The organism is Adlercreutzia muris (assembly GCF_041223505.1).
Lineage (GTDB): Bacteria > Actinomycetota > Coriobacteriia > Coriobacteriales > Eggerthellaceae > Adlercreutzia > Adlercreutzia muris.
The window spans coordinates 288,358-496,223 of record NZ_JBCLQK010000001.1 but is presented as its reverse complement, the minus strand read 5'-3'; the positions used below and the strand labels follow the sequence as shown (position 1 = coordinate 496,223).

Below are 207,866 nucleotides of genomic sequence, written 5' to 3'. Positions count from 1 at the left end.
TCGCCGAAAGTACTGCGGCGCGAGGCCGCGGGAGGACAGGTCGTTCCGCTCGCAGGGGGCGCTTTCCCATCGCCCCCGGGCCCGGCCCCGTTCGCCGGCGCTGACGCCCCGGCGAACGGGGCCGATGCCGTCTTCGGCACCCCGCGGGGTGCCTTTTGCTTTCTGGGCCTCGTCTCCGCGCGGCCCGCTCCTCAGAGGGGCGGCATCGACGGGGTCTCCGGCCATGGGGAGATGCCGTCATCATAGACGCCCGCCCGGGCGTCTTTTGTTTTTTAGGGCTGTCTTTCTCGTCGCCATCGGCCGTGAAATGGGGTCGGCCTCTCTCGACTGCAAGAGGCGCGCGCGTATAATACCCACAGAGCCTTGTCTCATTGCGAACGAGGCTGTTGGTATCGAGAGAGGTGGTGTTCCCGTGAGTTCAGAGAGCCCTGAAGATAAGAAGCGCATTGAAGATGCGGCGAAACAGCCGGCGGTTCTAGAGGCGTTGGTTGACGCGCTTTCCGACGGAAGTCGTCGCGGCCGTCAGCAGGCGGCGCGCATTATCGCCGGCGTGGCGCGGGAGGATCCCGAGTTGCTCGTTGGCCATGGGGCTGCATTGGTGGATGTCCTTGAGCGTCCAGAGGCGCAAACGCGTTGGGAGTGCCTTGAGGCTCTCACGCGGATCATTCCCCTTGACGCTCGCGCTTGCGAGAAGGCTATTCCCGGTGCGGAGACGGCGCTCTTCGATGAGGGCAGCGGCCCGTTGCGCTTGGCCGCCATGCGCTTTCTGTGCGCCCTCGGCGCGACGACCGAGAAGCGCTCGGAGAAAGTATGGTCCCTCATTGATGAGGGCATTCAGTGCTGGCACGGCGATCTGGAATTCCAGGACATGTTGCTGGCTGTCATCGATTTCTCTCAGGGAAAGTTGGCGCCCGAGGTGAAGAAGGCTCTGGGCGATCGCATGCGCTTCGATGCGACCAACGGTCGCGGCATGTTGAAGAAGCGGGCGAGCCAGATCGTCGAGAACGTATCGTAGGAATCGCGCCCGCATGGAGAGCGGGCGCGATTCTCTCTTTCCCAACGTATGACCGAGCATAGATTGCAGGAGGAGTGCACTATGGGCTTTGCATCTACTTTGAAGGTGGGCGATGTCGCCTACACCTATTATCCCGTGTCGACCATCGAAGGTGCGGATCGGCTGCCGTTCTCGCTGACGGTGCTGTTGGAGAATGTGCTGCGCTGTGGCCGCACGCCCGACGAGGCCGCGGCCATGGCAGCCCGGGTGACCGAGGCCGGCCTTGCGGGCCATACGGGCGAGGAAGTGGAGTTCTCGCCGGCGCGCGTGCTGTTCCAGGACTTTACGGGCGTGCCGGTGTTCGTTGACTTCGCCGTGATGCGCGAGGCCTGCGCTGAGCTGGGGGGCGATCCGAAGAAGATCAACCCTCAGGTGCCGTGCGATCTGGTCATCGACCACTCGGTCATCGCCGATGAGGCCGGCTGCCCCGGATGCATGGACGAGAACATGAAGTTGGAGTTCGCGCGAAACAGCGAGCGCTACGACTTCTTGAAGTGGGCCCAGGAGTCCTTCGAGAACGTGCGCATCGTGCCGCCGGGGCAGGGTATCTGCCACCAGCTGAACATCGAGAAGTTCGCAAGTGTGGTCATGGAGTCGCCTTCGGGACTTACGGGCGCCGACGGCACGCCGGTAGTGTACTTCGATACCCTGGTGGGCACCGACTCTCATACGCCTACGGCCAATGGCATCGGTGTGCTCGGCTGGGGCGTGGGCGGTATCGAGGCCGAGGCCGCGGCCCTCGGCCAGCCCATTACGACCCTGGTGCCCCGCGTGATCGGCGTGAAGCTGACCGGCGAGCTGGCGGCGGGCGTGTCGGCCATGGACGTGTCGCTGACGTTCGCGAGCATGCTGCGCGAGCGCGGCGTGGTGGGCTGCTTCGTGGAGTGCTTCGGCCCCGGCGTGAGCGTACTTTCTGCCACCCAGCGCGCCTGCATCTCGAACATGACCCCGGAGTACGGCAGCACCTGCACCCTGTTCCCCGTGGACGAGAAAACGCTCGACTACCTGCGCCTGACCGGCCGCAGTGAGGATCAGGTGGCCCTTGTGGAGGCTTACGCCAAGGCCCAGGGCTACTGGAACGATCCGAATGCCGGACCGCGTGTGTACAGCGATGTGATCGAGTTGGATCTGGGCAGCGTGCAGCCCTCCATTGCCGGACCGTCACGACCCCACGACCGCATTGCCCTGGCCCAGGCTGGCGAGCGCTTCCGCGCCATCTGCGCCGAGCGCGGCCTGGACGATGTGACGGCGCACGTGGAAATTGGCGGCGTCGACCACGAACTGACCCACGGGGCCATTGCCATCGCTGCAGTGACGAGCTGCACGACGGCTACCGACCAGGCTATGATGATCGCCACGGGGCTCATGGCCCGCAATGCCGCCGAGCACGGGCTTGCGCCCGCACCCTGGGTGAAGACCATTTTGGCTCCGGGCAGCCGCGCCACCGAGCTGCTGCTGGAGCGCGCGGGGCTGACCGAGCCCCTGCGTCAGCTGGGCTTTTTCACTTGCGGCTTTGGTTGTATGAGCTGCATCGGCAACTCCGGCCCGCTCATGGAACAGATGCACGCCATCGCCGACGATATCGAGTTGGCAAGCGTGCTGTCGGGCAACCGCAACTTCGAGGGCCGCATCTCGCCGGATGTGTCGCAGAACTATCTCATGCAGCCGGCCAACGTGATTGCCTACGCCATTGCCGGCACCATGGATATTGATCTGGAGAAGGATGCTCTTGGCGTGGATAGCGCCGGGAATCCGGTGTACTTCGCCGATATCGTGCCCGACGAGGCCGAAGTGGCCGCGCTGGTGAGCCAGTACGTGACCGCCGACTTGTACGAGCAGGGTGCTGCCGGCATGTTCGAGGGCGATGCCGCCTGGCAGGCCTTGGGCGCCGAGCCGAGCGACACCTTCGCCTGGGACGAGGCATCTACCTACGTGCGCCGGCCCCCGTACTTCGACGGCATGGGCCGAGCAGTGGAGGGCCAGGCCCCCATCGAGGGTGCCCGGGTGCTCGGGAACTTCGGCGACTTCATCACCACCGATCACATCTCCCCGGCTGGCGCCATTGCGCCCGATATGCCGGCGGCGGAATACCTCGAGGCCCATGGTGTGGCACCGGCCGACTTCAACACCTACGGCAGCCGTCGCGGCAACCACGAGGTGATGATGCGCGGCACGTTCGCCAATGTGAAGCTGACGAACAAGTTGGCCGACGGCCGCAAGGGCGGCTGGACCTGCGACTTCACCACGGGTGAGATCGCACCTTTGTACTATGCGGCCGAGCATTACCGCGCGGCAGGCGCCCCGGCAGCGGTGCTGGCGGGCAAGATGTACGGCTCGGGCTCGTCCCGCGACTGGGCGGCCAAGGGCCCCATGCTGCTGGGCGTGCGCGTGGCCATCGCCGAGAGCTTCGAGCGCATCCATCGGTCGAATCTCATCGGCATGGGCATCCTGCCGCTGCAGTTCACCGAGGGCCAGAATGCCGATGAGCTGGGGCTCGACGGTTCCGAGACCATCACCGTGGCCCCCATCGACTTCTCGGCGGGTCTGCCGGCCCCGGCGGTGGTGCAGGTGACGGCCGAGCGCGCCGACGGCAGCGCGGTGACCTTCGACGCCACGGTGCGCATCGACACCCCCACCGAGGGCCGCTACTACGAGAACGGCGGCATCCTCCAGTACGTCCTGCGGGAACTGATCGACTAGCCATGTGGCAGCAGACAGAGGGCGCTTCCCCCTCTGTCTTGATGCGTTGAACCTCGACAGTGGGATCGGGGACGAAAGCTTTCGATCCCATTTGTTTGGGATGAGGCGGCGAAAAGGTGCGTGGGGAAGGGTGCACGCGGGCGCGGGGAGGCGACGAAGTGGTGCTCGCGGGTATGGGAAAGCGACGAAGGGTGCGTTGCGGCGCGGTCTGTTTGCCCCGAAATGTCGATCCGCCCGCGCGGATCGACATTTCGGGGCGTATTTTTCTCTCAAAAGGCTCAAGAAGCGCTTTTTCTGGCGCGAAATACCGATCTGCTCGAGCACACCGACACTTTGCGCCAGAAAATGCGATAAGGGCTTTGGAGGCTGCCCTGCCATCATATGTTGGGATGGACGCCCTGCGAGCTATTGACTATGAGCTATGGACTATGAGCTATGGACTATGAGCTGTGAGTCCCTATGGGAGGGTCGTTCCATTCGCGCTACCCGTTCCTCGTAACTCTCCCGTCGCGGGCGCGCTGCCCCTGCGGAGAACGTGCGGAATAGCTGGCGTAGGCGGGGGATTTGCGATACGATTACGGGCACGTGATTTTTTGACCCTAGGAGAACCGACGTAACTATGGAAGACTTCCGCAACGAATATTGCATGCACACCGTCACCTGCGGGCAGCTGCGTGCGACCGACGTGAACCAAGAGGTGACGCTGGCCGGTTGGGCGTGGCACACGCGCGACCACGGTGGGCTCATCTTCATCGACCTGCGCGACCGCGAGGGCTACACGCAGGTGGTCGTCGATCCGGATTGCGTGAGCGCGGAGGACTTCCATGCAGCCGAGCACTTGGGGCGCGAGTACGTGCTGAAGGTGACCGGCCGCGTGCGCGAGCGGGCACCGGAGGCTGTGAACCCGAACATGATTACCGGCGAGATCGAAGTGCTGGCCAGCGCCGTGGAGGTGCTGAACACTTCGGTGACACCGCCGTTTTCCATCGAAGACGGCATCGAGACCGACGAGATCACCCGCATGAAGTGGCGCTACCTGGACATTCGCCGTCCGGAGATGCTCGCCAACCTGAAGCTGCGCCACACGGTGACCCAGGCCATGCGCCGAGCCCTCGACGAGCGCGGATTCCTGGAGATTGAGACGCCGATCCTGGCGAACTCCACCCCCGAGGGCGCTCGCGACTACATTGTGCCGAGCCGTCCGAACCCGGGCAAGTTCTACGCCCTGCCCCAGAGCCCCCAGCAGTTCAAGCAGATGCTCATGTGCGCCGGCGTAGAGCGCTACTACCAGATTGCCCGCTGCTTCCGCGACGAGGACCTGCGTGCCGACCGCCAGCCGGAGTTCACCCAGGTGGACATCGAGATGTCGTTCGTGGAGGGCGACGATGTGTGCGACATGATGGAAGCGGTCATGGCCGAGACGCTTGCCGCCGTCGGCGTGACCGATGTGGCCTTCCCCCTGCAGAAGATGCAGTACGCCGACGCCATGCGCGACTACGGCTGCGATCGCCCCGATGTGCGCTTCGGCATGCTCCTGCACGACATTACCGACATCGTGAAGGACACCGGTTTCAAGGTGTTCTCGTCGGTGGCCGCCTCGGGCGGCGTGGTGAAGGCCATCAACGCCAAGGGCGCGGGTGACTGGAGCCGCGGCGAGGTGGAGAAGATGGCCTCCATCGCCGAGGCCAACGGCGCCAAGGGCATGGCCTGGGTGGCGTTCACCACCGACGGCCAGGAGAAGAGCCCCATCAAGAAGTTCTTCACCGACGAAGAGTGGGCGGCCCTGAAGGCCGAGATGGAAGTGGAGCCCGGCGACCTTCTGCTGTTCGCGGCCGACGCGCCCGAGATCGCCAACGCCGTGCTCTCCGCCCTGCGCCTGCATATGGCCGATGCGCTGAACGTGCCCCGCGAGGGTCACGCGCTTCTGTGGGTGGTGAACTTCCCCATGTTCCGCTACGACGAGGACGAGAAGAAGTACGCCGCTGAGCACCACCCCTTCACCCATGTGCTGAAGGAGGATCTGGACAAGATCGAGAGCGACCCGCTCGCCTGCGGCAGCTATTCCTACGACCTGGTGATGGACGGCTTCGAGGTGGGCGGTGGCACCATCCGCATCCACAACGCTGAGGAGCAGCGTCGCATCCTGCGCGTCGTGGGGCTTTCCGACGAGGAGATCGACGAGAAGTTCGGCCACCTCATCCGTGCACTCGAGCTGGGCGCCCCGCCCCATGGCGGCATCGCGCTGGGTCTGGACCGTCTGGTGATGCTCTTGGCCCGCAAGGACTCCATCCGCGACGTCATCGCCTTCCCGAAGACCTCCTCGGCGAGCGACCCCATGACCGGCGCGCCCTCTGCGGTGACGGGCCGCCAGTTGAAGGATGTGAACCTGCGCATTCTGTAGCATGCCGTGAGATACGCGACGAGCTGTGCGAGGGGCTGTGCCTGAGGGCGCAGCCCCTTTGACGTGGCGGGGCGCGCATCTGTCGGGCCGAGAGACCTTTGCGAGTAACCCCCCACCCCTCGGGCAGCGGGAAGGAGGGGCCGCTCGCCGTTGGGCCTCCGGCAACGGGAGGGGTCGCTCGCCGTTGAGGGCCTCGGGCAGCGGGCGGGGAAAGACCGCTCGCCGTTGAGGGCCTCAGGCGGCGGGAGGAGGGAAAGACCGCTCGCCGTTGGGTCCTCTTACATGATGGTGCGGGAAAGCGGCTTGCTAAAGGTTTCGACGGGGTACCCGGTGAGAACGTTGCGGGCGGCCAGAAGATGCTCGGCGAAGGAGAGCTTGCCCGCCCCGTAGAGCCGGGCCGCCAGGCGCACGGCGGCTCCGTCCTCCATGGACACGTCGTCGGCCAGAAGCGCCATGACCGTGCCGATGAGCGAGCGCGGCACGTGGTAGTCGTTCTCGAGCGCCGCCACGCAGGCGACGATGGTCTCCGGGTAGGCCCGTGCCGCGCCGCCGGCGATAATGCGGCGCGCCTTGGCGGCGCGGCGCGGATCGTTGTCGAGCAAATAGTGCAGCAGGACGGTTTTGTCCACGATGACGATATCGCGGGAACGTCCCCGAGGCGTGCTTTTCGGCCGCTCGGCGTCGGATGCGCCCTGCTCCTTCAGCCATGCGGCGCGCTCGTCGCTCGACTGGGTCGGATTGCCGTAATGACGCAGCTTGCCGAAGGCGCTCGTGGCTCCCTCGCTCTTGCTGAGATGCGGCGTGAAGGGGAGCCGCCTTCCGTTGACGCTCTCGGCTATGAAGAGCCGCACGGCCTCGGAGAGCGAGAGGCCCAGAGCCTCGAAGAGCTGTTCGGCCTCTGCCTTCATGGCGTCCTCGACGCGTACCTGCAGGGTGGCGTGCTTGCCCATAGAGCACCTCCGAAAAATTTTTTTGCCTCGCGAAGCAGATCGAAGGCGGATGAAAATGCGCCTTATTGCGAGCGCTTCCGCGACATCTTCCCAGCAAAACGAGGGAAGATGTAGTGCAATTGTAACACACTCGGAAGGCCCCTGGATTCCTGCGCCGGAAGGCGGGAGCGTCAGAAGCGGCGAAATAGGGGGTTGCCAATAGCCGTTGAGCGCGTTATAACGTCCCCAACAGGTCAAAGGTGACTTTCCCGATGCGCAAACCCTGCGCGCTTCCCATAGATTCCAATCCGTTTCAGCAAGGCGTCCCACCGATGCCTTGGTCTCGTGCACCCCGGTTCTCGAGAAGGGGACAGGCAGGAGCGAAGCGGGGGAATACATGCTTCGAGCTATGAGAAAGAGGAGGAGTTCATGGGCTCTAAATTCGTCATTGCCGACCCGGGCCTGTGCATCGGCTGCCAGACGTGCATGGCCGGCTGTCTGCTGAAGCACAGTGCGCCGGGGGACGTTGCGAAGCCCCGTCTGAACCTGATTACCACCCTGACCATCTCCGCGCCCATCGTGTGCCACCACTGCGCCGATGCGCCGTGCGTGGCCTCGTGCCCGGAAGGGGCGCTGTACTTCGACGAGGGTCGCGTGGCGGTGAAGCAGGAGCGCTGCATCGGCTGCCGCAGCTGCGTGCTGGCCTGTCCTTACGGCGCCGTGGACGTGGTCTCCCAAGAGGGCGCGGCGAAGCTGGGCGGCCTGACGGTGGAGTCGGCGCCCAAGGCTTTCCTGGTGAAGTGCGATTTGTGCTATGACCGCGAGGGCGGCCCGGCGTGCGTGGAGGCCTGTCCCACCGGCGGCCTTATGGTCGTCGACGAGGAGGAGCTTGCTGCTCGTCAGCGGGCCCGGCGCATGAAGGCCGCTGTAGCCTCGGGTGCGTTTGCCAGCGTGCCGCTGAATATGGATCTCAACTAGAACGGGGGAGTGAAACTATGGAAAAGCACATGGCCGTATGTCCCTACTGCGGCGCCGGATGCAAGCTCAACCTGCTGGTCGATGACGGAATGGTCATCGGCGCCGAGGGCATCGACGGTGTGACCAACGAGGGCGAGCTGTGCCTGAAGGGCCTGTCGGGCTTCGATTTCATCAACGATACGAAGATCCTGACGCCGCGCATCCTGCACCCGATGATCCGCCGCGAGAAGGGCGGCGAGCTGGAGCGCGTCACCTGGGACGAGGCACTTGACTTCACGGCGCAGCGGCTGACCGAGATCAAGGAGAAGTACGGCCCGGATGCCATCATGCTGACCGGCTCCTCCCGCGGCCCGGGCAACGAGGCCAACTTCGTCATGCAGAAGTTTACCCGCGCCTGCATCGGCACGAACAACATCGACAACTGCGCGCGCACCTGCCACGGCCCCAGCGTGATCGGGCTTATGGACACCGTGGGATCCGGTGCCATGTCGGTGTCCATTCCCAACCTGGAGAACGCCGACCTCATCATGCTGTTCGGCTACAATCCCTCGGCCTCCCATCCCATTGTGGCTCGCCGCATCGTGAAGGCCAAGGAGAAGGGCGCCAAGATCATCGTAGTGGATCCGCGCTCCATCGAGACCGCCCGCATCGCCGATCTGTACATCCAGATCAAGAACGGCTGCAACCTCGCCTTCATGAACGCGTTCGCCAACGTCATCGTGTCTGAGAATATGCACGACAAGGCCTTCATCGATGCCCACACCAACGGCTTCGACGCGTGGTGGGAGACCATTAAGAACTACACGCCGGAATCGGTGGCCGAGGTGTGCGGCTGCGATCCCGACGACATCCGCAAGGCGGCGCGCATGTACGCCACGGCCCCCAACTCCGTCATCGGCTGGGGCATGGGCGTGACCCAGCAGCGCCAGGGCGTGAAGGTGGTGCACACCATCGCCGCCATCGCCTGCGTCGCCAACCAGATCGGTCGCGACAACGCCGGTCTGGCGCCGGTGCGCGGTCAGAACAACGTGCAGGGCTCCTGCGACATGGGCATGTGGCCGAGTCTTCTGCCGGGTTACCAGAAGGTGGAGAACCCCGAGATGCGCGCTAAGTTCGAGAAGGCCTGGGGCCTGCCGGCCGGCGCGCTTCCCGCCGAGCCCGGCTTCAAGCTGACCGACCTGCCCCACGGGGTGAAGGAGGGCAAGATCCGCGCCTTCTACAACTTCGGCGAGGATCCGCTGCAGACCGAGCCCGATTCCGCCGATATGAAGGAGACCCTGGAGAACCTGGATCTGCTCATCTCCCAGGACATCTTCATGACCCAGACGACGGCTTTGGCCGATGTGGTGTTTCCCGGCACGTCCTGGGGCGAGCACGACGGCGTGTTCTCCGCCTCGGATCGCACGTTCCAGCGCTTCACGGCCGCAGTGCCGCCCAAGGGCGAGTGCAAGCACGACTGGCAGATCTTCCAGGAGCTTTCGACGCGCATGGGCTACCCGATGCACTACGAGGATACCGAGGAGATTTGGAACGAGGTGCGCGAGCTGTGCCCCAACTTCTACGGCGCCACCTACGAGAAGATGGCCGGCACCGGTCATGCCCAGTGGCCCGTGCCCACGCTGGAGTGCCCCGGCACCCCGACGCTGTACAAGAACGGCCAGTTCAACACGGCCGATAAGAAGGCCATCCTCATGGCGCACGACTTCGTGGAGCCCACTGAGCTTCCCGATGACGCCTATCCGCTCGTGCTGTGCACCGTGCGCGAGGTGGGCCACTACTCCTGCCGCTCGATGACGGGCAACTGCAAGGTGCTCTCGATGCTGGCCGACGAGCCGGGCTATGTGCACATCAACCCTGCCGACGCCGAGGCGCGCAATATCCGCGACGAGGACCTGGTGTGGGTCAGCTCGCGCCGTGGTAAGGTGATTACCCGCGCGTGTTTGGACGAGCGCATCAACAAGGGCGCGGTGTACATGACCTACCAGTGGTGGATCGGCAAGTGCAACGATCTGACCATGCACGTGACCGATCCTCTGTCCGGCACGCCCGAGGACAAGTACTCCGCCTGCGAGGTGCACTCCATCGACGACCAGGTGTGGGCCGAGCGCCACATGCAGGCGCTCTACAGCGCCCTGAAGGATCGCCTGGCCGCCGAGGCTGCGCCCCAGAACGTGGCGCCGGCCGCCGAGGCGTCTGCGGAGTAGCCCGCGGCCGTCCGCTCTTTTTCACCCGAAAGGACTCTGATGAACACCTTCATCGCCATAGAGCCGGATAGGTGCATAGGATGCGGCACATGTCTCGCCGCCTGCAGTCATGGTCACCGTGTGGCCGGGCTGCAGGCGGAGCCCCGCCTCGCCCTGACATTCGCCCCGCAGGTGACCGCGGCGGTCACCTGCCATCAGTGCGAGGGGGCTCCCTGCTTGGCCGTGTGTCCCGTCGATGCCATCGCGCGCACCGACGAGGCCGTCGTTGTGAACGAGCAGGCGTGCATCGGCTGCAAGCTGTGCGCGATCGTGTGCCCCTTCGGCGCCATCCATCCGGCAGGCACGTCCACGGCAGGCGTTGCCGGCATTGCCTTTGAGACGCCGAGCCAGCCCCGGGGCACCTCCCCGCTGCTGGCTTGGAGCATCGGCGTCTACACCTGTGCCGTGAAGTGCGACTTGTGCTCCACGTACGACCCCGAAGGGGGTCCCCATTGCGTGAGGGCCTGTCCGACCAACGCGCTCTTTGTGCGAGATGCCACAACGCTCGGTGACGCTCGCAAGGACAAAATGAAAGCAGCCGCTACGGCCAATCAGATCATGATGGGCCGCTCGACCAACCTGAAGGAGGCCTAAATGCTGGAACTTATCTTTGTGTCCCTTGGGCTCTCCTGCGTCGCCGGCGCGCTGTCCCTGGTGGCGGGGAAGACCCCTGCCGCCTCTAAGACCATCGCCTGCGTGGGCGGCATGGCCTCGGCGGCCTGCGCCTTCATCGGCGGCGCCGGGGCCCTGCTGGGGCCGGCGGTGCACGCCAGCTGGGCGGGGCCCATGGCGTTTGCGAGCTTCACGCTGCTGCTGAATCCCCTGGCGGGACTGCTCATCGCGGTCATCTCGGCCCTGGCCTTCGTGGCATGGCTCTACGGTCTGTCCTATTTCGACGAGTATTACGAGAAGGGCATGGGGATCATCGGCTTTTTCATGAACCTGTTCATTGCTTCCATGAACCTGGTCATTCTGGCCGACAACGCATTTTGGTTCCTTGTGTTCTTCGAATTGATGTCGCTTACCTCCTACGTGCTGGTTGTCATCGACCAGACGGAGAAGTCGCTGCGCGGGGGCTTTCTGTACTTGATCATGGCCCATATCGGCTTTCTCATGATCGCCATCTCGTTCTTCGTGATGGCGTCGGCCGCCGGGTCCCTCGAGTTCGAGGCCTTCCGCACGAGCGCCTTTGCCCCCGGTGTGGCCACGGTGGCCTTCGTGCTGGCTTTCTTCGGCTTTGGCGCCAAGGCGGGCATGGTGCCCTTCCATTCGTGGCTGCCCCAAGCCCATCCGGCGGCGCCTTCCAATGTGAGCGCGCTCATGTCTGGCGGCATGATCAAGATCGGCATCTTCGGCATATGCAAGGTGTGCTTCGATTTGCTGGGCGCGACCGGGGGCGAGATCGGTTGGGGCGTGCTCGTCATTATCATCGGCGCGGTATCGAGCGTGCTGGGAGTGGTGTACGCCCTGGGCGAGCACGATTTGAAGAGCCTGCTGGCCTATCACTCCGTGGAGAACATCGGCATTATCCTGCTCGGTGTGGGCACGGGCATCTACGGCTGGGCCGCGCATCTTCCGTGGCTTGCGGCCATCGGGCTTCTGGCCGGGCTCTACCACCTGGTGAACCACGCCATGTTCAAGGGGCTTTTGTTCCTGGGGGCCGGCAGCGTGCTGCATGCGACGGGCACGCGCAACATGGAGGTCCTCGGCGGTCTGGCGCGCCTGATGCCCGTGACCGCCCTGTGCTTTCTTGTGGGATCGCTGGCCATCTCGGCCATCCCCCCGCTCAATGGGTTCGTGTCCGAGTGGTTCACGTACCAAGGGCTCATCGGCGCGGCCATGGACGGCGACATCTTCATGCGCATCCTGTTCGCCTTTGCCGTGGTGGCTCTGGCCATTACCGGTGCTCTGGCCGTCACCTGCTTCGTGAAGGCCTTCGGCGTCACGTTCTTGGCCCGGCCGCGCTCTGAGGCGGCCGAGCAGGCCCGCGAGGTGCCCGCTCCCATGAAGGGGGCCATGGTGCTGCTCACCGTTGCCTGCGTCTTCCTCGGCCTGGGAGCGGCTCTGGTGACGCCGGTGGTGGACTCCATTGCCGCCGCCATGCTGTCGGTGCCCCCGGTGCCGGCCGTGGAGGGTGCGACGCTCGTGTCGCTGGATACGGCATCGGTGGTCTCGCCGCTGGTGCTGGCGGTGCTCATGGCTCTTGTCATCGCCGCGTGCGCCCTGGTGCGCAACAGTGCGAACCGCGCCGCCGGCATGAAGGACGATCCGCAGACCTGGGCCTGCGGCTACCAGGCGGACCTGACCATGGAGACGCTGGCCTCCACGGTGGGCGCCAACGTGAAGAACTTCATGGGGCCGCTGTTCGCCATCCGCTTCACCGTGAACCGTGCCGGTGCCGCCGTGGCTCGTCTGTTCAGTCGTGCCCTGGGGCTCGAAAAGACGGCTCCGTCCGCCTCCAAGGCCCCCGAGCCGGTGCTGTCCCGCTTCGACCGCGATCGCACGGTGGGCATCGCCGCGGCCCCGCACCGCGCCCCGGCGCTCTCGCACTCGGTGCTGTCCATCGTCAGCGATCTCGGCGCCTGGTTCAGCCGCATGGAGAGCGGCGATTTCCGCACCTATATCGTGTACATCGTCGGCGCCCTGGTGTTCTTCCTGGCGCTCATCATTCTGGTCCGATAGGAGGATGCCATGTCTGTCATTGTTGCGATACTCCAGGCTGTCCTCTTGGTGGCCGCCGCTCCGCTCGTGAGCGGCATCACGCGCAAGATTCGCGCCAAGATGCACTCCCGCACGGGTACCGACATCTTCCAGGACTACCGCGATCTGGCCAAGCTCTGGCACCGGTGCGAGGTGCGCGAGGGCGGCAGCGGGCTTGTGTCCCGGGCCATGCCGCCGGTGTTCCTCGGCAGCTTCGTGCTCATTGCCGCGGGCCTGCCCCTGTTCATGCAGGCCTGCCCGGTGCCCATCCTGGGCGATATCATCACCATCCTGTACCTGATGGCCCTGCCGCGCTTCATGTTCGCCCTGGCCTCCATCGACTCTGCCGGCTCCTACACGGCCATCGGCGGTGTACGGGAGCTGCTGGTGGGCGTGCTCGTGGAGCCCGCGCTCGTGCTGGTGCTGTTCGTCATGGCCGTGGCCGCCGGCTCCACCAACACCGGGCTGATGGCTGCGGCCACAGGCTCGCTCCAGGCCCAGCCGCTCGTGGCCGTCGTAGTGGCCGGCGTGGCGTTCGCCATGGCCTGCTACATCGAGATGGGCAAGCTGCCCTTCGACTTGGCCGAGGCCGAGCAGGAGATTCAGGAAGGCCCCCTGGCCGCCTACTCCGGGCCGTCTTTGGCCATGCTGAAGCTGGGCGTGTCCGTGAAGCAGCTGGTGGTGGCGAGCTTGCTCGTGGCGCTGTTTCTGCCCTTCGGGGCCGCGGTGGACGCCTCGCCTGCGGCGGTGCTCGCGGGAATGCTGGCCTATGGCGCGAAAGTACTCGTCGTCATGGTTGCGGCCTCGATCATCGAGAACGCCGTTATGCGCGTGCGCTACAAGCTGCTCGGTCGTTATACCTGGTTCGTCACGGGGATCGCCCTTCTGTCCCTGGTGTTCCTCGTCATTGGAATTTAGGTGGTGATGAATATGTTCGGATACCCGTTAGTCAATGTGCTGGGGGCCTGCCTCATCATCACCTCGATGCTGGTGGTGCTCGCCCGCACGGGGCGCGCGGCGGCCTGGCTGTACTCGCTCCAGTCGCTCGTGCTCGTGGCCGTGCTCGCGTCGCTCGGCGCGGTGACCGGCTCGGTGGAGCTGTTCACCTGGTCGGCTACGGCCTTCGCCACCAAGGTGGTGCTCGTGCCCGCCATCCTGCTGTTCACCCTGAAGAAGATCGGCGATGACGCGCGGACGGATCTGCCGCCGAAGCTCAACCCCATGAAGTCGGTGGCCCTGGTGGCCGTGGAGGTGTTCGTGTGCTTCGTGGCCGTCTCCGGGATCGATTTGCCGACGGCTGCGGAGGTGCGCCCTACGCTGGCGGTGTCGCTGGCCCACTTCTTCATCGGGCTCACCTGCATCGTCATCCAGCGCTCCATCTTCAAGCAGATCTTCGGATACTGCCTGATGGAAAACGGCTCCCACGTGACTTTGGCGCTCTTGGCGCCCCAGGCCCCGGAGCTGGTGGAGATCGGGGTGGCCACCGACGCCATTTTCGCGGTGATCATTCTGGCCGTGCTCGTGTGGCGCATGGCGCGCTACGCCCGCACCCTTGATGCCGACGACCTCTGCGAGCTGAAGGGATAAGCCATGGATTACTCTATTCTGCTAATCTGCCTGCTGGGCTGCCCGGTGGTTGCGGCCGCTGCCATGGCCCTGCTGCCCGCGAAGGCCGCGCCCCGCGGCCTGTTCGAGGCCATTCACGTCCTGTCCCTGGCCGTCGTGGCCGTTTCAGGGCTTTGGCTCGTGGCCTCGGTGTTCGCCGGCAGCGACCTCTTCGCCTTGGGCGGCTGGTTCCATCTGGACGGGCTGGGGGCGCTGTTCTTGGGCCTCATTGCCGTTATCGCGCCGGCCACGGGCCTGTACTCGCTGCCCTATGTGGCCCACGATGTGGCCGATGGGAAGCTCGGGCCCTCCCAGGTGAAACAGTACTACGTGTTCTTCAGTCTGTTCGTGTTCTCGATGATTCTGGCCGTCACCTCCAACAACATCATCATGATGTGGGTGTCGGTGGAGGCCACTACCTTGTCCACGGTGTTCCTCGTGGGGGTGTACCGCACCAAGCTCGCCCTGGAGGCAGCGTGGAAGTACATCATCGTCTGCACGGCCGGTGTGGCCTTCGGCCTGTTCGGCACGCTGCTCGTGTACGCGAACGCCGCCGACGTGATGGCCGACGCGCATCAGGCGGTGTTCTGGACGTCCATCCTGCCCATGGCTCCCGCGCTCGACCACTCGCTCACGATGATCGCCTTCGTGTTCGCCGCCATCGGCTTCGGCACCAAGGCGGGCCTGTTTCCCATGCACACCTGGCTGCCCGACGCCCATTCCGAGGCGCCGAGCCCCGTGTCGGCCCTGCTGTCCGGCGTGCTGCTGAAGTGCGCGCTGCTCATCGTGCTGCGGTTCTACATTCTAGCCGCGGCCAACGTGGGGGCGGGCTTCCCCCAGCTGGTCATGGTGATTCTGGGCGTGCTCTCGGTGGGCTACGCGGCCTTCGAGGTGTACCGGCAGCGCGATATCAAGCGTAAGCTGGCCTACAGCTCGTGCGAGAACGTGGGCCTCATCGCCGTGTGCTTCGGTATCGGCGGTCCTCTGGGCATTATCGCGGGCCTGGTGCACTGCATCGCCCACGGCCTGACCAAGGCGCTCATGTTCTGCGTGGCCGGCAACGTGATGATGAAGTACCACACCCGCGATCTGGAGAAGATCAAGGGCATTCTGGCCGTGGCCCCCGTGACCGGCGTGCTGTTCGTGGCCGGCTGCCTCGCCTTGGCCGGGTTCCCGCCCTTCGCCATGTTCGTGAGCGAGATGGCCATGATCTTGGCCGGCATTGCCGCCGATGCCCTCTGGCTTGTGGCGCTTGTGCTGGTGGCTCTGGTGGTGGTCATCATGGCGCTTGTGACCATGATCACCGGATCGGCCTTGGGGCGTGCGCCCGAGGGGATGGCCCGCAAGGACGTGCCGGCCCTGGCCCTGGTGCCCGAATGCGTGCTATTGGCTTTGGTGGTGCTGCTCGGCGTGGCCCTGCCCGGCCCTCTGTTCAGCTCCATCGAGCGCGCCGGGGCCATCGTCATGAGTTACGAGGACGAGTGCCCGGCGAGCGAGAATCTGTTTGAGGGGGCTCTGGCGGCCCTGGCTGGAGACGAGGTTGAAGAGGAGGTGTCCGAGTAATGGTCAAGAAGAAGGCGCCCTTGCGGGTGGGGGAAACCCACGTGCAGGCCGTGCGCGACACGTTCCCCGGAGCGGTGCTCGATGCCGCGTGGCAGGCCGAAGACCAGGTGACCGTCACGGTGCCCAAGGACATGCTGCCCGATGTGGTGGAGTTTCTGTACTACGGTCGCGGCGGCTGGCTGCCGAACATGGTGGCCAACGACGAGCGGCCCATCAACGGCAACTACGCCCTGTACTATCTGCTGTCCATGGAGGAGAGCGACCCGGGCTTCGTGACGGTGCGGGCCGAGGTGGACCCCCAGTCCATGGAGTACCCGAGCGTGACTCCGCGGGTGCCCGCCTGCGTGTGGAGCGAGCGCGAGGCCTTCGACCTGTTCGGCCTGCGCGCCCAGGGGCTGCCCGACGAGCGGCGGCTGGTGCTGCCCGACGACTGGCCGGCCGACCTGTATCCGCTGCGCAAGGATTCCATGGACTACCGCAAGCGGCCGGCTCCCGTCACCGACGTGGAGAACTACTCGTTCCTCTACGAGGGTCGGGCCGAGGAGGTCACCGAGGTGCCCATGGGCCCGCTGCACATCACCTCCGACGAGCCGGGGCACTTCCGCCTGTTCGTGGAGGGCGAGGAGATCATCGACGCCGACTACCGCCTGTTCTACGTCCACCGCGGCATGGAGAAGGTGGCCGAGAGCCGCCTGAACTACGATGCGGTCACGTTTTTGGCCGACCGCATCTGCGGTATCTGCGGCAATGCCCACTCCGTGGCCTATGCCGAGGCCGTGGAGCACGCCCAGGGCATCGAGGTGCCCGTGCGCGCCCAGTACATCCGCGCCATCCTGCTGGAAGTGGAGCGTTTGCACTCCCATCTGCTGAATCTGGGGCTCGTGTGCCACTATTGCGGTTTCGACACCGGCTTCCAGCATTTCTTCCGCGTGCGCGAGAAGACCATGGACTTGGCGGTGCTGCTGACCGGCGCCCGCAAGACCTACGGCCTGAACCTCATCGGCGGGGTGCGCCGCGACATTCTGGACGCGCAGAAGGTGGCCACCATCAAGTACGTGCGCGAGATTCGCAACGAGGTGGAGGCGCTGGTAGACATGCTCGTGTCCACGGCGAACTTCGAGTCGCGCACCGCCGGGGTGGGCCGGCTCGACCCGGCGGTGGCCCGCGACTACAGCCCCGTGGGCCCCTGCGTGCGCGGCAGCGGCATTGCCCGCGACGTGCGCTTCGATCACCCCTTCGATGGCTACAAGTACTTGAGCGGCATGAAGGCCCGCAGCCACGACGGCTGCGATGTGCAGAGCCGGACCTTGGTGCGCGTGGAGGAGTTCATGGACTCGCTGACCATGATCGAGCAGCTGCTGGACGGAGCTCCGGCGGGCCCGGTGCTCACCGAGGACTGGCGGTACACGCCGCACAAGTTCGCCCTGGGCTACACCGAGGCGCCGCGCGGCGAGGACATGCACTGGGCCCAAGTGGGCGACAACCAGAAGTGCTACCGGTGGAGGGCCAAGGCGGCCACGTACTCCAACTGGCCCATCTTGCGCTACATGTTCCGCGGCAACACCGTGGCCGATGCGGCCATCATCGTGGGCTCCATGGACCCGTGCTATTCCTGCACCGATCGCGTGACGGTGGTTGATGTGAAGAAGAAGACGGAGACGGTGCTCACCAAAGACCAGCTGGAGGGCTACTGCCGTCGCCGCACTCACTCGCCGCTCTCGGGAACGGGGGTGTAGGCGATGTTGAAGCTGTTCAAGGAAATCCGCAAGGCCGGCGACGCCACGACAGGCTACCCCTTCGAGCCGCTGGACATGCCCGCGGGATTCCGCGGCAAGCCGGAGCACAACGAGAAGCTGTGCATTGCCTGCGGAGCCTGCGCCATTGCCTGCCCGGCCAATGCCATCACCATGGACTTGAACGATGATCAGTCCTATGTGACCTGGGATATCAGCTACGGCCGCTGTATCTTTTGCGGGCGCTGCCAGGAGGTGTGCCCCTTGTTCGCCATCGAGTTGACGACCGACTTCGAGCTGGCGGTGCTGAACAAGGCCGATCTGTCCGAGTCCTGCGCCTACGAGGTGGCGCGCTGCGCGGTGTGCGGCAAGCCCTACGCCGCCGCCAAGGAGGTCGACTATGCGCGCCGGGTTCTGAAGAGCGTGGGAGGTCCCGCCGCTGCCGATGTGGGGAAGCTGGACGAGTGCCTGGCCTGCCGTCGCCGCGAGGATGCCCGTGCCTTCCAGGCCCAGGCTCGCACCGAAGGAGGTGCCCGATGATCGAGAACGATTTTCCCGCGTCTCTCCAGTGGAGGCCGGACCCGGTGGCCCTGGACGCGTCGGTGGCTAAGGCCAAGGAGAAGCTGCTCCAGTCCATCAAGCGGTCGGTGTACGTGTACCGCGTGGACTGCGGCGGCTGCAACGGCTGCGAGATCGAGATCTTCGCCACCATCACCGCCGCCTTCGATGCCGAGCGCTTCGGCATCAAGGTGGTGCCCTCGCCGCGTCACGCCGATGTGCTGCTGTACACTGGCGCCATGACCCGGGCCATGCGCGAGCCGGCGCTGCGCGCCTATCAGGCGGCGCCCGATCCGAAGATCGTCATCTCCTACGGGGCCTGCGGCTGCACCGGCGGCATCTTCCACGACAACTACTGCGTGTGGGGAGGCACCGACCCCATTCTTCCCGTGGACGTGTACATTCCGGGCTGCCCGCCCTCGCCGCCGGCCACTATCTACGGTTTTGCCTGCGCCTTGGGGCTGCTCGACCAGAAGCTGCATGAAAGCCGCCATGTGGCCCCGGCTGGCGAGCAGGCGCCCGTGGCCTTCCCGGCGATACCCTACAAGGTGCGCACCGCCTTCGAGCGCGAGGCGCGGCGCATGAGCGGCTACTACTACGGCAAGCAGATCGTGGACGAGTTCATGATGGCGCTCGCCAAGGACAAAACCGACGCTCTGGCCGCCGCCGACAGACTCGTCGAGCGCGAGACCGATACGCGAAAGAAGGCCGTGTTCATGGATTTGAAGGCGCTTCTGCTGAGTAAGGTCGTGCAGGAATGAGCGTGACGGTGCGCCAACGGCCGTCTGCGCCGGGTGCGGGGAGGGCGCCCGGTGCGGACGGGGGAACGGGAGCAGAGCGCGGACGGGCCGTGCGCCCGGCGGCGGCCCACACCACCGATGGGCGCACGGCCCGGGACGTGGTGTTCTACCGGCTGGGGAAGAAGTTCGTGGATCATGAGCGCTCTATTCCCGAGGACGTGCGTTCGGTGCTCTACTACACCCTGGCCATCGGGCACCATACCGGGGTCATCGACTGCCTCGAGCCGCGTCTGGCCACGTCCAGGGTCGTCTTCTCAGACGTGCTGGCGGCCCTCGGTGCCGGCGAGGCGGCCGACAAGCTGAGGGGCATCGAGCGCTTCGGCGAGATCGAGCTGAAGAAGGAGCACGTTCCCCTGCTGAAACCGGCGGTGCTGGCGGCCCTGGAAGGCTGCGGTACGGTACCCGAGCCGGGGACGGCTGCCGCGGGCCTGGTGGTTGCCGCGGATGTGCCGTCGTGGCTGGAGGAGTTTCTGTTCCTGCTGGACGAGGTGCAGTGCGAGCCGGCCGTGTACGCCATGGGAAGGAGGGTGTCGTGAGCGCGAGCGCCGAGGACATCCTGGCCGCGAGCGAGGCCGGGGCGCGGGGCGGCAACGTCGTCTTCTGCGCGGGCAGCGTCCTGCGTGGCGACGACGCCGCCGGCCCGCTTCTGGCCAAGCGCCTGGAGGACGACCCCGTGGCCGGCTGGCTGGCGGTAGACGGGGGCCAGACGCCCGAGAACGATTTGGGCTATCTGCGCCGCCTTGCCCCGCAGCGTCTGCTCCTGGTGGACGCGGCGGCCATGGGGCTTGAGCCGGGGGCCGTCCGGCGCCTGCGTGCCGAGGACGTGGCGGTGCAGTCGCTCATCACCACCCACACGCTGCCCATCACCTACCTGCTGGGAGAGCTGGAGCAGATGTGCGGGGAGGTGACCTTCCTCGGCATCCAGCCTGGGGGTACCGAGTTCTTCGATCCCGTGCACCCGCGCGTGCTGGCGGCCGTGGAGTCGGTGTACGCCGCCCTTGTCGAGGGCGGCAATTTCGAGCAATACCCGTTTGTAACGTTATGATAGGGGAGGAATATCCATGTCAATCGTAAAAGAGGATCTGCTGTCCATCAGCCCCGATGCGCTGGCGCCGGCCGCCACCGAGGCCAAGGCCGAGGCCGTCGGCGTGACCAAGGCCTCCATGGGCGGTGCTAAGTGCTTCGTGTCCGCCATGCTGGCCGGCGCCTTCATCGGCTTTGGCGGCATGTACTTCTGCACGTTTCTGGGCGATACCACCATGGCCTTCGGGGTGCAGCGCCTGGTAGGCGGCTTGTGCTTCTGCCTGGGCCTGTGCCTGGTGCTCTGCTGCGGGGCCGAGCTGTTCACGGGCAATGTGCTCATGGCCTGCGCCAAGGCGTCGAAGAAGATCAGCTTTGCCGGCCTGCTGCGCAACTGGGGTATCGTGTGGCTCGGCAACCTGGCCGGCTCCCTGGTGGCGCTGGCTATTATCTATATGTCGAATTTGCAGGCCATGAACGGAGGTGCCGTGGGCGAGGCCTTCGTCTCGGTGGCTGCCGGCAAGGTGGCCCTTGAGCCGGTGACCTTGTTCTTCAAGGCGGTGCTCTGCAACATTCTCGTGTGCCTGGCCGTGTGGATCGGCTTCTCCTCGAAGACCACGGCAGACAAGGTGCTCGGCATCCTGTTGCCCATCTCCGCTTTTGTGGCCTGCGGCTTCGAGCACTGCGTGGCGAACATGTTCTTCTTGCCCATGGGACTGCTGCTGAACACGGTGGCCGGTATCGGGGCCGCAGGGGCCATCACCGCGGGGGGCGTGGCCTACAACCTGGTTCTCGCTACCCTCGGCAATATCGTTGGCGGCCTGGTGGTGGGCCTGGCCTACTGGTTCATCTACCATAAGAAGCAGGCTTAAAGAGGCTGCGACGCACGCTGCCGGGAACGGGTGAAGGGAAGAGGATCGTGAGAGTGGTCGACCGATATCGAGAGGGCGAGGCCGTGGAGGTCTGCGACGGTGCGCTGCTGCGTCCCGACGGATCCTTCGAGCCGGTGTGCCGGCCGGTGCTCGCCGAGCACGCTATGGAGGTGCTCGTGAACACCGTGCCCACCTTGCGGATGGTGTGCACCCCCGATCATCTGGTCGATCTCGTGGTGGGGCGGCTATTCACCGAGGGCATTGTGGGGGGTGTCGACGAGATCGAGGAAGTGTATCTCTGCGAGCAGGGGACCCGCGCCTCGGTGCTGCTCGGCTGCAACCGGGCCGACTTCTCCCGCCGCGGAGTGGAGACGGTTCCCTCTTGCTGCACCGGCAACCGCACCTACAACCGCTATTTCACAAGCGACGCGCCCCCGGCCAAGGTGACGCCCATTCCCTGGGAGGCTGAATGGGTGCTCGCCGCGGCCCGGGCCTTCGCCGAGGATACGCCCCTGCATCGGCGCACGACCGGTACCCACAGCTGCTATCTGGTGCTGGGGGGTACTGTGGTGGCCTGCTGCGAGGACTTGGGGCGCCATAACGCCTTCGACAAGGTGGTGGGCCTGGCCTTGCGGCAGGGGATCGATCTGCGCGACGCCCTCATCTTCTCTAGCGGGCGATTGCCCGTGGACATGGTCATGAAGGCCATTCACGCCGGGGTTCCGCTGCTGGCCACCAAGGCGGTTCCCACCGACGAGACCATTCGCCTGGCCCGGGAGTTCGATCTGACCCTCATCTGCCAGGCCCGGCCCGACGGGGCCATCGTGTACAACGATCCGACGCGGCGCTGAGAAGTCGCCGCGGTCGCTGCGACGACGTGCTTTCCGTGCGCTGCGCGGGCGAGGGGAGACGGGAGATGGCAATGACACGGCAGAGCGCGGGGGAGGGCGCGCTGCTCGTGATTTCCCTCGCCGCGCTGGGGGTCGTCGTCGGCGCGCTTACGGTGGCGCTCGATTTTGCTGTGGACGGGGCCGCCGCCGTTTTCGGAACCTGCGGATGGCTCGGGTGGCTGCTTCCTGTGGCAGGGTTTGCCACCTTTGGCGCCTATCGGGCGCTGCGGCTCGATTTCTCGTGGAGCACGGCTCAGGTCATGGAGGCAGTGCGCGACGGGCGCCCCGTCCCCGCGCCGCTTGCCCCGGCCATTATCGTTGGCACGTCCCTGACGGTTCTTTGCGGCGGCTCGGTGGGCAAGGAGGCGGCCGCTCTTCAAATGGGCGCGGCCGCAAGCGAACCCTTCCGGAGGTTTCTTCCCGGGCGCCTTTCCCGCTTGCTGCCGTCGGCGGCCCTGGCGGCGGCGCTGGGGGCCATGCTGGACGCTCCGCTGGCTGGGGCGGTCTTCAGCTTCGAGGCGCTGCGAAGGCGCCCCCAGTCTGTTGCGGATGTCTTCGCGCCGGTTGTAACGGCGCTGGTGGCCTGGGGCGTGACGGAGGCGGCAGGGGTTCGGTTCCTGGTCGCAGCCCCTCTTGCCCTGGATGCTGCGGCGCTCGGGTTGGCGGGAGGGGCGGCCCTGGCGGGAGGGCTCGCCGCCGGCCTGCTCGCCCTGCTGTTCTGCAGGGCCCTGCTGGCCTTGCGCAAGGGACTGGCGCGACTGGGCGCCCCGGTGTTCGCCTTGGCGGTGGGAGGGGTGGCCACGGCGCTCGTTTTGGGCTATGCGGAGCTGTTTCACTATGAGGGCTTGCGTGCCTTCTGCGGCACGGGAACGGCCCAGATATCCGTGGCCCTTTCCGGGGGCGATCTGCCGTGGTGGGCCTTCGCCATGAAGGCCGCCCTTACTTTGCTCACGTTGGCCGGCGGCTTCAAGGGCGGCGAGATCATGCCGGTTCTCGCCATAGGGGCTTGTTTGGGAGTCGCCCTGGCCGATGGGGCGGCGGCTCTCGGTGCGACGGAGGTTGCGCGGGGCATGCTCGCTGTGGCCGTTATGGCCGCGTTCTTTGCCGGCTGCACCAACTGCCCGCTTACGGCCGGCATGTTCGTTCTCGAGCTGCTCGGCCCTTGGGCACTGGCGGTTTCCGCACCCGCCGTGACTGCCGCCTTTCTCGTTGCCCGCTCCACGAGCCTTTACCCGACGAGCCTCCCGCATTGGTCGACGACGCCTACTTTCCCGCCAGCACCTTCAGGCGGGCGACGGCCTCGTCGGTGAGGCGCAGGCCATTGCGAAGGTAGGCGGAAAAGCTGCCGTAGCGGCGGTAGTTGGCGCTCATGCGCTCTTCGGGCGCTCCGTATTTCCCGATGACGCCGGCCACGAGGGGGAGGGCTCGCCGTCTTCCGTCACACCAGATCGCCGCGAATCTCGAAGAGGGTGCGGGCGAGGCGGGCGAAGGCCTGCTCGCCCTCGGCGGAGTCCGGCGCGTTCGTCATGACGACCATGAGGTAGTCGCGGTTGTTGATGGTGATAATACCCGAGTCGCAGACCGCGTCGTCTTCCTCGCCGTTGATCCAGCCGGCCTTGTTGCGCACGGTGATGTTGCTGCCGATGGAGGCCACGGCGGTCCCGCCCTCCTCGTCCGGCGAGCCGGCCTCGCCTGTCTCGAGGTCGGGCTCTTCCGCTACCGCCACGGCGAGGTCGCCTGCAGTGTCGCTTGCGCCGGTGGCGGAGATGAGTGCCTCGCTGAGATCCGCCACGCTCTCCTCGGCATCGGCCTCTGCCGCACCATCGCCCTCGGCGTCGGTTTCCGCTTCCGATTCCCCGGCATCCTCATCCACGCCCTCCTCGGTGCCGGAACCTTCCTCGGGCAGGTAGTCGGTGTGCCCCTCGCTCGTGGTGCCCGAGGCGCCGTTGCGCAGGAACGAGACCTCGGTCCTGGCGAAGGTGTCCGAGAGCCACTGGGCGGCCGAAGTGTCGGCGGTGGTGAGATAGTCGTAGATCTTCAGCCACATGAGGGCCGACTGCCGGGTGGTGTAATGGGGGAAGTACGTGTCGTTGACCAGGGCGGTGCTCACTCCGGCCTCCGAGAGCCACTCCTCCATGCCGTCGGTGCCGTAGGTGCGGCGCAGCTTGCCGTAGGAGGAGTTATCCGACCACACGATGGTGTTCTCCACCTGCGCCAGGCGCGTCGAGCTCGTGCGGTTGATGTCGTTGGGGAACTCCTTGTTCACGACATAGGCGCAGTACGGTCCCTTGAAGGAGCTCGCCCCGTAGATGGAGGCGTCCAGGTTGCCGGCGATGCCGCGTCCCGTGCCGAGGTCCATGATCAGGTAACCGGCCTCGTAGCCGTTGTCACTGTAGTAGGCGAGCGCGTGATCGAGGCTCGCGAGCGAGCGGTCGGACAGCTCCGGCGCGGCCGTTTCCCCGTCGGCGCTTAGGGCGAAGGCGAAGGGGGTCGCCTGGTCGGGGAGGGCCGTGATCTCCTCGCGGGTGGGGGTGTGGGCGGGAAGCTTTGCCAGATCGGGCTCTACGGGCCGCGCGAGGCTGACCTGGGTGGCTACGTTCTGACTGATTGCGGCGCCGGTGCCCTGCACGGCGTTGAGGCCCTGAACCCCGACGTGCTTCGCGCCGTCCCGGGGCGTATCGGGGGCAAAGGGGCCAACATGGGCGATGGCCATGACGAAGATGACGGCCACGGCGACGACGAGGGCCGCAGCGCCGATGCGGCGCACGTCGAGGCCACCGGCGAAGACGCCGGCCGGGACGCTCCCATGGCTGCCGATGGTGCGGGCCTTAGGCGTGAAGGGCGATGCGGCGCCGGCGAAGATGGCCTTCGCGAGGCCGGAATGGCGTGTACGGCTCCCGTGGGGAGATGCGGCCGCACCGTCTCGGTGCGAGCCGCGGGCGGTCGGCGCGCCATGGCCCCGCGAGGCGCCCCGGCTCCGGTTCGGTGCCCCTGCGGGCCGCTGTCGGGTCGAAGATGCGCCGGCGCGAGCGGAGCTCCTCTGGGGCGCCCGTCGGTTGGTGCAATCGTCGCGCAGAGGGTTATGGCGGGTGCGTCGCGCATCGGCTGCCGAGCGGGGCCGGCCCTCGAGCCGTCCCGTGGAAAGCGAGAGGCCGCCTTGGGGGCGTCGCGGCTCGTCGTCGTAGCGGCTGTAGTCGGATCGGGACATACGTTCCTTCGCAGGTGTGGCGTTTAAGCGTTGTTTCTCAGCAGGCCCATAGTAGCACTTCACGGTTTCTCGGGGGCGACTTCTTACAAATTCCTTAACGCGAACGGCAAAAAATGACGAGAGAACGCCCGGGATCCCGCGCCGGGAAGGGGCAGGCCCCCGCCCGAGCCGTGTCGTTCCCTGTGGAAGTTTGGTTGCGCGGCGCTGCGGGCGCGCTCGGTTTTGCCCGTTTCGCCTATACTGGTGGCCTACGAGTTCGAGTGCCTCGAATGGGTATGGGCGGCGACAAGTTCCGAACCTGGTCAGGTCCGGGAGGAAGCAGCCATAAGGGACCGCTGACGAGCGCCCATACCTATTCGGGGCACTTTTTCATGGCATGACGCGCCGCTCGCGGCGTCCTGATGAAAGGTTTAGAGACTTCATGGGCATTATCGACTTCTTCGTCAACTTGCTGAAAGACCCGCGCGGCTTCATTGCCGGCTGGATCGTGGCCTTGGGTCCGGTATGGGTGTACACGCCGCTGTTCCTTATCGTGTTCGTGGAGACGGGCCTGGTGTTCTTCCCGTTTCTGCCCGGTGACTCGCTTCTGTTCGCCGCTGGCGTGTTCTCCGCCGATGGAGGCGGCCTGAACCTGTGGGCCACGCTCATCGTGTTCTATCTGGCGGCCGTTTTGGGCAATACCTCGAACTATTGGATCGCCCGCCTGTTCGGCAGCCGCATCATCGATTCGGGGAAGGTGAAGGCCCTTACTCCCGAGCGCATGGCCAAGCTCGATCACTTCTTCGAGCGCTATGGCGGCCTGACCATCGTCATCACGCGCTTCATGCCGTTCTTCCGCACCTTCGCCCCCTTCATTGCGGGCACGGGTCACATGAACTTCGCCAAGTTCACGTTCTTCAACGTCATCGGCGGCGTGACCTGGGTGAGTCTGTTCGTTCTGGTGGGCTACTTCTTCGGGGGCGTGCCCTTCGTGCAAGAGCACTTCGAGGTAATCGTGCTGGGTATCGTGGCCGTGTCGGTGGCGCCGGCGTTCATCGGCGTCATCAAGGCGGCGATGAACGGGCGTAAGGGGAAAGGCGGGGAATAGGCCATGGCCGAGGCACTGTATCGCAAGTACCGACCGCAGATCTTCGAGGATGTGGTCGGCCAGGAGCACATCGAGCGCACCATCAAGAATGCCATCGCCCAGGACAAGGTGAGCCACGCCTACCTGTTCACGGGCCCGCGCGGCACCGGCAAGACCACGACGGCCCGCCTTTTGGCCAAGGCGCTGCTGTGCGAGCACGGGCCTACGGCTGAGCCCGACGGCACCTGCGAGGACTGCGCGATGATCGCCGCCGGCGAGCACCCCGACGTCTACGAGCTGGACGCCGCGAGCCGCACCGGCGTGGAGAACGTGCGCGAGGAGATCATCGGGCGCGTGCAGTTCGCTCCCACCCGGGGCCGCTCGAAGGTGTACATCATCGACGAGGTGCACATGCTTTCCCAAGCGGCCTTCAACGCACTGCTGAAGACGCTGGAGGAGCCGCCGAGCCATGTGGTGTTCATTCTGGCCACCACCGACCCGCAGAAGGTGCCCGAGACCATTCACTCGCGCTGCCAGCGCTTCGATTTCCGGCGCATTTCCACCGAGGCCATGGTGTCGCGCCTCGGCGCTATCTGCACGGCCGAGGACGTGGAGTTCGAAGGGGAGGCGCTCGAGCTCATCGCCCACCGGGCCGAGGGCGGCATGCGCAACGCCCTAACCTCCCTGGAGCAGTTGATCGCCTTCGGCGACGGGGCCGTGACCATGGAGGTGGCCGAGCGCATGCTCGGGTCGGTGGATCACACGGATCTGGCCGAGATTGTGAAGGCCGTGGGCGCCCGGGATGCGGCGGCCTGCTTCCAGTGGGTGGCCGAATATATGGAAACCGGTGCCGACCTGGCCCAGTTCGTGGGCGACCTGGCGGCCCATGTGCGCAACATGTACGTGATGGCCGTGGCCGGCGACAGCGTGGTGCTGGAAGTGAGCGAGAGCACGCGGCGGGAGCTGGCCGAGGAGCTGCCGCTGTTCGGCGTCGATCGCCTGGCACGCCTGCTGGCGGTGCTGGGGGATGTGTCGGCGGAGCTGAAGACCTCCACGAACCCGCGGTTGTCCTTCGAGATCGCCCTGACCCGCATGGTGCGGCCCGAGGCAGATATGACCCTGGCGGCCCTGGCGGAGCGGGTGGAATCCCTCGAGCGCCAGCTGGCCGGTGCGGCCGTGGTGACGGCGGCTCCCGCAATCGGCGGGGCTCCGGCGCCGGTCGCGGTCGGGGCGGCTGCCCCCGAGCCTGCGGTGACGGTCCCGGCTGTGCCCTCGGCTGTCGCGGCGCCGTCGGGTGCGGCCGCCCCGGCAGTCTCGGTGCCGAGCGCCCCTGTTGCGCCGGCGGTGTCCGAGGGCGCAGCGGACGCATCGGCGGTTCCGATGGGGGTCGCGACGGCTCCCCAGGCCGCTGCGCCGGCTTCCGCCCCGACGATGGCCCCGGCTGCCGCCGCCGCGGTTGCGCCCAGCGAGAGCGCCCCGGCCGCGCGTGCTGCGGCGAATCCCGCTCAGGCGGCCCCGGTGCCCGCAGCGGCCGCGAGCCCGGCGGTGGCTTCGGCTCCGGCTGCGGGCGGCAGCCTGTCCCCCGAGATGGCGGCGACGTTGGCCAATGCGGCAGCGCTCCAGCGCCTGTGGGCCGGGGTGCTCGCGTCCCTTAAGAAGTCGAAGGCCGCTTACGGCGTCCTGTTCATGAACACCAAGGCCATATTCGACGGCTCGTCTCTCATCGTGGAGTTTCCGGCAGAGAACGATTTCGCGTTCCGCGCCGTGCAGAAGCCCGAAGTGCAGCAGGAGCTGGGGGCGGCCCTGCGCCATGAGGCCCGCTGCGACGTGCCCTTCGCCCTGCGCAAGGCCGGCGGCACCGCAGCTGCGGCGGCTGTATCGGCTCCTGCGGCCGGCGGTATCGCGACGCCGAATCCCGTGGCCGCTGCGGCGGCGCGGGCAGCGGCGAGCATCCCGGCGGCCGCGCCGGCTCCTGCGGCCGCTCCGGTGATTGCCGGCCCGGCCGCCGGTCCGAGCGGCGCTTCGGCCCCCGCCCCGGCCGAGACCGCCGGAGCGGCGCCGTCTCCGGCTGCCTCGGCTCCGAGCCCCGCGCCGGCGCCCGCTCTTGATGACGATCAGCCTCCCTACGACGACTACGTGCCCTACGACGACGGGGACGTCCCTCCGAGCGAGGTGCCGCCCTGGGAGACCGCCCCGGCTCGTCCTGCGGCCTCGTCGCCCCAGCCTGGCCCGGATGCCGCGGCGGCGCCACAGCCGGCGGCGCCCCAGGCTGCGCCGGCCATGGTGCCCTCGACGCAGCTGCCGCCGGAGCCCGATACGGTGTCGGGTCCCTCGCCGAACCCCTCCTCCGAGCCCGACGACACCGATCTGAACGCCTCGCTGGCCTTCGGATTCGGTGACGGCGTGACTTTCGAGCCCGTGTCCTAGGGCCCGATGGCCTACAATAGTTCCGCTCATTTCCGAGAACCAAGGAGTGCACCCCATGGATATGAAGAAGATGATGAAGCAGGCCCAGAAAATGCAGCGCGACGCCGCCCTCGCCCAGGAGGAGATCGCCGCCATGACCTTCGAGGCCTCTGCCGGCGGCGGCATGGTGAAGGCCATGGCCACGGGCGATATGACGGTCACCGACATCGTCATCGACCCGGCGGCGGTGGATCCGGAGGACGTGGAGATGCTCCAGGACATGGTGGTGGCCGCGGTGAACGAGGCCCTGCGCTCCGCCTCCGAGGCGGCCAATAGCCGCATGAACGCCATCATGGGCGGCATGAAGATTCCCGGCCTGATGTAATCGGCGCGATCCGAGGCGATATTCGTGCAGGCGGCACCTTCCATACAGAAGCTCCTCGACGAGCTGGAGCGGCTTCCCGGCGTGGGCCCGAAGTCGGCCCAGCGCATGGCCTACTGGATCCTGAACACCGATGCGTCCGAGGCCCTGCGCCTGGCCGATGCCATCCGCGAGGTGAAGGCCGGCGTGCATTTCTGCACACGTTGCTTCAACTACGCCGAGGGCGATCTGTGCGAGATCTGCGCGAGTGCGAAGCGCGACGGCTCGGTCATCTGCGTAGTGAGCGAGCCGCGCGATATTCCGCCCATCGAGCGCACCGCCGTGTTCAGCGGGGTCTACCATGTGCTCGGCGGGGTCCTGGCCCCCATGGAGGGCGTCGGTCCCGACCAGCTGCGCATCGCCGATCTCATGGCCCGTCTGGGCCGCGAGGAGGTGGACGAGGTGCTGCTTGCCATGAACCCCAACATCGAGGGCGAGACCACCGCCGCCTATTTGGCCCGGCTTATCAAGCCTTTGGGCGTGAAGGTGACCCGGCCCGCCAGCGGCTTGCCGGTGGGCGGCGATTTGGAATTCGCCGACGAGGTGACCCTCGGCCGCGCTCTGGAGGGGCGCCTGCCCCTGTAGGTCGCGCCTTTTCCACCGGACGGAAAAAGAGACCCGCTGCGGGCGATTCCGCAGCGGGTCTCTCGCGTTTTTCGCGCAAGGATGCTATTTGATGCAGCAGGTGGGAACCTCGTGCTTCACGCGATCGTGCTCCTCGGAGCGCTTGGCATCGTTGAAGCGATCCAGCGTGCCCACCAGATAGCCGGTGATGCGGCGGATGCGGTCGAACTTCACCGGGGCGAGCCCGTAGTGGATGCCCACATCCTCGCCGTCCACGTCCAAGGTGAGGGACTCCAGCTGGCCGTGGGGGTACTTCTCGTGGGCGCGCTTGATGTAGGCCTGAATCTCCGCGTCGGACACGGGGGCGTCGTCGGCCTGGGCGTAGTTCACGGACACCTTCACGCCGTCGATCATCTTGTTCTCCATGGGTGCTCCTTGCTGTCGGCGGAACGAGCGGTTGGCCGCTGCGATCCCAAATGTTCACCATATGTAGTTAGCGATTGAGAATACTACCACAATATCTGGGAGATACAACGGTTGTTCCCGAGAAGTTGAAAAGTTTCCGCGTATACGGGGGAGAAGTTCAATGCCCAGTGGGAGCTGGACGACAACAGCGCGGCGGCTCATGAGTTCTCGATTCGCAAGAAGATCGTGCTGGTGATCTTTGTGATGGCCTTCGTCATCATGATCATCGGCGTCATGAACCTCGGCTGGTGGTTCCCGCAGATGGCAGCTGAGTTCGTGACCTTGTCCATTCTCGTGATGCTCATCGGCGGCACGGGCAAGGACGGCGTGGGCGAGGCGAAGATGGTGGACGCCTTCGGCTCCGGCGCATCGAGCCTGGTGCCCGTGGCCCTCATCATCGGCCTGGCCCGCGGCGTGAACCATGTGCTGACCGAGGGCATGATCAGCGACACCATGCTGAATGCCGCGTCGAACATGGTCACCGGCATGAGCGGCCCGATGTTCGTGATCTGCCTGCTGCTTATCTTCTTCGTGCTCGGATTTGTGGTGCCCTCCTCTAGTGGCCTGGCCGTGCTGTCGATGCCCATCTTCGCGCCGCTGGCCGACACCGTGGGCATTCCGCGCTGGATCATCGTAGCCGCCTATCAGTTCGGTCAGTACGCCATGCTCTACATCGCGCCGACTGGCCTGGTGATGGCGACCTTGCAGATGCTGGACATGAAGATGTCCCACTGGTTCAAGTTCGTGTGGCCCATGATGGTGTTCACCCTCGTGTTCGGAGCCATCCTGCTGAGCGTCTGCTCCGTGGTGTTCGCCGTGTAGTGTCCCAGCCGCCATCGAGCGCCCGTTGCGGCTCTCTGCCATGAGGCCCTCCCCGCTATGCCGGAGAGGGCCTCGCCTTTTGAGGAAGGGGCCATCTGTCCTCTCGAAAAAACCGAAACTGCCCCTGTGGCTTGTGCCTTTCCGCTTCGTACCATGCGCGATGGAAGGAAACCCTTCCACCCTTTTGGAGAGAGGAGAGGAAATGACCGACGACCGATTCGCGCAGCGAGAGCCGGCTATGGACCGCCGTGCGTTTGTGGCTGCCTCGACGGCGGCTGCGGTGGGCCTGTCCCTGGCCGGATGTGCGCCCTCGGTGGAGAAGATGGCCGAAACTGGCGATGCGCCATCTGAGCCGCAGGAGCAGGCGGGGTGTGGACGACGATCTCCTGCATGCAGTCGTGCGGCGGCCGCTGCCTGAACAAGGCGCTCGTGGAAGACGGCGTCATCTTGCGTCAGAAGACCGATGACACCCACGAGGACAGCCAGGAGTTCCCCCAGCAGCGCGGTTGCCTGCGCGGGCGTGCTATCGGGGAGATGGCGTTCGGGGCCGACCGCATCAAGTATCCCCTGAAGCGCAAGGGCTGGCAGCCGGGGGGGCAAGGACTTCCATCCCGAGTTGCGTGGCCGCGACGAATGGGAGCGCATTAGCTGGGATGAGGCTATTCGGTATGTCGCCGACGAGACTAAGCGCATTTACTCGACCTACGGTCCGCGCTCCGTGCTCGTGCCCAGTGCCTTTGGCAGCGCGCTGCACGGCTATCTCGGGGGTTATGTGGGCATGTGGGATACGAACTCCCAGGGCTCGGCTCGCCTCGGGCCCTCGAAGCTCGGCCTCACCGACAACGCGAAGCGCGGTCAGTGCAACGATCGCTACGACATGGCGACCAATGCCGAGACCATCGTGTTGTACGGTTGCAACCCCGCATGGTCGGCCATGGGATCTCCCACGTGGCATTTCCTGGCCGCCAAAGAGCGCGGCGCCCAGTTTGTTTTCGTGGGGCCCACTTACAATGCCAGTGCCAGCATGCTGGAAGCGCGCTGGGTTCGCACGCGTCCCGGCACCGATACCGCCTTGCTGCTTGCCGTGGCCTACGAGATGATGCGACAGGACGAGGCTGGCGAGGGCCTTATCGATTGGGATTTCCTGCATACCTACTGCATCGGTTTCGATGAGGAGAGTCCCTCTCGGGACGGCGAGCACTTCCTCGGCTACGTGCGCGGCGACTACGATGGTGTTCCCAAGACGCCCGAGTGGGCGAGCGAGATATGCGGCACCCCCGCCGAGGACATCACGTGGTTTGCTCGCGAGCTCGGCTGCGACAAGGCTGTCTTCATCGCAAGCTCCTTCGCGGCCTACCGTTGCAACGGCGCCGAGGACCTGCCCCAGCTGATGATGACCGTCGGCGCTATGGGCGGCCACTTCGGGAAGCCCGGGCATGCTTGCGGCGTCTACTATGCTGACAGCGCCTCAGACGGTCCGGTGAACCTCATTCTCACCGGCGGCTCGGGCGAGGCCGAGGCTGCCGAGGCGCTGGGCGTGGATGGTCCCGACTTCGGTTTCGAGGCCCCCGACGACCTCATCGGCTCCTCGGAGTTGTGGCGGGCGGTGGCCACCGGCTCCTACCGTTTTATCGGCAACCCGTGCGGCATCGACGTCGTGCCCGGCGAGGAGCGCACCATCGACATCCGCATGATCGAGAACGGAAACTGGTCGCCCATGCGCTCTCTGCTCGACACCAACCAAGCCGTGGAGGCGCTGCGCGGCGACCGGGTGGAGTTTGTTGTGAACCGCAGCTTCGTTCCGCGCCTCGATGCCCAGTACGCCGATATTATCTTGCCGCTATGCAGCGACTTGGAGCGCGACGGTGGCACGCTCATGGGCACGGGCGATGGGGGTCGTGAGGTCGTGTTCTGCTATTCGCAGGTCTGCGAGCCGATCTACGAGTCGAAATCGAGCGATGAGATAGACAACCTGATTCTCGAGGCTATGGGTTACGACCACCGCGGGCTGCATCCCCTGTCGGAGCGGCAGAAGACCTTCAACGAGATTGCCGGCACCACGGTGGCCGATGGCTCTGCGGACAACCAGGTAACCCTGGTATCCATCACCCAGGAGGATATCGACGCCTGGGGGGTGGAGGGCACCCCGCAGGAGGGCCTTATCTCGTGGAGCGAGTTCCGAGAGAAAGGCGTCTACCAGATTCCGCGGTCCTCGGCCGATGACGGCTACGGCTATATCGCCTACGAGGATTTTGTCGCCGACCCCCAAAAGAACCCGCGCGAAAGCGAGAGCGGCAAGTTCGAGATCTGCTGCCAGTGGAAGGCCGATGCCCTGAACGCCATGGGGTACTCCGAGGATACGTACAAGCCCTATCCCACCTACCATGTGCCCGTCGAGGGCTTCGAGCAGACTTTCGACGATTGGGGAGCCAAGAAGAAGGGTGATTACCCCTTCCAGTGCTACAACCCCCACTATATGCGCTTCGCCAACGGGGTGTTCGGAAACACCATGATGTTGGCAAGCATTCTCGAGCACCCGGTCTTTATGAACAACGAGGATGCGACGGCTTTGGGTATCGAAGACGGAGACACGGTGCTCGTTTCCAGTCGATACGGCTCGGTGCTGCGCCATGCCAGCCTCTCGCCGCTGACGATGCCCGGCTGCGTGGGGCTGCCCAACGGCGCCTGGGCTCAGTTCGACGAGAACGGCGTGGATGCTGCCGGTGCGGTGAACTCCCTTACGGGGTCGGTGTGCGTCGGCATGGGCACGGCGGGCTACAACACGCTCAACGTGAAGGTCGAGCCATATGCCGGAGCCGCTTTGAGGGCAGATGCGGCTGCCCAAGTGGTTCTTGCCGCGAACGAGTAAGAAGGGGATTGCCATGAGAAAAGGTTTTTATTTCGACGAGAGCGCCTGCGTTGGCTGCCGTACGTGCCAGGCGGCTTGCATCGAGGCTCACGATGTCCCGTTGGGGGTGTCGTTTCGCCGGGTGTTCAGCCTGACGGGTGGCGCCTACCCCGAAGCGTCTATGTTTCACGTGAGCTTGGGGTGCAACCACTGCGAGTCGCCGGCCTGCGTTGAGGTGTGCCCTGCCGGCGCCATGGTCGTGGACGAGGCGGATGGTACCATCCAGCACGACGACGAGGCGTGCATCGGCTGCCAGTCTTGCGTGAAGGCATGTCCCTACGGGACGCCGCAGTTCCGCGACGATTTGAAGATCGTGCAGAAATGCGATGGCTGCCTCGGCTTTCGCGAGCAGGGGGAAGACCCTGTCTGCGTGGCCGCTTGCACCATGCGCGCGCTGAGGTTTGGAGATATCGAGGAGCTGCGCGCCCAGTATGGCGGGGAATGCGTGTCCGAGCTGCCGTGCATGCCTTCCGCTAGCGAGACGACCCCCTCGCTGATTATGCGGGCGAAGGCCGTTGCCCTTGAGAACGAGGGCTCGGCGTTTACCGTATAGGCACCCCTCCTCGGTCCGTGCGGCGGACGAGGCGTCTTGTCCTCGGCTGCCGCACGGCCGATTCCCGTTTCGTCAAAGGAGTGATGATGGAAATCGCTCATGCCGACATGATCGAGGCCGAAGCGCTTGCCGAGCAGGCGGCCGCGCGCCACTACCTCTACCAGTTGCTTGCCCGCGCGTTCGCCGAAGAGCCCGATGACGCCTTGCGGGAAGCGCTGTCGTCGCCGCTGACGGCGCAGGCTTGGCGATGCCTGGTGGAAGCGGGGGCTGTGGAGAAATGCGGCGAGCTCGATTCTGATCTGCGGCGCTCCGATCTGGCGGCGGCCCTGTCTCGCCCCGAATACACAAGGCTGTTCCTCGGCCCTGGCGTCTTGCCGGTGCCTCCTTGGGAATCGGCGCACACGGCCGGCTCGCGGGGGCTGTTCTCCCGTGACACCTTGTCGGTGCGAAAGTTCTACGCATCCTTCGGATACCGCGTTCAGGGTTATCCGCGGGTCTCCGAAGATTTTCTTGCTACGGAGCTGTATTTCGTGGCAGCTCTGTGCCGGGAAGAGCTCCATGCTCTGAGCGAGGGGGACGACGCCGCTGTTACCCGTGCGAGAGGGGCTCGGCAGAGGTTTCTGCGCGAGCACGTGGGGCGGTGGATCGGTACGTTCTCCGTTCGCCTGTCGGCACAGGAGCCGTCTTCGGCTTATGCGGTGCTCGCCCAGGTGGCGAGCACCCTGGTGCAGGGAGATGGCTCGCGAGCGGAAAACGCCTTACAATAGACCCGAGAAGAGGGGGCGGGCATGATTTCCATTGAGCGAAGTTCGGCAACACCGGCCTACGTCCAGTTGTACGAGGGCTTGCGCGAAGACATTGTGCGCGGCATTTACGAGCCCGACGCAAAGTTGCCTTCGGTGCGCTATGTGGCGGAAGAGCTGGGCGTTTCGCGCAACACCGTGGATAAGGCCTACCAGCAGCTCTACGCCGAGGGCTATGTCGTGTCCCGGAACCGCTCGGGTTATTACGTCGATCCGGCTATGCCGACGGAAGGATGCGGGACCGATTGGTCCGGGCGTTCGGAGGGCATTTTGGCAGAGATGCTCAAGGCCCCCGCAGATCCCCCGGTTCCCTATGACTTCTTTTACGGAAGCCTTCCAACGGAGCTGTTTCCCGCTGAAGCGCTGCGCAAGGCGGTGGGGGAGGCGCTGTGCTCCCTGGAGGGTTCCAACGACTATTCCGACGAGTTCGGGTTGCTCTCGTTGCGCGAATCTCTGAGTGGCTATCTTGGCCGCGCCCGCAGCGTGCGGTGCTCGGCCGGGCAGATTGCCATCCAATCGGGAACGCGGGACGGCATTGAGCGGCTCATGCACCTGTTCGATCCTGAGCGCCATATTGTCGCTATCGAGCAGCCGGGTTTTGCCGGTGTGGCGCAGGTGCTTGCAAACAACCGGTTCTCGATAGCCCCGCTTGATGTGTCGTCAAGCGAGGCGTTCTTCGGCGATTTGGAGCGCAGCGGCGCAAAGATCGTATTCGTGACCCCTTCCCATCAGTTTCCCACGGGGCGTATCATGTCCTACGCGGATCGGATGCGGCTTATTGAATGGGCCCATGCCCAGGGGGCTTTTATCCTCGAAGACGATTACGATAGCGAATACCGATACCAGGAGCGTCCCATACCTTCGCTTCAATCCTTGGACCGCTACGGATGCGTCATCTACACGGGCACATTTTCCAAGGCCTTCTCGCCGGCTATGCGGGTGAGTTATCTCGTACTGCCTCCTGAGCTTGTAGGGCCTTACCGCGATCGAATGAGGTCGTACTGGTGTCCTGTCTCATGGGTCACGCAGAAAGCCCTGGGCGTTATGCTCGGGAATGGCTTCTATGAAAAGCACGTGCGGCGGCAGGTGAAGTACCATCGCACGTCCCAACGACTTCTCATAGGGGCGCTCCATGAGGCCTTCGGCGATAAGGTTGCCATCGACGGAGAAGGAGCGGGACTGCATCTATGGCTCCATGTGGACGATGCTCGTCCGACTGAGGAGCTGATAGCCTTGGGACTTGAGGAGGGCGTGCGGGTGTATCCTTCACATCCTTATTGGGTTGACGCGAAGAAAGCGCAGCCAGGAACGTTGCTCATGGGCTACTCTGCCATTTCCCATCGCCTCATTGCCCCCGGCATCCGCGCCTTGGCTCGTGCTTGGCGCTGAAGGCGCCCGCCCTCGAGCAGAGCACGTCTTTGGGCTTCTTCATCCAGAGGAGCGCCTTGCGAACCATGGCGCCGAGAAAAGACAAAGGGTTCTGTCCCCTCCAAAAACAGAACCCTCATCTATGCGAAGCTTGGACGCTTCCTCGTAAGTCGCTGACCATTATAGCAGCATCATAGAAAAAGCAAAACAAAAACTTTAGCCGTTACTTTTGATGCCTGCGGCCCTTCATGAGCTTGGCGCCGAAGGCGCAGACGTCGGTGGCGCCGATGGCAATGAGCAGCATGGAGAAGCCGGCCTTCAGGATCTGCTGGGCCGTGGCGCCCGTGCCGGAGAAGGCCTGGCCGCCGTTCATGCGGTAGCCATCGAAGAGCTCGCTTACCTCGGCAGGCGTGTAGAAGGCGAGCATGCAGAGGCCGAACACGATGACGATGCAGCCGACGACGATGCCGCCGATAAGGAATGCGCGCTCGGGATCGAGGCTTGCGGCCTGCTTTTTGAGGGCTGCGGCTTGGACGGCAGCGTGGGGGTCGTAGGTACCGGCATGGCCCGGTTCCGGTTGGTGCGGTGCGGGGGCCGGTTGCTGGGGCGCATGGGGGGCGCCGTAGGCAGCCTGGTAGGCTGCCTGGTGGCTAGCGACGGCTCCGGTTGCACCGGGAATAGCGGCGGGCTGGTCGGGATAGGACTGGGCGAGGTTCTCGCGTTCCATGGCCCGGCCTTCCACGGTATGGCCTGCGTCAGCATCGAACACGGGGGTGGCGGGCGCTGCGGGGGCCGCTCCCTCCAGGGGCACGGGCTCGTTGGTAACGGCTGGCTCGTCGGGGTTCAGCTCCTGGGACTGCAAGACCTCGCCGAGCATCTCGCTGCTATCGCCCGCCGCGGCCATCTCAACACCGTCGATGGTGCCGGGGCCCTCATCGGCCACTGCAATCGTCTCGGTGACGACCTCGTCGGCCGTGACGGTGCTATCGGATCCTTCGATGGGGTAGGTGGGGGCAAGGGAGTCACGCTCGAGCTCGCGGCCCTCGGCGGCGTAGCCGGCAGAGGTGCCAGGCGTCGGATGGGTGTTCTCAGCCATGGAAAGCTCCTCTCAGGGATGGGGACAATGGAACTTATGCCAGCATAAGGAGCGCGCCGCCCCGAAAACGGAGCGGCACGCTAATCGTATGGCGACCGTAGGATTTCCGCCACCGTTTCGCAAAACGCTCTGGCGAAGACGGGCACGGTGGTTGTCCGGCCTTACGCTGTCGGATCGTCTTTGATGAAGGTGGACACGGCGATGCCGACCACGCCGCACAAAAGGCCGCCGACCACCCAGGCCATCCAGAAGTAGGCCGTGTGCCACTGGGGCACGAGCAGCAGCGCCATGCCCACTATGGTGGCAATGATCATGATAATGCCGCACAGACCACTCGTGAGCTGGCTCTTGCGATGGCGCCGTTCCAGGCGCGCCCGGGCGCGGGCAATTTCCGCATCCGAGGCGTTCGGTATGCCCAGCAGCTCGCAGATCTGCTCGTCGGTGTACAAGCCGCGCAGCTGGGCTGCGTCCGATTCGCGGAGGTACTTCCACGTGTCGCTTTCGGCCATGGCTTGCTCGCGGGCCTCGTTGTAGTTGGCGACGTACACGCGGGACAGCAGGATGGAGGAGCGCACGATGATCCACGCGCCCGCGGCGAGGAGGGCCACCATCGCGGCGGAGGCGATGCCCTCGGCAAGGGCGCCGTGGCCGTCGGAGAAGCTCGCGGCGACAACACCGATGAACAGGAGGAGAAGCCCCGCCACGAGGCCAATGGAGAAGGTGCGCTGGGCCTCGCGGCGATCGTCGGCGGTGTAGAAGTCCTGGACGTAGGGGTGGCTGCGCTGAAACTCGCTGTGCCGGAAGAAGGCGGGGAGGATAAACGCGAGCCAGATGCCGATGCCTGCGAACAGGGGGATGAGCCCCAGCGCTTCCAGGCTCGGGGCAAAGCACTCGGTGACGGTGCCGACCAGGATGAGCAGCGAGATGCCGATCAGCAACGCGCCCACGCCCGCGGCGATGCGGTTGGCGAAGGCGCGCATGTGCTCGTCGTAGCCGCATACGTCCTGAGGCGGGCCGCCCGCGCTCTGTCGCATGGCGTCGGCGCGGGCTTGGGCGGCCGCACTCGGCACGGTGCAGGTCAGGTCGCCTGTCACCAGGTCGTCTAAGGTGCAGTCGAATATCTGGCACAGCTTCAGCAGCTTGTCCATCTCGGGGTAGGCGCGCTCGGCCTCCCACTTGGTGACGGACTGGCGGCTCACGCCCACCATCATGGCCAGCTGCTCTTGGGCCATGGCGTGGGTGGCACGCAGGTGCTGCAGGTTATCGCGGAAACTCATAGCGGGTCCTCTCGGGGTGAATATGCGATCGGTCAGGCGGTGTCGACGCATTCCACTCTACGGTAGCCGGCCGGCTGAATCCACCAACTTGCGGCATCATTTTCAAGCGCCTTGCGGTTGCCAACCCCAGGTCAGAACGATGATCGAGCGGTGACGGGAGAGGGAGGGGCCCGTTCGCGGACGTCTGAGCGCCCCCTGGAGAACGCGATGGTCAGGCAATAGCTTCCACGTCAGCATCAATGATTTCGGGATAGTACCGAGATGCGTGCGTCATCTTCGCTATTGCCATGATCGCGTTCGGAAGGGGGTCAGCGCGAAGTCGGCTGCGAACGGGCCCCTCCCCCTCCCGGTGCGGACGGCTACCAGCTCAAGAGCTCGTAGCCGTCCTCGGTGACGACGATCTGCACTTCCCACTGGGCCGTAAGCGACCTATCGGCTGTGCGCACGGTCCAGCCATTGGGGTCGGTCATGTCGATCTCCTGGGCGCCGGCGTTGATCATGGGCTCGATGGTGAACATCATGCCCGGCACCATGATGGGGCCTTCTCCCGGCTCCGTGACGAAGCTGACGAAGGGATCCTCGTGGAATTCCAGGCCGATGCCGTGGCCGCCGAACTCGCGCACCACCGTGTAGCCGTGGGCCTTCGCGTACTCGTTCACCGCGGCGCCCACATCGCCCAAATGCCCCCAGGGCTTCACGGCTTTCAATCCTTCCTCCACGGCTTCCTTGGTCACGCGCACCAGGTCGGCGGCTTCGGGCGATACCTCGCCGATGCAGAACATGCGGGAGGAATCGGAGAAGTAGCCGTCCAGGATGGTGGAGCAGTCCACGTTCACGATGTCGCCCTCGGTGAGCACCTCGTCGGCGCTCGGAATGCCGTGGCACACCACCTCGTTGGCGGAGGTGCACACGCTTTTCGGGAAGCCCTCGTAGTTGAGTGGCGCGGGGATGGCGCCGTGCTCGACGGTGTAGTCGTGCACCCACGTATCGATCTGCTCGGTGGTCACGCCGGGCCCGATGCGCTCGGCCACGTAATCGAGTACGCCCACGTTCACAGCAGCCGAGCGCTTCACGCCCTCGATGTCGGCGGCGGTCTTCAGCAGATCGCGGCTCGGCACGTCCTCTCCGGCCTCGAAGAGCCCTTCCAGGCGCTCGTCGAAATCGAGGTGGCACTTCTTGTACTTCTTGCCGCTGCCGCACCAGCATTCGTCGTTGCGGCCGGGGCTCGTCAGTCCATCGTACATAGGTGATGCTCCTTGAAATAGGCTTGCTCGGTGAAAAGTTCGCCGCCTATGGTACTACAAGTTGGCGGCTAGGATCGTCCTCTTGTGGGGGCGTCCAACGGGGCGGCCGGCTTCTTGGCGGGTTCTCCCTTCCGCGAGGTGCGGGCGGCGTGGTACCCTGATAACGTGCGCTCGGCTGGTTGGCCGGGCGTCTCTTATCGAGGATTGCACGGACGAAAGCGAGGTGAAGGTCATGGCGGCGGTGAGTCCCGGTGTGTACAAGAAGGTGCTGCAGGTGCGATCGGCCTACGCCTTCGACATCGCCTGCCTGCTCATGCGCTTCTTCGGCGCCATGCTGAACATCGGCGTGGTGACCATGCTCACCTTGTCGGGGTACTCGTTTTTCACGGCAGGGCTGGCCTCGTCGCTGATCGCGCTGTCCATCTTCGTGGTAACGCCGCGGGTGTCCAAGCGCATCGACGAGCGCGGGCAGTCAGCCGTGGTGCCCAAGGCGGCCGCTGTGTCGCTGCTCGGCCTGGTCATTCTGGTGGGGAACACGGCAGTGCACGGACCGGTGTGGCCGCTGTTCGTGGGTGCGCTGCTCGTGGGATTCTACCCGAGCCCCCAGGCCATGGCCCGTGCGCGGTGGACCTATCTGATTCGGTCGGGGAAGCTGGGCGAGGCGGCTCCCGATCTGCGCACCATGTTCTCCTACGAGAGCGTGCTGGACGACATGGCGTTCATCTTCAGCCCGTCTATTTCCATCGCACTGGCGGCGGCCATCGTGCCGACGGCGGGCATGATAGCCGGCGGCGTGGCTTTTGCCGTGGGGGTGGTGCTTCTGTGTGCGTCGAAGTCCACCGAGCCGGTGCCCGGCTGGTCGGACAACCTGGCCGAGGGCGCGCAGGCTGCTGCCGCCGAGGTGGAGGGCGAGCCGGCGACGGTGGGCGCGGGGGCGGCTCGCTCGGTGCCCAAGAAGAGCCTCATGCGCACGTCGCCGGCGGTGCGGGTGCTGTTTATCATCTATGCCTTCGCCGGGGCCTTCTTGGGTCTGTTCGACACGGCGACGGTGTCGCTGGCTGAAGATTTGCACAGCCCCGATTTTGCCGGGGCCGTGCTCATGGCCTCTGGTGCGGTGTCCATGGTTGTGGGGTTCTTGTTCGGCATGGTGCGCTTGCGGGCGCCCCTGGCCAAGCAGCTGGTGGTGGCCGCCTGCGCTTTGGGGCTGTCTTTCGGCACCATGTTCTTCATCAATTCGGCACCCTCGCTTATGGTGGTGGCGCTGATCGGGGCGGCCACCTATTCGCCGCTGCTGATCGTGGCCAACGGCGTGTGCGAGCGAGCCGTGCCCGACGCCCGTCTGACCGAGGCCATCACCTGGCTGAATGCCGGCTACACCTGCGGCGCGGCCTTCGGGCCCACTACGGCCGGGGCCATTATCGATCTGTTCGGCACCATGGCCTCCTTCAAGGTGGGTGCCGTGCTGTGCCTGGGGATGCCCTTAACCGCGCTTCTGTGCTACCGCATCGTGAAGCGCAACATTCGACCTGCCTATACGGTTATGGAGAGGCGCGAGCTGTCGTAAGGGGAGGCCGAGCGGGCGGCCGACGGGCGGTTGAGCGGGCGGCCTGAAACCCGCCCCTGCAAGTGCTTGGCATCCGGCATGGCCACGGAACTCGGCAGGCTCCGTAGGGCCGCGGGCTTCAGCCCGCCCGCGATCCCCGCTCTCTGATAAAAAGATGACGATTCCGCTACTGATTGGGCGTCAGTAAGTTCGGGCTGTCACAATGGGGGCGCGACGATGCCAGCCATTTGGCGCGACGACGCGGACGGACGCATTCTCGCGCGAAACGAGCTGACCGCCGCCCTGGTGAGGCGGGCGCTGCCCGCAGAAGAGAAAGGATCGTCATGGATCAAATGAACTACACGGCTCCTCAGCCGCAGCCGACGCAGCCGGCGTACGCCCAGGGCTGTATCGGGGCCGCCTGGGCCGACATCAAGGCGACGCCGGGCTACATCGGCAAGCTGCTGGTGCTCGGCCTCATCATGTGCGTGCCCATTCTGAACTTCGTAGTGCTGGGCTATCTGCTGCACTGGTCTCGGGAGGTGCCCTTCGGCGGCAAGACCCCCATGCCGGCCAAGTACGTGACCGGCAAGAACTTCGAGTTTGGCTTCTACGCCTTCGTTATCGGTCTGGTCGTAGGGCTCATCGTCGGCGTGGCCGGCATGATTCTCGGCGTAGTGCCGGTGCTGGGGTGGATCGCCTATATGGCGCTGGCGCTGGCCGGCAGTGTGGCCATCTCCCTCATGGAGATGCGCATGATCATGGGCTACACCCTCGGCGACGGCTTCAACGTGAAGGACATCTGGCAGGTGGCGCGCCGCAATGTGGGGCAGCTGCTGCTGGTGACCTTGGTGCCGGGTATTGTCGCCACCGCCATTGTCAGCGTGGTGGGCGGCATCGTCATCACCCTGGCGCTGTTGCTCGGCCTGGGCGGCGCGATGCCCTCCATCATGGCCTCGTCCTACGCCAGCTCGGTCTCGGCGGCCGACGTGTTCTCCATTGTGGGGCTCATTGCCGGCCCGACGCTCTTCGCGGTGCTGCTCGTCTATGTTGCGGGTATGATCGTGGAGACGGCGGCCAACGCCATCACCGTGCGCGGTCTCGGCCATTGGGTGGCCCGCTACGCGCCGGAGTGGACCGCTCTCGCCATGCCGGCGGCCCCGGTGCAGCCCACCCCCGGTTACCCCCAGAATCCCGGCACGCCCCTTCAGTAGGGAAGGGCGCGCTCTTCCCTCGGGGATGAACGAGAACGGACCCGCCATTGAGCGGGTCCGTTCTCGTTCGGTGCCGGAATAAGTGGAGTTTGGCGGGAGGGTCTCCCGCTTGATGCGCCGATCTACTCGCTATTCGACGTGGATTTCCAGGGCCTTGATGCCGATGGGGGACCAGCTCGTGGCGAAGGACTCCTCGAGGGGGCCCTGCACATCGGCGCTGCGTCCGACGAGGCCCTGGCCGTTGTCGTCGAGACCGGCCACGGCCACGGCCACATAGGAGAGGCGGTAGGCGGTGCCGTTGATGCTCAGCTCGAGAGGACGGGCGAGCTCCAGGACGAGCTGTACGCGGCCGTCGGCATCGGCGCTGAGGCTGCCGTTGCTGTGGCCGTTGCCCTGGGCCAGAGCGTTCGAGGAGCCAAGGGCTCGCAGGGTGCCGGACAGCGACACGCTGTCGCCGTAGTACACCTCGCCGAGCTTGTCGGGGGCGGTATTGGCCCGCGCGTCCACTGAGGCAGGGCTGTTGCCGGCCGTGGGATCGTCCTCGTCCTTATCCTCGTCGTCCTTGTTCTCGCTGTCGGCGGGCTGCTCCGTGTCATAGTCGATCTGGCCCGCATTGTGGACGCTCACGTGCCAGCCCTCGTTGTTGGACCAGGACACGTTCAGCGTGACCACGGATGTGCGCTGCTCGTTGACCGTCTTCCCGTCAACCTGGGTTTGCGCCTGCTTCGAGAGGGTTACGGTGAGCGGGCCGCCGTCGGTGGTGAGATCGGTGGAGGTCTTCACCACGGAGGCGCCGGCCATGGCCTCGCTGTAGGTGGCGTCGTGGGCGGCCAGGATGGCGTTCAGGTTGTCCATGATGTCGCCGGCTGCGGCGGGGGTGAGGGGCGTGGCCGTCTGCTCGCCGCAGGTGGCTTCCCCGGGGATCCAGGTCTCGCTCGTCTCGGAGTACTCGAAGGGCAGGGTGACGGGCATGGTGATCTCCACGCCCTTGTTCTTGTAGGTGGCCGTGGCGGTGGCGGTACACTGCACGACGGTCTGGCCGCTCACGCCGAGGTTGACCGGCTCGCCGATGGCGATGTCGCTGAACTTCGGGCCGATGAGGGAATCTTGGGAGACGTAGGCGAAGCGGGAGATGTCCGGCATCTCCAGGGCCAGCTCGTTGAAGGCCGCCTCGACGCGGTTGTCGGCCAGGGCGACGCGCTGGGTCTGCGTCGGCGCTTCCTGGGCGAAGAAGCCGGAAGTGAAGAGGTAGGCCACGGCGCCGGTGGCAACGAGGGCGATGATGGCCAAGGTGATGACCACGGCCAGGGCACCACCGCCTCGTTTGCCCCCCTGGGCCTTCGCCGCATCCACGGTGCCGTAGGCCACGGCGGGGGATGCCAGGGGCAGGGGCGGTTCGGGCGCGATCGGGGCCGCGGGAGCAGGGCCGCTCGCCGTGGCCGCGGAAGCCTCGCCGGCGCTGGGAGCGCTCTGGCTGGGGGCCGGGGCCGCGGCCGCGACGCCACCATCGGCGGCCGCTGCGGCGACGGTGGAAGCTGCGGGGGCGTTCCCGGGGCGGTCGTCGCCCGGGACTGCCGCGGCATCGCGGCTCATGTCAGCTGAGGTGGCCTCAGGGGCCGATACGGTATCGGTTGCGGCCGCGGCGCCGGCACCCTCGGGTGTGGCTTCCGCAGCGCTCTGGATGAAAGCGGCGGCGGCTTCGCGTGCGGCCTTCTGCGAATCGTGGTCAGTCATGAATCCTCCTGGATGACGGGCCGCAACCCCTCGCGGCCTTATTGACGCATTGTACCCGACGGAGGGGGCGAAAGGCTAGGTCTTGCCGCTTATTCCGCGCCGTTGCGCAGATTATGGGCGATAACGGCGCCGATAATCATGATGAGGCCGTTGAAGAGCAGCGAGGTGGGCATGCCGGCTCCGGTGGCCGAGCAGAGGCCGAGCCCCAGAAGCGTGGCCGCAATGCCGGCCAGGGCCACGGTGAAGAGCGAGGGCGCACGGCGTGGGTTGCGGGAGGTCGCACGACCGAGCAGGCCGGCGGCGAGCGTGATGGCGTTGGCCGCCATGAGGGAGAGTCCCAGCGCCACGGAACCGAGGGGAAGGACGATCCCGTCGGCGCCCCCATCGGCGACGGCCTGGTAGAGCACGACGGCGCCGATGACGAGGCCGAACAGACCGCAGAGGATGAGCAGGTAGGAGAACATGCGGAGATACCAGACGGCGGTATCCTTCGGCTCTGTGGTCACCGGCGGGCTCCCTTCTTTCGGGGTGGAGGGCGGTCCCGAGCTGTCTGTCCATCGGATCGGCCGAGTGTCAAATCGGTGGCATCTTGCGGGCATGTTGTGGGCTTAGGGCCTGAATTCGGGGGTCATGATACCATAGCGCCATGGATTCCACGCTTCTTCAACAAACCCCCTTGCAGCCCGACCCCGGCATTGGGAGCGGTCGGGCGCGCACGCCTTTGGGCCTGAAGGTGTTCGGCGTGCTGCTGATCGTGGGCGGCCTGGTGTCGGCCCCTTCGACGCTCGTGGTGCTCTTCGCCACGGGCAAGGCCTTCGTGGATGGCTCGGGCTGGGAGTACTCGGTGCTAACCGTGGTGCTGTGGGCCGCTTTGGTGATTGCCTTGGCCTTCACCGTAGTGGCAGCCGTGGTGCTGGGAGTGCGCCTGCTGCGCGGGCGCCGGCGCCGGGCGCGGCTCATCGCCGAGGCCATGGCCATCGCCCTAGTCGTGGCGTTCGCCTGCGACCTTATGCTGTACGGCGTGAACGAGAGCCTGTGGTTTATCGGGGTCATGGCGCTCATCTTGGTGGCGGCCCATGTGTTCGTGGATCCCTCCCTGTCCGACGAGCGCGAGCTGCAGCGGCGGCTGCGCCTCATGGAAACGCGGGAGGAAATGGAGGAGGGCACCCTCGGCCTGGATAAGTCAGGGGCCGGCTTCATCGAGCTGGACTTCTTCAACCTGTTCTGGATCTTCGTCATCGCCAGTGTGGCCGGGGTGGTGATCGAGTCCATTTACCACGTGCTCGTGGTGGACTTCGGCCACTACGAGGATCGCGCCGGGCTTCTGTGGGGCCCCTTCTCGCCCATCTACGGCTTCGGGGCGCTGCTTATGACGCTTGCGCTCAATCGGTTCCACAACGCTCCCGTTCCCGTAGTGTTTCTGGTGAGCGCCCTTATCGGAGGGGCCTTCGAGTACTTCGTCAGCTGGTTCATGGAATATGCCTTCGGCGCGGTGGCCTGGGATTACACCGGCACCTTCCTCAATATCAACGGGCGCACCAACTTCATGTTCATGTGCATGTGGGGCGCACTCGGGGTGGTGTGGGTGAAGTTGGCCCTGCCGGCTCTGCTGCATACGGTGAATCTCATTCCCTGGCGCTGGCGCTACTCCATCACGGCGGTGTGCGCCGCGCTCATGATCTTCAACGGGGTGATGACCCTGGTGGCACTCGACTGCTGGTATTCCCGCCTGGCGGGTGCGGCGCCCGATAACGCGCTCGAGCAGTTCTGCGCCGAGCATTTCGACAACCAATGGATGGAGCACCGCTTCGAGTCGATGAGCATCGATCCGGGTGCGGCCCACCGGTCCTCCTAGGAGCGCACGACCATGGTAGACGACCCGTACAAGGTGCTGGGGGTTGCGCGCGACGCCTCGGCCGACGAGATAAAGAAGGCCTACCGCAAGAAGGCCCGCGAGAACCATCCCGACCTGAACCCCGATGATCCGCAGGCAGAGGAGCGCCTGAAGAAGATCAACGAGGCCTACGACCGCATCACGAACCCTGAGAAGTATGCGCGGGAAGACGCCCGGCGCCGCTATAGCGCGCCCTACAACCCCGGCTATGGCTGGGGTGGCCCGGGAGGCGCGGGCGGCAACCCCTTCGCCGGCGGCGCGGGCGGCAACCCCTTCGCCGGCGGTGCGGGCAGCGGTCCGGGCGGCTACCAGTACCAGTGGGTGGAAGTGGATTGGGACGATATCTTCAACAGCTGGGCGCGGGCGAGCTCTATCCCGCGGCCCGAGGTGTCGGCCACCGATTCGGCCGAGCTGCGCCAGGCGGTGCTGTTCATCGACGCGGCCAACTACAAGGCGGCCCTCTCCGTGCTGGCGGCCCTGCCCCTGACCGAGCGCACCGGGCGGTGGTACTACCTGGCGGCTTTGGCGAACTACGGGGCCGGCAACGCTGTGGCCGCCGTGGACCAGATTCGCGCCGCCCGCAAGGCCGAGCCCACCAACGGCGACTACCGCCAAGCCGAGGCTGTCATCGGCGCACGGGCCCGGGCCTACCAGCAGGAGAGCGAGCGGCGAGGCTTCTCGGCCGGATGCGATCCCTCCACGTTGTGCTGCTGCGCCGTATGCGGTCCCACCCTCTGCCAGCCGTTTCTGTGCTGCCTGTAGGGCGTGTTCTCGGGCTGTTTTCCCTGTGTTAAGATGAGCGATTGACTGAAATATGCGCCGCCTTCGCGGCGCTTCCCGTGTGAGGAGGTTTTCGTGCCCCAAGCGACAGATTGGGCCGACGTCCGCGTGGTGGGCATTCCGCGGGCGCTTCTGTTCTACCGGTTCGGCGTGCTGTGGACGACGTTCTTCGAGGGCATCGGCCGCACCGTCGTAGTGAGCGACGCCACCGACAAGGCCATCGCTGACGAGGGCGAGCGCCTGTCGGTGGACGAGTGCTGCTTGGCGTCGAAGGTGTTCATCGGGCATGTGGCGAGCCTTGTCGGCCGCTGCGACGCCGTGTTCGTGCCGAGCTACCCCACGGGCGACCATCGCGCCGGCTTCTGCACGAAGTTCCAGTCGGCGACCGATATGGTGAAGAGCACCTTTCGCGATCAGCACCTGTGCGTTGTCTCCTGCGAGGTGCGCGACGCCCGCAAGATGAAGGACGTGCGCCGTCCCTTCGAGGAGATGGCCGCGCGCATGGGGGTGCCGCCCCGCGACGGGCGCCGGGCATTCAAGGCGGCCTGGGATGCCCAGGAGGCCCACGACAAGGCCCTCTCCGATGCGCAGGTGCGTCTCATGCGCTCCCTGGACGAGCACCGTGCGGCTGCGCGCGGGGCCGCCGGGGGCGCGGGCGCGGCTTCGGCCGACGCGGCCCCTCTGGGCATCCTCGTGGTGGCCCATCCCTACATCACCCACGACCCCTACCTGTCGGGCGCGGTGGTGGACGCACTTTCCGACCTGGGCGCCACGGTGGTCTACGCCGACGCGGTGGACCACGACAAGGCCTACAAGAAAAGCTTCGAGTTCTCCGATACCATGCCGTGGCTCATCAATCGCGAGCTTATCGGTTCCATTCTTCTGGCCCAAGACCGCGTCGACGGCATCGTGCTCATCAGCGCGTTCCCCTGCGGCCCCGATTCCATGACCGATGATGCCATCATGCGCTGCATCCAGGGCACGCCCATTCTGAACCTTATGATTGACGCGCAGTCCGGCACGGCCGGCGTGGAGACCCGCGTGGAAAGCTTCGTCGACATCCTGCGCTTCCAGCAGAAGGGAGGCTACACCCATGAGTAAGCCTCAGGCCCTCATCGAGCAGGTGCGCTCCTCGGTGGCCGTGGAGTTGGAGCGGCGCCATGCCCCGACGCTTCTGGCCGACCGCAAGGCCGCCAAAGCCGCCAAGCACAAGGCGAAGCACCACAAGTACACCAAGGCGGCGTTCTTCCGCTACTGCTACTACGACCCTGCGTTCAAATTCTTCTGCGAGCAAGTGCTCGACGTGGACTACCTGCCCCTGCCCGAGGCTACGCGCGCCGCCAGCGAGGTGGGCGTGCAGAACTCGAGCGATTACGTGTGCACGCCCTTCAAGCATATTTTGGGCGACTTCGCCGAGGCGCTCGATTTGGGTGCCGACATCCTCATCCAGTTCGGCGGCCCGTGCCGGCTGGGCTACTACGGCGAGCTGCAGGAGTCCATCTTGCGGGACATGGGCTACGAGTTCATTATGATGAACTTCGCCCGCGGCATCGAGCTGGGGTATATCGGCTGGGCCAAGGAAGTGCTGAAGACGGTGAACCCGAACATCGACGTTCCCCATGGCGTGGTGAAGTTGAAGGCCGTGGCGAAGATGATCGCGCATCTGGATTCCCTGCGCGACTTCTACCTGGCCAACGCCGGCTTCGAGGTGCAGCGCGGGGCCTTCGACGCCGCCTGGGTGTCGGCGATGGACGCCATGCGCACTTGCGCAGACGAACGCGACATCAACGAGGCGTACCGTGGGGCCATGGCGGCCTTCCGCGCCATTCCCCTCGCCAAGCCCGCCGATCCCATCCGCATCGGCATCGTCGGCGAGATGTTCACGGCCATCGACGAGCGCAGCAACCTGGGGCTCGACCACAAGCTCGTCGCCATGGGCGTGGAAGTGCACCGCATGCTGAACTTCACAAACCGCTACCTTCGCTACAACGAGCCGAACCTACGGGTGGGGGCGAAGGACTATCTGACCTACGACATGGGCCCCACCTCCACGCTCACCGTGGCGGCGGCGAAGAAGTACGCCGCCGGGGGCTTCGACGGGATCATCCACGCGAAGTCGGCGGGCTGCACCCCCGAGATCGACTGCATCCCGGTGCTGCAGAAGGTGAGCGAGGACTTCGCCGTGCCCATTCTGTACCTCACCTACGACTCCCAGACCTCCGATACCGGTCTGGACACGCGCCTCGAGGCGTTCTACGACATGCTCGCCATGAAGAAGGAGAAGAGAAAATGACCAAGGCTTACCTGGGTATCGACATCGGATCCATTTCCACCAAGGGCGTCGTCATCGACGAGGATCGCCGCATCATCGCCCGGTCCTACCTGTGGACCGAGGGCAATCCCACCGAGGCGTCGAAGAACGTGGTGCGCGAGCTGGAAAGCCAGCTGGCCGAGGGCGACGAGCCCGTGGAGATCGTGGGCGCCGGTACGACCGGATCGGCCCGCCGTTTGGTGGGCGCTATGCTAGGGGCGAGCGTCATCAAGAACGAGATCACGGCCCATGCCGTGGGCACGACGTTTCTGCATCCGGACGTGCGCACCATTCTGGAGATCGGCGGCCAGGACTCGAAGATCATCTGCGTATCGGATGGCATTGCCGTGGACTACGCCATGAACACCCTGTGCGCCGCGGGCACCGGCTCGTTTCTGTCGAGCCAGGCCCATCGCCTGGGCGTGGAGGTGGAGGAGTTCGGCGAGGTGGCCTTGACCTCGAAGAAGCCGGCGAACATCGCCGCCCGCTGCACCGTGTTCGCCGAGAGCGACCTGGTGCACAAGATCCAGGTGGGCTATGCCCGGGAGGACATCATCGCGGGTCTGTGCAACGCCGTGGCCAGCAACTACCTGAACAACGTGGGCAAGGGGAAGAAGATCGCCGCGCCCGTGGTGTTCCAGGGCGGCGTCTCGAAGAACGCCGGCGTGGTGCACGCCTTCGAGGAGCAGCTGGGCATGCCCGTGGCGGTGGACCCGGACGGACACCTCATGGGCGCCTTCGGCGTGGCGCTGCTGGCAGCCGATGCCGGCCCCATCGAGGGCGCCGAGTCGGGGCCCTTCACCGGCGGCGCCTTCGACTTCGAGGCCATGCTGGACTTCGACTTCAAGACGCGCGAGGTGGAGTGCAGCAAGTGCGCCAACCACTGCGAGATCATCTGCGTCTACCGCGACAAGGACGTCATCGACAGCTGGGGCAACCGCTGCGACAAGGGGGCAGTGAAAACGACCGCCTAAAACCCTACGGTCATATGCAGGGCGTAGAACACGGTGCGCACAAGAAAAACGCCGCTTAAAGCCAGCACGGCGGCGATGATGCGCAGGGCCAGCACGCCGCGGGGCGCGAGGCTGCGCCCCAGCGAGGCTCCGGCCGCCGTCACGGCCAGCGCTCCCAGCACCGCGTAGGCCACGATGATCAGCCCGTAGTGGGGTACGAGCGACAAGGCGGAAACCTCGTTGTTCGCGATGGAGGCCAAATCGGCGTTCTGCATTCCCATGGAGGCGACGCCCAACCCCAGGGCCACCGCCGCGCTCGCCATCAGCGCCCGCGCAAGGCCGCGGCGACGCACTTTCGCCAGGGCCAGGAACAGCAGGGCCAGCACCGGACCGGCCAGGCACGCGGCCAGGATGAGGTTCGCGGGCGTGTAGGGCGTGTCCCAGGTGGGCACCGTGCGCGCCGAGTAGGCCAGCGACGTGCAGGCGATCAGCGCCACGCCGGCCGCGCAGGCCACGGCGAGCCAGGGCCGCGCCAGGGAATCGGGGAAGTTCACCTTGAAGGCGCTCATCCAGTAGGCGCCCACCAAGAACAGGAAGATCACCGCCGCCAGCACCTCGTTCGACAGCGGGGACGTGCCCACGCCCGAGAACACGTGCAGGGCGTTGGCCGGCGTGCCCAGATGGGTGGCCGAGGCGATGAATCCGACGAGGGTGGTGGCGAAGGGCAGGGCGATCATGCGGTCGATGTGCACCGCCTCGTCGTGATCGCGGCAGGTCAGGCGCACGAGAGCCAAAACGATGAAGGCCGCCACTCCCGCGGGAGCTAAGGTGGTGAACAGGGCCAAGGAGAAGGAATCGAAGCCGCTCATAGCCCCAGCTCCTCTCGGTTGGCGATGCGGCCATCGCCCGCTTCGGCCCGTCGCGCGGCCGGAGAGGCCAGCACGAACAAGTTCGGGGTCGTGGCCTCTTTCGGGGGCAGCGGCATGACCGATCGCGTGCAGCGATCGAAATCGTCGGGATGGCGCTCGGCCAGCTCGCCGGTGGTGCCGAAGTCCAGCGCCCGCAAGGGGCAGGCTTCGATGCAGATGGGGCTGCGCCCCGCGGCTACGCGTCCGTGGCAGCCGTCGCACTTGCTCGACCGCTTCAGCTCCTGGTCGATGGCAGGGGCATGGTACGGGCAGGCCATGGTGCAGTAGCCGCAGCCGATGCACCGGCTCATGTCGGGCCACACAAGTCCCATGTCGTCGCGGTGCATGGCCCCGGTGGGGCACACCTTGGTGCAGGCCGCGCTCGTGCAGTGGTTGCAGGAAAGCGAGATATGATAGCCGTAGGCATCGGTGGACACGGTGCCGTCCGCGTCCACCTTCCACGACCCGCCCTCGTAGTCGATCACGCGGCGGAAGGCCTGGTCGGGGCCGTGGTCGTGGAAATCCTTGCATGCCAGGGCGCAGGTACGGCACCCGGTACAGCGCGTGTTGTCGAAGTAGAATCCGCGGGGCATGGAAGGCGCTTCCCTTCTTGAGGGGTCTTAAAAACGGGGGAAGCGGGGCCCGCGGGCGCGGACCCCGCTCGGGAGGGGGCTTAGGCGTTGGCCACTTCCTTGGGGTTAGCGATGGCGCCGGTGGTGTCGCCGGGCTTCTTCGCCGCCGGGCAGGCCAGGATGGCCACCGAGGGTGTGGTGGCGTCGGGCGCCGCCAGAGGAGCGATGCCATCGACGGCCTCGGGATGAGCGCCGCGCAGCTCTTCGATGTCGCCGAACTCCAGGGCCCGCAGGGGACAGGCCTCCACGCAGATGGGCTGCTTGCCCTCGGTCAGGCGCGCGGCGCAGCCGTCGCACTTGCGGCTTTTCATCAGCTCGGTGTCCACCACGGGCACCTCGTAGGGGCAGCTGTTCACGCAAGTGGCGCAACCGATGCACTTCTCGTCGTCGTGCAGCACCAGCCCGGTGTCGGGGTCCTTCTCCAGGGCGCTCTGGGGGCAGTTCGCCACGCAGGCCGGCGCGGCGCAGTGGTTGCAGGCCGCCGACACGTGGTAGGCGAAGGCCGTCGGGGTGAAGGTGCCGTCGCCGTTATCGGCCCAATCGCCGCCTTCGTAGTCGTATACGCGGCGGAAGGCGTAGGTGGCCGGCAGGTCGTTGTAGTCCTTGCACGCCATCTCGCAGGTGCGGCAGCCGGTGCAGCGCGTGCTATCGAAGTAGAATCCGTACTGAGTCATGTCGCTTCCTCCTTTACGCCTTGGTCACTTGCACGATGAGGGAATGAACGCCGTTCCCCTTGGCAAGCGGCGAGGGGTGATACGGAGTGATGGTGTTGATGCAGGCGCCCTTGTCCACGCGGTCGCCGTCCATGTCGGCCTCGTGCCAGGAGCCCTGGGGGATGCCGATGGTGCCGGGGATGATGCGCGGGGTGACCAGAGCCTCGATCTCCAGTTCGCCCACGGCGCTCTTCACGCGGCACGTATCGCCGTTCTCGATGGAGCGGGCCTCGGCGTCCAGCGGGTTGATCCACATCTGCTGGCGGGCCACCTGCTTCAGCTCTTCCACGCCGCCGTAGGAGGAATGGGTGCGGCTCTTGTGGTGGAAGCCCGAGCAATACAGGGGGAATTCCTCGCTCACGCTGCCGTAGCCGTTGAAGCCGGGATCGAACACGGGGATGGGGGAGACGCTGTCGCCCTCGGCCAGTTCCAGGCCGGCGATCATCTGATCCAGGCGCTCGGAGTAGATCTCGATCTTGCCCGAGGGGGTCTCCAGCGGGTTGGCCGCCGGGTCGGCCACGAAGTCGGCGAAGCCGATGGCCGCGGGGGCCTCCATCTTGAAGTGATGCTGCTCGAGGATCTCCTCCCAGGTGGGCATCCCCTCAATGGCGTCGGCGGATTGGCGGTACAGCTCCTCGATCCACTGCTCCTGGGTCTTGCCCTCGGTGAAGGCGTCCTTCAGGCCCAGCTTGTCGGCGATGCCCGTCATGAACTCGTACTCCGGCAGCGCCTCGCCCGGGGCGTCCTGGGCCTTCTCGCCCACGAGCACGCCCAGGTAGTATTCGGCGTAGCCGTTGTTCGCCATGTGGAACTGCTCGGCGCGCATGGCGTCGGGCAGCAGGATGTCGGCGTACTTGGCGGAGTCGGCCATCACCGTGTCGACGACCACGAGGAACTCCAGCTTGCTCTCGTCTTGCAGGATGTCGTGGACGAGGTTGATGTCGGAATGCTGGTTGGTGATGCAGTTGCCACCGTAGTTCCACATGAACTTGATGCCGCCGGACAGGGCGTCCGCGCCGCGCACGCCGTCCTTGGCGGCGGTCATGGTCGCGCCGTGATCCACGGCATTCAGCCACTGATAGCAGTTGATGGAGGCCTCAACGGGATTCTTGCCCTTGGGAATGGAGCCCACCAGGCCGCCGGCCTCGGCCTCGCGCATGCCGGTGTTGGTGCCCGGCTTGCCGATCATGCCCGTCAGGATGGGCAGCATGCAGATGGCGCGCGAGGCGCTCTCGCCGTTGCTGTGGCGCTGCGGGCCCCAGCCCTGGGCGACGAACAGCGCCTTGGCGTTCGCGATCTCGCCGGCCAGCTCGCGGATGCGGGCAGCGGGGATCTGGGTGATGGGGGCGGCCCACTCCGGGGTCTTCTCCACCATATCGTAGCCGGTGCCCATGATGTAGTCCTGATAGGACTTGTGCTGGCCCTGGGCAGATGCGGGCATGGTGGCCTCGTCGAAGCCGACGCAGTAGGTGTCGAGGAACTCCTTGTTCACCTGGTTGTTCACGATCAGCTCATGGGCGATGGCGGATACGAGGGCCGCATCGGTGCCGGTGCGGATGGGCAGCCATTCGTCGGGATGGCCCGACACGGTCTCGTTCATGCGGTAGTCCACGTGGTAGATCTTGCCGCCCTTCTCGCGCACCTGGGCGAAGTCCCAGGCGATATTCGCGCCGCCCATGCGGGTTTCCGCGGGGCTGTTGCCGAACATGATGATGAGGTCGGCGTTCTGCGCCTCGGAGATGGACGACGCGGACACGTTGTCGTAGGGGGAGCAGGTGTCGCCGTACAGGAAGGGCATGCCGGCGCACATCATGTTGGTGGAGTAGTCGTTGTAGCTGCCCAGGTAGCCGCCCATGAGGTTCGCCAGACGGGGGAACAGACGCGAGGTGCTGCTGCTCACGCCGCTGGCGTAGTTCACGTAGACGGCCTCGTTGCCGTAGGTGTCGATGACGCTCTTCAGCTTATCGGCGATGGTCTGGTAGGCCTCGTCCCAGCTGATCTGCTCGAACTTGCCCTCGCCGCGCTTGCCCACGCGCTTCATGGGGTACTGCAGGCGGTCGGGGCTGTTGATCCAGCGGCGCAGCGAGCGGCCGCGCAGGCAGGCGCGGGCCTGCAGGCCGTTGGGATCGCCCACGTTGTCGGTCTCGGCGTACACGATCTTGCCGTCGCGCACGTGCCACTGCAGGGCGCAGGCGCCGCCGCAGTTCACCACGCACTGGCTCCAGGCGATGGTGTCGGGGGTCGTCTCGGCGGTCTCGCCGGTGGCGGCCAGGTCGTCCTCGGCCGCGGGCGCGCAGCCGTACAGGGCACCGGCGGTGGATGCGACGGCCAAGCCGGCCAGCGATCCGGTCACGAACGTGCGGCGCGACACGGTGGCTTTGGATTCGGTCATAGGTCCCTCCTCTTTCTCGGGTTTCGTTCCTCTCGCCGCTTTCAAAAGTACCCGAAAGGGTGGGGCGGCAAATCACACTCGTCGTGTGATTTAAGAAAGAAACCCCAGGTCGCGTTCGATGGGCGTAGATCGCATTCCCCTGCTGCGGTCTGCGCGGGCGCGCCCCTATGCTACCATGGGCCGCGGTCGCGACGAGAGGAAGATGGGGCCCATGGCGCACAGGGAGGGCACAGGGCACGCATCCAGTTGGGGGTACGCGTGCTTTCTCACGGTGAACGCCACCTCGGTGTGGGGCGGCATCTTCCCGTTTCTGCCCCTGGAGTTCCAAACCATCGAAGTGACGCTGATCTTCTTTCTGGCCCAGGCCGTGGCCCTGGGCGGCGCATTCGTCGCCAGCATGTGGGGGTCGTATTACTTTCCCCATGGGGCGCGGCGCATGTTGGTGTCGCTGTCGGCCATTCTGCTGTTTTTGGGATCGGCATGCCTGATCGCCGCCATGTACGTGGCGCCAGCGGCTCTGGTGCTGGTGGCGGCCGGCGGGGTGCTTTTGGGCATCGGGTGCGCGGGCATGTTTATGCTGTGGCAGCGCTACTTCGCCTCGTTGCCGCCGCGGGCGGGCAACTTCCGCCTTATTGTGGGCACCGCCATCGCGCCCTTCATCTACTTCGCGCTGTATCTGGTGCCCATCGCGCTGACGGCGTTTCTGGTGCCGCTGGTGTTCGTGCCCCTGTGCGGCCTGTGTGTGGCGCTGTCGGTGCGCGAGATGTGCTTCGACCAGCCCATGTTCGAGGACGTGCCGCGCCAGCATCCCCGGGTGTACCGCCAGGCGGTGGCCGACTATTGGCGCAGCGCCCTGTGCGTGGGCTCGCTCGCCTTCGCCAGCGGGGTTATCCGTGGGGTGGCGCTGCTGCACGAGGAGATCAGCGCCGTGGTGAACGGGGCCTCCATGGTCGGGGCCCTTCTGTCGGCGGCGGTGCTGCTGGTGCTGTGGTACCGCATCAGCTTCCGCTTCGGGCTGACCTCGGTGTTTCGCGTGGTGTATCCGGTGATGATCACGGGGTTTCTGCTGCTGCCGTTTCAGGGGCCGGTGTATCTGAACCTATTCGCCGCCTTTACCTATATGGTGTTCTCGCTGGTGCAGATGCTCATGATGATGCAGTGCGCCCAGATCTCCCGGGACCGCGGCATCAACCCGGTGTTCATCTACGGCTTTTTCGGCGGCGTGGCCTACATCATGCAGAGCGGCGGGTTCCTGCTGGGCTGGTCGAGCGGGCTGGTGGCCCCGGCCGGGTCGCAGTGGCTGTTCCTCATCTCCATGGTGTCCAGCTACGTGCTGGGGCTCACCCTGCTGGTGGCCACGGGCACGCTGTTGAGGGCCGTGGCGGCGCGGGGCACAGTGACGGCCAACCCCATCGAGTTCACGGCGCTGGCGCCCCAGGTGCGCGCGGCGGCGGGGGATGTGGTGGCCGCGGAGGTGCCGCCCAAGCGGCGCCGCAACCGACCGTCGGCATCGGAGGACGCCGGGGCCATTCGCGACCGCATCTCGAAGCAGTGCCTGCTTCTGCAGCAGTCCCACGGTCTTTCTCTGCGCGAGACCGAGGTGATGGAGCTGATTGCCCGCGGCAATTCCATGGCCGCCATCGCCGAGCGCCTCATTATCAGCGAGAACACCGTGCGCACCCACGCCAAGCACATTTACACGAAGCTGGACATCCACAAGCGCCAAGAACTGCTGGACATGCTGCACCAGCTGGACGCGTAGGGGACAGGACAACGGGATCGAATTGTGGGGAATTCGGCCGTTGGCCGATTGAGGCTATTACATTTGTCGCCCAAAACCTGTAGCCTCGGAACATTCGCTTTTTGACCGCGAGAGTTCTGAGAAAGAGGTAGACGCGTATGGCATTGGGTGTTGGAAGAAAAGAAATGATTATGGTGAGCGTGCTGCTGGTGGGCGTGCTGCTGGCGGTGCTGAACCAGACGCTGCTGTCGCCGGCGCTGCCGGCCATTATGGCCGACTTGCAGGTGGATGCCACCACGGTGCAGTGGCTGACGAGCGGCTATTCCCTCGTCGAGGCGGTGATCATCCCGCTGTCGGCGTACTTGATCGGGCGCTTCTCTACGCGCCAGCTGTTCATCTCGGCCTTCGTCATCTTCACGGTGGGCAGTCTGGCCGCCACCCTCGCGCCGAACTTCTGGGTGCTTCTGCTCGGCCGCGTGCTGCAGGCGGCTTGCACGGGCATGTCGATGCCCATGGTGTTCACGGTGATCCTGCTCGTGTTCCCCCGCGAGAAGCGCGGCACGGCCATGGGCGTCATCGGTCTCATCATCGGTTTCGCGCCGGCCGTGGGCCCGTCGGTGGCCGGCCTGCTGGTGGACTCGGTGGGCTGGCGAGCGCTGTTTGCCATCGTGACCGTGCTGTCGGTGATCGTGGTGGTGCTGGCCGTGGTCGTGCTGAAGAACTACGGCGACTTCGCCCGCGCCCCCTTCGACAAACTGTCGGTGGCCCTGTCCACGGTGGGTCTCGTGTGCCTGCTCTACGGCCTTTCCACCTTCGCATCCACGGATAACATGGCGCTGACCGCGGGCCTGATCGTGGCGGGTCTGGCGCTGTGCGTGCTGTACGTGGTGCGGCAGATGAAGCTGCCCGAGCCCATGCTGCAGGTGAGCATCCTGAAGGCGCGCAAGTACGCCATCGCGGTGATCATCATCGTGATCGTGCAGGCCGCGCTCATGGGCACCGGTGTGATCACGCCCCTCTACATCCAGGGCGTGCTCGGGTTCTCGGCCACGATGTCCGGCGTGGCCATGCTGCCGGGCGCGCTTATCGGCGCGCTCATGGGCCTCGTGTCGGGCCGGCTGTTCGATCGCTACGGCGTGCGCCGCGTGGTCATCCCCGGCGTGATCGTGGCCGTGCTGGGCGCCTCGGGTCTGGCGCGCCTCGGCATCGACAGCAGCTTCATCAACTTGACGCTTACGTATACCGTGCTAGTGGTGGGCCTCCAGTTCACCATGACGCCGCTGAATACCTGGGGCGTGAACTCGCTGGAGAACAGCGTGATCCAGCACGCCCAGGGCGTGTCGAACACCTTGAATCAGGTGGCGGCCTCCCTCGGCACGGCCGTGCTCGTGTCCATCTCGGCCCTGGCACCGGCGGTGGCGCCCGAGGCTGCGCCGCTCGAGCAGGCCTACCTGGGCGATCATATGGCCTACATGACCACCTTCATCCTGATGGGCGTGGCCGCGCTGGTCATCCTGTTCTTCGTGCGCGATGGCCGCAAGGGGGCCGCGGCGGCGGTGACGGCGGCCCAGGGCGGCCCCGAGCCCGTGGACTACGCGGCCGGCTTCGACGGCGTGACCGTGGATGCCTCCCGCGACGAGGCCATCGACCCCGAGCGCATCTACGTGGCCTCTGATGTGATGAACCGCCAGCCGGTCTGCGCGCTGGACACCGCCACCATGGAGGAGGTCATTCGCCTCATGGACGAGAATCAGACGAGCGGTCTGCCCGTGGTGAACGGGGAAGGGGCGCTCGTGGGCTTCGTGTCCGATGGCGATGTGGCCAGCTACCTGGGCAAGACCGAGATCTCGCTTTTGGACTCCACGCTGCTGAACGGCTACCGCTACGTGGACGACGAGAACGCCGTCACGCGCCTGCGCGAGCTTCTGGCTTTGAATGTCATGGCCGTGGCCACCCGCCGCGTCGTCGCCGTGGAGGCCGACACTCCCATCGACGAGGTGTGTACCCTGTTCGCCGCCAAGCGCATCAAGAAGGTGCCCGTGGTGAAGGACGGCAAGCTCGTCGGCGCCTTGTCCCGCCGCAACATCATGCGCTCCCTCGCAGAGGCCATCGACCTGTTGGAGAAGTAAGGCGACCCGCGCCCGTCGCAGGGCGACTGCGCATCCCTCGCTATTTCCCGCAGCTCACCCCTTCAAACGACCCGCCCTTGGCGGGTCGTTTTTCGTGTCCTCGGCTATGTACGAAAAAGATGATGGACGAAGGGTTTGTACAGCAGCTTGCTGCAAAAACTCCATGGAGCCACATAAGGGACGGATTGTGCTGAGGACGGACCGCGCCGGAACGGATTCCGTAGGGGCGGATTCCGTAGGGGCGGGCTTCAGCCCGCCCGCGACCTGCGGCGTGTCCCATCGGGCGGGCTGAAGCCCGCCCCTACGAGGATCGTCCGGTTTGCTGCCGCCCCTTACCCCCCAGCTCCCGCCATCCCATTTTCTGAACAAAACTTGATAGGTATTGACTTAGGTTTCCTTCTGCGTACAATGTGCTATTAGCACTCATAAAGGCAGACTGCCAACGTCTCTGTCGCCGCAGGTCAACGACTATATTTCAGCCCGATTGCACCGCGAGACGCCACCGGCGCGCGACGTACACTAAGGCGTCGGTCTGTCGATCCTAGGAAAGAAGGACTCACCTATGAGAAAGTTCAAGACTGAGAGCAAGAAGCTGCTCGACCTCATGATCAACTCCATCTACACCAATCGCGAGATCTTCCTGCGCGAGCTGATCTCCAATGCCTCGGATGCCGTGGACAAGCTGTACTTCCGCAGCCTCACCGACCCGGACGTGGCCGTGGGCCGCGATGATCTGGCCATTACCGTGGCCTTCGATGCCGAGGCGCGCACCGTGACCGTGTCCGACAACGGCATCGGCATGACCAAGGACGAGATGGACAAGAACCTGGGCACCATCGCCCATTCCGACTCCTACGAGTTCAAGGCCGCCCGCGCCGAGGAGGCCGCCGAGGCCGCAACCGAGGGCGAAGGCGAGCCCAAGGGCCTGAACGACCTCACCGACGTGGACATCATCGGCCAGTTCGGCGTGGGCTTCTACTCCGCCTTCATGGTGGGCAAGAAGGTGCGCGTCATCTCCCGCGCCGTGGGTTCCGACGAGGCCTGGGCCTGGGAGTCCGATGGCGTGGAGGGCTACGACATGGTCATCGCCGAGCGCCCCGAGCATGGCACCGACGTCATCGTGTACCTGAAGGACGACACCGACGAGGAGTCCTTCGGCACCTTCGCCACCGAACATGGCCTGACGCAGTTGATCAAGCGCTACAGCAACTATGTGCGCTACCCCATCAAGATGGAGGTCACCCGCACCCGCAAGGTGGAGGTGCCCGAGGCCGCCGAGAGCGACGCCGAGGCGCCCGCCGCGCCCCAGTGGGAGACCTACACCGAGATCGAGACCATCAACTCCATGATCCCCATCTGGAAGCGCCGCAAGTCGGAGGTCAGCCAGGAAGAGTACAACGAGTTCTACAAGACCGACTTCCACGACTTCGAGGATCCGGCCCGCACCATTTCGGTGCACGCTGAGGGCTCGCTCAACTACGACGCCCTGCTGTTCGTGCCGAGCCGCGCGCCGTGGGACATGTACTCGAAGGACTATCAGCGCGGCCTGGCCCTGTATTCGGCCAACGTGCTCATCATGGACAAGTGCGAGGAACTGCTGCCCGACTACTTCGGCTTCGTGCGCGGCGTGGTGGACTCCTCCGATCTCACGCTGAACATCTCCCGCGAAACGCTGCAGCACAACGGCCAGCTGCGTGCCATCGCCCGCCGCCTCGAGAAGAAGATCAAGGCCGACCTGGCGCAGATGCGCGATGACGACCGCGAGGCCTACGAGCAGTTCTTCGAGCAGTTCGGCCGCACCCTGAAGTTCGGCATCTACCAGAGCTACGGCATGGCGAAGGACGCCCTGGCCGACCTGCTGCTGTTCTATTCCGCCAAGCAGCAGAAGATGATCACCCTGGACGAGTACCTGGCCGACGCGCCGGCCGGGGCTGATGCCATCTTCTACGCCGCGGGCGATTCCCGCGAGCGCTTGGCAAGCATGCCGCTCGTGACCACGGTGCTTGCCAAGGGCTACGACGTGCTGCTGTGCGATGCCGACGTGGACGAGTTCTGCATGATGGCCATGGGCACCTACGGCGAGCACGCCGTGGATGGCGACGACGAGAACAAGCAGCCCTACTTCATCAAGAACGTAGGTGCCGAGGATTTGGGGCTTACCACCGAGGAGGAGAAGAAGGAGGCCGAAGAGGCCACCGAGAGCAACGCCGAGCTGTTCGCGGCCATGGGCGAGGCCCTGCAGGGCAAGGTGGAGCGCGTCGTGGTGTCAACCCGGCTCACCGATGCCCCGGCTGTGGTCACCAGCGAGGGCGGGGTGTCGCTGGCCATGGTGCAGGTGCTCAAGAGCCAGCCCGGTGCCGACGACCTGCCCGATTTGCACCTGGTGCTGGAAGTGAACGCCAAGCACCCGGTGTTCGCCACCCTGCAGGCGGCCCACGAGGCCGGCGACGACGGCAAGGTGCGCACCTACGCGGGTCTGCTGTTCGACCAGGCCCTGCTCGTGGAGGGCATCATGCCCGAAAACCCGCTCGCCTTCGCCCAGGCAGTCGCCGAGCTGATGAAGTAGGCGTGGCCGACAGACGCCGACGAGTACGGGGAATTCTCTCGAAGGGGCCGCGACGCGGCCCCTTTTCGTTAGGCGGGCCACTCCTCTTTTGCGCCTCGGCCCCTGCTCCTCGGCCTCCGCCTCCCTTTTTGCGCTTCCGCCTCCGCCGCCCTTTTTTGTGCTTCCGGTCCTTTCCCTGCGCTTCGCCTCCCCTGCGGTGTCTTTCTTCGCTGCCCCGCGTCGGTGCGGCTCCTTTGCGTCTGAAAGAGCTGATTCTGTGCAGTAAACTCCGCGAAATAGATGTCAGGCGGCTCATGCGGCGCGATGATTTCAACGGCTATTCAAGAAACGCCTGTTCAGAAGGGGCAGGGTTGGATATGGCTGCGCAGAAACATGCCTGCGGCTCAACTCAGGAGTCTATCTCGCGGCGTTTGCTGCACAAATTCCTTGTGAAGAGAAACACGGCAAGCGAGATGCCCATGAGCAGAAGCCCCGCGGCATCGAAGGCGATGAACAGGTTGATGCTGCTGGCGAGCAAATCGTGACCGGCGGGTAGGGTGGCGCGGATAGCGGACTCGCCGATAAGCCCGACGACTTGCTGGGCCAGTACCACGCCTGCGAGTGTAGTATGCCGTTGTGGCTTCCAAATGACCAGCGGGTAGGTGCAGTTCCACATGAGGAAGGCCACGCCGATGCCCTGGGCGGCTACGCGTCCCGGCGCGCCGGCCAGCTCGTAGGCGCCCAGGTAGGCCTCGGGTGTCAGGGCGAATCCCAGGGCGCACTGCACGTTCACGGCGAACACGAAGGCAAAGCACGCGCGCACGGCCCATGTGGCGACGACCATGGAGGTTGGGGGTTTCCGTCGGGGCGGCTTGTCCGCGCTGTCTCGGGTGGCTGTATCGCCTTGCGCGGAGGTAGCGGAGCGAGAGGGGCGGGGCTCGTTCACGGGCTACCTCCCCAGCTGGCTCAAATGACGGAAGGCGTAGAAGGCCACAGCGCTCGATGCCGCCACGTTCAGGGAATCCACGCCGTGGGCCATGGGGATGCGCACGGTATGGTCGCAACGGTCGATAGTGGCCGGGGCGAGCCCCTCGCCCTCGGTGCCGAACAAGAGCGCCAGCTTCGCGGGCGCGCCCGTAGCCGCTTCTCGCTCGGTCAGCAGCCCCGCAAGCTCATCGGGGGTGATCGAATCATCGGACAGGGCCATGGCAGCGCAGGTGAAGCCCAGTTCGTGCAGCTGATCGATCCCCTCGGCGCTCCAGGTGCCCTCGCCGGGGCGGTTGGGCACATCCAGCTCGCCGATGCGCGTCCACGGCACCTGGAACACCGTGCCCATGGACACGCGCACGGCCCGGCGGTACAGCGGATCGTAACAGGCGGGGCTCGCGAGCACGGCATCGACCCCCATGGCCGCGGCGCTGCGGAAGATGGCCCCCACGTTGGTGTGGTTCGTCACATCCTCCAGCACCGCCACCAAGCGCCCTTCGCCCACGGCCTCGGCCACGGTGGGCAGCGTCGGGCGACGGAAGGCGCCCAAGGCTCCGCGGGTCAGCTCGAAGCCCGTGAGGCGCGCGAGTTCCTCGCGGGGCGCTATGAACACCGGCAGGCTATCGGGGTCGTCGAGCAGGTGCGCGAGGGATGTCCCGGCCGCGCTTTGCGAGGCAAGCGCGCTAGTGGCCGGGCGGGCGGGTGCATACGCTGTTGCGCGGCGGCGTTCTTCCATCTGCGCGATGAGCGGGGCCATGGCGGGGAGCCACTTCTCCTCCATAAGCAGCGAGATAGGTTCCATGCTACCAGCAAAGGCCCGCTCGATCACCTTCTCCGATTCGGCGATGAACACCGCCCGCTCCGGTTCCAGCTTGCAGCGCAGCTGCGCCTCGGTCAGCCGCGCGAAGACATCGAGCCGCGCATCGTCGAGGGTGTCTACGTATATGAGGGGCATCCCGGCTCCTTCCGGAAAACAAAAGTGCCCGTCCATTATAGACGGGCACGGGAAAGCTTGCCTTTGGCGAAAGGTTAGGCGAGAGCGGCCTTCAGGGCGCTCATCTGGTTGGAGCCCAGACCCTGCAGACGGCGCTCGGCCGGAATACCCAGCTCCTCCATGAGCTTCTCGGTCTTCACCTTGCCGAAGCCGGGCAGGGCGTTCACGAAGGCCTTCACCTTCATGCGGCCGATGACCGGGTCGTCGATCTGGTCGAGAACCTCGGCGGGGGTGGTGAGACCCATCGAGAGCTTGTTGGTGATCTCGGAGCGCTTGGCGCGGACGATGCGGGCCTTCTCGAGGGCGGCGGCGCGCTGCTCAGGGGTCATGGTAGGTGCGGGCATATCACTTCTCTTTCTTCTCGTGTCCCGGTAGGATTACCAGGCCATTCACTCGAGGAACGCTGACATTGCAGGGGCAACATCAGCGTTCCTCGCTTTTAGCAGAGACGATAATAAAGGAAAAGGCCCGCTTGTGCACCCCTTTTCTCGGTAAAGCCGTCGTTTCTTCCTATTTTGCGCCCTTTTGCGGCCCCGAAATGGGGATTTGGTGACGAATCGGCTTCGATTTACACCGTAAGGCCACAATTTTCAGGAAGAACGACCCGTTGGGCAGCGTGCTTCGTTGCCGCGCTGCGCCACAGCGTCGCGTTATAATGGCGCGAGAACCTCTCCGGAAAGGATACCCCATGACCGAGAAACGCGTTGCCGAGGTGGAAGCTGTGCCGCACCCCGCCTTTGATGAGTTCGTCGCCACCATTGAGGCGCTGCGGGCGCCCGACGGCTGCCCGTGGGATCGGGAGCAGACCCACAGGAGCATTGCCGGCAACATGGTGGAGGAGGCCTACGAGGCCGTGGACGCCATCGAGGCCGACGACGGCTCGCACATGCTGGAGGAGCTTGGCGACGTGCTTCTGCAAGTGGTGCTGCAATCGCAGATCGCCGCCGATGCGGGGGAGTTCACCATTGATGATGTGTGCCGGGTGGTGAACGAGAAGATCGTGCGGCGCCACCCCCACGTCTTCGGCGAGATGGAGGCCGGCGACGCCAATGAGGTGCTGGATGTGTGGGATCAGATCAAGATGGCCGAGAGGGAGGCCGCCGATGCTGCCGGGGCAGCGCCTGCGAGCTTGCTCGACGGCGTGCCGAAAAGCTTCCCGGCCCTGAAGCAGGCCCAGAAGATCTCGCGCAAGGCGGCCTCGGCCGGCTTCGAGTGGGAAACGGTTGACGATGTGTGGGCCAAGGTGGACGAGGAGGTAGCGGAGCTGAAGGCCGCCTACACTGCCGCTCCTAAGTCTGCCAACGGCAAAGTAGACGGTGGCGCCGATCCGCAGGCCCTGGCCGCCGTGGAGCTGGAGATGGGCGATGTGCTGTTCAGCCTCGTGAACGTGGCCCGCAAGATGGGCGTGCAGGCCGAGGAGGCCCTGCGGGCCACGTGCGGCAAGTTCCGCGCTCGTTGGGCCTTTATGGAGGGAGCCGCCGCCGGCCAGGGCCGCCGCGTGGAGGATCTTTCCATGGAGGAAATGGAAGGTCTCTGGCAGATGTCCAAGGCCCTGGAGGGCTAGGCTTCGTACACCTTGCGGCCGCCCACGTAGGTGGCTTGCACCCGGGACTTTTGGATGTCCTCGGGGGCCAGGGCGAAGGGGTTGGGGTCCAGCACCACCATATCGGCGAACAGGCCGGGGGCCAGCAGGCCCACCTCGTCGGCCCGTTGAGCCGCCAGGGCGCTGCCGGCCGTGTAGGCCCGCAGTGCCTCCGCGAGCGTGATGCGCTCAGCGGGCAGCCAGCCGCCCTCAGGCTCGCGGCTGTCGGCGTCGCGGCGGGTGACAGCGGTGTACACCGCGGCGATGGGGTCGATGTCGGTAACAGGGGAGTCGGTGCCGAAGGCCAGCACGGCTCCGGCGTCCAGCAGGCTGCGGAAAGGCCACATGTAGGGTACGCGCGCAGGTCCCAAATCGCGCTCGGGGCCGCCCGGATCCAGGGTGATGTGGCGGGGCTGCACGCTGGCCACGATGCCGGCCGCGGCCAGTCGGGCAATGTCTGCGGGTTGGAAGTTCTCCAAATGCTCGATGCTGTGGCGGGGCGGCACCCCATCGCTTCCGTCGTCGGCCACAGGGTGTCGCTCGAAGATGTCGATGCAGCGGTGGATGGCCTCGTCGCCGATGGCGTGGATGCGCACGGGCGCCCCCTCGGCTGCCGCCGGCGCCACCAGACCCTCCATGATCGCGGCATCCACGGTGGGGCGCCCGCAATCGCCCTCGAAGCGGGCGTTGCTGTAGGGGTCGTGCACCCAGGCAGTGTGCTGGCTGGACACCCCGTCGAAGAACTGCTTGAAGCCCCGAGCCGACAGCAAGGGACCGGTGTGGGTTTCCCGCAGGGCCGCCAGACGCCCGCGGTCTTCCAGCAGGGTGGGGAACATGGACACGCGCAGGGTGAGCTCGCCGGCCTCTTCCAGGGCGGCGAAGAGGTCGTCGCGCACGAAGTCGAGCCCGGGCATGGCCATGAGCGACACATCGCACACCCCGGTAATGCCGTGCTCATTGCAGTAGGCCTCGAAGGAGCGGTAGGCATCCAGCAGCTCCTCCTGCGTGAACTCCGCCACGATGCGGGGCATGAGCGCCATGGCCGCCGCCTCGCGCACGATGCCCGTGAGCCGTCCCTCGCCATCGCGGTCGTAGGAACCGCCTGCCGGCGGCTCACTCTGTTCGGATATGCCCAGCCGCTCCAAGGCGCAGCTGTTCAGCCACAGGGTGTGGGCATCGCCCGAGTACATGGCCACGGGCCGGTCCGGATAGACGGCGTCCAGGGAGGCGCGGCTCGGCATGACGGGCGGGCTCCACAGGTAATCGCGCCAGCCCTGGGTGAGCAGCCACGAGCCGGCGGGGCGCCGGGCCGCCAGGGGTGCCAACCGGGCCACGGCATCGGCCTCGCTGTCGCCTACGAAGCGCTCGGCCAAAGGGGAGAGGTACAGGGCGGAATGGAAGACGTGCATGTGCGCATCGTGGAAACCGGCCATGATCAGCGCGTCGCCCCAATCTTCCACGGGCGTTTCCTCGCCGCGCAGCCCCGCCGGCAGCGCTTCGGGATCGCCCACCCAGCAGATGCGGTCGCCGCGCACGGCTACGGCCTTGCGGGCGGGGGCTTCTTCGCTGCCTGTGAACACGGCGCTACTCACGTATATGCAGTCGGCCGCCGTCGCGGGGTTCTCGATGGCCGCGTCGACGGGTTGGCACGGAATGTCCATGGTTCACGCTCCTGTTCTCGCGCTGGCTTACGGCACGAAGTATACGCCCTCGCGCGAAATTGTTCACGTGCACTACGACTTTTTTCGTTGTGGGCTGGGAAAAGAAAAAGACCGCAGCAAGACAGGAAGGGCGAGATAATGCATTCTCACAAAATGCCTCCCTGTCAATAAACATGACCATATTTCTATTATATCTATGGAAGATCGGTCTTGACCTGGAGAAATGTTAATCAGCCTGTGCCGCTCACCTGGCATATCTTCCAAACGCCCCATTGCCGGATGGAAATATGCTCCATTCGTAGAATTTGATTGAATAAGTAAGTGATTGGGATTTTTTTATTGCATGTGAACAAAAATGGTGTTACTTTGAACCCGTCGATAAATCCGACTGCGGCCGAGAAGACTAGGGGAGCTGCGGGGGATCGTCGATGCGCAAGGTTGTCATCCGATCTATCTGCTTCGGGTTGCTTTGCTTGACCTGGGGCAGGGGAGTGTTCTAAGGGGCGTTTATTCGAGGTGTAGGGATTCATCGGGGGCTGTAAACACGAGTTATACCCTCATCTAATCCTACTTTACCTCTTCCCTTTGGCGACGTTTCTGAGACATTGGATGCGCCGTCGCGCTGACCGCGATGGGCTGAGGCTCAAGGCCGTCAGCTTCTCAACTATGATGGTGCGCAGCAACGCGCCGGATTGGAGAGTCACATGCAAGGAGTAAACGTCAAGAGCGAGATCGGCAACCTCAAGAAGGTCATCTTGCACCGTCCCGGCGACGAGCTGCTCAACCTCACTCCGAACACGCTGGAGGAGTTGCTGTTCGACGATATCCCGTTCTTGGAAGTTGCTCAGGCCGAGCACGACGCGTTCGCCGACATCCTGCGCGGCGAGGGCACCGAGGTCGTGTACCTCGAGGACCTTATGACCGAGGTTATCGACGCGAACCCCGAGCTGCGCGAGCAGTTCCTCGACCAGTGGATCTTCGAGGCCGGCATTCGCACCGATATCTACAAGAACATCATCAAGGATTACATCAACGCCGAGTACGCCGGCACCAAGGACATGGTCATGAAGACCATGGCGGGCATCAACCTTCAGGAGCTGCCCGGTTCTGACACCCACCTCTTGGTGGACATGGTGTCCGACCGCTGCAAGCTCGTGTGCGCTCCCATGCCGAACCTGTACTTCACCCGCGACCCGTTCGCGATGATCGGCAACGGCGTGTCCATCAACCGCATGTACGCCCACACCCGCAACCGCGAGACCATCTACGGCGACTACATCTTCCGCTATCACCCGGACTTCGCCGGCACCCCTACCTACTACGATCGCAACGACACCTTCCACATCGAGGGCGGCGACATCCTGAACATCAACGAGCACGTGCTGGCCATCGGCATCTCCCAGCGCACCGAGCCCGATGCCATCGACGCCATCGCCCACAACGTGTTCAACGATGAGACCTCCTCCATCGACACCATTCTGGCGTTCAACATTCCGAACAACCGCGCCATGATGCATCTGGACACGGTGTTCACCCAGATCGACTACGACAAGTTCACCATCCACCCCGGCATCATGGGACCTTTGACCGTCTTCGAGATCACCCCCGACGGCAAGGGCGGCACCAAGATCCGCGAGCGCGATGAGGAACTGGAGAAGGTGCTCTCCGAGTACGTCGGCCAGCCCGTGCAGCTGATCCCCTGCGGCGGCGGCGACCGCATCGCCGCGGAGCGCGAGCAGTGGAACGACGGCTCCAACACCCTGTGCGTCCGCCCCGGCACCGTGGTCGTGTACCAGCGCAACAACGTCACCAACGACGTGCTGTACAAGAACGGCATCAACTGCCTGGAGATGCCCTCTGCCGAGCTCTCCCGCGGCCGCGGCGGCCCGCGCTGCATGTCCATGCCGGCCTGGCGCGAGGCCCTGTAGGCTTAGCGCACAGCCGCGCACCCCGCCCCGGCGCCAGCGTCCGGTGCACCCGCGCCCTCGGGCGCATCCTGTAACGGCTTTTCCGGCCCAGTCTAGCCAGCCAGCGCTGGGCCGAAAAAGACGCGTGGGTTCCCCTGGTTCCCAGGGGGCCCGCGCGATATAACTTTCACTCTTTTCTCGGGAAAGGAAACAACATGCCTATCAATCTCAGCGGTCGCCCGTTCCTGCGCCTCCTGGACTTCTCCACCGAGGAGATCGACTACCTGCTGAAGCTCTCCAAGAACTTCAAGGACCTCAAGCGCACCGGCACCCCGCACCGCTACCTGGAGGGCAAGAACATCGTTCTCCTGTTCCAGAAGACCTCCACGCGCACCCGCTGCGCCTTCGAGGTGGGCGCCATGGACCTCGGCATGGGCGTGACCTACCTGGATCCCGGCTCCTCCCAGATGGGCAAGAAGGAGTCCATCGAGGACACCGCCCGCGTGCTCGGCCGCTTCTACGACGGCATCGAGTTCCGCGGCTTCGCCCAGACCGACGTTGAGGATCTGGCCGCCAACGCCGGCGTGCCGGTGTGGAACGGCCTGACCACCGAGTGGCATCCCACCCAGATGCTCGCCGACATCCTGACCGTGCAGGAGAACTTCAACTACGACATCAAGGGCAAGACCCTGGTGTTCATGGGCGACGCCGCCAACAACGTGGCCCGCTCGCTGATGGTCGTGTGCTCCAAGCTGGGCATGAACTTCGTGGCCTGCGGCCCGAAGGAGAACATGCCCGACGCCGAGCTCGTCGAGACCTGCACCGCCATCGCCGCTGAGAACGGCTGCACCGTGAAGTGCACCGACGACGTGGCCGAGGCTTGCACCGGTGCTCATGTCATCTACACCGACGTGTGGGTGTCCATGGGCGAGCCCGACGAGGTGTGGGCCGAGCGCATCAAGCACCTCGAGAAGTTCCGCGTGACCAAGGAGGTCATGGCCATGGCTGACCCCGAGGCCATCTTCCTGCACTGCCTGCCGGCCTTCCACGACACCAACACCACCATCGGTGCCGACATCGCCGAGCGCTTCGGCGTCACCGAGATGGAAGTGGAGGACGAGGTGTTCGAGTCCAAGGCCTCCAAGGTCTTCGACGAGGCCGAGAACCGCATGCACACCATCAAGGCGGTCATGTACGCCACCCTCTGCGGCTAAATCGCTTAAGCGGGGAACGGGCCTGTGCGGTCCGTTCCCTTCCTTACTGTTTGCCAACGGACGTCATACGGGACGATGCCCGAAGTGGTGTCACCGTAGAATCGAATCCGTTGCATGTTCCATGTATCTTGTAACCGCTGTCTCGCCTCACTTACATGCAACCTATGGCTGGCACGCGGTTCATCGAAACGATTGAGGTGAAGTAAATGGCTTACGAAAAGGGCAACGGCAAGACCGTCGTCATCGCCCTGGGCGGCAACGCCCTCGGCAACACGCCCCAGGAGCAGCTGGAGCTGGTGCAGAACACCGCCAAGCACATCGTCGACATGATCGAGGAGGGCACCAACGTCGTCGTGTCCCACGGCAACGGCCCCCAGGTCGGCATGATCAACAACGCGTTCGCCTACGCCGCGGCCCACGACGACAAGACCCCGGACATGCCCTTCCCCGAGGCCGGCGCCATGAGCCAGGGCTATATCGGCTACCAGCTGTCCCAGGCCATCCTGAACGACGTGAAGTCCCGCGGGATCCCCCGCTCCACGGCCTGCATCGTGACCCAGACCGTGGTGGACGCCGACGACCCGGCGTTCCAGAACCCCACCAAGCCCGTGGGCGCGTTCATGGACGAGGAGACCGCCAAGGCCAAGGCCGAGGCCATGGGCATCACCGTGAAGGAGGACGCCGGCCGCGGCTGGCGCCAGGTGGTGGCCTCCCCCATCCCCAGGCGCATCGTCGAGTTCGACGCCGTGAAGGACCTCGTGGACGGCGGCTACATCGTCGTGTCCACCGGCGGCGGCGGGGTGCCGGTGTTCGAGACCGAGGGCGGCTACGTGGGCACCCCGGCCGTCATCGACAAGGACCGCTCCAGCGCGCTCATGGCCTCCGAGCTGGGCGCCGACATGCTGGTGATCCTCACCGCCGTGGAGAAGGTGTGCGTCAACTTCAACACCCCCGAGCAGGAGCAGATCTCCGAGATGACCGTGAGCCAGGCCCGCGAGTACATCGAGCAGGGCCAGTTCGCCCCCGGGAGCATGCTGCCGAAGGTGGAGGCCTGCATCGAGTACGTGGAGAAGTTCCCCGAGGGCAAGGCGCTCATCACCTCGCTGGAGTGCGCGGCCGCCGGCCTGCGCGGCGAGACCGGCACCGTCATCGTCGCCGACTAAAGCTGTACGGAGACGGCGTCTCCCCGCGTTTCGCCGTCTCCTCCCATAGGGTCGCTCCCTCGGCGCGACCCACCATAAGAGCGAAAGAGAGCGCGTTTTCCGCGAGGGTGGAAAACGCGCTCTCTCGCTTTATTCGTATGCACAACGAGTCAACAAAAAAATATCTCCCAAACTGGGAAGTTTTTTGTTGCAGGTGAACAAAAATGGTGCTATATTAACGGCATCGGCAAAGACAGTCCGATCACTTTTCTGGCTTTGCCGATTCATCCTATTCCTCATCGTCGCGAGCATGGTTAAGGCATGCTCAAGAAAGGAATGAACCATGGCAAAGATCGTCAGCTCTTGGAACGACTGGGACCCGCTGAAGCGCGTCATCGTCGGCCGCTGCGACAACTCCGTCATCCCGCCGGAGGAGCCCGCCACCTCCGAGAAGGTGCCCGTTGACTCCGAGATGCGCGGCATGTGGGGCCTGCGCCCGCTCGAGACCGTCGAGCGCGGCAACGAGTGCCTCGAGAACCTCGTGAAGATCCTCGAGGACCGCGGCGTCGTCGTCGACCGCCCGACCCCGCTGCAGTGGAACCAGGCCATCGGCACCCCGGACTTCCGCAACGACTCCATGATGACCTGCATGCCCCCGCGCGACATCCTGCTGACCATCGGCAACGAGATCATGGCCGCCGCCAACTCCTTCCGCTGCCGCTACTTCGAGTACCTGGCCTACTGGCCCCTCATGGAGATGTACTTCGAGCAGGACCCCGACTTCAAGTGGACCCAGGCCCCCCGCCCGCGCCTGACCGACAAGTCCTACAAGCACAACTACTACGACGAGAAGATCACCCTGGAGGAGCGCCTCGAGCGCACCGCCGCCAAGGACTTCGTGACCACCGAGGTTGAGCCCATGTGGGACGCCGCCGACGTGATGCGCATGGGCAAGGACCTGTTCATCCAGCACGGCCTGACCACCAACCGCGCCGCCATGGACTGGTTCCAGCGCTACTACCCCGAGTTCCGCGTGCACGCCGTGAACTTCCCGGGCGACCCCTACCCGATCCACATCGACGCGACCTTCGTGCCGCTGCGCCCGGGCCTGATCATCAACAACCCGCACCGCCCGCTGCCCGAGCCGCAGCGCGCCATCTTCGAGGCCAACGACTGGCAGATCGTCGAGGCCGCCGACCCGGCCCACACCGAGCCGCCGGCGCTGTGCTACTCCTCCGTGTGGCTGTCCATGAACTGCCTGGTCCTCGACCCGAAGACCGTCATCGTGGAGGCCTCCGAGGTGCACCAGCAGGAGCAGATGGACAAGCTGGGCATGAACGTCATCCCCTGCGACCTGCGCGACGCCTACCCGTTCGGCGGCGGCCTGCACTGCTCCACCGCCGACGTCTACCGCGAGGGCGAGTGCCTCGACTACTTCCCGAACCGCGTCGAGGATCCCACCCTCGTGCGCCCCGAGATGTGGAAGTAAGCACGACCTTTGCCAACTCTCAGCCGCTGAGGGCAGCGGCCTGAGAGAAGCCTTCCGATCGGGACAGCTGAGGGCAGCTGCCTGACGGAGACCTAGAAAGAAAGGGGAACAGGTTTCAACGCACCGTGCGCGGCCTGTTCCCCTTTTTTCGTACCTCGTTAAGGGCAATCGGGGCACGAAAAGGTGGTGCCGATCATGCGTCGGCGCCACGACCTACATTCTCATTCACCTCAGAGGGAAAGAAAAAGGAGGGAAGTATGGCTCAGGATAAAATCGCTCCTCAAGGCGAGGGCAACGGCTTCCAGATGAACTATGCCAAGGGCCTCATCTTCATGCTCATCTCGGCGACGGGCATGGGCTTGGTGCCGCTGTTCTCGCGTTGGGCCACGCGCGTCAACATGTTCGACGGAACCGAGGGTCTTGCTGCCGGTGACTCCATCGGCGCCCTTATGGCCTGCGGCCGCATGGGCATGGGCGTGCTGTTCTTCGTTATCTTGCTGTTTGCCACCAAGAAGGTGCAGACGTTCAAGGAACTGAAGCTCACCCCCGCCATCGCGCTCGGTGGTCTGATGATCGGCATGTCGCTGGCCTGCTACGTGACGTCCACGCTGCTGACCACCGTGGCCAATGCCGTTATGTTCATCTACACCGGTCCGGTGATCTGCGTGCTGTGCGCCCGTATCTTCCGCAAGGAGCCCATGAGCGGCCTGCAGTGGATCTGCCTGCTGATCGTGTTCATCGGCATGCTGTTCGGCGAGGGCCTGCTCGGCTTCGGCGTGGGCGGCCAGGCATTCGGCCTCGACTTCAACCTCGAGACCTCCACGCCCGAGTTCCCGCAGAAGGGCGTGGGCGACGCCTTCGGTCTTCTGTCCGGTCTGTTCTACGGCCTGTCCATGTTCTTCAACGGCTACCGCAAGGATGCCGACACCACCGCCCGCGGCGTGTGGAACTTCATCTTCGCCGTGCTGGGCGCGGGCATTATCACCATCATCCTGAACTCGCTGGGCAGCCAGCCCGGCATGGAGAACTGGGCGCTGTCCGTCCACTTCACCACCTTCAACTGGATTGGTGCGGTGCTCCTGTGGATCATCTGCGGCCCCATCGCCCTGGGCACCCTGCTCGTGGCTGGCCGCAACCTGCCGGCTATGGACTACGGCACCATCGCCTACTGGGAGGTGCCCGTGGCCATCTTCATCGGCATCGTGATCTTCGCGGAGCCGATGACCATCAACAGCTGGCTTGGCGTGCTGCTCATCTGCGGCGGCGGCGCCTTCCCCACGGTGAAGGCCATGCTCGCTCGCAAGGGCACCGGCTCGGTCGACCAGAAGACGCTCGAGAGCGTTCAGGCCGAGAACCAGGCCGAAGTGGAGACCCAGGATCTGCCGTAAGGCTGGGGTTTTCGCTGATCTGCCCGCAAGCCCGCGGATGAACCAAAGCGATTCACGGCTTTTCAAAACGTGTAAAGGTGCTGGCTGGCACTATAGAGACTCCTAACAGGAGGAGTGCAAGCGAGCACAAGGAAATGGAGGTCCGCATATCTGTGAGAGCAGAGGTGCGGACCTCTCTGTCTGAAAGGGGATGGTTCTCGTGAGAACCACGCAAAGCAAAAAGGGGTTTGGGAAGGATCTGGGTGATTTCCATGGCATCTAGTGACACAGTGACTGCGATCCACAGCGAGGAAGACGAGCACGCGACGCTGCGCCGTGTGGCGGTATCTTCCTTCCTCGGCAACTTCATCGAGTGGTTCGACTATGCGAGCTACTCGTACTTCGCGACAGTTATCGCGCTGGTGCTGATGCCGCCGGGCGACCCGACGGTGGCCCTGCTGGAGACCTTCGGCGTGTTTGCGCTGTCGTTCCTCATGCGTCCGGTGGGCGCGTTCTTCTGGGGCCACATGGGCGATAAGAAGGGTCGTAAGTGGGCCCTGGCCACCTCCATTCTCATGATGTCGGCCGCCACCTTCGTCATCGGCCTTTTGCCAACCTACGAGGCGGTGGGCATTCTGGCCCCCGTGCTGCTGCTTGCCCTGCGCATGGTGCAGTCCTTCTCCGCTTCCGGCGAGTACGCCGGCGCCGCTACGTTTCTGGCCGAGTACGCCCCGGCCAACCACCGCGGCCTGTACTGCTCGCTCGTGCCCGCCTCTACGGCTGTGGGCCTGCTCGTAGGCTCCACCTTGGCCACGCTCATGTTCGTGAACTTCGGCCATGATTCGGCCTTCGTGACCGAGTGGGGCTGGCGTATCCCGTTCCTTCTGGCCGGTCCGCTCGGCATCATCACGCACTACATCCGCACCCGCGTGTCCGACTCGCCGGTGTATCAGGAGATGCAGGACAAGCTGGAGGCCAAGGGCGAGTCCGACGACCAGCCCATCAAGCTGCTGCTGACCAAGTACCTGCGGCCGCTTATCATCTCGTTCGGCGCCTGCATGCTGAACGCCGTGGGCTTCTACGCTGTGCTCACCTACCTGCCGAACTACCTGCAGGACACCGTGGGCTACGATGCCGGTGCCTCGTCGCTCATCACCACCATCTGCCTGGTGGCCTACGTGGCGTTCATCTTCTTTTCCGGCAAGATCTCCGACCACTTCGGCCGCAAGAAGATGCTCATCATCGCGTCGGTGGGCTTCGTGATCTTCACGGTGCCGGCATTCTATCTACTGAACACGATGAACTTCGCGATCATCCTGATCGCCGAGCTGTTCATGTGCCTTTTGCTCACTATCAACGACGGTACGCTCTCGAGCTATCTGTCCGAGACGTTCCCCACCGAGGTGCGCTATTCCGGCTTCGCGCTGAGCTTCAACTTCGCCAACGCCATCTTCGGCGGCTCGGCATCGTTTATCTCCATCGCGTTGATTCAGGCGACGGGCAATCCCATCGCGCCGGCGTGGTACATGGTGGTCATCTCCGTGGTGGCGCTTGTTGCCATGTGCATGACCCACGACAACTCCAAGAAGAAGCTGACGGACATCGAGTAAGAGGCGCTGCGCGACAGGGGAAGTTGCGCGGAACGCCGCGTCGTCGGCTTCGTGCGCCCGGGCGGTTGGGGAGGGCCGCTCGGGCGCATTTTCTTTGGGCGTTCGCCCGGGCAGTGCGGCGAGGGGGTGCTCTCGGGTTTCAGGATGGGGGTTGTCGGCTGCGGGCCCGAACGGGATTGTCCGGGAATTCCCTCGTCCCAAAGGCGGCCGGGGTGGACATGGTGCCAACAGGGTCCCCTCTTCTTGTTCGGCTGCACAACCAACTCCGATATGGGAGTTTGCTTCAGGTTTTGCGAAAAATAAGCTCTATCAGGGCTTACAATCGTAGTGCATTTCTGTTAAAGTCGCACAAACGCCAATCACTTGAAAAGAGACTGCCATGACCAAACCATTGGCCAAACCCAAGTCCCTGAAGGCCCAAATCACCCGCACGTCGCTGGTGCTGGCTGCAGCGGCTCTGCTGCGCGAGCGCGGCCCGGAGGCGGTGACCTACCGCAAGGTCGCCGAATGGGCCGGTGCCGCCTCGTCTTCGGTAGGCTACTACTTCGATTCTGTGACCGACCTCTTGTACGAGGCGGGCTGCTACAACATCGAGCTGTGGATCGCCCGGGCCGAGAAGGTGGCCCAGGTGGCTGACGGCCTGGAAGGCGAGGAATGCCGCCGTCGGGTGGTCGACCTGCTGCTGGAGGCGTGCCTGCCCGACGACAGTGTGTCCATGCCGGCTCACTACGCCCAGTTGATCGCCGCTTCCGAGGCTCCGGTGGTCACCGAGGCCTACCGTAAGGGGCGCGAGGCCCTGGATGCCGCCGTGAACCGCATCCTCGTTGACGCCGGTGTGGGGCTCACCCCTTCGGTTGTCGTGGCGCTCGTGGACGGGGGAGCGGTGAAGGCCATTTCCGAGGGCTATGAGGTGCGCGAGATCGTGCGCACGCTGCTGGAGTCGGCCATCAACGGTCGCTAGGGGCGTTGTTCTCGCCGGGGGCGTCGGGCGAGGGCTCCTGCTCGCGCCGCTGCCGCTCGCTCCGTCGCCATCAAGGGAGCATCCATGGGCTTGGGCATCTGCGGCAGCGATGCGAGGCGGTGCCCAAGATCCGTATCAGCAAATGGGCTCGGCTCATGATGTTTTTCTGAGTTATAAGGTAAAATTTCGGTAAAAGGCTTTTGTGCAACTGCAAAAAATGGTATAAAGGATGCGCCCCCCAACAACGGGGCGCATTTTGCTGCTAGATGAGAGATAGGAGCACATTTATGGCAAAGATCGTCAGCTCTTGGAACGACTGGGACCCGCTGAAGCGCGTCATCGTCGGCCGCTGCGACAACTCCGTCATCCCGCCGGAGGAGCCCGCCACCTCCGAGAAGGTGCCCGTTGACTCCGAGATGCGCGGCATGTGGGGCCTGCGCCCGCTCGAGACCGTCGAGCGCGGCAACGAGTGCCTCGAGAACCTCGTGAAGATCCTCGAGGACCGCGGCGTCGTCGTCGACCGCCCGACCCCGCTGCAGTGGAACCAGGCCATCGGCACCCCGGACTTCCGCAACGACTCCATGATGACCTGCATGCCCCCGCGCGACATCCTGCTGACCATCGGCAACGAGATCATGGCCGCCGCCAACTCCTTCCGCTGCCGCTACTTCGAGTACCTGGCCTACTGGCCCCTCATGGAGATGTACTTCGAGCAGGACCCCGACTTCAAGTGGACCCAGGCCCCCCGCCCGCGCCTGACCGACAAGTCCTACAAGCACAACTACTACGACGAGAAGATCACCCTGGAGGAGCGCCTCGAGCGCACCGCCGCCAAGGACTTCGTGACCACCGAGGTTGAGCCCATGTGGGACGCCGCCGACGTGATGCGCATGGGCAAGGACCTGTTCATCCAGCACGGCCTGACCACCAACCGCGCCGCCATGGACTGGTTCCAGCGCTACTACCCCGAGTTCCGCGTGCACGCCGTGAACTTCCCGGGCGACCCCTACCCGATCCACATCGACGCGACCTTCGTGCCGCTGCGCCCGGGCCTGATCATCAACAACCCGCACCGCCCGCTGCCCGAGCCGCAGCGCGCCATCTTCGAGGCCAACGACTGGCAGATCGTCGAGGCCGCCGACCCGGCCCACACCGAGCCGCCGGCGCTGTGCTACTCCTCCGTGTGGCTGTCCATGAACTGCCTGGTCCTCGACCCGAAGACCGTCATCGTGGAGGCCTCCGAGGTGCACCAGCAGGAGCAGATGGACAAGCTGGGCATGAACGTCATCCCCTGCGACCTGCGCGACGCCTACCCGTTCGGCGGCGGCCTGCACTGCTCCACCGCCGACGTCTACCGCGAGGGCGAGTGCCTCGACTACTTCCCGAACCGCGTCGAGGATCCCACCCTCGTGCGCCCCGAGATGTGGAAGTAAGCTTCGCATCACCTCTGCGCGAGAGCGTTTTCAAGGAACCCGCTTCGGCGGGTTCCTTTTTGTTGGGAGTCTTTTCAAAAAATTGTGCACTTGCGTAATTGGATTTTCTCGTCTGCACAAAAGTCCTGATGTGGTAAGGTGTAAAGCTAAGTCAGGGCATTATTGAAAGGAGAAGCCATGACCGCTTTCTGTTTGACACCCGAAGGGGCGGGTGATTCCCATGAGTAACGCAACCCCCGTGAAGAGCACCACCTACGCCGAGGCTACCGAGGCGGAGAAGCATGCCGTTCTGCGCAAGGTGACGGGGTCTTCCTTCCTCGGTAACTTCATCGAGTGGTTCGACTACGCGAGCTATTCCTACCTTGCCACTGTTATCGCGCTGGTGTTCTTCCCCGACGACGACCACACGGTAGCCGTCATGATGACCTTCGGCGTGTTCGCCCTCTCGTTCCTCGTGCGCCCCATCGGCGCAATCTTTTGGGGCAACATGGGCGACAAGAAGGGCCGCAAGTGGGCATTGTCGGTGTCCATCTTGCTCATGAGCGGCGCTACGTTCCTCATCGGCTGCCTGCCGGGCTATGCCGTGCTGGGCGTGGGCGCGCCTTTGCTGTTGTTGCTGCTGCGCATGGTGCAGTCGTTCTCGGCGGCTGGCGAGTACGCCGGTGCGGCCACGTTTATCGCGGAGTACGCCCCGCACAATCATCGAGGCTTCTATTGCTCCATGGTGCCGGCCTCCACGGCCACGGGTCTGCTGGTCGGGTCGCTTCTGGCCACGTTCATGTTCTCGGTGTGGGGCGCCGATTCTGCCTTCGTGGTGGACTGGGGCTGGCGCATTCCGTTCTGGCTGGCACTGCCGCTGGGCTATATTACTCACTACATCCGCACGCATCTGGAGGATTCTCCGGTGTACGCCCAGATGCAGGATCGCATGAAGGAAATGGGCGAGAAGGTGGAGCACCCCATCCGTACCCTGTTCAAGAAGCACTTCAAGGTGCTGATCATCTCCTTCGGCGCCTGCGTACTGAACGCCGTGGGCTTCTACGCCGTGCTCACCTATCTGCCGAACTATCTGGAGACGACGCTGAACTACCCGGCGAGCGAGGCTTCTATCATTACCACCATCGTGCTGATCGTCTACATTGCCTTCATCTTCCTGTCCGGGCGCATTTCCGACAAGTTCGGGCGCAAGAAGATGCTCGTCGGCGCCTGCGTGGGCTTCATCGTGCTCACAGTGCCGGCCTTCATGTTGCTCGGCACGATGAATTTCGGTGTGATTCTTGTAGTGGAGCTGGTGATGTGCCTGGTGCTGACCATCAACGACGGCACACTGGCCAGCTACCTGACCGAGACGTTCCCGACCGACGTGCGCTATTCCGGTTTCGCGCTCAGCTTCAACCTGGCCAACGCCATCTTCGGCGGCTCGGCCTCGTTCATCTCGTTCTGGTTGATCGATGTGACGGGCAATGCCATCGCTCCGGCCTGGTACATGGTGGCCATCGCGGTTATCGCGCTTGTCGCCATGCTCATGACCCACGATCATTCCGGCAAGAAGCTCGACGACGTGAAGTAGGCTTTTCGGCGCCGTTGGCGGGAAAGCCTGCGGTACCGTGGTTATGCGAGATTGGCTGGCTGGCAAGGGACCCCGCATTGCGGGGTCCCTTTGTGTGCGGGATGACCGACGGGCCGCGGGGATGGCTAGCGCGCCGCAGGGGAAGGCTGCGAGGCCTGCGGGGACGGGCTGAAGCGTGCCAGCCGAGGGACAGGGAGTCGGGGATGGGCCGGATGTGTCCCGGTAGCCCCGGTGGCTTGGATGGGGATCGCCGGGTTTTCGCAGGGCGCCCGGGAACGATGGGGAAAGTGGCGCCCTATCCCCTGAGGGCGCCGTCCTGCTCGAGGCGGCGCTGTGGTGGCTCCGTGACGGTCCTCGGGTAGCGCGGGGTGCGGGTGAGGCGCCAGGCCCAGAAGAGGGCGACGAGCGCCGTAGCTCCGGCGAAGAACGGATCGACGGGGCAGAAACCGAGCGTGCCCAGGGCGATGGCGCACAACATGATGGCTCCCAGCACTGTGCCATCGAAAAGGGTAAAGCGAGCAGCACGGTTGCCAGCATCGCCCTGCGGGCTGGTGATGCCGCCGTCGTACGCAAGCCCCGCATCATCGGAGCCATCCTGCGCTGTGACAGTGGGGATGGGGTCGGAAAGCTGGGCGGCGACACGGTTCCGCAGTATGCCGCTGCCATCGGCTGCGCAAAGCAACCCTGCCGCTTCGGTGTCGTTTTGCGCTGCGGCATCGCTGCCGCCGTCACCGGCTTGCAGCCAGGGGGCATTGGGCCAACCGCTGCCCGCAGCTGCGCCCTCGCGCTGCTCGCGTTCGCTCTCGCGTTCAGCTTGGCGGCGCTGGCGCAGACGGCCGAGACTGTAGGCCGAGGCCATCAGCACCATGAGGGCGAACAGGATATGCAGAGGGCACGCCCCCAGGATGCCGCCGGTCTGGGGCAGCTGGCCGATGTGGTTCGCCAGGGTGGTGCGATGGCCGCTGACAGCGCTGCCCTTGCCGCTCGCGCCCCCGCCGTCGGCCGTTCCGGCCCCCAGCGTGCCGTCGGCCGTGTCGTCGCGCACGGTGATGGTCAGGCGCAGGGTGGTGGTGTTGCCAGCGGCGTCGGTGAAGGTCTGCTCGGCAATCCAGGTGCCGGGCCGGCTGCGGTCGATGGCCTCTGCGGGATTGCCCGCGCTGTTGAAGAGGCGTACGGGGCTGCGGCTGATGGTGCGGTCGGTGAGACCCGTGCCCACCACGTAGCGCTCGTCAATAAGCTGGGCCATCATGTCGGGTGTGACGGGTTTCGACGAAGTGGGCAGCGCCAGCTCGTCGTGGATCATCGCGTGGGTGAGGCCCGATGAGGAGTCGGTGACCACCTCGGTGGGCGTGAGCGGCTCAGGCGCCGTGGCGCCAGTGCCGTCGGGCTTCGGGGTGATCGTGGGGAAGGCGGGCGCCGTGGGGCCGGGGTTCGGGCCGGGATTGGGGTCGGTATCGCCCGGGCCCGGCATGTCGGGCTTATCGGGGTCGGGCTTGACGGGGTTGTCGGGATCTCCCGTACCAGGATTGCCAGGATTGTCGGGGCCATCGGGACCCGGATCGCCGGGGCCATCGGGTCCGTCGGGATTGTCGGGGCCATCCGGGCCGTCGGGGCCCGGGTCGATACTGGGGTCTCTCACTTCGAAGGGGGCGCTCACGTTGCCGGCGGCGTCTTCTGCCACGTAGAAGCCGGGCTGCACGGCGGGAAGCGTCTCCCGGGCATTGCCCTTTCCGTCGGCGAGCGTGAAGGCCCATTCGGTTCCCTCGGTCGCCGGAGATGCCGCAGTGTTGTCGCCCTCGGCTCCGAATGCAGTAGCGCCGGCGCTTGCGGGTGTCACGTTCTCGGCAGTCAGGGGCCGGCCGTCGGCCTTCACCTGGCGTACCTTCCACACGCCCGAGGTGGCCTTGTCCGAGCCGGCCGCGGCCTCGTCGCTGGCGGTCAGCGTGTTCGCGTCCGCGTCCCAGGAAAGCGTCGGTGCCTGGGTGTCGATGCGGATGGTATCGGTGCCCTTGCTGGACACGGCGCCCGACGCGCTGGACGCTTGCAGGGTGATCGGCAGCCCGTCGGTGTCGTCGGCGCGCACCCACGCCTCGCGGTCGCCCAGCTCGCCGAGGGCGGTTCCGTCGGCTGCCGCTACGGTGAAGCGGTCGAAGTCGCCGGCGTAGAACGTCACGCGTACGGGCGAGGTGGCGCTGTTGTTCCACCCGTTCTCGTTTGCCCGGGGCAGGCGCGTGTAGTGGAAGTCCTTGCCTGCGCCGGAGGCGGGATCATCGGGGTCCACGTCGTCGGGCGCCGGCTTCAGGGGCTGCTCGGCCAAAAGCTCCACGGTCTTGAACTGGCTGCCCTGGAACGAGTCCTCCACCAGCTCGTGGCTGACGGTGACGGCTTGGCCGCCGGCTTGGTTCACGCGGGCGTAGTAGGTGACGTTGACCGCCTGGTTGCCGGTGAGGGTGATGGGCACGCCGTTGGCACCGGAAAGCGTGTTGGGGCCCGCCGCCGTGGCCACGGTGGAGCCGTTCACCTGAAGGGGGTGGGTGCTGTCGGCGAAGGGCTCGATGCCCCGGGTGGGGTTAGCTTCGGTGTCGGCCAGCTTCAGGTGCATGCCGAACTGCTCGCTGTAACCGCCAGCCGATGCCGCCGTGTTGCGATTGCAGATGGTGCAGCGCGCCTGGACCACCTCGTCGCGCTCGAGCACGTCGTCCTCGCCGACGAGGATGTCGTAGGCGTCGGTGGCGTCGTTGTAGCGGTACAGCGTGATGTCCGAGATCTCGGGATCGAGGTTGGGCAGCGTCATGGAGTCGAAGGTGGCCTCGAGCTGTAAGTTGGCGGGAGCCGATGGCTGAGGCGCGCCAGCGCTGGTGGTCCACTCGATGATTCCAACAAAATAAAGATAGGCGCTTGTTCCGAGATTTGTCCTCACGCTGGGGACATCGAGCGTGGAGCTCCCCACCTTCAATGTGGCCCGATCGGTGCGCGCATTGTAGGCGAACGACATTTGCTGTTTCCCCAGGGGCGCACTTGGCGGATTTTTAGGTGCATCTTTCTCCATGCCGTTGACTATTTCGCATAAGTATATGGTGGTGGCAGTTGAACTGGTGGACGAGCGCCATTCGGTCTTGTAGTTCCATGCGTAGCCCGATGAGGAGCTTAGCTCGGGTCCCCGGATGAATCCAGGGGCGAATTTCATCATGATTCTATCAATATTTTGATAAGAGAATCCGATGGGCAATCGTCCGCTGAAGCGAATCTCCCAGTTATGAAGAAGCGAAATCTTGTCGGTTGATACGAAACCCGCGGCACTTCCCCAGGCGCCGTAGTTGGTGTAGTGGCTATCATCGAGGGTCGAGGCCATGCGCATGGTGGATCCTTGGATAAGCGCCGGCTCGCCGAAGAGGTTGGTGGCTTTCAGGACCTTCGAGTAGTCTGTGGTGCCTGTGAGGGCCTCGGCGGTGCGCGGCGCGACGCCCTCGGTTGCGGGCAGGGCCGGCAGCAGGGCCACCGCGAGCAGGGCGGCCAGGGTGGCAGCCAGGGCGCGGTGGCCGAGGCGTGCGACGGCGGCGGTTGCGGGCCTGCGGCCCTGCGCTAGTGGTGTGCCGCTCCGCGTGGCGGCTGCTTCCCTTCTCTTTCCCCAGGTCATGATCGCCTCCTTGTGCAGGTTCCGCGCTTCCCCCGAGGGGGCGGAACGGGTGAATAGACAAAAATCCTGAGGGTTAATCAACCTGTTGGGGAAAATGGCTCAAAAAGTTCGGTATTTTTCATCGCTGGCGACTTCTTCGCGGCATGGGATCGGGGGAGTGCTCTGCCGTGACGCATGCTTTCTTGCGGTATCGGTGTCGTGCTGCTTCCAGCAAGAGGGCCCGCAAGAGACTTGGGAACCAAATCCCTCGTTTGCGCCAGGGTATTCGCTTCTGGTGTCAGAAACAAGGGGTTTGGTTCCCCTGAAAACGCCGGTTTGGTATCGTTGGCGGCAAAAGCCCAGGTCGCGTTTGGCTCAAAACGCTCCTTTGGTATACGAAGGGGAACCAAACTCGCCATTTGAGCCCCTTTTGCCGGCTGCGCTGTCGCAAAAGGGCGGTTTGGTTCTCGGATTGCATCGGATGCTCGGCGATGCGCTATAATGCGCGGCGAGTTGGGCGGGGCGACTCCGTTTCGGCGGGAGCCCGTGATGGATGTGGCGAAGATGGAGTGGCGAAGGGGGGCGACAGTGCGCGAGGCGGGGCGACGACGGGATGTGGCGACACTGGTGCGCGCGGCCCAGGCTGGCGATCGGCGCGCGTTCCACGAGTTGTACCTGCGCACGGCCCAGATGCAGTATTTCGCCATCGTGGGCCGGGTGGGGCGGGAAGCGGCGCCGGACATCCTGCAGGAGCTGTACCTGGTGGCGTGGAGCAACCTGGATGCCATCGAGCCCGCCGCCTTCGTGGGCTATCTGAATGCCACGGCACGGAACTTGTGCAAGCGCCATTTCAAACGGCAGGGCACCAGTAAGATGCCGCTGCCCACCGAAGACGAGATGCTGGAAGCGGCTGGCGCCGAGCGTGCGGTGGTGGCGCCGGCGGCGGCCGACCCGGCCCAGCGGGCCGACGAGCGCGACGAGGCGGCGCGATTGGCGCGGGCCCTGCGCGAGGAGCTAACCGACCAGGAGCGCGATGCGGTGCTGATGCGCTACTACCAGGACATGAAGCTGGACGAGATCGCGGCCTCGCTCGCAGTGTCGCGGGCCACGGTGAAGCGCATCTTGAGCCGGGCGCTGGCTACGCTGCGGCGCAAGATGGGTCTGCTGCCGCTGGCGCCGGCGTTCTCGGCGCTGCTGGAGCAGGCGGTGGAGGTCGATCGGGCTCCCGACGGATGGCTGCGCTGCGCGCGCGTGCCGTCGCGACGGGGCCGGGATGGGGCGACGAAGCTGGTGGGTGTCGCGGCCGTGCTGCTGGCTGTGGGCGCCGTGCTGTTCGCCGCAGGGGCGCCGCGTCCCGAAGTGATCTTCGAGCAGCCTGCTCCCTTGGCCCAGCCCGCCGTTGCCGACACCCAAGGTCCCGTGCTGGTGGAGAGCGACGTTCGCGATGGCGTGACCGTCTTGCGACTTGCCGACGAATCTGCCGTGGTCGAAGTGTACTGCCTCGCCGCTGACGGCCAGCGCTTCGAAGCTGCTCCGGAGCGGGCGGCCTCCGAGAGCGCTCCCTCTGCCGCCGAAACCCTCTGGCATCTGGAGCTCCCCACCGGCACCTACGAGCTGCACGCTCGCGATGCGGTCGGCAACCAATCGGTGGGAACCCTTGCTGCTGCCGTAACCCCCGACGCGTTCTAGCCTGGTTCCCGCCTTGCGCAAAGCGGGGGGGGGTGCTCTTCTGGCGCTCATGGGCGTCGGCGAAGACGAGCGGGCGGTGTCGCGAGACCTGCTCTCTGCCGAGGTGCGCCATGTCTTCTGGCAGTATGTTCGAGCGGGCTTCGGCGGGTTCCGAAGAGGCCCCCGCAGTTTGCCTGCGGGGGCCTCTTCGCTGGGGAGGAGGGATGGTCGGTTGGGGTGCGGGACTACTGGGCGGCCTCTGCCGGGGCCTTCACGCCGGGGAGGTTGTTGGACTTGGCCATGGACAGCCAGCCCTCGGGCACTTCGGCCTGGGCGTGGCACTGGGTGCAGTACATGACCGAGGCGCGATGGGCCTTATGGCAGGTGGTGCATTCAAGCTCCTCGTGATGGGCCCAGTGGGGGTTGTAGGTGCCCATGTCGGCCGTAAGCTCGTAGAGGTCGTCGCGGGTGAGGTGGTGGCAGCTCTCGTTCAGGCACAGCTCATCGATCTGGTGGAGGATTTCGAGCCGTTCGCGTAAGAGATGTTCGGGCTCTGAGGTGCAACAGAGCGTCGTGGTCGCCAGGGCGCGAAGGGCGCTACGGGAGAACCCCTGCAAGGTGCAAGAAACCCCGCTGCCGAAATGAGGGCTGCAGCGGGGTTCTTACCTCAGAGGGCCTGCGGGTAGGGCGACCGCAGGATGTGCGGGGGCGGTTAACGCCCGGATGTTAGCGGATGATGACGGGCCAGTCGCTCATGGTGGGCCTCCTTGGATCCGGTGCTTTCGATGGCTTAACTATAGGGCCCCTCGGCTCTATTATCAATATCTAAATTTCTAATAATAATTTGGATAGAAAATAGTAGTAGTTAAGACAGAAATTGATAGCAGTAGAAGCAGAATCTAATATTTACTTTGTCAATAATTGTTCATAGCATCAGTGAGCTTTGATAATATGGGCCATGACGCGAGCAAGGGGCTGCGGCTATCCCGAGGGGGTTTCCATGGTTCGAGGATCGAAAGACAGAGAAGCGAGGGGTGGGGCGGCTGCGGAGAACGCCGCCGAGCGCCCGCAGTTGGCCGTCGATGACGTGGTGGCATTCATGAGCCATCCGGTGTTCTACGAGTTGCGCACGGCGGTGGATGTGGGCATTCTGCTGTTCGACGATCTGGACCGCTTCGAGTTGCCCGCCGGATACTCCAAAGAGGATATGTGGCGCATCCTCTTCTCTATCCGCAAGCAGGCGGCGGTCTACATTCCCGAAGATCCCGAGCGCGAGGTGGACATGTGGATGGTCACCACGAGCTCTCTCTCGTTCAATTCCGAGATGCTGGAGGTGCGCTCGAAGGTGGACTCGTCCCTCGAGCGCTCCCTGCGCGAGATGCAGGGCTCTCCCTTCGTCACCCGGTTCATTGAGCGCACCCTGGTGAGTGGCCTGCTCGCCGAGGGCATCGTGGCCGACGAGGATCGCGTGCACGAACTGTTCACCGGCGCCGCTCCGGCCAACTCGGTCGATCAGCTCATCGCCAACTACTTCTGGCTCTCCAACGAATGCGACAATTTGGCTCGCCGCGAGGTGACCCACGGGCTCATTGAGAATCTCTACTACGGGCTGATCGAGGGGGTCGATGTGGAAGAGCTGCCCGAGCGCGTGCTGGCGCCCTTGGATCCGCAACTGCCCCCGCCGCAGTCCCAGGTGCTCATGGACCTCGTCTGCACTCGGGCCCGGGAGGTGGGCGACGACATGCGCTTCGGCCCCGTACTGCGCATCATCAACATCACCTGGTTCTTCCGCTACTTCAACGTGCTGCCGCAGCTGAACGTGCTCGTGGGCCTGCTGCTGCGGAACATCCTGGCCCTGAAGTGGGGCCTGCCAGTGCTCAGCTGGCTGCCCGAGGGCTTCGACCCGAGCCTGCCCGATGCGCCGGTGGACGCCCGTCGCCATCAGGCGGTGTTCGAGCACTGGTCCACTGATTACGGCTTCGGTTTCGACTTCACCCCCTACTTTGAGCTGAACCTGCGCCTGTACCTGCGGGAGCTGGAGCGCCTGGCGGTGTCCATCACCTACTTGGAGCAGCTCAACGAGCAGATCGAGCGCATCTTCGAGTCCCACATCAACCCACGGCAGAAGTCCATTCTGGCGGCGCTGTGCCGCGAGCCGGGGGCCATTTTGCGCATCGCGCCGCACCAGCGCACTTTCCGCATCGCCTACGGCACGGCCCGGGCCGACTTCCTCGGTCTGGAGCGGGAGGGCTATCTGGTGCGCGAGCAGGAGGGCCGGGCCTTCGTCTTCCGGGCGCACCCCGACCTGCAGGGCAAGATCGTCCAGCTGGGGGCCGCGGTGGTCGACTCGGCGGAGGCGACGCTGGGGAGTGGGGCCGTTGTAGTATCCTGAGGGGACAGCACAGAAGAGCCGTTGCGGGCACCGTGCAGAGGGAAAGGAAGCGCCATGATTAACGAGAAGATGTACGGGCTCGGCGACGAGCCGAGCGCCATTCGCGAGCTGTTCGCCTACGGGCTTGCCCGCAAGGCCGAGATCGGGGCGGAGAACGTGTTCGACTTCTCCATCGGCAACCCCTCGGTGCCGGCGCCTGCCCTGGTGCGGGATACGCTGCTGGAGCTTTTGGAGGGCGATCCGGTGGCGCTGCACGCCTACTCGCCGGCCGCGGGCCTGCCCGAGGTGCGTGCGGCGGTGGCCGCCTCCATTGCCGAGCGCTACGGCGTGCCGGCCACGGCGGCCCATGTGTACCTGACGGCCGGCGCGGCGGCGGCTTTGGCCGCCTCCATTGCGGCGGTGACCGAACCGGGTGATGAGGTGGTGGTCATCGCGCCGTACTTCCCCGAGTATCGCACGTGGATCGAGGCGGCGGGCTGCGTCATTGTGGAAGTGCCGGCGGCCCAGCCGAGCTTCCAGCCGGACATCGAGGCGCTGGCCGCGGCCATCGGGCCGCGCACGAGCGCCGTCATCATCAACACGCCGAACAATCCTGTGGGCGCCGTGTACACGCGGGAGAGCCTGGAGGCCCTGGCTGATCTGTTGCGGGAGAAAGAGGCGGAGCTGGACCGGCCCCTGTACCTCATTAGCGACGAGCCCTACCGCGAGATTGCCTACGGGGCCTGCGTGCCCTGGGTGCCGTCGGTGTACGAGCGCACCATCGTGTGCTACTCCTATTCCAAATCGCTGTCGCTGCCGGGCGAGCGCATCGGGTGGGTGTACGTGTCCGATTCCGCCCCCGACGGCGATGAGGTGGCCGTGGCCGTGGCCGGCGCCGGCCGGGCCCTGGGCTATGTGTGTGCTCCGGTCATGCTCCAGCGCGTGGCCGCCCGCTGCGTGAACGAGCCCTCGGATGTGGCAGCCTACGCCGAGAACCGGCGCCTGCTGACCGAGGGACTTGCCGCTCTGGGCTACGAGTACGTGGAGCCCGACGGGGCCTTCTACCTGTGGGTGCGGGCGCTGGAGGAGGATGCGGCCGCTTTCTCGGAGCGGGCGAAGCAGTTCGAGCTGCTCATCGTGCCCTCGGACAGCTTCGGCGTGGGCGGCTGGGTGCGCCTGTCCTACTGCATCGCCCGCGACGTCATCGAGCGCTCGATGCCGGCGTTCGCCGCCTTGAAGGCGAGCTACGAGGGGTAGGGGTTGCTGCGCCCCGGAGGCGGGGCGTCGAAAACAACGGCCGCGGCTGCCGTAAGGAATGGGGCGGCCGCCGAAAATGGCGGGCGCGGCTTTCGCAAGGGGACCGCGCTCGGCGGTTCTGGAGGGCTAGCGGAGCCGTCGGGAGAGCCAGAGCAGGACGGGGCTGGCGATGGCCAGCGCTATGAAGGTGGCTATGCGGCCGAAGCTGGGATCTTTGTATCCGATGATGAATATGCCGAGGCAGAAGGCGGCCATGACGGCGCAGAGGATGCCGAGCCAGCGCAGGTAGAGGGCCGCGCCCGTCGGGTTGCTGGATTGCTTATTCGATTGAGTGCTCATGGGCCTTCGCTTTCGATGGACGGGCTGGGCGCGGCATGTTCGACGCGTCGTTCGCATCATAGGGCTGAAGCGGACTCGGTGCAACGGGCAATGCCCCTAAGAGCCCCAGGTGGTGAGATATTCCAGAATCTCCTGGCGCGAGTGCAGGCCGCACTTGCTGTAGATGCGCTTGATGTGGCTGTGAGCGGTGGCGGGGGTGATGTAGAGCGCTTCGGCCACCTTCTTCTGGGTGTGCCCCAGGGCGTACAGGGTGAGCACATCCACCTCCCGGTCGGACAGGAGGAACTGCTCACCCATGGCGCGGACGCGCTTGCGCAGCGATGCGCTGATGATGCCGTCGGCATCGGAGGCGGCTGCCGAAGGAAGCGAGGCGCAGGAGGCGGTGCCCGGATCCGCCGCGGGCGCGGGGGCATCCGGGCTGGCGGCGCGGGGGTGCTCGGGCGAGCATCCGTCGGTGCAGCGGATACAGCGCTGGGCCTGGGCCGCCGTTACCGCTTCGAGGGCTGCCTTCTGCACGGCGGCCACGGCCTCGGCTACCCGGGCCGCCTCGTGCTCGGCTGCATTGCGCGTGACGGCACCGAGGGCCTCTTCGGCCGCCGCAAGGGCTTCCTGGGTGCGATCGACATTCTGCTGCGCCCGTTGCAGGTCGGCCTCTGCCCGAGCCTCGCGCTCCTCGGCCTGGGTGGCGGCCTCGCGGTGCTCGGCCAACAAGAACTGCACGAGCACCACCTGTGCCGACAACAGGATGAGGGCGCCTAAAAGCGCGGTAATGAGCAGATCGTTGCCGGTGAGGGGATAGGTGAAGTGCAGCGCCATGCGGGCGACCGATCGCGAGCCGAAGCAGATGATCCATCCGCCCATGGCGTAGTAGTAGGGATCGCGATCGCCGAAGCTGGTGAACGCGATGATGACGTACCAGCAGTAGGCGCAGATTATCACGTTCAAGGTGTTCACCAGCACCGCGCCTATTTCCCATTGGAAGGGAAAGGCGCCGAACAGGATTAGGGAGCCGGCAGCGAGGCTTTCCATGACGAGGAAGATGCCCACGGTCATGACGCGCTCGCGTCGGCGCACGACGAGGATAGCGAGCAGGGCGCACAGGATGATGGCGCAGGCAGCGTAGGCTAGGCGCGTGGCCGGGGTGAAGGGGATGGGCAAGCCGTCGGGGTAGCCGCGCAAAAAGCCGTCCACGAAGCTGAGGAGCCCCATGCCGGCGGTGCAGGCCACGAGAAACCGCGTGTCCTGGATGTGGCTGCGGGCGAAGGTGAAGAAGGTGCGGGCCCGGCGGTGCAGCCGCTCGACGGCCAGTCCATCACGTAGGGCGGCCGGCCCCAATAGGGCGAGCTGGGCTAGGATGAGCGCTGCCCCGATGATGTTCTGGCCGCGCACCGGCAGAAACGACAAGGGATAGACCAGCGCCTCGCTGATGATGAAGGCGCTGAAGACGAACAGCGCCGCAGTGACCTCGTCGGTGCCGCGCAGGCAGCGCAGCCAGTAGAACATGCACAGGGACAGCGCGACGGTGCTGAGCACGCTGAGGACGAAGGCGGTGGAGGCAAGGGCGGCATCGGTGTCGTCCAAGACCGAAAGGGCCATGGAGGCCGCCGCAGCTCCCACGGTGCTGGCGATGAAGGCCCACTGGACCGTGGTGTCGTTGAGCACCCGGTGGGATCGGATGGCCACGAGCAAGGTGAGACCGAACAGAAGGCAGGTGACGAGCATGGCACCGTCGGTGAAGATGCCGTCGTCGGTGGAGGCATAGCTGCCGTAGCAGGCCACGATGAGCGCCGTGCGGGCGCACACCATGCCGGCGAGCATGGGCCAGAACGTCTTGAATCGGCTGATAAGGCAGGCGAGCATCGCGCCCACGATTCCCTCCTTCTCTTTCTGAAAATGATGACCTGTTGACTCCATGATAGTACTTGCGCGGCGGTTTCTGCCGCTGCTTCCATCTTGTTACGTATTTGCAAAATGACATCGCCTGAAAGAGGGGAATCTGCGCGAAAAGGTCATGGTAGGCTGGAATAAACCCCGGGGAGGGCCGAGGTGAGTGACCGTGGGCCTTCCGTTGCGTTGTCGAGAAGGAGGTCGCCCTATGAGCGAGCGAGATGTCTACCATGAGCCGCCGACCCGCGTGCTGCTGCGCACGGCCGACGCCTATCAGACCGAGTCGATGGACGAGGTGGCCGGCTACTCCGAGCAGCTGCTGTCCATTGTGGCCGATTATCGCAACGGCGGTCGGCCCGAGGGGTTCAACGCCCAGGCCATGGTGGGCAAATCGAAGCGCGGAGAGGTGGCGTTTCGTCTGTTCGCCCGCGTGAGTCCGGTCACGCGCGTCATTGAGGCGGCGGGGTTCAAGACGCGAGGCTGTCTGGCCATGACCGGCTGTGCCAGCGTGACGTGCACGATGATCGAGGGGCGCACCCTCCAGGAGGCGCTGGCGCTGACGACCGACGAGGTACGGGCCGCAGTGGGCGGTGTGCCCGCGGGTAAGGCGAACACGCTGGCATTTTCCGTGGAAGCGGTGCGGGCCTTGGTGGGCGACTTTCTCGTGCGGGAGGGGGCCGGCCTTGAGGAGCTGGACGCTATGGTGCCCTGCGACCTCTACGGGGTGGATTGCCTGATGTGCGAGCATTGCTCCCTGCGCGATACCCGCAACGATATGCTGATGAAGTTGCTGGAGGATTAAGGACTCGAAGGGGGGCAACCCTACCGGGTAAGGTCGCCCCACGTTTCGGAAACGGGATGGCCTTGTCCGGCAGGGCGTCCCAGCGGGAGGTGAGCGCTGTGCGCGAGGAAGACGAGATTCGTGCGGCGGTGATTGCTCTGGCCGAGGCCCAGGCCGCCGGCGAGGACGTGTCCGCCGAATTGCCCCATGGCGAAGTGCCGCTCGGCGAGGATGCGAGCGCATCGCCTTTCAAGGAAGGGGTCTCCGAGGACGAGCGGCGCGATGAGGCCATAGCCCTGGTGCTGGAGGCTGTGCGCGAGGCATCGCGGAAAAGCTGCCTGAGCCGGCCCTGCGAGTGGGCAGCGGCTGGCCTCGTGCCCCCGGCCATGACGGCCGAGGACGTGGAGATGGCCGTCTACGAGGCGCTCATGGAGCACGGCGAGCCGGTGCCCGAGGGTGCCGGGGCGGCAGGGGAGGGGTCGGCCCAGGCGGTCCGGCCTGTGAACCGGCATGTGCACTCCGCCTTCTCCTCCTCCAACGGCCGCTGCGTCGGTGCTTCCCCCTTCAAGCACAAGGACGATCCCGCGAAGGAGGAGATGCCGGCCGAAACGGAGTCACTGGCCGACTCCCCAACAACGGAAGAGTGTAGGAGGGGTGTCGGGCGTTCCGACCGAGCGAGTTCCGCAGCGACTGGAACAGCCCAATGGGCTGTTCCGCCAAGCGAGGACTGTCTGAGCGAATCGGAATGTCCGGCAGCTCCGACCGAGGTGAGCTGCCCGAGCGAGTCAGAGCCCCCGGCTCCATCGGCCGAGGAAGCGCCGCAATCGGAAAACTCGACCGAGGGGGTCTCCCCGGACGCAGCTGCGCAAACCCCCCAGTCTCCCTACGACTGCGCCCATATTCGCTTGCTCATGGGCGCTTCCAGCTACTACCTCTACGACGCCTCCGCCATGACCGATGCTTACGCCCGCTGGGCCTTCCTCGCCGCCGAGGACGATCCGGTAACCACGTTCATCGAGTGCGTGCGCGAGGAGTCGGCGGTGTATCCGCGCCCCATGGCTCGAACGAGTCTGGCCAACGAGCCCTTCTCTATGGGCGCTGAAGCCGTAGAGGCCGCCTTTGCCGAGGCTCGCGCCCAGGGCCGTGCCGATGACATCGAGCGCGCCTGCGCCTCCAATGGCGATGTGTATTTCTACTCTACCCGCTTTCTCAGCTCCCGCCGGGCCGAAGCCCTTGCCGAGTGGGACGCCGTCGAGCGCCTTCGCAACGTCTAAGAAGCCGCAGCCTCCCTCCAAGCGTTCGGCGTAGCACCAAACACCCCTTTTCCGACAGACGCGGACAGCCCCCACCGGCGGCCCCCCGCGGGGCTCTGCGAGCAGCCCCCGGCAGCCCCCGCCAGGCAGCCTCCCTGGCGGCCCCCGCGAGCGGCTCCCCTGGCAGCTCCCACTGGCGGTCCCCCGCGGGGTAGCCAGCCTCCCCCCCCGGCAGCCCCCGCCGACGGCCCCCGCGCAGCCCTGTTGCACCAAACGGCTCGTTTCTGACATCTTCAAGAAATTTTTGTCGGAGAAGGGGTATTTGGTGCTTTTTTGCGTGTCTTAAACAGGGTCTTTGGTGCAGGCATCGACAAAACCCCCGTTCAGAACAGTCCACTGCTGAAACAATATGCTTCGAGAAGCACCAAACAGGGCCTATGGGACAGAAAATGCTGCCGGCATGTCGAAAATGGGATGTTTGGTGTCTTAACCTGCCTTTTGACCCGGAGGTGTGGGCTGCCGCAATGCCAGGTGCGGACGAAAGCGCGGCTGCCGCAATGCCGGGTTCGGGCGGAAGCGTGGCCGCCTCAATGCCGAACGTCAGCGAAAGCGCGATCGTCGCAAGGCAGAACGCCGGCGAGGAAGGGGCGGGGCTGCTCCAATGCCGAGTGCCTGCAAGGATAGGGGTCCTGCAATGCCGAACGCCCCCGCGGAGTGCGGGGGCGTTCTCACGAAGGGGGAGCTCTTCGGAGCTCACGGGGGGGGGTCCAGGCGGTCGACGAGTTCGCAGCCGCGGTGGGTGGTTCTAGGCGTCGGGGAGCAGCCCCAGGGCGGCCAGGTCCTCCTTCACGTCGGGCATGTCATAGTAGTCGAGGCATTCAACGGTGGGGCATCCCAGTTTGGGATCCCAGCCAAAGCACTCGTAGAGCATGGTGAGGCCGGTCTGGATGTCCTCCTTGTCCATCTTGTCGGTGCCTTCGGTGAACACTTCGATGTCCGGATCCTTGGTGAAGGGCCACTCGGTATACACGTCGTGGATGGCGCGGAAGTCGTTGGTGCCCATGTTTCCGGCGGCATCGGTCATGCCGCGGGCGGTGTTGGCGCGCTGCAGCGTCATGATCTTCGCGCCCATCTTGTACAGATCTTCAGTGGTGTAGTCCTCGCCGGTGACGGCGGTCATGAACTTCGCCTCCAGGTCAAGGTCGCCACGGTAGTCGCGGGCGGCGGTGGGGGACATGGCCATGGGCCACACCCAGTTGCACAGCGTGAGCGAGTCGTGCAGCACGTCGGTGACAATGGACCACCAGGCGAAGTTCGCCTTGTACTCGTTCATGGGGGTGTAGTTCTTATCGGGGTCCACCGCGCTCTCGTCGCCGAAAAGCTCGGCGCCGATGGCCTTCTTCAGCTCGATGGGAAGGCCGCAGCCCTGCAGGTTCACGGCGGAGTGGATCATGTCGTCGCGGTTGAACATGACGTTGTAGAGCATGCCCACCTGACCGAAGCACTCTTGGGAATGATGTACCGGCCAGCCACGGGGGCTGATCATGCAGGAGGCGGCGGTGTCGTTCCAGCCCATATCGTTCCAGCGTTCGGTCCACACGTAGGTGCCGTGGCCGATGTAGGCTAACTCGGAGTCGTTTTGGGCGATCTTCGCCAGCAGCTGGGGCATGAGGGTGGGGTCGTTGTTGTCGAACTTCTCCCAGGGGATTTCCGCATACTCCTCGGGGGGCAGCACGCGCTCGAATACGCCCGCGGCATAGCAGTGGGCGATGTCGCGATAGAGCTGCGCGTAGTTGCACCACAGGCCCAGATCATCCACGACCGAGCCCATGACCTGGTTCCAGACCAGACTCTCCTCGGTGTTGTCCTCCACTGGAGTGTGATCGCCCAGGATCTTGATCATATACTTGAAGGGGAAGTTGGGTACACAGGTGTTGCCGGTGGTCTCGTGGCCGCCATTCGCAGCGCTGGTCGGCACGCGCAGGTCGGAGTAACAGTGGATGGGGCAGCTATGGCAGCCGTTCATCTTGATGGTGTACTTCTCGGCCTCCGGGCCGTCGTCTTTAGTGGACTTCATGCAGCGGTAGCCCACGGTGTTGATCTCGCCAGGCTTCGGCTCGCCGGTATCGATGGGGCCGCCCTCGGCCAGCGCCCAGGTGAGGCCCTTCTGGGCCGTCCAGCGGCTGCCCTTGTCGAAGTACTCGGCCCATTCCTGCTGGGTGGAGGGTACCACGTGGTTGTTGTTGGAGCCGACGATCTCGCGCAGCATGTAGTCGGACAGGTCGGCCACGGCCTGCGGATCGGCCACGTATACCGGCTGAGTTCCGCGCACGACGAGGGCCTTCAGCTTCTTGGAGCCAAGCACGGCGGCGGTGCCGGCGCCGGCGGAGTGGTTGCGGGAGTTGATGATGCAGGCGTAGGGCAGAAGGTTTTCGCCAGCCGGGCCGATGGTGGCCACGCAGAAATCGGTGCCCTCCTTGCGGGAGAGCGCCTCGGTGGTGGCACGGGTGCCCAGGCCCCAGTACTTATCGGCGGCCTTGATTTCCACGTCGTCGTCATCGATCTTCAGATAGACCGGCTCATCGGAGGCGCCCTCGATGACGATAGCGTCCCAGCCGGCCTTCTTGATGGCGGCACCGATCATGCCACCGGTGTGGGCATCGACGACCTGATGATCTTTCGTGAAAGTGGAAAGCGAGGCGATGGTGGTGCGGCCGGCCAAAGGCACGCCGGTGGCCGTGAGGGGGCCGACGGCGAACACGACCTTATTCTCGGGTGCCAGCGGGTTGGTTCCCGGGGCAACCTCGTCGTACATAATCTTATTGGCGATGCCCATGCCGCCCAGATACGCCTTGTAGGGGTCGGTCGGGGTTACCGAGATGGTTCCGTCGGTCAGGTTGACGCGGAGGATCTTGCCGGTCCAGCCATAGGACGTGCCGGGATCCAATTTTGAATCAGCCATGATGAAGCTCCAAATCTCTTCGTGTACTCATGTTGCGTGGGTCCATCGGCGCGATCTGGAGTAATCGTCACTGACCAGTATAAATATGAGCGGGCAGGTCCTCTTCCCCTCAATGAGGGGATAGTTTTCAACGGGCGGGCAACGTGAGGGCGATGGGGATTCAAAGGAAAGGCGAGCAGGGGACAATTCCCCCCAAAGAGGGCACACAAACTCTTCATCCATGACTATGATTCCCCTCGTTGCGTGGCGTCGCGATCTTGGGTTCTCTCTAAGACTTGCTTTCGTTCCAAGGGGGAGTTCAAATGTCAGACACCCAGAAAACTGAAACTGTGGCCACCGAGCAGCCTCCCGCTGCGGCCGCTCCTGTTGCTGCCGGCGCCGAGGCTGCCCCGGCCGACAAGAAGCCGCCCTTCTTCACGCGGCGTACCGTGCTGGCCATGACCGGCTGCGGCGTTGCCGGTCTTGTGGTCGGCGGCGTGCTGGCCTCCTGGGGCGTGACGACCCAGTCTATCGCCTCGGGTCGCATCGAGCTGCGCACCACGCCCGCGAAGATGATCGTCACCGACCGCGCCCGCTGCTCTGGCTGCCAGCGCTGCGAGATGATGTGCACGCTGAAGAACGATGGCGTAGCTCAGCAGTCCATCGCCCGCGTGCGCGTGTGGGACAACTACAACTTCGGTGCCGGCGTGGATACCAACGACGGTATCTTCGGCTCCTGCCAGTTCACCGTGCAATCCTGCAAGCAGTGCGCCGATCCCCAGTGTGCCAAGTACTGCCCCGTGCACGCCATTTCCGCCGATGCGGAAACGGGGGCGCGCGTGGTGGACGAGGCCGCCTGCATCGGCTGCGGCATGTGCTCGGCCGCCTGCCCGTGGGGGATGCCCCAGGTGAATGCCCAAACCGGCACCTCTACCAAGTGCGTCTCCTGCGGCCGCTGCGCCGAGCAGTGCCCCAACGGCGCCATCAAGTTCATCGATTGGGAAGATATCGCGCAGAAGGCCATCGATGGGGGCGTTGTTTCCACGACGACCCTCGTGGAAGCCTAGGGCGACCCCGGTTCGCGGAACCTGTGGGTCCCTCCGCTTGTCATAAGAGAGGATAGAGCAATGTCAGCAAAGGTCATAACCAGGCGGGGCTTTGTAGCCGCCGGTGTCGCGGGGGCCGCTCTGGCGGCGTCGGGCGCGACGCTCGCGGGCTGCGCCGCGGGGCCGACCACTGAGAAGGCCTACGCGGCCGACGTGGTGAACACCCAGTGCACCGTCTGCCCCAATCAGTGCGGCTATGCCGCCTACGTGGTCGATGGGAACATCGACAAAGTGGTGGGGAACGCTGCCGATCCCCACGCCGTCGGTACCCTGTGCGCCCGCGGTTTCGGCATGGCGACGGCAGCCGCCTCGGCCGATCGGGTGGAAAGCCCCCTGCGGCGCACCGAGGACGGTCGCTACGAGGCGGTCTCGTGGGACGAGGCCCTCGGCCAGATCGGCCGCACCCTCGCCGATATACGGCAGGATGCCGGCGGGTCGGCCTTGGCGGCCATCACCGACGGCACCTCCACGGCCCAGTGGTACGTCCGCCGACTCATGAGCGCTCTGGGCAGCCCGAACGTCTACGAGAACGCCACCACCGCGTCGGTATCGGTGGCCTCGGGCCTGGCCCAGGCCACGGGCTTCACTGCCTACGAGGTCGATTACGCCCGGGCTCAAATGGTGGTCATCCTGGGAGCGAGCACCGTCGAGGTGCCGAGCCCCGGGGCCGTGGCGGCTTTGGGGGAGGCTCGGGCTGCAGGGGCCCAGGTCGTCATGGTGGACTCCCGCTTGGCCGCTTCGGGCAGCCTGGCCACCGAGTGGCTGCCGGTGCGTCCCGGCACGGAGCTGGCCCTGGTGCTGGCTGTGGCTCGGGGGCTGCTGGAGCGCGGCCTGGGCGCCGAGGCGCCTCTGGCCGATCTGAACCAGTGGCGAGCGGTGCTGTCCGACTACACCCCGGCCTGGGCAGCGGAGATATGCGGTCTGGGCGCCGATGTCATCGAGACGCTGACTGCCGATCTGGCCCAGGCGGCGCCGGCGGCCTGCATTGACCTGTCGTGGATGGCGCTGTTCGGCGGCTCCTACGGCAACACCGGCGAGCTGGCCCGGGCCGCGGCCCTCGTGAACACGCTGCTCGGCTGCTGGAACGTGCCCGGCGGGGCCTACCTGGCCGCTCCCGTGGCGGCCTGGGCCGACCTTTCCGTCTCGCCGCTGCCCGTGGAGGCCGTGGACGTCACGGCTGAGGTCTATGCTCTGGCTTGGGACGGCGCGGCGCCCCAGGCTCTGCGCCTCGCCCACGAGGGTTCCATCCGAGGGCTGCTGCTTGTGGATGCCAACGTGGCGGCCGAGTACCCCGATCCCGATTACGTGCGCGAGGCTCTGGAGCGCTGCACTTTGTCGGTGGCCGTGACGCCCGAGATGACCGAAACGGCCCGCTGCTGCCAGTTCGTGCTGCCCGAGAAGCTGTGGTCCGAGAGCGACCAGCTGCCCACAGTGACTGGTGCCGTGCACCCGGTGCTGAACCTGTCGTCGGCGGTGATCGAGCCAGTGGTGCCCGAGGCCCGTTCCGTGGCCGAGATCGTGAGCGGCCTGGCCCAGGGAGCCGATGTGGCCGATGCCTTCAACTTCTCCGTGGCCGACGCGGCTGCCGAGATGTGCGAGGCTTGCGGGTGCACCTACGCCGGTGCCGCCGCCGTGGGCACGAGTTCGCTGGCCTCCTTGACGGCTGAGAACCTGGTGTGGCCCACGGCTTCGGGGAAGGTGGAGTGCGCCAGCGCCGCCTGCGAGGCGGCCGGCTACAGCGCCACCCCCACCTGGGTGGAGCCGACCGTGGCCCCCGACGCCCTGGGGTTCGGCTACTACCGCCTCACCACGGGCAACCAGGCGCCTCAGACAACGACCAAGACCGCCAATGGCGCGCCCTTGGCCGCCATCGCCGAACAATACGGGCTCGACGGGTTGTGGATGAACGCCGCCGCGGCCGAGGCGGCCGGCATCGCCGAGGGCGATAAGGTGGTTATCGAGAACGAGTACGCTTCCGCGCCGGTGCGGGTGCACGTGACCGAGCTCATCGAGCCGACGGCCCTGTACCTGGCGAGCCACTACGGCGTGGAGGACGACGAGCAACAGCAAGCCGATGGCTTGGGCATCCGCCAGGCGCGCTTCGTGCCGTTCGCCCTTGAGAGGGGCTACGGCGCGCCGCTTCTGCAGGAGACCATGGTCACCGTGCGGAAGGCAGGTGCATGATGACACGCTATGGAATGCTCATCGACACGACTAAGTGCGTCGGCTGCTACGCCTGCCGCACAGCCTGTCAGAGACAGAATAACCTGGATCCCGACGAGGACTTCATCCGCTATGAGCGGGCCGAGACCGGCACCTATCCCCGCGTGCGCGTGGAGACAGTGCCGCTCCAGTGCATGCACTGCGACGACGCCCCCTGCGCCAGCGTGTGCCCCACGGGCGCGGCCCATGTGGGTGCCGACGGCATCGTGGCCGTGGACCAGGGTCGCTGCATCGGCTGTCTGTACTGCATGAGCGCCTGCCCCTATCAGGTGCGCGTGCGCAACAGCCGCACCGGTGCCGTGGACAAGTGCCGCTTCTGCGCGGCCCACACCGAGAAGGGGAGCGCCTCCTGCACCTGCGTGGACGCCTGCCCCACCCACGCGCGCGTCTTCGGTGATTTGGACGATCCCGACTCCGCAGTGTCCCGTGCCATCGTCGAGAAGGGCGCCAAGCCCATCGCCGGCGACCTGACCCGCGCCAAAGTCTATTACGTGAGGTGATTGAGATGACCTACGAACCTATTTGGGGATCCATCATCGCGTGGTATCTCTTCCTCGCCGGCTTGGGCGGCGGAGCCTTCGTGACGGCGGTGTTCATTCGCTTCCGCCACCCTGCATGCGCCCGGCTCGTGCGCATCGGCCGCATCATCGCCCCGACCGTGGTGATTGTCGGCCTGTGCCTGCTCATGTTCGATGCGGCCGCCGGCTTCGCCCATCCGCTTCGATTCGCGCTGCTACTCACCAACTTCGGCTCGGTGATGACCTGGGGCGTAGTGTTCCTGGCTGCCTTCGTCATCGTGGCCCTCATCGTGCTCGCGCTGGATCTGCTGAAGCGGGCCGTGCCCGAGTGGCTCGACATTGCCGGTATGGTGCTCGGCCTGTGCGTGGCCGTCTACACCGGCTGCCTGCTCGGCGTGTGCCAGGGCTTCCCCCTGTGGAACACGGCGCTGCTGCCCATCCTGTTCCTCGTGTCCGCGGTGTCCACGGGCATGGCGGCCGTGCTGCTGGCCGGCGTGTTCGCGGCGCCCGATGAGTTCAACGCCGTGGTGGTGCTGAAGAAGTTCCACTTCTGGCTGCCCGTGGTGGAGCTCGTGCTCGTGGCGGCGCTCCTGTTCGTGACAGCGGCGAACCCGAGCTCGGCGGGCTGGGAGAGCGTCATGACGCTGATCGCGGGCCGCTGGGCCGTGTGCTTCTGGCTGCTGTTCGTAGTGGTGGGCCTCGTGCTGCCCACGGTGCTGGAGTGCTGGATGCTGTGGATCGCCTCCCATGAGTTGGAAACGTCCCGCACGGGCCAGATGGTGAGCGCCCTGTCCGACGCCGGCGTGCTTATCGGCGGCTTCGTCCTGCGCCTCATGATCGTGAGCGCCGCGCTGCCCATCACCATCGTGCAGCCTTGGATGTTGTAGGGTTCCGTCCGTCCTGGCGGCCGGTCGGATCTGCCGACGCTGCGAGCCCCCGGATGCGTTTCATCTCAGGCCTCGTTTCGCCCACGGCGCGACCGAAGGTCGCTTGGCGCGAAGGTGGCCCGATATGGAACGCCCGGGGGCTCTCGCTGACTTTCTTAGGCGAATCTATGAGCGGAGGGGGAATGGCACGGCAGGGCGGGGGCCGCGCCCTTGCCGTTCGGCTTTAGCCGAGGTACTGGTCGAGCCACTCTTCCAAGCAGAGGCCGCTGGCGGTAATGGCGCCGGCGGCCTCTTTGCCGACGTAGCGGTAGTGCCACGGCTCGTAGCCGATGCCGGTGACGTCGCTCTTGTCGGTGGGGTAGCGCAGGATGAAGCCGTACTCGGCGCAGTGGTCGATGAGCCAGCGCTGGGTGTCGGTGGCCTCCTGGGCCTCGTCCAGCTCCTGGTAGGAGGCATCCACGAGATCGACGGCGAAGGCGGCCTCGTGCTCGCTCGCGCCGGGGCGGGCGACCCAGAAGGAAGCGGCCTCCTCGGCATCGGCCCCGGCCAGGCCCTCCTCTTGCTCGGCCCGCTGCGCCCGGGCAGCGAACAGCCGCTCCTGGTAGTCGTGGCTGCGGTAGGCCGAGCACACCTCGGGGCGCACGCCGGCCGCAGCCGCGCCATCGAGGAGGGCCATGAGGTCGTCGAGGACGCGCCGGTCGATGGCGAGCCCGTCGGTGCCGGGGATATCGCAGCGCTCGGGCGGCTCGAAGCCCTCGGGCAGGGGGTGCGTGCCGTTGACGAGGCGCAGGTTCCAGGGTAGTTCCTCCAGGGTAAGGCCGCCGTCGGCGGTTCCGCTGCCGGCCGGCGCGCTGACGACCTCGGTGCCGTGGGCGAGCAGGCCGGGGGAGGGATGCGACTCCGAAGAGGGATGGCTGCCGTGGGCGAGGCCTCCGCCGACTACGAGCACGGCAGCGGCGCTACCGGCCAGGATGGCGAACTCGCGGCGGCTCAGTCGATCGGGCAGCATTCCCACCGCGGCCTCCTTCCCTGTTCCGATGTGCCGATGATTGCAACGGGCTCATCATAGCGTGTGTACAGGGCAGCGCGACGCGACGGCGGCGGAAAGGCGCAAGTCTTACGGGAATGTAAGCGAGAAGGCTGTGGGCCTTAAGGGAATGTAAGCGATCGGATGACGCCGCGGCGATCCTACCGGGGCCTCTCGCGGGTCAGTTCCAGGCCCTCCTTGCCGGTGATCTTCTCCACATCGATGGCGATGACGGCGGTGCGATGCAGGGTGCTGGCGATTCCCTCGTCCACCGTAGCGGGCAGATCCGGGGCGTACTTCTCGCCGAGGGCCACCAGTCCCAGCAGCTGCTCGTCCTCGCTCTCCACGATGCGGGCGCTCCCGAAGGCCATGGCGGAGCGGAAGCGGTCGGTGAGCTTCTCGGGCACCGGTTCGCTTTGGGCCACCACGGTCAGGCACACGCGCGGGTTGGCGGCCAGGGCGTCCAGCTTGTGGCCCACGGCGGCGCCGTGGGCGTAGATGCGGCCCTGGGGCGCCCCCTCGGCCGGGGCGGACAGGTAGGCGAAGCTCAGGGGCACGGCGTAGGGTTGCCCGTCGGTGCCGGCTGTGCCGAGTACGCCGCAGGGGGCATCGCGCAGGATGGCGGCGCACTCTTCGGTGGGAAGCTGCTGCTTGCTGCGGCGCATTGCGGGGATCATGGCGGTCTCCTCTCGTTGACGGTCAGCGCTATGGTACCACGGCATGGCCCGTTGGTCGGTTGCGGGATCGGGCCGCTTGGAGAGGGACGGGCCTGTCACCGTAGATTGCGAGGGCCGGATGCCGTAGTGCGCTACTCGTCGATCACCATCGTGGGGTTTGCGCGGGTGATGATCTGCTTGGCGAAGATGTCGGCGTCCAGGTAGCGCTGCACCATGTCGGCCAGCTGGTCGACGGCTGCCTCAAGGTCGTCGGCGCGGGCCGGGTCCACCGACTCGATGACGAGGAAGGCCTTCGCCGACTCATCGGTCAGCGCCGTACGCTCGCCGTCGCGCCAGTTCCAGCAGCGGCAGATGGCGCCGGCGTCGTCGCGGTAGCACAGCTCGCCTTCCAGCGTGGGGGCGTCCTCGTCCTCGCCGAGCGGACGGAACGCGTCGCCTCCCTCGGTGATGCCCAGTCGGATGTCGCCGACCATGGCGTCGATGTCCTCGCCGCCCACGGGCAGCGCGTGGGCGAGCGACACGGCGTTGTAGATGTCCACCGACGGCGTGATGGAGCCGACGGGATTGCCCTTCAGCACGCGCTTGAGCAGGTTCTCGATGGAACAGCGGGCGCCCTTCTTCGTCTTGAACTGCTGGTAGGCGTCGCGCCATACGGCCACCACCGCGTTCTGGGAGATGGTGTTGCTCTCCAGGTGCTGGTCGGCCTTCCCGTTGGCTTCGGCGAGCGCACGGGCGATGGCGGCGGCGTCCTCGGGGGCCACCTCGCCGGTCGGCTTCATGCCGTGGGCCACGACGATGCCGATACGGGCCTCGGGGAACAGGTTCCAGAAGGATTCCTCAGTCACGAACGATTTCATGATGCTCCTCTTGTTGTGGAAAGGGCGGGTGCGCCCGTGCGGTGCGCGAGTGGGACTGCAGCGCCTCGGTGTGCCCGGAACGCGCGTCGAGCCATCTCGCGACTCGGGTTGCGCCGCCCTTCCGCCGGCCAATAAAAAAGCACCCCCGGAGCGCGCATCTTCAAAGGCCTAACGATGCGCACGCGGCGAGTGCTCGCGCCTACCCGGCGGCAGGCTATGTCGCCCAGCACTATACCGCAAGTCGGCGGGCGGGGGAAGGGTATAATGGTGTCAATGGAACCGACGATGACAATTTCGCCCGAGAAGGGCCGCTACGATTTCGGCGTGGTGAGTCTGGCTACGCGCAAATCGATGCAGGGAAACAAGCGACGGGACACAAAGCCCGAGATCAAGGTGCGCCAGATGCTGCGCGCCATGGGCTTCACCGGCTACCGCTGCGATTGGAAGAAGGCTCCGGGCCGTCCCGACGTGGCCTTTGTGGGCCGTAAGAAGGCCATTTTCGTTATGGGGTGCTTCTGGCACCGTTGCCCGGCGTGCAACCTGTCGGTGCCCAAGAAGAACATCGAGTACTGGGAAGAGAAGTTTGCCCGCAACCGGGAGCGCGACGAGCGCAACCTGGCCGCCCTGGCGGAGCAGGGCTGGGACGTGCTCGTGTTGTGGGAGCACCAGCTGAAGAAGAAGGAGCTGCCGGCCACCCAGCGGCTCCTCTATGAGTTCGTGCGCCGCGAGGGCGATCTGCCCTACGACGAGGCCTTCCCCGAGGAAGCGGAAGGCACTGCGGCTGCCCGTTAGGCGATAACCTCGCCGGTGATGGAGAATGTGACCACCGAGAAGGGGATGTCCTTGCCGGCGCGGGCGTGGGCCTCGGCGGCGGCGCGCTCGAGACCGCCGCAACAGGGCACCTCCATGCGGGCGATGGTGACCGAGGTGATGTCGTTGGCGGCGATAATGGCGGCCAGCTTGTCGGCGTAGGAACCCTCGTCCAGCTTCGGACAGCCGATGACGGTGACATTGCCGGCCATGAAGCGCTCGTGGAAGCTCGCGCAGGCAAAGGCGGTACAGTCGGCGGCAATGAGCAGGCCGCGGCCCTGGTAGTAGGGAGCCTGCACGGGCACAAGCTTGATCTGAGCTGGCCACTGGGCCAGGCGGCTCGGCAGGGCATCGGCGGCCAGGGCGGTTGCGGTCGCATCGGGCGCAACCAGGGTACGGGCGGCGCTGCCAGGACAGCCGCTGGGGGCCAGGGTGCGGGCGGCGCTGCCGGGGCATCCCGCACGCGGCGTGCGGACGACGGCGGCGTCGAGGATGTCCTCGGCTGAGGTCTCGGCGGATGCGCGGGCCGCGAGGTGGGCCTCCACGGCCGCCTCGTCGTAAGGCGTCGCCTCGCGCTCCACGAACGTGATGGCCTCGGTGGGGCAGGCCGGCAGGCAGTCGCCGAGGCCATCGCAGTAGTCGTCACGCAAAAGGCGCGCCTTGCCATCGACCATGCCGATGGCGCCCTCGTGGCACGCATCAACGCATAGGCGGCAGCCGATGCACTTCTCCTCGTCGATCTGGATAATCTTTCGCAGCATGGTTCACCTTTCGCTTTACGGGTTCGTCGGGGAAGCATCATAGCGACCCGAGGATAAAGCGCAAGGCCCTCCACACAGATGGCGCGAACTTGTGAAGTGCCGCGCCGTGCCGGGGCTACTCGGCCAGCAGCTCCCCCACGGCTTCCACCTTGCGCGTGAGGGTGCCGGTATGCCCAGGGCGAATATCGGCCTTCAGGATGACCTCAGTGCGGATGCCCTGGTCGGCCAGGACGAAGGTGGCATCGCGCACTATGGCCATTACATCGTCCCAGGGCCCCTCGATCTCGGTGAACATGGAGGTCATGCGGTGCGGCAGGCCCGAATCGCGGATGATGCGGACGGCTTCGGCCACGTAGGGGGCCAGCTCATCGCCCACCCCGAAGGGCGCGATGGCAACGGCGACAAGGGTGTTCATGAAAGTCCTTTCGGCGGGATGTCTCGTTCGGGTATCAGGCTTCCTCGAAGGCGAAGGGCGCATCGGCGACTTCTTCGGGCGTAAGCGCGGCCAGCGCGTCGAGGAAGGCCACCTGGAAGCTGCCGGGGCCGCTGCAGCGCTCGGCCGCTTGGGCGCCGGCGCGGTTGTAGGCGGCCGTGGCGGCCAGTGCCGCAGTGAGGGGGTCGGCCACGCAGGCGTAGACGGCCGCCACGCCGCCGAGGGAGCAGCCCGATCCGGTGACGGAGCACATAAGCGGGCTTCCGCCCTCGGCCCGCACGACGACGGCGCCGTCGGTGACGAGGTCGGTGGGACCCGATACGGCCACGGCGCCGCCAGAGAAGCGGGCGATGGCCACGGCGGCGGCGCGGGCGGCCTCCACCGAGTCGGTGGCATCCACGCCGCGCGGGCCGCGTCCGTTGTCGGCGGCCGCATCGAGGCCCCACAGCTCGGCCACGGCGATGATCTCCGAGGCGTTGCCGCGCACGATGGCCGCAGGCCACGCCTTCACGGCGCGGATCAGCTCGGTGCGCAGGCTGCCGATGCCGACGCCCACCGGGTCGAGCACCCAGGGCTTGGCCGCCTCGGCGCAGGCGCGGGCCGTGCGCGGGACGGTTTCCTCGTACACGGGCAGAAGCGTGCCCAGGTTGATGTAGACGGCGCCTCCGAGGGCCGCCACGCATTCGCCCTCGTCGGGCAGGTACACCATGGCCGCCGAGCCTCCGACGGCCAGCTGGGCGTTGGCGACGAAGTTCTGGGTGACAGTGTTGGTGATAGAGGGCGCGAGCGGGTTGGCCGCGCGCACCTCGCGCACGGCGGCGGCCATGAGGCCGCGCTGCTCGGCTTCGGCGATCCGGGTCATGGAACCGATCCTTTCCGGAAGCAAAAAAAGCGCCCGTATGCGGAGCGCCTTGTGCTGGTGGGCATGCTCCCTACGACAGTGTTAGCTGACAGGTTCGAAGGGTTGGGCGGCACCGCCCTCTCAACGGAAGGCCCCCGGCGTGCCGTGGACATCTTCCGTACCCCTGCATGGGTGCTAGCATAGCCGATAGCCCCCGTGCTATGATGGCGCCATGGACGAACGGATGGAAAATGCGCCCGCAAAGGCGCAGGGTAGGGCGCCTCTTCCCGGGGGAGCTTTCGACGATGCCGCCGCGGGCGCGGGCCCCACGGTGATGATGGCGATGAGCGGCGGGGTGGACTCGTCGGTGGCCGCCCTGCTTCTCAGCGAGGCCGGCTATGGGGTGACGGGCGCAACCATGAAGCTCTTCGGCGCCGATGTGGTAGCGCCCGACTGCGACTCGTCGTGCTGCTCGGCCGATGATGTGGAAGATGCCCGGGCCGTGTGCCGGCGCCTCGGCGTGCCCCACTACACGTTCAATTTCGGCGAGCTGTTCGGCGAGGCGGTCATCGACCGGTTCTGCGGCGCCTACCTTGGGGGCACTACGCCCAATCCCTGCATCGATTGCAACCGCTTCCTGAAGTTCGATGCTCTCCAGCGCCGCCGCCGCGAGCTGGGGCTTGGCTTTGTGGCCACGGGCCACTACGCTCGCCGCGCTTGGGATGCGCGAACCGGCCGCTGGCGGCTTCTGCGGGCGCGGGATGCGGCGAAGGATCAGAGCTACGTGCTGTACCACCTTACCCAGGACGCGCTCGCCCATATGCTCTTTCCCCTGGGCGAGCTGACCAAGCCCGAGGTGCGCGAGCTCGCCCGCGCCCACGGTTTCGCAACGGCCGAGAAGCCCGAGAGCCAGGATATTTGCTTCGTGCCCGACGGCGACTACGCCGCCTTCATAGGGCGGCGGTGCGGGTGCGGCGCAGCTTTCGAGCCGGGGGAGATCGTGAACCGGGAGGGTAAGGTGCTTGGCGAGCACAAGGGGCTTATCCATTACACCGTAGGCCAGCGCAAGGGCATCGGCGTGGCTGCCCCCGAGCCGCTCTACGTGTTCGCGAAAGACGCGGCGGCCAATCAGCTCGTCGTGGGCACAGCCGCCGAGGTGCAGGTGCGGGAGGTGACGGCCCACGATGTGAACCTCATCGCCGTCGAGCGCATCGAGGCGCCGTGCGCGGTGACTGCGAAGACACACTACCGCCAGCGCCCCATGGCGGCGACGGTGGAGCAGACGGGCGACGATGAGCTGCGCGTGGTGTTCGACGAGCCCCAGCGGGCCGCTGCGCCCGGCCAGGCCGTGGTGCTCTACCACGGCGACGTGGTGGTGGGCGGCGGTACCATCTGCTAGCCGATGACGGTGGCGATGAGGCGCTCGAGCCGGTGGATGTCGAGGGGCTTGGCCAAATGGGCGTCCATGCCGCTTTCCAGGGAGCGTTTCCGATCTTCCGAAAACGCATTCGCACTCACGGCGATAATGGGCACGGTGGAGCGCAGTGGGTCGGGCAGCGCGCGGATGGCCCGGGCGGCCGCGTAGCCGTCCATCACGGGCATCTGGATGTCCATGAGCACCAAATCGAAGGCGGACGGGTCGGCTCTGCTCAGCCGCTCGACAGCCACCTGCCCGTTTTCCGCTACTTCCACCGTGTAGCCGGCGTCCTCCAGAAGGCAGCAGGCAATCTCGCTGTTCAGCTCGTTGTCCTCTACGAGTAGGATGCGCCGCACCTCGCCGGTGCGCTCGCGGCGGCCGAAGGCCTCTCTCGCATCCTCGGCGTGGGTCACGCGCAGCGTGAGCGTGACGGTGAACACCGAGCCTGCGCCCGGCGTGCTTTCCGCGGAGAGATCGCCCTGCATGAGATCGAGGATGCTCCGCACGATGGTCAGGCCGAGGCCGGTACCCTGCACGCCCGAGGCCGTCGTGTTGTTCTCGCGTTCGAAAGGCAGGCACATGCGGTCGGTGAAGGCCGCGTCCATGCCGATGCCCTCGTCGGCCACGGTGAGGTGGAAAGTGGAGAACCCGCCGGCGCTGCCCGGCTCCTCGCTGGCGACGATGCGCACGGTGGTACGGGGCGGCGAGTACTTCACGGCGTTGTCGACCAGTTGGGAAAGCAGGTGCGTGAGGCGCACGACGTCGGCCTCAACGCGATCGTGCACGATGCCGGACACGTCGGCTTCCAGGGCGATGCCGCGGCGCTCCGCGGTCTCGGCGAAATCGCGCCGCACCTGCTCGACGGCGGAGGAGAGCGAGCACTCGGCCATTACCAGCTGCACATGGCCTGCCTCCATGCGGCTGATCTCCAGGGTTTCGTTCACCACATCGAGCAGCTGGTGCGAAGCGTCTAGCACGCGATCGGTATAGGCGCGCACGCGCTCGGCTTCGTTCAGGTGCGCGCGGATGAGCTCGGCGTAGCCCACTACGGCGTTCAGCGGCGTGCGGATGTCGTGGCTCATGTTCGAGAGGAAGGCGTTCTTCGCCACATTGGCCGCTTCGGCTTGGGACAGCGCCCCGCGCAGCATGCTGCGATGCTCTGCCTCGCGCACGTGGGCCTCGGCGAGCTCGGCGCTTACGGAGGCGAGCTCTTTGCGATGCCGCTCGTGCTTCTCGGTGCCGTCGTTGATGAACACGTAGAAAAGGGGGCCGGCCTTGGTTTCCACATAGTGGCCGTAATCCTCGATCCAGCGCACGGCTCCGTCGGAGCGCACGATGCGGTACTCTACGTAGTCCATATCGAACTGGTCGGCCGCGATCTGGCGGGCGATGGAGTCCTCAACCCGGACGATGTCGTCGGGGTGGACCATGCCGGGGAAGGTGAAGCCGGTGAGCCTTTTGAAGGCGGACAAGTCATCGCAGCCGAAGATACGGCAGCAGGCCTCGTTAGCGTAGATAAGGCCTTCGTCGGCATCGGCCCGGTAGACGAAAAAGCCGCCGGGCATGTGGGAGAGCACGCCCTCGATGCCCAGCGCGGCGAGGGCGGAGGCGGTATCGTCCGGCTCTGGGGCCATGGAAAGTTCCTTTACGACGAAACGGGTGTTGGCCCTATTCTACTACGGCCCCTGTTGCACGGTGGTTAAATTCCGCTATCTGCGAAATGTTCGTCCGTCGGCCCTCGAGCGACCGATGTGGAGAAAAGGGCAGGGGCCGCCCGGGAGGAGGGCGGCCCCTGGAAGGGGAGGGTGCGGGATCGTTTTACTTGCTGGCCACCGCGCGGCCGACGACGTAGCCCTGGGTGTGGCAGCGGCCCAGGGACAGGCCGGGCACCGTCATGGGGTAGTCGGGGCTTCCGAAGAAGTTGCCGGCGCAGTTGCCGATGGCGTAGAGGCCCTCGATGGGCTCGCCCTCGTCGTTGAGGGCCTGCATATCGGCGTTCACATTCACGCCGTGGATGATGGTGGACAGGCCGATGTGGCGATGGATGCCATAGAACGGCGGCTGCTTGATGGCCTTCAGGAACTGGGCGGGCTTGCCCATGTCCTCATCGATGCCGCCTTCGGCCAGCTCGTTGTAGCGCTCGACGGTCGCGACGAAGGTCGGCACGTCGGTCAGTCCCAGCTTCTCGCCGAGCTCTTCCAGGGTATCGGCGGAGAAGGTGTTGATGAGGCTCTCGTAGACGCCGGTCTTCTCGCCCTCGACCTCGGGCATGTAGCTGGCCATGGCCTCCGGCGGCAGGGCCACGCCCGGCCAGCCCTCGGTGTCGGCCATATAGTTGCTGTCGAAGATCTGGGAGTACCAGCCCTGGTCGGCCTCGCTGCGCAGGAAGTTGCCCATGACGGCCATCTCGCAGGCTGCCTCGTTGCAGAAGCGCGTGCCATCGTTCTTTACGGCGAGGAAGGGCATGTCAGCCATGGAGCCCGGGCCTGCATCGAAGTCGTGCTGCACCTTGGAGCCGCAGGCATCCTCCATCTTCGCCCCGGCCCAGACCATCATCTTCTGGCCGTCGCCGGTCTTGTTCTGCTCCTTGCGGTAGATATTGGCCATGGCCGGCTCGTAGTAGGCCATCATCTCGTCGTCGTTCTCGTAGTCGCCCGTAGCCACGATGACGCCCTTGGCGGCGTTGAACTGGATGTAGCCGTCAGAGCCCTCGGCGATGACGCCGGTGACGGCGCCGGATTCATTCTGCACGAGCTGGGCGGCCGGGGTGGAGTAGAAGATCTCGACGCCCTGCTGCTCGGCCCAATCGGCGATGTCGCGCATGCCGTCGCCGGTGTTGTAGGGCTTCGGCCCGAAGTCGAAGGCGAAGTAGGACACGTCGTAGCCGTTGACGTTCTTGATGGCGCCGGTCCACTTCGCGGTGGAGTCCACCATCTGCGCGCCGGCCTTCTCGCCGATGCCCCACAGCCACTTCAGGGCCTCGCCGGAGTTGTAGGCCCACAGGCGCACCTGCTCGCGATCGGACAGGTGGCAGCAGTCGGCGTTGACGAGGGAGACCACGGCCTCCACGCCGCCGGGAGCCGTTTCCTCGACGATGATGGAATCGCACGTGTTGCCCTGGGAGACCGCCGTGGCCTCCTTCTGCAGCAGGGCCACCTTGGCCCCCGCCTCGAAGGCGGAGATGGCGGCGGGCACGCCGGCGGCGCCGGCTCCGATGACGACGACGTCGTAGTCCTTCGTCTCGGCGATGTCGGTAATGGGCTCGGGCTTCACGAAGAACGCCGGGGTTCCGTCGGCGGCGGCAGCGCTCTCGGAGCCGGTGCCAGTGGCCGCGGTGGGCTGCTGGGGCGAGCAGGCACCCAGCATGCTGGCACCCGCCACGCCGGCGGCCGCCACGCCGCCGAACTTGAACAGGTCGCGACGAGAAATGGTGGTCATAGTTTCCCTCCTAGTGAATAGACCGGTTGCGCCCCATCGCATTGCGGGCGCTGCTCGTACCCTAGCGCCTCGGGGCCGTCCTGCCCATCGTCCGTTGCGGGATTCGGGGGTGTAAAAAACGTAACCCCTTTCTGATCAGATATATAACCCCCTGGTATAACCCCTTATTTTTCCAATTATGAGCAGAAGTATCCGCAATGAGGGAATAGCGCGGGATCCTATCTTCTATAATCGTGGAGTGGTCGGGGACTCCCCGATGGCGGAGGGAGGTTCTACAGTGAGGGTGGATTTGCAGTGAGGGCTGAGCGCGGGTCGGCGGCGAGAGAGGACGCCGCGGTGGAAATCGAACGGGACGGAGAGGAAGCCGGCCGCCACAACGGTCGGCGCGTGCCGTGGTCGGCGCTGTGCGTGCCGGTGGCCTTTTTGGGGCTGGGGGTGTATCGCGCTTGGATCGAGATCGTCTTCGTGGGCTCGTTCGTCGGCTTTCCGGCCTCGAGCGTGCCGGTGCGCGACCTGTTCGACTGGACGATGGTGGCCACGGCCCTGGGCTGCACGCTGTTGGCGCGCCATATCGGCCCCTTCTTCAACAAGCGAAGCGTGTTCGCGCTGTGCGCGGCGGCCCTGATCGCCTCCACGGTGCTGATGTTCGCCTCCTGCTGGCACGCGGAGGCGGCCTCGGCTTTGGGAGTGCCCTCGGCGCTGCTCGGCGGCTTCGGCATTGCCCTCGCCATTCTCGTTTGGAGCGAGCTGTACAGCTGCCTGAATCCCCTGCGCGTCGCCCTGTACTACTCCGCCTCCATTGTGGCGGGTGCCTTGGTGCTGTATGTGTACCGCGGCTTTATGCTGCCGTGGCTGTTCGCCATGACGGCGCTCCTGCCGGCGGCGTCGTTGCTGATGGCGCGTCGGGCCTTTGCGAGCCTGCCTGCGGCCGAGCTGCCCTCCACATCGTGGAGCCGCTTCTCGGTGCCGTGGAAGGCGGTGCTGTTCATGGCGGCCTATGCCTTCGGTTACGGCCTGCTGGAGGGCGGTATGTACCAAGGTCCCTTCGGTCCCCATTCTGCGCCCGGGGCCGTGATGGTGGCGCTGCTCGTCTACCTCGGCGTCGCCATGCGCGGCGGCCGCTTCGACTTCAGCCTCATATACCGGGTCGCTCTGCCGCTCGTGGTGGTGGCCCTCACCATCGTGCCGCTGTTCGGCTATGTGCAGGGCCAGGCCGCGAACTTCTGCATGAGCGGCGCCTATACGGCCCAGTCGATCATCATCATGCTCATCATGGCGAACATCTGCTACCGCTTCGGCGTGTCGGCTATCTGGCTGTTCGGCATCGAGCGCGGGGTGCGCCAGGTGGTCATGTGGCTCGGGCGCATGACGGCGGATGCGGTGGAGAGTCAGGAGATACTGGGCGCGATGGGGGATATGGCCGTGGCGTTGCTGGCCCTGGTGGCCGTGGTGGCGGCAACGACTATCCTCCTCTCGGAGCGTGATCTCACGAGCCGCTGGGGCGCGAATTTCCTCTCGGGGGGCACCGATTCGGCGGCCTTGGCCCGCAAGCAGGAGCTGGCCGACCGTTGCGCCGAGATAGCGCGGCGCTATAAGCTCTCGGCCCGGGAAGAGGAGGTACTGCTCCTCTTGGCGCAGCATAAGACCGTGGGCATCATCGAGCGAGAGCTCGTTATCGCCAACGGCACCGCGAAGGCCCACGTGCGCCATATCTACCAGAAGCTCGACATCCACACGCGCCAGGAGCTGTTCGACCTGCTGGATATGGAGCCGCGGGATTGAGAAGGCCGCTCGGCGGCTCTCGGATACGTTGCGGGCGCTGCCTACAGGCCCGCCAGGCCGATCTGGTAGCCCTCCACGAACAGGCTCAGCTTCTCGATGTAGCGTTGGGCCAAATCAGACAGCTGGCGTTCGTTGTGCACGATGTAGCCCACGCGCATGAGCTCCTTGGTGGCCAAAGGAACGCTGGCAATGCCCGTGTGCATCTCGCTCGACAGCATGCCGGTGGAGATGGTGTAGCCATCATGGTGGGCCAGCAGGTTCGATAGCGTGCCCCGGTCGCTCACGGCGATGCGCTTGCCGTGGGGAAGCTCGGCGAAGGGCTCCTCGGCATAGAAGAACGAGTTGGCGTTGCCCTGCTCGAAGGCGTAGCGCGGCCAGGCTGCCAAGTCGTCCAGGGTGACCTCGGTTCGCTCGGCCAGGGGATGGCTCGCGCTCACGAAGATATGGGGCTGGGCGGAGAACAGCAGGTTGAACGAGAGGTTCGCATCGTCTAGGGCGTGGCCGATGACGCTCTCGTTGAACGACGACAGATAGAGCACGCCCAAATCGCTGCGGAAATCGCGCACATCCTCGATGACCTCGGCAGTGCGGGTCTCGCGCAGGGAGAAGTTGTAGGCGTCCTCCTCGTATTCCTCGGCCAGCTCCAGGAAGGCCTCCACGACGAAGGCGTAGTGCTGGGAGGTGATGGCGAGGCGCTGGGCCTGGTTGCCCCCATCGCCGCGACCGGAATAGCGCTGGGCCATGAGGTCGGCCTGCTCCACCACTTGCCGCGCGTAGCCGAGCAGCTCCACGCCGTCGCTCGTGAGCGTGATGCCGCGGTTGGAGCGCTCGAAGATGGTGACGCCGGTCTCGCGCTCGATGTCGCGCACGGCCACTGATAGGCTCGACTGCGACACGTAGAGCGTGTGGGCCGCGGCGCTGATGGAGCCGTGGCTGGCAATGGCGATGAGGTAGCGCAGCTGTTGGAGGGTCATGGGGTGCTCCGTGTTCTCGGGTGCTCGTTAAAGTCTAGTAACTTTCTAGGAATTATATACCGCTATCGGGAAAGCGGTCTGGTGAAATTCTAAGCGGCGGCATCTGTTTCGCGGGATCGGCTATCGAAAACCCCTATGGCCTTCTCGGTTGACGGAGGTCCGTTGACAGGTACGATGGGCCCATCAAAAGTCACCGCCGGTCGGACTTTCGGGTAATGCTCAGTCGCTCGGACAGTCCTCGCGTGCATGGGATGCACGCTGCGGAATTCGCTTGGTGAGCCCACCCGAAATTCCTTCCTGTCGCACCTCGGCTGAGGTAGAGCGTAGGGGGAACACGGGGCGTTCTGACCGAGCGAGTTCCGCAGCGACGAGAACAGTCCAGTGGGCTGTTCCCCAAAGCGAGGACTGTTTGAGCGAATCAGGATACCCCGTGGTCCCGACCGGGAAGAGTTGCAAGCGAAAGGACTTTCCATGAACGTGCACAAGAGCATTGCCGAGCTGATCGGGCACACGCCCCTGGTGGAATTGGCCAACTACGAGCGGGCCTGCGGCGTGCCAGCTACGCTGCTCGGGAAGGTGGAGTCCTTCAACCCCACCGGCTCGGTGAAGGACCGCGCCGCCCTCGCCATGATCGAGGCGGCCGAGGCCGCCGGGCTCATCGACGACGAGACGGTGCTCATCGAGCCCACGTCCGGCAACACCGGTATCGGCCTGGCGGCTTTGGCGGCCGTGCGCGGCAACCGCATCATCATCACCATGCCCGAGACCATGTCCCAGGAACGGCGCAACCTCATGCGCGCCTATGGGGCCGAGCTGGTGCTCACCGAGGGCGCCAAGGGTATGAAGGGCGCCATCGCCAAAGCTGATGAGCTGGCCGCCGAGATTCCCAACTCGTTCATTCCCTCGCAGTTCACCAATGCGGCGAATCCTGCTGTGCACGAGCGCACCACCGGGCCCGAGATCTGGAAGGATACCGACGGGACGGTGGACATCCTCGTGGCCGGCGTGGGCACCGGCGGCACCATTTCGGGCACCGGGGCCTACCTGAAGGCCCAGAACCCGGACATCCAGGTGGTGGCTGTGGAGCCGGCCGGCTCGCCGGTGCTGTCCGAGGGACGCGCCGGCTCCCACAAGATTCAGGGCATCGGCGCCGGGTTCGTGCCCGACACGCTGAACACCGACATCTACGACGAGGTGCTGGCCATCACCGACGACGAGGCCTTCGAGGCCGGCCGCGAGCTGGCGGCGCGGGATGGCCTGCTCGTGGGCATTTCGGCCGGAGCCGCCGTGGCCGCCGCCACCAAAGTGGCCGCCCGCCCCGAGAACGCCGGCAAGACCATCGTCGTCATCCTACCCGACACCGGCGAGCGCTATCTCTCCACCGCCATGTTCGACTTCGAGTAGGTAAGGCGGCATCGGGAAAGCCCGGTTCTGGGGTCGCCTTGGCCTATGTGGCGGAGGAGATGGTTTTGGGTCCGTCTGTTTCCGAAGAGGCTGAAATTGTGCAGCAAACTCCGCGAGATAGATATAGGCTGCTCGGGATTCGCGCGTTGGTGGTCTCCGTCCAGATGTTTTCCCAGGTGACAGGGAGCCTCCCTGGCTGGCAAGGGCCGGGAAGGCTCCCTTCGCGTCTACTTCGCGGAGTTTACTGCGCAGGAAGCGCGATTATGGAAACGCAGCGGCCTTGTGGGGCGCGCAACACCTCCCATGAGAGGGCGACGGTTGCGCCAGCGGCCTTGTGCGAACATCGCAAGTATCGTGAGTGTCGTGAGCGTCGTCGGCGCCAAAGGCGGTTTCCTGGTACGGAATGCTCGAGGCGGCGTGGCCCTAGGCGTAATCTTCCAAGATGTCGCGAAGGTAGGCGGCGTATTCCGTGGCCAGATCGCTGGGGGCCTCGATGCGCACGCCGCGACCGAACTGGGCGAGCCACCCGAAGAACACCGGGCTCGGCGTCACGGTGACATAGACGCGGGCCCATCGCTCATCGATGACCGCGCTCTCCACGTCCTTTCCGAAGCGGTCCAGCATAGCGCTCATGACCGGCTCTTCCACGAGCAGGGTCACCCGTCGCGTCGCGCCCCCGAACATGGAGAAGGTGCGGGCGCTGTAGGCATCGGCGTCGAAGGTGGCGATGGCCGTGTTGCGCACGGCCGGCGTATCGGTGAGGCGCAGCCCCTGCATGCGGTCCACGCGGTAGGCGGGGAAGCTCTCGTGCTTTTCGTTGTAGGCGATGAGGTAGTAGCATCCCTCGGAGTATATGAGGCGCACCGGCGTCTCCCGGTAGAGCCGTCCGTCCTTCTGGGCCACGGGCCGCTTGTGGACGTCATGCTTCACGTAGCGGAAGGCCACCTGGCGGCGCTGGCGCAGGGCCTCGTGGATAGTGCTCACATGATGAAACACCGACTCGTTCTGCATGGTGATGCGGCCTTCCACGTGCACGTTGCGGGAGAGGGCCTGCTCCTGGTGGCACGAGCCGAGGGAGGCGATGCCCCCGACAAGGCGGTTGGCCATGCGACGGGTGAGGAAGCGCGATGACTGCACCGCGTCCACGAGGAGCATGAGCTCGGCTGCGGAGAAGGTGCGGCTGGCCAGAGCGTAGCTCACGGGGCGGGTGGGCAGCTTCTCTATGGCGAGGCCGAAGGAGCGCAGGGTCTCCAGGTCACGGTAAATGGATTTGCGCTCGGCATCCACACCGCGCTCGGCGAGGCCCTCGATGAGCTCCGGCGTAGTCAGCCCGTGGGCCTCGTCGGTCTGCTCGTAGAGCATCTGCATCAGATAGAGGAGCTTCAATTTCTGGTGCTCGCTGCCCATGGGTACCTTCCCTTCTCACCACAATCTGCAAACCGCTCTGTGACAAAGGCGCTCAGCGAACGGGGTTGCCGTCATCCGCTTTCTAGAATGGATGCCGTAGCACATTCTAAATCCTTCGAGAAGCGAGGTGTTCCCGTGACTGCAACAAACGCGAATTCCACGGCCCCTTTGGCGGGCATCAAGGTCATCGACTGGACCGAGGTTCAGTCGGGCCCCTCCTGCACCCAGTTTCTGGCCTGGATGGGCGCTGAGGTCATCAAGATCGAGCGCCCGGGCGGCGATCCGACCCGTACCGAGCTGCTGGACATCGCCGATTCCTGGAGCCTGTACTATCTTCAGTTGAACGCCAACAAGAAGTCCCTCACCCTGAACGTGAAGACGCCCGAGGGCAAGGAGATTCTGACCAAGCTGCTGAAGGAGGCCGACCTGTTCGTGGAGAACATCGGCCCGGGCGACGTGGAGAAGATGGGATTTGGCTGGGAGCAGGTGCACGCCATCAACCCGCGCTGCATCATGGCCTCGCTTAAGGGATTCAACCAGGGCTCGCGCTTCGCCCACGTGAAGGCCTTCGAGCCCGTGGCCCAGTCAGCCGGCGGCGCCGCCTCCACTACCGGCTGGAACGAGGGCGACTTCAACGTGCCCACCCAGTCCGCTGCGGCCCTGGGCGATTCCAACACTGGTATGCACTTCCTCATCGGCATCCTGTCGGCGCTGCTGCAGCGCGAGCGCACGGGCGAGGGCTGCTACGTGTACCAGTCCATGCAGAACGCCGTGCTGAACCTGTGCCGCATCAAGCTGCGCGATCAGCTGATGCTGGACAACCTGGGGGCTCTGCCGCATTACGAGGTGTACCCGAACTTTGATTGGGGCCGCGCTATCCCGCGCGCCGAGAATACCGAGGGCGGCCAGGTCATTGGCTGGTGCTACAAGGCCAAGGGCTGGGAGAGCGACCCTAATGCCTTCGTGTACATCGTCGTGCAGAACTCCGACAAGGCCTTCAAGATTCTGGCCGAGGCCATCGGCAAGCCGGAGCTGGCAACCGACGCCCGGTTCACGCCGTGGCAGAACCGCCAGCTACACAAGCAGGAGCTGTACCCGATCATCGAGGAATTCACCAAGCAGTACGATAAGTTCGAGTTGACGGACAAGCTGGGCGCGGCCGGCGTGCCGGTGGGCCCGGTGCTCGACTGGTACGAGATCGAGCACGACCCCGACCTGACCACCGACGGTACCATCCCCGAGATCGACCAGGGCGGCGCCCGCGGGAAGTTCAAGACCATCGGCCTGCCGTTCACGATGTCGAACTTCAAGCCGGACTACCAGCGCGCCCCCGATCTGGGCGAGCACAACGCCGAGATTCTGGAGAGCTTGGGCTATACGGCCGATCAGGTGCAGCAGTACACCCAGGCCGGCGTGTTGGAAGCGCCGACGACACCGCACAATGCGGCCGTGCAGGTGATTAAGAAGTAAGTTGGGCCGTTCGGCCTTTCGCGGGGTGCATCGCTTCGGTGAAAACGGGCCGCCCGCAACAAGCGCCGGGTTCCCTTTCGGGGCCCGGCGTTTTGCATATTTGCTGAAGTTCGCCGTAAGTTCTGTTATAAGAAAACCGCTTTTTACAGGGCAAGGTAGCCTTGGGGCCATGAGCAATCGACTGCAGAATAGAATCGGAAAACGCATTCGGGATATTCGCATATCCAAGGGCGTATCGCAGTCGCAGCTGGCGCTCATGACCTCCATGACCAAATCCTATATGAGCGAGATCGAGGCCGGTAAGAAGAACCTCACCTTGCGCACGCTCCAGAAGATAGCCACCTCGCTCGGCATTACCCTCGAGGATATTTTCCGCGGCATGTAGCCCGTGTAGCCTCGGCATCTTCGGTGGTCCTCGGGCGGTCTGCGCTTTTCGGAAATACTATTTTTGGCCTACTCAGCGCTCGGACGGATTTTCGTTGTCCGGGCAGCTTCCAATTGCTGGCAGCCGGGGCTTGCCGAAGAAAAGTTGCCTGATGGGAGCCCCTTTTGAAAGATCTCTAGCGTTTCATGTTAATAACGCGACATTTTATGGTGGTCAACGCATAAATGAGGATGAGAAATGATCGAAAATAGCTAAAATGTCACGTAATGAGGGGAGCCCAGGATGAGGTTCGGCCATACCATCGTGGAGCACGAACCGTTCTCCATTCCCATGATCGGCAACACGGCGACGGGTGCGGTTATCGGCCTGACTCCGGAGGGCCGTGCCCTGTGCCACCGCATGTTCACCGAAGATGTGCCCGACGAGGTCGTTGCCGCCGTGGACGAGCGCCTGTTGGAGCATTTGCGCCGCGGCGGTTTCGGCGAGGAGGCGCGCGCTGATGGGGAGCCGAAGCTGCAAGCGGCCTATCTGCACGTCACCCACCGCTGCAACCTGCGCTGCGTTGGCTGCTATTCCGCTGTAGACGGCCGCAACGAGAAGGATGACCTGCCCCTTGAGACGATGCTCGGGATTGTGGATCGTTTGGCGGCTGCGGGCGTGACGCGCTTGGTCATTTCCGGTGGCGAGCCGTTTCTGCGCGATGATTTGGCAGCTATCGCCGCCGGGGCCAAGGAGGCAGGCATCGAGCAGGTGGACGTGCTCACGAACGGCACGCGGGTGACCGGGGAAGTGCTGGAGGCCCTGGCGCCGTGGGTTGATTGCATCTCGGTGTCCTTCGACGGGGCCGATGCTCGCGCGGTATCGGCTATCCGGCGGGAGAATCGCTTTTCGGAGTTGGTGGAAACGGTAAAGCGCATTCGAGCTGCGGGCGTGCGGGCCCACATCATCCCGACCATTCACCGGGGCAACGGAGACGCTATGGGCTCCTACTGCGCCTTAGCCGAGGAGTTGGGGGCGACCATCAACTTCAGTCTGCTCTCGGCCCCGGCCGACGGGGGAGAGCTCGCGGCGGCGCTGCCCGACGAGGAGGCTCTGGTCGCCCTGGCCCGAGCCACCCTGGGTCTGGCCCCGGGCGGGGTGCCGCTGCTGGCCGATACGCCGGTGAGCACGGGGCTGTGCACCACAACGGGGTGCGGCGCGGGCTGCTCTGTGGTGAGCGTGTCGGCTGATGGAGAGGTGTTCCCGTGCCATCTGCTGCACGATGAGGCCTTTTGCGCGGGATCGCTGCACGACGATCCGGCGTGTTTGGAACGGCTCCGCCGACCCGCGCCGCCCGTGGACGAGCTGGTCCCGTGCGGCGCCTGCGAGATTCGCTACCTCTGCGGAGGCGGCTGCCGGGCCCGCGCCTACTTCGCCACGGGCGACGTGGGCGCGCGGGATCCCTATTGCACCCTGATGAGGACGTTCTACCGTCTTCTCTTTCAGGCCATGATGGGAGCCGAGATGGGAAAGGAGGTGTGAGCCATGCTGTTTTATGGAGAGCCAGCTCCACTGGATATTTGCGTGACGATTGGTCCCGTGAGCCCGTGCATCCGGGTGGGAGCATAGCAGCGAGGATGCGGTAACTGGGAGAGCGCCTACAGAGAAAAGAGCTTACGATGGTGTCGAATACCGATGAGATGAACTTGAAGTGCGCACTCGGCAAAGCGCAATCGAGGTGTAGGCTGATTAGAGTGGCCTGTATGGTTTTTGCCGGCGTCTACGCGCTTATTTGGATCGCCGCAACCGTGCTTGCTCTTATGGGCGGCAATGGCTTGGGTTCTACCTCAGCGGTGTTCTACTCCGTTCTCCATGGCGCCCTCTTTCTCGCCATGCTCCTGATTTTCATTGCTCTTTTCGGTGATGTAGTTGCCCGGGGTGTCCCTCTGTCCGTCAAACAAGCCGATCGGCTTCGCTTGATCGCCCTTCTCGCTCTTGCCCTCTTTTTCGTTGATCTTGCCTTCGATATTGTGGCTGTATATCAGGTATCCGAACCGCTTGATGCGACCTTTGATATAAATGGAGGAGAATCAGCAAATACGATCAACCTCAATGTGGGCATGCTGGTGTTCTCTGGTATCATGTACTCGTTGTCGGCAATTTTTCGCTATGCGGCATTGCTACAGCAGTTAAGCGACGATACCGTATGAAGGCTGTCCCATGCGTATTATTTCCAGGCTTGATCGGGTGATGGCGGACCGCAAGATGTCCGTGAACGAGCTGTCTCGTCGTATCGAGATTTCCCCGGTGAACATCTCCCGCATTCGCACGGGCCGTATCAAGGCCATTCGCTTCTCCACCATGATGAAGATCTGCAAGGAACTTCACTGCCAGCCCGGCGATCTCTTCGAGTTCGATCCCGACGGCGTTGACCCCAACGCCGAACAAGGCGACGGGGAGGAGTAGGCCCTTCCCGATGAGCCTGATCGAGCCCCTCAAAGGACCGAAGGGGCTCTTTTATCATGCCATAGTTTTTAAGCCTCGGGCTCGTACACCTTCACGGTGCGCTCCAGCTCGGTGTACTCGCGGGCGAGGTCTTTGGAAAGCTCGCTGTGCAGCGTGCGGGCGCGGGCTGGGTCGCGGGCCAGCAGCGAGGTGAAACGGTCCTGACGGTTGAGGAAGTCGTCCAGGTGGCCGTCGGGGGCCCGGTAGTCCACGGTCAGGGGGTCGTGTCCTGCGGCAGCCTGCTGAGGGTTGAAGCGGAACAGCGGCCAGTAGCCGGCTTCCACGCCTTCCCGGGCCACGCGCAGATTCGTGCTCATGCCGCCCTTGATACCCCAGCTGATGCACGGGCACAGGGCGATCACGATGGAGGGGCCGTCGTAGGCTTCGGCCTCGCGCAGGGCGGCGATGGTCTGCCCCATGTTGGCACCGAGGCACACCTGGGCCACGTACACGTACCCGTACTGCATCATCATGCGCCCCAGATCCTTGCGAGGCGTGGGCTTGCCGTCCAGGGTGAAGCCGGACACGCTGGAGAGCTCCGTGGCCTTCGACATCTCGCCGCCGGTGTTGGAGTAGCCCTCGGTGTCCAGCACGAGCACGTTGATGTTCTCGCCCGAGGCCAGTACCTCGTCGAGGCCGCCGAAGCCGATGTCGTAGGCCCAGCCGTCGCCGCCCACGGCCCAGATGCTCTTGACGCCGAACATCTCCCCGTAGTCGAGGATCTCATCGGCCAGGTCGGCCGCGGGGCTTTCGGGGGCCAGGGAGTGCCGTTCCGCGCGCAGGGCCGTCTGGGCGGCCTGGCCCGCCCCATAGGCCAGGGCGCTGTCGTCGGCCACGGCGAGCCAACCGCTCAAGAGCGCGGTGGTGGCGGGGGAGAAGACGGGGCCAGTTGACTCTTCTGAGCGCTCTGCCCCGTCCTCCGCAGGGGCGCGTTTCAGCCCGTCCAGGGTCGCAACCGGTACGGCGCTGGCGCATTGCTCGGTACCACTTCCGGCCGAGGGACGACTGAGGTTGCCCCCTACGGAGACGGCCCGCGCGGTGCCCGCGTTCTCGCCTGTTGCTCCCACGGCTCGCTTCACGAGGTCGGTAAGATGGCGCCGGCGCACCTTCACGGCCTTGGCGATGCCGTAGCCGAATTCCCCGTTGTCCTCGAACAGCGAGTTTCCCCAGGCCGGACCGTGACCGTTCGGCTTCACCGTGTAGGGCATCGAGGGCATGTAGGCGCCCCAGATAGAGGAGCAGCCCGTGGCGTTCGCGATGATGAGGCGGTCGCCGAACAACTGGGTGAGCAGCTTCACGTAAGGCGTCTCGCCGCAGCCGCCGCAGCAGCCGGAGAACTCCAGCAGCGGTTTCTGCAGCTGGGTGCCGGGAACGGAATCGGTGGGCACGCGGTCGTCCTTCAGCGCGATGTTGGCCTGGGCGAAGGCGAGGTTCTCCTTTTGGGTGGCAAGTTGGCTGGCCAGCGGTTGCATGGTGAGCGCCTTGCCCGGGGCCGGGCAGTTGTCGGCGCAGCTGCCGCAGCCCACGCAGTCTTCCGGGTACACCTGAATGCGGAAGGCCATGTCGGCCAGTTGCGGAAGCCGCGCGGGCTTGGTGGCGAAGGCGGTCGGCGCGCCGGCGAGCTCGTCGGCCGTGGCCACGTAGGGGCGGATGGCGGCGTGGGGGCATACGAGCGAGCACTCGTAGCACTCCACGCATTTGGTGGCGTCCCAGGCGGGAATCTCGTAGGCCACGCATCGCTTCTCGCAGGCAGCCGACCCGGGCGGCACGATGCCGTCGGGGGCCAGGGCGCTCACGGGCAGCTCGTCGCCGCGCAGTTCGTCCAAGGGGCGGAAGACGTTCTTGATGAAGGCATCCTCCCCGGGCACCGACCCTAGGCGCACGGCCGGGGCGGCCCCGGTACCGGCGGCGTAGTCACTCGGCGCGGCACCGTCGTCGCGGGCGTGCTCCCAGCTCTTCGGGTAGCCGATTCTCACGAGGGCATCCGCGGCCTTATCGATGGCCTGCTGGTCGCGGGCCACCACGTCGGCTCCCTTCGAGGCGTACACGGTAGCCACGTTCTCCTTTAGCAGCTGCACCGCCTCATCGAAGTCCATCACGCGGGTCAGGCGGAAGAACACCGTCTGCATGATCATGTTGATGCGCGGGCCCAGCTCCTCATCGGCGGCCAGCTTGGCGGCATCGATGACATAGAAGTCGGCGTGCTTGGCGGCAATGGCGCGCCGCAGCTTCGCGGGGAGCGCCGTATCCAGTTCATGAACGGTGGTCCAGGGCGCGTTCAGCACGAAAGTGCCCCCGTCGCGCAGGCGGTCGAGCATAGGGTAGCCGCGCTTCACGTAAATGTCCTTGTGGCAGGCCAGGTAGTCGGCGCTCGTAATGAGCCAGGGCTCGTGTACGGGCCCGTCGCCGAAGCGCATGTAGGAGATGGTGAGGCCGCCCGATTTCTTCGAGTCGAACCAGGAGTACTCCTGCACGAACTTGCCGGCCGCATCGCTCACGATGCGAGCCGCCACCTTGTTGGCGCTCACGGTGCCGTCGGAGCCGAAACCGTAGAAGACGGCCTGGGTAAGCGGCTGGGAAGGCGCGGGCTCCCAGACGGGCACGGGCAGCGATAGGTGGGTCACGTCGTCGTTGATGCCCACGGTGAAGCGCGTCTTCGGCTCGGGTGCGGCTATGGTGTCGAAGACCGCTTTGGCTTGAGCCGGCGTGAACTCCTTGGAGGAGAGTCCGTAGCGACCCCCGATGACGCGCACGTTCGGGCGCACGGCGGCCACGGCGGCCTGCACGTCCAGGAAGAGCGGCTCGCCCAGGCTGCCCGGCTCCTTCGTGCGGTCCAGCGCGCACACGACGCGCGCGGTGGCCGGCAGGGCCGCCAGCAGGTGCTCGGCTGAGAAGGGACGGTACAGGCGCACCTTCACGAGGCCCACCTTCTCGCCGGCGTCCACGAGGGCACGCACGGTGGCCTCCACGGTCTCGCAGCTGGAGGCCATGGTGACGATGACGCGCTCGGCATCGGCGGCGCCCACGTAGTCGAACAGGTGATACTGCCGTCCGCACACGCCTGCCAGCGCATCCATGGTCTTCTGCACGATGCCCGGCAGCGCGTCGTAGGCGGCGTTGGGGGCCTCGCGGTTCTGGAAGTAGATGTCGGGGTTCTGGGCGGTGCCGCGGATGGCGGGGTGCTCCGGGTCCATGGCGCGGTGGCGGAAGGCGCTCACGGCCTGCCAGTTCACGAGCGGCCGCATGGTTTCGGGGTCGATCACGTCGATGGTCTGCACCTCGTCGGAGGTGCGGAAGCCGTCGAAGAAGTGCACGAAGGGCAGGCTCCCCTCGATGGCCGACAGGTGCGCCACCCAGGAGAGATCCTGGCATTCCTGCACCGAGGCCGAGCCCAGCATGGCCACGCCCGTGGCGCGCACGGCCATGAGGTCCTGGTGATCGCCGAAGATAGACAGCGCGTGGGCCGCCAACGAGCGCGTGGTGATGTGGAACACGCCGGGCAGCATCTCGCCGGATATCTTGTACATGTTGGGGATCATGAGCATGAGGCCCTGGCTCGCCGTCATGGTAGTGGCGAGCGCCCCGCCGGCCAAACAGCCGTGCAGCGTGCCGGCCACGCCCTTTTCCGACTGCATCTCCTTCACCACTACCGGGTGCCCGAAGAAGTTCTCGCGACCCGCTGCCGCCCACGACTCCACCTTCTCGGCCATGTGCGAGGCCGGCGTGATGGGGAAGATGGCCGCCACGTCCGACAGCGCATAGGCCGCACTCGCCGCCGCCTCCATACCCGTGACCGCTCTGCGCTGCGTGCTCATGGGAGCTCCTCTCACGTATTCAGCTGATGAAACAAAGTTCAGTTTAGAAGGAGTCCGATTGCCTTGTGGAACCAAGGGGCCATTCGTAGGGCAACCGTGAGGTCTCCGATTCCCTCGGGGTATTTGTTGCAATGAGCCGTAAACGTTGTACGATAGCCTTACGCAAGAGTACTTCAGTATAGAGGAGCGGGTTATGGCGCGAAAAAGAAAAGTCGAAGAGGGCGAGATCCTTGGCGTTGACCTGCGAAGCAGCTCGGCGGAGTTTCTTGCCTTTACTGCGTCAACGGGAGAATCGGCGGTTGAGGTTCTCTTCACGAATGAGATGATTTGGGCGACCCAGAAGATGATTGCCGAGCTTTTCGATTGTAGCGTTCCGAATGTCTCACGGCATCTTAAGCAGCTGTATGTAGATGGCGAGCTTGGCAAAGAGGCAACTGTTAAGAAATTTTTAACAGTTCAAACCGAAGGTGATCGCGAGGTGGAGCGCGAAAGGCTGTTCTATCGCCTCGATGCTGTCATCGCCGTCGGATATCGGGTCAACTCTGTGCGGGCTGTCCAGTTTCGGCAATGGGCCACTGCCATTCTTGCGGAATACACCATCAAGGGTTATGTGATGGATGATGAGCGAATGAAGGACGGCGCTTTTCTCGGCGAGGATTATTACGAGCATCTTCTCGAAGAAATCAGGGAAATCCGTTTGAGCGAGAGGCGGCTTTATCAAAAGATCACTGATATTTACGCCACATCGATTGACTATAACCTCGATGCTCCGACCACACGAAGGTTCTTCGCTACTGTTCAAAACAAAATGCATTATGCCGTTCACGGAAACACTGCGGCAGAGCTCATCATGAATCGCGCCGATGCGGAACAGCCACATATGGGGTTGAGAACTTGGCGCAATGCGCCTGCGGGGAAAATTCTTCGATCCGATGCGGTGATCGCGAAGAACTATCTCAATAAGGACGAGGCAAAATCGCTGGAGCTCATTGTAACTATGTATCTAGATTATGCCGAGCGCCAAGCCATGAAACGTATCCCTATGACCATGGAGGATTGGGCTGCTCGTTTGGATGCGTTCCTCAAATTTAATGAAGAGGATGTTTTGGACAATCCCGGGAAGGTGGCTGCGGAGGTCGCGGAATCCTTTGCCTTGAGCGAGTTCGAGAAATACCGCATAGTTCAAGACAGCCTATTCGAGAGCGATTTCGACCGTTACATAGCCTATCAGCTCACGCTTCCCTTTAGCGAGGAGCTAGACAGGGCAGCAGCTCTTCGCCGATCCAGTGGAGGCGGGGTTGATGCAGAACTTTAACTTCCTTAAGAACTGTGAATTTGTAGACTGAGCCCATTCTTTTGCAAGTAAGCCCGCCTGCACTCTTGTTGGGAGGGCAGGCGGGCTTGGGAAGCAGTTCCGGGGTTGGATGCCTCCTATGCGCCGAACATATGCTCGATCATGGGGGTGACGACGATCCAGAGGGGCATGGTGGCGGCGAAGGCCAAGGTGGACACGGCCACGGTGGAGGCGCCTTCGCGGACGTAGATGTTGTAGCGGCTGGAGATGATGATGCCGGAGAACGCCGGGGGCAGGGCGATGGCCAGCACGAGCATCTGCAGCATCACGCCGTGGATGCCGCATACCAGGCCCAGCGCCAGGCCGATGGCCGGGGTGAGCAGGTTGCGGTAGAACACGTTCCACAGGGTCTCCTTGCCCAGGCTGAACTTCACGGTGGACAGCGCGATGCCGGCGGCGAACACGGCCAAGCCGGAGTTGGCCTTGGCGATGAGGCTGAAGCAGGGGTCCAGCTCGGCGGGGAACCGAATGCCGACGAGCACCATGACCACGGCCAGGATAGGCACCCACACCACCGGCTGCTTCAGCGACTTGATGACGGCGTCCAAGTTGGAGTTGTGGGCCTTCTTGGCCGGTGCGGGCGCGGCGGGCATACCCTTGCCCGCAACGGCGGCCGTGCCCGTGGCGGCGAGTTTCGTCTTGCCCGCGGCCTCGGCATTCAAGCCCTTGTTTACCAGGTAGAAGCCGATGGGGATGGTGATGGCGTTCACGATGATGGCCACGATGGCCACCACGAGGCCCGTTTGGGTGCCGGTGCCGAACACCGGGTCCAGCACGGCGAAGCCCAGAAAGCCGATGGTGGGCGATCCGGCGATAAGGGCGCAGACGCCGGCCTCGGCGATGTTGTGCTTGAACATCTTCCAGCACAAAAAGAAGCTGAGCATGAACATGCCGATGACCACGACCAGGCTCACGAGGGTGAGGGGAAGGTCGCTGAACAGCATCTCGCGGGTTGCCTTGGTGATGGAGAGAAACAGCGCGGCCGGCAGGGCGATGTCCAGCACGACCTTGTTCAGACCCTGCATCTGGTCGTTATCGAACTTGTGCAATTTGCCGCCGAGGTAGCCGAGGATCATGATGGCGAAGATCGGCAGGATGTCGGCGATGATGATGGTACCGATGTCTCCCATTTTGGGCCTTCTTTCTCGGTTGATGTTAGCTTGGGACTCTGCGCCGGTCGGGGTCGTGGGGCACCTCGATTCGCTCTGCAGTCCTCGCTTTGGAGAACAGGACGTTTAGTCCTGTTCTCGTCGCTGCGGAACTCGCTCGGTCGAGGCGCCCCACGGCCCCTCTACACTCGGTCATTGTCGAGGGCGCATTCGACATGGCTCGTGGAGAAGGGGAGACATGTCGGCCGCAGTTGATGCCTTCCTTAATCGACGAGTTTGCCGCCTTCGCGGTGCTCGGCGAGGTCTTCCTGCTCGTTGCCGACGAGGGGGCCGGTGACGGGCTGCGGGTTCAGGTAGGTGATGTGGCCCGATTCCTTGCCGGCGTGGATGGACAGCTCGCAGCACACCAGGGTGGGCTTGCCGCTGGCCACACCCTCGGCCACGTACTGCTCCACCTCGGCGGGGGTGGTGGCGTAGTAGCCGGTGCCGCCGAAGGCTTCCATCAGCTTCTCGTAATGGGCGCAGGCCGCAAGCGTCAGCGGCGAGGGGTCGCCGTCGGTGCCGAGGTTCTTGAAGTCGCCGCGGTAGATGCCGCCGTTGTTCAGCACCACCACGGTCACAGGCAGGTTGTAGCGGCAGATGGTCTCCACCTCCATGCCGTCGAAGCCGAAGGCGGAATCGCCGTGGATGGAGATGACGGGCTTGCCCGTGGTCACGGCCGCGCCGATGGCGTAGGGCAGGCCCACGCCCATCACGCCCCAGGTGCCGCAGTCCAGGCGGTGGCGGGGCAGGTACATGTCGATGATGTCGCGGCAGTCGTCCAGCGCATTGGCGCCCTCGTTGGCGATGTACACGTCGTGGTTGGCGTCGGTCACCTTCTTGATGGCCCCCAGGGCGTTATAGTGGTTCATGGGCACGGTGTCGGCCGTCTCGGCCCCGCCGAAGCGGGCGTTGTTCTTCGCGGAATCGGCCTGGATGGCCTCAAGCCAGGCGGGGTCGGCCTTGAAGGGATGGGCGGCCAGGTAGTCGTTGAACAGTTCCACGGTGGACTTGAGGTCGCCCACCACGGGGGCTGCGATATAGCGGGAGTTGTCGATCTCGGTGGGGTCGATGTCCACCTGGATGAACTTCACGTTCTCGTTCCAGTGCTTGCCCTTGCCGAAGTTCAGCATCCAGTTCAGGCGCGCGCCCAAAAGCACCACCACGTCGGCCTCGCGCATGGTCATGCCGCGGGCGCTGGCGGCGTTCTGCGGGTGGTTGTCGGGCAAAAGGCCCTTGGCCATGGACATGGCCAAATACGGTGCCCCGGTGGCTTCCACGAACTGGCGCACCTCGTCGTCGCACTGGGCGTAGGCTGCGCCCTTGCCCAGGTAGATGAGGGGCTTCTGAGCGCTGGCCAGCACGGCCATGGCCTCTTCAACGACGCTTTGGGCGGGAATTTGGGCCGGGGCCGGGTCGTTCACCTTGTACAGCAGGCCCTCGGCCACGGTGGCGTCGATGGTCTGGCCCAGGGTGTCGCCGGGCAGGTCGATGTACACGCCGCCGGGCCGCCCCGAGCAGGCGGCGCGGATGGCCCGGGCCACCACGAGCGGAATGTCCTCCACCTTGTCGACCCGGTAGGCGGCCTTGGCGAAGGGCTTCGCGTAGTTCAGCTGGTCGAGCCCCTCGTAGTCGCCCTCACCCAAGTCGATGAGCTCGCGGGATGACGAGCCGGCCATCATGATGACGGGCCAGCCGTTCTCGGTGGCCTCCTTCAAGGGCACGATGCCGTTCAGGAACCCGGGGGCCGACACGGTGAGATACAGGCCGGGCTTGCCGGTGATGAAGCCCTCGGCCGCAGCGGCGTTGCCCGCGTCGGCCTCGTGGCGCATGCCGATGTAGCGGATGCCCTTGGCCTGGGCGATGCGGGCCACATCGGTCACGGGAATGCCGATGACGCCGTACATACGGTTCAGGTCGTTCTTCAACAGCGATTGGACCAGCACGTGGAACCCGTCGGTGAGGTTGGTACTCGCGGCCGGTGCGGCCGTGGAAGTGGTAACCATGGATGCCTCCTGAAAGTGAGCGTGGACAGGGAGAAGCGGTGCTTCTCTACGGAATATAGTCCGCACTCGCGGCCTGTTTCGGCTGCTGGAGGCCGCTGTTGGCGGGAGGTTGCCGAACTGCATTGGAAAGGCTACGTGGTAAGCATATAGGGCGGCGGGGGCGAGGGCTATAATCGAAGCTGAGCCAGAAGGGCGCACATAATATAGCGAAGGTGATGGTTATGGATCGCGAGCGGGAGATCGTTAGGGCGAGCGTATACGGCATTGCGGGCAATCTGCTGCTCGTGGCATTCAAGCTGGCCGTGGGATTCGTGTCCCATTCCATCGCTATCATTCTGGACGGCGTGAACAACGCCACCGATGCCCTGTCCTCCATCGTGACCATCGTGGGCACGAAGCTGGCCGGGCGCCGCCCCGACCGCCGCCACCCCTTCGGCTACGGGCGTGTGGAATACCTGACGAGCGTGGTCATAGCCGTTATTATCCTGGTGGCCGGCGTAGTGTCGCTGCGGGAATCGGTGGTGAAGATCATCCATCCGGGCACGCCGAGCTACTCGGTCGTCACCATCGCGGTCATCGTGGTGGCCATTCTGGCGAAGATCGCCATCGGTATCATGTTCAAGCGCTTCGGCGACAAGACGCAGTGCGAGGCGCTCATCGCCTCGGGGGTGGACTCCAACTACGACGCGGTGCTGTCGGCGGGCACGCTGGTGGTGGCTGTGGCCCAGAACCTGTGGGGGCTCAACATCGACGGCATCGTGGGCCTTATCATCTCGCTGGTGGTATGCAAGGCCGGCATCGAGGTGCTGCGGGACGCCCTGGGCCCCATCATCGGGCTGCCCGAGGACAAGAAGCTGGTGAACGCCATCGCCACGTATGTGAACGGATTTCCCGGGGTGCGGGGCACCTACGATATCGTGCTGGACAATTTCGGGCCCAACGAGGTGCTCGGCGGCCTGCACATCGAGGTGGACGATGCCACCGACGCCCGCCAGATCCACGAGTTGACGCGCAAGATCACCGAGGGGCTCGCGGAGAAGTTCCATATCCGGGCCATCGTGGGCATTTACGCGGCCAACAGCCAGGGGCAGTTCGCCGATATGCGCGCCGATCTGCAGAAGATCGTGGCAGAGGAGCCGGCCATCGGGCAGGTGCACGGGTTTTACGTGGATACGGCAGACGGCACGGTGTACTTCGATATGGTGGTGGACTTCTCGGCCGATGGGGAAGCGGTGCGCGACGCGGTGGTGAGGGCGCTGGCGGCGCGGTACCCGGATTACTCCTTCGATGTGGTGATCGATACGGACTACGAGGAGTAGGGTGCTGTCCGGTCCCCGCGCGGGGGACTGCTCAGTCTGGTTGATGTCGGCTGGATGGTTGGGCATAAAGAGAGGGAGCCTTTTGGGCTCCCTCTCTCGGTGTCTATTTGCCTTGTTGGCGGTTACGCCTGGGGCTTGTCGTCGGAGGGAGTCTCCTCCACGATGGTGACGCTGGCCTGGGCGTCCTCGATGTAGTTGTCGGGCACGACGACGGCCGGCTCGGCGGCGGCTACCTCGGCGGTGACGGCCTCGGTGGCCACTTCGGTGGCGGGGGTCACAGGCGCGGGATCGGATACGAGGGTCTCGGTGGCGACGGCAACGGGCGCGGCCGCGGGGGCCGCGGGGGCCTGCGCGACGGCCGGCTGCTGAGGGGCGACCGGCTGGGTCGGCACCTGGGGGGCAGCGGGGGCGCCGTAGGTGGGGGCGTTGCAGACGGGGGCAGCATAGGGGGAAGCCATGGCGTAGAGCTTCTTGTCCTTGTTGGCGAACACGGCCACCACGATGCACAGCACGAGCGAGATGATGCCCGCACCGAGGAAGGAGGCGACGGCGCCCACGATGTTCCACACCATGACGCTCTTCAGCTTTTCGGGCTTGTTCGCGCCGCGCACGCCCATGATGCCGGCGATGAGCACGAGAACCAGGCAGGCGAAGCCCCAGAAGATAAAGCCGCCGAGCATGCCGAGGAGCATGTTGATATCGCTCATCTCGATGATGTAGCCCTCGTCGGTGTAGAAGTAATCGTAGCCGGAATCGTTGATGGCGGCGCCGCCGACGCCGAGCATGGCCCAAGCGATCAGGATGCCGATGATGCCGAGGGATGCGAGCACGATGTTGGCGATGCTCATGCCCTTGATGGCTTTGGCGTGGGAGGTGTTCATGACGGTTCTCCTTGGTTGGGGACGAAAATGACAACGGACACAGTATAGCCGTAGAACCTTGATCGGCAAGCTAATCATTGTCCTGTAGGCCGTTTGTTGACAAGCGTCAGTGCCGGGGCGTTGTGGATTCCCGGGGGTTTTGCTGTGGGGATGGCGCGGTGGTTTTCCGCAATTTCAGCAGGGGCGGCCTCTGCGCGGGGGCGTTCCCGTAGGGTACATCGCCCTGGTGTCTTCCGTGTCTTTCGGCGTGCCCTGCGGGTTGCGCCGCTGGTCGGTGGGAAACCATTCGGAAACACGGGGCCTGTGCGCCGGCTGATACACTGGCGCATGTCTAACCTGAACAAGAAGAGGGAGAAGCCTATGAACCGACTCTCTATCGAGGCGCGGGCCGTCCACGACGGGCGGCTGCGGGCGTTTCTCGATCGTTTCGAGCGGCGGGTGGCCGCCACGCCCCCGGGGATGTGCCCGGTGGCGGTGACTGCCACGCTGCTGGAGACGAGCGCGGCCCAGACCTGCGGCAAGTGCGTGCCCTGCCGCGACGGGTTGCGCGAGGCCGCGGCCCTTATGGGCTCGGTGCTGGCGTGCCGTGCCACGGAAGGGGATATGGAGCGCCTGCGCGCTCTGGCCGAGCTGGCCCGCGACGGCTCCGATTGCGCCATCGGTTCAGAGGCCGGTGCGGCCGTGCTTGCCGCCTTGGACGAGTTCGCCGACGAGTTCGCCTCCCACGTGCAGCGCCACCGCTGCACCGACGGCGTGGGCCAGTCGGTGCCCTGCGAGACCGATTGCCCCGCCCATGTGAACGTGCCCGGCTACATCGCCCTGGCCGGGGCGGGGGATTGCGCCGGTGCCGTGGCCATGATTCGCAAGGACAATCCGTTTCCCACGGCCTGCGCCTTCGTGTGCGAGCATCCCTGCGAGACCCGCTGCCGGCGCATGCTCGTGGACGCGCCCCTGAACATTCGCGGCATCAAGCGTTACGCCGTGGATGGGGCCGCCGCCGATACGGTGGCCGTACCCGAGGCCCTGCCGCCCACGGGACGCCGCATCGCCGTGGTGGGCGCGGGCCCCTCGGGGCTCACCTGCGCCTACTTCGCCGCCCTTATGGGCCATGAGGTGCACGTGTACGAGGGCCGCACCCAGCTGGGCGGCATGATGCGCTTCGGCATTCCCTCCTACCGCTTCCCGCGGGAGCGCTTGGATGAGGACATCGCCGCCATCCTGCGGGCCGGCGACATTACCGTGCACGCCGGCGAGGCGATAGATGCCGCGATCCTGGAGCGCCTGGCCGCCGACTTCGACGCCCTGTACGTGGCCATCGGCGCCCACGGGGCCAAGGCCCTGCGGCTGGAGAACGAGGGGGCCGCAGGCGTGTTCTCGGCCGTGGAGCTGCTCGGCGCCATCGGCGAGGGTGAGATTCCCGATTTCACGGGCAAGTCGGTCGTGGTGGTCGGCGGCGGCAACGTGGCCATGGACTGCGCCCGCACCGCCGTGCGCTGCGGCGGCGAGGTGACGGTGGTGTACCGCCGCCGCCTGGAGGACATGACGGCCCTGGCCGCCGAGGTGGAGGCTGCCATCGCCGAGGGTGTGGAGATGCGTCCCCTGCAGGCGCCGGTGGGCCTGGCCGTGAACGAGGAGGGCGCCGTGCGGGCGCTCATCACCCAGCCCCAGATGGTAGGCCCGGTAAAGGGCGGCCGTCCCGCTCCCGTTCCCGCCGACAAGCCCGAGACGGTCATTGCCGCCGACGTGGTGCTCGTGGCCATCGGCCAGGACATCGTTTCCGATCCCTTCGAGGCCTTCGGCATGGCCGCCGACCGCGGCCGCTTCACGGCCGACAACTTCCTTGTGGCCGAGGGCTTTTCCAACGTGTTCGCCGGCGGCGATTGCCAGACCGGTCCCGCCACGGTGATTCGCGCCATTGCCGCGGGCAAGGTGGCGGCCCGCAATATCGATGCCTACCTGGGCTACAACCACACTCTGGATTGCGGGGTGGAGGCGCCCGGTGCGGTGCCGAACCGCCGCGTGCCCACGGGACGCGTAGCGGTGGCCGAGCGTCCGGCCCGCGAACGCGCCCGCGATTTCGCAGCCACAGAAGTTGCCATGTCCGACGAAGAGGCCGCCCAGGAGTGCGGTCGCTGTCTGCGCTGCGACGTGTTCGGCTGCGGCAGTGCGGAAGGGGGTCGCATCCAGTATGCCTAACCTGATCATCGACGGCCGCGCCATGAGCGTGCCCGCGGGCACCACCATCGTGGAGGCGGCCCGGGAGGCCGGTGTCGCCATTCCCACCCTGTGCTACCTGAAAGACGTGAGCAACGTGGGCTCGTGCCGTGTGTGCGTGGTGGAGGTGGAGGGCACACCGGAGCTGGTGGCCGCCTGCAAGACCCCCGTGGCCGAGGCCATGCGCGTGCGCACCGACACCCCGCGGGTTATCGAGGCCCGGCGCCTCGCTTTGGACCTGGTCATTTCCAACCACGGCCTGAACTCCACCAACTTCTGCTTCAGTTGCCTGAAGAACGGCGACTGCGAGCTGCAGGACCTCTGCCGCGATCTGGGGGTGGAGGCGCCGAGCTTTCCCGCCCCCGAGAAGAACGCCCCGGTGCGGGACGCGAACCCGTTTCTGCGCTTCGACCCGCGGCTGTGCATCGGCTGTCAGCGCTGCGTGGGCGCCTGCAACAACCAGGCCCGCAACCACACGCTGCAAACGGTCCAGCGGGGCCTGCGCGCGGCCATCGAGGCCCCCTTCGCGCCCGACTGGCGCGCCACAGGCTGCGAGAGCTGCGGCTGCTGCGCGGCGGCCTGCCCCACCGGCGCCATCGTGGAGAAGCGCCGCGCCGACTATCGTTCCTGGGAAGTGAGCGCCGTGCGCACCACCTGCCCCCACTGCGCCACGGGTTGCCAGTACGACCTGCTCGTGAAAGACGGCCGCATCGTGGACACGCGCCCGGCCGACGGGCCCTCCAATCACGGCCGCCTCTGCGTGAAGGGCCGCTCGGGCAGCTTCGACTTCGTCCAGGCGCCCGACCGCCTCACCACGCCCCTCATCCGCAACCGCGCCACTGGGGCGCTAGAGCCGGCCGGCTGGGACGAGGCACTCGACTACGTGGCCGAGAACTTCAAGCGCATCATCGGCGAGACCGGCCCCGATTCCGTGGCCGCCTTCGCCTGCTCGCGCTCGGCCAACGAGGACATCTACCTGCTGCAGAAGATGGCGCGGGCCGCTTTCGGCACCAACAACGTGGACAACTGCGCCCGCGTGTGCCATGCCCCCACTGTGGCGGGCTTGGCCATCACGCTCGGCTCGGGCGCCATGACCAACACCATCGCCGATATCACCGACACGCCCGACGTCATCATGATGGTGGGCTCCAACATCGAGGAGGCCCACCCGGTCATCGGCATGCAGGTGCGCGCCGCCGTGGAGCACGGCAGCAAGCTCATCGTGGTGGATCCGCGCGACATCCGCATTGCCGAGAAAGCCGACATCCACCTGAAGCTGCGCCCCGGCACCAACGTGGCCTTCGCCAACGGCTTCGCCCGGGCGCTCATCCACGCCGGCCTGGCCGATGACGCCTTCATCGAGGAGCGCACCGAGGGCTTCGCCGCCTTCGCCGCCATGGTGGAGAGCTACACGCCCGAGCGCGTGGCCGAGATCTGCCACATCGATCCGGACGACCTGGTGGCGGCCGCCGAGCTGTACGGCCGGGCCGATACCGCCCCCATCATATACTGCCTCGGCGTGACCGAGCACTCCACGGGCACCGAGGGCGTCATGTCGCTTTCCAACATCGCCCTGGTGGCCGGCAAGCTGGGTCGCCCCGGCTGCGGCGTGAATCCCATCCGCGGCCAGAACAACGTGCAGGGCGCCTGCGACATGGGGGCCACCCCGGCCGACTTCCCGGGCTACCAGAAGGTGGCCAACCCCGAGGTGCGGGCCAAGTTCGAGGAAGCCTGGGGCGTGGCGCTACCGGAGAAGCCGGGGCTCATGGCCACCGAGTGCTTCGGCGCCATGAAGGACGGCCGCATCCGGGGCCTGTTCATCTTCGGCGAGGACCCGGTGCGCACCGACGCCGACACGAACCACGTGATGGGCGCCTTGAGGGCCCTGGACTTCCTCGTGGTGGACGACTTGTTCCTCACCGAGACGGCCGCGCTGGCCGACGTGGTGCTGCCCGGGCGCAGCTACGCCGAGAAGGAGGGCACCTTCACCAACACCGAGCGCCGCGTGCAGCGCATCCGCCCGGCCGTGGAAATCGAGGGAACGCGCCCCGATACCTGGATATTCACCGAGATCATGAACCGCATGGGCTACCCGCAGCCGCATTTGAGCCCGGCGGCCATCATGGACGAGGTGGCGCGCCTCACCCCCAGCTACGGCGGCATCAGCCACGAGCGCCTCGATAGCGCTGAAGTGGCCGGGCGCGGGCTGCAATGGCCCTGCCCCGCGGCGGATTCTCCGGGTACGCCCATCATGCACGTGGGCACCTTCAGCCGCGGGAAGGCGAAGTTCTCCGATGCGGAGTACCGCGCCTCCGACGAGCTGCCCTGCGACGAGTTTCCCCTCGTGCTCATGACCGGGCGCGTGCTGCACCACTACAACGCCTGCGCCATGACGGCCCGCACCGAGGGGCTCAACGCCATCGGCGATACGTCGTTCATCGAGCTGAACGACGCCGATGCGGCGGCCCTGGGCGTGGCCGACGGCGACCGGGTTCGGGTGGAAAGCCGCCGCGGATCGGTGGTCACCACGGCCCGCGTGTCGCCGAAGACCTCGCCGGGCGAGACGTGGATGCCCTTCCACTTCCAGGACGGCAACGCCAACTGGCTCACCAATGCGGCCCTGGACGACGTGTGCAAGGTGCCCGAGTACAAGGTGTGCGCCGTGGCCGTCAGACGGGCCGAGGCCTAAGGCACCCGGAGGGCGACGCCCCGCCGGCTCATGGGCATAGCGGCTCGCAAAGCCGATGAATCGCCTCATCAATGGGGGTGAGGCGATGGCGAACGTGGACAATTTATGGGAATGGGCCCCGGCGGCCCCCGGAGAGCGCGTTTCCGGGGGCCGTTTTCGCGTTCGCTGTGGGAAAATGCAGGGCGAGAGACAAGGTGTTAACAAGCTCATCTGAGGAGATCGTCACCTATGGAACTAACGCGGAGAAGTTTCCTTGCCGGAGCCGGGCTGGCCGCCGCGGCCGCGGCGACGTTTGCGCCAACGGGTGCCTGGGCCGATGACGAGACCGGCGCCGAGGCCCCCGCCGGGGGCGAGCAGGAGCGGCGCCCCATCGTCTGCGAGGGATGCCCGCTGGGGTGCACCGGGGTCATCGTCTGCGAGGATGGTGCGGCCCTTGCCGTTGTCGGCGACGAGGCCAATCCCTTCACGGGCGGAAAGCTGTGCGCCCGAGGCCAGCGGCTCTTGGACGCGCGGGAAGAGCGCGACCCGGCCACAGGCGAGAAGGCGGCCAATCCGCGCCGCCTGGCCACGCCGCGGGTGCGCCGCCCCGGCGCTGCGGAGTGGGAGGACATCTCGTGGGATATGGCCCTGGACGAGATCGCGGCCCTGGTGAAGAAAACCCGTGACGAGAGTTTTGTGGAATACGAGGGCGAGCTGCCCGTCATGCGCACCGAGGGCCTGGCCAGCTTCGGCGGCGCCAAACTGCTCGTGGAGGAGCAGTACCTGCTCGTGAAGGCCCTGCGCAGCTGGGGCGTCGTGCATCTGGACAGCGAGGCGGCCGGCGGCCGGCGCGTCTTCGGGGCCGGCGCCGAGGCCACCTTCGGCATCGCCGAGCCTTCTTCGGCTTTGAACGACATGGTGAACTCCCAGGTAATTCTCACGGTAGGCGCCGATCACGCTGCTTCCCAGCCCCTTACGGCCCGCTGGATCGAGCAGGCGCGCGATCGGGGCGCCCGCTGGATTGTGGTAGATCCGGTGCGCAGCCGCACGGCCGAGATGGCCGATACCCATGTGGCTCTGCGGCCCGGCACCGATATCGCCTTCTTCGGCGGCCTCGTGAAGTACATTCTGGATCACAGCCTCTGGCAGCCCGAGTACGTGCTGAACTACACGAGCGCCTCCTTCCTACTGGATGACGGCTTCGCCTTCGACAGCGGCAGCGGCCTGTTCCCCGGGTGGGATCCGTTCTCGGGCACCTACGACAAGGCGCACTGGGGCTGGCAGATCGACGGCGAGGAGACGTGGAACATGCGCTACGAGGGCGAGTTCGCCTGGGTGCGCGGCGAGGGCGTGCCCGTGTGGGCCATCCCCTCGACGCCGAAGCCGGTGCGCGACATCACGCTCCAGCATCCTTCCAGCACCTGGATGCGGCTTCAGGAGTTCTACGGGCGCTACGATCTGGACGCGGTGAGCGCCGTGTGCGGCGTGGATCGGGCCGTGCTGGAAGGGGTGTACGAGATCGTCGCCGCCACGGGGGCGCCCGATCGGGCGGCCAAGATCATCGCCGGGGCCGGGCTCGTGCAGCACGGCACGGGGGCCCAGGCCGCACGGGCTGCCTGCGTGGCCCAGCTGCTGCTTGGCAACGTGGGCCTGCCCGGGGGCGGCATCGCCTATGCCGGCGGCTCGGCGGGAGAGGCCACGGCCGATGTGGTGGGCCTGCGCCCCGACTGGTTACCGGGGGGCATGGCGTGGCCCACGACCGATGACGGTACGCTCCAGGCGTGGCTGGAGGCGCGGGTGGCCCCGGCTGGCTCCCACGCCCAAGATCCGAAGCGCCTCGTGTCCGTCTTGCGGGAATGGTGGGGCGCGGCGGCCACCCCCGAGAACGATTACGGCTACGACTGGCTGCCCAAGCGGGCGGCCGGCGCACAAGCCGATCTGTTCGCCGCCTTGGCGGCGGGAACGGTGCGCGGCTGCTTCACCTGGTCGGCCGACCTGCTGGCCGCGGCCCCCGGCGGCTTCAATGAGAGCACCCTGGGCTCGCTGGAATGGCTCGTGGCCGTGGAGAGCGCCCTGGACGATACGGCTTCGTTCTGGAACGCCCCGGGCGTGGACGCCGCGACGGTGGGCACGACGGTGTACGTGCTGCCCGCGGCCGCAGGTCCCGAGAAGGGCGGTCTGCGGGCGAGCGGCCGCATGGTGCAGCATGCCGACGCGGCCCTCGAGCCCTTTGGGGAGAGCCTCCCTGAACTCGCCGTCATTGGCGATCTGTGGCGCCGCGTGCGCAACCTCTACGACACGAAGGGGGGCACGGGGGCCGCGCCTCTGCTGAATGCCCAGTGGAACTATCTGGCAGACGAGAAGGTTGACCCGGCCCGGGTGGCCTGGGCCCTCAACGGCTATGTCGTGGAGGACAGCGACTTCGACAGCACCGCCGTGCGCCTCTTGGAGGGCCCCGACGGCCTGCGGGCCGACGGGACGGTGGCCTGCGCCGTGCCCGCTCTGGCCGGGTGCTGGAACAGCGTCGCCTCCCTCGAGAGGGCTGCCGAGCAGCCCGTGGGCCGGCGGGACGCTGCCGACGAGAGCGGGCTGGGGCTCTTTCCCCAGTGGGGCTTCACGTGGCCCGGCAACGTGCGCGTGCGCGGCAATCGGGCAAGCGCCAATCTGGCCGGCCAGCCCTGGGCGGCGGCCGATCTGCTCCATTGGGATGGCCAGAGCTGGGTCTTCATCGACCAGCCCGACTTCGCCGCCCTGCGCGACGGGCGTTGGCTCGCGCCGGACAACCGCGCCTTTCCGGGCCTGTGGGAAGAGACGGGGCTGCTCGCGTCCGACCGCCTGGGCGACGGGCCCCTGCCCGAGCATTACGAGCCGCTGGAATCGTCGTTGAACAACCGCCTGAACGGTTCCTATGCCTCGCCGGTTCTGATGGCGGCCGCCTCTCGGGCGGCATCGGCGACGGCTTCTGCCGAGGACAAGGGGGGAGCGGAGGCGGACGCGGCTGAGGGGACTGCCGATGGCGCCGCTGGCGCCGGAGCGGTGGATACCGCGGTGCAAGACGCCCTCGCGCCGGATTACCGTGCCATCGAGGTAGACCGGACGGCCTATCCCATCGTGGCGGTGGTGAACAACGGCCGGGGCGAGACGGCGGCCCTGCGCGGTCTTTCTGCGGCGGCCCGAGCCTTCGAGCCCGGTTGCTTCGTTGAGGTGTCACCGGCCCTGGCCCGCATTCGCAACCTGGCCACGGGGGATACTGTGCGGGTGTTCAACGAGCGCGGCTCCCTCGAGGTGCCGGTGCTCGTGACGGGACGCGTGGCCCCCTTCCCCTGCGAGGATAGCGAGGCCCACGTCATTTGCCTGAACGGCATGGCCCCGCGCACGGTGGCCTCGGCACCCCCGGAGGTTTCCGCCTGCTATTGGAACCGGCTCGCCCCCGCAGCCGCCGGAGCGGCCGCGGGGCGCGACGGCAAGGGGTTCCTCGTGAACATCGAGAAGGCCTAAGGGAGGGTCCATGGGAGAGAACGCCATTCTGTTTGACGGAAGCCGCTGTGTGGCCTGCCAGGCCTGCGCCATCGCCTGCAAGGAACGGCGCTGGCTGCCCCTGGCCGCCGAGCCCGGCAACGAGCCTGTGGCCGACGCCTACGAGCGCCCGGCCGACCTGGACGGATTCACGCCGCTGGCCATCGCGCTGACCGAGCGCGAGGTGTCGGGGCGCGGCCTGGTGTGGGAGGCGGCCCGCCGTGGCTGTGTTCGCTGCGCCGAGCCCCCCTGCGGCCAGGTGTGTCCTACCGGCGCCCTTGAGATCGTGGAAGGCGCCGGGCTGCTGGGCCCGGCAGCGGACCGTTGCGTGAGTTGCGGCCTGTGCGCCATGGTATGCCCCGTGGGCGCGCCTCATGGTTCGGGAGAGCACGGCCCGGTGCGCCTGTGCGACGGGTGTGCCAACCTGGTGGCCAACGGGGAGATGCCGGCCTGTGTGGCCGCGTGTCCCGTGGATGCCCTGACTTTCGGTCCGCGCGAGGAGGTGCTCGAGCGGGCCCAGGAGCGCGCCGCCGTGCTGCGGGAGCGCGGTTGGGACCGGGCCAGCGTGCTAGGTGCCTCCGAGCAGGGCGGCCATGGGATCGTGCAGGTGCTCAAGTACGGGGCAGAGGGTCATCTGAACGAGGCCTTCGCTACCGCAGGGGAAATTCCCTGGATCGCCGCGGCCCGTATGGCGGGGCCTGTGTCCCTGGCAGTGTTGGCGGCGGGGGCCGCCGGCGCCACGGTGGCCCTGGCTCGCGAGGCGAACCGCCTGCGCCGCGAGCGCTCCGAGGCCGTGCGCACGCCGTTGGCCATGGCTGCCGAGGGGGCCTCCTGGTGGCCGGTGGCCGAGGAGGGGGCCGGCATTTCCCCGGCGCCCACGGCCGAGGGCACTGCCGCCGATGGGACGGATGGCCCCTCGGCGGGGAGCGCCCTGGATGCCGCCCTGCGCAAGCGCGAGGCTCTGCGGGCCCGGGCCACGGCTGCCTCGCCGGCAGCTGCGGCCGCCGCTGCGGCAGCCGCAGCGGGAGAGGAGCCGCATCTTATCCCCGTTGCCTTCGAGGGTCGTCCGGCTGGCACCGAGGGCGATGCCGCCTGGAGCGCGCCGATGGAAGACGATGGTCTTGCCGGAGGCGCCGGTGCATCCGACGGTGCGGGCGAGAGCCCGGTCGCTGACGCGGACGCCGCCGGCGGGCTATCTCTGGTTGACGAGCGCGGCGCCACCAGCGAGATCCCTGTGGTTGACGAGTTGGGGGACACGGGGGAGATTCCCGTTATCGCCCTTACCGATGACGGGGCGGCCATTCCTGCCGGGTCGTTGACGGTCGAAGGCGGGGTCGGCGACGGGAGTGCTACAGGAGAGATTCCCGTAGTGGACGGCAAGAGCGCCACCGGCGAGCTCTACAACGTCGACGACTTCCGCCGCCTGCTCGCTGCCGACCTCGTTGCCCACCATCTCGCGAAGAAGGCCGCCGGTGTCGAAGAGGGAGATGCCGGCGAGGACGCGGTCGAGGAGGCCGGTCTCGACGGTGAGGGCGCGGTCGGGGAGGCCGATCCCGACGGGGAGGGCCCAGGTGGGGGAGCCAACCCCGACGGGGAGCTTCCGACTTCTTAGGATAGGGGCCCCGGTTCTCTAGAACGAGGCCCCCTTCTCTTTGAGGCGGCCCAGCTTGGCCTGCAGCTTGCGGTAATGGCGCTCCTCTTCGGCGGTCCAGGGGCCGAAGAGGGTGTCCCGCAGGGCGTCGCTCGCGCTTTGTCCCGCTCCCTCGCGCGGGAAGAGGAGCTCTTGGGCTCGGTTGTACAGAAAGACGCCGTCGAACAGCTCGCTTTCCTCCAACACGGCGAGGTTGTCGACGATCTGGTCGATGATCTTGTTGTGGTGCGCAGGATCGGTGGCGCGGGGCGTGGTGCCCAGAATGCGCATCACCTCATAGCGTATCTGGCAGCTTACCAGCGAGATCTCGGGCTTTACCGCCATAAGTGCCAAGGATACCCCGTAGCCGCGCCCGCGTAGCAGCGTCGCCGTCTCCATGGGCACCTCGGCCGTGCGCAGCGTGCCCTCGATGATGAGGTTGTAGCCCACGGCGGAAAGGGTGTCGACGAGGGCTTCCGTCATGCGACCTGCCCACGGCGCGGTGTAGCCGACCGCCTCGTCCCCGTAGGTCGCTTGGAGTTCGGGGAAGCGTGGGTGGAATTTACGGTAGTCGTCACCGTTTATGCTGATGATATTGCCGTCGTGGTTGGCGCGAATGATCTTGTGGAGCGTTGTCTTCCCAGCTCCGCTTTGCCCTCCGAGCAGATAAGCCTGTGGCGGTGATTCAAGATGGGGGCGGTAGGCGTTGAGGAGATTCCATCGCAGCTCTTCAAGAGTTGCGAGGAACTCCCCTTTGCTGAAATGGGCGAGGGTGTCATCCATATTAGGCCGCCTTTGCAAGTTGGGTTTCGAGCAGCTTCTGGAAGCCTATGAGCTGCCCGCGAATCTCGCCTAAGGAGTCTCGGTTCCCGCTCTCCTCGGAGAGAATAGCGGGAACGAGTCGGGCCACCTGTTGCTCGATGTCGTCGTAGACCATGGCGAGAGCGCTGTCTCCGTTGGCCCGTGCTGCGGCCCGGGCACGGGATATCTGCGCCATAACGTCCCATGCGGTTTCGTTGAGCACCTCCTGCTGCAGGGTAAGCTCGTAGATGTCGGTCATGTCCATGATCTCTCCCTCCTCGTCGAACGTTATTTCCGCGTACACGATCTTCTCGACCGATGCGCGCTGTTTGGGTGTGAGTGCATCGCCGTCGCGTTCGAGGCAGCCGGCCATGAACTCGGGGATCATGGCGGCGCGAATGAGGTTGGCATTGGCCTTGGTGGGGGCGATCCCGCTCTCGTAGCGCGTGATGCTGGCCTCGCCGATGCCGAGCAGGCGCGCGAAAGCCTGCTGTGAGAGGCCGTAGCGCTTGCGGATCTCCTTGATTTGCCGGGACATGTTAAGCTCGCTCATGATATTCCAATCTATCGATTGCTTATCTGAGCCGATTGTATCATCAATTTAAGAAAAAAGATCGAGAAAAATAATAATTTTGGGGTAAAATTGCCCTCAATTTCCAATCAAAAGATAGTATATCATACGCGATAGCCCGAAGAGAGCAAGGCTCCCCGAAGCCGGCACCCTCCTCAAAAAGCCGGCGGCCCGCACGAATGCGCGCGGGCCGCCGGGGGCTATCGGAGACCGACGAGCCTATTCGCCGATGGGCTCCAAGGTGAACAGTTTGGGGGCATCCGACGTCTCGTCCAGAACCGCTTCCTTTCCCTGCGGGCCCGCGACGTCCCAGGCCGCGAGGTACTCGGACAGAAACTCCGGGCACTTTTCCTCGAAGTCAGCAGCCATGGCGATGCGGTAGGCCTGCTCCTGCGTGCTACCGTCGTCGAAGGTGGCCGTGAGCGTGATGATCGAGCCGTCGAGAACCCGTGCGGCCTCCGCGTAGCCCTCGACCGCATAGGGGTCGGCGTCGCACTCGGCGGGATAGGGCGCGATGACGTAGAGGCGCGTGAAGGCCGTCGCGGCGGTTCCGCCGTCCCCGTAGGTGAGGGTGAACGAGGGGCCGTGCTCGACGACCTGCTGCGGATCCTCTCCGGCCGCTGTCAGCTGATCGACTTCTTGCCAGTCGAAGTACTCGAAGAAGGCGTTCTCGTTGTCGATGCAGTATGAGACCGAGGCGAGGTTCGACCCCTCGCACCGGGCATCGAAGTTGAAGTAGGTCAGGGCCTCTCCGGGCGCCAGCAGCTCTCCGAACACGGGATCGCCCTGCCAGCTCTCCCAGCTGGTCACGAAGGCGGGGTGGAGCCAGTTGATGCCGAGGGGATCGCCTGAGGCGATGGGGACGTTCGCCTCCTCCGCCTCGTCGGCCCACGCCTTCAGCACGAAGAAGTTCCTCGTCGGCGAGCCTGCCGCTTTGCCGGCGCCACCGTCTGCCTGCTGCTGGATTGGGGATGCGGCGGGGTCGGCGCCTTGCGGGCCGCCGGCTCCCAGGGCGATGGTCCCGGCGCCCGCCAAAATGAGAACAGCGGCGCTCGCCGCGGCGACGGCGTAGCGGGCAGCGCGGCGGGGACGTCGCAGCGGGCTGAACGCCCTCGGTCCCTCGGCGTTCGCGCCTGGGCCTTCCGCGCGCCGGGCTTGCTCCACGTTTACTGCCCTGCGGGCTTCGAGGGTCTCTTGCAGCCGCGCCTGGGCCGTGGCCGGAACCCGCTCGGCGCGGACGGCCGAGGCGTACTGCTTGAGGAAGTCGTCCACTTTCGCCGAGGGCTCCCGGCGGTTTCCGAGATCGTCGCGGCGGGGATTGGCCGGTTGGTCATTGCTCATAGCTGAGCCTCCTTTTCTCTGTCGGGGCGGAGCAGGTTGGCGTCGCGCGGCGGGGTCGACGTGCGGTGCGGGAGTCCGCTGTGCGCCGGATCGCGGCCGTTCGAGCCGTCGAGCAGGTCGCGCAGGGCCTCCCGGGCACGGTGCAGGCGCATGCGCACCGCGCCGGGCGTGCATGCCAGGGCGCGGGCGATTTCCGCCGTGCTGAGCTCTTCGACGTAGAAGAGGTTGACGACGGTGCGCTGGTCCTCGGGGAGAAGGCCCACGGTATCCCACAGATCCGAGAAGCGGTCTTCCGGGTCGTTGGGCGCGCCTGCTCCTCGGGGCGCCGCTTGCGCCAGTTTGCGCTCCGCCTCTTCGCGGTGATCGTCGAGCGAATCGGTGGCGTGCCGAGTGCGGGCGCGGAGACGGTCGCGGGATTGGTTCACCGTTACCCGGATGAGCCATGCCTTCAGGTGTTCGTCGCTCTCGAAGGCGCGCGGCTTGTCGAGAAGCTTCAGGAACACGTCCTGGTAGACATCCTCGGCATCGGCGCGGGAGCCCGTTTGGCCGAGGGCCACCCGCCACACCGTGTCTCCCCACCGCGCCAGCGCCCGCTCCGCCACGCTCGCCTCCTGCTTTCCATGTAAGGGTGTTCGCATGCTTACCTCCTTGCCTTCAATACGAACGGGGAGGGGAAAATGTCACGGCGTTCGGGAAAAACTCGCTGGGGCCCCAAAAAAGCACCTCCGAAAGGTCCTCCGCAACGGAAAAGCGGCCCCCGTGGGGACCGCTTCCGAAGAGAGTGACGCTTGTCGCTTGCCGTGGCGCGCCGGCGGCTGGCTGGGCCTCGTCGCCGGCCGCGTGCCGCTTAGTCGCGGGTGAGCTTGCGGTGCAGGCGGTGGGGCTTGGCGGCCTCCTTACCGAGGCGCGCCTCGCGATCTTCCTGGTAGCTCTCGAAGTTACCCTCGAAGAAGTGCCAGCGGCCGGGGTTCTCGTCATCGCCCTCCCAGGCCAGGATGTGGGTGGCGATGCGGTCGAGGAACATGCGGTCGTGGCTGACGACCACCGAGCAGCCGGGGAAGTCGAGCAGGGCCGCCTCCAGGCTGGACAGCGTCTCCACGTCCAGGTCGTTGGTGGGCTCGTCCAGAAGCAGGAGGTTTCCGCCCTCCTTCAGGGTGAGGGCCAGATTCAGGCGGTTGCGCTCGCCGCCCGACAGCACGCCCGCGGGCTTCTGCTGGTCGGCGCCTTTGAAGCCGAAGGCCGCCACATAGGCACGGGAGGGAATCTCGGTCTCGCCGACCATCATGTAGTCGGTGCCCCCCGACACCACTTCCCACAGCTTCGTGTTCGGGTCAATGCCCTCGCGGTTCTGATCCACGTAGGAGATCTTCACGGTCTCGCCGAGCTCCAACTCGCCGCTGGTGAGGGGCTCCAGGCCCACGATGGTCTTGAACAGGGTGGTCTTGCCCACGCCGTTGGGGCCGATCACACCCACGATGCCGTTGCGGGGCAGCTCGAAAGACAAGTCGTCGATGAGCACGCGGCCGTCGAACTCCTTGTGCAGGTTCTTCGCCACGAGCACCTTGGAACCCAGGCGCGGACCCACGGGGATCTGGATCTCGGCGAAGTCGAGCTTTTTGGCGCGGGCCGCCTCGGCCACCATGGCCTCGTAGTTCGCCAGGCGGGCCTTGGACTTGGCCTGACGCGCCTTGGGGGAGGAGCGCACCCATTCCAGCTCCTTCTCCATGCGACGGGCCAGCTTCGCCTGGGCCTGGCCCTGGGCGGCGATGCGGGCGGCCTTGGTTTCCAGGTAGGTGGAGTAGTTGCCCTTGTAGGGGAACAGCTGCCCGCGGTCCACCTCGCAGATCCACTCGGCCACGTGGTCGAGGAAGTAGCGGTCGTGGGTGACGGCCAGCACCGCGCCCGGATAGTTCTTGAGGAACTGCTCGAGCCACAGCACGCTTTCGGCATCCAGGTGGTTGGTGGGCTCGTCCAAAAGCAGCAGGTCGGGGGCCTCCAGCAGCAGGCGGCACAGGGCCACGCGACGGCGCTCGCCGCCCGAGAGGATAGTCACGGGCGCGTCGGGGTCGGGGCACTGCAGCGCGTCCATGGCCTGGGAGAGCTGGGAATCCAGATCCCACCCGTTGGCGGCATCGATCTCGTCCTGGAGCTTGCCCATCTCGTCCATGAGCGCGTCGAAGTCGGCGTCCGGCGCGGCCATCTCCTCGCCGATCTCGTTGAAGCGGGCCACCTTGGCCAGCACGTCGGCAAAGGCCATCTGGATGTTCTCCAGGACGGTCTTGTTTTCATCCAGCGGCGGCTCCTGCTGCAGGATGCCCACGGTGTAGCCGGGCGTGAGCCGTGCGTCGCCGTTGGACACCTCTTCCAGCCCCGCCATCACCTTCAGCAGGGTAGACTTGCCCATGCCGTTGGGGCCCACGACGCCGATCTTCGCGCCGGGGTAGAACGACAGGGTGACGTCATCGAGGATGACCTTGTCGCCCACGGCCTTGCGCGCCTGATACATTTGGTAGATGAACTCTGCCATAGTGCTCCTGTTCCATCGGTGGCTGGCACGGGCCGAGCCAGCGGATTTCCATTGCGTAGGGGGTATTGTCGCAGATGACGGTCGCCCGTGCCACGGCGTTGTGTCATACTGTGGTAAATCTGCGTGACGAGGGAGGTTGAGATGCACCGTATCCTGTTCGTGTGCCACGGCAATATCTGCCGATCCACCATGGCGGAGTTCGTGCTGAAGGATATGGTGGCCGCCCGCGGTGCGGCCGATGAGTTCTGTATTGCCTCGGCCGCAACGAGCACCGAAGAGATTGGGAACCCCGTGCACCCCGGCACCCAGCGGATGCTGAGGGGGCACGGTATCGGCGGCTTCCAGGCCAAGCGGGCCCGGCAGCTCACGCCGGTTGACTATAACGACTTCGATCTGATCATCGGCATGGATGCGGCGAACATTCGCAACATGAACCGCATGCTCGGTGGCGATCCCGACGGTAAGATCCACAAGCTGCTGGAATTCGCCGGCTCTGTGCGCGATGTGGCCGACCCCTGGTACACCGGTGATTTCGAGACCACTTACGACGACGTGCTCGCTGGCTGTAAGGGGCTGCTGGCGCATCTGGGACGCTAGGCGGCCTGGCCGCATGGCCTGCGGCTCGGATGGCGGAGCGGCTATTTCCCCAGGAGGTGGCGGACGGCGGCCACGGGGTGGTGGAGCATCATCCGGGGGCCGGCATAGCGCATGATGGCGCGGATGCGCTCGCGCTCGGCGGGGGCATAGCAGTGGTTGCCGCACGCCTCGCAGCTGGTCTTGTGAGCCATGGAGCGGCAGCGCTCGGTGCGGCGCACGCAGTACTCGTCGATGGCCTTGCAATCGGGGCAGATGCGCTCGCCGCTGAAGCTTATCTCGGTGCGGTTCGCGCGACCGTGGTTCCCGGCGCAGTAGAGCGCCACCATCTGGGAGATGGTGCGCTGCTCGCGCTCGCGGCGGCGGGCGACGGCGGGGGTGTCGGGAGTGCGTGCCATGGGCGCTACCTTAGCAGATGGCGCGGGCCGCGGCGGCGGGGGAGCGCCGTTTGCGGAAAGTTCACAGGAGGCGCTGCAGCACGACGTAACGGTTGAGGTCGCCGTGCCTGCCGTCGGCCGAGAAGCGGATGATCTCGCGGCAGGGCAGCGAGAACCCGGCGATCAGGCCGTCGATTTCCCCGTCGGTCGCGTGATGGCAGAAGCGGTAGACGTCCTCGGCGTGCTGCCAGCCGAGCAGGTAGTCGCCCGGGGCGAAGGCGGGCAGGCCGTGGGTCTCCCTTCCCCGGTCGGTAACGGCCGCGGCCTTGGCGGCGATGCGCCCGTCGCGCAGGAACTGCCAGAACGACACCAGGAGAAAGCCGCCGGGACGCACGGCTTTCGCAAGGCCGTCCAGCAGGGCGCGGCGTTGGGCCGGCGAGGCCAGGTGGTGCATGAACCCGAAGGCTGCGGCCATGTCGCACGTGCCGAGGGGAAGGTGGCGCTCCAGGTCGTCGTCGATGAGGGCGTCGGCGATGTCAAGGGGGCGGAACTCGAGCGTCACGGGGGCCGGAGCCGGCACGTGCTGTGCGGTCTCGGCGGGTCTGGCGGTCTGGGCCCCACGGCTCGCGGCGCCTCTTCCTCCCTCCGCCTCCGCGCCTGTGCGGGGCGCTCCGTCCGCATGCGGCGCTCCCGCTTCGACGAGGGGGCCGCAGTTGTCCAGGGCGATGACAGATAGCGGGCCTGCTGAGCGTTCGGCGAGGAATCGCTCGAAGCGCAGGTTGCCGCACCCCAGATCGAGCAGGCGCAGGGGCCTGCCAAGAAGGTCGGGGTCGGCCGCGGCCACGGCGGCGAGCGCCCGATCCCACCCGTCCCAGGGGGCTTGGCGCGTAGCTGAGAAGGAGGCGGCCTTCTGGGCGTAGAAGTCGGTCGTGAGGGCGTTCAGGCGCCGCAGGGTATCGCTGTCGTAACTCATAGGGGTCGCCTTTGGTAGAGGCCGGCGTCCTTGAAGCCGAGGCGCCGGTAGTAGGCGCGGGTGCCCACGGCGCTGATGACGTTCACGGCGGCAAAGCCCGCCTCGGCGGCCTGGCGGCAGGCCTCTTCCACAAGGGCCCTTCCGAGCCCCAGATGCTGGGTTCCCTCGCCGGTTCGGTGCAGGGCGGCCACCTTCCCGTACACATGCACCTCCCGGATCATGGCCTCGCCCGGAACGGGGAAGCCGTCTGGGCCCTCGCGGTCCTTCGCGCCCATCTCACCTGCGGGCTTGCCCGGGGCGGGGGAGCCGTCCGGTTGCCCGGGGTCATCCGCGACGGCGAGCTCCAGGGCCTCCTCCCGCGGCAGCGACAGGCGGCAGAAGCCGGCGATCTTGCCCGCGGGGGTGACCCACTGGAGGAAGCGCTCCTCGCTCACGGTGGTGATGTAGGGAACGGTCTCCAGGGAAAGCGCATCGGTGTCGGCTCCCTCCACGGAGATCTCCCGGCTGCGAATCTCCCGCACCGGCTCGCCCGCGGCCGCTACGGCCGCCTCCACCACCTGGCGCAGGTTCGTCTTCTTGTTGCCCACGAGAATGTCGGTGGCCGATATGTCGCGGATCATGCGGGAGATGCGCGTGAAGGGGGGCGTGGCCAGCACATCGGCCGCGAGCACCCCCACGAGCTCCTCCTCCGTGTAGGGGCGCCAAGCGCCGTCGCGGAAGCGGTCGGTGAGTGCGGCGCTGGCCACGAGGCAGCAGGGGTAGAGCTTCACTTCGTCGGGGAGGAAGGCCGCCTCGGTGACAAGGCGCCGGTAGTCGGCAACGTCGGCCTCGGGCGTGGCGCCGAGCAGGTTCACCATGAAGTGCACGTGGCTCTTGAAGCCGAACAGGCACAGCAGGGCCATGGCGCGGGCGATGGACTCGACAGTGAGGGCACGGCCGTTGACTGCGAGCACCTCGTCGCTCAGGCTCTGGATACCGATCTGCACCTTGGTGCAGCCCAGGGCCCGCAGGGTGCGGCAGCTGGCAGCCGTGACCAGGTCGGGCCGCGTCTCCACCACGAGTCCCACGACGCGCTTGGCCGCCTCCTCGTTGGCGCGGTGCAGGGCCGCGAGGTCCTCCCAGGAGAGGTCCTGCTGCTCAGGCGCGGGGGCTTTCTCCTCGTTTCCCCACAGCGGCCCCCAGGCCTCGTTGTACGTGAGCTCGCCGCTATCGATGCGCGCCTGAAGCGGTGCGGTCAGGGCCGCCAGCTCGTCGCGGTCGCGGGGGCGGCCCTGGCTCTCGTAGTGGGCCCGGCGCACCGCGGCCCCGGCCGCCCGCTCATCGTCGGGCAGGTTCAGGGCGCGGAACAGCTCGCCAACAAACCAGCGCTGGTAGGCCTCGGGGTAGTCGCTCCAGGTGCCCCCGAGTACGATGAGTTCCACCTTGTCGGTGACATGCCCCATGGCCGTGAGCGCCCGCAGCCGCGCCTCCACCTGGAGGAAGGGGTCGAACCAGCAGCGCTCGGCCCGCTGGCAGGCGGGCTCGTCGGCCAGGTAGCTCTTGGGCATGCGGATGTCGCTGGGGCAGAAGACGCACGCCCCCGAACAGGGCCAGGGCTTCGTGAGCACGGTAATGGTGGCCACGCCCGAGGCGGTGCGCCGCGGCTTGGCCTGCAAAAGGCGCATAAGGGCCGCATCGGTCGCCTCGCCTACGTTCCACGACCGCCAACGTTCGGGGTCGTCGGCCTTCACCTTCAGGTAGAAGGGCAGAAGCCGCCGCTTCGCCACCCGGCGCGTCCCATCGTGGGCGGCTCGGTTGTGGCGGCGCACCAATTTGTCGAGCCAGGCGGCGTCAACGTCCTGGCCCGCATCCAGGGCGGCGATTATTTCGAGCAGGGCCTCTTCCAACTACAGGGCGGCTTTGATGGCGGACAGCAGCTCGTCGTAGGTTTCCAGGGCCGGCAGCTCGGGGTGCTCGGCCTTGATGGCGTCGGTGGAGCGGAACAGGAAACCGGCCTTCGAGTTCAAGATCATGCCCAAATCGTTGTGGGAGTCGCCGGCTGCGATGGTCTGAATGCCGCAGGAGTGCAGCGCCCGCACGGTGGTGAGCTTGCTCTCGGGGCAGCGCATGCGGAAGTCGGTGATGGCGCCGCCCTCGTCCACCACGAGTTCGTTGCAGAACAGGGTGGGCCACCCCAGTTTCTCCATGAGGGGCCGGGCGAACTGCTCGAAGGTGTCGGAGATGATGATGACCTGGGTGAGGGAGCGCAGCTCATCGAGGAAGGCCCGGGCGCCTTCCATGGGCTCGATCTTCGCGATGGTGGCCTGCACGTCGGCCAGGCCCAGGCCGTGCTCGGCCAGGATGCCGAGGCGGAAGGCCATGAGCTTGTCGTAGTCCGGCTCGTCGCGGGTGGTGCGGGCAAGCTCGGGAATGCCCGCTTCCTCGGCGAAGGCGATCCAGATCTCCGGTACCAGCACGCCTTCTAGGTCGAGGCATACAACGTTCATGGCGCAACTCCTAACGGTTGGGGAACGAACTCTAGGGGAAGGGTATCCGATAAGCGCCCCGGTCACTATCGGGAGCGGGGAATTCTCCGCAGAAGGTTGCGGTTGCGATGGCTCGGAAACGGAAGGGGGCATCTGGCCGAGCCGCGGACCGCCAACCCGGCCTCCCCTGCTATACTGGACAAGTTTGCTTGACGAGCCTGAGGACGCGACGGGAGAGACCATGTACGAGCCGAACCCCATATTCGCCGCCGACTTGGCGGTGCCCGCGGTCATCCGCGAAGCGCCGGGCGTCTTCCTGCAGGGCCGTCGCATCCGCTCGCTCGTCTTCTCCACCGACCTGGCCGTCATCTGCCATTGCAACGCCGACGCGGTGCTGGCCGTGTACCCCTTCACCTGCCAGCCGGCCATCACCCAGGCCCTCGTGGCCGCCTCCCAGCGCCCGGTGCTCAACGGCGTGGGCGGCTCCATCACCCACGGAGAGCGCTGCGTGGAGGTGGCCCTGCACTCCGAGATGCAGGGGGTGGCCGCCGTGGTGGTGAACACCTCCATTCCCGTGGAGACCGTGAGCGCTCTCACCGAGCGGCTGAACGTGCCGGTGGTGGTGACCATCTGCGCCGACGACGCCCAGGCCGCCCGCCAGATCGCGGCGGGGGCGGACATGGTGAACGTGGCCGCCGGTGCCGCCACGGCCGCCGTGGTGGAGGCCCTGCGCGCTCGCTATCCCGAGCTTCCCATCATTGCCACGGGCGGCCCCACCGAGGCCTCGGTGGCGGCCACCATCGCCGCCGGTGCCGACGCCATCAGCTGGACCCCGCCGGATATCCGCGAGCTGGAGCGGGCCGTCATGGAGAAGGCGCGCCGCCTCGCGGCCGAGCAGGGCGCCTCCTAGTCCTTCAGCATGCGCTTTACGAGGTAGCCCTCGCGGATGCCGTACTTGCACACGACCATCTCGCCGGCCCCGAGGGCCTCCATGAGGGTGCGCAGGATGACCATGCCGGGCACGAGGGTGTGCACGCGGTCGGGGCAGGCCTTCGCGGCTCCGTGGGCGAAGGCGCCGCGGTCGCTTTCCAGCAGATCGAACAGGGCGTCCAGGGAGGCCCGCTCGATGAGCGGCGGCTTCGCGGGCAGGCCCAAGGCCTGGGCCTGCATCTTCACGACGGCCCGCACCGAGCCGCCGATGCCGTAGAGGCGCTCGCCACGCAGCTGCTCGCGGCTCTGCTCGCTGAGGTGCTCCAGATGGGAGAGCAGCCCTTCGGCGATGGCCCGGCACTCCGCGGTCTCGGGCAAGATAACGGCCACGAACTGCGCATAGGAGGACACGCTGCCCTGGGGCAGGCTCGTGCTGGCCCCGTGGCGGGGGCGCTGCCCGTGCTCGTTCAAGGCTGTGAGCTCGGTGGAGCCGCCACCGATGTCCACGAGGGTTCCCCGTCCCAGCTCTTGGCCGATGCGGGCCCCGGCCAGGCCGAGATCGGCCTCCTCTTCCCCCGACAGAAGGAAGATGGGGTGCTCGATGGCCTCCTCGATGGCGGCCACGGCGAAGGCGGAGTTCGCGCAGTTGCGCAACACGGCGGTGGCGAAGATGTCCACCCGGTCGCAGGAGAGGTTGCGGGCGATCTTCAGGTGGTCGCCGAGAATGGCGGCGGCCCGCTCGATGCCGGCAGTGCTGAACTGCCCGTCGACGACGTAGGCCGACAACCCCGCCATCTTCTTCTCGTCTGCGAGGATGCGGAAGGGCTTGGGGGCGGCTGCGTCCTTGCGGGCCTCGTAGATGACCAGTCGCACGGAATTCGATCCGAGGTCGATGACGCCAAGTCGGGCCATGGGGCTCCTTTCGCGGGGAGGGGTGCTCGCTCCCATTGTACCGCGGGAGGGCGCAAACAAGGGCCGTCCGCGCTGTGGAGGAGAGTCGGACGGCCCTTGGAAGGAGGGGGAGGTTGCGTCAGTTGGCGATGACCACCCGGTAGTGCGCGTTGTCGCCGCAGCAGGTTTGCAGAATGATGGACTCCCCGTAGTCGGTCACGTGGGATTGGATATCCTCCCAGTAGGTGTCGTCGGGCACGATGAACTCGTCCACCACGTAGTAGGTGCGCGCGTTGCCGTCGCTGTCGCAGACGGTCACGGGGTCGCCGTTCTTCAGGGTCATGACGCAGGTGAAGGAGCCGGGGTTATGACCGATGAAGTAGCCCCAGCTGCCGTCGGTGGTGCTGTCGGAGCCCATCCACAGCCCGGCGCCCGAGGAGGGGGCCGAGGCGGTCTCGTAGGAGGGAACGTAGCCCATGACGTCGCCGTTCACGTTGATGGTGGCCGCCGCCATGGCGTCGGGCTCGGTCACTTCCTCCGGCGAGATGGTCTCGAGGGGATGCTCGACGTCCACGGGCTCCACATCGACGGCCTCCTCCTCGGCCACTTCCGGAGCCGTCTCGGCCGCCGCGGCGTTCTCGGCGGGGGAATCCTCGGCGGCCGCCCCGTCGTCGCGGTTGTGGTCGCGGGCCAGTTGAGCCCGTTCGGCAACGGCCTGGAGGGCCAGCTGGTCGTGGACGGCATCGAATTCCGTAGCCATGGCCACGGCCTCTTCCTGGTCTTCGTATATGATGATGGAGGCCACCTGCTTGGTGATGGAGGTGTCCTGGGCCTTCTCGGGCATGGGGCGCGTCGCGGGATCGGCGGGCTCCAGGGCGAAGGCGAGGCCGCCGGCCAGGCACAGAGCCGCCACCGATGTGAGCGATGCCGCCAGAACCTTCGGTGCCTTCATAACCTGCTTCCTTTCACGAGGGGCCCCGACTGGGCAAGGGCTTTGCGGGGTCGGTCGGGCGGGAGTGTGGTGGCGTCGCGGCGAGGGGAGCGCCGGGGGCCGTCCGTCGAGGATTATCATAGGGTGAAAAGGTAAGAAATAGGCTCTGATCGGGTATTTGTTTGAAGCCTGTTCGGCCCGGTTCATATTCGTGGCACATTGCCATCGTTCCGTGGCAGTGCCGTTGGGCCGCCGTTGCCGTTGTTGACGCTGCGCAAACAGAAGCGGCCCCGATTGAGGAGGAATGAAGGAGGGGGCCCGAGGCGGTCGCGGGTGACCGAGCGGGCCATCCGGCCGTAGAAAATTAGCGAAGAGCGGGCGTTTTCTCGCAGATCGCCGGCGGCTTCCCCTATAATATATCGGCTGAGAATTCCAACGGAAGCAACCGCGCGACCGTGCCGGCAGGCCGCAAGCGCACCGACGAACGAGCTCGAAACGCACGACAGACGAACAGAGGTTGATCTCCATGGGAACCTACGAAGACGATTACGGCGCTTCTGAGGGCGCGACCGAGCATCCGCAGGCGGCTGCCGGTGCCCCCTGCGCCGCGCAAGGGTCGCGCGGCAAGATAACCACCCGCCCCTCCCGCGAGAGCATTCTGCAATCCTACGCCTCCCAAGACGAGATGCGCGCACGCAACGCGCGGCTGCGCTCCCAGCAAGCGGCCCAGTCCACGGCGGCCAGCGCGGCCCAGCGCAACGCCGACCGCCTGGCGCGCCAGGAGGCTCTGGCGGCCCAGCAGCGCGAGCAGGAGGCCTATCGCGCCCAGCGCGAAGCCGATCGCGCCGCCCGTCGGGCCCAGCGCGGCGGCACGCCCCCGACGGCCTCGGCCCCGGCGACCCGCCGCACCCGCGTGGTGCCCCCGCTGTCCTCCCAGGAGAGCTACGATTTGACCCGTTCCTCCATGGAGAGCTACGAGCGGGCTCGCGCCTCTCGCGACGCCCTGTCCGAGACGCGCCGGGGCCGCGCCCTCAACCGCGAGGTCATCGACGGCCGCGGCAGCATCGATTCCCGCACCTTCAACGAGAGCCACCAGATCTCCGCCTACTCCCGCGACGAGCGCGACCGCCACGATCCCATGGTGGACACCGTGGAGGCCCGCACCACCTGGCGCAGCCGGGCGGGTCAGGGCTTCGACGGTGCCGTGGATCCGGCGGGGGCCCACGCCATGCCGGCGCCCCTGCGCCCCCGGGGCTCCCGGGCGAGCGACGTGGGATTTTCCGGGGTCATGAGCGGTCGGGCGAACTACAGCGCCCCCGCCTCGGGGCCGTTGGCCGCCCTTCCCACCTTCCTGAAAGTGACCATTCCCGTCATTGTTATACTACTGGCCGTTATCATCTATCTGGTGGTGTTTTAGAAAAGGCAGCCCATGTACGCGAAGCCCACGTGCCCGACCCCGCTTAAGATCGTCATCCTGGCCATTATCGCCATTGAGCTGGCCTTCATCGGCTTCACCCTGGTGACCGAGGCCCGTGCGGGCGAGGGGGGCGCCCCCGCTCCCGAGGAAACCGCCCAGCCGGCCCCCGCCCCCGCCGACAACCATGCGCCCGACGCGGCCGCTCCCGAGGCCGGCGCCGATGCCGCGGCTCCCGAGCCGGTGACGCTGACCGTCACCTTCGCCGGCGACTGCACCCTGGGCTCCGACGTGAACTTCGACGGCTCCCGTAGCTTCAACTCCAAGTACGCCGAGGTGCAGGATCCCGCCTACTTCCTGCAGAATGTGGCCGAGCTGTTCGGTGCCGACGACCTGACCGTGGTGAATATGGAGGGCGTGCTGACCGAGGGGGGCGAGCGTGCCGATAAGGAGTTCGCCTTCCGCGGCAAGCCCGAGTACAGCAAGATCCTCTCCACTGCTTCGGTGGAGGGCGCCTCGGTGGCCAACAACCACTCCAAGGACTACGGCGAGGACAGCTACAACGACACCATCGAGGCCCTCGAGGGCGACAACGTGAAGACCTTCGGCTACGACCGCATCGCGTACTTCGACGTGAAGGGCGTGAAGGTGGCGCTCGTGGGCGCTTACTTCCCCGAGGACAGCGACGACAATGAGAAGCAGATGACCGACAACATCGCCGCGGCCCGCGCCGAGGGCGCGCAGCTGGTGCTGGTGTACGTGCATTGGGGCATCGAGCGCGACTACGATCCCTCTACCGATCAGATGAACATGGGCCGGGCGGCCATCGATGCCGGCGCCGATCTGGTGGTGGGGTCGCACCCCCATGTCATTCAGGGCTGGGAGGTCTACCAGGGCCGCTACATCGTGTATAGCCTCGGCAACTTCTGCTTCGGCGGCAACAGCAATCCCGAGGACAAGGACTGCATGCTCTTCCAGCAGACCTTCACCGTGACCGGCAACGAGGTGGCGAAGAACAACGACGTGGACTTCATTGCCTGCTCGGTGTCGTCGGAGTCCGACCGCAACACCTACCAGCCCACCATCGCCGAGGGCGACGAGAAGGCCCGCATCGATGCGAAGATCCAGGAGTCCACCGACAAGATAGCCGCGGCTGCCGCCGAACTGGACGGCGCCGGCGATACGGCTGACGGAGATGCTGCCGGCGAGGGCGAAGGCGCCTCGGACGCCGCCGAGGGCGACGGTGCGCAGGACGAGAGCGCCGCTTAGGCTTTGCCTGCAATGGGACTATGGAAGAGGCCCGCTCGTCGAGCGGGCCTCTGTGCGTTCGGGGGCTTTCGGCTTGGATGCTAGATGCGGAAGGCGCAGGCGCCGGCGGTGAGCCCTCCGCCGAAGCCGGCCATGAGCGCGATGTCGCCGACGGCGAGCTTTCCTTCCACGAGCGCCTCGTTCAGGGCGATAAGGGCGCTTGCTCCCGACACGTTGCCCGTGTGGTCGATAGTCACCTGGAAGCGTTCCGAGGGCATGCCCATCTTCTTCGCGGCATAGCGGATGATGCGCTCGTTGGCCTGGTGCGGCACGTAGAGCGTCACGTCCTCGGGGGAAAGTTGGGCCCGGGAGAGCGCCTCCTCGATGCAGCGCACCATGGCCGAGGTGGCGAACTTGAACACCGCCTGGCCGGCCATGCGCATGTAGGGATCGCAGGGCGCCTCAGCGGCCGCGCGGGCGGCCTCGTCACTGACGGCGTCGAAGGGCAGCGGCCGGTCGCAGAAGGCGCTGTCGCACCACAGCACGTGATCGGTGTCGTCGGTGTTCTCCATGTAGCTGGACAGCATCCCGTCCGCGTCCTCGCGCCATTCCATCACCACGGCGCCAGCCCCGTCGCCGAACAGGATGCAGGTGGCGCGATCGTCCCAGTCCACCAGGCGACTGAGGCGCTCGGTGGCCACTACCAGGATGCGGCGCAAGGGGTTGCGGCGCGGCGGCCGGCCCGCGGCCTTTGCGGCGGCGATGTCGGCGGCCGAGGCTGCCAGCAGCATGTCGGCAGTGGAGGTGCCGTAGACGCAGCCCGAGCAGGCGCAGGACATGTCGTAGCACACGGCGTTTACCGCGCCGATGCGCTCGCGGATGAGGGCCGCCTGGGAGGGGAAGGCCGCGTCGGGCGTGAGGGTGGGGCAGATGATCATGTCGAGGGAGGCCGGGTCGATGGCGCCCTCCTCGCGCTGCCAGCCGCCCTCGGCCTGGCCGAGAGCCCGCAGCGCCGCCTCGGCGCCCAGGTCGGTGCCGGTCTCGTGCACGGCGATGGCGCGGGTGTGGATGCCCGTGCGGGGCACGATCCACTCGTCGGTGGTGTCCACGATCTGGCCGAGCTCGTCGTTGGTGACGATGCGCGCCGGCAAAGACTTCCCCGAACCGATAATTACGCTGCCCACAGCTGTTCCTTTCCCGACAAATGCCCGTTCCTGCGCTATGATACTGACCGCATTAAAGGCAAGCTTCTCCATCAGCAATAAGATGTTTGGTGAAGATTTTAGACGCGCAGTCAGTTTTTTAGGCAAATTCCTTAAGATTTCTCAGATAGTTTAGCAGAGACGCGATGTGCGCGGCGCCGCAAGAGAAGGAGAGCACGCTTCATGAAGACCCGCATTACCGAGCTGTTGGGAATCGAGTACCCCGTGGTGCAGGGGGCCATGGCCCGCATCGCCGACGGCGGCCTGGCCGGCGCCGTGAGCGCGGCGGGCGGTCTGGGCATCATCGCCTGTGGCGGTGCGAGTCTCGAATGGATTCGCGAGGAGGTGGCCCGGGCCCGCGCGCTGACCGATAAGCCCATCGGCATTAATGTGATGCTCATGGACCCCCGTGCCGCCGAGGTGGCCGAGCTCGTGTGCGAGCTGGGCGTGGAAGTGGTCACCACCGGTGCTGGCAGCCCTGCCAACTATATGGCCGCCTGGAAGGAGGCCGGCGTGAAGGTGGTGCCCGTGGTGGCATCGGCGGCACTCGCGGCCCGCATGGAGCGCCTGGGGGCTGACGCGGTGGTGGCCGAGGGCACGGAAGCCGGCGGGCACATCGGCGAGCTCGCCACCATGGCCCTCATCCCGGCCGTGTGTCAGGCGGTGTCCATCCCCGTCATCGGCGCCGGCGGCATCGCCGACGGCCGCGGCATGCTGGCCGCCTTCGCCCTGGGTGCCGAGGGCGTGCAGTGCGGCACCCGCTTCCTCACCGTGGAGGAATGCAGTGTGCACGATGCCTGGAAGGAGAAGGTGCTCGCGGCCAAGGACTCCGACACCATCGTCACCGGGCGCGGTACGGGGCATCCCGTGCGCGGCCTGAAGAACAAGTTCGCCCGCGAGTGCCGCAAGATGGAGATGGCGGCCAAAAGCGGCGAGGAGCTGGAGGGCATGTACGCCGGCTCGCTCGCTCGCGCGGTGGCCGGCGACGTGGAGAACGGCTCGGTCATGGCCGGCCAGGTGGCGGCGCTCGTGGCCGAGCGCGGCACGGCGGCCGGCGTCATCCAGGAGATGGTGCGCGAGGCCGAGGCCCTGGCCGGCCGCACCCTGGACGAGCTGGCGGCCCTGAACAGCCGCCGCGAGCGCGCGTAAGGGGGGGGCGGCGATGACTTCACTGCTCGATGAGGCCCCTCTGGCGCCGCTCGGCCCGACGGGGCTCGTGTTCATGGCTTCGGGCCAGGGCTCGCAGCGGCCTGGCATGGGTGCCGACCTGCTGGACATCCCCGAGGTGGCCGCCACCTTCGCCTGCGCCTCCGACGTGCTCGGCCGCGATGTGGCGGCCCTCGTGCGCGATGCCGCGCCCGAGGAGCTGAACGACACCCGCAACGCGCAGATTGCCATCAGCGCCCTGTCCATCGGCATCGGGTGGGCGCTTGCGGCCCGCGGTATCGTGCCCGACGCGCTGCTCGGCTTCTCCCTCGGCCAGATTTCCGCCATGGTGCTGGGTGACATGCTGGACGAGGAGGCGGCCTTCGCCCTCATCGCCGAGCGCAGCCGTCTCATGGGCGAGGCGGCCGATGGGAACCCCGGCGTCATGAGCGCCTTTTTGAAGATCACTTTGGACGAGGCCCAGGAGCTGTGCGCGGCCTGCGCCGAGGGCGAGGTGCTCGTGCCCGCCAACCTGAACGGCGGCGGCCAGATCGTCATGGCCGGCACCCCGGCAGCCGTCTCGCGCGCCGAGGAGGCCTGGGCCGCTTCCAAGGGCCGCTTCTCGCGCCTGGCCACCTCGGGCGGCTTCCACAGCCCGCTCATGGCCCCGGCTGCCGAGCCCTTCGCCGCCTACCTGGCCGGTGTGGACTTCCGCGAGTCGGCGGTGCCCGTCATCGGCAACGTGCACGGCGCCCCGCTTGAGGTCGCCACCGTGCGCGAGGAGCTGGTAGCCCATCTAGTGAGCCCCGTGCAGTTCGAGGCCAGCGTGCAGAAGTTGGCCGCCGCCGGGGCGCAGATGTTCGCCGAGGTGGGCTTTGGCGGGGTGCTCGCCAACCTGGTGAAGCGCATCGACCGCGCCGCCCCGCGCGCGGCCATCCAGGATCGCGCGAGTTTCGACGCCTTCGTGGCGGAAAACGGAGAGTAGGAGATATATGACTGAGACCCAAGAGCGCCGCGCCGCCGTCGTGACCGGATCGACCCGCGGCATCGGGCGCGAGATCGCCCGCGAGCTGGCCGCCGCCGGCATGAACGTGGTGGTGAACAGCTCGTCTGAGAAGAGCCTGCCGGCCGCCGAGGCCCTGGCCGCCGAGATCGCTGGACAGTTCGGCGTGGAAGCGGTGGCCGTGGCCGCCAACGTGGCCGACGAGGCCGAGGCCAATGCGCTCATCGCCGCGGCCACCGACGCCTTCGGCCGCGTGGATGTGCTCGTGAACAACGCCGGCATCACCCGGGACGGCCTGGCCGCCCGCATGGGCGACGAGGACTTCGACGCCGTCATCGACATCAACCTGAAGGGCACCTTCCACTGCTGCCGCGCCGCCGCCAAGGTGATGATGAAGCAGCGCTGGGGCCGCATCATCAACATGTCCAGCGTGGTGGGCGTCTACGGCAACGCCGGCCAGGTGAACTACGCCGCCTCGAAGGCCGGCGTCATCGGCATGACCAAGACCCTTGCCAAGGAGCTTGCGCGCCGCAACATCACGGCCAATGCCGTGGCTCCCGGCTTCATCGCTACCGACATGACCGACGCGCTCTCCGAGGCCCAGAAGGAGGCCATCGTGGGCCGCATCGGCAGCGGGCGCTTGGGCGAGCCGGCCGACATCGCGCACCTGGTGCGCTTCCTCGCCTCGGACGAGGCGTCCTACATTACCGGTCAGGTTATCTGCGTGGACGGAGGCATGTCCCTATGAGTGAGAACATGAGCGAGAGCGTGCAGACCCGCCGTCCCGACGGCACCCATCGCGTGGTCATCACCGGCGTGGGCGCGGTGACGCCCGCCGGCGTGGGCGTGGACGCGCTGTGGAGCACCCTTATGGAGCGCGGCTGCTGCATCGGGCCCATCGAGCGCTTCGACACGACCGACTACGAGGTGCACATCGGCGCCGAGGTGCGCGACTTCGACGGAGTCGAGCACGGTCTTTCCAAGAAGGAGGCGCGCCGCTTCGAGCGCTTCGTGCAGTACGCCATCGTGGCTGCCGACGAGGCGCTGGCCCAGTCCGGTTTGGAGGTGACCGAGGCGAACCGCGACCGCATCGCCGTGGTGTTCGGCACGGGCATCGGCGGCATCGACGAGCTGCAGAAGAGCTTCGCCACCTTGGAGGAGAAGGGCCCCAAGCGTGTGAACCCCCTGTTCATTCCCACGATGATCGGGAACATCGCCGCGGGCAACCTGGCCATCCGCTACGGCATGCGCGGCGAGTGCCTGAACGTGGTGACCGCGTGCGCCACCGGCGCCCACTGCATCGGCACGGCCCTGCGCGACATCCGCCACGGCTACATCGACGCGGCGCTCGTGGGCGGCACCGAGGAGTCCGTGAGCCCCATCTGCATCGCCGGCTTCACGAACCTGTCGGCGCTCACCCGCGCCGAGGACCCGGCTCAGGCCTCGCTGCCCTTCGACGCCCGCCGCGGCGGATTTGTGGCCGGCGAGGGGGCCGGCGCGCTCGTCATCGAATCGCTGGAGAGCGCCCTGGCCCGCGGGGCTGCGCCCATCGCCGAGATCACCGGCTTCGGCAGCACGGGCGACGCCTACCACATGACCGCCCCCGACCCGGAGGCCTCGGCCATTACGGCTGCCATGGCCGCCGCCCTGGCCGAAGGGGGCTTCACCCCGGCCGATCTGGGGCACCTGAACGCCCACGGCACCGGCACCCCGGCCAACGACGCCGGCGAGTCCAAGGCCCTTGCCAATCTCATGGGCAGCGCCGAGGCCGCCGCAGCGGTGCCCGTCACCTCCATTAAGGGCACGACGGGCCATATGCTCGGCGCCGCCGGTGCCGTGGAGGCCATCGTGTGCGCCCTGTCCGTGGCCCGCGACGCCGTACCTCCCACGGCCGGCTTCGCCGAGCCCGCCGAGGACTGCCCGGTGGCCGTGGTCACCGAGGCTCTGACCGACTACCCCCAGAAGGTGGCCCTGTCCACGTCTCTGGGCTTCGGCGGCCACAACGCCGCTGTGGCCTTCTCGCCCTATAAGGGCTAGGGGCCTATCGGCGCAGGGCATCCCGCAGGTGCCCTGCGCCTCCCAGTGCACAACCGCCCCGCGGGGCGCGGGAAGGACGGCGGCTGCGGGGCGCGCGTCCTGTCGAGGAGAACGATATGACTGACGAGACGACGCTGGCGCCGCTGCCCTGGGGGCGCGACGTTATCGAGAGCATCCTTCCGCACCGCGACCCGTTCGTGTGGGTGAGCCGCGTGGTGGCCATCGAGCCGGGGCAGTCCATTACCGCCGAGCTGGATGTGCCGGCCGACCTGGATATCTTCCGCGGGCATTTCCCCGACCACCCGGTGCTGCCGGGGGTCATCATCATGGAGGCCTTGGCCCAGGCCGCATCCATCGCCATGCTGCAGGCGCCCGATCTGCGCGGGCATATCGGCTTTCTCGCCGGCATCGACGGCGCGAAGTTCCGCCGCCAGGTGGCTCCGGGCGAGACCGTTACCCTGACGGGGCGCATCGTGAAGTCCTCGCGTCGCTTGGTGGTGGCCGAGGTGGAGGCATCCGTGGACGGCGAGGTGTGCGCCACGGCAACCCAGAAGTACGTGCTCGCCTAGGGCGCGTCGGACCGAGAGCTAGAGGGATCGAATCATGGCTAAAACGGCATCCAAGTACATCAGCTTCGACAGCGACGGGCGCCTGTTCGCCGATGAGACCGTCGGCGTCGAGGAGCCGGCCGCGGCCGAAGCGTCTGAGAACCCGTCGTTGAAGGCGGCGGTGGCCTACGCCCTGGACGCCATCGTGGACGCGGCGAGCGCCCTGCCCGAGAACGCCGCCGCTCTCATCGCACCGGCGCCCAAGGCCGCGCCGGTGGATCCCGAGGAGGCCACGCTCACCGTGGACTGCGATGTGCGCTCCACCATTGGCGACGACTTCGCCGTGACCGCGACCGAGGGGGCCGACGGGCGCCCGCGGGCCCTCGTGGTGGCCTCGGCTAAGAACGCCCGGGCCTTCGTGGGCCCCATGGAGCAGGCCGGGCTCGACGTGGTGTTCGCCACCGTGGACAACCGCTCGCTCGACGGCTTCGCCCGCCGCCAGCTGCCCACCTACAACCTGGGCAGCACCTCGGCGGCAGTCAGCGCCGAGCAGCTGTCCGGCAACATCTACACGGTGCTGTCGGCGGCCAAGGAATGCGGCGCGTCCCTCATCTTCATCGACAGCCCCACGGCCGCCCTGGCCGAGGACGAGTACTTTCTGCGCCACGCCCGCAAGCGTGGCCTGCGCGTGTTCGCCCCGGCCGCCGAGGGCACCCAGCTCATGGGTTGGGTGGAGCTGCTGCCTGCCGCCGATGGCCTGGCTGTGCCCACCGCTGCCCCCTGGGAGAGCGCCGCGCCCGCGGCCGCCGACGATGACGAGGGCCCCACCCACTGGCGCCGCTGCCACGCCTGCAAGCTCTTCTTCGACAAGGAGGAGATCATCTCCGAGGGCTTCACTTGCCCCGCCTGCGGCACCCTGCAGCGCATCCGCTCCGACGAGCGCCTGGCCCTGACCGTGGATGCGGGCTCCTTCGAGGAATGGAACGCCCAGATGGCCGATTCCAACCCGCTCGACTTCCCCGGCTACCTCGAGAAGATCGCCGACCAGCGCGAGAAGAGCGGCCTCGAGGAGGCCGTGCGCACGGGCCGGGCGACCATTGCCGGGCTGCCCGTGGCCATCGGCGTCATGGAGTCCGGCTTCTTCATGGGCTCCATGGGGCATGTGGTGGGCGAGAAGGTGGCTGCCCTTATCGACCGCGCCATCGAGGAGCGTCTGCCCGTGGTGGTGTTCTGCGCTTCCGGCGGTGCTCGCATGCAGGAGGGGCTCACCTCCCTCATGCAGATGGCGAAGGTGTCCTGCGCCGTGGAGCGCCTGGGCCGGGCCGCGCTGCCCTTCATCACCGTGCTCACCGATCCCACCACCGGCGGCGTGACCGCGTCCTTCGCCATGCAGGGCGACATCATCCTGGCCGAGCCGGGCGCGCTCATCGGCTTCGCCGGCCAGCGCGTCATCCGCGACACCATCAAGCAGGAGCTGCCCGAGGGCTTCCAGACCGCCGAGTTCGCCCTGGAGCACGGACTCATCGACGCCATCGTGGAGCGCTCCCAGCTGCGCTCGGTGCTCGCCCAGATCCTGGCCCTGCACGCGCCGAGCGACCCGTCGCGCATCGTCACCTACCACAGCGTCATGGATGCTCTGGAAGTGGGTGCGGGCGCCTACGGCACCGTGTCGGTGGCCCCCGAGGCCCGCATGGTGGGAGAGCGCATTCGCGCCGAGGAGGCCGCGGCCGGTTTCCTGCGGAAAGTGCCCGTGGTGGGCAGCCTCATCGGGCGCGGCGCAGGCGAGAGCACTGCCGAGGAGGCCGACCGCCGCGAGCTGGATCGCTATGCCCGCCGCGAGGCCCGGCGCGCCAACGTGAGCGCCGATGCCGCTGCCGGCAGCGCCTGGGAGAGCGTGCAGATCGCCCGCAACGTGCACCGGCCCACGGCCAAGCGCTACATCGACGGCATCGTGGAGGGCTTCATCGAGCTGCACGGCGACCGTGCCTTCGCCGACGACGGGGCCATCATGGCCGGCATCGGCTGGATTGCCGGGCACCCGGTCACGGTGATCGCCCAGGAGAAGGGCGCGACCTTGGCCGACCGCGTGGCCCGCAACTTCGGCTGCCCCCAGCCCGAGGGCTATCGCAAGTCGCTGCGTCTGATGGCCCAGGCCCAGAAGTTCGGCCGGCCCATCCTGTGCCTGGTGGACACCCAGGGCGCCTTCTGCGGCACCGAGGCCGAGGAGCGCGGCCAGGGCAACGCCATCGCCGACAACCTCGTGTTCATGGCCGGCCTTCGGGTGCCGGTGGTGAGCGTGCTGCTGGGTGAGGGCGGTTCCGGCGGGGCCTTGGCGCTTGCCGTGAGCAACCGCGTGGCCATGCAGGAGCACGCCGTGTACTCGGTGCTCTCGCCGGAGGGCTTCGCCTCCATCCTGTGGAAAGACGGCAAGCGTGCGCCCGAGGCTGCCGAGGTGATGAAGATGAACGCCCGTGCGGTGTTCGAGGGTGGCATCGTGGATGCCGTCATTTCGGAAGGGGAGGGTCCGGCCCACGAGAACCCCGATGAAGCTGTCGCCGCCGTGCGCGACTACGTGCGCGAGGCCTACGAGGAGCTGGCCGATCTGACCCCCGACGAGCTCATCGCCCAGCGCCAGGGGCGCTTCGCCCGGTTCTAAAGACATCGAGATAACCTTCCCGAAACGCTTGGACGGGCCGCCCGACAGGGGCGGTCCGTTCGTTTATGCTGGCCCTCGTGGAACCTCGTCGATGGGAGCAGCTATGCATATGGGACCGCGGAAGGTCATCTGGATCGCCGGCGCCACGGGGCGCATCGGCCAGGCCGTGGAGCGCCTGCTCGACCACGGCGACTACGTCATCATCACCACCGATACCGAACTGGACGTGACCGACCACGAGGCAGTGCTCCAGTACGTGTCCATCAATCGCCCCAACATCGTCATCAACTGCGCCGCCATGGCCGATGAGGCCGCCTGCGAGGCGCACCCGGTGGAGGCCTACCGCGTGAACGCCATGGGCGCCCGCAACCTGGCTGCCGCGGCCTGGTCGGTGGGGGCCTCCATCGTGCAGCTGTCCACCGACGATGTGTTCTCGGGCACCGAGCGCGGCAGCTACAACGAGTTCGACACGGTGCTGCCCCGGGACAACGCCTACGCGAAGTCGAAGATCGCCGGCGAGAACTTCGTGCGCGAGCTGAATCCCAAGCACGTTATCGTGCGCTCGAACTGGGTGTACGGGGCCGAGCCCGGCTACTGGCTGGCCGATCTGCTCATGGCCGCCCGTACGGGCACTCCCTTCCCCGTGGCCGAGAACCAGCTCTCGTCGCCCACCTCGGTCACCACTCTGGCCGCCTGCATCGTGGCCCTCATCGAGAGCGAGGAGTACGGGCTGTTCCACGCCGCCGACGAGGGGGTAACAAGCCGTCTGGGCTTCGCCCGGGAGGTGCTGCGCCTGGCCGGTCTTTCCGATGGGTGCCTGCGGCCCGTGAACGATCCCGCCGAGGCCCGCACCGTCAACCTCGCGAACCTTATGCTCACCATGACCGGCATTTACACGATGCCCACCTGGCAGGACGACCTGCGCGATTACCTGGCCGCCCACGATCTACTGGCCTAGGGGCGCCCTGCCATGGAGTTCCGCAACCATCTGCAACCGACCGAAGGGCCTGACGGTTCCGGTGGCCGCCCGCGCCTGCCCTTGAGCCGCCTGAGCCTGACGGGCCGCATCCTCATCGCTTTGGTGCTGGGGCTTCTGGTCGGCGTGGCCTTCCACTACCTGGTACCGGCCGGGCCCGTGCGCGACGACGTGCTTGTGGGCGGCGTCTTCTATCTGGTGGGCCAGGGGTTCATCCGGCTCATGCAGATGCTCGTGGTGCCGCTCGTGTTCTGCTCCATTGTCTGCGGGGCGGCGGCCATCGACACGAAGACCTTGGGATCGGTGGGCCTGAAGACGCTGCTTCTGTACCTGCTCACCACGGCCGCGGCCATCTCGCTGGCCCTCGGCGTGGGCAACCTCATCAACCCCGGCGAGGGGGTGGATATGTCGTCGCTGGCCGCGGTGCCCGGCGACGGAGATGCCGCGCCCCTCGACGAGGCGGCCGCGACGAACACCATGGACACCCTGCTCAACATCATCCCGAAGAACCCCGTGGCGGCCCTGGCCAATGGCGACATGCTGCCGCTCATCTTCTTCGCCCTGTTCGTGGGCATTGTGCTGGCCCGGCTCGGGCGGCGGGTGGAAACGGTGCACAGCTTCTTCGTGCAGTTCAACGACATTATGATGGAGATGACCTCGCTCGTCATGAAAGTGGCGCCCTTGGGGGTGTTCTGCCTGCTCGCGCGCACTTTCGCCAACGTGGGCTTCGAGGCTTTCCTGCCCATGGTGAAGTACATGGGCGCCGTGCTTGCGGCCCTGGCGCTGCAGCTGGGTGTGACCTATATGGCGCTCCTGTGGGTATTCGCCCGCATGGGTCCGCTCATGTTCCTGCGGAAGTTCTTCTCCGTGGCCGCGTTCGGCTTCTCAACGGCCACGTCGAACGCTACCATCCCGCTGAATATCGAGACCCTGGAGAAGAAGATGGGGGTGGACCGGCGCATCTCGTCGTTCACCATCCCGCTCGGCGCCACCATCAACATGGACGGCACCGCCATCATGCAGGGCGTGGCTGTGGTGTTCACGGCCCAGTTGTTCGGCGTGCCCTTGGGACCGGCGGAGTACGCCACGGTCATCGCCACGGCCACCTTGGCCTCCATCGGCACGGCCGGGGTGCCCTCGGTGGGACTCATCACGCTGTCCATGGTGTTCAACGCCGTGGGACTGCCCTTGGAGGGCATCGCGCTCATCATGGGCATCGACCGCATTCTGGATATGTGCCGCACGGCCGTGAACATCACGGGGGATGCGGTGGTCACCTCCATCGTGGCCAAGCAGGCCGGACGGGTGGATATGACGGTGTTCCGCGACCCTGATGCCGGCCGCGAGGTAGACGAGGTGCGTGTGGCGGTGCGCCAGTAGGTGCGAGGTGGATGACGCGCGTGGCGGTGCGCCAGTAGCGGGGCGCGGCGGCCCGTCGTAGCCGCGGAGCCCCCGTGCATCGCTCCGGCGCGATTTTCCGTGCTTCTTTAGGTGCGGTTTTCGTGCAGTAAACTCCACGAAATAGATGTCGGGTTCGATCTGCCATGACGGGTCGGCTACACGTCTTATTGCTCACCAGGGGAAATGCAGAATACCTCTCGGAGACGGTGTCTGTGGGCGCCCGCTCGGACGGGTGCTACATCTACTTCGCGGAGTTTGGTGGCCAAAAATGGCGTTTTCGGATTCTGCCGTGGAGGAAACACCGGATTTCAAGTGAAAAGCGGGCCGCCGAGTGGCGACCCGCCGTGAAAGCGGCGCAGCGATTGCTGCGAAGATGGAGCGCGCGGCCGCGAAGTGTGTGCGCACGCGGCATGGGCACGACGGCCATAGGGGCGGACGCTCCGGCCGTGAAGCGCGAGCGCGCAGCACGGGCACGACGGCCATGGGCGGCCGTGCCGCGCGCGCCGTTGAGCGCGCTCGCGCGGAGACGGGGTACTGCGGCCTACAACATGGTGGCGCGCAGCTCCTCGGGCGCGAGGGGCGACAGCAGCGCCGGGGCGATATCGAAGATGGTGCGGCAGCCGGTCTCGCCAGCGGCGGCCATGCGGGCGCAGGCGCGGGCGCAGGCGGCCAGCACGGAGCCGGTGAACTCGGGATTGGAATCCAGCTTCAGGGAATACTCGATCACGTGGGTGTTCTCGCCGTTTTCGCCGGTGGTGCCGGTGCGGATGACCGAGCCGCCGTGGGGGATGCCGGCGTGGTCGCGGTCGAGTTCCTCCTGGCTCACGAAGGTGACCGTGGTGTCGTAGTCGGCGAAGTAGTTCGGCATGGTGACGATGGCCTCTTCGATGGCGGCGGTGTCGGCGCCATCGGCGGCCACGACGAAGCACTCGCGGGTGTGCTTCTGGCGCGTGGTCAGCTCGGGGTTCGCGCCGGAGCGCACGGCCTCCAGGGCGGCGGGCACGGGCACGGTGTACTGGCGGGCGTCCACCACGCCGGGGATGCGGCGGATGGCATCGGAATGGCCCTGGGACACGCCGCGGCCCCAGAAGGTGTAGTCGGCGCCGTTGGGCATGATGGCGTTCGCGTACACGCGGCTCACCGAGAACATGCCCGGATCCCAGCCCACGGAGATGACGGCCACATGCCCCGCCTCGCGGGCGGCGGCGTCCACGGCGGCGAAGTGCTCGGGGATGTTGGCGTGGGTGTCGAAGGAGTCCACCACGTTATAGAGCGCGGCGGCTGCCGGGGTCTGCTCGGGCAGGTCGGTGGCACTGCCGCCGGCCAGCACGAGCACGTCGATATCGTCGGTATGGGCGGCCAGCTCGTCGGCGGCCCATACGGCCACGTTCTCGCCGTAGGGGTGCACGCTGGCGGGGTCGCGGCGGGTGAACACGCCGACGAGTTCCATGTCGTCGTTGGCGGCCACGGCCAGCTCAACGCCGCGCCCGAGGTTGCCGTATCCGAGGATGCCGATGCGAATGGGGTTCAAGGTTGCCTCCTAGCGTTGGTGATGGAAGGGCGGCGTTCCTGCGAAGCCGGTGGGTGGCTTCAGCGGGTGCGGCCGCGCCGTCGCGGTGTGGGGCTATTATCACGCAGGGCCCTCGTGGCGGGAATAGCCCCGTGGCGGCCGTTACAAGGTTTTAACCGAGGAGAACTTTGGGGCGCTGTGGCCGACCGCTCGCCCGGGTCGGCGAGGGGCCGCGTCTCGCCCGGATGGGCGGCGCGGCTGCGACGGGACGGCGGGCCGGTCTCGGGGCGCGGACGGCCCGGCGCCGTGGCGGCGCGGGGAGGCCGGAGGTCATCGTCGGCTCGCTGGCGGCGCAGGTGCCCCTCGCGGGCGGGCGTCGTCGGGGCCAGGGCCGCGGGCGCGTCGGCGCCGTCGTCCCCCTCGGTGGGGATGCGCAGAGTGAACACCGTGACGCCCCGCTCGCTGGCCGCCTCGATGGCGCCGTGGTGGGCCACGACGATCTCCCGAGCGATGGCCAGGCCGAGCCCCGCGCCGCCGGAACGGGTGGTGCGGGCCCCGTCTTCGCGATAGAACTTCTCGAAGATGGTCTCCAAGTGGGCGTCGGATATCTCGCGGCCCCGGTTGGCCACGGTGATGGTGGTGAAGCGCCCCTCGGGGCGGGCGGCCAGGGCGATGGTGGAGTTCGGGTCGGCATAGGCCACGGCGTTGCGCAGCACGTTGCCCAGAGCCCGGGCCAGCTTGTCGGGATCCACGAAGAAGCGGTCGGCGGCCCCTACGTCGATGGAGATGCGGATGCCCCGGGCCGAGGCCTCGGGGAAGAACGCCTCGGCCACCTGTTGGCAGAACAGGCGCACGCCGATGGTCTCGCGCTCAATGGGAATGGCCGACAGGTTGTAGCGGGTGATCTCGAAGAACTCGTTGATAAGGCTCTCCAGGCGCTCGGCCTTGGCGTAGGCGATACCAGCGTACTTGCGCAGGGTGTCCCGCGGCAGATCGGTGGTTTCCCGCAGCAGGTCCAGGTAGCCGAGCACCGAGGTGAGCGGCGTGCGGATGTCGTGGGCCAAGTAGGCCACCAGCTCGTTCTTGCGTTGCTCGGCGGCGTGGGCGGCCCGCTCGTCGGCAAGCGATTGAGAGCGGATGACCGCCAGCTCGTTGCGGGCGATGGACAGGTCAGGCGGCAGCTCGATGGGGGCATCCTTGTCGGCCAGCAGCTTGCCTACGGCCTCGGCCAAGTCGTCGAAGTAGCGCAGGGACTTGTTCAGGGTGCGCAGGATGATGAAGAGCCAGCCCGCAACGAAGACGAGCGCGGCCAGGGGCAGCTTGAAGGACTTGATAAAGGTGTAGGTAGCCACGTCGCGCACCGAGGTCGCCCCGTTCTCGTTGGTGACGGTCTGCCAGACAGGGTGCTCGTCGGAAAGCCCCACGGCCTGGGCCCGCTGGTCTGCAGGCAAGCTCGTCCAGGTATTGAAGGCCTCGTCTTGGGCTTGGCGGTAGGCGTTGCCGAGAACCTCGTCGAGGACTTGCTGATCGTAGCCCATGGCGGCCGCAGAGGTGAGTATCTGGACGACTTCCGTCTCGGAGGTGTTCTCGGGCACGAAAGGCGAGGGCAGGGTGAGGGAGAGTCGGAGCTCTTGGATGGACGCGGACGCGTGCAGGGCCGCGAGGGCCTGGGCCGCGCTCGCCTCGGCGGGAACGACGTTTTGGGCCTCGAGGATCTGCTCGTAAGACACCAGGGGCACAGGAGCGAGGTCGTCGGCGCTTGCGTTGCGGGCACCGTCGTCGGTAGCGGGGGTGTCGGCTGCGTCGATGCCCGTCACCTCTTCGTCTGCGTCCACCTCGGGGGTGCCGCTGGCGGCGCCCGACGTCTTGGTTTCGGCCCGGGCCTTCTCATCGGCTGCCTCTGCAACGGCGTTGCTCTCGAGGCCCGTGGCGTACTCGCTGATGGCATCCTGCATCTCGTTGACCTGCCCCTGGATCTCATCGACCGTGCCCGCCTCGCCGGAATACCCTTCGTTCACCAGATCCTCGACCCCCATGTCGAACAGGCCGTTGTCGAGCATGCCCTGGTCGACGAGGATGCGGCGGAACTCGGGGGAAGCGTCCAGGGTGCGCCAGCTGGAGGTGACGTCGGCCACGTAGTTGGCCACGGATGGCACCACGAAGGTCTCCAGGGAGAAGCAGACCAGGGCGAAGGCTCCGCTGAACAGAACGAGATTGCGGATGAGAACGCCGAGCACGCGCCGCTTGAGGACGCGGGCCTGCTCGCTCCTAAGCGCCATGGCCGTCGGTGCCAGGGCCGCCACGCAGCTTGTAGCCTACGCCCCAGGCGGTCTCGATGAAGGCCGTGGAGGCATCGATGGCGGCGAGCTTCTTGCGCAGCCGCCGGATGTGCACCATGACGGTGTTGGCCGCGGCGTCGTCGAAGCGCTCGTGCCAGGCCCCTTCGAACAGGTCGGCGGCCGACACGGGGGAGCCGGCCGACTGGGCCAGAATGGCCAGGATGGCGAATTCCTTCGGCGTGAGCTGGAGCTGCTCGCCGTGGAGCGTGGCCAAGTGCGTGCGCAGATCCACTTCCACGGCGCCCGCGGCAATGAGGGTGGAGTCGGCCGGGGCCGGGGCCGCGGCGCGGCGGCGCAGGCGGGCCTTCACCCGGGCCACCAGCTCGCGGGGGCGGAAGGGCTTGGTGACGTAGTCCTCGGCGCCCAGGGTGAAGCCCACCACCTGGTCGGCCTCCTCGTCCTTCGCCGAGAGGAAGATGACGGGGATGTCGCGCATCTGCCGGGCCCGCACGCACAGCTCGAAGCCGTCGATGCCGGGCATCATGATGTCCACGATGGCCAGGTCGAAGGGGGTGCGGGCGAGCATGTCGAGGGCCGCCTGCCCGCTGTAGCAGGCGAGCGCGTCCATGCCCTCGGCCACCAGCAGGTTCACCACCAGATCGGCGATGGCCTGCTCGTCGTCGACCACCAATATGTGAGCGCGTTTCTCCATGGGCCCATGGTACACGATTCCGCCGATCGCCGCAGGGCTGATCGGCCGTGCGGGCAGGGGGTTCAGGAAAAGTTAAGGTCCCTGAGCGAAACGTCAGCAAATGCTATGGGACGCGTAAGCGGGGCGCTCGGTAAGGTGGGGGGCAGGCGAACAAAGGAGAGTGAGTGCGGATGACGAGGGAGCGCGCGATGACTGAGGGAGCGACGTACGGGCTGCGGCTCGTGCCCGTGGTGGGCGCTGTGGGGCTGGCGGTGTTCCTGCTCATCGCCGCGTTCCAGCTGGCCGACATCTACCTGGGAGAGCATCCGGGGCCGGTGGCGGTGGGCGGTGCCGCGCCGGCGGCCGCTCCCGTCGCTGATGCCTCGGCTCAGAGCACGCCCCGCGACCAATGGCGGGCCGGGGAGGTTCCCTTCCTGTACCAGACCGACCCCGCCTGGAGCGGCGAGCCCTATGCCGGCTCGAACGTGGCCGAGGCCGGTTGCGGCCCCACGAGCCTGGCCATGGTGTACGTGGCGCTCACGGGGCGCGACGACTACGACCCGCCGGTCATGGCCGCCTTCAGCGAGGCCGGCGGCTACGTGGAAGACGGCCTCACGGCCTGGCGCCTCATGACCGACGGCGCGGCCGAGCTGGGGCTTGCGTCCCGCGAGGTGCCGGCCGACGCGTCCCGCCTGCTGGCCGAGCTTGAGGCCGGGCATCCCGTCATCTGCTCGGTGGGCCCGGGCGACTTCACTGAGACGGGGCACTTCCTCGTGCTGGCCGGCGCGACCGACGACGGCCAGCTCGTGGTGCACGACCCCAACAGCCCCGCCAACAGCGCCCGCACCTGGGGCGCCGACCGCGTGCTGGCCCAATGCCGCAACCTCTGGGCCTTCGAAGTGGGGTGAAACGCAACAAAAACGACGTTTGGGCGACAGGTGAGGGCAAAAAATATGTCGTCCAGGCTTCCAAAGGCTGTCTTTGAGTTCGTTTTGGGTGTCTGCGCTGGCATCCATGACTTTTCGTGTCGCCCAAACGTCGTTTTTGTCGCTCAACGTCTTCTGTGGAGTGCCCCTGCTCATTTGATGGGCGCAACGCTCAGGTTTCCCGGTGCGTTAGAATGGCCTCACGTATTCTCCCGGGAAAGGAGGCCGCTGTGGATCAGTTCTCACCGATGCCATTCGCGTCCCAATCGCCGCAGCCCGCACCACAACCCGTTGCGTCCCAGTCTGCGACTGCGCCTGCGCTCCAACCCGTGCCTGCACCTGCGCCCGTGCCCCAACCTGCGGCCGCGCCCGCGCCGCAACCCGCGCCGGCGTTGTGGTGCCAGAATCTCACGAAGGCCTACGGGCCGAATCTGGCCCTCGACCGGTTCAACATCTCGGTGCCCGCGGGCCGCATCGTGGGGCTTTTGGGCCCCAACGGTTCCGGCAAGACCACCCTGCTGAAGATGATCGCCGGCGTGGCCCATCCCAGCGAGGGCGTCATCCGGGTGTGCGGCCGGCCCGTGGGGCCCGAGTCGAAGGCGCTCGTGTCCTACCTGCCGGAGCGCCCCTACTTCCCCCGGTCCATGCGGGTGCGCGAGATGATTGCCTACTTCGCCGATTTCTATGCCGACTTCGACGTCGCCATGGCCCACGACATGCTGGCCCATCTGGGCGTGGACCCGGCGGCGGTGTGCTCGGCGCTTTCCAAAGGCACGGTGGAGAAGGTGCAGCTCGTGCTGGTCATGGCCCGGCACGCGGCCCTCTACCTGCTCGACGAGCCCATCGGCGGCGTGGATCCGGCGGCCCGCGACTACATCCTGTCCACCATCATCCGCGGCTACCGGCCCGGCGCCACCATCGTGCTCTCCACCCACCTGGTGCGCGATGTGGAGACGGTACTCGACGACTTCATCCTGCTGCGCTACGGAACCATGCTGCTGCACGCCCCGGTGGCCTACGTGGCCCAGGAGAAGGGCACCACGCTGGACGCCTATTTCCGAGAGGAGTTCCGATGCTAGGGAAGCTGTTCTCCTACGAGCTGCGGGCGCTGTGGAAGCCGGCGCTCATCATGCTGGCCGTCATGGTAGTGGCGGGACTGGCCGGTACGGCGTGCCTCGGCGGGGCCCTGGCCGCAAGCGACGCGGCCGGTTACGGCTCGGGCTACGTCACCCACGCCGCCCTGTCCGCCAACGCCACGGTGGTGCTGTTCATGGGGGCGCTGTTCTGCGGCTTTCTCGTGTGGGCGGCCGTGGCGGCCCTGTACGTGTTCGTGGCCATGCGCTTCTACCGCACCATGTTCACCGACGAGGGCTACCTCACCCTCACGCTGCCCGTGCGCACCGGCACGCTCGTGCTGGCGAAGTTCTGGGCCGCCTACCTGCTTTTGGCGGTGTTCGCGCTCGGGGCCACGATGCTGTACGCGCTCATGGTGGCCACGATCAGCGGGGGCGATGCGGACGCGGTGTCCGGCGTGCTCTCGATCACGGGCGGCTGGTTCGCCTTCGTGGCCGACGGCGATGTTGCCAGCGTCGCCCTCGGCGTGGTGAACACCTTGGTGACCTGCGCCTACGCCCTGGGCCTCGCCTTCGGGTCGCTCACGCTGGGCGCCTGGTGGGCCCGGCGCCACAAGGTGGCCGCCGCCGTGGGCATCTACCTGGGCGTGGGCTGGCTGCTGTCGCTCGTGTTCTCCATCGCCGGGGTGCTGGCCATGACCGGCGACGTGGCCTCGTGGGACTTCGCCCTGGCCGCCGTGTCCGTGGCCCAGCTGCTGCTGAACGCAGCCGTGGCCGCGGGGGCGCTCGCCCTCTCGGCGCTGCTCGTGCGCACCAAGGTGGATTTGAACTAGGGCGCCGCTCGGCGCGGCCGTCCGGCGCTGTGGCGGAAGATTTTCCCCGACCTTAGCTGGCAGCTAATGAAACCGGGGACGATAACCGATAGCCTTACCCCTTATCTATGAGGAGAAACTTTCTTGAGAGAAGGGAATCGCTATGGAGAAGAAACCGACCTCGGGCTTGGCGGTGACCGGCCTCGTGCTGGGAATTATCGCGCTGTTCAGCTCGTTCGTGCCGCTGCTGAACGTGCTGTCGTTCCCCTTTGTGCTGCTGGCCATCATCTTCGGTGCCATCGGCCTGTGGCAGACGGCGAAGGGGAAGAAGGCCGGCCGCGGCCTCGCCATCGCCGGCCTAGTGCTCGGCGTGCTGGCGCTGCTGGTGACCGTGGCCATGTACGGCGGCGCGGCCGCTTCTGTAGATGAGGGCGCGTCGGGCGAGCCGGCGGCCGAGCAGTCAGCGGAAGGCGGCGCCGAGCCTGCACAGCAGACCGAGGCCCAGGCCGACTTCGGCGCCACCATCGACGGCTGCCGCGTGACCGAGGACTACGAGGGCAAGCCGGTGGCGGTGATCACCTACACCTTCACGAACAACTCCGACAAGGACACGAGTTTCGCCGTGGCCCTGCACCCCCAGGTGTTCCAGGACGGCGTTGAGCTGAACACGGCCATCGGCACCGATTGGGATTCCGAGAAGTACTTGAAGGACGTGAAGCCGGGCTCGTCGTCCACGGTGGAAATCGGGTACCAGCTGGAAGGCGAGAGCGACATCACCGTGGAAGTGACCGAGCTTATCAGCTTCGACGACACCGTGCTGGCCGAGCAGACGTTCTCGGTGGCCTAGGGCCGCACGTCTGCGGCGCCGTGCCGCGCCCCGGTGGCGTGACGGCCGGGGCGCGGCTACAATACCGGTGGAACCCATGGGACGGAAAAGGAGAAAGAAGCGCGTGGAGGAACCGCTGACCGAGGACATGCTGGCCGAGCTGGTGGACGCGCCCGATCCGCGGGCCTTCATCGGCCGGGCGGACGTGGGGGAGCGCGATTTGGCCCCGTACCTGAACCAGCTGCTGGAGGAGCGGGGCCTGCGCCGGGCTGCCGTGGTGCGGGCCGCGGGGCTGAACGAGACCTTCGGCTACCAGATATTCACCGGCGCCCGGCGGGCTTCCCGGGACAACCTGCTGAAGATCGCCTTTGCCCTGGGCCTCACGCTGCGCGAGACCAACCGGCTTCTGCAGGCCGGGGGCGCGAACGGGCTGTACTGCAAGAACCGGCGCGATGCCATCGTCATTTTCGCGATCACCCATGGCTACACCCTGCAAAAGACCGAAGAGGAGCTGTACCGCTTCGGCGAGGAGACCATCGGCTAGGCGCCCGCGTTTCCGACGCCGCCGTCGGCCGTTGCCGCCCCGTTGGAATCGGGGCGCGTCAGACGCGATGTGGGCCCAGGTGGAGCGTTCCTTTGGTACCATGGCCCCTATGGAAAACGATCCCTTGGCGACATATCTGGATGCCCTGGCCCGCGACGACTGCTACCGGGTGGAGCGGGTGCTGAAGGCCTCGGCTCACGAGACGACCGAGGTGGTGTACTTCGTGGGGGCCAACGAGGCGGAACTCGGCCCCTTCGTGCGCAAGCGTATCAGCGGCCAGGTGCCCCTCGGCGGCGCCTACGCCATGTTGTGGGAAGCCCAGCGGGCCGGACGGCGCTTCCGCCACGTGCCCCGCATCTACGACGTGCACGAGCGCGACGACGACCTCGTGGTGGTGATGGAATACGTGGCCGGCCGCACCCTGCGGGAAGTGGTGTACGAGCGCGACGCTTCGGTGGATTTGGCCCGGGCGCTGTTTCCGGCCCTGTGCGACGGGGTGAGTGAGCTGCACGAGGGGTTCGCCGTGCCGCTCATCCACCGCGATTTGAAGCCGAGCAACATCGTGGTGAACGACGGGGGCCTCACCATTATCGACTTCGGCATCGCCCGGCCGTTCCGTGCCGGGGCCGAGACCGACACGGCCCATTTCGGCACCCGCTCCTACGCGCCGCCCGAGCAGTTCGGCTATGGGCAGACCGACGAGCGCAGCGACGGGTACGCCTTAGGGATGCTGCTGTACTACCTGGTCACCGAGCGCGACCCGTCGCCGGCGGTGGCCACGGGCGGTTTCGCGGGCCCGGAGGTGCCCGCCTGCCTGCGCCCGGTGCTCCAGCGGGCCTGCGCCTTCGATCCGGCCGACCGCTTCCCGAGCGTCCGCGCCTTGAAGGCGGCGTTCCTGCAGGCTGTGGGAGCTGGCGGAGGGGAAGGGGCGCCCCCGGCGACCCCGTGCGCAACCGCTGCGACGATGGCGGGCGGGGTGTCTCCGATGACGGGCGCGGTGCCGCCGACGGCGACGGCTTCCGGGGTTCCGGCGGCCCCTGTGGTTCCCGCGGTGTCCGCAGGTGGTTCCCCGGTGCCCGCGGGCGCTCCTGTGGCGCCGTTCGGCTCGGGGAAGCTGTGGGCGGCCCGCAGCATTACCGCCGTGGCGCTGTGGATGCTGTTTTTGGCGGCCGGCGCGACGCTTCCCTTCGATCCCGGCGAGGCCGTCGCCCACTGGCCGCTCTTCCTGCGCATGGCCTACTACTGGACCTTCACGCCGATGTTCACGACGGGGCTCGCCGGCCTTGTGATGGGCGACGGCCTGTTCGCGAGGCTGTTCGCTCGGTTCGGCCTGAACTCGAAGAAGCGCCAGCGCCTGTTCGGCTGGGTGCTGATCGGCGCAAGCGTATTGATGGTGTGGCTCGTGACGAGCGTGGCCGGGGCCCTCGGCTTCGAAGCCCGCTCCGCGTAGGAGGGTGGCGGCCCGTTGGATGCAGGCGGCTTTCGGTCCGGGGCCCGGGATGGGGGCCGGGGCGGTTCTTTTCGGCCCGTTACGTTACTCTTCCCAGCGGGTTTCCCAGAAGGCGACGGCGCTGGCGGCGGCCACGTTCAGGGAATCCACGCCGTGGGCCATGGGGATGCGCGCGGTGTAGTCGGCCCGGGCGATGGTGGCCGCGGCCAGGCCGTCGCCCTCGGTGCCCAGGATGAGGGCCAGCTTTTCGGCGGTTTTCAGGCGCGGGTCGGTGATGGGGATGGCGTTGTCGGCCAGGGCCAGGGCCGCCGTGGCGAAGCCGGCCGCCTCCAGCAGGGCGCACCCCTCCTCGGCCCAGGCGATGTCGCTGCCGATGCGGGCCCAAGGCACCTGGAACACGGTGCCCATGGCCACGCGGGAGGCGCGGCGGAACAGCGGGTCGTGGCAGGCGGGGGTGAGCAGCACGGCATCGATGCCCAGGGCCGCGGCGCTGCGGAAGATGGCACCGATATTCGTGTAGTTCGTGATGTCCTCGAGCACCGCTACCCGGTGGGCGCTGGCCAGCAGGGCGTTCGGGTCGGGCTCGGCGGGGCGGTGGAAGCAGCAGAGCGGCCCACGGGTCTCGCGGTAGCCGGTGATGGAGCGCATCTCGTCGGTGGACACGACGGCCACGGGCACCTGCGGGTGCGCCTCGACGATGCGGCCGATGAGCCCGGCGGCTCCGTTTAGCCAGCGTTCGTCGGTGAGCAGGGCGAAGGGGGTGCAGCCGCCGTCGAGGGCCCGGGCGATGACGTTCACGGATTCCGCGACGAAGAGCCCGGCGGCCAGGCGGTCTGGCTCGCCGGCGGGATCGCAGGCTCGGGCGAGGCCCACGAGCTGCTTGGGGTCGCGCAGCTCGCCGTCGGTCATGGCGGCGAAGGGGGCGAGGTGGGCGTCATCCGGGCCGATGGCCGCCGCACCTGGAACGCGCCGGTCGTGTAAAGCGGTCACCTCAGCTCACGCCCTTCCGCTCGATGAGGGTCGGGGCCGGCGGCAGGTAGCGGGCCGGATAGATGAGGAACCCGAGCTTCCCGACGTGCTCCAGCAGGGCCATGACCAGCACCGGCAACCCGAAGCAGGCCACGAGCCCCGCGGCGAAGCAGAGCCAGGGCGCGCCCGATGCTGTGATCCCCAGGGCCGTGAGGCCGACGATGGTCAGCTTGAGGCCGAGGGGCGCCAAGGGCCACAGGGCCATGGTGTAGCGGGAGGCGAAGCCGTAGAGGGCATCTTGGGCGCCGGAGCGGAACGCCGCCGAGAACAGCGAGGCGAACCAGACCACGCCGATGGCGTCCAGCAAGCCGTAGGAGGCCTCGCCGAGCCAGCCCGCGCCGAAGGTGATAACGCTCGTGGCCACCCAGAGGGCCCCGAGGGCCCAGGCTTTCTCGGGGGTGCGCAGAAGCGGCAGCACGCGGAACAGGGATACGCCCATGCCACCGGCGAACCAGATCCAGTTCTCGGCCACGGCCTGCACGATCCAGGGCAGCCGCTCGGCGGTGGGGGCGGTGGCGGGCAGGGAAAGCAGCACGACGATGGCGATCTTGCAGCCCAGGGCCGCCATCAGCAACCGCGAGGCGTTGCGACGGCTGGCCGCGGTGGGCGTGATGGCGAACAGGATGAGGCAGACGGGGAAGTACCCGAGCGGCTCCACGGGGTTCAGGAGCAGCATGTCGAGGACCATGAGCGGCCCGGGGGGTCGCCCGCCGCCCGTGACGGCGTTGACGGCCAAGGTGAGCACGGCGAAGGTGAGGAAGGGCACGAGCAGCACGATGGCCTCGCGCTTCATGTTCGCCGCCCAGGCCCGCTTCGTGCGCACGGAGCGATAGCGCTGATAGAGGTAGCCGCTCGCGAAGTAGAACACGGGGAATTGCAGTGGGAACAGGCAGTCCTGGGCCCAAAGCACGATGCCGGCCGCGGGCAGGGGGCCGACGGCCGTGGCGAAGGCAAGCAGGCTGCCGAAGGCGATGAGCAGGGCCGAGGTGGCCTCCATGTTGTGCACCCAGGTGTCGCTCGGGTGGTCGAGGCCGCGGCCGTGCATCTCGTGGGCGGCCGCGGGACGCGGGGAGGTGTGGGCGGTGGCGGTCATGGGCGCGAAAGGGTCACGGCGGTACTTCCTGGAAGATCGCGGTCGGGCGTTGGACGGCGCCATGATACCGCGCCCGCGCTGTCGCGCAGTTCCGCACCGCTCGCCATCAGCGCGAAGCAGCACGCGCGGGCGGTGCGCGGCGGTCGGGGGCGGTTGGGGGCGTCGCCTGGGCGGCATCGCGACTGCGCGGCGGCAAGGACCTTGCGGGGCTGCGATTGCGCGATGACTCTGGTTGTCCGCAGGGGGGGAACGGGGCGGCGGTCATGGGCGCAGGCGGGGAATGATCTCGTAGGGGCCGGTGGAGGGGGCGGCCGATTCGCCCTCGGCGGTCAGGAGGAGGTGCTCGAAGGCGCGGCGGCGCTCGACGGATGCCTTGCGGAAGATGTTCGAGGCATGGAACTGCACGGTGCGCGGCGAGAGTCCCAGCTGGTCGGCGATGTTCTGATAGCAGCGGTGCTCCAGAATGAGCTGGGCGACCGTCACCTCCCGGGGCGTGAGGCCGAAGGCGTCCAGCTTGCGCCGCAGACGCTCCGCTTCGGCCTCGCGCCGACTCTCGGCGAGGCGGAGGGCGCGCCCGCGACGGGCGAGGAGCGCCCCGACGCCCACAAGCCCGAGGGCCATGGCCGCGGCCCCGATGACGACGGCGGATTGCCGCAGCCCCTGCGGGGCCGGGGCCCCGAGGGCGAGGCAGCCGGCTGCTCCAGCGAGCAGGCATCCCAGGGCGATGCAGCCGAGGGCCGCTGCGATGATGCGGTCGCTGCGGACCGCGCTTGATCTGCGAGCGCGGCGTTGGCCGTCATCTCCGCCGACACAGCAGGGGTCTTGCGGGGGAACGAGGAGGGAGTGGGCGGCAGTGGGTCGGCCCCACGGGACGGGTGTCTCCATGGTTGCTCCTTAAGAACGGGAAGGGCCAGTGCTCTTCAGTGAATAGGGCCCCAGGTGAGGATAGGCGTTGCCGCTTGGGAGGGCCGTGGGGCTTGCAGTGCGAACGGACGTCCGACACTGACAGAGAGGCGGTTCTGAGGACCTCGCGTGGGTTTCCGATCGTAGCATAGGGTGCTGATTGGCGTGTCATTCTATGCGGAATATGATAGATTGATTACCAATATGGACGAATTTCGTTAAAAACCAGCTTGGTTTCGCCCATTGTCGAGCCGGCCCAAACGTGGACTTTCTTGGGAAGTGGAAGCGGCTCGCTGTGCCCATGGTAGGATTTTGCGTCGTTCCGCGCTGGCTCGCCAGACTCGCGGGCATGAATATCGCCGCGCAGTCCCGCGGTATTTCCGATAGAGTAAGGGGCGAGTTCTGCCATGGATATGTTCATCGAGATTCTGAAAGCGTTCTTCATCGGCGTGGTGGAGGGCATTACCGAGTGGCTGCCTATCTCCTCTACCGGCCACATGATCCTCGTGGATGAGTTCGTGAAGCTGAACGTGTCGCCTGAGTTCCTCGAGCTGTTCTTGGTAGTCATCCAGCTCGGCGCCATCATGGCCGTGCTCATTTTGTACTTCCACAAGCTGAACCCCTTCTCGCCTCGCAAGACGGCGCCCGAGAAGCGCGGCACGTGGCGGCTGTGGGGCATGGTGGCCATCGGGTGCATTCCGGCGGCGGCCATCGGCCTGACCCTGGACGATTTTTTCAACGAGTACTTCTACAACGCCTGGACGGTGGCGGTGGCGCTTATCGTGTACGGCGTGGTGTTCATCCTGCTGGAGCGGCGCAACCGCAAGCGCGAGGCGGCGTGGCTGGCGTCCCGTGGCCCGCGCGCTTCTCGGGGCGCCCATGCGCGGCCGCTGCCCGTGGGTCCGGGCGATGACGGCGACGATGCCGAGGCCGCCCTGTTCCGCGTGCGCACCGTGGACGAGATCGACTGGAAGACGGCGCTTAAAATCGGCTGTTTCCAGATGCTCGCCATCATCCCGGGCACGAGCCGCTCGGGCTCCACCATCATCGGCGGCATGCTCTGCGGCTGCTCGCGCACGGCGGCGGCCGAGTTCACGTTCTTCTTGGCCATTCCCGTCATGTTCGGCTGGGGCGTGCTGAAGCTCATCAAGTACATCCTGGCCGTGGGCTTGGCCATGACCGCCACCGAGATAGCCGTGCTCGTCGTGGGCATTGTGACGGCATTCGTGGTGTCGGTCATCTCCATCAAGTTCCTCATGGGTTACATCAAGAAGAACGACTTCACCGCCTTCGGCGTCTACCGCATCATCGTGGGTATTGTGGTGCTGGCCTACTTCGGCGTGAAGGTGCTGCTGTAGCCGGCGCCGCCGCGCCTCCTCCGTGCAAGGGATGGGGCTTTTTTCGCCAAAATATGGGAGTTATTAGGGTACCTGGTGCCCTCAAGGGGCCGAAGCATTGCTTCGACCCCTTGCTTTTGCGCGGAAGTTCCTGGCAAAGATGGTCAGAGCGGGGTGGTCGCTGGCGAACGGGGTCCTTTGCACCCTAATAACTCCCATATTTTGGCGGAAACCGCGAACTATCTTGCATGAGGGTCGCAGGAGAATTGTCTTATGATAATCTTCTTCCCGTGAGATAGCGGTGCCGCATCGAGTTCGGTGCGACGTTGCCAGGAGGGGGGGAGACGGTGTTCGGCGAACTGATCGTGGCCTATCTCTTCCTCGGCGGCACCGGGGCCGGCGCGTGTGCGGTGGCGGCGGTGCTCGGGCTGCTGGCCGATGGTGCCGATGTCCGTCAGGGCTTAGCGGCGCGTTTCCGCGACGGCGGCAACGGCCGATCGGGGGGCTATCGGCGGCTCTTCGTGTCCCTATGGGCGACCGCTTTGATCGTCCTTGTCCTGGGCGTCGTGTGCTTGTCCGCTGATGTGGGACGCATCGACCGGGTGCTTGTGCTGGCAGTGTCCGCGCCGACGAATTACCTGGTTGTGGGGTTTTGGGCCCTGGCGGCTTGCGCGGCCTTGGGAATCGCGACGCTGCTGGTGTGGCAAGGCGCGATGCCTGGGTCGTACCGGCTGCTCATGGCGCTGAACGGGGCATCGCTGGTCGCCGCCTGCGTGGCCGCGGTCTATACGGGCCTGCTGTTGGCGGGTCTTGCGTCCGTGCCGCTGTGGTTCGGGCCGTGGCTGCCGGCGGTATTTCTGCTGTCGGCCCTGTCCTGCGGCACGGCGCTGACAGCGGCCGTGATGGTGCTTACGGGTGCCGATGCCCCGTTCGGGCGTGTGCTGCAGGCTCTGGGCGCGGTGGATATGGGGCTGATCGGGCTGGAGGCGATCGCTCTTGCCGGCTGGCTCGGCTGCACGTGGCTGGGGGCCGGGGGCACGCTCGCCCAGGCCGCGCCAGCCACCCCGACCGATGCCGCCGCCCTCGCATCGGTGGCGGCTCTCGTGGAGGGCTCCTGGGCGCCGATGTTCTGGGGCGTTCTCGGCGCGGTGGGGCTGGCGGTTCCGTTCGGGCTTGAGGGCGCGCTGCTTGCGCAGGGGCGCCGACGCGGCTCGCCGCGGCGATCTGGGTCGGCGGTCGTGCTGGTTTCTGCCGCCTGCGTGCTGGTGGGCGGTGCCACCCTGCGCTGGCTGGTGGTGATGGCGGCGGTGCAGCCGATGGTATCATCGGTGGCATACGTCTTGTAATGGGAAGGAAGGCTGGAGATGTTTCCCTTTGAAATCGATGAAGCGAGCGATGTGCCCCTGTGGGTGCAGCTGCGCAATCGCATCGCCTATCTCATCAACGACGGCTACTTCAAGCCGGGCGACAAGCTGCCCACGGTGCGCGGCTTGGCCTCGGAGATCTCCATCAACTACAACACGGTGAACAAGGCTTATCTGAGCCTGGTGTCTGACGGGTATCTGGAATCGACCCGCGGCCGCGGTGTGTTCGTGACCGACATGGCGGCGCAAGAGGGCGGCGAGGGCCGCGCCGAAGTGGAGGCGGTACTCGACGAGTGTATCGCCTCGTGCCGTGAGATGGGCATGGACTACGACGACATCGAGCATGCCATGAGTCGCAAGATCAAGCGCCTGAAGCACGAGGAAGCCCGGGAGCGGGGCGAGGTGGCGGCTCGCATCATCGATTTCGAGAAGTCCGCCGCACGTACGGCGAAGGAGGCGTGAGCATGGCCCGCGAGAAGAAAGAGCGCCGGTTCCGCGTAGCGCCCGACACGACCACCGAAGTAGCGGGAGAGCGGGCGTCGAGCACCGGGGTGCTCGTGTTCTCGGCGGTGCTGTGCGCCGGTGCCTTCGCCGCCGCGCTCGCCGCGGCCTGGCTGATAGTTGGCGCGGTGACCCTGCCGGGTATCGTCGGGGCGGCGATCGTGGGGCTTATCGCCCTGTCATCGTGCCATGTCGTCCAGCAGTGGGAGCGGGTGGTAGTGCTGCGCCTGGGCCGTTTCGACCGCGTGTCGGGCCCGGGGCTGTTCTGGACGTGGCCCGTCGTGGAGGCGAACACCCTGCGGGTGGACACGCGCACGCGGGTGACCACCTTCTACGCCGAGGAGACCCTCACGGCCGATCTGGTGCCCCTGGATGTGGACGCCGTGCTGTTCTGGCACGTGTGGGACGCGAAGGCGGCCTGCCTGGAAGTGGGCGATTTCACCCGGGCTGTGGAGATGGCGGCCCAAACGGCCCTGCGCGACGCCATCGGCCGTGCCGGCGCCGCCGAGGTGGCCATCCGCCGCGAGCAGCTGGACCGCGAGCTCAAGCGCGTGCTGGAGGAGAAGACGGCGCCCTGGGGCGTGACCGTGCTGTCGGTGGAGGTGCGCGACATTTTGCTGCCTCGCGAGCTGCAAGAGGCCATGAGCCTGGAGGCCCAGGCCGAGCAGCGCAAGAAGGCCCGCATCATCCTCATGGAGGCGGAGCAGGACGTCTTCGAGACCCTGGCCGAGATGGAGGACTTGGTGGGCGGCCCCGAGGCCGTGGCGCGTCTGCGCACCATGCACCTGCTGAACGAGTCGCTGCGCGAGGGCAAGGGCACCGTTGTCATTCCCAGCGCCTTCGCCGAGGGCTTCAACGAGGGTGTGGACGACCTGATCAAGGGGTAAGTGTCAAGAATATTTGACAATAGTCTCGCTTCTTCATTCATCAAGAATATTTGACATTTCTCAAATATTAGCTAATATCAAGAAAGTTTGATATTAGACGGGAGATGTACGATGAAATGGACCAATGTGTACGGCCTCGATCAGCTGGGGTCGTTTCTCCGGCGGGTACGCAAAGAAAAGGGGTACACCCAAGATGAGTTTGCGGAGATCATCGGCGCCTCCCATGCCACGCTTTCGGCCCTCGAGAACGGGAAAAGCGTCAATTCCCAGACACTCATGCGCGCTGTGAGCGATTTGGGGCTGAAGCTCGTGGTTCTTCCTAAGGGCGCGCAGGCGGAAGTGCGTGAGGGCGCCGCTCCTGCAGCGGCGTTTTCGCGTTCGCACGAAGAGGGGAGTCGGGCATGAATTCTGAACCCCTTGAAGTGCGCCTCGCTGGCGAGAAAGTCGGCGAATTGGTCCGCACGAAAAACGGTGCCCGCTTCGCGTTTTCGGAAGAGGCGGTCTTGGAGCACCCCTCTTCGCCCCTGCTCTCAACGGCACTCTGCGTGCAAGAGGAGCCTTTCGACGCTTTGCGGACGTTCTCCTGGTTCTCGGGGCTGCTGCCCGAGGATGCGAGGCTCAATGAGTTGCAGCGATTCTACGGTGTCGCCGAGGGCGACTATTTCGGATTGCTCGCCCAGATTGGCTGGGAGTGTGCCGGTGCCGTTGAGGTGATGCCCTCGGAAGATTGGTCATTGGTGCGTGCCAGTCAAGAGCTGTCGAGCGAAAAGAGGCTGGCTCCCGAGGAGCTGGCAGCCCGTTTGATGGCGCTCCCGTCGCATCCCTATGACGATGCAAGTTCTCTGCGTGTGTCGCTTGGCGGCTTTCAAGAGAAGTTGTGCGTGATTGCGAGATCGGAGGACTGGGCTGTGGCCGAACCAGGCCATCGGATCCTGAGTTCGGTGGCGCTCCCTCTGGATGGGGCTCCTTCGACCCATATCTTGAAGCCGCAACCCCGGGGTCGACTTGCGGGATTGGTTGAAGCGGAAGCATGGGGAATGGAAGTCGCGCGGCATGTGACGGAAACAGCCGGTTCGGCCATACTTGATGTGCCCGATGCGCCGTCCACGCTGATTGTGGAGCGTTTCGACCGAGTTGAAACCAAAAGGGGACTCGTGCGGCTGCACCAAGAAGATTGCGCGCAGGCTCTCGGTGTGGAACCGGGACGCAAGTATGCTGCCACGGCGTCGCCGACCAAAAGCGATCCGACCTACCGGGGCATTGCCGAATTGCTATCCCGTTATGCGGTTGACTCGCTGGAAGAGCGAAAGCGGCTCCTGCGGCATCTCTTCGTGAACGCCGTTTTGGGGAACACCGATACCCACGCCAAGAATTACGCACTGCTCCACGAGGGCGATACCGTTCGCCTTGCGCCGCTCTACGATGTTGTGCCGGCTCTTGAGATCACACCGCATATGCTGTTCATGGGCCTGCGCATCGATGGCCGCATTCGCATCGATCGGATCGGGCGAGAGAATGTCGAGGCCGAAGCCTGCTCGTGGGGTCTGCCTGCTCGCGTCGTAGGCGAGGCGCTCGAGAAGGCGGTGGAAGATGTCCGGCTCGGCATCACGATTGCCAGTGAGCTTTATCCCGAGGCTGGCGCCCGTCACGCCGTCCCCGCCTTGGATCGGTTGGAGGCGATAGGGTTCTAGATTTCGTGAGCGGCTTGAACGCTTTTGGGGAAAGCGGCAGTCAGCACGGAAGAAAGGTTAAGTTGTGGCAGAAAATGAGAATCAGGGGGCTGTACGGTTTTTGGAGGCCCAGGCGGACGGCGTCTACGAGCAGGCGCTGGCAGAATTGCGCGACGGCTGCAAGCAGGGGCATTGGATCTGGTTTGTGTTCCCGCAAGTGCGCGGCCTGGGGTTCAGCTGGGCGGCCGACTACTTCGGGATCGGCAGCTGGGAAGAGGCTGAGGCCTATATGGCCGATGAGGTGCTGTCGGCGCGCTTGCGGGAGGCGGCCCAGGCGCTTCTCGACCTGCCGGGCGATGATCCCGCGGCCGTGCTCGGCTCTATCGATGCTCTGAAAGTGCGCTCGTCCATGACTCTTTTCGAATTGGTCAGCGGTGCTCCGGAGTTCCCCGCTGTGCTGGAGCGCTACTACCACGGCCAACGCGACGACCTCACCCTGGAAATCGTGCGGGAGTTTCCCGTCCATAGCGTATTGTTTCTCGATTTCGATGGTGTCATGCAGCCAGATTATGAGAAAAGCCATACGCTGTCACCGGAAGAATTCACCTCTCTGAGACATCGTGTGGCCGAGCAATACGGTGATAACGGTTACTTAAGATTGGGGAACGACGACATCGCTGCTGCGCTGTACGATTGGACGGACGAGGCCGTGGAGGGTGTGCAGCGCATCGTCGGCGAGGGCAATGCTCGCATCGTGGTGTCAAGCAGTTGGCGGTTTTACGATGATGACGATAGACTGCAGCACCTCCTCAATTTGCGAGGCTTGGGAAGCTACTTCGATGGTGCCCTTTCTCGTGACTACGCAGTGGAGCGAGAAGACGCCATAAAAGAGTATGTCGAAGGGCACCCTCGATCTGTCGGCCAGTATGTAGCTGTTGACGATGCAAGGCTTCAAGGCCTCGACGATCATTTCGTGCGTATCGGAGGCGGCTCGTTGAAGAGGGTGCATGCCGAAAAGGCATTGCTTATTTTGCAAGACGAACCAGAGGCAAAGCCCATAGGGCGCCCTTAGATTCTATCCCGACTGCTAGATTCGCTAGACTTTGGAGTGAAAACTAGACTTACTAGATAACTAGATTTCTAGATTTGCTAGATTTTTACAAGCAGGCCGCTTGGTTGAAGGGACGGATTCGCTTGAGTTCGGGCTCGAGCTTGCGCCGGGCGATTTCCAGATCGTAGGCTTCCTGGGCACGAAGCCAGTAACCGTCGGTGAGGCCGAAGAAGCGGCAGAGGCGCAAATCGGTATCGGCGGTGATGGCCCGACGTCCGAGGACGATCTGGCCGATGCGCTGCGCCGGCACGCCGATCTCTTTAGCAAGTCGGTACTGCGACAGACCCAGGGGTTTGAGGAATTCCTCGGAGAGCAGCTCTCCAGGCGTTATGGGATCGAGAAGGTCGAGCATGATGGCCTCCTAGTGGTAGTCGGTTATCTGAGCACACGCTGTCCGCGAGCGAGTAGCTCTGTGCTCTTGTCCGCAAACGTTCTGATCATAATAACTCCTCGCGTTAATAGCGTTAAGCGTGGTTAAATGATTTGGGCTTGATATTATAATACGAATAAATGTTTGGTATTCAAGTCTTGACTTTCGCTTGAGTGCGATGGGGCCATCGGGCTGCCACATCGCACGGTAATGCGGTTTTGCATATATCCTCAAGAAAGATAGTCTGCTGCAAAAATTGTCCTATGATAATCCTTGCATTGTCATAGGACAATTTGCTATGATGCGCCCGGAAGAATTTGGCCAATTCTTACGGATTACCAGTTAGAGAGGGGCAGAAGCGCTCGCACGAGGAGATGCGGGCCGCGAGCACCGAACGGATTATCGCGCGGACACGAAACGGAGTGCCCGCAAGGACGGATGCCAGCTCGGGCGCGTCGCCGACAAGGGCGACGGCCGGCGAAAGGAGCCCGCCTGCGATACCGAGCGGCGCAGCCCTCAGGGAATTCAAAGGAGGAGAGATGTCGGGAGCACGAAACTCCACGCTCACCCGCAGGAGCTTCCTCAAGACGACGGGCGCGGCGGCCGCGGGCCTGGCTTGCGCGGGCGCCGCCGGCGCCGCCTTGAGCGGCGAGGTACTCAGCCCCGCGACGGCCAACGCGGCCGGCGAGGAGAAGACCGTCTACACGCTGCACCAGTTCATGTGCCAGGGCAACTGCTCGATCAAGTGCACGGTGCGGGACGGACATCTGGCCATGATAGAGCCGAGCGACGCGGTGGCACCGAAGTACCAGCGCTGCTGCATGAAGGGCCTGTCCGAAATCGAGCACGTGTACAGCCCGTTGCGCCTGCAGGCGCCCCTGAAACGCGTTGGCGAGCGCGGCGAGGGCAACTTCGAGAAGATCAGCTGGGACGAGGCTATGGAAATCGTTGGCTCGGAGCTGAAAAAGGCGTGGGACGCTTACGGTAAGGGGTCGGTGTATATCTCTGCCTCCAACGAGCCCCGCTTCGGTATGTTGGCTTCTATTCTGGGCGCTGGCACGGGCGTGGAGCCGGGTATCGATCGCGGTATCGGCAATGGCGTCGACCCAGCTATCGGAGGCGGCGGCTTCGCTTCTTGCACCAATGAGACGCGCGATTGGGTGAACGCGAAGACTATCATCCTGGGCGGTATCAACTTCCTAGAGACTTCGCTCATGCGCTCCGACGACTTCTTCGATGCGAAGCGCGCCGGTGCGGAGATCATCGTGGTGGATCCGCATTTTTCCACCACGGCCTCGAAAGCCAATCAGTGGATCCCGTTGAAGCCCGGTACCGACGGTGCCCTGTATCTGGCTATGATCTCGCACATCATCGACAACCGGTGGTACGACGAGGAGTATATGCTTGCCCATACGTCCATGCCGTTTTTGGTGGATGTGGCCAGCGGCCAGCTGTTGCGTGGCGGCAAGACGCCCGAGACCGACCCTGCAGCTGGTGAGGCTGCGGAACCGACCGATTACCTTGTCTGGGACACCGTGACGAACCGGCCCGTTCCCTACGACGACCCCGCGGCCGTGCCGGCGCTGGAGGGTACCTACGAGGTGAACGGCGCGCAGGCCGCCCCGGTGTTCGAGCAGTTGAAGGCCAGCCAAAGGGAGTACACGACCGCCTGGGCCGCTGAGAAATGCGACATTGACCAAGAGGTCATCGAGCAGCTGGCGGAGAAGTACGCTACGGGCGGCCCTGCCTATCTATGCTTCGGCTACGGCGGCTCCGACAAGTTCTCCAATCCCGATATCCAGGGCCATGCCATGGTGATCCTCACGGCGCTTACGGGCCAGATCGGCAAGCCCGGTGCGGCTTTGGGGCATCCCGGCGGCGGTCAGGGCTACGGCGCAGCGCTCGCTGCGTGGCCGCTGCCCGAGGGTATGGTGCCTGCCGAGATTCCCGTGCGAGCCGACCGCTTCGCCGACACCGACGCCGGCGTGCACGTCATCATCTCGCTTGGAAACACGTTGCAGCAGTACTACGCGAACATGAACAAGACGCGCACCTGGCTCGACAGCCTCGACTTCATTCTGCATGTGGGTATGTACGACGAGGATTCCGTGGCCTTCGCCGACGTGGTGCTGCCGGTGTGCTCCAAGTTTGAGGACACTGTGGAGCACAGCATCGTGCGCGGCGGCTACAACCATATCCAGCTATCCCAGAAGTGCATCGACCCTCTGTTCGAGGCTCTGCCCGACTATGACGTGATGTACCGCATCGCGCAGTCCGTGGGCTTGGAATCGGTGCTTCCTGCCGATGCCGAGGAGCTGGCCCGCTTCTCCATCGACAATGCCGATGATCCGCTGGTGGCCGGTATCACGTTCGATGCGCTGGTGAAGAACAACAACACCATGCCCCTTGCCGGTATCGAGGAGCCCCGCATCGGTTTTGCCGACCTTCAGTTCCCCACGCCCACTGGCCGTATGGAGATTTACTACGAGCCCCAGCGTCATTCGGGCCAAGCCCTGCCCCAGTGGGAGGAGAACAACGAGGTCTTCGACGGTAACCCCCTTCTGGAGAAGTACCCGCTGCAACTTGCTCAGACCCGCACGCGTTTCTTCGTGCACTCGCATTTTCGTGGCGCGGCATGGCTCGCGCAGTTCTACACCGGTTGCATCGAGTTGAACCCGCAGGCCATGGAAGAGCGCGGTCTGATAGACGGCGATATCGTGGAAGTCTTCAACGATCGCGGCACCTTCAGCTGTCCGGTATACGGCAACAATGCCATCCGTCCTACATCGGCGCGTATCTACGAGGCGGCCTGGTCGAAAGATTGCACGTCCGGCAATCCGCAGAATGTGACGAACGATCACGTGAACGAGCGCGACGCCGATCTTATTACCGGTGCCCCTATCCCCTTCAACGACACACTGGTGGAAGTGCGAAAGGTTCAGGGTGAGTAACATGACGAAACTGGGAATCGCCATTGACTTGGAGCGTTGCGTCGGCTGCCATACCTGCGCCAATGCCTGCAAGATGCAGAACAATGTGCCCACCGGCATGCTGTGGAACCGTGTGCTCACCGAAGGCTGCGACGTGATTGACGGGGCCGTGGGCGCCTATCCGAACCTGACGCGAACGTACCTGCCGTTGGCGTGCCAGCACTGCGAGAACGCCGCCTGCCTGCGCGCCTGCCCCACCGGCGCCACCTACAAAGACGAGATGGGTCGCGTGGAAATCGACTACGACAAGTGCATCGGCTGCCGCATGTGCATGGCTGCCTGTCCCTACAACGCGCGGTCCTTCAACTGGGAGGAACCGGTGCGCGATGTGGACTTCAGCTACGGCGACGGAGCGGTACCGGTGCGTTCTAAGGGCGTGGCCGAAAAGTGCACCCTGTGCAAGGAGCGCACCGACCGCGGCGAGGAGCCCCGCTGCGTGCAGTGCTGCCCGCTGGATGCCCGCATCTTCGGCGACCTGGACGACCCGAACTCCGAGGTGTCGAAGGTCATCGTTGAGCGCAAGGCCCGCGTGCTCTTGGAGGAGCAGGGTACCCGCCCGCAAGTTTTCTATTACGAATAGGGGAGTGGCATTATGGAACTTCTGACCAAGAACAAACCGCTCACCGCCGTGCTCGCGGTGCTGGCGGTGGCCGGCGTGGGCGCCTACCTCTTCCAGCTTATGGGCGGCCTGGCCGTGACCGGCATGTCCAACGGTGTGTCGTGGGGCCTCTACATCACCATGTTCATGTTCTTCGTGGGCCTGTCGGCCGGCGGCCTTATCGTGGCGTCCTCGGCGAGCGTCTTCCACATCAAGCGCTTCAAGGCGGTGGCCATGCCGGCTATCATCTTATCGACGGTGTGCATCTGCCTGGCCGGCGCGTTCATTCTCATCGACCTGGGTGGCATCCAGCGCATTTGGCGCCTGTTCACGGGGCCGAATCCCACCTCGCCGCTCATCTGGGACGTGTGCGTTATCACGCTGTACCTGGTGATCAACGTGTTGTACCTGGTGAACATGCATCGCGGCAACGACCGGGTGGTGTCCATCATCTCGCGCTTCGCTTTGCCCTGCGCTATTCTGGTGCACTCGGTAACAGCTTGGATCTTCGGCCTGCAGATGGCCAAGGAGGGCTGGTACTCGGCCATCATGGCTCCCATCTTCGTGGCCTCGGCCATGGACTCGGGTCTGGCGTTGCTGCTGTGCGTGCTGGCGGCGCTCAAGAAGGCGCGCCTGTTCGACACCTCTCGCGAGCTTGTGGCCTCGCTGGCAGGTCTGCTGGCCACCTGCATTGCGGTGGATGCGTTCTTCATCTTCTGCGAGGTGCTCACCATGGCCTATCCCGGAGCTGCCGGTTCCGAGACGCTGGCGCTCATGACCAGCGGTCCGACCGCCCCGTTCTTCTGGTTCGAGATTGTCGGCGGCCTCGTCGTTCCGTTTCTCGTGCTGGTGTTTGCTAAAAACCGCGAGCGCATGGGGCTTGTGGTGGGGGCGAGCGTGCTCGTGATCGCCGGGGTGCTCTGCAAGCGCCTGTGGCTTCTGCTCACGTCGTTCCTCGTGCCGAACGTAGAGGGCGCGCCAGGCATCCTTTCCGACGGCGGCTGGGCCTTGGTCGGCGCCTATACGCCCACCGTGCCCGAGGTGCTCATCGTCGTGGGCATGCCGTGTCTGGGAGCACTTGCCTTCATGGCGCTGGGCTCGAAGCTGCTGGTGCCGGTCTCGGAGTCGGAGCGTGTCGAGGGACGCGCCTCCGCGACGGCTGCCGACCTTGATTTCGATCCGCTGGCAGCATAACGGCGACACGTGCGGCGGGGCTTCCAGAAGTGGTTGCCCCGCATTTTCGAAAGGGGGAACGGTGAGCTATCTTAATGCGGCCAGCTGGCATGCGCTGGCAGATGCCTACGCCTTTTTGGGTAACTCGCTGCTGCGGCCCATGTCGCAAACGGCCGACGTGGGGCTCGATCCGGAGTTCTGGGGCGCGTTTCCCGACTTCGGCGACGAGCGTGTGGCCGAGGCTGCCGACGCTCTGGGCCTGTGGGCCGGGTCTCTCGGTGCGGGTCGTGAGAAGAACGTGACCGATGTATCGGTGGAGTACACGGCGCTGTTCGTCGGACCGCCTTCGCCGACGGCGCCTCCCTGGGAGACGATGAATCGTCGCGAGGGCGCCTCGGTGGGCTTCGGTGAGGCAACCTTCCAGATGCGCGAGGTGCTGCGGTCTCTCGGCCTCGAGGCGGCTGGTCCCTCCAACCAGTACGAGGATCATCTGGGCATCGAGCTTCTGTGCCTGTCGGAGATGTGTCGCCGCCGTGCTTGGGCATGCGATATGTCAGCCGTTGCGAGCGAGGTGGCAGCACGAGAGGCGCACGTCGCTCCCGACAACGGGGCCCTGGTACGCGAGCTTTCCGATGAGGAAGTGGCGGCCTTTATCGACGACCACCCACTCGGCTGGATTGAGTCGCTGGAGGCAAAGGTGCAAGCAGCCTATCCTGATGGCTATTTTGCTCACGTGCTCACCCTCGCCCGTGCCCTACTCGCCTACCATCGCTCTCAACTTGGTTAGGGCCCCAGTGCCGTAGCGTCTCTTCCGTTGAAGCCCCTTGCCACTGAGCCGGCAAGGGGCTTTCCGTGCTATACTCTCCTTGCAACTTGGTACCAAGCGCTTGGTAAGGAGGGAGATGTGGCCGATACGGCACGTGCGATGCCGCAGCGGATTAAAGTGTCCAGCAAGCGGCAGATCACCATTCCCGCGAAAGCTTACAAAGACATGGGCTTCACCGATTATGCCCTCATCGAGCAAACGGATGAGGGGCTACTCATCAAACCGCTGAAGGTGGAAGACGAAGGCGTCTCTCTTGACGTGCTGCGTCGGCTTATCACCGAAGGGTATGCGGGGGAAGAGCTGGTTGAGCGCTACGCCGCCCTGTGTCCCCACGTCGTCCGCTTTAGCGATCTGCGGGATTCTGCGCCAGCTTCTATTCCGGCGCCGCAGGAGGTGACCTCCGATGAGTCTCGTGAAGGGGAACGCGAGCGGGTGTTGGCCGCTGTTGCGCAGGAATGCGGGAAGTACGAGGCCATAACCTGCGGCTATGTGTTCGGCTCGTTCGCGCGCGGCGATTTTGCCGCCGAGAGCGATGTGGACGTGCGGCTGGAATACGACAAGGCCGCCCCCTTCAGCCTGTTCGAAGTCGCGCAATTCCAGAAGCATGTGGAGCGCGTGACAGGGCGCGACGTAGATGTGGTCACAGCGCGGAAGGTGAAAAACCCCAACCTCGCCGCAGCCATCGAGAGGGAGAAGGTGCTGGTGTATGAGCGCAAAGGCCACTGATCTCACGCGTGTGCAGGAGATATTCAATCTCATCATGGAGACGCGGGGTCAAATGGCGCGGCTCGGGATTACCGAGCAGCGCTTCAAAAGCCCCGAATCCGATGCCGACCAGCTGTTCGCTGAGGCTATCATGAATCGGGTGCTGCGCATCACCGAGGAAGCGGGTTCGCTCAGCGATAGCGCGCTGGCCCATTACGATTTCGAGCGTCGGGCGATCAAGGGCGTTCGCAATCGCCTGGCCCATGCCTACGGGGATGTGAATGCAGACATTATCTGGCAGGTTATCGACGAAGATTTCCCTGTTCTGCTCGAAGGCTGCCAGCGTTATTGCGACGAGTTGGGATTGGAGCTTGAGTTGGCGGAGATTTGAGTGCGCCCATCAGCTGAATTCGACCCAAGGGCTGATTGCATGAGAGGGCCCCGACCCTACGAGATCGAGGCCCTTGAGATCCTAAGCTGCCGACAGGCGTTTTAAGCTATCTCAAAACTTCAGAGTTATTGCCTTACGGAGTTCCAGTAATATACGTTTGGTCCGGTTCCCGATTCTTCGAGAAGACGCACAGTCTCGTTTTCCGCTATGATTTTCGCAATACCTGATTCGGGATCATCCAGATCCCCTGCGACGATGGCGCGGCCGGGGCAAGAGAGCTGGCATAAAGTGGTCTGCTCTCCGTTGAGCAATCGATGCTCGCACATGGTGCACTTATCCGCGATGTTGGTGTCGGGATTGATGGATCGAGCATCATAGGGGCAGGCCTTTACGCACGACTCGCATCCGATACACTCTTCGGCCTCTATCAGCACAAGGCCGTTGTCCTGTTTCGTAGAAGCGCCCGTAGGGCATGCCTCTACGCAAGGCGGGTTGTCGCAGTGCTGGCAGGGCACTGGCGTCCATGTCATCGCCAGGTTGGGATAACTGCCTGTTGGCACATCGTAGACGAGCGCCTCGTCGTCGTTGAGCACACGAATGCGCATAGTGCCATCGGCGACGTTGTTTTCCATCTTGCAGCTAATTGAGCATGTGCGGCAGCCGATGCAGCGATGCAGATTGATCGCAAAACCGTATTTCGTCATGGTTGTCTCCTCATCTAGGCCAGTCGTACATCGACCAGATTGTCATAGGGCGCGAAGTTTGTCTCGGAAATCGCGTCCTGGGCCGGATTCAGTGTCATCTGAATAAGCGAACTGTAATGGGTGTTTCCCGGGAAGTCCCTGGGCCACCAACCTTGGCGCTGATTGAGGCATCCAGGTTTGATCTCGGGGGTAACGAGGGCCTTCACCTGATAGCTACCACGATCGTTGAAAACCTCTACGATATCGCCGGTGCGGATGGAGCGCTCGTCTGCGTCGCTCGGCGATATCTCGAGCCACGGTTCCGGTGCCACCTCGCGGATCCAAGGAAGCTGCACGTGCTGGGAATGAGTGGTGTATACAGTGCGGCAGTTCATAAAAGTGAGTGGATAGACGCCGGCTCTCTCGCTGCGATTCGACTCAAGCGGCTCGTAATGACAGGCGAGTTCTTCTCCGAACTCTAGCAGGCTTTCGGTGTAAAGTTCAATTTTACCCGAGGGAGTTTGGAAGCGCATCGATTCGAAGGCGATATGGTTATCGGGATATCCCGAAGTCACTACCTTTTTCTCTAGCAACTCGTCGAAATCGATGCTGGAGAATTCAGGAACAGGGCACTCCTCGATAAGGTGTTTGCGGGCGTACTCTTCAATGGGCAATTTCCATTCGGTTTCTTCGAGAATTCCGAATCGATCAGCGAGCATTTGGGCAATTTCATAGTCAGTTTTTGCTTCGAACTGTGCAGGGATGGCCTGTTCCCGCACTTGCACGTAGTTGTTCGACCACGAGGTGACGATGTCGAAGGGGTCCTCGTAGTAACTTGTCACCGGCAAAACAAGATCAGCGTAGCAAGCTCCGGGGGTCATGATCTGCTCGGAGACGATAATGAAATCGAGCTGGGGGAGCACTTCTTGCTCGAGGCGGTTGCGGTCGGGCCCCTGAGTGCCCCAGCCGTAATTCTGCGTCCAGAGCAGCTTGATGGGATGGGGCTTCTGGCTCGCGACGATGTCGTACCACTGAGACCCAGGGAGGGTTGTGGACGCATGTCCTTCCCGCGGAGTGACGGCGGTAGGACCGAGAGAGAAGAGGAATCGCATGAGCGTTCCGCCAGCCCAGCTGATGTTTGCGTGAGGCTTGCCGATGTTTCCCGTAATGCCGGCAAGTTGGATGAGCGCTCGAGTGGGTAGATGCCCGTTCCAGTAGCGGTTGGTTCCTTGGCTCACTCGGAGGGCAGCCGGCGTGTCCGTTATGTAGGTCTCAGCGAGCTTGACGATATCCTCGGCGGATACTTCGCAGATAGCGCTAGCGGCCTCGGGGGTATAGTTTTCAAGGGACTCTACGAGGAGTTGGAACGCTGGTTTGGCCTCCAGTATGTCTCCATTGACAGAAACAGCGCAGGAACCGGTAAGGGCAGCTGTTTCGGGTACCTGGACGATGTCGGGTAGCTCTCCGGATACCTGGATGGAGGGATAGGCGGGTTTCATCTCGTCGGGCACAGGGGCTACGGGAACCGCTGCTTGGGCATCCTCATCCCAAACCAGGTAGTTGTCGCCTTGGCGCAGCAACTTGCCGGTGGCGGTGTCTACGAGGAATGCTCCGTTGGTGTACGTGCGCACGAAGTTCTCATCGTAGCGGCCGGTGGCAACGATGTGATTCATCATGCCGAGGACCAGAGCCGCGTCGGTGCCGGGGCGAACGGGAACCCACCAGTCTGCCTTCGCCGCAGTGCGCGAGAAGCGAGGGTCCACTACGATGAGTTTCGCGCCGGCCTCTTGCGCGTCGAAGAGGAAATGGGCTTCCTGCATGTTGGTTTCGGTGTAGTTGCAGCCGAACATGATAATGGCCTTAGCTCCAACGAGATCTTCCCAGCAGCTGCCATCCTGCTGCACGCCGAGCGGAGGAAGGAAGCCCATGTTGCATGCGTTGTCACCCATGATGCCAAAGTTAGTGAAGGCGGTGCCGTCGTAGGTCATGGCAAGCAATGATGCCATGATCTGGGGAAATACTCCATAATTGCCGGTCATGCCGATGAATGCGTTCGCCGTGGGCCCATACTCGTCAATGTTCTTCTGCATGTGCTCGTAAATGAGATCCAGTGCCTCTTCCCAGCTGATGCGCTCGAATTCTCCGCTGCCGCGTTCTCCGGTTCGCTTCATGGGGTATTTCACGCGATCATCGGAGTATACGCGTTGCATGGCGTTGCTGATCCCTCGTAGGCAGATGCGATGGTAAGCATTGTTGGGGAAATCGGCGGCCTCTACCTTTACGAGTCTGTCGTCCTTCACGAAAGCGTTGATGCCGCAGCTGCCGACGCAGTTCGGTGCGCATACGGTACGGGTTATGCGGTCGTAATCGGGCTGGGCCGCGCGGCCTTCCGTAGTGCCGAGGGATTCGGGGGCATTGGCCTCGGGAGCGCAGGCCGCGAGTGACGATCCCGCTGCTGCAACTGCTGCGGCGCCTCCTGTCAACTTCAGGAATTGACGGCGCTTCAGGGTGCCATTCGGGACGCGTGGCTTTAGTTCTGTCATGGAAAACTCCTCTCCTCCAAAAGACGGCGACGCGGAATCGCCCTTGGGGGGAGTATAGAAAAGAACATGGGGTGCTCACCTCATGTTCCAGGTTTTTCGAAAGGCTGGATGGGGGTTAGATGGGGCGGTTGACTTCGCTCCCGGTCGTTGTAAACGAATCGCGCGAAACGGGCACATTGGGGGAGACGAGCCGATCGATGCTATCAAGTATGGCGAACGAAAGGGGCGCGGTGTACACATGGGCTTTCTGCGGATGCTCCACAATGGATACAATGCCCACTGATTCGAGGCGATGCAAAGCTTCGTTTACGGAAGAGATGCTTTTGCCTGTCATCGCTGCAGCATGGCGAGCTGTCAGTGCTGGCGACATGGCCAAGGCGTTGAGGAGAGCGTCGGTGGTCGAGCCCCTGCTTATTTTGCCGAGGGCGTCTTGCCAGGTATCACGGAGTTTGCCGAGGGCGTCAAGGTATACATCGGCTGTTTTCGAAGAAATTTCAGCTGCTTTGGCGCAAAAGCTTATCCATTGATTGAGAGCGGCCATCTGTCCCCGTTGCTCGGGTAGCGCTTGGTAGGGAAGAAGGGATTTGGCATGGCTTTTAGTGTCTGCAGCTGGTGCGAGTCCTATAGGTACAACGACATTGCCGACAAGTCCGCGATGGCGCAGTATGGCGTGGCACATGAGTCGGCCTGTTTTGTCCAGACCAGACTTGAAGGGCTTGATTTCTTCGAATTGGAAGTGCGCGATCGCCGCTTGAGCGATGGGGGAATACAGGTCCCGGTTGATGAAAACGCAGAGATCTTCCATAAGGGGTTTTACTTCTTCGGGTGGGGGTGGCAGGTAATTGTCGCCTGCTTGTTGCGTTAGCTCAACGGGAACGTCCCGAAAGCGAGTGCCTTGGAGGTGGGCCTCGGTTCCGTGCTCGGCAATAGAGTGAATATTGAGCAGGGTATGGCAAGTGATAGGGACGTCGGGTCGGATCTCCTCGTAGATGTACTCGAGCGCTCGCACATAGCGGATTGACTCGACAGCGCCCCGCCTCGCTTCATCGTTGTCGAAGTCGAACGCGTCCAGGGCGCTTAGACGCTCTTCGCCGTTAGAGGTGTCATCGAGAAACGCCTCAAGGAAGAAAAGGGAGGCTACTGACGGCTTGAGCCCTTCTATGCGAATGGAGGAAAGAGCTTCGGTGCGAGCGAGAGCGCGGGAGAGCGCGCCCGATGCCCCGCTAGCACGTGCGCGGGCTTCGATAGATGCGGTACATATTTCAGCGCGCGACAATTCTGCCTGAACAGTAGGCGAGATTGGAATTGTCTGATGGGCGAGAGGCACAGGTTGATACATGACACCATCCCCGCTCTGATGCGATGCTATCTGATGAGAGAAGATTAGCATACGACGATGCTGCCATTGGCGATATTCGGGTTTCCGCTTTTTTCGGAAAGTGTCTTCTTCCTAACAGGGAGGTATCGGTAAAGTTGCCTTGTTGACGGGTTGGGCGCAATGTGCGAACTTCGTCAACTGATTGCTTTCAACGATGACCTTCGAGCGCTGCGTTTTGGACGGCTGCCTTAACATATCGCCAATAAGAGAGGTTCCGATTGGCTCGCACCGTAGGGAGGGCGGTGGCACAACGGCAGGAACCAGGATACGGGCGTTACGGGCGCCGAGCGATAGGAGTTGCCTTATGGAGAAGATTTTGGATCTGGTGCGGTCGAACAACCTGGTGCAGGCGGTGCTGTGCATAGCCTTTGGCTTGTTCCTCATGATTTATCCCTCCATAACCATTCAGGGCATCATCATGCTGTTCGGCGTGGCCCTGGCGCTCATGGGTGCGGCCGGTCTGGTGTCCTACTTCCGCCAGAAGAGCGTGCGCTATCGCAATACGGGTACCCTCATGGGAGCGGTCTTCTACCTCATCATCGCCCTTATCGCTTTCGTGTTTCCCAAGGTGATTGCCGGGTTCTTCTCGGTGGTGCTCGGTGTGGTGCTCATCCTGTTCGCCATTGTGAACGTGGTGCGCGCCGTGGGGCTGCGCTCGTTCGGTAGCAGTATCTGGATCGCCGTGCTCGTGGCCGCCGTCATCGTGGGCGTCGGCGGAGTGCTCATCGTGGTGAATCCCTGGGGCGCTTCCATGACCTTCGTGCTGGTGCTGGGCGCGGCCTTCATCGCCAACGGTGCCGTGGACCTGTTCATCGAATGGTACGCCCGCGATTCCGCCAAGCAGGCCGACTTGATGGCGCGGCCCCGCTAAGGAGCGAGGCAGCCGGCGCGAAGGAGGTGCCGGACTGCGTGCCGGCCCCGTCGCCTTAGAGCGCGCTGCTCGGGCGGTCGCCCCGCTGATCGAGCCATGTCTCGGGCTCGGACGGCGCCGCCGCGCTGGCGCTCCCACTCCTTCCGTATCCCGCTGGCTCGCATTCGATTTTACCGATGGCGGCCCGTCGCGGGCTTCTATAACTTAATTGCTCCATGACCCCTGCTCGCGCGGGGGTCTTTGCTATCATGGACGCCACGCGAGGGCCGCCTGCGCCGCGTGGGCGCGTCGGCCATGCTCGTTCAAGTTTTGGTACACGAAAGGAAAAGCGATGTCTGAAGAGAACAGCAATCTTGCCGAGATTCAGAAGCATCGTGAGCAGATCGACGCCATTGACCGCGAGATCGTCGCGCTTTTGAACAAGCGTGCCGGCCACTCGCTGGTCATTCGCGGTCTGAAACCCGGTGCGCATATGGGTCTGTACGACGCGCGCCGCGAGGAGGAGATCTTCGCGCGGGTGGACAGCTACAACGAGGGGCCGCTGTATAACGAGAACCTCCGCGAGATTTATGCCACCATCCTCAAGATCATGAAGGAGACGCCGTCCGTATGAGCGAAGTGAAGATTGCCCCCATCCCCGATCTCGGCCAGCGCACCGACGAGATCACCATTTACGCCGGGCCCTGCTCGGTGGAATCGACCGAGCAGTTCAACGAGGTGGCGGAGTGCGTCGCCGATCTCGGTCTTTCCTGGATCCGCGGTGGCGCCTTCAAGCCCCGCACCAACCCCCATTCCTTCCAGGGCTTGGGCGAAGAGGCGCTCAAGATCATGAAGGCCGCCGGCGACACCTACGGCCTGAAGACGCTCACCGAGGTCATGGACTCGGCCCACTGCCAGCTGGTGGCCGATTACGTGGACGGCCTGCAGGTGGGCGCCCGCAACTTCCAGAACTTCAGCCTGCTGAAGAAGATCGGCCAGGTGACCGCCGAGAGCCAGCAGATGGTGCTGTACAAGCGCGGTTTCGCCGGCACCATCGCCGAATGGCTGGCCGCCACCGACTACATCACCGATTGCGGCAACAACAACGTGGTGCTGTGCGAGCGCGGCATCCGCACCTTCGAGACGGCCACCCGCTTCACGCTGGACATCGCTGCGGTGCCGGTCATCCACAAGCAGTCGCTGTATCCGGTGTGCATCGACGTGTCGCACCCGGCCGGCCAGCGCGACCTGGTGCCGGCCCTGGCGAAGGCGGCCGTGGCGGCTGGGGCCGACTCGCTCATGATCGAGGTGCATCCCAACCCGCCGGTGGCTCTGTCCGACGGCCCCCAGCAGCTGACGCCGGCCCAGTTCCGCGAGCTCGTCGCCGAGCTGCGCGAGTTGGCCGCCTGCCTGGGCAAGAAGATCGTGTAGACAGTTTCCCCTTTCGGGAGATCGCAAGGCCCTCGACGCCGATGGCGCGAGGGCCTTTTTCGTGCGGGGGGGTGGATGCGGTGCGCGCCCGTGCATGCCCGTGCGCTCGCGAGAGGGGGATGGAGCCCGCGCCGTTCACAGGCTCTCGCACGTTTCGGCATGATGCCGCTGGTTTTGCGGCGCGCGGCGGGCTATCCCAGGACAGCCAGGGCGATGGCGGCGGCCAGGATGAGGGCGCAGGCGGCCAGGGCCAGGTAGTCCTCGGCATGCAGGGGGTAGTCCTTGTAGCCGCTTTGGCGGGTGCGCAGGTTGAAGCCGCGCACCTCGGCGGCGATGGCGGCGGAGTTCGTCTTGCGCACGGAGCTGACGAGCAGGGGCACGCACAGGGGCATCATAAGCCGCATCTTCTTTGCGAGCGAGCCGTCGAAGGCCACGCCGCGGGCCGTCTGCGCCTCCATGATGCCGGCCATGTCGTTCATGAACACGGGGATGAAGTGCACCGTGGACGTGAAAGTGAAGGCGTACTTGTAGGGCACGTGCAGCTGCTTCACGGCTGAGTTCGTGATGTCGCTCATACGGGTGACGTAGAACACGAGGAACAGCGGGATGGCCGCCGCCTCCAGGCGCACGATGGCTGTAAGCGCTGCCAGCAAGCTGCCGGTGCCGAGGTAGCCCCAGGGCAGGGCGACGAGGGGTGCTCCCGTCGGGGTGGTGAGCAGCAGCACCACGGCCAGGATGAGCGAGAACGCGAAGACGGCCTTCATGAGCCCTGCGGTCTCGCGCCCCAATCCGCAGCCGGCGGCCAGGGCCACGGCTCCGGCGAGCAGCACGCCCAGGAAGATCAGGTTACTCGTGGTGAAACAGGCGATGGCGAACAGGATGGCGCAGACGAGCTTCACCGATGGGTTCATGCGATGGAGAAAGCTCGTGCCGGGCACATACTCCAGGAACTTGGCCATTATCGGGCTCCTTCTGCGTCGGGGTTGTCGGGGACCGCGGCCGGGGCGGGGCATCCGGGAGCCGCTGTTTGGTCGGGGCGGTCGGGTTCCAGCTCATCCAGCATGCCAGCGCCATTGCGCCCGGGAGCCGCCGGTTCGGGGCGGTCGGGGGTCGCTGCCGGATCGGGACGTTCGGCAGCGGCCGCGCCGGCGTCGGCCGTCGTTGCGGCGGCGAGGGCGTCTGCCATGGCGTCCACGGTGTTGGCTGCGGCCACGGGCGCGGGGCAGGCGGGCAGCTCGCGCTCAAGGGCGAGGGCGATCGCGGTGATCTGCGGCGGCAGGATGTGGGTCTCGGCCAGGACGGCGGGGTCGCGCAGTACCTCGAAGGTGGGGCCGTCGGCCACCACGCGACCGGCGGTCATGGCGATGACGCGATCGGCGAAGTCGCCCACCACTTCCATGTCGTGGCAGACCATGATGACGGTGGTGCCCTGCTCGTTCAGCTCGCGCACCACGGCCATGACCTTCTCGCACTCGCGGAAATCGAGGCCGGTGGTGGGCTCGTCCAACACGATGACGGGCGGCGCCAGCACGATGATAGAGGCCAGGGCCAGAAGCTGGCGGGTGCCGCGGTTCAGCAGGAAGGGCTCGGCATCGGGTGAAAAGCCGAAGCGCTCGATGACGGCATCGACGCGGGCCTCGGCCTCAGGTCCCTCCTCGCCCAGGGCGCGAAAGCCGAAGAGCAGCTCCTCGCGCACCGTGGCGCAGCAGATCTGCCGGTCGGGGTTCTGGAAGAGGAAGCCGATGCGCCGGGCCAGCTCGCTCGTCTTCAGGGCGCCGGTGGGCACCCCGTCGATGAGCACCTCGCCGGCCGTGGGCTTCAGCAGGCCGTTGACCAGGCGCATGGTGGTGGACTTGCCGGCGCCATTGGTGCCGACGAAGGCCACGAAGTCGCCGTCATTCACGGTGAAGCTGACATCGCGCAGCACGGCCAGCTCGCCGTCGTAGCTGGCGCTGACGTTCTTGAACTCGATCATGCGAGCACCTCCTTCGCGGCGGCCACAGCGCCGGCCACGGTGCGCACCGCAGGCCCGTCGTACAGGCCGCGGTCGGCCAGCGTGTTGACGAGGGTGGTGGCCCGGGGCACGTTCACGCCCAGGGCCAGCAGCGTATCGGCGTGGGCGAGCACGGCCTCGGGCGCGTCGGCGAAGCGGATGCGGCCCCCGTCCACGATGACGAGCATATCGGCGTAATCGGACAGCAGCGCGATCTTCTGCTCCACCACGATGACCGTGGTGCCGTGCTCGCGGGCGTAGCGGGCCAGCAGGTCGAACACGGCCACCGACGAGGCGGGGTCCAGCTCGGCGGTGGGCTCGTCCAGCACGAGCACCCGCGGGCGCAGGGCCAGCACTGATGCCACGGCCACCTTCTGCTTCTGGCCGCCGGACAGGCTGTCGATGGTGCGGTCGCGCACATCGGCGATGCCCATGGCCGCGAGGGCCTCGGTGACCCGGCCGGGAATCTCCTCGCGGGGCACGGCGAAGTTCTCCAGGCCGTAGAGCAGCTCGTCCTCCACCACGGTGGCTACCATCTGGGAATCGATGTCCTGGCACACGCTGCCCACAAGCTGGGACAGATCGGTGAGGGAGGCCTCCATGGTGTCGAGCCCCTCCACGGACACCTCACCGTAGAAGTCGCCGGGGTAGCAGTGGGGGATGATGCCGTTCACCGCGTAGGTGAGGGTGGACTTGCCGCTGCCCGCCGCGCCGGTGATGCCGACGAAGCAGCCGTCGGGAATGGTCAGGTTGATGTCCCGCACCACCAGATCGGCGCCCTCGCGGTAGCGGAAGCTGAAATCTCGGAACTGGATCATGGCGTTCTCCTAGCGCTTCAGGACCTTGGCCAGGGGAGTGGCGAGAATCTGGACGAAGATGGCGTTGAAGGTGGCGGTGCCGAGTACGATGGCCACATAGGCGGCCATGGCCACGGCGAAGCTGCCGCCGACGGAGACGACGTTGATGTAGACGGACAGGGCGGCGAAGGTGAAGCCGGACACACAGGTGGAGATGAAGGTGTTCACGAGGGGGTTGGCGTCGAATTTGCCGCCGATCTTCATGGGCACGCGGATGAGAAGGCCGCAGGCCACAGCACCGAGCAGCTCGGAGGGGATGTTCAAGAGCGGCGTGGCGTTCAGCATGGGGATTTGGCAGACGAGGCCGGCGATGAGGCCGATGACGGCTGACTGGGCCAGGGTGGGGCGGATGAGGATGATGGCGAGGCAGTAGGCGGCGATGACGAAGTTCGGCTTCATGCCGAAGGAGGCGAGCAAGCTGCCCACGGTGAGCTTCAGCACGGCACCAGCGGCCAGGAGCACGGCCACGAGAATGAGGTCCTGGATGGACAGGCCTCCCCGCGCCGTTCCAGTGGCCTTCTCGCCGGCTGCCGAAGTGCCGGCGGCGGTGCGGGCCCGGCCGGCCGGGGCGGCGGAGTCGCCGGTGCGCAGGGCGCCAGCGGGAGCCTGGGGGGTTGCGGTCTCGGTGTCGGGGGTGAGGGTGCGCTCGGTCATGACGATCAGTCCTTTCTCGGCGGCGCGTACGGGGCCGCCTGTCGCGCTCGCTTGCTCGCGAGCCTTCCAGTGGATAGCAATTGCCCCGTATCCGACGCCTTCGAGAGGTTCCGGCCGCACCCCAAACAAAAAAGGGATCTGTCCTTGGATTAAAGGACAGATCCCTCGATCTGCGGTGCCACCTTTAATTGATCCGCCAAAGCGAACCCTCTCGTGAACGGGCCATCACCCGCTCTGCCTTTAACGCAGGCTCACGGTCCAGATACTCAGTGACGCGGAGACAAACCGCGGCAACCTTTCCCCTTTCCCTCGGCGATCCATTTACCCTCTGGCGTTCTGCGGGAATCTCAGCTGCGCCCGCTCTCTGTGAGTGCCCGGAAGGCTTGACCTTCGCCTCATCGGTTTAGGTGTATTCAATTGCTGGCCCGTACTTTAGCACAAGAACCTGATCGCGCAACCCCACAATTTGGCAAACGCCGCGCAGCGAAGGAGGCGAGGGGGCCGGGGCGGGGCTGGGTTAGTATGGTATGAAGTGGACGTTTCGTCCCGACCTATCCTAGGGAGAACAGCTTGTGCATTTCGGCGGCCAGCGGCTTGCGGGTAAGCAGTAGAAGGGCGGCCAGGAGCGCCACGGCAGCCGCGGCGGCGGTCCACGCCAGATAGGGCCAGGTGGTTAGGCCCGCGAGGGCCAGGGCGGCCGGTACGAGACCGAGGACGAGCTCGTACAGCAGGTACTTCGCGTAGCCGCTCACGAAGGGGCCGCGGTAGGCGATGAGCAGCACGGCGTTGAAGCTCAGGCCGAGCAGACAGAGCCCCGGCAGGGCGAAGGTGGTGACGAAGAGATTGCCCGTGGCGAGGAACCACAGGGCCCCCACGGCCAGAAGTACGAGGAAATACCGTTCCACCACCCGGATGAAATCGGGGGCGTGCACGATCATATTCCGCACGAACAGCCAGTTCAGGGCAATGGCGGCGCAGGGGAGAATCACGGCGGGCGCTCCAGCGCCCAAAGCCGCTCCGAGCAGGCCCGTGGCTATCATGCACAGCACGGTCAGCAGGAGCATCACCGTGCGTGCCCCGCTGCTTTTCCGCATGAAGGCGTTCGGCGGGAACACCGAGGGCTCCGGCGCCCGCTCGCGCGCCCGGCTGCACGCCGGCGAGCGATGGAGGGCGGCGGTGTCGCGGCTGGCGTTCAGATAGCCGGCGCACCCCGCGCGCTCCAGCACCTCCACGACCGCTCGGGCCACGCGCAGGCTCACAAAGCGGCTCGACATGCCTAGGGACAGGTCGTCGCCGTGGGTGCATACGATGAAGTTGAGGCCCGCCGTAGAGGTAAGGGCGCTGATGCCCTGCACGAAGGGGGCGGCGGTCTCGTCCATTGCTACGCGGCCCAGGCTGGATACGGTGGTGGTCACCTCCCGGGTCGTCTTCCAGGCGGCCAAGCCCAGGATGGCGTCCTTGACGAAGAGGGGCGCGGCGCGCAGGAGCGGATTCTTCTCTAGCTTGATCATGGCCATCATGCGGCGCTTCAGGGCCGTCGGCTCGGTGCCGGCGGTCAGCTGGCGCTGCACTTCGGCGGCCACGGCCAGCAGGGGCTCATCGGCGGTGCCGGGCGTGTAGGTGATGAAGGCGAGGCCGAAGAAGTTGCGCAGGGTGGCAGAACCGAAGAGGCTGCGCAGGTCGACGGGAACGTCCAGGTGGATGGCCCGGTGCCGGTCGCGGGCCGTCATGGTGGAGCGCACGGCGCAGATGACCGCGGCGATGAGCAGGGATGTGACGCTGACGCCGGCCTCCTTGGCCCGACGGTGCACGGCGCCGGCCGACAGGTGCAGCTCCAGGTACGTCGGCTCCCCGTCGGTCTTCCAGCCGTTGAGGTGGAAGACCCGCGGCTTGGCGGTGGTGCCCGCCAGGCTGCGGTCGTAGTTGGCTGAGAAGCTGTCCTCGGTTTTCTGGGGCTCGGTGCCGGCGTAGGTGCAGGCCGGCCCGGGGGCGGCTCCGTAGCGCTCGGTGGCGTAAAAACCCACGAGCGCCTTCAGAAACTCCAGGCCGCCCCGGCCGTCCGAGATCATGTGGGAGACTTCCACGTTGATGCGGCGGCGGTAGTAGCTCACGCGGAAGAGCACGCTCTTGGGGCCCGTGTGCAGGCCGAAGCAGATGGGCAGGCTCTCCGGCTCTACCACCGGGCGCGCTCCCGAGGGCTCCAGGTAGTGCCAGAACATGCCGCTTCTCAGGGACACGTTGAAGCCCGGAAAGAGCGCCACCGCGGCATCGAGGGCCCGCTGCAGGGCGGTCGGATCCACCTCGTCGGCCATGGTGGCCGTCAGGCGGAAGATGGTCTGGTCGGGGCTGCCCGCCTCGGCGGCGTAGAACTTGCCGACGTTGTCTAGTCGGTACCAAGCAGGGGCGTCCATGGGAGCTTGCCTTCGGTGGGGATGTCGTCGCCGTCGAGGAAGTGGGAGAGGAGGCGGTAGGTGTCGCGCACGAGCGAGAGCACCGAGGGGTACAGGAAATAGCCGTGCACGCCGTCGGTCATGCGGAAGCAGGCCACCTCGCCTCCCTCGGCATCGAGCCGGGCCGCGAAGGCCTCGCCCTCGTCGCGCAAAGGGTCGTACTCGGCGGTGATGACCAGCGTGCGGGGCATGTCGGCCAAAGACGTCGCGATGAGGGGCGCGAAGCGGGAATCGTGGAAGTCCTCGGGCGCGCGCAGGTACAGCTCGATGTAGTCCACGATGGCCTGGCGGGTGAGGATGTAGTCCTCGCCGTTCTCGCGCACCGAGTCGAACAGGGTGTCCTCGCTGTGGTCGTTGTAGACGAGGGGATACAAGAGGATCTGGGTGCGGGGGGCGAAGTCGCCGCGCTCGCGGGCCAGCAGGCTCACCCCGGCGGTGAGGTTGCCGCCGGCCGAGTCGCCCATGAGTACGATGTGCTCCGGGTCGGCGTCGGGGATGAGCTCGCCGGCGAAGAGCGCCTTCGCCACGGCGTAGGAATCTTCCAGGGCCGTGGGGAAGCGGTGCTCGGGGCTGCGGCGGTAATCCACGGCGATGACGCGGCGCTCCAGCTTCAGGGCCGTGCGCATGCAGGCGTCGCTGTAGAATTCCACATCGCCGTTGGCCCAGCCGCCGCCGTGCATATACAGGATGGTGCCGCGATGATCCTCGTTCACGTGGA

171 protein-coding genes, 1 other RNA gene and 1 pseudogene (1 of these 173 running past the window's edge) are annotated in these 207,866 nt (G+C 65.7%); 108 read left to right on the top strand and 65 right to left on the bottom strand.

Annotated features, from left to right (window positions below; genetic code table 11):
- Positions 1-412 precede the first annotated feature (412 nt).
- From AAK988_RS01960 to aspS, 3 genes are all read left to right on the top strand, one after another.
- On the top strand, positions 413-1,015 hold the full coding sequence (locus AAK988_RS01960) for a HEAT repeat domain-containing protein (protein ID WP_369873055.1): 603 nt from the start codon (positions 413-415) through the stop codon (positions 1,013-1,015).
- A gap of 81 nt (positions 1,016-1,096) precedes the next feature.
- Positions 1,097-3,754 (top strand): aconitate hydratase AcnA, encoded by a 2,658-nt coding sequence (acnA, locus tag AAK988_RS01955; protein WP_369873056.1) that lies wholly within the window; start codon positions 1,097-1,099, stop codon positions 3,752-3,754.
- 619 nt (positions 3,755-4,373) lie between these two features.
- Positions 4,374-6,155: an aspartate--tRNA ligase gene (gene aspS, locus AAK988_RS01950; protein ID WP_369873057.1), complete on the top strand. Its 1,782-nt coding sequence runs from the start codon at positions 4,374-4,376 to the stop codon at positions 6,153-6,155.
- A 278-nt stretch (positions 6,156-6,433) separates the two neighbouring features.
- On the opposite strand, the gene AAK988_RS01945 is transcribed toward aspS, so the two are convergent.
- A complete protein-coding gene (locus tag AAK988_RS01945) occupies positions 6,434-7,105 on the bottom strand; it encodes a type II toxin-antitoxin system RelB/DinJ family antitoxin (protein WP_016310463.1) in 672 nt (223 codons plus the stop codon).
- Positions 7,106-7,513: 408 nt separating this feature from the next.
- On the opposite strand from AAK988_RS01945, the gene AAK988_RS01940 reads away from it, so the two are divergent.
- The 15 genes from AAK988_RS01940 (at position 7,514) to AAK988_RS01870 (ending at position 23,356) form a co-directional block, all read left to right on the top strand.
- Positions 7,514-8,062 carry a 4Fe-4S dicluster domain-containing protein gene (locus AAK988_RS01940; RefSeq protein ID WP_016310464.1) on the top strand — a complete coding sequence of 183 codons (549 nt, stop codon included), beginning with the start codon at positions 7,514-7,516 and terminating at the stop codon, positions 8,060-8,062.
- Positions 8,063-8,079: 17 nt separating this feature from the next.
- Positions 8,080-10,266, top strand: coding sequence for a formate dehydrogenase subunit alpha (gene fdhF / locus AAK988_RS01935; protein ID WP_136434751.1), 2,187 nt, complete (start codon positions 8,080-8,082; stop codon positions 10,264-10,266).
- Between the two features lie 39 nt (positions 10,267-10,305).
- Positions 10,306-10,899, top strand: coding sequence for a 4Fe-4S dicluster domain-containing protein (locus tag AAK988_RS01930; protein ID WP_135971654.1), 594 nt, complete (start codon positions 10,306-10,308; stop codon positions 10,897-10,899).
- Positions 10,900-12,987: a hydrogenase 4 subunit B gene (gene hyfB / locus AAK988_RS01925; RefSeq protein ID WP_369873058.1), complete on the top strand. Its 2,088-nt coding sequence runs from the start codon at positions 10,900-10,902 to the stop codon at positions 12,985-12,987.
- Positions 12,988-12,996: 9 nt separating this feature from the next.
- Entirely contained in the window at positions 12,997-13,923 is a 927-nt protein-coding gene (locus AAK988_RS01920; RefSeq protein ID WP_369873059.1) for a respiratory chain complex I subunit 1 family protein, read from the top strand.
- 6 nt (positions 13,924-13,929) lie between these two features.
- On the top strand, positions 13,930-14,592 hold the full coding sequence (gene hyfE / locus AAK988_RS01915) for a hydrogenase 4 membrane subunit (protein WP_235715547.1): 663 nt from the start codon (positions 13,930-13,932) through the stop codon (positions 14,590-14,592).
- A gap of 3 nt (positions 14,593-14,595) precedes the next feature.
- A complete protein-coding gene (locus tag AAK988_RS01910; protein ID WP_369873060.1) occupies positions 14,596-16,173 on the top strand; it encodes a hydrogenase 4 subunit F in 1,578 nt (525 codons plus the stop codon).
- Positions 16,173-17,909: a hydrogenase large subunit gene (locus AAK988_RS01905; RefSeq protein WP_135971320.1), complete on the top strand. Its 1,737-nt coding sequence runs from the start codon at positions 16,173-16,175 to the stop codon at positions 17,907-17,909. The genes AAK988_RS01910 and AAK988_RS01905 overlap by 1 nt, the downstream gene beginning before the upstream one ends.
- 3 nt (positions 17,910-17,912) lie before the next feature.
- Positions 17,913-18,446, top strand: coding sequence for a formate hydrogenlyase complex iron-sulfur subunit (locus tag AAK988_RS01900; protein ID WP_151431654.1), 534 nt, complete (start codon positions 17,913-17,915; stop codon positions 18,444-18,446).
- Positions 18,443-19,225: an NADH-quinone oxidoreductase subunit B family protein gene (locus tag AAK988_RS01895; protein ID WP_135971318.1), complete on the top strand. Its 783-nt coding sequence runs from the start codon at positions 18,443-18,445 to the stop codon at positions 19,223-19,225. Before AAK988_RS01900 ends, AAK988_RS01895 begins: the two co-directional genes overlap by 4 nt.
- Positions 19,222-19,800: a formate hydrogenlyase maturation HycH family protein gene (locus tag AAK988_RS01890; RefSeq protein ID WP_135971317.1), complete on the top strand. Its 579-nt coding sequence runs from the start codon at positions 19,222-19,224 to the stop codon at positions 19,798-19,800. The genes AAK988_RS01895 and AAK988_RS01890 overlap by 4 nt, the downstream gene beginning before the upstream one ends.
- Positions 19,797-20,309, top strand: a complete 513-nt coding sequence (locus AAK988_RS01885) for a hydrogenase 3 maturation endopeptidase HyCI (RefSeq protein ID WP_369873061.1) — start codon at positions 19,797-19,799, stop codon at positions 20,307-20,309. The genes AAK988_RS01890 and AAK988_RS01885 overlap by 4 nt, the downstream gene beginning before the upstream one ends.
- A 16-nt stretch (positions 20,310-20,325) precedes the next feature.
- Positions 20,326-21,156, top strand: a complete 831-nt coding sequence (locus AAK988_RS01880) for a formate/nitrite transporter family protein (RefSeq protein ID WP_201757805.1) — start codon at positions 20,326-20,328, stop codon at positions 21,154-21,156.
- 47 nt (positions 21,157-21,203) lie between these two features.
- On the top strand, positions 21,204-22,007 hold the full coding sequence (gene fdhD / locus AAK988_RS01875) for a formate dehydrogenase accessory sulfurtransferase FdhD (protein ID WP_369873062.1): 804 nt from the start codon (positions 21,204-21,206) through the stop codon (positions 22,005-22,007).
- Between the two features lie 65 nt (positions 22,008-22,072).
- Positions 22,073-23,356 (top strand): chloride channel protein, encoded by a 1,284-nt coding sequence (locus AAK988_RS01870; RefSeq protein ID WP_369873063.1) that lies wholly within the window; start codon positions 22,073-22,075, stop codon positions 23,354-23,356.
- A 128-nt stretch (positions 23,357-23,484) separates the two neighbouring features.
- Here the strand turns inward: AAK988_RS01870 and AAK988_RS01865 are convergent, their stop codons facing one another.
- A complete protein-coding gene (locus tag AAK988_RS01865; protein ID WP_369873065.1) occupies positions 23,485-25,254 on the bottom strand; it encodes a serine hydrolase in 1,770 nt (589 codons plus the stop codon).
- 267 nt (positions 25,255-25,521) lie between these two features.
- On the opposite strand from AAK988_RS01865, the gene ffs reads away from it, so the two are divergent.
- The 5 genes from ffs to recR all read left to right on the top strand — a co-directional run bounded on the left by ffs (position 25,522) and on the right by recR (position 29,732).
- Positions 25,522-25,615, top strand: an RNA gene (gene ffs / locus AAK988_RS01860) — signal recognition particle sRNA small type.
- Positions 25,616-25,675: 60 nt separating this feature from the next.
- The gene (locus tag AAK988_RS01855; protein WP_369873066.1) at positions 25,676-26,341 is read left to right on the top strand and encodes a VTT domain-containing protein; all 666 of its coding nucleotides are present in this window, start codon (positions 25,676-25,678) and stop codon (positions 26,339-26,341) included.
- Positions 26,342-26,344: 3 nt separating this feature from the next.
- Positions 26,345-28,747 carry a DNA polymerase III subunit gamma/tau gene (dnaX, locus tag AAK988_RS01850; protein ID WP_369873067.1) on the top strand — a complete coding sequence of 801 codons (2,403 nt, stop codon included), beginning with the start codon at positions 26,345-26,347 and terminating at the stop codon, positions 28,745-28,747.
- 55 nt (positions 28,748-28,802) lie between these two features.
- Complete coding sequence (locus tag AAK988_RS01845) at positions 28,803-29,111, top strand: YbaB/EbfC family nucleoid-associated protein (RefSeq protein WP_369880311.1); 309 nt, start codon at positions 28,803-28,805, stop codon at positions 29,109-29,111.
- Between the two features lie 24 nt (positions 29,112-29,135).
- Entirely contained in the window at positions 29,136-29,732 is a 597-nt protein-coding gene (recR, locus tag AAK988_RS01840; RefSeq protein WP_135971274.1) for a recombination mediator RecR, read from the top strand.
- 84 nt (positions 29,733-29,816) lie between these two features.
- Here recR and nrdD read toward each other — a convergent pair whose 3' ends face one another.
- Entirely contained in the window at positions 29,817-30,137 is a 321-nt protein-coding gene (gene nrdD / locus AAK988_RS01835; RefSeq protein WP_369873068.1) for an anaerobic ribonucleoside-triphosphate reductase, read from the bottom strand.
- Between the two features lie 171 nt (positions 30,138-30,308).
- Between nrdD and AAK988_RS01830 the strand changes: the two are divergent.
- From AAK988_RS01830 to pdxR, 7 genes and pseudogenes are all read left to right on the top strand, one after another.
- Positions 30,309-30,998 (top strand): annotated as a pseudogene (locus AAK988_RS01830) (YfcC family protein); the annotation flags it as partial.
- 202 nt (positions 30,999-31,200) lie between these two features.
- Positions 31,201-31,416: a hypothetical protein gene (locus AAK988_RS01825; protein ID WP_304855173.1), complete on the top strand. Its 216-nt coding sequence runs from the start codon at positions 31,201-31,203 to the stop codon at positions 31,414-31,416.
- On the top strand, positions 31,368-31,646 hold the full coding sequence (locus tag AAK988_RS01820) for a hypothetical protein (RefSeq protein ID WP_369873070.1): 279 nt from the start codon (positions 31,368-31,370) through the stop codon (positions 31,644-31,646). Before AAK988_RS01825 ends, AAK988_RS01820 begins: the two co-directional genes overlap by 49 nt.
- Entirely contained in the window at positions 31,615-33,867 is a 2,253-nt protein-coding gene (locus AAK988_RS01815; protein WP_369873071.1) for a molybdopterin-dependent oxidoreductase, read from the top strand. The genes AAK988_RS01820 and AAK988_RS01815 overlap by 32 nt, the downstream gene beginning before the upstream one ends.
- A 13-nt stretch (positions 33,868-33,880) precedes the next feature.
- A complete protein-coding gene (locus AAK988_RS01810; RefSeq protein ID WP_135971279.1) occupies positions 33,881-34,459 on the top strand; it encodes a 4Fe-4S dicluster domain-containing protein in 579 nt (192 codons plus the stop codon).
- An 86-nt stretch (positions 34,460-34,545) separates the two neighbouring features.
- A complete protein-coding gene (locus tag AAK988_RS01805; RefSeq protein WP_369880310.1) occupies positions 34,546-35,226 on the top strand; it encodes a TorD/DmsD family molecular chaperone in 681 nt (226 codons plus the stop codon).
- Between the two features lie 21 nt (positions 35,227-35,247).
- Positions 35,248-36,651 (top strand): MocR-like pyridoxine biosynthesis transcription factor PdxR, encoded by a 1,404-nt coding sequence (gene pdxR, locus AAK988_RS01800; protein ID WP_369880309.1) that lies wholly within the window; start codon positions 35,248-35,250, stop codon positions 36,649-36,651.
- Between the two features lie 202 nt (positions 36,652-36,853).
- Here the strand turns inward: pdxR and AAK988_RS01795 are convergent, their stop codons facing one another.
- The 3 genes from AAK988_RS01795 to map form a co-directional block, all read right to left on the bottom strand.
- Positions 36,854-37,726 (bottom strand): hypothetical protein, encoded by an 873-nt coding sequence (locus AAK988_RS01795; protein ID WP_369880308.1) that lies wholly within the window; start codon positions 37,724-37,726, stop codon positions 36,854-36,856.
- A gap of 161 nt (positions 37,727-37,887) precedes the next feature.
- Positions 37,888-39,003, bottom strand: a complete 1,116-nt coding sequence (locus AAK988_RS01790; protein WP_369880307.1) for a helix-turn-helix transcriptional regulator — start codon at positions 39,001-39,003, stop codon at positions 37,888-37,890.
- Positions 39,004-39,362: 359 nt separating this feature from the next.
- Positions 39,363-40,247 carry a type I methionyl aminopeptidase gene (gene map, locus AAK988_RS01785; RefSeq protein WP_289637199.1) on the bottom strand — a complete coding sequence of 295 codons (885 nt, stop codon included), beginning with the start codon at positions 40,245-40,247 and terminating at the stop codon, positions 39,363-39,365.
- Positions 40,248-40,479: 232 nt separating this feature from the next.
- Between map and AAK988_RS01780 the strand changes: the two genes are divergently transcribed.
- A complete protein-coding gene (locus AAK988_RS01780; RefSeq protein WP_369880306.1) occupies positions 40,480-41,811 on the top strand; it encodes an MFS transporter in 1,332 nt (443 codons plus the stop codon).
- 323 nt (positions 41,812-42,134) lie between these two features.
- On the top strand, positions 42,135-43,004 hold the full coding sequence (locus AAK988_RS01775) for a DUF4013 domain-containing protein (RefSeq protein WP_369873080.1): 870 nt from the start codon (positions 42,135-42,137) through the stop codon (positions 43,002-43,004).
- A gap of 129 nt (positions 43,005-43,133) precedes the next feature.
- Here the strand turns inward: AAK988_RS01775 and AAK988_RS01770 are convergent, their stop codons facing one another.
- A complete protein-coding gene (locus tag AAK988_RS01770) occupies positions 43,134-44,738 on the bottom strand; it encodes a hypothetical protein (RefSeq protein WP_369880305.1) in 1,605 nt (534 codons plus the stop codon).
- Between the two features lie 89 nt (positions 44,739-44,827).
- Positions 44,828-45,244: a hypothetical protein gene (locus tag AAK988_RS01765; protein ID WP_369873082.1), complete on the bottom strand. Its 417-nt coding sequence runs from the start codon at positions 45,242-45,244 to the stop codon at positions 44,828-44,830.
- A 140-nt stretch (positions 45,245-45,384) separates the two neighbouring features.
- Between AAK988_RS01765 and AAK988_RS01760 the strand changes: the two genes are divergently transcribed.
- The 5 genes from AAK988_RS01760 to AAK988_RS01740 all read left to right on the top strand — a co-directional run bounded on the left by AAK988_RS01760 (position 45,385) and on the right by AAK988_RS01740 (position 50,697).
- Positions 45,385-46,593, top strand: coding sequence for a putative ABC transporter permease (locus tag AAK988_RS01760; RefSeq protein WP_369880303.1), 1,209 nt, complete (start codon positions 45,385-45,387; stop codon positions 46,591-46,593).
- Positions 46,594-46,605: 12 nt separating this feature from the next.
- On the top strand, positions 46,606-47,394 hold the full coding sequence (locus tag AAK988_RS01755; RefSeq protein ID WP_135971271.1) for a J domain-containing protein: 789 nt from the start codon (positions 46,606-46,608) through the stop codon (positions 47,392-47,394).
- A gap of 93 nt (positions 47,395-47,487) precedes the next feature.
- Positions 47,488-48,513: an acyl-CoA dehydratase activase-related protein gene (locus AAK988_RS01750; RefSeq protein WP_369880302.1), complete on the top strand. Its 1,026-nt coding sequence runs from the start codon at positions 47,488-47,490 to the stop codon at positions 48,511-48,513.
- Positions 48,506-49,705 (top strand): hypothetical protein, encoded by a 1,200-nt coding sequence (locus AAK988_RS01745; RefSeq protein ID WP_369880301.1) that lies wholly within the window; start codon positions 48,506-48,508, stop codon positions 49,703-49,705. Before AAK988_RS01750 ends, AAK988_RS01745 begins: the two co-directional genes overlap by 8 nt.
- Complete coding sequence (locus AAK988_RS01740; RefSeq protein WP_369873085.1) at positions 49,702-50,697, top strand: acyl-CoA dehydratase activase; 996 nt, start codon at positions 49,702-49,704, stop codon at positions 50,695-50,697. The genes AAK988_RS01745 and AAK988_RS01740 overlap by 4 nt, the downstream gene beginning before the upstream one ends.
- On the opposite strand, the gene AAK988_RS01735 is transcribed toward AAK988_RS01740, so the two are convergent.
- From AAK988_RS01735 to AAK988_RS01720, 4 genes are all read right to left on the bottom strand, one after another.
- Positions 50,694-51,545, bottom strand: coding sequence for a dimethyl sulfoxide reductase anchor subunit family protein (locus tag AAK988_RS01735; protein WP_369873086.1), 852 nt, complete (start codon positions 51,543-51,545; stop codon positions 50,694-50,696). The two genes, AAK988_RS01740 and AAK988_RS01735, sit on opposite strands and share 4 nt — an antisense overlap.
- The gene (locus tag AAK988_RS01730; protein WP_369873087.1) at positions 51,542-52,177 is read right to left on the bottom strand and encodes a 4Fe-4S dicluster domain-containing protein; all 636 of its coding nucleotides are present in this window, start codon (positions 52,175-52,177) and stop codon (positions 51,542-51,544) included. Before AAK988_RS01730 ends, AAK988_RS01735 begins: the two co-directional genes overlap by 4 nt.
- A gap of 80 nt (positions 52,178-52,257) precedes the next feature.
- Positions 52,258-52,890 (bottom strand): DMSO/selenate family reductase complex B subunit, encoded by a 633-nt coding sequence (locus AAK988_RS01725; protein ID WP_369873088.1) that lies wholly within the window; start codon positions 52,888-52,890, stop codon positions 52,258-52,260.
- A 13-nt stretch (positions 52,891-52,903) separates the two neighbouring features.
- Positions 52,904-55,321: a DMSO/selenate family reductase complex A subunit gene (locus AAK988_RS01720; RefSeq protein ID WP_369873089.1), complete on the bottom strand. Its 2,418-nt coding sequence runs from the start codon at positions 55,319-55,321 to the stop codon at positions 52,904-52,906.
- Between the two features lie 211 nt (positions 55,322-55,532).
- Here AAK988_RS01720 and AAK988_RS01715 point away from each other — a divergent pair, with 211 nt between their 5' ends.
- The 3 genes from AAK988_RS01715 (at position 55,533) to htpG (ending at position 61,757) form a co-directional block, all read left to right on the top strand.
- Positions 55,533-57,083: a helix-turn-helix transcriptional regulator gene (locus AAK988_RS01715; protein ID WP_369873090.1), complete on the top strand. Its 1,551-nt coding sequence runs from the start codon at positions 55,533-55,535 to the stop codon at positions 57,081-57,083.
- A 164-nt stretch (positions 57,084-57,247) separates the two neighbouring features.
- Positions 57,248-59,191 carry an MDR family MFS transporter gene (locus AAK988_RS01710; RefSeq protein ID WP_369873091.1) on the top strand — a complete coding sequence of 648 codons (1,944 nt, stop codon included), beginning with the start codon at positions 57,248-57,250 and terminating at the stop codon, positions 59,189-59,191.
- Positions 59,192-59,753: 562 nt separating this feature from the next.
- Positions 59,754-61,757, top strand: a complete 2,004-nt coding sequence (htpG, locus tag AAK988_RS01705; protein WP_369880300.1) for a molecular chaperone HtpG — start codon at positions 59,754-59,756, stop codon at positions 61,755-61,757.
- Between the two features lie 388 nt (positions 61,758-62,145).
- Here the strand turns inward: htpG and AAK988_RS01700 are convergent, their stop codons facing one another.
- From AAK988_RS01700 to mihF, 3 genes are all read right to left on the bottom strand, one after another.
- Positions 62,146-62,580, bottom strand: coding sequence for a hypothetical protein (locus tag AAK988_RS01700; protein WP_369873093.1), 435 nt, complete (start codon positions 62,578-62,580; stop codon positions 62,146-62,148).
- 105 nt (positions 62,581-62,685) lie between these two features.
- A complete protein-coding gene (locus AAK988_RS01695) occupies positions 62,686-63,678 on the bottom strand; it encodes a TrmH family RNA methyltransferase (RefSeq protein ID WP_369873094.1) in 993 nt (330 codons plus the stop codon).
- A 74-nt stretch (positions 63,679-63,752) separates the two neighbouring features.
- Complete coding sequence (gene mihF / locus AAK988_RS01690) at positions 63,753-64,061, bottom strand: integration host factor, actinobacterial type (RefSeq protein ID WP_135971030.1); 309 nt, start codon at positions 64,059-64,061, stop codon at positions 63,753-63,755.
- A 344-nt stretch (positions 64,062-64,405) separates the two neighbouring features.
- On the opposite strand from mihF, the gene mazG reads away from it, so the two are divergent.
- Positions 64,406-65,281 (top strand): nucleoside triphosphate pyrophosphohydrolase, encoded by an 876-nt coding sequence (mazG, locus tag AAK988_RS01685; RefSeq protein WP_369873095.1) that lies wholly within the window; start codon positions 64,406-64,408, stop codon positions 65,279-65,281.
- Here mazG and AAK988_RS01680 read toward each other — a convergent pair.
- Positions 65,278-66,960: an amidohydrolase gene (locus tag AAK988_RS01680; protein ID WP_369873096.1), complete on the bottom strand. Its 1,683-nt coding sequence runs from the start codon at positions 66,958-66,960 to the stop codon at positions 65,278-65,280. The genes mazG and AAK988_RS01680 overlap by 4 nt on opposite strands.
- A gap of 704 nt (positions 66,961-67,664) precedes the next feature.
- Between AAK988_RS01680 and arcA the strand changes: the two genes are divergently transcribed.
- The 9 genes from arcA to AAK988_RS01635 all read left to right on the top strand — a co-directional run bounded on the left by arcA (position 67,665) and on the right by AAK988_RS01635 (position 79,653).
- On the top strand, positions 67,665-68,888 hold the full coding sequence (gene arcA / locus AAK988_RS01675; RefSeq protein ID WP_151431072.1) for an arginine deiminase: 1,224 nt from the start codon (positions 67,665-67,667) through the stop codon (positions 68,886-68,888).
- Positions 68,889-69,082: 194 nt separating this feature from the next.
- Positions 69,083-70,081 (top strand): ornithine carbamoyltransferase, encoded by a 999-nt coding sequence (gene argF / locus AAK988_RS01670; RefSeq protein WP_135971391.1) that lies wholly within the window; start codon positions 69,083-69,085, stop codon positions 70,079-70,081.
- Positions 70,082-70,287: 206 nt separating this feature from the next.
- A complete protein-coding gene (gene arcC, locus AAK988_RS01665) occupies positions 70,288-71,244 on the top strand; it encodes a carbamate kinase (RefSeq protein WP_135971392.1) in 957 nt (318 codons plus the stop codon).
- Between the two features lie 322 nt (positions 71,245-71,566).
- Positions 71,567-72,712, top strand: a complete 1,146-nt coding sequence (locus AAK988_RS01660; RefSeq protein ID WP_028026562.1) for a serine/threonine protein kinase — start codon at positions 71,567-71,569, stop codon at positions 72,710-72,712.
- 257 nt (positions 72,713-72,969) lie between these two features.
- Positions 72,970-74,100, top strand: a complete 1,131-nt coding sequence (locus tag AAK988_RS01655) for a DMT family transporter (protein WP_135971393.1) — start codon at positions 72,970-72,972, stop codon at positions 74,098-74,100.
- A 251-nt stretch (positions 74,101-74,351) separates the two neighbouring features.
- Positions 74,352-75,689, top strand: coding sequence for an MFS transporter (locus tag AAK988_RS01650; protein WP_369873097.1), 1,338 nt, complete (start codon positions 74,352-74,354; stop codon positions 75,687-75,689).
- 379 nt (positions 75,690-76,068) lie between these two features.
- The gene (locus tag AAK988_RS01645) at positions 76,069-76,650 is read left to right on the top strand and encodes a TetR/AcrR family transcriptional regulator (RefSeq protein ID WP_135971394.1); all 582 of its coding nucleotides are present in this window, start codon (positions 76,069-76,071) and stop codon (positions 76,648-76,650) included.
- A 287-nt stretch (positions 76,651-76,937) separates the two neighbouring features.
- Positions 76,938-78,083 carry a serine/threonine protein kinase gene (locus AAK988_RS01640; protein ID WP_028026562.1) on the top strand — a complete coding sequence of 382 codons (1,146 nt, stop codon included), beginning with the start codon at positions 76,938-76,940 and terminating at the stop codon, positions 78,081-78,083.
- A 220-nt stretch (positions 78,084-78,303) separates the two neighbouring features.
- Positions 78,304-79,653 carry an MFS transporter gene (locus AAK988_RS01635; RefSeq protein WP_369880298.1) on the top strand — a complete coding sequence of 450 codons (1,350 nt, stop codon included), beginning with the start codon at positions 78,304-78,306 and terminating at the stop codon, positions 79,651-79,653.
- 295 nt (positions 79,654-79,948) lie between these two features.
- Here AAK988_RS01635 and AAK988_RS01630 read toward each other — a convergent pair whose 3' ends face one another.
- Positions 79,949-83,290: a hypothetical protein gene (locus tag AAK988_RS01630; protein WP_369873099.1), complete on the bottom strand. Its 3,342-nt coding sequence runs from the start codon at positions 83,288-83,290 to the stop codon at positions 79,949-79,951.
- 77 nt (positions 83,291-83,367) lie between these two features.
- Positions 83,368-83,688, bottom strand: a complete 321-nt coding sequence (locus tag AAK988_RS01625) for a hypothetical protein (RefSeq protein WP_369873100.1) — start codon at positions 83,686-83,688, stop codon at positions 83,368-83,370.
- A 145-nt stretch (positions 83,689-83,833) separates the two neighbouring features.
- On the opposite strand from AAK988_RS01625, the gene AAK988_RS01620 reads away from it, so the two are divergent.
- Complete coding sequence (locus tag AAK988_RS01620) at positions 83,834-84,958, top strand: RNA polymerase sigma factor (protein ID WP_369880297.1); 1,125 nt, start codon at positions 83,834-83,836, stop codon at positions 84,956-84,958.
- Positions 84,959-85,182: 224 nt separating this feature from the next.
- On the opposite strand, the gene AAK988_RS01615 is transcribed toward AAK988_RS01620, so the two are convergent.
- Positions 85,183-85,554, bottom strand: coding sequence for a cytochrome c3 family protein (locus AAK988_RS01615; RefSeq protein WP_369873102.1), 372 nt, complete (start codon positions 85,552-85,554; stop codon positions 85,183-85,185).
- A gap of 383 nt (positions 85,555-85,937) precedes the next feature.
- On the opposite strand from AAK988_RS01615, the gene AAK988_RS01610 reads away from it, so the two are divergent.
- Both AAK988_RS01610 and AAK988_RS01605 read left to right on the top strand, forming a co-directional pair.
- Positions 85,938-87,329: a hypothetical protein gene (locus tag AAK988_RS01610; RefSeq protein ID WP_369873103.1), complete on the top strand. Its 1,392-nt coding sequence runs from the start codon at positions 85,938-85,940 to the stop codon at positions 87,327-87,329.
- Positions 87,330-87,383: 54 nt separating this feature from the next.
- Positions 87,384-88,565 (top strand): pyridoxal phosphate-dependent aminotransferase, encoded by a 1,182-nt coding sequence (locus AAK988_RS01605; protein ID WP_369873104.1) that lies wholly within the window; start codon positions 87,384-87,386, stop codon positions 88,563-88,565.
- A 126-nt stretch (positions 88,566-88,691) separates the two neighbouring features.
- Here AAK988_RS01605 and AAK988_RS01600 read toward each other — a convergent pair whose 3' ends face one another.
- Positions 88,692-88,904 carry a hypothetical protein gene (locus AAK988_RS01600; RefSeq protein ID WP_369873105.1) on the bottom strand — a complete coding sequence of 71 codons (213 nt, stop codon included), beginning with the start codon at positions 88,902-88,904 and terminating at the stop codon, positions 88,692-88,694.
- A gap of 96 nt (positions 88,905-89,000) precedes the next feature.
- A complete protein-coding gene (locus tag AAK988_RS01595) occupies positions 89,001-90,764 on the bottom strand; it encodes a helix-turn-helix transcriptional regulator (protein WP_369880315.1) in 1,764 nt (587 codons plus the stop codon).
- Between the two features lie 235 nt (positions 90,765-90,999).
- Between AAK988_RS01595 and AAK988_RS01590 the strand changes: the two genes are divergently transcribed.
- Positions 91,000-91,593 carry an iron-sulfur cluster assembly scaffold protein gene (locus tag AAK988_RS01590; RefSeq protein WP_369873106.1) on the top strand — a complete coding sequence of 198 codons (594 nt, stop codon included), beginning with the start codon at positions 91,000-91,002 and terminating at the stop codon, positions 91,591-91,593.
- 56 nt (positions 91,594-91,649) lie between these two features.
- Positions 91,650-92,846, top strand: coding sequence for a YdhW C-terminal domain-containing protein (locus AAK988_RS01585; RefSeq protein WP_369873107.1), 1,197 nt, complete (start codon positions 91,650-91,652; stop codon positions 92,844-92,846).
- 784 nt (positions 92,847-93,630) lie between these two features.
- Here AAK988_RS01585 and AAK988_RS01580 read toward each other — a convergent pair.
- Complete coding sequence (locus AAK988_RS01580) at positions 93,631-95,787, bottom strand: aldehyde ferredoxin oxidoreductase (protein ID WP_289636094.1); 2,157 nt, start codon at positions 95,785-95,787, stop codon at positions 93,631-93,633.
- 302 nt (positions 95,788-96,089) lie between these two features.
- Between AAK988_RS01580 and AAK988_RS01575 the strand changes: the two genes are divergently transcribed.
- From AAK988_RS01575 to nrfD (AAK988_RS01560), 4 genes are read left to right on the top strand one after another with little or no spacing between them, the layout of a single operon-like run.
- A complete protein-coding gene (locus tag AAK988_RS01575) occupies positions 96,090-96,833 on the top strand; it encodes a 4Fe-4S dicluster domain-containing protein (protein WP_369873108.1) in 744 nt (247 codons plus the stop codon).
- Positions 96,834-96,893: 60 nt separating this feature from the next.
- On the top strand, positions 96,894-99,056 hold the full coding sequence (locus AAK988_RS01570) for a molybdopterin-containing oxidoreductase family protein (protein ID WP_369873109.1): 2,163 nt from the start codon (positions 96,894-96,896) through the stop codon (positions 99,054-99,056).
- On the top strand, positions 99,056-99,595 hold the full coding sequence (locus AAK988_RS01565) for a 4Fe-4S dicluster domain-containing protein (protein ID WP_160324741.1): 540 nt from the start codon (positions 99,056-99,058) through the stop codon (positions 99,593-99,595). Before AAK988_RS01570 ends, AAK988_RS01565 begins: the two co-directional genes overlap by 1 nt.
- 5 nt (positions 99,596-99,600) lie before the next feature.
- Positions 99,601-100,500 carry an NrfD/PsrC family molybdoenzyme membrane anchor subunit gene (gene nrfD, locus AAK988_RS01560; protein ID WP_242369863.1) on the top strand — a complete coding sequence of 300 codons (900 nt, stop codon included), beginning with the start codon at positions 99,601-99,603 and terminating at the stop codon, positions 100,498-100,500.
- 223 nt (positions 100,501-100,723) lie between these two features.
- Here nrfD (AAK988_RS01560) and AAK988_RS01555 read toward each other — a convergent pair whose 3' ends face one another.
- The 3 genes from AAK988_RS01555 to AAK988_RS01545 form a co-directional block, all read right to left on the bottom strand.
- The gene (locus tag AAK988_RS01555) at positions 100,724-101,509 is read right to left on the bottom strand and encodes a M15 family metallopeptidase (RefSeq protein WP_369873207.1); all 786 of its coding nucleotides are present in this window, start codon (positions 101,507-101,509) and stop codon (positions 100,724-100,726) included.
- 179 nt (positions 101,510-101,688) lie between these two features.
- Positions 101,689-102,204 carry a pyridoxamine 5'-phosphate oxidase family protein gene (locus AAK988_RS01550; RefSeq protein ID WP_160324729.1) on the bottom strand — a complete coding sequence of 172 codons (516 nt, stop codon included), beginning with the start codon at positions 102,202-102,204 and terminating at the stop codon, positions 101,689-101,691.
- Positions 102,205-102,335: 131 nt separating this feature from the next.
- The gene (locus AAK988_RS01545) at positions 102,336-103,061 is read right to left on the bottom strand and encodes a B3/B4 domain-containing protein (protein ID WP_369880296.1); all 726 of its coding nucleotides are present in this window, start codon (positions 103,059-103,061) and stop codon (positions 102,336-102,338) included.
- Positions 103,062-103,346: 285 nt separating this feature from the next.
- Between AAK988_RS01545 and AAK988_RS01540 the strand changes: the two genes are divergently transcribed.
- Positions 103,347-103,853: a very short patch repair endonuclease gene (locus AAK988_RS01540; protein WP_236759047.1), complete on the top strand. Its 507-nt coding sequence runs from the start codon at positions 103,347-103,349 to the stop codon at positions 103,851-103,853.
- Here AAK988_RS01540 and AAK988_RS01535 read toward each other — a convergent pair.
- The 3 genes from AAK988_RS01535 to thiM form a co-directional block, all read right to left on the bottom strand.
- Positions 103,850-104,632 carry an ATP-binding protein gene (locus AAK988_RS01535; protein ID WP_369880295.1) on the bottom strand — a complete coding sequence of 261 codons (783 nt, stop codon included), beginning with the start codon at positions 104,630-104,632 and terminating at the stop codon, positions 103,850-103,852. The two genes, AAK988_RS01540 and AAK988_RS01535, sit on opposite strands and share 4 nt — an antisense overlap.
- A gap of 115 nt (positions 104,633-104,747) precedes the next feature.
- Entirely contained in the window at positions 104,748-105,047 is a 300-nt protein-coding gene (locus AAK988_RS01530) for an MTH1187 family thiamine-binding protein (protein ID WP_369880294.1), read from the bottom strand.
- 34 nt (positions 105,048-105,081) lie between these two features.
- Positions 105,082-105,927 (bottom strand): hydroxyethylthiazole kinase, encoded by an 846-nt coding sequence (gene thiM, locus AAK988_RS01525; RefSeq protein WP_369880293.1) that lies wholly within the window; start codon positions 105,925-105,927, stop codon positions 105,082-105,084.
- A 223-nt stretch (positions 105,928-106,150) separates the two neighbouring features.
- On the opposite strand from thiM, the gene mnmA reads away from it, so the two are divergent.
- Positions 106,151-107,305, top strand: a complete 1,155-nt coding sequence (gene mnmA / locus AAK988_RS01520) for a tRNA 2-thiouridine(34) synthase MnmA (protein ID WP_369880291.1) — start codon at positions 106,151-106,153, stop codon at positions 107,303-107,305.
- On the opposite strand, the gene AAK988_RS01515 is transcribed toward mnmA, so the two are convergent.
- Together AAK988_RS01515 and AAK988_RS01510 are read right to left on the bottom strand one after the other, a co-directional pair.
- Positions 107,302-108,957: a PAS domain-containing hybrid sensor histidine kinase/response regulator family protein gene (locus tag AAK988_RS01515; protein ID WP_369880290.1), complete on the bottom strand. Its 1,656-nt coding sequence runs from the start codon at positions 108,955-108,957 to the stop codon at positions 107,302-107,304. The two genes, mnmA and AAK988_RS01515, sit on opposite strands and share 4 nt — an antisense overlap.
- A 184-nt stretch (positions 108,958-109,141) precedes the next feature.
- On the bottom strand, positions 109,142-110,761 hold the full coding sequence (locus tag AAK988_RS01510; RefSeq protein WP_242369869.1) for an FAD-binding protein: 1,620 nt from the start codon (positions 110,759-110,761) through the stop codon (positions 109,142-109,144).
- 336 nt (positions 110,762-111,097) lie between these two features.
- On the opposite strand from AAK988_RS01510, the gene AAK988_RS01505 reads away from it, so the two are divergent.
- Positions 111,098-112,543, top strand: coding sequence for a LuxR C-terminal-related transcriptional regulator (locus tag AAK988_RS01505; RefSeq protein WP_369880289.1), 1,446 nt, complete (start codon positions 111,098-111,100; stop codon positions 112,541-112,543).
- A 41-nt stretch (positions 112,544-112,584) separates the two neighbouring features.
- On the opposite strand, the gene AAK988_RS01500 is transcribed toward AAK988_RS01505, so the two are convergent.
- Positions 112,585-113,517, bottom strand: a complete 933-nt coding sequence (locus tag AAK988_RS01500; RefSeq protein WP_016310562.1) for a LysR family transcriptional regulator — start codon at positions 113,515-113,517, stop codon at positions 112,585-112,587.
- Positions 113,518-113,988: 471 nt separating this feature from the next.
- Here AAK988_RS01500 and cysK point away from each other — a divergent pair, with 471 nt between their 5' ends.
- Complete coding sequence (gene cysK / locus AAK988_RS01495) at positions 113,989-114,921, top strand: cysteine synthase A (RefSeq protein WP_369873118.1); 933 nt, start codon at positions 113,989-113,991, stop codon at positions 114,919-114,921.
- A gap of 423 nt (positions 114,922-115,344) precedes the next feature.
- On the opposite strand, the gene AAK988_RS01490 is transcribed toward cysK, so the two are convergent.
- Entirely contained in the window at positions 115,345-116,328 is a 984-nt protein-coding gene (locus AAK988_RS01490; RefSeq protein WP_369880288.1) for a helix-turn-helix transcriptional regulator, read from the bottom strand.
- A 135-nt stretch (positions 116,329-116,463) separates the two neighbouring features.
- Here AAK988_RS01490 and frc point away from each other — a divergent pair, with 135 nt between their 5' ends.
- The 5 genes from frc (at position 116,464) to AAK988_RS01465 (ending at position 120,628) form a co-directional block, all read left to right on the top strand.
- Positions 116,464-117,798 (top strand): formyl-CoA transferase, encoded by a 1,335-nt coding sequence (gene frc / locus AAK988_RS01485; protein ID WP_242369872.1) that lies wholly within the window; start codon positions 116,464-116,466, stop codon positions 117,796-117,798.
- A 169-nt stretch (positions 117,799-117,967) separates the two neighbouring features.
- Entirely contained in the window at positions 117,968-118,183 is a 216-nt protein-coding gene (locus AAK988_RS01480) for a helix-turn-helix domain-containing protein (RefSeq protein ID WP_135970915.1), read from the top strand.
- Between the two features lie 282 nt (positions 118,184-118,465).
- Positions 118,466-119,704, top strand: a complete 1,239-nt coding sequence (locus AAK988_RS01475) for a radical SAM protein (RefSeq protein WP_369873120.1) — start codon at positions 118,466-118,468, stop codon at positions 119,702-119,704.
- A gap of 137 nt (positions 119,705-119,841) precedes the next feature.
- On the top strand, positions 119,842-120,372 hold the full coding sequence (locus tag AAK988_RS01470) for a hypothetical protein (RefSeq protein ID WP_369873121.1): 531 nt from the start codon (positions 119,842-119,844) through the stop codon (positions 120,370-120,372).
- A 10-nt stretch (positions 120,373-120,382) separates the two neighbouring features.
- Positions 120,383-120,628 carry a helix-turn-helix domain-containing protein gene (locus tag AAK988_RS01465; protein WP_151431985.1) on the top strand — a complete coding sequence of 82 codons (246 nt, stop codon included), beginning with the start codon at positions 120,383-120,385 and terminating at the stop codon, positions 120,626-120,628.
- Positions 120,629-120,696: 68 nt separating this feature from the next.
- On the opposite strand, the gene nifJ is transcribed toward AAK988_RS01465, so the two are convergent.
- The gene (gene nifJ, locus AAK988_RS01460; protein WP_369873122.1) at positions 120,697-124,482 is read right to left on the bottom strand and encodes a pyruvate:ferredoxin (flavodoxin) oxidoreductase; all 3,786 of its coding nucleotides are present in this window, start codon (positions 124,480-124,482) and stop codon (positions 120,697-120,699) included.
- Positions 124,483-124,675: 193 nt separating this feature from the next.
- Between nifJ and AAK988_RS01455 the strand changes: the two genes are divergently transcribed.
- On the top strand, positions 124,676-125,797 hold the full coding sequence (locus AAK988_RS01455; RefSeq protein WP_369880287.1) for a virulence RhuM family protein: 1,122 nt from the start codon (positions 124,676-124,678) through the stop codon (positions 125,795-125,797).
- A gap of 116 nt (positions 125,798-125,913) precedes the next feature.
- Here the strand turns inward: AAK988_RS01455 and AAK988_RS01450 are convergent, their stop codons facing one another.
- Together AAK988_RS01450 and oxc are read right to left on the bottom strand one after the other, a co-directional pair.
- Entirely contained in the window at positions 125,914-126,966 is a 1,053-nt protein-coding gene (locus AAK988_RS01450; protein WP_369873123.1) for an AEC family transporter, read from the bottom strand.
- Between the two features lie 242 nt (positions 126,967-127,208).
- Positions 127,209-128,990, bottom strand: a complete 1,782-nt coding sequence (gene oxc / locus AAK988_RS01445; RefSeq protein WP_369880286.1) for an oxalyl-CoA decarboxylase — start codon at positions 128,988-128,990, stop codon at positions 127,209-127,211.
- Between the two features lie 221 nt (positions 128,991-129,211).
- Here oxc and AAK988_RS01440 point away from each other — a divergent pair, with 221 nt between their 5' ends.
- The gene (locus tag AAK988_RS01440) at positions 129,212-130,309 is read left to right on the top strand and encodes a cation diffusion facilitator family transporter (protein WP_369873125.1); all 1,098 of its coding nucleotides are present in this window, start codon (positions 129,212-129,214) and stop codon (positions 130,307-130,309) included.
- A gap of 122 nt (positions 130,310-130,431) precedes the next feature.
- On the opposite strand, the gene AAK988_RS01435 is transcribed toward AAK988_RS01440, so the two are convergent.
- Positions 130,432-131,190 (bottom strand): hypothetical protein, encoded by a 759-nt coding sequence (locus AAK988_RS01435; RefSeq protein ID WP_242369881.1) that lies wholly within the window; start codon positions 131,188-131,190, stop codon positions 130,432-130,434.
- 360 nt (positions 131,191-131,550) lie between these two features.
- Here AAK988_RS01435 and AAK988_RS01430 point away from each other — a divergent pair, with 360 nt between their 5' ends.
- The 4 genes from AAK988_RS01430 to AAK988_RS01415 all read left to right on the top strand — a co-directional run bounded on the left by AAK988_RS01430 (position 131,551) and on the right by AAK988_RS01415 (position 141,200).
- The gene (locus AAK988_RS01430) at positions 131,551-133,386 is read left to right on the top strand and encodes an NAD(P)-binding protein (RefSeq protein ID WP_369873126.1); all 1,836 of its coding nucleotides are present in this window, start codon (positions 131,551-131,553) and stop codon (positions 133,384-133,386) included.
- Positions 133,379-136,093, top strand: coding sequence for a formate dehydrogenase subunit alpha (fdhF, locus tag AAK988_RS01425; RefSeq protein WP_369880285.1), 2,715 nt, complete (start codon positions 133,379-133,381; stop codon positions 136,091-136,093). The genes AAK988_RS01430 and fdhF (AAK988_RS01425) overlap by 8 nt, the downstream gene beginning before the upstream one ends.
- A 228-nt stretch (positions 136,094-136,321) precedes the next feature.
- Positions 136,322-139,570, top strand: coding sequence for a molybdopterin-dependent oxidoreductase (locus AAK988_RS01420; RefSeq protein WP_369880284.1), 3,249 nt, complete (start codon positions 136,322-136,324; stop codon positions 139,568-139,570).
- 10 nt (positions 139,571-139,580) lie between these two features.
- On the top strand, positions 139,581-141,200 hold the full coding sequence (locus tag AAK988_RS01415) for a 4Fe-4S dicluster domain-containing protein (RefSeq protein WP_369873129.1): 1,620 nt from the start codon (positions 139,581-139,583) through the stop codon (positions 141,198-141,200).
- 18 nt (positions 141,201-141,218) lie between these two features.
- Here AAK988_RS01415 and AAK988_RS01410 read toward each other — a convergent pair whose 3' ends face one another.
- From AAK988_RS01410 to ettA, 5 genes are all read right to left on the bottom strand, one after another.
- Entirely contained in the window at positions 141,219-142,001 is a 783-nt protein-coding gene (locus tag AAK988_RS01410; RefSeq protein ID WP_369873130.1) for a zeta toxin family protein, read from the bottom strand.
- A gap of 1 nt (position 142,002) precedes the next feature.
- Positions 142,003-142,572, bottom strand: a complete 570-nt coding sequence (locus AAK988_RS01405) for a helix-turn-helix domain-containing protein (RefSeq protein WP_369873131.1) — start codon at positions 142,570-142,572, stop codon at positions 142,003-142,005.
- A gap of 237 nt (positions 142,573-142,809) precedes the next feature.
- On the bottom strand, positions 142,810-143,931 hold the full coding sequence (locus AAK988_RS01400) for a hypothetical protein (protein ID WP_369873132.1): 1,122 nt from the start codon (positions 143,929-143,931) through the stop codon (positions 142,810-142,812).
- Positions 143,928-144,533: an RNA polymerase sigma factor gene (locus tag AAK988_RS01395; RefSeq protein ID WP_369873133.1), complete on the bottom strand. Its 606-nt coding sequence runs from the start codon at positions 144,531-144,533 to the stop codon at positions 143,928-143,930. Before AAK988_RS01395 ends, AAK988_RS01400 begins: the two co-directional genes overlap by 4 nt.
- A 245-nt stretch (positions 144,534-144,778) precedes the next feature.
- Positions 144,779-146,458: an energy-dependent translational throttle protein EttA gene (gene ettA / locus AAK988_RS01390; RefSeq protein ID WP_369873134.1), complete on the bottom strand. Its 1,680-nt coding sequence runs from the start codon at positions 146,456-146,458 to the stop codon at positions 144,779-144,781.
- A gap of 141 nt (positions 146,459-146,599) precedes the next feature.
- On the opposite strand from ettA, the gene AAK988_RS01385 reads away from it, so the two are divergent.
- Complete coding sequence (locus AAK988_RS01385) at positions 146,600-147,055, top strand: low molecular weight protein-tyrosine-phosphatase (RefSeq protein WP_369873135.1); 456 nt, start codon at positions 146,600-146,602, stop codon at positions 147,053-147,055.
- A 41-nt stretch (positions 147,056-147,096) separates the two neighbouring features.
- On the opposite strand, the gene AAK988_RS01380 is transcribed toward AAK988_RS01385, so the two are convergent.
- The 4 genes from AAK988_RS01380 to thrH all read right to left on the bottom strand — a co-directional run bounded on the left by AAK988_RS01380 (position 147,097) and on the right by thrH (position 150,888).
- Positions 147,097-147,450: a nitrous oxide-stimulated promoter family protein gene (locus tag AAK988_RS01380; RefSeq protein ID WP_242370101.1), complete on the bottom strand. Its 354-nt coding sequence runs from the start codon at positions 147,448-147,450 to the stop codon at positions 147,097-147,099.
- A gap of 61 nt (positions 147,451-147,511) precedes the next feature.
- A complete protein-coding gene (locus AAK988_RS01375) occupies positions 147,512-148,402 on the bottom strand; it encodes a methyltransferase domain-containing protein (RefSeq protein ID WP_369873136.1) in 891 nt (296 codons plus the stop codon).
- Positions 148,399-150,288 (bottom strand): elongator complex protein 3, encoded by a 1,890-nt coding sequence (locus tag AAK988_RS01370; protein WP_369873137.1) that lies wholly within the window; start codon positions 150,286-150,288, stop codon positions 148,399-148,401. The genes AAK988_RS01375 and AAK988_RS01370 overlap by 4 nt, the downstream gene beginning before the upstream one ends.
- Positions 150,289-150,888, bottom strand: a complete 600-nt coding sequence (gene thrH / locus AAK988_RS01365; protein ID WP_369873138.1) for a bifunctional phosphoserine phosphatase/homoserine phosphotransferase ThrH — start codon at positions 150,886-150,888, stop codon at positions 150,289-150,291.
- 220 nt (positions 150,889-151,108) lie between these two features.
- On the opposite strand from thrH, the gene AAK988_RS01360 reads away from it, so the two are divergent.
- Positions 151,109-151,777: a dioxygenase gene (locus tag AAK988_RS01360; protein WP_369873139.1), complete on the top strand. Its 669-nt coding sequence runs from the start codon at positions 151,109-151,111 to the stop codon at positions 151,775-151,777.
- On the opposite strand, the gene AAK988_RS01355 is transcribed toward AAK988_RS01360, so the two are convergent.
- Both AAK988_RS01355 and AAK988_RS01350 read right to left on the bottom strand, forming a co-directional pair.
- Complete coding sequence (locus AAK988_RS01355) at positions 151,774-152,709, bottom strand: Ppx/GppA phosphatase family protein (protein ID WP_369873140.1); 936 nt, start codon at positions 152,707-152,709, stop codon at positions 151,774-151,776. The genes AAK988_RS01360 and AAK988_RS01355 overlap by 4 nt on opposite strands.
- Before the next feature lie 118 nt (positions 152,710-152,827).
- Positions 152,828-153,640 (bottom strand): sortase domain-containing protein, encoded by an 813-nt coding sequence (locus tag AAK988_RS01350; RefSeq protein ID WP_289636179.1) that lies wholly within the window; start codon positions 153,638-153,640, stop codon positions 152,828-152,830.
- A gap of 505 nt (positions 153,641-154,145) precedes the next feature.
- On the opposite strand from AAK988_RS01350, the gene AAK988_RS01345 reads away from it, so the two are divergent.
- Positions 154,146-155,036, top strand: a complete 891-nt coding sequence (locus AAK988_RS01345; RefSeq protein WP_135970100.1) for a hypothetical protein — start codon at positions 154,146-154,148, stop codon at positions 155,034-155,036.
- A 12-nt stretch (positions 155,037-155,048) separates the two neighbouring features.
- Positions 155,049-156,302: a CapA family protein gene (locus AAK988_RS01340; protein WP_289636180.1), complete on the top strand. Its 1,254-nt coding sequence runs from the start codon at positions 155,049-155,051 to the stop codon at positions 156,300-156,302.
- Between the two features lie 80 nt (positions 156,303-156,382).
- Here the strand turns inward: AAK988_RS01340 and AAK988_RS01335 are convergent, their stop codons facing one another.
- A complete protein-coding gene (locus tag AAK988_RS01335) occupies positions 156,383-157,465 on the bottom strand; it encodes a beta-ketoacyl-ACP synthase 3 (protein WP_289636181.1) in 1,083 nt (360 codons plus the stop codon).
- Positions 157,466-157,666: 201 nt separating this feature from the next.
- On the opposite strand from AAK988_RS01335, the gene AAK988_RS01330 reads away from it, so the two are divergent.
- The 8 genes from AAK988_RS01330 to AAK988_RS01295 all read left to right on the top strand — a co-directional run bounded on the left by AAK988_RS01330 (position 157,667) and on the right by AAK988_RS01295 (position 167,229).
- A complete protein-coding gene (locus tag AAK988_RS01330; RefSeq protein ID WP_282191312.1) occupies positions 157,667-158,632 on the top strand; it encodes a nitronate monooxygenase in 966 nt (321 codons plus the stop codon).
- A 13-nt stretch (positions 158,633-158,645) separates the two neighbouring features.
- The gene (locus tag AAK988_RS01325) at positions 158,646-159,614 is read left to right on the top strand and encodes an ACP S-malonyltransferase (protein ID WP_369873141.1); all 969 of its coding nucleotides are present in this window, start codon (positions 158,646-158,648) and stop codon (positions 159,612-159,614) included.
- Positions 159,615-159,621: 7 nt separating this feature from the next.
- Complete coding sequence (gene fabG, locus AAK988_RS01320; RefSeq protein ID WP_151431682.1) at positions 159,622-160,380, top strand: 3-oxoacyl-[acyl-carrier-protein] reductase; 759 nt, start codon at positions 159,622-159,624, stop codon at positions 160,378-160,380.
- Positions 160,377-161,669, top strand: a complete 1,293-nt coding sequence (locus tag AAK988_RS01315; RefSeq protein ID WP_369880283.1) for a beta-ketoacyl-[acyl-carrier-protein] synthase family protein — start codon at positions 160,377-160,379, stop codon at positions 161,667-161,669. Before fabG ends, AAK988_RS01315 begins: the two co-directional genes overlap by 4 nt.
- 116 nt (positions 161,670-161,785) lie before the next feature.
- Positions 161,786-162,238, top strand: a complete 453-nt coding sequence (fabZ, locus tag AAK988_RS01310) for a 3-hydroxyacyl-ACP dehydratase FabZ (RefSeq protein WP_135970093.1) — start codon at positions 161,786-161,788, stop codon at positions 162,236-162,238.
- A gap of 34 nt (positions 162,239-162,272) precedes the next feature.
- Positions 162,273-164,873, top strand: a complete 2,601-nt coding sequence (accD, locus tag AAK988_RS01305) for an acetyl-CoA carboxylase, carboxyltransferase subunit beta (RefSeq protein WP_369873143.1) — start codon at positions 162,273-162,275, stop codon at positions 164,871-164,873.
- 109 nt (positions 164,874-164,982) lie between these two features.
- A complete protein-coding gene (locus AAK988_RS01300; RefSeq protein WP_369873144.1) occupies positions 164,983-165,831 on the top strand; it encodes an SDR family oxidoreductase in 849 nt (282 codons plus the stop codon).
- A 12-nt stretch (positions 165,832-165,843) separates the two neighbouring features.
- On the top strand, positions 165,844-167,229 hold the full coding sequence (locus tag AAK988_RS01295) for a dicarboxylate/amino acid:cation symporter (RefSeq protein WP_369873145.1): 1,386 nt from the start codon (positions 165,844-165,846) through the stop codon (positions 167,227-167,229).
- A 562-nt stretch (positions 167,230-167,791) separates the two neighbouring features.
- Here the strand turns inward: AAK988_RS01295 and AAK988_RS01290 are convergent.
- Genes AAK988_RS01290 through AAK988_RS01280 form a run of 3 tightly spaced genes read right to left on the bottom strand, consistent with a single transcriptional unit; the run spans position 167,792 to position 171,751 of the window.
- The gene (locus tag AAK988_RS01290; RefSeq protein WP_151431674.1) at positions 167,792-168,781 is read right to left on the bottom strand and encodes a diaminopimelate dehydrogenase; all 990 of its coding nucleotides are present in this window, start codon (positions 168,779-168,781) and stop codon (positions 167,792-167,794) included.
- 59 nt (positions 168,782-168,840) lie between these two features.
- Positions 168,841-171,039: a sensor histidine kinase gene (locus AAK988_RS01285; RefSeq protein ID WP_369873146.1), complete on the bottom strand. Its 2,199-nt coding sequence runs from the start codon at positions 171,037-171,039 to the stop codon at positions 168,841-168,843.
- Positions 171,029-171,751, bottom strand: coding sequence for a response regulator transcription factor (locus tag AAK988_RS01280; RefSeq protein ID WP_369873147.1), 723 nt, complete (start codon positions 171,749-171,751; stop codon positions 171,029-171,031). The genes AAK988_RS01285 and AAK988_RS01280 overlap by 11 nt, the downstream gene beginning before the upstream one ends.
- A 188-nt stretch (positions 171,752-171,939) precedes the next feature.
- Between AAK988_RS01280 and AAK988_RS01275 the strand changes: the two genes are divergently transcribed.
- The 6 genes from AAK988_RS01275 to AAK988_RS01250 all read left to right on the top strand — a co-directional run bounded on the left by AAK988_RS01275 (position 171,940) and on the right by AAK988_RS01250 (position 177,361).
- Positions 171,940-172,638 (top strand): C39 family peptidase, encoded by a 699-nt coding sequence (locus AAK988_RS01275; RefSeq protein ID WP_369873148.1) that lies wholly within the window; start codon positions 171,940-171,942, stop codon positions 172,636-172,638.
- 410 nt (positions 172,639-173,048) lie between these two features.
- Complete coding sequence (locus AAK988_RS01270) at positions 173,049-173,735, top strand: ABC transporter ATP-binding protein (protein WP_369873149.1); 687 nt, start codon at positions 173,049-173,051, stop codon at positions 173,733-173,735.
- On the top strand, positions 173,729-174,562 hold the full coding sequence (locus AAK988_RS01265) for a hypothetical protein (protein WP_369873150.1): 834 nt from the start codon (positions 173,729-173,731) through the stop codon (positions 174,560-174,562). The genes AAK988_RS01270 and AAK988_RS01265 overlap by 7 nt, the downstream gene beginning before the upstream one ends.
- A 142-nt stretch (positions 174,563-174,704) precedes the next feature.
- On the top strand, positions 174,705-175,388 hold the full coding sequence (locus AAK988_RS01260) for a DUF5067 domain-containing protein (protein WP_369873151.1): 684 nt from the start codon (positions 174,705-174,707) through the stop codon (positions 175,386-175,388).
- A 103-nt stretch (positions 175,389-175,491) separates the two neighbouring features.
- Entirely contained in the window at positions 175,492-175,911 is a 420-nt protein-coding gene (locus tag AAK988_RS01255) for a helix-turn-helix domain-containing protein (protein WP_369873152.1), read from the top strand.
- Between the two features lie 124 nt (positions 175,912-176,035).
- On the top strand, positions 176,036-177,361 hold the full coding sequence (locus AAK988_RS01250) for a serine/threonine protein kinase (RefSeq protein ID WP_369873153.1): 1,326 nt from the start codon (positions 176,036-176,038) through the stop codon (positions 177,359-177,361).
- Positions 177,362-177,445: 84 nt separating this feature from the next.
- Here the strand turns inward: AAK988_RS01250 and AAK988_RS01245 are convergent, their stop codons facing one another.
- From AAK988_RS01245 to AAK988_RS01230, 4 genes are all read right to left on the bottom strand, one after another.
- Entirely contained in the window at positions 177,446-178,351 is a 906-nt protein-coding gene (locus AAK988_RS01245; protein ID WP_369873154.1) for a TrmH family RNA methyltransferase, read from the bottom strand.
- 1 nt (position 178,352) lies between these two features.
- Positions 178,353-179,483, bottom strand: a complete 1,131-nt coding sequence (locus AAK988_RS01240) for an acyltransferase family protein (RefSeq protein ID WP_369873155.1) — start codon at positions 179,481-179,483, stop codon at positions 178,353-178,355.
- A 261-nt stretch (positions 179,484-179,744) separates the two neighbouring features.
- Positions 179,745-180,368: a LuxR C-terminal-related transcriptional regulator gene (locus AAK988_RS01235; protein WP_369873156.1), complete on the bottom strand. Its 624-nt coding sequence runs from the start codon at positions 180,366-180,368 to the stop codon at positions 179,745-179,747.
- Between the two features lie 214 nt (positions 180,369-180,582).
- Complete coding sequence (locus tag AAK988_RS01230) at positions 180,583-180,795, bottom strand: hypothetical protein (RefSeq protein WP_135971049.1); 213 nt, start codon at positions 180,793-180,795, stop codon at positions 180,583-180,585.
- Between the two features lie 4 nt (positions 180,796-180,799).
- On the opposite strand from AAK988_RS01230, the gene AAK988_RS01225 reads away from it, so the two are divergent.
- The 7 genes from AAK988_RS01225 (at position 180,800) to AAK988_RS01195 (ending at position 187,217) form a co-directional block, all read left to right on the top strand.
- Entirely contained in the window at positions 180,800-181,744 is a 945-nt protein-coding gene (locus AAK988_RS01225) for an undecaprenyl-diphosphate phosphatase (protein WP_084811620.1), read from the top strand.
- A gap of 326 nt (positions 181,745-182,070) precedes the next feature.
- On the top strand, positions 182,071-183,069 hold the full coding sequence (gene nrfD, locus AAK988_RS01220) for an NrfD/PsrC family molybdoenzyme membrane anchor subunit (RefSeq protein WP_369873157.1): 999 nt from the start codon (positions 182,071-182,073) through the stop codon (positions 183,067-183,069).
- A gap of 18 nt (positions 183,070-183,087) precedes the next feature.
- Positions 183,088-183,549: a GntR family transcriptional regulator gene (locus tag AAK988_RS01215; protein ID WP_151432138.1), complete on the top strand. Its 462-nt coding sequence runs from the start codon at positions 183,088-183,090 to the stop codon at positions 183,547-183,549.
- Between the two features lie 2 nt (positions 183,550-183,551).
- On the top strand, positions 183,552-184,475 hold the full coding sequence (locus AAK988_RS01210) for a slipin family protein (protein ID WP_369873158.1): 924 nt from the start codon (positions 183,552-183,554) through the stop codon (positions 184,473-184,475).
- Positions 184,476-184,586: 111 nt separating this feature from the next.
- A complete protein-coding gene (locus AAK988_RS01205; protein ID WP_160324464.1) occupies positions 184,587-184,880 on the top strand; it encodes a helix-turn-helix domain-containing protein in 294 nt (97 codons plus the stop codon).
- Entirely contained in the window at positions 184,877-186,166 is a 1,290-nt protein-coding gene (locus tag AAK988_RS01200; protein WP_369873159.1) for a HipA domain-containing protein, read from the top strand. The genes AAK988_RS01205 and AAK988_RS01200 overlap by 4 nt, the downstream gene beginning before the upstream one ends.
- A gap of 64 nt (positions 186,167-186,230) precedes the next feature.
- Positions 186,231-187,217 (top strand): DUF1810 family protein, encoded by a 987-nt coding sequence (locus AAK988_RS01195; RefSeq protein ID WP_369873160.1) that lies wholly within the window; start codon positions 186,231-186,233, stop codon positions 187,215-187,217.
- An 85-nt stretch (positions 187,218-187,302) separates the two neighbouring features.
- On the opposite strand, the gene AAK988_RS01190 is transcribed toward AAK988_RS01195, so the two are convergent.
- On the bottom strand, positions 187,303-187,608 hold the full coding sequence (locus tag AAK988_RS01190) for a HigA family addiction module antitoxin (protein WP_369873161.1): 306 nt from the start codon (positions 187,606-187,608) through the stop codon (positions 187,303-187,305).
- A 557-nt stretch (positions 187,609-188,165) separates the two neighbouring features.
- On the opposite strand from AAK988_RS01190, the gene AAK988_RS01185 reads away from it, so the two are divergent.
- The 6 genes from AAK988_RS01185 (at position 188,166) to AAK988_RS01160 (ending at position 194,309) form a co-directional block, all read left to right on the top strand.
- Positions 188,166-190,577: a molybdopterin-dependent oxidoreductase gene (locus tag AAK988_RS01185; RefSeq protein WP_369873162.1), complete on the top strand. Its 2,412-nt coding sequence runs from the start codon at positions 188,166-188,168 to the stop codon at positions 190,575-190,577.
- A 1-nt stretch (position 190,578) separates the two neighbouring features.
- Positions 190,579-191,196 (top strand): 4Fe-4S dicluster domain-containing protein, encoded by a 618-nt coding sequence (locus AAK988_RS01180; protein ID WP_369873163.1) that lies wholly within the window; start codon positions 190,579-190,581, stop codon positions 191,194-191,196.
- 12 nt (positions 191,197-191,208) lie between these two features.
- Positions 191,209-192,408, top strand: coding sequence for an NrfD/PsrC family molybdoenzyme membrane anchor subunit (gene nrfD, locus AAK988_RS01175; protein ID WP_369873164.1), 1,200 nt, complete (start codon positions 191,209-191,211; stop codon positions 192,406-192,408).
- 61 nt (positions 192,409-192,469) lie between these two features.
- Positions 192,470-193,174 carry a TorD/DmsD family molecular chaperone gene (locus AAK988_RS01170; protein ID WP_369873165.1) on the top strand — a complete coding sequence of 235 codons (705 nt, stop codon included), beginning with the start codon at positions 192,470-192,472 and terminating at the stop codon, positions 193,172-193,174.
- Positions 193,175-193,291: 117 nt separating this feature from the next.
- Entirely contained in the window at positions 193,292-193,939 is a 648-nt protein-coding gene (locus AAK988_RS01165) for a nucleotidyltransferase domain-containing protein (RefSeq protein WP_369873166.1), read from the top strand.
- Positions 193,920-194,309: a HepT-like ribonuclease domain-containing protein gene (locus AAK988_RS01160; RefSeq protein WP_369873167.1), complete on the top strand. Its 390-nt coding sequence runs from the start codon at positions 193,920-193,922 to the stop codon at positions 194,307-194,309. The genes AAK988_RS01165 and AAK988_RS01160 overlap by 20 nt, the downstream gene beginning before the upstream one ends.
- Positions 194,310-194,434: 125 nt before the next feature.
- Here the strand turns inward: AAK988_RS01160 and AAK988_RS01155 are convergent, their stop codons facing one another.
- From AAK988_RS01155 to AAK988_RS01145, 3 genes are all read right to left on the bottom strand, one after another.
- The gene (locus tag AAK988_RS01155) at positions 194,435-195,013 is read right to left on the bottom strand and encodes a 4Fe-4S dicluster domain-containing protein (protein ID WP_369873168.1); all 579 of its coding nucleotides are present in this window, start codon (positions 195,011-195,013) and stop codon (positions 194,435-194,437) included.
- A 14-nt stretch (positions 195,014-195,027) separates the two neighbouring features.
- The gene (locus AAK988_RS01150) at positions 195,028-197,535 is read right to left on the bottom strand and encodes a molybdopterin-containing oxidoreductase family protein (RefSeq protein WP_369873169.1); all 2,508 of its coding nucleotides are present in this window, start codon (positions 197,533-197,535) and stop codon (positions 195,028-195,030) included.
- A 115-nt stretch (positions 197,536-197,650) separates the two neighbouring features.
- On the bottom strand, positions 197,651-198,874 hold the full coding sequence (locus AAK988_RS01145; protein WP_369873170.1) for a Fic family protein: 1,224 nt from the start codon (positions 198,872-198,874) through the stop codon (positions 197,651-197,653).
- Between the two features lie 343 nt (positions 198,875-199,217).
- Between AAK988_RS01145 and AAK988_RS01140 the strand changes: the two genes are divergently transcribed.
- The 3 genes from AAK988_RS01140 to aroF all read left to right on the top strand — a co-directional run bounded on the left by AAK988_RS01140 (position 199,218) and on the right by aroF (position 201,194).
- On the top strand, positions 199,218-199,784 hold the full coding sequence (locus AAK988_RS01140; protein ID WP_369873171.1) for an HdeD family acid-resistance protein: 567 nt from the start codon (positions 199,218-199,220) through the stop codon (positions 199,782-199,784).
- 331 nt (positions 199,785-200,115) lie between these two features.
- Positions 200,116-200,397, top strand: coding sequence for a chorismate mutase (locus AAK988_RS01135; RefSeq protein WP_016310628.1), 282 nt, complete (start codon positions 200,116-200,118; stop codon positions 200,395-200,397).
- Positions 200,394-201,194 carry a 3-deoxy-7-phosphoheptulonate synthase gene (aroF, locus tag AAK988_RS01130; protein WP_016310629.1) on the top strand — a complete coding sequence of 267 codons (801 nt, stop codon included), beginning with the start codon at positions 200,394-200,396 and terminating at the stop codon, positions 201,192-201,194. The genes AAK988_RS01135 and aroF overlap by 4 nt, the downstream gene beginning before the upstream one ends.
- Before the next feature lie 191 nt (positions 201,195-201,385).
- On the opposite strand, the gene AAK988_RS01125 is transcribed toward aroF, so the two are convergent.
- The 6 genes from AAK988_RS01125 to AAK988_RS01100 form a co-directional block, all read right to left on the bottom strand.
- Complete coding sequence (locus AAK988_RS01125; RefSeq protein ID WP_369873172.1) at positions 201,386-202,153, bottom strand: energy-coupling factor transporter transmembrane component T family protein; 768 nt, start codon at positions 202,151-202,153, stop codon at positions 201,386-201,388.
- Positions 202,153-203,169, bottom strand: coding sequence for an energy-coupling factor ABC transporter ATP-binding protein (locus tag AAK988_RS01120; protein WP_369873173.1), 1,017 nt, complete (start codon positions 203,167-203,169; stop codon positions 202,153-202,155). Before AAK988_RS01120 ends, AAK988_RS01125 begins: the two co-directional genes overlap by 1 nt.
- Positions 203,166-204,005: an energy-coupling factor ABC transporter ATP-binding protein gene (locus AAK988_RS01115; RefSeq protein WP_262998703.1), complete on the bottom strand. Its 840-nt coding sequence runs from the start codon at positions 204,003-204,005 to the stop codon at positions 203,166-203,168. Before AAK988_RS01115 ends, AAK988_RS01120 begins: the two co-directional genes overlap by 4 nt.
- A gap of 9 nt (positions 204,006-204,014) precedes the next feature.
- Positions 204,015-204,698, bottom strand: coding sequence for a hypothetical protein (locus tag AAK988_RS01110; RefSeq protein WP_369880282.1), 684 nt, complete (start codon positions 204,696-204,698; stop codon positions 204,015-204,017).
- A 551-nt stretch (positions 204,699-205,249) separates the two neighbouring features.
- Positions 205,250-207,109 carry a DUF6320 domain-containing protein gene (locus tag AAK988_RS01105; RefSeq protein WP_369873176.1) on the bottom strand — a complete coding sequence of 620 codons (1,860 nt, stop codon included), beginning with the start codon at positions 207,107-207,109 and terminating at the stop codon, positions 205,250-205,252.
- Positions 207,082-207,866 carry the 3' portion of an alpha/beta hydrolase gene (locus tag AAK988_RS01100; protein WP_369873177.1) on the bottom strand. 232 nt of this gene lie beyond the right edge of the window, so only the last 785 of its 1,017 coding nucleotides appear in the window; its start codon lies beyond the right edge, outside the window; its stop codon occupies positions 207,082-207,084. Before AAK988_RS01100 ends, AAK988_RS01105 begins: the two co-directional genes overlap by 28 nt.

Bases quoted from the DNA above. Each gene is read 5' to 3' on its own strand.
- dnaX (WP_369873067.1), top strand. From the start codon at position 26,345: ATGGCCGAGGCACTGTATCGCAAGTACCGACCGCAGATCTTCGAGGAT.
- AAK988_RS01240 (WP_369873155.1), bottom strand. From the start codon at position 179,483: ATGACCGCCACCGCCCACACCTCCCCGCGTCCCGCGGCCGCCCACGAG.
- AAK988_RS01880 (WP_201757805.1), top strand. From the start codon at position 20,326: ATGTCAATCGTAAAAGAGGATCTGCTGTCCATCAGCCCCGATGCGCTG.
- AAK988_RS01205 (WP_160324464.1), top strand. From the start codon at position 184,587: ATGAAATGGACCAATGTGTACGGCCTCGATCAGCTGGGGTCGTTTCTC.
- AAK988_RS01910 (WP_369873060.1), top strand. From the start codon at position 14,596: ATGGATTACTCTATTCTGCTAATCTGCCTGCTGGGCTGCCCGGTGGTT.
- AAK988_RS01590 (WP_369873106.1), top strand. From the start codon at position 91,000: ATGAGCGAGCGAGATGTCTACCATGAGCCGCCGACCCGCGTGCTGCTG.
- AAK988_RS01805 (WP_369880310.1), top strand. From the start codon at position 34,546: ATGGAAATCGCTCATGCCGACATGATCGAGGCCGAAGCGCTTGCCGAG.
- mnmA (WP_369880291.1), top strand. From the start codon at position 106,151: ATGGAAAATGCGCCCGCAAAGGCGCAGGGTAGGGCGCCTCTTCCCGGG.
- htpG (WP_369880300.1), top strand. From the start codon at position 59,754: ATGAGAAAGTTCAAGACTGAGAGCAAGAAGCTGCTCGACCTCATGATC.
- AAK988_RS01410 (WP_369873130.1), bottom strand. From the start codon at position 142,001: ATGGATGACACCCTCGCCCATTTCAGCAAAGGGGAGTTCCTCGCAACT.
- AAK988_RS01715 (WP_369873090.1), top strand. From the start codon at position 55,533: ATGGCGCACAGGGAGGGCACAGGGCACGCATCCAGTTGGGGGTACGCG.
- AAK988_RS01605 (WP_369873104.1), top strand. From the start codon at position 87,384: ATGATTAACGAGAAGATGTACGGGCTCGGCGACGAGCCGAGCGCCATT.
- oxc (WP_369880286.1), bottom strand. From the start codon at position 128,990: ATGGTTACCACTTCCACGGCCGCACCGGCCGCGAGTACCAACCTCACC.
- acnA (WP_369873056.1), top strand. From the start codon at position 1,097: ATGGGCTTTGCATCTACTTTGAAGGTGGGCGATGTCGCCTACACCTAT.
- AAK988_RS01745 (WP_369880301.1), top strand. From the start codon at position 48,506: ATGAGTAAGCCTCAGGCCCTCATCGAGCAGGTGCGCTCCTCGGTGGCC.
- AAK988_RS01855 (WP_369873066.1), top strand. From the start codon at position 25,676: ATGGGCATTATCGACTTCTTCGTCAACTTGCTGAAAGACCCGCGCGGC.
- AAK988_RS01725 (WP_369873088.1), bottom strand. From the start codon at position 52,890: ATGACTCAGTACGGATTCTACTTCGATAGCACGCGCTGCACCGGCTGC.
- AAK988_RS01330 (WP_282191312.1), top strand. From the start codon at position 157,667: ATGAAGACCCGCATTACCGAGCTGTTGGGAATCGAGTACCCCGTGGTG.
- AAK988_RS01225 (WP_084811620.1), top strand. From the start codon at position 180,800: ATGTTCATCGAGATTCTGAAAGCGTTCTTCATCGGCGTGGTGGAGGGC.
- AAK988_RS01475 (WP_369873120.1), top strand. From the start codon at position 118,466: ATGAGGTTCGGCCATACCATCGTGGAGCACGAACCGTTCTCCATTCCC.
- AAK988_RS01920 (WP_369873059.1), top strand. From the start codon at position 12,997: ATGTCTGTCATTGTTGCGATACTCCAGGCTGTCCTCTTGGTGGCCGCC.
- AAK988_RS01300 (WP_369873144.1), top strand. From the start codon at position 164,983: ATGGGACCGCGGAAGGTCATCTGGATCGCCGGCGCCACGGGGCGCATC.
- fabZ (WP_135970093.1), top strand. From the start codon at position 161,786: ATGACTGACGAGACGACGCTGGCGCCGCTGCCCTGGGGGCGCGACGTT.
- AAK988_RS01710 (WP_369873091.1), top strand. From the start codon at position 57,248: ATGATTATGGTGAGCGTGCTGCTGGTGGGCGTGCTGCTGGCGGTGCTG.
- AAK988_RS01620 (WP_369880297.1), top strand. From the start codon at position 83,834: ATGGAGTGGCGAAGGGGGGCGACAGTGCGCGAGGCGGGGCGACGACGG.
- hyfB (WP_369873058.1), top strand. From the start codon at position 10,900: ATGCTGGAACTTATCTTTGTGTCCCTTGGGCTCTCCTGCGTCGCCGGC.
- AAK988_RS01280 (WP_369873147.1), bottom strand. From the start codon at position 171,751: ATGGAGAAACGCGCTCACATATTGGTGGTCGACGACGAGCAGGCCATC.
- AAK988_RS01655 (WP_135971393.1), top strand. From the start codon at position 72,970: ATGGCTCAGGATAAAATCGCTCCTCAAGGCGAGGGCAACGGCTTCCAG.
- AAK988_RS01145 (WP_369873170.1), bottom strand. From the start codon at position 198,874: ATGTATCAACCTGTGCCTCTCGCCCATCAGACAATTCCAATCTCGCCT.
- AAK988_RS01640 (WP_028026562.1), top strand. From the start codon at position 76,938: ATGGCAAAGATCGTCAGCTCTTGGAACGACTGGGACCCGCTGAAGCGC.
- AAK988_RS01530 (WP_369880294.1), bottom strand. From the start codon at position 105,047: ATGAACACCCTTGTCGCCGTTGCCATCGCGCCCTTCGGGGTGGGCGAT.
- AAK988_RS01600 (WP_369873105.1), bottom strand. From the start codon at position 88,904: ATGAGCACTCAATCGAATAAGCAATCCAGCAACCCGACGGGCGCGGCC.
- AAK988_RS01515 (WP_369880290.1), bottom strand. From the start codon at position 108,957: ATGGCCCCAGAGCCGGACGATACCGCCTCCGCCCTCGCCGCGCTGGGC.
- fdhF (WP_369880285.1), top strand. From the start codon at position 133,379: ATGCCTAACCTGATCATCGACGGCCGCGCCATGAGCGTGCCCGCGGGC.
- AAK988_RS01500 (WP_016310562.1), bottom strand. From the start codon at position 113,517: ATGACCCTCCAACAGCTGCGCTACCTCATCGCCATTGCCAGCCACGGC.
- AAK988_RS01315 (WP_369880283.1), top strand. From the start codon at position 160,377: ATGAGTGAGAACATGAGCGAGAGCGTGCAGACCCGCCGTCCCGACGGC.
- AAK988_RS01555 (WP_369873207.1), bottom strand. From the start codon at position 101,509: ATGCTGCCCGATCGACTGAGCCGCCGCGAGTTCGCCATCCTGGCCGGT.
- AAK988_RS01795 (WP_369880308.1), bottom strand. From the start codon at position 37,726: ATGGCTGAGAACACCCATCCGACGCCTGGCACCTCTGCCGGCTACGCC.
- AAK988_RS01350 (WP_289636179.1), bottom strand. From the start codon at position 153,640: ATGAAGGCACCGAAGGTTCTGGCGGCATCGCTCACATCGGTGGCGGCT.
- AAK988_RS01645 (WP_135971394.1), top strand. From the start codon at position 76,069: ATGACCAAACCATTGGCCAAACCCAAGTCCCTGAAGGCCCAAATCACC.
- thiM (WP_369880293.1), bottom strand. From the start codon at position 105,927: ATGACCCGGATCGCCGAAGCCGAGCAGCGCGGCCTCATGGCCGCCGCC.
- hyfE (WP_235715547.1), top strand. From the start codon at position 13,930: ATGAATATGTTCGGATACCCGTTAGTCAATGTGCTGGGGGCCTGCCTC.
- AAK988_RS01540 (WP_236759047.1), top strand. From the start codon at position 103,347: ATGACAATTTCGCCCGAGAAGGGCCGCTACGATTTCGGCGTGGTGAGT.
- AAK988_RS01360 (WP_369873139.1), top strand. From the start codon at position 151,109: ATGTACGAGCCGAACCCCATATTCGCCGCCGACTTGGCGGTGCCCGCG.
- AAK988_RS01295 (WP_369873145.1), top strand. From the start codon at position 165,844: ATGGAGTTCCGCAACCATCTGCAACCGACCGAAGGGCCTGACGGTTCC.
- aspS (WP_369873057.1), top strand. From the start codon at position 4,374: ATGGAAGACTTCCGCAACGAATATTGCATGCACACCGTCACCTGCGGG.
- accD (WP_369873143.1), top strand. From the start codon at position 162,273: ATGGCTAAAACGGCATCCAAGTACATCAGCTTCGACAGCGACGGGCGC.
- AAK988_RS01870 (WP_369873063.1), top strand. From the start codon at position 22,073: ATGGCAATGACACGGCAGAGCGCGGGGGAGGGCGCGCTGCTCGTGATT.
- AAK988_RS01760 (WP_369880303.1), top strand. From the start codon at position 45,385: ATGGATTCCACGCTTCTTCAACAAACCCCCTTGCAGCCCGACCCCGGC.
- AAK988_RS01510 (WP_242369869.1), bottom strand. From the start codon at position 110,761: ATGACCACCATTTCTCGTCGCGACCTGTTCAAGTTCGGCGGCGTGGCG.
- AAK988_RS01210 (WP_369873158.1), top strand. From the start codon at position 183,552: ATGGCCCGCGAGAAGAAAGAGCGCCGGTTCCGCGTAGCGCCCGACACG.
- AAK988_RS01200 (WP_369873159.1), top strand. From the start codon at position 184,877: ATGAATTCTGAACCCCTTGAAGTGCGCCTCGCTGGCGAGAAAGTCGGC.
- AAK988_RS01545 (WP_369880296.1), bottom strand. From the start codon at position 103,061: ATGAAATCGTTCGTGACTGAGGAATCCTTCTGGAACCTGTTCCCCGAG.
- AAK988_RS01570 (WP_369873109.1), top strand. From the start codon at position 96,894: ATGTCAGCAAAGGTCATAACCAGGCGGGGCTTTGTAGCCGCCGGTGTC.
- AAK988_RS01550 (WP_160324729.1), bottom strand. From the start codon at position 102,204: ATGATCCCCGCAATGCGCCGCAGCAAGCAGCAGCTTCCCACCGAAGAG.
- AAK988_RS01215 (WP_151432138.1), top strand. From the start codon at position 183,088: ATGTTTCCCTTTGAAATCGATGAAGCGAGCGATGTGCCCCTGTGGGTG.
- AAK988_RS01595 (WP_369880315.1), bottom strand. From the start codon at position 90,764: ATGCTCGCCTGCCTTATCAGCCGATTCAAGACGTTCTGGCCCATGCTC.
- nifJ (WP_369873122.1), bottom strand. From the start codon at position 124,482: ATGAGCACGCAGCGCAGAGCGGTCACGGGTATGGAGGCGGCGGCGAGT.
- AAK988_RS01185 (WP_369873162.1), top strand. From the start codon at position 188,166: ATGTCGGGAGCACGAAACTCCACGCTCACCCGCAGGAGCTTCCTCAAG.
- arcC (WP_135971392.1), top strand. From the start codon at position 70,288: ATGGCTTACGAAAAGGGCAACGGCAAGACCGTCGTCATCGCCCTGGGC.
- AAK988_RS01415 (WP_369873129.1), top strand. From the start codon at position 139,581: ATGGGAGAGAACGCCATTCTGTTTGACGGAAGCCGCTGTGTGGCCTGC.
- AAK988_RS01695 (WP_369873094.1), bottom strand. From the start codon at position 63,678: ATGCCCCTCATATACGTAGACACCCTCGACGATGCGCGGCTCGATGTC.
- mazG (WP_369873095.1), top strand. From the start codon at position 64,406: ATGACCGAGAAACGCGTTGCCGAGGTGGAAGCTGTGCCGCACCCCGCC.
- cysK (WP_369873118.1), top strand. From the start codon at position 113,989: ATGAACGTGCACAAGAGCATTGCCGAGCTGATCGGGCACACGCCCCTG.
- fdhF (WP_136434751.1), top strand. From the start codon at position 8,080: ATGGAAAAGCACATGGCCGTATGTCCCTACTGCGGCGCCGGATGCAAG.
- AAK988_RS01490 (WP_369880288.1), bottom strand. From the start codon at position 116,328: ATGGGCAGCGAGCACCAGAAATTGAAGCTCCTCTATCTGATGCAGATG.
- thrH (WP_369873138.1), bottom strand. From the start codon at position 150,888: ATGAACGTTGTATGCCTCGACCTAGAAGGCGTGCTGGTACCGGAGATC.
- AAK988_RS01260 (WP_369873151.1), top strand. From the start codon at position 174,705: ATGGAGAAGAAACCGACCTCGGGCTTGGCGGTGACCGGCCTCGTGCTG.
- AAK988_RS01535 (WP_369880295.1), bottom strand. From the start codon at position 104,632: ATGCTGCGAAAGATTATCCAGATCGACGAGGAGAAGTGCATCGGCTGC.
- AAK988_RS01895 (WP_135971318.1), top strand. From the start codon at position 18,443: ATGATCGAGAACGATTTTCCCGCGTCTCTCCAGTGGAGGCCGGACCCG.
- AAK988_RS01945 (WP_016310463.1), bottom strand. From the start codon at position 7,105: ATGGGCAAGCACGCCACCCTGCAGGTACGCGTCGAGGACGCCATGAAG.
- AAK988_RS01285 (WP_369873146.1), bottom strand. From the start codon at position 171,039: ATGGCGCTTAGGAGCGAGCAGGCCCGCGTCCTCAAGCGGCGCGTGCTC.
- AAK988_RS01385 (WP_369873135.1), top strand. From the start codon at position 146,600: ATGCACCGTATCCTGTTCGTGTGCCACGGCAATATCTGCCGATCCACC.
- AAK988_RS01470 (WP_369873121.1), top strand. From the start codon at position 119,842: ATGGTGTCGAATACCGATGAGATGAACTTGAAGTGCGCACTCGGCAAA.
- AAK988_RS01345 (WP_135970100.1), top strand. From the start codon at position 154,146: ATGGGAACCTACGAAGACGATTACGGCGCTTCTGAGGGCGCGACCGAG.
- AAK988_RS01115 (WP_262998703.1), bottom strand. From the start codon at position 204,005: ATGATCCAGTTCCGAGATTTCAGCTTCCGCTACCGCGAGGGCGCCGAT.
- AAK988_RS01930 (WP_135971654.1), top strand. From the start codon at position 10,306: ATGAACACCTTCATCGCCATAGAGCCGGATAGGTGCATAGGATGCGGC.
- AAK988_RS01740 (WP_369873085.1), top strand. From the start codon at position 49,702: ATGACCAAGGCTTACCTGGGTATCGACATCGGATCCATTTCCACCAAG.
- AAK988_RS01770 (WP_369880305.1), bottom strand. From the start codon at position 44,738: ATGACTGACCACGATTCGCAGAAGGCCGCACGCGAAGCCGCCGCCGCT.
- AAK988_RS01890 (WP_135971317.1), top strand. From the start codon at position 19,222: ATGAGCGTGACGGTGCGCCAACGGCCGTCTGCGCCGGGTGCGGGGAGG.
- AAK988_RS01660 (WP_028026562.1), top strand. From the start codon at position 71,567: ATGGCAAAGATCGTCAGCTCTTGGAACGACTGGGACCCGCTGAAGCGC.
- nrfD (WP_242369863.1), top strand. From the start codon at position 99,601: ATGACCTACGAACCTATTTGGGGATCCATCATCGCGTGGTATCTCTTC.
- arcA (WP_151431072.1), top strand. From the start codon at position 67,665: ATGCAAGGAGTAAACGTCAAGAGCGAGATCGGCAACCTCAAGAAGGTC.
- AAK988_RS01700 (WP_369873093.1), bottom strand. From the start codon at position 62,580: ATGGTCGTCGCCACATGGGCCGTGCGCGCGTGCTTTGCCTTCGTGTTC.
- AAK988_RS01325 (WP_369873141.1), top strand. From the start codon at position 158,646: ATGACTTCACTGCTCGATGAGGCCCCTCTGGCGCCGCTCGGCCCGACG.
- AAK988_RS01650 (WP_369873097.1), top strand. From the start codon at position 74,352: ATGGCATCTAGTGACACAGTGACTGCGATCCACAGCGAGGAAGACGAG.
- AAK988_RS01275 (WP_369873148.1), top strand. From the start codon at position 171,940: ATGACTGAGGGAGCGACGTACGGGCTGCGGCTCGTGCCCGTGGTGGGC.
- AAK988_RS01610 (WP_369873103.1), top strand. From the start codon at position 85,938: ATGGTTCGAGGATCGAAAGACAGAGAAGCGAGGGGTGGGGCGGCTGCG.
- AAK988_RS01265 (WP_369873150.1), top strand. From the start codon at position 173,729: ATGCTAGGGAAGCTGTTCTCCTACGAGCTGCGGGCGCTGTGGAAGCCG.
- AAK988_RS01150 (WP_369873169.1), bottom strand. From the start codon at position 197,535: ATGACAGAACTAAAGCCACGCGTCCCGAATGGCACCCTGAAGCGCCGT.
- AAK988_RS01940 (WP_016310464.1), top strand. From the start codon at position 7,514: ATGGGCTCTAAATTCGTCATTGCCGACCCGGGCCTGTGCATCGGCTGC.
- AAK988_RS01585 (WP_369873107.1), top strand. From the start codon at position 91,650: ATGGCCTTGTCCGGCAGGGCGTCCCAGCGGGAGGTGAGCGCTGTGCGC.
- AAK988_RS01435 (WP_242369881.1), bottom strand. From the start codon at position 131,190: ATGAACACCTCCCACGCCAAAGCCATCAAGGGCATGAGCATCGCCAAC.
- AAK988_RS01775 (WP_369873080.1), top strand. From the start codon at position 42,135: ATGGATCAAATGAACTACACGGCTCCTCAGCCGCAGCCGACGCAGCCG.
- AAK988_RS01845 (WP_369880311.1), top strand. From the start codon at position 28,803: ATGGATATGAAGAAGATGATGAAGCAGGCCCAGAAAATGCAGCGCGAC.
- AAK988_RS01380 (WP_242370101.1), bottom strand. From the start codon at position 147,450: ATGGCACGCACTCCCGACACCCCCGCCGTCGCCCGCCGCCGCGAGCGC.
- aroF (WP_016310629.1), top strand. From the start codon at position 200,394: ATGAGCGAAGTGAAGATTGCCCCCATCCCCGATCTCGGCCAGCGCACC.
- AAK988_RS01440 (WP_369873125.1), top strand. From the start codon at position 129,212: ATGGATCGCGAGCGGGAGATCGTTAGGGCGAGCGTATACGGCATTGCG.
- AAK988_RS01135 (WP_016310628.1), top strand. From the start codon at position 200,116: ATGTCTGAAGAGAACAGCAATCTTGCCGAGATTCAGAAGCATCGTGAG.
- AAK988_RS01735 (WP_369873086.1), bottom strand. From the start codon at position 51,545: ATGAGCGGCTTCGATTCCTTCTCCTTGGCCCTGTTCACCACCTTAGCT.
- AAK988_RS01680 (WP_369873096.1), bottom strand. From the start codon at position 66,960: ATGGACATTCCGTGCCAACCCGTCGACGCGGCCATCGAGAACCCCGCG.
- AAK988_RS01105 (WP_369873176.1), bottom strand. From the start codon at position 207,109: ATGGACGCCCCTGCTTGGTACCGACTAGACAACGTCGGCAAGTTCTAC.
- AAK988_RS01400 (WP_369873132.1), bottom strand. From the start codon at position 143,931: ATGAGCAATGACCAACCGGCCAATCCCCGCCGCGACGATCTCGGAAAC.
- AAK988_RS01120 (WP_369873173.1), bottom strand. From the start codon at position 203,169: ATGATCGAGTTCAAGAACGTCAGCGCCAGCTACGACGGCGAGCTGGCC.
- ettA (WP_369873134.1), bottom strand. From the start codon at position 146,458: ATGGCAGAGTTCATCTACCAAATGTATCAGGCGCGCAAGGCCGTGGGC.
- AAK988_RS01190 (WP_369873161.1), bottom strand. From the start codon at position 187,608: ATGCTCGACCTTCTCGATCCCATAACGCCTGGAGAGCTGCTCTCCGAG.
- AAK988_RS01865 (WP_369873065.1), bottom strand. From the start codon at position 25,254: ATGTCCCGATCCGACTACAGCCGCTACGACGACGAGCCGCGACGCCCC.
- AAK988_RS01780 (WP_369880306.1), top strand. From the start codon at position 40,480: ATGGCGGCGGTGAGTCCCGGTGTGTACAAGAAGGTGCTGCAGGTGCGA.
- AAK988_RS01810 (WP_135971279.1), top strand. From the start codon at position 33,881: ATGAGAAAAGGTTTTTATTTCGACGAGAGCGCCTGCGTTGGCTGCCGT.
- AAK988_RS01450 (WP_369873123.1), bottom strand. From the start codon at position 126,966: ATGGGAGACATCGGTACCATCATCATCGCCGACATCCTGCCGATCTTC.
- AAK988_RS01900 (WP_151431654.1), top strand. From the start codon at position 17,913: ATGTTGAAGCTGTTCAAGGAAATCCGCAAGGCCGGCGACGCCACGACA.
- AAK988_RS01565 (WP_160324741.1), top strand. From the start codon at position 99,056: ATGACACGCTATGGAATGCTCATCGACACGACTAAGTGCGTCGGCTGC.
- pdxR (WP_369880309.1), top strand. From the start codon at position 35,248: ATGATTTCCATTGAGCGAAGTTCGGCAACACCGGCCTACGTCCAGTTG.
- argF (WP_135971391.1), top strand. From the start codon at position 69,083: ATGCCTATCAATCTCAGCGGTCGCCCGTTCCTGCGCCTCCTGGACTTC.
- AAK988_RS01430 (WP_369873126.1), top strand. From the start codon at position 131,551: ATGAACCGACTCTCTATCGAGGCGCGGGCCGTCCACGACGGGCGGCTG.
- mihF (WP_135971030.1), bottom strand. From the start codon at position 64,061: ATGCCCGCACCTACCATGACCCCTGAGCAGCGCGCCGCCGCCCTCGAG.
- AAK988_RS01790 (WP_369880307.1), bottom strand. From the start codon at position 39,003: ATGAGTTTCCGCGATAACCTGCAGCACCTGCGTGCCACCCACGCCATG.
- AAK988_RS01455 (WP_369880287.1), top strand. From the start codon at position 124,676: ATGGCGCGAAAAAGAAAAGTCGAAGAGGGCGAGATCCTTGGCGTTGAC.
- AAK988_RS01420 (WP_369880284.1), top strand. From the start codon at position 136,322: ATGGAACTAACGCGGAGAAGTTTCCTTGCCGGAGCCGGGCTGGCCGCC.
- nrdD (WP_369873068.1), bottom strand. From the start codon at position 30,137: ATGGAGAACAAGATGATCGACGGCGTGAAGGTGTCCGTGAACTACGCC.
- AAK988_RS01355 (WP_369873140.1), bottom strand. From the start codon at position 152,709: ATGGCCCGACTTGGCGTCATCGACCTCGGATCGAATTCCGTGCGACTG.
- map (WP_289637199.1), bottom strand. From the start codon at position 40,247: ATGTACGATGGACTGACGAGCCCCGGCCGCAACGACGAATGCTGGTGC.
- AAK988_RS01630 (WP_369873099.1), bottom strand. From the start codon at position 83,290: ATGACCTGGGGAAAGAGAAGGGAAGCAGCCGCCACGCGGAGCGGCACA.
- AAK988_RS01720 (WP_369873089.1), bottom strand. From the start codon at position 55,321: ATGACCGAATCCAAAGCCACCGTGTCGCGCCGCACGTTCGTGACCGGA.
- AAK988_RS01905 (WP_135971320.1), top strand. From the start codon at position 16,173: ATGGTCAAGAAGAAGGCGCCCTTGCGGGTGGGGGAAACCCACGTGCAG.
- AAK988_RS01180 (WP_369873163.1), top strand. From the start codon at position 190,579: ATGACGAAACTGGGAATCGCCATTGACTTGGAGCGTTGCGTCGGCTGC.
- AAK988_RS01405 (WP_369873131.1), bottom strand. From the start codon at position 142,572: ATGAGCGAGCTTAACATGTCCCGGCAAATCAAGGAGATCCGCAAGCGC.
- AAK988_RS01125 (WP_369873172.1), bottom strand. From the start codon at position 202,153: ATGGCCAAGTTCCTGGAGTATGTGCCCGGCACGAGCTTTCTCCATCGC.
- AAK988_RS01625 (WP_369873100.1), bottom strand. From the start codon at position 83,688: ATGGCGAGTTTGGTTCCCCTTCGTATACCAAAGGAGCGTTTTGAGCCA.
- AAK988_RS01110 (WP_369880282.1), bottom strand. From the start codon at position 204,698: ATGACCGAGCGCACCCTCACCCCCGACACCGAGACCGCAACCCCCCAG.
- AAK988_RS01580 (WP_289636094.1), bottom strand. From the start codon at position 95,787: ATGGCTGATTCAAAATTGGATCCCGGCACGTCCTATGGCTGGACCGGC.
- AAK988_RS01730 (WP_369873087.1), bottom strand. From the start codon at position 52,177: ATGCCCCGCGGATTCTACTTCGACAACACGCGCTGTACCGGGTGCCGT.
- AAK988_RS01575 (WP_369873108.1), top strand. From the start codon at position 96,090: ATGTCAGACACCCAGAAAACTGAAACTGTGGCCACCGAGCAGCCTCCC.
- fabG (WP_151431682.1), top strand. From the start codon at position 159,622: ATGACTGAGACCCAAGAGCGCCGCGCCGCCGTCGTGACCGGATCGACC.
- AAK988_RS01160 (WP_369873167.1), top strand. From the start codon at position 193,920: ATGAGCGCAAAGGCCACTGATCTCACGCGTGTGCAGGAGATATTCAAT.
- AAK988_RS01635 (WP_369880298.1), top strand. From the start codon at position 78,304: ATGAGTAACGCAACCCCCGTGAAGAGCACCACCTACGCCGAGGCTACC.
- AAK988_RS01155 (WP_369873168.1), bottom strand. From the start codon at position 195,013: ATGACGAAATACGGTTTTGCGATCAATCTGCATCGCTGCATCGGCTGC.
- AAK988_RS01375 (WP_369873136.1), bottom strand. From the start codon at position 148,402: ATGAGTTACGACAGCGATACCCTGCGGCGCCTGAACGCCCTCACGACC.
- AAK988_RS01825 (WP_304855173.1), top strand. From the start codon at position 31,201: ATGACCGACGACCGATTCGCGCAGCGAGAGCCGGCTATGGACCGCCGT.
- AAK988_RS01465 (WP_151431985.1), top strand. From the start codon at position 120,383: ATGCGTATTATTTCCAGGCTTGATCGGGTGATGGCGGACCGCAAGATG.
- AAK988_RS01230 (WP_135971049.1), bottom strand. From the start codon at position 180,795: ATGGCAGAACTCGCCCCTTACTCTATCGGAAATACCGCGGGACTGCGC.
- AAK988_RS01755 (WP_135971271.1), top strand. From the start codon at position 46,606: ATGGTAGACGACCCGTACAAGGTGCTGGGGGTTGCGCGCGACGCCTCG.
- AAK988_RS01480 (WP_135970915.1), top strand. From the start codon at position 117,968: ATGAGCAATCGACTGCAGAATAGAATCGGAAAACGCATTCGGGATATT.
- nrfD (WP_369873164.1), top strand. From the start codon at position 191,209: ATGGAACTTCTGACCAAGAACAAACCGCTCACCGCCGTGCTCGCGGTG.
- AAK988_RS01340 (WP_289636180.1), top strand. From the start codon at position 155,049: ATGTACGCGAAGCCCACGTGCCCGACCCCGCTTAAGATCGTCATCCTG.
- AAK988_RS01140 (WP_369873171.1), top strand. From the start codon at position 199,218: ATGGAGAAGATTTTGGATCTGGTGCGGTCGAACAACCTGGTGCAGGCG.
- AAK988_RS01235 (WP_369873156.1), bottom strand. From the start codon at position 180,368: ATGGAGACACCCGTCCCGTGGGGCCGACCCACTGCCGCCCACTCCCTC.